The 230,686-nt window shown below is 55.6% G+C and carries 199 protein-coding genes, 2 pseudogenes and 2 riboswitches (2 of these 203 cut by a window edge); of the genes and pseudogenes, 33 read left to right on the plus strand and 168 right to left on the minus strand.

The features are described from left to right. The 11 genes from SK3146_RS06660 to SK3146_RS06710 all read right to left on the minus strand — a co-directional run. Positions 1–68 carry the 5' portion of a GNAT family N-acetyltransferase gene (locus SK3146_RS06660; RefSeq protein WP_249864342.1) on the minus strand. It extends 415 nt beyond the left edge of the window, so 68 of the gene's 483 nt are visible here — the first part of the coding sequence; its start codon is at positions 66–68; its stop codon lies off the left edge, out of view. Between the two features lie 175 nt (positions 69–243). Beyond that, on the minus strand, positions 244–1,269 hold the full coding sequence (locus SK3146_RS06665) for a glycoside hydrolase family 88/105 protein (RefSeq protein WP_249864343.1): 1,026 nt from the start codon (positions 1,267–1,269) through the stop codon (positions 244–246). A 93-nt stretch (positions 1,270–1,362) separates the two neighbouring features. Then, entirely contained in the window at positions 1,363–2,208 is an 846-nt protein-coding gene (locus SK3146_RS06670; RefSeq protein ID WP_249864344.1) for a carbohydrate ABC transporter permease, read from the minus strand. Position 2,209: 1 nt separating this feature from the next. Next, a complete protein-coding gene (locus tag SK3146_RS06675) occupies positions 2,210–3,109 on the minus strand; it encodes a carbohydrate ABC transporter permease (protein ID WP_249864345.1) in 900 nt (299 codons plus the stop codon). Positions 3,110–3,325: 216 nt separating this feature from the next. Further along, positions 3,326–4,648, minus strand: coding sequence for an ABC transporter substrate-binding protein (locus SK3146_RS06680; protein ID WP_249864346.1), 1,323 nt, complete (start codon positions 4,646–4,648; stop codon positions 3,326–3,328). Between the two features lie 118 nt (positions 4,649–4,766). Continuing rightward, entirely contained in the window at positions 4,767–6,317 is a 1,551-nt protein-coding gene (locus tag SK3146_RS06685) for a response regulator (protein ID WP_249866205.1), read from the minus strand. Beyond that, positions 6,310–8,088, minus strand: coding sequence for a sensor histidine kinase (locus SK3146_RS06690; protein WP_249864347.1), 1,779 nt, complete (start codon positions 8,086–8,088; stop codon positions 6,310–6,312). The genes SK3146_RS06685 and SK3146_RS06690 overlap by 8 nt, the downstream gene beginning before the upstream one ends. 368 nt (positions 8,089–8,456) lie before the next feature. Next, positions 8,457–8,927 (minus strand): hypothetical protein, encoded by a 471-nt coding sequence (locus SK3146_RS06695; protein ID WP_249864348.1) that lies wholly within the window; start codon positions 8,925–8,927, stop codon positions 8,457–8,459. Between the two features lie 95 nt (positions 8,928–9,022). Continuing rightward, the gene (locus SK3146_RS06700) at positions 9,023–10,261 is read right to left on the minus strand and encodes a cation:proton antiporter (protein ID WP_249864349.1); all 1,239 of its coding nucleotides are present in this window, start codon (positions 10,259–10,261) and stop codon (positions 9,023–9,025) included. Positions 10,262–10,265: 4 nt separating this feature from the next. Then, positions 10,266–10,763, minus strand: a complete 498-nt coding sequence (locus SK3146_RS06705; RefSeq protein WP_249864350.1) for a cation:proton antiporter regulatory subunit — start codon at positions 10,761–10,763, stop codon at positions 10,266–10,268. 390 nt (positions 10,764–11,153) lie between these two features. Further along, complete coding sequence (locus tag SK3146_RS06710; protein ID WP_249864351.1) at positions 11,154–11,513, minus strand: hypothetical protein; 360 nt, start codon at positions 11,511–11,513, stop codon at positions 11,154–11,156. A 372-nt stretch (positions 11,514–11,885) separates the two neighbouring features. On the opposite strand from SK3146_RS06710, the gene SK3146_RS06715 reads away from it, so the two are divergent. Next, positions 11,886–12,314: a hypothetical protein gene (locus SK3146_RS06715; RefSeq protein WP_249864352.1), complete on the plus strand. Its 429-nt coding sequence runs from the start codon at positions 11,886–11,888 to the stop codon at positions 12,312–12,314. Between the two features lie 14 nt (positions 12,315–12,328). Here SK3146_RS06715 and SK3146_RS06720 read toward each other — a convergent pair whose 3' ends face one another. Next, positions 12,329–13,756: a transposase gene (locus SK3146_RS06720; protein ID WP_434006817.1), complete on the minus strand. Its 1,428-nt coding sequence runs from the start codon at positions 13,754–13,756 to the stop codon at positions 12,329–12,331. Positions 13,757–13,897: 141 nt separating this feature from the next. Here SK3146_RS06720 and SK3146_RS06725 point away from each other — a divergent pair, with 141 nt between their 5' ends. After that, entirely contained in the window at positions 13,898–14,206 is a 309-nt protein-coding gene (locus SK3146_RS06725; protein ID WP_249864353.1) for a hypothetical protein, read from the plus strand. Positions 14,207–14,272: 66 nt separating this feature from the next. Here the strand turns inward: SK3146_RS06725 and SK3146_RS06730 are convergent, their stop codons facing one another. From SK3146_RS06730 to SK3146_RS06770, 9 genes are all read right to left on the minus strand, one after another. Continuing rightward, the gene (locus tag SK3146_RS06730; protein ID WP_249864354.1) at positions 14,273–14,566 is read right to left on the minus strand and encodes a Dabb family protein; all 294 of its coding nucleotides are present in this window, start codon (positions 14,564–14,566) and stop codon (positions 14,273–14,275) included. Between the two features lie 78 nt (positions 14,567–14,644). Next, positions 14,645–15,166 (minus strand): cyclase family protein, encoded by a 522-nt coding sequence (locus SK3146_RS06735; RefSeq protein ID WP_249864355.1) that lies wholly within the window; start codon positions 15,164–15,166, stop codon positions 14,645–14,647. 34 nt (positions 15,167–15,200) lie between these two features. Continuing rightward, positions 15,201–16,001, minus strand: coding sequence for an alpha/beta hydrolase (locus tag SK3146_RS06740; protein WP_249864356.1), 801 nt, complete (start codon positions 15,999–16,001; stop codon positions 15,201–15,203). Between the two features lie 15 nt (positions 16,002–16,016). After that, positions 16,017–16,796 (minus strand): alpha/beta hydrolase, encoded by a 780-nt coding sequence (locus SK3146_RS06745; protein ID WP_249864357.1) that lies wholly within the window; start codon positions 16,794–16,796, stop codon positions 16,017–16,019. Between the two features lie 211 nt (positions 16,797–17,007). After that, complete coding sequence (locus SK3146_RS06750; protein WP_249864358.1) at positions 17,008–18,543, minus strand: extracellular solute-binding protein; 1,536 nt, start codon at positions 18,541–18,543, stop codon at positions 17,008–17,010. 57 nt (positions 18,544–18,600) lie between these two features. Beyond that, positions 18,601–19,743 (minus strand): enolase C-terminal domain-like protein, encoded by a 1,143-nt coding sequence (locus tag SK3146_RS06755; RefSeq protein ID WP_249864359.1) that lies wholly within the window; start codon positions 19,741–19,743, stop codon positions 18,601–18,603. Positions 19,744–19,790: 47 nt separating this feature from the next. Continuing rightward, positions 19,791–20,672 carry a carbohydrate ABC transporter permease gene (locus tag SK3146_RS06760; RefSeq protein ID WP_249864360.1) on the minus strand — a complete coding sequence of 294 codons (882 nt, stop codon included), beginning with the start codon at positions 20,670–20,672 and terminating at the stop codon, positions 19,791–19,793. 41 nt (positions 20,673–20,713) lie between these two features. Next, positions 20,714–21,673: an ABC transporter permease gene (locus tag SK3146_RS06765; RefSeq protein WP_434006863.1), complete on the minus strand. Its 960-nt coding sequence runs from the start codon at positions 21,671–21,673 to the stop codon at positions 20,714–20,716. 881 nt (positions 21,674–22,554) lie between these two features. Further along, positions 22,555–24,831, minus strand: coding sequence for an AraC family transcriptional regulator (locus SK3146_RS06770; protein WP_249864361.1), 2,277 nt, complete (start codon positions 24,829–24,831; stop codon positions 22,555–22,557). A gap of 303 nt (positions 24,832–25,134) precedes the next feature. On the opposite strand from SK3146_RS06770, the gene SK3146_RS06775 reads away from it, so the two are divergent. Next, on the plus strand, positions 25,135–25,989 hold the full coding sequence (locus SK3146_RS06775; protein ID WP_249864362.1) for a helix-turn-helix transcriptional regulator: 855 nt from the start codon (positions 25,135–25,137) through the stop codon (positions 25,987–25,989). Positions 25,990–26,266: 277 nt separating this feature from the next. On the opposite strand, the gene SK3146_RS06780 is transcribed toward SK3146_RS06775, so the two are convergent. The 21 genes and pseudogenes from SK3146_RS06780 to SK3146_RS06880 all read right to left on the minus strand — a co-directional run. Beyond that, positions 26,267–26,905 carry a rhomboid family intramembrane serine protease gene (locus SK3146_RS06780; RefSeq protein WP_249864363.1) on the minus strand — a complete coding sequence of 213 codons (639 nt, stop codon included), beginning with the start codon at positions 26,903–26,905 and terminating at the stop codon, positions 26,267–26,269. 395 nt (positions 26,906–27,300) lie between these two features. Continuing rightward, positions 27,301–31,050 carry a rhamnogalacturonan lyase family protein gene (locus SK3146_RS34975; protein ID WP_283942812.1) on the minus strand — a complete coding sequence of 1,250 codons (3,750 nt, stop codon included), beginning with the start codon at positions 31,048–31,050 and terminating at the stop codon, positions 27,301–27,303. Between the two features lie 592 nt (positions 31,051–31,642). Beyond that, on the minus strand, positions 31,643–32,569 hold the full coding sequence (gene rbsK / locus SK3146_RS06795) for a ribokinase (protein ID WP_249864364.1): 927 nt from the start codon (positions 32,567–32,569) through the stop codon (positions 31,643–31,645). Positions 32,570–33,080: 511 nt separating this feature from the next. Beyond that, complete coding sequence (locus SK3146_RS06800; protein WP_249864365.1) at positions 33,081–34,196, minus strand: IS110 family RNA-guided transposase; 1,116 nt, start codon at positions 34,194–34,196, stop codon at positions 33,081–33,083. Positions 34,197–34,595: 399 nt separating this feature from the next. Continuing rightward, positions 34,596–36,158, minus strand: coding sequence for an amino acid permease (locus SK3146_RS06805; protein ID WP_249864366.1), 1,563 nt, complete (start codon positions 36,156–36,158; stop codon positions 34,596–34,598). A 60-nt stretch (positions 36,159–36,218) separates the two neighbouring features. Further along, positions 36,219–36,347 carry a hypothetical protein gene (locus SK3146_RS34980; protein WP_259620220.1) on the minus strand — a complete coding sequence of 43 codons (129 nt, stop codon included), beginning with the start codon at positions 36,345–36,347 and terminating at the stop codon, positions 36,219–36,221. Between the two features lie 135 nt (positions 36,348–36,482). Beyond that, entirely contained in the window at positions 36,483–37,478 is a 996-nt protein-coding gene (gene eutC / locus SK3146_RS06810; protein ID WP_249864367.1) for an ethanolamine ammonia-lyase subunit EutC, read from the minus strand. 33 nt (positions 37,479–37,511) lie between these two features. Then, entirely contained in the window at positions 37,512–38,873 is a 1,362-nt protein-coding gene (locus tag SK3146_RS06815; RefSeq protein WP_249864368.1) for an ethanolamine ammonia-lyase subunit EutB, read from the minus strand. Positions 38,874–38,876: 3 nt separating this feature from the next. Then, positions 38,877–40,367, minus strand: a complete 1,491-nt coding sequence (locus tag SK3146_RS06820) for an ethanolamine ammonia-lyase reactivating factor EutA (RefSeq protein ID WP_249864369.1) — start codon at positions 40,365–40,367, stop codon at positions 38,877–38,879. A gap of 23 nt (positions 40,368–40,390) precedes the next feature. Beyond that, positions 40,391–40,987 carry an ANTAR domain-containing response regulator gene (locus SK3146_RS06825; protein ID WP_249864370.1) on the minus strand — a complete coding sequence of 199 codons (597 nt, stop codon included), beginning with the start codon at positions 40,985–40,987 and terminating at the stop codon, positions 40,391–40,393. Between the two features lie 185 nt (positions 40,988–41,172). Beyond that, positions 41,173–42,612: a sensor histidine kinase gene (locus SK3146_RS06830; RefSeq protein ID WP_249864371.1), complete on the minus strand. Its 1,440-nt coding sequence runs from the start codon at positions 42,610–42,612 to the stop codon at positions 41,173–41,175. Positions 42,613–42,680: 68 nt separating this feature from the next. After that, entirely contained in the window at positions 42,681–43,127 is a 447-nt protein-coding gene (locus SK3146_RS06835; protein WP_249864372.1) for a EutP/PduV family microcompartment system protein, read from the minus strand. Between the two features lie 3 nt (positions 43,128–43,130). Continuing rightward, a complete protein-coding gene (locus SK3146_RS06840) occupies positions 43,131–43,472 on the minus strand; it encodes a BMC domain-containing protein (RefSeq protein WP_249864373.1) in 342 nt (113 codons plus the stop codon). An 11-nt stretch (positions 43,473–43,483) separates the two neighbouring features. Further along, positions 43,484–43,762 (minus strand): EutN/CcmL family microcompartment protein, encoded by a 279-nt coding sequence (locus tag SK3146_RS06845; protein WP_249864374.1) that lies wholly within the window; start codon positions 43,760–43,762, stop codon positions 43,484–43,486. Positions 43,763–43,806: 44 nt separating this feature from the next. Beyond that, positions 43,807–44,757: a hypothetical protein gene (locus tag SK3146_RS06850; protein WP_249864375.1), complete on the minus strand. Its 951-nt coding sequence runs from the start codon at positions 44,755–44,757 to the stop codon at positions 43,807–43,809. A 5-nt stretch (positions 44,758–44,762) separates the two neighbouring features. Next, a pseudogene (pduL, locus tag SK3146_RS35260) lies at positions 44,763–45,550 on the minus strand (phosphate propanoyltransferase). A 5-nt stretch (positions 45,551–45,555) separates the two neighbouring features. Next, positions 45,556–45,843, minus strand: coding sequence for an ethanolamine utilization microcompartment protein EutM (gene eutM / locus SK3146_RS06860; protein WP_079910915.1), 288 nt, complete (start codon positions 45,841–45,843; stop codon positions 45,556–45,558). 139 nt (positions 45,844–45,982) lie between these two features. Further along, positions 45,983–47,476 carry an acetaldehyde dehydrogenase (acetylating) gene (locus tag SK3146_RS06865; RefSeq protein ID WP_249864376.1) on the minus strand — a complete coding sequence of 498 codons (1,494 nt, stop codon included), beginning with the start codon at positions 47,474–47,476 and terminating at the stop codon, positions 45,983–45,985. A gap of 17 nt (positions 47,477–47,493) precedes the next feature. Continuing rightward, the gene (locus SK3146_RS06870) at positions 47,494–47,925 is read right to left on the minus strand and encodes a BMC domain-containing protein (RefSeq protein WP_249864377.1); all 432 of its coding nucleotides are present in this window, start codon (positions 47,923–47,925) and stop codon (positions 47,494–47,496) included. Positions 47,926–47,945: 20 nt separating this feature from the next. Next, positions 47,946–48,602, minus strand: a complete 657-nt coding sequence (eutL, locus tag SK3146_RS06875) for an ethanolamine utilization microcompartment protein EutL (RefSeq protein WP_249866208.1) — start codon at positions 48,600–48,602, stop codon at positions 47,946–47,948. 498 nt (positions 48,603–49,100) lie between these two features. After that, positions 49,101–49,451, minus strand: a pseudogene (locus SK3146_RS06880) (cation:dicarboxylate symporter family transporter); the annotation flags it as partial. 463 nt (positions 49,452–49,914) lie between these two features. Here SK3146_RS06880 and SK3146_RS06885 point away from each other — a divergent pair. Next, entirely contained in the window at positions 49,915–50,412 is a 498-nt protein-coding gene (locus SK3146_RS06885) for an NUDIX hydrolase (RefSeq protein WP_249864378.1), read from the plus strand. A gap of 478 nt (positions 50,413–50,890) precedes the next feature. Here SK3146_RS06885 and SK3146_RS06890 read toward each other — a convergent pair whose 3' ends face one another. The 8 genes from SK3146_RS06890 to SK3146_RS06925 all read right to left on the minus strand — a co-directional run bounded on the left by SK3146_RS06890 (position 50,891) and on the right by SK3146_RS06925 (position 59,329). Next, entirely contained in the window at positions 50,891–52,249 is a 1,359-nt protein-coding gene (locus SK3146_RS06890) for an MmgE/PrpD family protein (RefSeq protein WP_249864379.1), read from the minus strand. Next, positions 52,246–53,400 carry an amidohydrolase gene (locus SK3146_RS06895; RefSeq protein WP_434006891.1) on the minus strand — a complete coding sequence of 385 codons (1,155 nt, stop codon included), beginning with the start codon at positions 53,398–53,400 and terminating at the stop codon, positions 52,246–52,248. The genes SK3146_RS06890 and SK3146_RS06895 overlap by 4 nt, the downstream gene beginning before the upstream one ends. 81 nt (positions 53,401–53,481) lie before the next feature. Continuing rightward, positions 53,482–54,213: an amino acid ABC transporter ATP-binding protein gene (locus SK3146_RS06900; protein ID WP_249864381.1), complete on the minus strand. Its 732-nt coding sequence runs from the start codon at positions 54,211–54,213 to the stop codon at positions 53,482–53,484. Between the two features lie 10 nt (positions 54,214–54,223). Continuing rightward, positions 54,224–54,895 carry an amino acid ABC transporter permease gene (locus tag SK3146_RS06905; protein WP_249864382.1) on the minus strand — a complete coding sequence of 224 codons (672 nt, stop codon included), beginning with the start codon at positions 54,893–54,895 and terminating at the stop codon, positions 54,224–54,226. A 22-nt stretch (positions 54,896–54,917) separates the two neighbouring features. After that, positions 54,918–55,751 carry an amino acid ABC transporter substrate-binding protein gene (locus SK3146_RS06910; protein ID WP_249864383.1) on the minus strand — a complete coding sequence of 278 codons (834 nt, stop codon included), beginning with the start codon at positions 55,749–55,751 and terminating at the stop codon, positions 54,918–54,920. Between the two features lie 27 nt (positions 55,752–55,778). Continuing rightward, positions 55,779–56,291 carry a GNAT family N-acetyltransferase gene (locus tag SK3146_RS06915; RefSeq protein ID WP_249864384.1) on the minus strand — a complete coding sequence of 171 codons (513 nt, stop codon included), beginning with the start codon at positions 56,289–56,291 and terminating at the stop codon, positions 55,779–55,781. Between the two features lie 58 nt (positions 56,292–56,349). Then, positions 56,350–57,672, minus strand: a complete 1,323-nt coding sequence (locus tag SK3146_RS06920; protein ID WP_249864385.1) for an LLM class flavin-dependent oxidoreductase — start codon at positions 57,670–57,672, stop codon at positions 56,350–56,352. A gap of 418 nt (positions 57,673–58,090) precedes the next feature. Then, positions 58,091–59,329 (minus strand): MFS transporter, encoded by a 1,239-nt coding sequence (locus SK3146_RS06925; protein ID WP_249864386.1) that lies wholly within the window; start codon positions 59,327–59,329, stop codon positions 58,091–58,093. A gap of 415 nt (positions 59,330–59,744) precedes the next feature. Between SK3146_RS06925 and SK3146_RS06930 the strand changes: the two genes are divergently transcribed. Continuing rightward, positions 59,745–60,968, plus strand: coding sequence for an IS110 family RNA-guided transposase (locus SK3146_RS06930; RefSeq protein WP_249864387.1), 1,224 nt, complete (start codon positions 59,745–59,747; stop codon positions 60,966–60,968). 349 nt (positions 60,969–61,317) lie between these two features. Here SK3146_RS06930 and SK3146_RS06935 read toward each other — a convergent pair whose 3' ends face one another. Continuing rightward, positions 61,318–61,911 (minus strand): TetR/AcrR family transcriptional regulator, encoded by a 594-nt coding sequence (locus tag SK3146_RS06935; RefSeq protein ID WP_249864388.1) that lies wholly within the window; start codon positions 61,909–61,911, stop codon positions 61,318–61,320. A gap of 159 nt (positions 61,912–62,070) precedes the next feature. Between SK3146_RS06935 and SK3146_RS06940 the strand changes: the two genes are divergently transcribed. Further along, positions 62,071–63,243, plus strand: a complete 1,173-nt coding sequence (locus SK3146_RS06940; protein ID WP_249864389.1) for a nitric oxide synthase oxygenase — start codon at positions 62,071–62,073, stop codon at positions 63,241–63,243. On the opposite strand, the gene SK3146_RS34985 is transcribed toward SK3146_RS06940, so the two are convergent. Both SK3146_RS34985 and gcvH read right to left on the minus strand, forming a co-directional pair. Continuing rightward, a complete protein-coding gene (locus SK3146_RS34985; RefSeq protein WP_283942813.1) occupies positions 63,240–63,374 on the minus strand; it encodes a hypothetical protein in 135 nt (44 codons plus the stop codon). The two genes, SK3146_RS06940 and SK3146_RS34985, sit on opposite strands and share 4 nt — an antisense overlap. Continuing rightward, positions 63,346–63,744, minus strand: a complete 399-nt coding sequence (gene gcvH, locus SK3146_RS06945; RefSeq protein ID WP_249864390.1) for a glycine cleavage system protein GcvH — start codon at positions 63,742–63,744, stop codon at positions 63,346–63,348. Before gcvH ends, SK3146_RS34985 begins: the two co-directional genes overlap by 29 nt. 226 nt (positions 63,745–63,970) lie before the next feature. Next, positions 63,971–64,075: riboswitch (glycine riboswitch) on the plus strand. Between the two features lie 3 nt (positions 64,076–64,078). Next, positions 64,079–64,206, plus strand: a riboswitch (glycine riboswitch). A gap of 110 nt (positions 64,207–64,316) precedes the next feature. On the opposite strand from gcvH, the gene gcvT reads away from it, so the two are divergent. The 3 genes from gcvT (at position 64,317) to gcvPB (ending at position 68,385) form a co-directional block, all read left to right on the plus strand. Beyond that, positions 64,317–65,414, plus strand: coding sequence for a glycine cleavage system aminomethyltransferase GcvT (gene gcvT / locus SK3146_RS06950; protein ID WP_249864391.1), 1,098 nt, complete (start codon positions 64,317–64,319; stop codon positions 65,412–65,414). Between the two features lie 152 nt (positions 65,415–65,566). Beyond that, complete coding sequence (gene gcvPA / locus SK3146_RS06955) at positions 65,567–66,928, plus strand: aminomethyl-transferring glycine dehydrogenase subunit GcvPA (RefSeq protein WP_249864392.1); 1,362 nt, start codon at positions 65,567–65,569, stop codon at positions 66,926–66,928. Next, positions 66,925–68,385, plus strand: a complete 1,461-nt coding sequence (gcvPB, locus tag SK3146_RS06960) for an aminomethyl-transferring glycine dehydrogenase subunit GcvPB (protein ID WP_249864393.1) — start codon at positions 66,925–66,927, stop codon at positions 68,383–68,385. Before gcvPA ends, gcvPB begins: the two co-directional genes overlap by 4 nt. A 165-nt stretch (positions 68,386–68,550) precedes the next feature. Here gcvPB and SK3146_RS06965 read toward each other — a convergent pair whose 3' ends face one another. From SK3146_RS06965 to zwf, 8 genes are all read right to left on the minus strand, one after another. Next, positions 68,551–69,945 carry a family 4 glycosyl hydrolase gene (locus tag SK3146_RS06965; protein WP_249864394.1) on the minus strand — a complete coding sequence of 465 codons (1,395 nt, stop codon included), beginning with the start codon at positions 69,943–69,945 and terminating at the stop codon, positions 68,551–68,553. A gap of 235 nt (positions 69,946–70,180) precedes the next feature. Then, positions 70,181–71,695, minus strand: coding sequence for an extracellular solute-binding protein (locus SK3146_RS06970; protein WP_434006892.1), 1,515 nt, complete (start codon positions 71,693–71,695; stop codon positions 70,181–70,183). A gap of 101 nt (positions 71,696–71,796) precedes the next feature. Then, positions 71,797–72,669 (minus strand): carbohydrate ABC transporter permease, encoded by an 873-nt coding sequence (locus tag SK3146_RS06975; RefSeq protein ID WP_249864396.1) that lies wholly within the window; start codon positions 72,667–72,669, stop codon positions 71,797–71,799. A gap of 12 nt (positions 72,670–72,681) precedes the next feature. Next, positions 72,682–73,524: an ABC transporter permease gene (locus SK3146_RS06980; RefSeq protein WP_434006893.1), complete on the minus strand. Its 843-nt coding sequence runs from the start codon at positions 73,522–73,524 to the stop codon at positions 72,682–72,684. A 393-nt stretch (positions 73,525–73,917) separates the two neighbouring features. Beyond that, positions 73,918–76,176, minus strand: a complete 2,259-nt coding sequence (locus SK3146_RS06985) for a helix-turn-helix domain-containing protein (RefSeq protein ID WP_249864398.1) — start codon at positions 76,174–76,176, stop codon at positions 73,918–73,920. Positions 76,177–76,496: 320 nt separating this feature from the next. Then, entirely contained in the window at positions 76,497–76,967 is a 471-nt protein-coding gene (gene tnpA / locus SK3146_RS06990; RefSeq protein WP_249860177.1) for an IS200/IS605 family transposase, read from the minus strand. 196 nt (positions 76,968–77,163) lie between these two features. Next, complete coding sequence (gene fsa, locus SK3146_RS06995) at positions 77,164–77,829, minus strand: fructose-6-phosphate aldolase (protein WP_249864399.1); 666 nt, start codon at positions 77,827–77,829, stop codon at positions 77,164–77,166. A 155-nt stretch (positions 77,830–77,984) separates the two neighbouring features. After that, complete coding sequence (zwf, locus tag SK3146_RS07000) at positions 77,985–79,508, minus strand: glucose-6-phosphate dehydrogenase (protein WP_249864400.1); 1,524 nt, start codon at positions 79,506–79,508, stop codon at positions 77,985–77,987. 133 nt (positions 79,509–79,641) lie between these two features. Between zwf and SK3146_RS07005 the strand changes: the two genes are divergently transcribed. After that, positions 79,642–80,517, plus strand: a complete 876-nt coding sequence (locus tag SK3146_RS07005) for a LysR family transcriptional regulator (RefSeq protein WP_249864401.1) — start codon at positions 79,642–79,644, stop codon at positions 80,515–80,517. A 6-nt stretch (positions 80,518–80,523) separates the two neighbouring features. Here the strand turns inward: SK3146_RS07005 and SK3146_RS07010 are convergent, their stop codons facing one another. The 4 genes from SK3146_RS07010 to SK3146_RS07025 all read right to left on the minus strand — a co-directional run bounded on the left by SK3146_RS07010 (position 80,524) and on the right by SK3146_RS07025 (position 85,892). Next, entirely contained in the window at positions 80,524–82,017 is a 1,494-nt protein-coding gene (locus SK3146_RS07010; protein WP_249864402.1) for an MFS transporter, read from the minus strand. 284 nt (positions 82,018–82,301) lie between these two features. Next, positions 82,302–83,327, minus strand: coding sequence for a helix-turn-helix transcriptional regulator (locus SK3146_RS07015; protein ID WP_249864403.1), 1,026 nt, complete (start codon positions 83,325–83,327; stop codon positions 82,302–82,304). Between the two features lie 117 nt (positions 83,328–83,444). Beyond that, positions 83,445–83,897 carry a GNAT family N-acetyltransferase gene (locus SK3146_RS07020; protein WP_249864404.1) on the minus strand — a complete coding sequence of 151 codons (453 nt, stop codon included), beginning with the start codon at positions 83,895–83,897 and terminating at the stop codon, positions 83,445–83,447. Between the two features lie 195 nt (positions 83,898–84,092). Beyond that, the gene (locus SK3146_RS07025; protein ID WP_249864405.1) at positions 84,093–85,892 is read right to left on the minus strand and encodes an alpha-L-fucosidase; all 1,800 of its coding nucleotides are present in this window, start codon (positions 85,890–85,892) and stop codon (positions 84,093–84,095) included. Positions 85,893–86,032: 140 nt separating this feature from the next. Here SK3146_RS07025 and SK3146_RS07030 point away from each other — a divergent pair, with 140 nt between their 5' ends. Continuing rightward, positions 86,033–86,899 carry an AraC family transcriptional regulator gene (locus SK3146_RS07030; protein ID WP_249864406.1) on the plus strand — a complete coding sequence of 289 codons (867 nt, stop codon included), beginning with the start codon at positions 86,033–86,035 and terminating at the stop codon, positions 86,897–86,899. A gap of 137 nt (positions 86,900–87,036) precedes the next feature. Here SK3146_RS07030 and SK3146_RS07035 read toward each other — a convergent pair whose 3' ends face one another. Both SK3146_RS07035 and SK3146_RS07040 read right to left on the minus strand, forming a co-directional pair. After that, a complete protein-coding gene (locus SK3146_RS07035) occupies positions 87,037–87,990 on the minus strand; it encodes a D-2-hydroxyacid dehydrogenase (RefSeq protein WP_249864407.1) in 954 nt (317 codons plus the stop codon). Between the two features lie 1,090 nt (positions 87,991–89,080). After that, a complete protein-coding gene (locus tag SK3146_RS07040) occupies positions 89,081–90,319 on the minus strand; it encodes an oligogalacturonate lyase family protein (RefSeq protein ID WP_249864408.1) in 1,239 nt (412 codons plus the stop codon). 182 nt (positions 90,320–90,501) lie between these two features. Between SK3146_RS07040 and SK3146_RS07045 the strand changes: the two genes are divergently transcribed. Then, on the plus strand, positions 90,502–91,461 hold the full coding sequence (locus SK3146_RS07045) for a helix-turn-helix transcriptional regulator (RefSeq protein WP_249864409.1): 960 nt from the start codon (positions 90,502–90,504) through the stop codon (positions 91,459–91,461). Between the two features lie 103 nt (positions 91,462–91,564). Here the strand turns inward: SK3146_RS07045 and SK3146_RS07050 are convergent, their stop codons facing one another. From SK3146_RS07050 to SK3146_RS07060, 3 genes are all read right to left on the minus strand, one after another. Beyond that, positions 91,565–92,884, minus strand: coding sequence for an ABC transporter substrate-binding protein (locus SK3146_RS07050; RefSeq protein WP_249864410.1), 1,320 nt, complete (start codon positions 92,882–92,884; stop codon positions 91,565–91,567). Between the two features lie 402 nt (positions 92,885–93,286). Further along, a complete protein-coding gene (locus tag SK3146_RS07055; RefSeq protein ID WP_249864411.1) occupies positions 93,287–95,164 on the minus strand; it encodes an ABC transporter ATP-binding protein in 1,878 nt (625 codons plus the stop codon). Continuing rightward, positions 95,148–96,893 carry an ABC transporter ATP-binding protein gene (locus tag SK3146_RS07060; RefSeq protein WP_249866209.1) on the minus strand — a complete coding sequence of 582 codons (1,746 nt, stop codon included), beginning with the start codon at positions 96,891–96,893 and terminating at the stop codon, positions 95,148–95,150. The genes SK3146_RS07055 and SK3146_RS07060 overlap by 17 nt, the downstream gene beginning before the upstream one ends. Positions 96,894–97,213: 320 nt before the next feature. On the opposite strand from SK3146_RS07060, the gene SK3146_RS07065 reads away from it, so the two are divergent. Next, positions 97,214–98,173, plus strand: coding sequence for a D-2-hydroxyacid dehydrogenase (locus SK3146_RS07065; RefSeq protein WP_249864412.1), 960 nt, complete (start codon positions 97,214–97,216; stop codon positions 98,171–98,173). 289 nt (positions 98,174–98,462) lie between these two features. Here the strand turns inward: SK3146_RS07065 and SK3146_RS07070 are convergent, their stop codons facing one another. The 3 genes from SK3146_RS07070 to SK3146_RS07080 form a co-directional block, all read right to left on the minus strand. Beyond that, positions 98,463–99,392: a glycoside hydrolase family protein gene (locus SK3146_RS07070; RefSeq protein ID WP_249864413.1), complete on the minus strand. Its 930-nt coding sequence runs from the start codon at positions 99,390–99,392 to the stop codon at positions 98,463–98,465. Further along, a complete protein-coding gene (locus SK3146_RS07075) occupies positions 99,389–100,522 on the minus strand; it encodes a phosphotransferase family protein (RefSeq protein WP_249864414.1) in 1,134 nt (377 codons plus the stop codon). The genes SK3146_RS07070 and SK3146_RS07075 overlap by 4 nt, the downstream gene beginning before the upstream one ends. A gap of 84 nt (positions 100,523–100,606) precedes the next feature. After that, entirely contained in the window at positions 100,607–101,863 is a 1,257-nt protein-coding gene (locus SK3146_RS07080) for a Gfo/Idh/MocA family protein (protein WP_249866210.1), read from the minus strand. A gap of 121 nt (positions 101,864–101,984) precedes the next feature. Between SK3146_RS07080 and SK3146_RS07085 the strand changes: the two genes are divergently transcribed. The 3 genes from SK3146_RS07085 (at position 101,985) to SK3146_RS07095 (ending at position 105,246) form a co-directional block, all read left to right on the plus strand. After that, positions 101,985–102,860 carry an AraC family transcriptional regulator gene (locus SK3146_RS07085; RefSeq protein ID WP_249864415.1) on the plus strand — a complete coding sequence of 292 codons (876 nt, stop codon included), beginning with the start codon at positions 101,985–101,987 and terminating at the stop codon, positions 102,858–102,860. 197 nt (positions 102,861–103,057) lie between these two features. After that, positions 103,058–104,365: an RNA polymerase factor sigma-54 gene (gene rpoN / locus SK3146_RS07090; RefSeq protein ID WP_249864416.1), complete on the plus strand. Its 1,308-nt coding sequence runs from the start codon at positions 103,058–103,060 to the stop codon at positions 104,363–104,365. Positions 104,366–104,556: 191 nt separating this feature from the next. Then, on the plus strand, positions 104,557–105,246 hold the full coding sequence (locus SK3146_RS07095; RefSeq protein ID WP_249864417.1) for a class I SAM-dependent methyltransferase: 690 nt from the start codon (positions 104,557–104,559) through the stop codon (positions 105,244–105,246). A gap of 78 nt (positions 105,247–105,324) precedes the next feature. Here the strand turns inward: SK3146_RS07095 and SK3146_RS07100 are convergent, their stop codons facing one another. The 5 genes from SK3146_RS07100 to SK3146_RS07120 form a co-directional block, all read right to left on the minus strand. Further along, positions 105,325–106,173 (minus strand): SDR family oxidoreductase, encoded by an 849-nt coding sequence (locus SK3146_RS07100; protein WP_249864418.1) that lies wholly within the window; start codon positions 106,171–106,173, stop codon positions 105,325–105,327. Next, positions 106,167–107,246, minus strand: coding sequence for a mannonate dehydratase (gene uxuA / locus SK3146_RS07105; protein ID WP_249864419.1), 1,080 nt, complete (start codon positions 107,244–107,246; stop codon positions 106,167–106,169). Before uxuA ends, SK3146_RS07100 begins: the two co-directional genes overlap by 7 nt. Positions 107,247–107,269: 23 nt before the next feature. Further along, positions 107,270–107,971 (minus strand): GntR family transcriptional regulator, encoded by a 702-nt coding sequence (locus tag SK3146_RS07110; RefSeq protein WP_249864420.1) that lies wholly within the window; start codon positions 107,969–107,971, stop codon positions 107,270–107,272. A gap of 54 nt (positions 107,972–108,025) precedes the next feature. Beyond that, positions 108,026–108,382 (minus strand): GerAB/ArcD/ProY family transporter, encoded by a 357-nt coding sequence (locus SK3146_RS07115; protein WP_249866211.1) that lies wholly within the window; start codon positions 108,380–108,382, stop codon positions 108,026–108,028. An 82-nt stretch (positions 108,383–108,464) separates the two neighbouring features. Beyond that, positions 108,465–110,234, minus strand: coding sequence for a sigma-54-dependent Fis family transcriptional regulator (locus tag SK3146_RS07120; protein WP_249864421.1), 1,770 nt, complete (start codon positions 110,232–110,234; stop codon positions 108,465–108,467). Between the two features lie 259 nt (positions 110,235–110,493). Here SK3146_RS07120 and adh point away from each other — a divergent pair, with 259 nt between their 5' ends. Next, positions 110,494–112,014 carry an aldehyde dehydrogenase gene (gene adh, locus SK3146_RS07125; RefSeq protein ID WP_249864422.1) on the plus strand — a complete coding sequence of 507 codons (1,521 nt, stop codon included), beginning with the start codon at positions 110,494–110,496 and terminating at the stop codon, positions 112,012–112,014. A 12-nt stretch (positions 112,015–112,026) separates the two neighbouring features. Further along, positions 112,027–112,401 carry a DUF779 domain-containing protein gene (locus tag SK3146_RS07130; RefSeq protein ID WP_249864423.1) on the plus strand — a complete coding sequence of 125 codons (375 nt, stop codon included), beginning with the start codon at positions 112,027–112,029 and terminating at the stop codon, positions 112,399–112,401. A gap of 363 nt (positions 112,402–112,764) precedes the next feature. Here the strand turns inward: SK3146_RS07130 and SK3146_RS07135 are convergent, their stop codons facing one another. The 8 genes from SK3146_RS07135 to SK3146_RS07170 all read right to left on the minus strand — a co-directional run bounded on the left by SK3146_RS07135 (position 112,765) and on the right by SK3146_RS07170 (position 122,675). Then, positions 112,765–114,480 carry an ABC transporter ATP-binding protein gene (locus tag SK3146_RS07135; RefSeq protein ID WP_249864424.1) on the minus strand — a complete coding sequence of 572 codons (1,716 nt, stop codon included), beginning with the start codon at positions 114,478–114,480 and terminating at the stop codon, positions 112,765–112,767. A 29-nt stretch (positions 114,481–114,509) separates the two neighbouring features. Then, complete coding sequence (locus SK3146_RS07140) at positions 114,510–114,689, minus strand: hypothetical protein (RefSeq protein ID WP_249864425.1); 180 nt, start codon at positions 114,687–114,689, stop codon at positions 114,510–114,512. A gap of 130 nt (positions 114,690–114,819) precedes the next feature. Continuing rightward, positions 114,820–115,791, minus strand: a complete 972-nt coding sequence (locus tag SK3146_RS07145) for an AraC family transcriptional regulator (protein WP_249864426.1) — start codon at positions 115,789–115,791, stop codon at positions 114,820–114,822. A gap of 76 nt (positions 115,792–115,867) precedes the next feature. Next, positions 115,868–117,331 carry a sulfatase family protein gene (locus SK3146_RS07150; RefSeq protein ID WP_249864427.1) on the minus strand — a complete coding sequence of 488 codons (1,464 nt, stop codon included), beginning with the start codon at positions 117,329–117,331 and terminating at the stop codon, positions 115,868–115,870. Between the two features lie 124 nt (positions 117,332–117,455). After that, entirely contained in the window at positions 117,456–119,603 is a 2,148-nt protein-coding gene (locus SK3146_RS07155; RefSeq protein WP_249864428.1) for an MMPL family transporter, read from the minus strand. 28 nt (positions 119,604–119,631) lie between these two features. Continuing rightward, the gene (locus SK3146_RS07160) at positions 119,632–120,789 is read right to left on the minus strand and encodes an NAD(P)/FAD-dependent oxidoreductase (protein ID WP_249864429.1); all 1,158 of its coding nucleotides are present in this window, start codon (positions 120,787–120,789) and stop codon (positions 119,632–119,634) included. A 4-nt stretch (positions 120,790–120,793) separates the two neighbouring features. After that, a complete protein-coding gene (locus SK3146_RS07165; protein ID WP_249866212.1) occupies positions 120,794–121,528 on the minus strand; it encodes a methyltransferase domain-containing protein in 735 nt (244 codons plus the stop codon). Further along, the gene (locus SK3146_RS07170; RefSeq protein ID WP_249864430.1) at positions 121,521–122,675 is read right to left on the minus strand and encodes a type III polyketide synthase; all 1,155 of its coding nucleotides are present in this window, start codon (positions 122,673–122,675) and stop codon (positions 121,521–121,523) included. The genes SK3146_RS07165 and SK3146_RS07170 overlap by 8 nt, the downstream gene beginning before the upstream one ends. Before the next feature lie 165 nt (positions 122,676–122,840). Here SK3146_RS07170 and SK3146_RS07175 point away from each other — a divergent pair, with 165 nt between their 5' ends. The 3 genes from SK3146_RS07175 to SK3146_RS07185 are packed head-to-tail and all read left to right on the plus strand — an operon-like array spanning position 122,841 to position 126,510. Then, positions 122,841–124,322, plus strand: coding sequence for a spore germination protein (locus SK3146_RS07175; RefSeq protein WP_249864431.1), 1,482 nt, complete (start codon positions 122,841–122,843; stop codon positions 124,320–124,322). Further along, entirely contained in the window at positions 124,319–125,404 is a 1,086-nt protein-coding gene (locus SK3146_RS07180) for an SLC5/6 family protein (RefSeq protein WP_249864432.1), read from the plus strand. The genes SK3146_RS07175 and SK3146_RS07180 overlap by 4 nt, the downstream gene beginning before the upstream one ends. Beyond that, positions 125,374–126,510 carry a Ger(x)C family spore germination protein gene (locus SK3146_RS07185; protein ID WP_249864433.1) on the plus strand — a complete coding sequence of 379 codons (1,137 nt, stop codon included), beginning with the start codon at positions 125,374–125,376 and terminating at the stop codon, positions 126,508–126,510. The genes SK3146_RS07180 and SK3146_RS07185 overlap by 31 nt, the downstream gene beginning before the upstream one ends. An 18-nt stretch (positions 126,511–126,528) precedes the next feature. Here SK3146_RS07185 and SK3146_RS07190 read toward each other — a convergent pair whose 3' ends face one another. The 4 genes from SK3146_RS07190 to SK3146_RS07205 all read right to left on the minus strand — a co-directional run bounded on the left by SK3146_RS07190 (position 126,529) and on the right by SK3146_RS07205 (position 130,483). Further along, complete coding sequence (locus SK3146_RS07190) at positions 126,529–127,224, minus strand: TerC family protein (RefSeq protein ID WP_249864434.1); 696 nt, start codon at positions 127,222–127,224, stop codon at positions 126,529–126,531. Between the two features lie 144 nt (positions 127,225–127,368). Next, on the minus strand, positions 127,369–128,895 hold the full coding sequence (locus SK3146_RS07195) for a tripartite tricarboxylate transporter permease (RefSeq protein WP_249864435.1): 1,527 nt from the start codon (positions 128,893–128,895) through the stop codon (positions 127,369–127,371). A 57-nt stretch (positions 128,896–128,952) separates the two neighbouring features. Continuing rightward, on the minus strand, positions 128,953–129,414 hold the full coding sequence (locus SK3146_RS07200) for a tripartite tricarboxylate transporter TctB family protein (protein WP_249864436.1): 462 nt from the start codon (positions 129,412–129,414) through the stop codon (positions 128,953–128,955). A 13-nt stretch (positions 129,415–129,427) separates the two neighbouring features. Next, positions 129,428–130,483 (minus strand): Bug family tripartite tricarboxylate transporter substrate binding protein, encoded by a 1,056-nt coding sequence (locus SK3146_RS07205; RefSeq protein WP_249864437.1) that lies wholly within the window; start codon positions 130,481–130,483, stop codon positions 129,428–129,430. Positions 130,484–130,756: 273 nt separating this feature from the next. Here SK3146_RS07205 and SK3146_RS07210 point away from each other — a divergent pair, with 273 nt between their 5' ends. Then, positions 130,757–132,361, plus strand: coding sequence for an ATP-binding protein (locus SK3146_RS07210; protein ID WP_249864438.1), 1,605 nt, complete (start codon positions 130,757–130,759; stop codon positions 132,359–132,361). Positions 132,362–132,363: 2 nt separating this feature from the next. Beyond that, positions 132,364–133,080, plus strand: coding sequence for a response regulator (locus SK3146_RS07215; protein ID WP_249864439.1), 717 nt, complete (start codon positions 132,364–132,366; stop codon positions 133,078–133,080). A 100-nt stretch (positions 133,081–133,180) separates the two neighbouring features. On the opposite strand, the gene SK3146_RS07220 is transcribed toward SK3146_RS07215, so the two are convergent. The 9 genes from SK3146_RS07220 to SK3146_RS07260 form a co-directional block, all read right to left on the minus strand. Continuing rightward, a complete protein-coding gene (locus tag SK3146_RS07220) occupies positions 133,181–133,849 on the minus strand; it encodes a TVP38/TMEM64 family protein (protein ID WP_249864440.1) in 669 nt (222 codons plus the stop codon). 83 nt (positions 133,850–133,932) lie between these two features. Next, on the minus strand, positions 133,933–137,622 hold the full coding sequence (gene cydD, locus SK3146_RS07225; RefSeq protein WP_249864441.1) for a thiol reductant ABC exporter subunit CydD: 3,690 nt from the start codon (positions 137,620–137,622) through the stop codon (positions 133,933–133,935). Between the two features lies 1 nt (position 137,623). After that, complete coding sequence (gene cydB, locus SK3146_RS07230) at positions 137,624–138,634, minus strand: cytochrome d ubiquinol oxidase subunit II (protein ID WP_249864442.1); 1,011 nt, start codon at positions 138,632–138,634, stop codon at positions 137,624–137,626. Positions 138,635–138,675: 41 nt separating this feature from the next. Beyond that, a complete protein-coding gene (locus SK3146_RS07235) occupies positions 138,676–140,070 on the minus strand; it encodes a cytochrome ubiquinol oxidase subunit I (RefSeq protein ID WP_249864443.1) in 1,395 nt (464 codons plus the stop codon). Between the two features lie 303 nt (positions 140,071–140,373). After that, on the minus strand, positions 140,374–140,949 hold the full coding sequence (locus tag SK3146_RS07240; protein ID WP_249864444.1) for a xanthine phosphoribosyltransferase: 576 nt from the start codon (positions 140,947–140,949) through the stop codon (positions 140,374–140,376). A gap of 128 nt (positions 140,950–141,077) precedes the next feature. Next, the gene (locus SK3146_RS07245; RefSeq protein ID WP_249864445.1) at positions 141,078–141,674 is read right to left on the minus strand and encodes a YdeI/OmpD-associated family protein; all 597 of its coding nucleotides are present in this window, start codon (positions 141,672–141,674) and stop codon (positions 141,078–141,080) included. 233 nt (positions 141,675–141,907) lie between these two features. Continuing rightward, a complete protein-coding gene (locus SK3146_RS07250) occupies positions 141,908–142,366 on the minus strand; it encodes a GNAT family N-acetyltransferase (protein ID WP_249864446.1) in 459 nt (152 codons plus the stop codon). 313 nt (positions 142,367–142,679) lie between these two features. Beyond that, on the minus strand, positions 142,680–144,482 hold the full coding sequence (locus SK3146_RS07255) for a SulP family inorganic anion transporter (RefSeq protein WP_249864447.1): 1,803 nt from the start codon (positions 144,480–144,482) through the stop codon (positions 142,680–142,682). A 118-nt stretch (positions 144,483–144,600) separates the two neighbouring features. Then, positions 144,601–144,936, minus strand: a complete 336-nt coding sequence (locus tag SK3146_RS07260) for an ArsR/SmtB family transcription factor (protein WP_249864448.1) — start codon at positions 144,934–144,936, stop codon at positions 144,601–144,603. Positions 144,937–145,299: 363 nt separating this feature from the next. Between SK3146_RS07260 and SK3146_RS07265 the strand changes: the two genes are divergently transcribed. Next, the gene (locus tag SK3146_RS07265) at positions 145,300–146,160 is read left to right on the plus strand and encodes an aldo/keto reductase (protein WP_249864449.1); all 861 of its coding nucleotides are present in this window, start codon (positions 145,300–145,302) and stop codon (positions 146,158–146,160) included. A gap of 147 nt (positions 146,161–146,307) precedes the next feature. Here SK3146_RS07265 and SK3146_RS07270 read toward each other — a convergent pair whose 3' ends face one another. From SK3146_RS07270 to SK3146_RS07315, 10 genes are all read right to left on the minus strand, one after another. Beyond that, the gene (locus tag SK3146_RS07270; protein WP_249864450.1) at positions 146,308–147,534 is read right to left on the minus strand and encodes a M20 metallopeptidase family protein; all 1,227 of its coding nucleotides are present in this window, start codon (positions 147,532–147,534) and stop codon (positions 146,308–146,310) included. Further along, positions 147,531–148,004 carry a DinB family protein gene (locus SK3146_RS07275; RefSeq protein ID WP_249864451.1) on the minus strand — a complete coding sequence of 158 codons (474 nt, stop codon included), beginning with the start codon at positions 148,002–148,004 and terminating at the stop codon, positions 147,531–147,533. The genes SK3146_RS07270 and SK3146_RS07275 overlap by 4 nt, the downstream gene beginning before the upstream one ends. 42 nt (positions 148,005–148,046) lie before the next feature. Beyond that, entirely contained in the window at positions 148,047–150,245 is a 2,199-nt protein-coding gene (locus tag SK3146_RS07280; RefSeq protein ID WP_249864452.1) for an ABC transporter ATP-binding protein, read from the minus strand. A gap of 18 nt (positions 150,246–150,263) precedes the next feature. Next, positions 150,264–151,157, minus strand: coding sequence for an ABC transporter permease (locus SK3146_RS07285; protein ID WP_249864453.1), 894 nt, complete (start codon positions 151,155–151,157; stop codon positions 150,264–150,266). 127 nt (positions 151,158–151,284) lie between these two features. Next, entirely contained in the window at positions 151,285–152,211 is a 927-nt protein-coding gene (locus SK3146_RS07290; RefSeq protein ID WP_249864454.1) for an ABC transporter permease, read from the minus strand. Positions 152,212–152,233: 22 nt separating this feature from the next. Then, positions 152,234–153,883: an ABC transporter substrate-binding protein gene (locus SK3146_RS07295; protein WP_249864455.1), complete on the minus strand. Its 1,650-nt coding sequence runs from the start codon at positions 153,881–153,883 to the stop codon at positions 152,234–152,236. A gap of 23 nt (positions 153,884–153,906) precedes the next feature. Continuing rightward, positions 153,907–155,229, minus strand: a complete 1,323-nt coding sequence (locus SK3146_RS07300; RefSeq protein ID WP_249864456.1) for an LLM class flavin-dependent oxidoreductase — start codon at positions 155,227–155,229, stop codon at positions 153,907–153,909. Between the two features lie 72 nt (positions 155,230–155,301). Then, entirely contained in the window at positions 155,302–156,636 is a 1,335-nt protein-coding gene (locus SK3146_RS07305; protein WP_249864457.1) for an LLM class flavin-dependent oxidoreductase, read from the minus strand. An 89-nt stretch (positions 156,637–156,725) separates the two neighbouring features. Further along, positions 156,726–157,733: an LLM class flavin-dependent oxidoreductase gene (locus SK3146_RS07310; RefSeq protein WP_249864458.1), complete on the minus strand. Its 1,008-nt coding sequence runs from the start codon at positions 157,731–157,733 to the stop codon at positions 156,726–156,728. A 156-nt stretch (positions 157,734–157,889) separates the two neighbouring features. Continuing rightward, on the minus strand, positions 157,890–158,783 hold the full coding sequence (locus SK3146_RS07315) for a LysR family transcriptional regulator (RefSeq protein ID WP_249864459.1): 894 nt from the start codon (positions 158,781–158,783) through the stop codon (positions 157,890–157,892). 400 nt (positions 158,784–159,183) lie between these two features. Between SK3146_RS07315 and SK3146_RS07320 the strand changes: the two genes are divergently transcribed. Together SK3146_RS07320 and SK3146_RS34990 are read left to right on the plus strand one after the other, a co-directional pair. Then, entirely contained in the window at positions 159,184–159,381 is a 198-nt protein-coding gene (locus SK3146_RS07320; RefSeq protein WP_249864460.1) for a sporulation protein Cse60, read from the plus strand. A 5-nt stretch (positions 159,382–159,386) separates the two neighbouring features. After that, positions 159,387–159,518: a hypothetical protein gene (locus SK3146_RS34990; RefSeq protein WP_259619081.1), complete on the plus strand. Its 132-nt coding sequence runs from the start codon at positions 159,387–159,389 to the stop codon at positions 159,516–159,518. Positions 159,519–159,784: 266 nt separating this feature from the next. Here SK3146_RS34990 and SK3146_RS07325 read toward each other — a convergent pair whose 3' ends face one another. From SK3146_RS07325 to cyoE, 20 genes are all read right to left on the minus strand, one after another. Next, positions 159,785–160,660: a radical SAM/SPASM domain-containing protein gene (locus SK3146_RS07325; RefSeq protein WP_249864461.1), complete on the minus strand. Its 876-nt coding sequence runs from the start codon at positions 160,658–160,660 to the stop codon at positions 159,785–159,787. Between the two features lie 160 nt (positions 160,661–160,820). Next, positions 160,821–162,359 (minus strand): gluconokinase, encoded by a 1,539-nt coding sequence (gene gntK, locus SK3146_RS07330; RefSeq protein ID WP_434006864.1) that lies wholly within the window; start codon positions 162,357–162,359, stop codon positions 160,821–160,823. Positions 162,360–162,831: 472 nt separating this feature from the next. Beyond that, on the minus strand, positions 162,832–163,623 hold the full coding sequence (locus tag SK3146_RS07335; protein WP_249864462.1) for an energy-coupling factor transporter transmembrane component T family protein: 792 nt from the start codon (positions 163,621–163,623) through the stop codon (positions 162,832–162,834). After that, positions 163,602–164,510, minus strand: a complete 909-nt coding sequence (locus SK3146_RS07340; protein WP_249864463.1) for an ATP-binding cassette domain-containing protein — start codon at positions 164,508–164,510, stop codon at positions 163,602–163,604. The genes SK3146_RS07335 and SK3146_RS07340 overlap by 22 nt, the downstream gene beginning before the upstream one ends. Beyond that, a complete protein-coding gene (locus SK3146_RS07345; protein WP_249864464.1) occupies positions 164,507–165,319 on the minus strand; it encodes an ATP-binding cassette domain-containing protein in 813 nt (270 codons plus the stop codon). The genes SK3146_RS07340 and SK3146_RS07345 overlap by 4 nt, the downstream gene beginning before the upstream one ends. A gap of 19 nt (positions 165,320–165,338) precedes the next feature. Beyond that, positions 165,339–165,875 (minus strand): CD3072 family TudS-related putative desulfidase, encoded by a 537-nt coding sequence (locus tag SK3146_RS07350; protein WP_249864465.1) that lies wholly within the window; start codon positions 165,873–165,875, stop codon positions 165,339–165,341. Continuing rightward, the gene (locus tag SK3146_RS07355; RefSeq protein WP_249864466.1) at positions 165,862–166,455 is read right to left on the minus strand and encodes a CD3073 family putative ECF transporter S component; all 594 of its coding nucleotides are present in this window, start codon (positions 166,453–166,455) and stop codon (positions 165,862–165,864) included. Before SK3146_RS07355 ends, SK3146_RS07350 begins: the two co-directional genes overlap by 14 nt. A gap of 304 nt (positions 166,456–166,759) precedes the next feature. Further along, the gene (locus tag SK3146_RS07360) at positions 166,760–167,848 is read right to left on the minus strand and encodes a Gfo/Idh/MocA family protein (protein ID WP_249864467.1); all 1,089 of its coding nucleotides are present in this window, start codon (positions 167,846–167,848) and stop codon (positions 166,760–166,762) included. Between the two features lie 99 nt (positions 167,849–167,947). Beyond that, positions 167,948–168,751: a sugar phosphate isomerase/epimerase family protein gene (locus SK3146_RS07365; protein ID WP_249864468.1), complete on the minus strand. Its 804-nt coding sequence runs from the start codon at positions 168,749–168,751 to the stop codon at positions 167,948–167,950. 166 nt (positions 168,752–168,917) lie between these two features. Beyond that, a complete protein-coding gene (locus tag SK3146_RS07370; RefSeq protein WP_249864469.1) occupies positions 168,918–169,919 on the minus strand; it encodes a hydroxyacid dehydrogenase in 1,002 nt (333 codons plus the stop codon). Between the two features lie 111 nt (positions 169,920–170,030). After that, positions 170,031–171,638 (minus strand): extracellular solute-binding protein, encoded by a 1,608-nt coding sequence (locus tag SK3146_RS07375; protein WP_249864470.1) that lies wholly within the window; start codon positions 171,636–171,638, stop codon positions 170,031–170,033. 26 nt (positions 171,639–171,664) lie between these two features. Next, a complete protein-coding gene (locus SK3146_RS07380; protein ID WP_249864471.1) occupies positions 171,665–172,549 on the minus strand; it encodes a carbohydrate ABC transporter permease in 885 nt (294 codons plus the stop codon). 15 nt (positions 172,550–172,564) lie between these two features. After that, a complete protein-coding gene (locus SK3146_RS07385; RefSeq protein WP_249864472.1) occupies positions 172,565–173,542 on the minus strand; it encodes an ABC transporter permease in 978 nt (325 codons plus the stop codon). Positions 173,543–173,891: 349 nt separating this feature from the next. Next, the gene (locus SK3146_RS07390; protein ID WP_249864473.1) at positions 173,892–176,102 is read right to left on the minus strand and encodes a helix-turn-helix transcriptional regulator; all 2,211 of its coding nucleotides are present in this window, start codon (positions 176,100–176,102) and stop codon (positions 173,892–173,894) included. 893 nt (positions 176,103–176,995) lie between these two features. Next, positions 176,996–178,489 (minus strand): glycerol kinase GlpK, encoded by a 1,494-nt coding sequence (gene glpK / locus SK3146_RS07395; RefSeq protein WP_249864474.1) that lies wholly within the window; start codon positions 178,487–178,489, stop codon positions 176,996–176,998. Beyond that, a complete protein-coding gene (locus tag SK3146_RS07400; RefSeq protein WP_249864475.1) occupies positions 178,486–179,448 on the minus strand; it encodes a transketolase family protein in 963 nt (320 codons plus the stop codon). Before SK3146_RS07400 ends, glpK begins: the two co-directional genes overlap by 4 nt. Further along, complete coding sequence (locus SK3146_RS07405; protein WP_249864476.1) at positions 179,445–180,296, minus strand: transketolase; 852 nt, start codon at positions 180,294–180,296, stop codon at positions 179,445–179,447. The genes SK3146_RS07400 and SK3146_RS07405 overlap by 4 nt, the downstream gene beginning before the upstream one ends. 67 nt (positions 180,297–180,363) lie before the next feature. Further along, positions 180,364–181,797 (minus strand): L-fucose/L-arabinose isomerase family protein, encoded by a 1,434-nt coding sequence (locus SK3146_RS07410; protein ID WP_249864477.1) that lies wholly within the window; start codon positions 181,795–181,797, stop codon positions 180,364–180,366. 611 nt (positions 181,798–182,408) lie between these two features. Beyond that, entirely contained in the window at positions 182,409–182,714 is a 306-nt protein-coding gene (locus SK3146_RS07415; RefSeq protein WP_249864478.1) for a Dabb family protein, read from the minus strand. Between the two features lie 195 nt (positions 182,715–182,909). Continuing rightward, positions 182,910–183,767: a heme o synthase gene (gene cyoE / locus SK3146_RS07420; protein WP_249864479.1), complete on the minus strand. Its 858-nt coding sequence runs from the start codon at positions 183,765–183,767 to the stop codon at positions 182,910–182,912. A 429-nt stretch (positions 183,768–184,196) separates the two neighbouring features. On the opposite strand from cyoE, the gene SK3146_RS07425 reads away from it, so the two are divergent. Beyond that, positions 184,197–185,594: an N-acetylmuramoyl-L-alanine amidase family protein gene (locus SK3146_RS07425; RefSeq protein ID WP_249864480.1), complete on the plus strand. Its 1,398-nt coding sequence runs from the start codon at positions 184,197–184,199 to the stop codon at positions 185,592–185,594. A gap of 25 nt (positions 185,595–185,619) precedes the next feature. Beyond that, a complete protein-coding gene (locus SK3146_RS07430) occupies positions 185,620–186,228 on the plus strand; it encodes a GerMN domain-containing protein (protein ID WP_249864481.1) in 609 nt (202 codons plus the stop codon). Between the two features lie 176 nt (positions 186,229–186,404). On the opposite strand, the gene SK3146_RS07435 is transcribed toward SK3146_RS07430, so the two are convergent. Beyond that, positions 186,405–186,704 (minus strand): hypothetical protein, encoded by a 300-nt coding sequence (locus tag SK3146_RS07435; protein ID WP_249864482.1) that lies wholly within the window; start codon positions 186,702–186,704, stop codon positions 186,405–186,407. 53 nt (positions 186,705–186,757) lie between these two features. Then, entirely contained in the window at positions 186,758–187,033 is a 276-nt protein-coding gene (locus tag SK3146_RS07440; RefSeq protein ID WP_249864483.1) for a hypothetical protein, read from the minus strand. Between the two features lie 169 nt (positions 187,034–187,202). On the opposite strand from SK3146_RS07440, the gene SK3146_RS35265 reads away from it, so the two are divergent. Then, a complete protein-coding gene (locus SK3146_RS35265) occupies positions 187,203–187,376 on the plus strand; it encodes a DUF3973 domain-containing protein (RefSeq protein WP_375295526.1) in 174 nt (57 codons plus the stop codon). A 125-nt stretch (positions 187,377–187,501) separates the two neighbouring features. Here the strand turns inward: SK3146_RS35265 and SK3146_RS07445 are convergent, their stop codons facing one another. From SK3146_RS07445 to SK3146_RS07495, 11 genes are all read right to left on the minus strand, one after another. Beyond that, on the minus strand, positions 187,502–189,013 hold the full coding sequence (locus SK3146_RS07445; RefSeq protein ID WP_249864484.1) for an MDR family MFS transporter: 1,512 nt from the start codon (positions 189,011–189,013) through the stop codon (positions 187,502–187,504). 323 nt (positions 189,014–189,336) lie between these two features. Then, positions 189,337–189,582, minus strand: a complete 246-nt coding sequence (locus SK3146_RS07450) for a PI-PLC domain-containing protein (protein WP_249864485.1) — start codon at positions 189,580–189,582, stop codon at positions 189,337–189,339. Then, positions 189,582–190,103 (minus strand): glycerophosphodiester phosphodiesterase family protein, encoded by a 522-nt coding sequence (locus SK3146_RS07455; RefSeq protein WP_249864486.1) that lies wholly within the window; start codon positions 190,101–190,103, stop codon positions 189,582–189,584. Before SK3146_RS07455 ends, SK3146_RS07450 begins: the two co-directional genes overlap by 1 nt. A 55-nt stretch (positions 190,104–190,158) precedes the next feature. Beyond that, complete coding sequence (locus SK3146_RS07460) at positions 190,159–191,451, minus strand: ABC transporter substrate-binding protein (RefSeq protein WP_249864487.1); 1,293 nt, start codon at positions 191,449–191,451, stop codon at positions 190,159–190,161. Between the two features lie 86 nt (positions 191,452–191,537). Beyond that, positions 191,538–192,305 carry a carbohydrate ABC transporter permease gene (locus SK3146_RS07465; RefSeq protein ID WP_249866214.1) on the minus strand — a complete coding sequence of 256 codons (768 nt, stop codon included), beginning with the start codon at positions 192,303–192,305 and terminating at the stop codon, positions 191,538–191,540. A 147-nt stretch (positions 192,306–192,452) separates the two neighbouring features. Further along, entirely contained in the window at positions 192,453–193,331 is an 879-nt protein-coding gene (locus SK3146_RS07470) for a carbohydrate ABC transporter permease (RefSeq protein ID WP_249864488.1), read from the minus strand. Positions 193,332–193,453: 122 nt separating this feature from the next. Next, a complete protein-coding gene (locus tag SK3146_RS07475; protein ID WP_249864489.1) occupies positions 193,454–194,524 on the minus strand; it encodes a zinc-binding dehydrogenase in 1,071 nt (356 codons plus the stop codon). A gap of 134 nt (positions 194,525–194,658) precedes the next feature. Beyond that, positions 194,659–195,420: a DeoR/GlpR family DNA-binding transcription regulator gene (locus SK3146_RS07480; protein ID WP_249864490.1), complete on the minus strand. Its 762-nt coding sequence runs from the start codon at positions 195,418–195,420 to the stop codon at positions 194,659–194,661. 272 nt (positions 195,421–195,692) lie between these two features. Continuing rightward, on the minus strand, positions 195,693–196,223 hold the full coding sequence (locus SK3146_RS07485; RefSeq protein WP_249864491.1) for a histidine phosphatase family protein: 531 nt from the start codon (positions 196,221–196,223) through the stop codon (positions 195,693–195,695). Then, entirely contained in the window at positions 196,220–196,708 is a 489-nt protein-coding gene (locus SK3146_RS07490) for a hypothetical protein (protein WP_249864492.1), read from the minus strand. The genes SK3146_RS07485 and SK3146_RS07490 overlap by 4 nt, the downstream gene beginning before the upstream one ends. Before the next feature lie 816 nt (positions 196,709–197,524). Then, positions 197,525–197,752: a hypothetical protein gene (locus SK3146_RS07495; RefSeq protein WP_249864493.1), complete on the minus strand. Its 228-nt coding sequence runs from the start codon at positions 197,750–197,752 to the stop codon at positions 197,525–197,527. 345 nt (positions 197,753–198,097) lie between these two features. Between SK3146_RS07495 and SK3146_RS07500 the strand changes: the two genes are divergently transcribed. Then, positions 198,098–198,526 (plus strand): hypothetical protein, encoded by a 429-nt coding sequence (locus SK3146_RS07500; protein ID WP_249864494.1) that lies wholly within the window; start codon positions 198,098–198,100, stop codon positions 198,524–198,526. A 27-nt stretch (positions 198,527–198,553) separates the two neighbouring features. Here the strand turns inward: SK3146_RS07500 and SK3146_RS07505 are convergent, their stop codons facing one another. The 4 genes from SK3146_RS07505 to SK3146_RS07520 all read right to left on the minus strand — a co-directional run bounded on the left by SK3146_RS07505 (position 198,554) and on the right by SK3146_RS07520 (position 201,576). Continuing rightward, positions 198,554–199,390, minus strand: coding sequence for an aminoglycoside adenylyltransferase domain-containing protein (locus tag SK3146_RS07505; RefSeq protein ID WP_249864495.1), 837 nt, complete (start codon positions 199,388–199,390; stop codon positions 198,554–198,556). A gap of 143 nt (positions 199,391–199,533) precedes the next feature. Continuing rightward, positions 199,534–200,403, minus strand: a complete 870-nt coding sequence (locus SK3146_RS07510) for an aminoglycoside 6-adenylyltransferase (RefSeq protein WP_249864496.1) — start codon at positions 200,401–200,403, stop codon at positions 199,534–199,536. 211 nt (positions 200,404–200,614) lie between these two features. Then, positions 200,615–201,025, minus strand: coding sequence for a DUF5071 domain-containing protein (locus tag SK3146_RS07515; protein WP_249864497.1), 411 nt, complete (start codon positions 201,023–201,025; stop codon positions 200,615–200,617). Between the two features lie 275 nt (positions 201,026–201,300). Beyond that, a complete protein-coding gene (locus SK3146_RS07520) occupies positions 201,301–201,576 on the minus strand; it encodes a hypothetical protein (RefSeq protein WP_249864498.1) in 276 nt (91 codons plus the stop codon). Between the two features lie 530 nt (positions 201,577–202,106). On the opposite strand from SK3146_RS07520, the gene SK3146_RS07525 reads away from it, so the two are divergent. Next, positions 202,107–203,015 (plus strand): AraC family transcriptional regulator, encoded by a 909-nt coding sequence (locus SK3146_RS07525; RefSeq protein WP_249864499.1) that lies wholly within the window; start codon positions 202,107–202,109, stop codon positions 203,013–203,015. On the opposite strand, the gene SK3146_RS07530 is transcribed toward SK3146_RS07525, so the two are convergent. The 3 genes from SK3146_RS07530 to SK3146_RS07540 all read right to left on the minus strand — a co-directional run bounded on the left by SK3146_RS07530 (position 202,999) and on the right by SK3146_RS07540 (position 205,275). After that, entirely contained in the window at positions 202,999–204,081 is a 1,083-nt protein-coding gene (locus SK3146_RS07530; RefSeq protein WP_249864500.1) for a Gfo/Idh/MocA family protein, read from the minus strand. The genes SK3146_RS07525 and SK3146_RS07530 overlap by 17 nt on opposite strands. Before the next feature lie 257 nt (positions 204,082–204,338). Then, complete coding sequence (locus tag SK3146_RS35125; RefSeq protein ID WP_249864501.1) at positions 204,339–204,647, minus strand: hypothetical protein; 309 nt, start codon at positions 204,645–204,647, stop codon at positions 204,339–204,341. A gap of 154 nt (positions 204,648–204,801) precedes the next feature. Further along, positions 204,802–205,275, minus strand: a complete 474-nt coding sequence (locus SK3146_RS07540) for a DUF2798 domain-containing protein (RefSeq protein ID WP_249864502.1) — start codon at positions 205,273–205,275, stop codon at positions 204,802–204,804. 494 nt (positions 205,276–205,769) lie between these two features. Between SK3146_RS07540 and SK3146_RS07545 the strand changes: the two genes are divergently transcribed. Further along, entirely contained in the window at positions 205,770–207,461 is a 1,692-nt protein-coding gene (locus tag SK3146_RS07545; RefSeq protein ID WP_249864503.1) for a sensor histidine kinase, read from the plus strand. A gap of 76 nt (positions 207,462–207,537) precedes the next feature. Here the strand turns inward: SK3146_RS07545 and SK3146_RS07550 are convergent, their stop codons facing one another. Next, entirely contained in the window at positions 207,538–208,518 is a 981-nt protein-coding gene (locus tag SK3146_RS07550; RefSeq protein WP_249864504.1) for an aldo/keto reductase, read from the minus strand. Positions 208,519–208,928: 410 nt separating this feature from the next. On the opposite strand from SK3146_RS07550, the gene SK3146_RS07555 reads away from it, so the two are divergent. Beyond that, the gene (locus SK3146_RS07555; RefSeq protein ID WP_249862470.1) at positions 208,929–210,173 is read left to right on the plus strand and encodes an IS110 family RNA-guided transposase; all 1,245 of its coding nucleotides are present in this window, start codon (positions 208,929–208,931) and stop codon (positions 210,171–210,173) included. Positions 210,174–210,465: 292 nt separating this feature from the next. On the opposite strand, the gene SK3146_RS07560 is transcribed toward SK3146_RS07555, so the two are convergent. The 18 genes from SK3146_RS07560 to SK3146_RS07645 form a co-directional block, all read right to left on the minus strand. Continuing rightward, positions 210,466–211,482, minus strand: coding sequence for a LacI family DNA-binding transcriptional regulator (locus tag SK3146_RS07560; RefSeq protein WP_249864505.1), 1,017 nt, complete (start codon positions 211,480–211,482; stop codon positions 210,466–210,468). A gap of 2 nt (positions 211,483–211,484) precedes the next feature. Further along, positions 211,485–212,066: an HAD family hydrolase gene (locus SK3146_RS07565; protein WP_249864506.1), complete on the minus strand. Its 582-nt coding sequence runs from the start codon at positions 212,064–212,066 to the stop codon at positions 211,485–211,487. Beyond that, the gene (locus tag SK3146_RS07570; protein ID WP_249864507.1) at positions 212,063–213,079 is read right to left on the minus strand and encodes an ABC transporter ATP-binding protein; all 1,017 of its coding nucleotides are present in this window, start codon (positions 213,077–213,079) and stop codon (positions 212,063–212,065) included. Before SK3146_RS07570 ends, SK3146_RS07565 begins: the two co-directional genes overlap by 4 nt. 1 nt (position 213,080) lies before the next feature. Beyond that, the gene (locus tag SK3146_RS07575) at positions 213,081–214,139 is read right to left on the minus strand and encodes an ABC transporter ATP-binding protein (RefSeq protein ID WP_349655196.1); all 1,059 of its coding nucleotides are present in this window, start codon (positions 214,137–214,139) and stop codon (positions 213,081–213,083) included. Positions 214,140–214,199: 60 nt separating this feature from the next. Further along, the gene (locus tag SK3146_RS07580; RefSeq protein ID WP_349655216.1) at positions 214,200–214,733 is read right to left on the minus strand and encodes an ABC transporter permease; all 534 of its coding nucleotides are present in this window, start codon (positions 214,731–214,733) and stop codon (positions 214,200–214,202) included. Further along, positions 214,709–215,344, minus strand: coding sequence for a hypothetical protein (locus SK3146_RS07585; RefSeq protein ID WP_249864508.1), 636 nt, complete (start codon positions 215,342–215,344; stop codon positions 214,709–214,711). Before SK3146_RS07585 ends, SK3146_RS07580 begins: the two co-directional genes overlap by 25 nt. Before the next feature lie 3 nt (positions 215,345–215,347). Beyond that, on the minus strand, positions 215,348–216,346 hold the full coding sequence (locus SK3146_RS07590) for an ABC transporter permease (RefSeq protein ID WP_249864509.1): 999 nt from the start codon (positions 216,344–216,346) through the stop codon (positions 215,348–215,350). 230 nt (positions 216,347–216,576) lie between these two features. Next, positions 216,577–218,502 (minus strand): ABC transporter substrate-binding protein, encoded by a 1,926-nt coding sequence (locus SK3146_RS07595; RefSeq protein ID WP_249864510.1) that lies wholly within the window; start codon positions 218,500–218,502, stop codon positions 216,577–216,579. A 701-nt stretch (positions 218,503–219,203) separates the two neighbouring features. Next, on the minus strand, positions 219,204–220,490 hold the full coding sequence (locus SK3146_RS07600) for an NCS2 family permease (RefSeq protein ID WP_249866217.1): 1,287 nt from the start codon (positions 220,488–220,490) through the stop codon (positions 219,204–219,206). A 77-nt stretch (positions 220,491–220,567) separates the two neighbouring features. Then, positions 220,568–221,752: a NupC/NupG family nucleoside CNT transporter gene (locus SK3146_RS07605; protein ID WP_249864511.1), complete on the minus strand. Its 1,185-nt coding sequence runs from the start codon at positions 221,750–221,752 to the stop codon at positions 220,568–220,570. Between the two features lie 75 nt (positions 221,753–221,827). Continuing rightward, positions 221,828–223,132, minus strand: a complete 1,305-nt coding sequence (locus SK3146_RS07610) for an amidohydrolase family protein (protein ID WP_249866218.1) — start codon at positions 223,130–223,132, stop codon at positions 221,828–221,830. Between the two features lie 65 nt (positions 223,133–223,197). Then, positions 223,198–223,878: a deoxyribose-phosphate aldolase gene (gene deoC / locus SK3146_RS07615; protein ID WP_249864512.1), complete on the minus strand. Its 681-nt coding sequence runs from the start codon at positions 223,876–223,878 to the stop codon at positions 223,198–223,200. 18 nt (positions 223,879–223,896) lie between these two features. After that, the gene (locus tag SK3146_RS07620; protein ID WP_249864513.1) at positions 223,897–224,862 is read right to left on the minus strand and encodes an ABC transporter permease; all 966 of its coding nucleotides are present in this window, start codon (positions 224,860–224,862) and stop codon (positions 223,897–223,899) included. 1 nt (position 224,863) lies between these two features. Continuing rightward, on the minus strand, positions 224,864–225,934 hold the full coding sequence (locus SK3146_RS07625; RefSeq protein ID WP_249864514.1) for an ABC transporter permease: 1,071 nt from the start codon (positions 225,932–225,934) through the stop codon (positions 224,864–224,866). Then, positions 225,931–227,469, minus strand: coding sequence for an ABC transporter ATP-binding protein (locus tag SK3146_RS07630; protein ID WP_249864515.1), 1,539 nt, complete (start codon positions 227,467–227,469; stop codon positions 225,931–225,933). Before SK3146_RS07630 ends, SK3146_RS07625 begins: the two co-directional genes overlap by 4 nt. A 106-nt stretch (positions 227,470–227,575) precedes the next feature. Continuing rightward, entirely contained in the window at positions 227,576–228,604 is a 1,029-nt protein-coding gene (locus tag SK3146_RS07635; protein WP_375295543.1) for a BMP family lipoprotein, read from the minus strand. Between the two features lie 327 nt (positions 228,605–228,931). Further along, a complete protein-coding gene (locus tag SK3146_RS07640) occupies positions 228,932–229,750 on the minus strand; it encodes a purine-nucleoside phosphorylase (RefSeq protein WP_249864517.1) in 819 nt (272 codons plus the stop codon). Between the two features lie 36 nt (positions 229,751–229,786). Beyond that, positions 229,787–230,686: the 3' portion of a DNA-binding transcriptional repressor DeoR gene (locus SK3146_RS07645; protein WP_249864518.1), read on the minus strand. 57 nt of this gene lie beyond the right edge of the window; the window shows 900 of its 957 coding nt (coding positions 58–957); the start codon falls outside the window, past its right edge — the gene reads right to left on this strand; its stop codon occupies positions 229,787–229,789.

Below are 230,686 nucleotides of genomic sequence, written 5' to 3' on the forward strand. Positions count from 1 at the left end.
TGCATGTCGAAGATCGCTTCCGCATCCGATACAACCGCTTTTTTGAGGCTTATGTTTACGCTGCTCATTCCCGCACCACTCCCCAATATTGGTAAATATAGATATAAACACAATATTGAATATACGTTCCCCTGTAAAGAGGAATTTTTCAGGATACAGAAAAATCCCCCTTAAGCCCAATGCTATAAGGGGGATTATTTTGCGGCGACCGTGTATCCGCTCGATCCAACCGCTCGGTTCTTTCTACCATTCCTGGCGGGTCAGCAGCGAGGACAGGAAGGTCAGCGCCAGGCCTTGACCCCAGCCTTGGACCCGCTTATGCGGCACGCCTTTGTAGCCGTCGACGTCGCGCATCACAGCCGTTCCGGCGGACACTCCGCGCACGGAACCGTCTTCGTCGATCCGGCTGAGAATGCCGTGAATCGACTTGTTGACGTATTTATTGTACATTTTGCCGCTGGAGATCAGCGCTGCCGCAATGCCGCAAGAACCGGACGTCTCCGTGTAGGAGGTCGGATCGTTCAGCACCGTATGCCACAGGCCGGATTCGTCCTGCAGTCTGACCAGCGCGCTCAGTTGGTCGCGCAGCGAGCCTTCGATGACCATAAACGACGGATGCGTCACATGAATGAGCTTGAGCGCGCGAGCCATCGTGATGGCCGCCCAAGAGTTGCCTCGCGCCCAGTAAATGCCGGACATATGGTTCTGCGCGAGATGATCCCAGCCGTGATAATACAAATTCGTCGAAGGGTCCTGCAGGAAGTCTTCGTGCCCGTGATACTGCTGGATGCCGTCTTCCAGATAGTCGCTTCGGTCTAGCAGCGTTCCCATGCGCACCAGGAAGTATCCGGCCATAAACATCGTATCGACCCAAGCCTGCTCCGGAAAATTGTAGTCCTCCGAGTTGACCGTATGCTGGAAGATGCCGTCCGCGAACCGCACCGCTTCATGCTTCAGGAAATCGGCCATCTGCACGGCGAAATCGATATATTTCTCTTCGCCCGTCGCTTTGTACAAGCTGATCAGCGAATGCCCGATCGATACGGCGTTGACCGTCAGCTTGGGCAGCCCGTCCTCCAGCTGTTCATCGACCCAGTTTTTCAGCAGCTCGATATATTCCTTGTTGCCGGTAGCTTCATACGCTTCCGTCACTCCATAGAAAGCGACGCCGCCAGGCCAATCCCAGTTGAAGTCCATTTGGAACGTGCGGCGGACGACGCGGTCGATCACCGTGCGAATTTCATTTTCGTCATATTGAAGTGCTGGCATATCCATGTCTCCTCCTGTTTACAAGGAAAGTCTGTACACGTGGGCTCCTTACGCTCCCTTCGCAACAGACTTCCCGGCTTCTTTGCTGATCTATTATCCTTTCAAACCGCTGGTGCTGATCCCTTCCACGATAAACTTCTGGAACACGAAGAAGATGATGACGATAGGCAGCAGCGACAGCGTCGACATGGCGAACATGCCGCCCCAGTTGTTGATCGACTCCCCGTCCAGGAACAGCTTGAGCGCAAGCGATACCGGATAGAGGGACGGTTTGTTCAAATACAGCAGCGGGTTGATGAAATCGTCCCATTTCCAGTAAAACTGGAAGATGGTCGCCGTCACCAGCGACGGCACGATCATCGGCACGATGATGCGGAAGAAGATCGAATATTTATTACAGCCGTCCATTTTGGCCGCCTCGTCCATTTCCTGCGGTATGGTGCGGATAAACTGCATGATCAGGAAGATAAAGAACGGAACTCCGAAAAAGCTCGGCACGATAACCGGTTTGAACGAAGACAGCCATTCCAGCTTGGCGAACATAACGTACTGCGGGATAACGGTAACGTCCGTAGGCAGCATCATCGTGAGCATAACGCAGCCGAACCAGAAGCCGCTGCCCTTGAACGGAATGCGGGCGAGCCCGTAAGCGACCAGAGCGGACGACGCGACGGCGCCGATCGTAGAGATGATAACGATAATGAACGAGTTTTTAAAAAATGTAGCGAACGTATTGCCGGCGAAGCCCTTCCATCCGGTTACGTAGTTAATGAACTCCAGACGGCTTGGAATGAGGCTGTATGCCTGCGAGAAGATTTCGTCATTAGGCTTGAGCGAGCTGACGGCGAGCCAGATGATCGGGTACACCATAAGCAGCGCCAAACAACCGACGATAAGATGATAGATGACGGATTGGAATCGTTTCGTTGCAGACGGCATGCTATTTGTCCCCTTTCGACTCGTAATGAACCCAATACTTCGAAGATTTGAATAGTACGAGAGTAATAATACCGATAATGATCAGCATCACCCACGCCATAGCGGAGGCATAGCCCATCTCGAAAAACACGAACGCTCTGCGGTACAAATACAGCGAGTAGAGCAATGTATTATCCAGCGGACCGCCTTCCCCGCGCGAGATGATATACGCCGGCGTAAAGGTCATGAACGCGGAAATCGTCTGCATGATCAAGTTGAACAAGATGATCGGGCTAAGCAGCGGAAGCGTCACTCGGAAAAATTTGTAGAACCCGTTGGCTCCGTCCACGCTGGCCGCTTCGTACAGCGAATGCGGTATGTTCTTCAGACCTGCCAGGAAGATCAGCATTGAAGAACCGAACTGCCATACCGACAACGCGATAAGCGTCCACAACGCCGTCCCGGGACTGCCGATCCATGACGTTTCCGTGTGAATGCCGATGACTCCGAGGAACGAGTTCAATAGGCCCTTGTCGCCGAAAATTTGCGTCCACATGATCGATACGGCCACGCTGCCGCCGATAAGGGAAGGCAAGTAGTACGCCGAGCGGTACACGCCGATGCCCCGCGCCGCTTTATTCAGCAGCATCGCCACGATTAATGCGAAGCCGAGACGCAGCGGAACGCTGGCGAGCACGTAAGTGAATGTGACCTGGAACGACTTCCATATTTTATCGTCGTCCGTAAACATTTTGACGTAGTTGTCAAACCCGATCCAACGCGGGGCTTCCATCAAGTTATACTCGGTAAACGAATAATATAAGGATGATAAAATGGGATACAAGGTAAAGATCAGAAAGCCAATGATAAACGGAGCCGTGAACACGTATCCGACCACATTGTTGTTGTCCCGCAGCTTCATGGAATTCAACCCCTATGCACGTAGTTTGCTGTATTCGTTTGCTATGCTTCGATTTACTTTATAACCTCATTATAGAGAATCCACGCGAGATACAGAATGCAAAAAACCGTTCATTTTGTTTAAAAAACAGACTCCTGAAAGCGCCCGCATCCCCCGGAAATAAAGAAGCGGACCAGGCTTCCCCGCATGTATAAGGGACCTGATCCGCCGTCGGCGTTATTTCTTGTTTTTGGCCAAAATCGCGTTAGCGTCCTTACGGAATTTCGCCGCCGCATCTTCGATCGAAATTTTCTTGTACAAAATTTGCTCGCTCAAATCTTTGAGCAGCTTCTCAACTTCGACGGAGCCTACAGGGTTCGGAGGGTCCATCGGGCTGCTGTTCTTTTCCGCCCAAGCGACATAATCGAATACTTTGGCGTCAGACGGAGACAGCGTAGGCTTCAGCGCATCCTTCACTTTGGAAGAAATCGGCACGCCGCGTTCGCCTTTGATGATGTTGTTTGCATCGATGTCGTTAATGAAGAAGTCGATGAATTTCGCCGCTTCTTCTTTTTGCTTGGAGTTCTTCGTAATCGAGAAGCCCATGCTTGGTTTCAGGAACAAGCCTTTATTGCCGTTAGGACCCGGGATCGGAATAAGCTCCGTGTTGCGTTTGGCTGCCGCAGACCAAGCTACGTACTGGTTGGACCAGGCGAAGCTGCCGAACGCGTTGCCGAGCACCATCTCGTCGTCTTCAGGCGTCGATTTCTTTTGCGCCAGTTTATCCAAGCTGAGCAGGTAACCTGCGTCATACCATTTTTGATAACGTTTATAGTAGTCGATAAACAGCTTGTCGTCGGTATATCCGAGGCTTGTGCCGTCGGCCGCATACATTTTTTGATCCTGCGTGCGCAAGTAATACGGGAAGAATACGTCATAACGCAAGTAGTCCATCAAAATTTTGCCGTTGCCCTTCAGCTTAGCGCCAAGTGCCTCCAGATCGTCCCATGTCCAATCTTTGGCCGGCATGCTTGCGCCCGCTTTGGCCAGCATATCCGGGTCTACCGTCGCTCCCAGAGCATTGACGCCGAGAGGAATTTGATACAATTTGCCGTCGTATTCCCCGCTCTTCAGCGTGTTGGCGCTGACGTCGCTCACATTCAACGTGCCGTTGGTCGTATAGGGACGAAGATCCTCCAGCTGCCCTCTGCCGCCGAATTGGCTGATGTACGACATATCCATCTGAATAATGTCGGGCAATCCGTTCGCCGCCGCTTGCGGAGCCAGTTTCTTCCAATAATCGTCGAAGGAAGCATATTCCGCTTCAATTTTCACGTTCGGATGCTTTTGTTGATACAGATCGATTACTTTCAGCGTATAGTCGTGTCTGGCTTGGCCGCCCCACCAGGCAATGCGCAAGGTAACCGGCTCATTGCTTCCGACCGCGGAACCTGTGTCGCCGGACATGGCCGGCGTTTTATCGGACGCCGCATTTCCTCCACAGCCTGCGGCCGTCAAAACCATAGATAGCGAGAGCAGCATTGGCAACGCTTTCTTCATCTCTATTTCCTCCCCTGATTCATCGTCTTTACATAGCTATTATCGCTCTTCGAACAGGGAAAAAGAATGTAAAAAACCGTTTTCCTTGTTTAAAAAACAGAGTTGTTCTTCGGGGTTATCACGTCGTTTTCATATATTCGGACGGAGAACAGCCCGCATATTTTTTGAATACTTGGCTAAAATATTGCGGATTATCGCCGAATCCGAGCTGCTCCGCCAGTTCGAAAATTTTGATGTCGGATTTTTGAGTGATCAGCTCAATCGCTTTGGAAATTCTCGTTTTCATCACATAATTCGAAAACTTTTCCCCGGTTTCCTTTTTAAAAAGTTTGCCCAAATAATCCGAATTCATGTACAGCATCTGGCGCGCGACCCAGTTGAGCGACAGCTCGGGATTGCCGAGATGCTCCGAAATAATTTCTACGACCTTGCTGACGATAGCGCTGTGCTTATGCTTGTTCTGCTCATAGTGCAGCGAAGCGATCTGATGGCCGGTTTCCTTGAAAAACAACTGGATGGCCTGCAGCGTTTCAAGCTGCATCAGCTTCACCATCTTGTCCATATAGCCGTGCATATCCTCGGCGTCCCCCAGCCGGATCATCGCCATAAACAGCTGGATAACGTAAGACTTCGAAGTCGAGATGTCGGCCCTTAGCTCCCCTACCTTTTGAAAAAACAAATCGATCTCATGAGCCGCTTCCTCCCAATTGCCCGTCTTGATCTGCAGCATCAAATTATCCTCGTTAAAGCCGAGCTCGACAGGCTCCGCCCGGCTCATCCCCTCGATGTCCCGCTCCGTGATCAGACTGCCTTCGCCAAGATAAAAGCGGTAGTTCAAGCATTCCAGCGTCTGCTTATACAGCGTTCTCGCCCGCGTAATATCGTCCGCTTCGCTGAGCGCAACAGTGAGATCGATCCGGTAATACTTGAGGAACGTCTCCCTGATCCGTTCGATCCGCTCGTGCAGCTCTCCGACCGATTCCGGATCTTCGACCATGATCAGCACATGATCGCCTACCGTCGAGCTGAGAACGGTTTTTTCGAGCAGCTCTTCGGCGATATTTTTGACGGCGAACAGATGCTCGAATTCGAAGGGACCGTCGAGATGGCACAGCAGCAGCCTCACCTCGCGTCTGCCCAGCTCCAGCCGGAATAGTTGGCTGTAATATTCCCAATCGCGGTTGCCGTACGTTTTATTCGTGACGAATTCTTTAAGAAACTGTTCCTTCACATGCGGCAGCACCTTCTCCAAGCCTTCTCTCATGCTGCGCACGAACTGCTCACTGTCCCGCTCCCGGTTCAGCTCCTCGACCAGCTCATGGAGCACCTCCATGATTTTGTTCTCGTTACAGGGCTTCAGCAGGTAATGCTTGACTCCGTATTCAATGGCGGAGCGGGCGTATTCAAACTCCCCGAATCCCGATAGGAGAACAAATTTTATTTCCGGATATTCCCTGCCGATTTTGGCCGCCAATTGCAGTCCGTCCATCCCGGGCATCTTAATGTCGCTAATAATAATATCCGGCCGGTTTTCCTTCACCTTCTCGAACGCCTCAATCCCGTTGCGCGCCGTGTCCGCAAGGACGGTTCCCGTCCCCGCCCAATCTACGATTCGCGAGATGCCGTCCAAAATTATTCGTTCGTCATCGACCAACAGCACTTTATACATCGTAATCCCCCGTTTCATCCGGTATAATAATGGACACGCTCGTCCCTTTGCCCGGCTCGCTGTCCAGCCGGACGCCATAGTCTTCTCCGAACGCGAGCACGATCCGCTCTTCGATATTTTTCAGCCCGATGCCGCTGCCGCGCGTGCGCGCCTCGCCTTTTCTCACCTGCTCCAGCAGCTCTGCGCTCATCCCCGGACCGTTGTCCTCGACGACGATAATGAATTTGCCCGGCTCGCGTTTGGTCCGGATGCGGATGAGACAAGGCTCAAGCATCTGTTCCAGCGCATAGTGAATCGAGTTCTCCAGCAGCGGCTGCAGCGTCAGCTTCGGAAGCATCAGCTTCCGTGCTTCGTCCGGAACGTCCATCTCGAATTCGAGCCGCTCCTCGAAGCGAAACCTCTGAATCGTAATATAACACATCACGATTTCCAATTCCTCACCGACCGTAATGAGCGCCTCCCTAAGGCTGATCGAGCTTCGCAGCAAAAATCCGAGCGCTTCGACCATCTTGGAAATTTGCGGCTGGCCGTTCGTCTTGGCGAGCCAGTTGATCGATTCCAGCGTATTGTACAGAAAATGCGGGTTGATCTGCGCCTGCAGCGCTTTGAACTGGGTTTCCTTGATCGTCAGCTGCTTGGCGTAATTCTCGGTAATCAGCTCGTTGATTTGCTGCATCATCATTCGGAACGTGCGGTGCAGCTGCCCCACCTCGTCCATCTGCAGCGTCACCGGATCGGGCGGCTCCGCTTCCATCAGCGTGAAATCGCCTTTCTGCACCTGCTTCATCCGGCCGATCAAGTCCTCGATAGGGCGCGTCAGGCTGCGGGCAAAATTGATGGCTACCACCATGACGGCAAGCAAGCTTGCAATAAAACCGATGAGAAGAATCCGCTTCATCAGGATGATTTTGTTAAATATCGTATCGTACGGAATGAGGCTGTGATACGACCATCCCAAATAACCGGACTGGATTTGCGTCAGGAAATACGGCCGGCCGTTGAGCTGCTTGATCACATATCCATGACGCCATTCCTCCGCCTCCGGAAGCGACAGTCCGGCGTTATCGAGCCGGGGAGGGTAGATCATCCGGTCTCCCGACGCAATGCGCATTTCGCCGTTTTTCAGCTCGGTGCCGGCAATGACGTCGTCTACGATATTTTCAAGCCGGATGCGGACAACCAGTGTGCCGATTCTCTCCAGGCTAAAGTTCTGGTTCTGATACGATCTAATTTCCCTGGCAATAATCAGAGTGGCATCCTCGCCGTCCGGCAGAATCCACCGGCTCTCCCCGGAGCCTTTGGCCGATTCGTTAAGTATCATCTCTCTCTTGGCTCCCGAAACGACCTGCGATTGCCCGGCCAAGGCCTGCTCCCCCAGCTTGTCGGTCACCTCCACCGAGTAAACGTATTTCTCATATCCGGTATACTGTACGAGCTTGTCGGAAATATAGGAGCGAATCCGCAGCTTCTCGAACTCCGGCGTATTGCCGTCGATCGACAGCAGCAAGCTCTGAATTTGCGAGTCGGTCGCCATGCTGAACGACAGCCGTTCCAGCCGCTTCAGCTCGCTTTCGATCCCGCTGGACGATAAGTTCAGCAGCTGGGACGATTTGGAATACAGCTGCTCGTCGTAGATCGAGTAAGCGTATTGCAGCGCAAAATACGTGATCATAAAGCAGATCACCATGATCAATGAAATAAGCGAAAATACTTTGTTTTTAATTTTCCAGTTCATGGCCGGTTTGAAGAACGGAAACGCTGACCGTCTCACGAGAACGGACCCCCTTGGCTGCAGACGCTTTTTTCCTTATGGTACACTAGGATTGCCAAAACAACCAAGTTTTCGTTGGGCCGACTTGAGGAAAAACCTGAGGCTTCGCCCCAGGTCCTTTAAAATCCAGTATAAACCCATACGTTAGAGCATGGGAGAGAATTGGATATGGGGTTCCAACCGCTATTGAACTTCGTGTTATGGCGGCCTCTATCGCTTTTCCACCCCATATTCATTCCCTTTCTATTCTACTTTGGGCTGCCTTCGGCTTCTTTAAATGCGTTCTTCAAATCGGCGGCGCCTCTGGATTTCATCATCCATCGCAGCTAGCTCCCGTACTGCACTAACGATTTCTGCGAACGATGCGTTTACAGCTCATTGCCATATTTGGATACGTCGGGCAAATCCGGACGGTTATGACGTTTGGGCCATTTACCGATGGAACCCCAGCCGCCGGAGCCCTCCAGCGGAATGACATCGACAATCGCATCGGGGTCCGAGCGATGAATCCGCTCCGTCAGCTCGACTTCCTCCAGCCTGTAAATCACTAGCTGCATTCGGTGCATCGTCACCCCGCCTCTTGTCGTATAGCTCTTCAGCCTGGCCGCCTCCCGGCCGACGGCCTGACGAATCGCTTCCGCGACCGGTTCCGGCAGTGTCGTTTGCACCCGCATCAGCCGCTCCCACGACGGGCCCCGCAGCAGACGGGGCGCCGAGAGCAAGACGGCCGCCACCAACGCCGCGCAGCCGATCGCGGAGGAGTGCCATCTGTGCACATGCGCCGCCGTGCCGCCGTCCGGCAAGCTTGCCGGAACGGGAGACAGCAGACTTCCAGACAAGGCGATCCGCCCGCTTCCCCGGGAATAAGAACTTCACTGTAGAGTCCAACCCATTCAAAGCTATGCCGCATACCGATTCCTCCTCGATATGATAGTCAAAGATCTTGAGAAGCCGCCTTTTCCGGCAAGTTCTTGCCGCGCCTCCATCCGAATAGCCCGAGTACACGTTCGAGCCCGCCGTAAATCAGCTTCGTTTCCTTCGTGAGCAAAGGGCCGATCACGGCCAAAATAAGCACGTACAGCGCCGCGAAGGGCTGTATGACCGGCAGCAGGCCGCCCGCTTTGGCCAAATTGGCCATAATGATCGAAAACTCCCCGCGCGCTACGATGGTCAGCCCGATATTGACCGACGCCTTCGGCGACAGCCCGGCGGTGCGTCCGGCCCACATGCCTGCGGCAAAATTGCCGGCCAGCGTCAGCGCTACGGCGGCCAGCGAGAGCCATACGGCCCCGCCCAACGACAGCGGGTCGATCGTCAAGCCGAAGCTGAAGAAGAAGATCGCTCCGAAAAAATCGCGGAACGGCAAGATCAAATGCTCGATCCGCTTCATATGCTCCGTCTCCGCCAGCACCAGCCCGACCAGCAGCGCGCCGATCGCCTCGGCCACATGGATCGTCTCAGAGAAGCCCGCTATGATGAACAGTACGGCGAAAATAACAAGCATAAACAACTCGTTGGAGCGAATATTCAGCAGCCGATTGAGCAAAGGAACGGCTTTCCGGCCGGCGATCAGCACGAATAGCATGAAGCCGAGGGCGATAAGAGCCGACAAGGCGATGCCTCCTATCGATGTCGAGCCGCTGAGCACAAGGCCGGAAACGACGGAAATGTAGATGGCGAGGAAGACGTCCTCGAACATAATGATGCCGAGAATCATCTCCGTCTCGGGATTCGCCGTCCGCTTCAAGTCGACCAGCACCTTCGCGACGATCGCGCTGGAGGATATCGTCGTAATGCCGGCGACGACAAGCAGCTCCAGCAGCGGCAGTCCCGCCACATACCCGAAGAGAAGCCCGAGCGTAAAATTAATCAAAATGTAGATCGTTCCGCCCACCACAATCGAGCGTCCGGATTTGACCAGCCGTCCGACCGAAAACTCCAGACCCAGATAAAAGAGAAGAAACAATACGCCGATCCGGCCCAAAAATTCGATGAGCGGCGCGCTCGAAATAAATCTCAGATCGATATGCCACCATGAGAATGAATGCGGCCCTACGGCCATGCCGACCAATATATAGAACGGAATCACCGAAAATCTCAGCTTGGCGGACAGCAGGCCGGAAAGCGCGATGAGCGCGATAGCAACGCCGATTTCGAATACGATGTAGTTCATAGGCTCATTCACATCCGTTCGTTAAAATAGTCTTGAAATGCTTCTGCTGCCTCCTCTCCCCGGCCACGACCAGCGTGCAGCCCGCCGTAATCACGACATCCGGCCCCGGGTTAATCCGCTTAGCCGCCTGCTGCTTCTCTACAACCGCGATAATCGTAGCTCCGGAAGCCTGCCGAACGTTCAGCTCTCCGATCGTCTTCCCTACGGCCTTATCCTCGGGCTCGACGCGATACCATTCGATAACCAGATCGTCGAGCGCCATCTCGATCGTTTCGAGCGCCTTCGGCTTATACGTCATGCCCCCGATAATTCCCGCCACCAAGCGCGCCTCGTCGTCATCGAGCGTAATCATCGAGATGCTGTCATCCGCCTTCCTATCTTCATAGTGGTAACATTCCCGCCTGCCGTCGTCATGGATCACAATGACGATCTTATCCCCGCTTCGCGAAAGAAGCTGGAACTTCTTCCCGATTCCGGGGAGCTCGGTTTCTTTAATATTCATAAGGTCGCATCCTCCTGAAGTTTTCTGTATATAAAATATAAAACCCCTTTTCCAATCGATACACTTAGATATAAACCGCGTCCTTCCATGCGCCAACAAACCGTAAGGCGCAGCCCTCATTCGGGCGTCGGCAAACAAGCCCTCCGGCCTCCGTTTTTTTTGCAAAACGAAGCCAGGAGCAAGCCATGACAGTTTGGCCAGCATCAGCAGCAACGGATAAGAAGCGCTATATTTTCAAAACCTTGCAGCACAAAGAAGCCGCTATACCTATATTCCAAAAAATGGGTAATTCGAATTAAGCTATTCATACAAGGGCATTGCAAATAAATCCGGAACCGATAGGAAACGTACGGATGGACATAAACGAACGGAGGATTATCTTAGGCAAGATTACACGTATAACGAAGTAAATTTGATAGGGGTTAACAGCATCCGCGCCAGCCGGCGGGCAATCAGGGGATGAAACAGGAGGTTGGTTTCGGGCAGAACGAGGCGAACTTCGTTCGTCATGGAGCGCAAAACAATGAAAAACGCAGCGAGAAACGCGGCCAAGCGCAATCGTTCCGCCGAAGAAGCTTGCTTGCGAACCGTGGCTTGATTCGAGAAGTATTCCATTCCTTGCGAGACGACAGTCCGGCCGGACTCGCTCACATTTCCCTCCAGGCTGGGGGTAGGTGTAGCAAATATCATGAATACCGCAATCAAAATCAGAGATAACCAGCGATTAGACGAGGTATCACGAGATAACATACACATTCACCTCCTTTTCACCTGAATTTAATTGAATTATACCATAAAATCGCCCGTTTTATCAAATAATTGAGCTGTAGAAATAAGAAAAATATCTGTCAATGTCCTCTCAAGGATGTTCGATAACACACAGCTTTCGTAGACTTAAATTTTCCAATGTGGTGAGAAAAACCGCTCGAAGCCAGGCCCGGGCAGGGGCGAGATTTCGTGTAGCAATCAAATATCTTCAACAAGGATATGAGAGCGCAATGTCGAATAAGAGAAATATGTTCGTTTCCTCCTTACTGTTTCCGGTAAAGGGAACCCATCTTTTTCTGCCCATTCAGCGCACTTGATAAGCAAAATATAATTCGAGAAGTAGGGATGACATTCATGGGATTAACAATGGAGTTCTTGTTGGGTAATGAAGAGAAGATCGTTGAAGCGATAAAAGTATTTGATTTAGATAATCTAGATGATAATGTAATGCAAAGAGCTGATTTTTCTCTGCATTTAACTCCAGATGATTTAAATACCCTCTCGTTATCAGCGTCCAAATTTAATAGTCAGGCACCGATTTCACTTCGAAATTTCCTTGAGGTTGTAATTGATAATGAGGACTACGGGTTGTTTAAGATTAATAAGGAATGGGTTCGGTATTTCGCTAAATTAGACAGAAGTGCTCTGAAGGAATTATCCAAAGAATGGTTTATTGAAATGCAAAAACAATATCCCAATGAAGAATTAATGCTCACAAAAGACAGCATCAACGCGGTTATAGATTTATGGACATTATGCAATACGGCTTTAAAAGTGTGGTGAAAAAGTCCCTGTTATTACAAAATGAAGCCGTCAAAGTTACCAAAAAAACGGAACCCTGAGCATGTAGTGGAGCAAAGATACTGGGGACAGCCTGTTATCTTGGCGAGGACGGTGCAGGAAAGTGCACCGGCCCGTGGCCTTCTGGCTTTGAATCGGCACAGTCGCTTTAAATTCTGGACCATGGCCGTAAGTGTAGCTTGCTCTTGCATGCGATCAAGACCGCGGCTGCGGGCTCGATCGAGTCCATGTCTTCCTTTGGCCTCCGCAAAGGCATGTTCAATACGCGCACGCAGGGCTTGGATGTGCCGGTATGCACCATGACGCTGAATACTTTTTGCAAAATTGTAAGCCTGGATCTCCTTCTGTTTGAGACGGCGTTTGGCTTTTCGAACGGGATGCAATGCTCGGGTCTTGTAAACCGGGAATTCTTGCAGCTTGAGACTACGCAACCGGATGAGTGGGATGATGCCAAGTTCATGGAGCTGAACCAGATAGTCTGCTGACTCATACCCTTTATCTGCCGAAAGCGTTCGGATTTGGAGATGAGGATGACGAAATCGAATCGCTTGCACTTGCTTCAGGCTGACTTCTCTTTCTGCTGTACCGGATGCTAAAGAAGCCCGGGTGTCCAGGATCACGCCGGAGTGAACATCGATCAGATCATGCACCAAATAACGCAGATGAGCTTCCTGCCCTTTGCTTTTCTTATACAAACGGGCATCGGGGTCGCTGGTACTACGGTGCGTACGGTTGGAAAAGGTTTTGCCATGAAAATCTTCGTGAACAGCCTGTTCCTCTACCTCCGAATGATCGTTCCTCGTAGAGGGAGGTTTAGGGGCATCCTCCTTGTCGGTTTTCGTGTCTTCGGTATCCTCCTTGGCTTGGCGTACTAAATACGCCTCGATAGATTCGACAGGGGCCAGTTGGATTTCTGCCAAACTGTGAATGGACGCATTCGCGCGTACTTGTGTTCCGTCCACGGCCGCATCCATTTGCGGCTTAACGAGTCCTGCGATGATGCACTGGTCAACAATGTCGCGCATCAGGTCGTCAAACACCTGATGGTCCCGCCAAAACTTTCGGGTTTTCACCAGAGTGGTCCGATCCGGCAAGGCCAGCTCGGCTTCTTCGGGATGCAGAACGGCTTCAAAGTCGAGGCCGCAAAACCACAAGTAGCCCGCATGCATAGGCAGCAAATTGTACAGAGCACGCTCACTGTGGTTGAACAGATAACAAAGAACCATCAAGCGTAGCTGAAGTTCAGGATCGCTCACGGGACGACCCATATTTTCGGAATACAGAGCACGTGTACGTTCGTGAATCATGCTCCAATCAATAACACGATCCAGTTGACGAAGAAGATGGTTTTGGGGAACAAGCGCCTCCATCTCGACCATTTGAAATAGTCGAGGTTGGGTGCCTTGGCGTTTGGAAACTAGCATAAGTTTTGGCCTCATTTCTCATCGATCAGTTCCATTTATTTTACCATTTCTATTGTGTCATGACTGTACAATGCCACTTTTTCACCACGCTTTTAAATGAAGAAAAGATTATATTTCATTTATGGTATCTCTAAAAAGGTGGTGAAAAACAAGCAGCCTGCGGTCGATAGAAGTTTCCACCCGCTCTTGCAGCCGGATTTTTTTCATTTTAAACCACTAAAGCGGGAAAATCCGTCTACAAAAGCGACCGCTCACGCTACTCCAACTTTTTATCGACTCTTCGGTCACTTTTTCACCACGTTTCTAAATCAAACAACAAAACTAACCGGCATAATTAAAATACCTCCTTCTTTTTCAAAAAAAGGAGGAGGTATTTTGTTACTAATCGGCAGCATAGCCTTATTCAAAAGCGTAGTGATGTATGCGCGGCCTGCGGTCCATTGTCCATAACGATGATTAAAAATGTGCTGAAAATCGTCAGCAGCGCATGCAGTAACGACTTCCGATCGTTAGCTTTTAAATCTCTATATCCATTACGATGCTGTCCAACCGGCCGACTTCCCTAATGAAGGCCGCTACGGCTTGATGCTTCGGATGAGGACCGTAAGCTTCGAGCGCCGCTTTATTTTCGAACCGTACGGAAAGCAGAATCTGGTAGCCTTGATTTTTCTCGGAGAAATTGATCCCCGCCTGAATGTCGACGACCCCTTCGAGTTCGCCTTTCAACGCTTTGTAGCGGCTTACGACCTCCTGAAGCTGCTCTTGGGTCGTGCTCTCGCCGAATTTAACCAATACGATGTGATCGATCATGCTAGTTCTCCTTTGTCTGTATATGCAGTACATTTCACTATACCATGGCCGGTCCGTTTAGGCCAGTCTCATCCGGCGTTATTCCAATACCGCAACCGCCCTTACGGGGGAACCGTCGCCGCCTGCAATCTTAAGAGGGAAGCCGTAGAACATGAAGGGCCGGTTCAGCGGCAGCAGCTCCAGCTGGGTCAAGTCCGTGTAGGTCACGATCCCCGCTTGCAGCAGCGCTCTCTGCAGCGGCTCGTCCAAGCAGCCCCCGGCGCGCGGAGCCTCGGCCGCAACGACGCGTTCCAGCACCTCCAGCCCGGCAGGTTCCCGGAAGAACAATCCCGCGCGCGAAGGAAACGACGCAGCACGGGGGTCTACCACATAGCTTACGCCGAAAAACCGGTCCAGCGGCAGCTCGTCCAGCGTTTTGCCGCCCGGATGCATATGGGAGACGGCGTCGACATGCGTGCCTGTGTGCGAGCCGAAGGCCAGGGAGCGCAGCTCCCACGTATGGCTCTCGTAAGTGTGAGCGATCTCCACCTTCACTTCGGGATCGCCCGGGTAAACCGGCATGCCCGAGAAGATCGGCAAGGATAAATCGATGATGCGCAAGGCCCGTTCCCCTCCTCCTTCGATTACAGCTTCGTCAAATGCCGCAGTAGCGGGAAGGCTGCTTCGTCAGCCCGGCAAATTCCAGAAACCGGACAATTTCCGCATCCCAGAACTCCCATGTGTGGCCGTGGCCTTCCGCCTGACGGTATTGATAGCCGTAAGGATTGCCTTCCAGCGAAACGAAGAAATCCCGCACGAGCTCGTTCAGATCGAGCCAAGGGTCCAGGCTGCCGCAGGCATGATACACCCTCGGCAGTACCGCCGATCCGGCCAGAGCCTGCCGAGCCAGATGCTTCAGGTCGTTATCCGTGTTCTTGATATCTCCGTCTCCGAACAGCAGCACGCGGTCGTACGCCCGCTGGGAGCCGTCGTTCTCGAAGGCGATGTCCGACTTGTCGCCCGCGGAGAACGCCCCGATCGCCGCATATTGCCCGGGCCGGGCCAGACCGACCCGCAAGCAGCCGTATCCGCCGTTCGACAGGCCGGATATGTAGTTGTCCTCCCGCGCGGCCGACAGCCGGGGCAGCAGATGCCGCAGCGTGTTCGGCAGCTCGTCGGCGATATGGGTAAAATATTTGCCGCCGTGCTTCATATCGGTATAGCAGGAATGATGCACGCCCGGAACGACGACGGCGATGCCGTATTCCAGCGCGTACCGTTCGATGCTGGTCATGCGCAGCCATGCCGTATGATCGCCCGACCCGCCGTGCAGCAGCCACAGCACCTTCAGCTTGCCGTCACCTTCATACGGGCGCTTTTCTTGAGGGACGATCACGTTGACAACCGTCTCCATCCCCAATACTTCGGAGAAACAATGCGTCTCGATTAGTGCCATCTTATTCCCTCCTCTTCACCTCGTGCCAGTCTCGCGCAGCGGCAGCCATTGGAGAACGCGTTCGATGCAGCGGTCCCAGTAGGCCCAGCTGTGATCGCCCGGCCCTTCTTCATAGGTCAGCGGAAGCCCGAGCTGCAGCGCATGGTCGCGGAAACGGACATTGGCTTCATACAAGAAATCTTCCGTCCCGCACCAGGCGTACAGTTCGGGGCAAGGCGCGTCCGATTCGGCTCTGGCGGCCGCCGCCGCAAACAGGTCGTTCTTGCTGCCCGCAAGCTGCTCCTTGCTCCCGAACACATCGGACGCCTGCCCCTCGCCGATGCGCTCCAACATGTCGAGCGCATCGAGAGCGCCGGAGAAGGATGCCGCCGCCGCGTACTTCTCGGGAACCAGCAATCCGGCCTTCATCGCGCCGTAGCCCCCCATGGAAAGCCCCGCGATAAACCGGTCTTCGCGCGCGCCGGACAGCGGGAACATTCTCTCGCACACCGCCGGCAGCTCTTCGGTAATAAAGGTGAAATAATTGCGGCCCATCGCCATATCGGTATACCAGCCAAGATGCCCGGCCGGCATCACAACCGCCAGCGGCAGCCTCTCCACATATCTCTCGATACTCGTACGCCTCATCCATGCCGTATGGTCGTCGCTCCGCCCATGCAGCAAATACAGCGTCGGATACGGCCCCGGATCGCTCACCGTGCGCGATCCCCCCGACAGGTGCTGAGGCAGCAATACTTCCATCGGTACGGGCATCCGCAGCACCTCGGAATGATAATGCACATGCAGCCATGCCATTCGGTTATTCCCTCCCTATGTCCTTATGAAGCTTGCTGAACAAGCTATTTATTAATTCTTCGTCCGGACGTCAACTCCCTGTCTCTCAGGAATTTCTTTCCTTTAATAATCGCCGGCACCTACGCGCAACGAAAAACAGGGAGCGCATCCGCAAACCGGCGCACTCCCTGCTTAGACGGCCCCGCTTGTTCCGTCTTGATCGTCATTCCGCTTAATTTTGGGCTTTTCGCTTCTGGTATTCCGCATTCATCTCTTCGATGATTTTCTGATAGTTCGGGTCTTTTTTCAGCTGCTCGACGTATTGATCCCATGCCTCCATAGGAAGCTTGCCGATAATGACTTGGGTTTTCAAATCCGATATTTTCTTATTATAGTCTGCGCCCAGCTTCAGATCGGTTTCCGAAACCAGCCCGATCGTCGGATCGCCGACCGAAATTTTCGAGCGTTCTTCGGCGATTTTCATATTGCGCTGATAAATCTCCTTCGGCATGCCGGCCGCATACTGCCACAAGTCGACGACCGGCGTGCTGAACATTTTCCCCCACGAGCCGGTTCCGACGCTGTCCGCCACCGCTTTATCGTTGGCGATCTTCAATCCGTCCACAATGGAATAATGAACGTCTTTAATGCCGTATAACGTCAAATCCAGACCTTCGCCGCCGGAGCCGTAATTAATGAAATTTAAAATCGCCTTCATCTTCGCTTCCGGCACCGATTTCGGTATAGCCAGCACGCCGTTCATCCCTGAGCCTTGAGAAACGTACTGCTTTCCTCCCGCCTTCGGGCTTAGCGACACGATCGGAGTCCAAGCCACATTCGGGTCTTTCTTCCATTGATCCATCGTATAACGGAACAGCGCCTCCGGCGTTTCCGCCGTCACTCCCGCGCGCCCGCTGGTCGCCAGCTCCCAATATTGCGTTTCCTTCAGCACGGGGAAATCTTGAGGGATCAAGCCCTCCTCATACAGCTTCCGCTGGTACGCGATCGCTTCCTTAACTTCGGGCTCCATCGTCATATTGACGAGCTTGCCGTCCTTCTCTTTCCACTTGCCGACCGTTCCGGTAAACACTTCCTCGATCATTTGCGCGCTGCGCATCGTGAAGCCGGTCGTATCTTTTTTGCCGTCCGGCGCATTTTCTTTAAAAGCCTTCATCACGGTATACAGCTCATCCATATTCGTAGGCATCGGCAGCCCGAGCTTATCGAGCCAATCTTTGCGGATCGAGAAGAATCCGCCTCCGTCCAACGGGCGGCCCGCCGGAACCGCATAGTTTTTGCCGTCGATTTTGGTATTGTTCCAAATTTTCGAGTCCAGCGCCGTCAGATTCGGGTAATCCTTAACATACGGCGTCAAATCCCAGAACGCCCCCTGCTTCACCATTTGCCGGAATAAAGGGGTCGTAATGCTCGGAATTTTAATCAAATCGGCGATATCGCCGGCGGCGAGCGCTACGTTGACACGATCGGCGTAATCGCCCCCGGGTATCCATTGCACGGTCAGCTTCGTGTTCGTTTTTTTCTCGAATTCCTTAAGCACCGGATTGTCCGGCGACGGCGGCTGGGCGATCGTGTAGTCCACCATAATTTTCAGCTCCGTCGGTTTGCCCGCTTCCTCCTTGGCGGCCGTCCCGTCCTTGGGAGCAGTCCCCGGAGAAGAAGAGCAGGCTGTCAGCGACGAGAAGAGAACAGCTATGGAGAGCGTCAGAAACGCCGATTTGCCGGATACGGACCGTTTATAAATATTCATTGAGACCTCATCCCCCTGAATCAAAATAATGTTTGGTTCGAAGCTTGGAAAGAACGGCTACACGCGCCAGCCCGCACTGCGGACCAAGCCTTCATAATAGGCCGCGTCGATATGCAGTCCGAAGCCCGGCACCGATGGAACGGTTACCAGGCCGTCTTGGATCGAGTATCCCGATGTATCGATTCCGGGAATTTGCGCCTCGTCCCATTCCACGAACATAAACCCTTCAATCGCCGGATAAGCCTGCGCCGAAGCGTAATTGCCGTAAAATCCGCCGTAGTTATGCGGCGCGGCCTTCACTCCGCTGCGGGCGAGACGCTTGGAGAGCTTCAGCCAATTGACGATACCGTAGTCCTTCAGATCGTACTGTATCGCATCGATCAGCCCTTGTTCGGCCCATTCCACGATAGGCTTCGCCGCTAGTCCCTCCCCGTCGGTGATCAGCACATTCAGCTGCTTCTCCGCCAGCCATTCCTTCAAGTTGCGGTACAGTCTGTCATCTTCATGAAACGCTTCCTCGATCCACAGAAGCTTGGACTGCGCCGTCTCGCTCAGCACATGCTTCGTTAAGTTCAGGTTGTAGCCGTTGTTGGCGTCGATCGAAATGTTGCATTCAGGCCCTACCGCGTCGCGAATACCGTTGACGATGGCGATATCCCGCTTGGTGCCCTCCATCAAATCCATATGCATAGCGCCGCGACCCACCTTGATTTTGAAGCCCCGGAAGCCTTCGTCGTAGCCCTGCATCGCCTCTTCCTGGAGCAGGCGAACGGCGTCCTCATGCGAGCTGAGATGAAGGTCGTCAAAGTACAGCGAAGTGTCGTAGCACGGGACCCGCAGCGCAGATGCCGCCTTGCTTCCGCTAAGCAGCTCGTAGATAGGCTGTTGTCTTACTTGCCCGAGCCAATCGAGCAGCGGGAATTGAATCGCATGGAACCGTTCTTCGATCCACTGCTCCGCGGAGAACATGTCCCGAACGCTGCTGCCGATCAAAGCCTGCGCATCCTCGCGGGAAATTCTCGACCAGCCGTAACCGGAAATGCCGCCGATCGTGACGCGAAGCAGCGGAAAGCCGACTTCCTTGCCGTGCACGCCCAATCTCGCGTTGCAGCCGGCCAATCTGCGGCGCTCTCCTTTCATCACCGCTTGTTCGATGCTCTCGATACGCCAATTCATTTCCAGATCGTTAAAGCTTTGCATAGTAACCTCTCCTCACCGTGTTTTTTGGAAAAAAATGTATCTTGCCATTATCCTTTGACCGAGCCTAACATGACGCCCTTCGTAAAATGCTTTTGCAAAAACGGGTATACCGCAAGAATCGGCAGCGTAGATACGACCACGGCCGCCATCTTGATCGTCTGGGTAGGCAGCTGCTTATCCGAAGCCATCTCTACCGCGGACGCCCCGCCGACGGCGGTATCCGAATCGATGAGCATGTTGCGAAGCACGATTTGCAGCGGCACCTTCGTGAAATCGTTAATGTACAGCACCGCGCTGAAAAACGTATTCCAATAGGCGACGGCGTAAAACAGCCCGAAAGCGGCGAGCGACGCGGCGGACAACGGAAGAATGATGCGGACGAAAATGCTGAGCTCGTTGCATCCGTCGATCATCGCCGCTTCTTCGAGCTCCGCCGGAATGCTGTCGAAGAAGCTTTTCATCAAAATAACGTACCAGCCGCTCGTCAATACGGGAACGATCAGCGACCATATGCTGTTAATGAGGCCCAGATCGCGAACCAGCAAGTACAGCGGAATGATGCCCGGATTAAATAAAATCGTGAACATCACCATAAACAGCATCGTCTTCCGGCCGTGCAGCCTTTTGCGGGAGAGCCCGAATGAAAACGCCGACGTAATGATCAGGCTGCACAGCGTGCCGACCGTCGCCAGGAAGGCGCTGACCCCCGTCGCTTTAATGAACGCCGAAGTCGACAGCAGATATTCGTAAGCGCTTACGCTCCAGCGTCCCGGCAGCAGGACAAAGCCGTTCTTATCCGCAAATTCGCCCGGCTCCGTGAAGGAAACGACGAATACATAATACAAAGGAAATAACGTGACGACGGAAACGACGACCAGCACCAGCATGTTCACTGCATTAAATGCGCGGTCTCCCAAGCTTTCTCTCATTAGGCGATTCCTCCTTTCAGCGCATGAGGACCCTCTCCTCCTCAATAAACGCCTTCTTCGCCGAAGCGTTTGGCCGTCCAGTTCGCCCAAACGACGAGCGCCAGTCCGATCACGGACTTGAACAGCCCTACCGCCGTCGTATAGCTGAACTGCCCTTGCTGAATGCCGTTGCGGTATACGTACGTCTCGAAGACGTCGGCGACGCCCGCGACCGCGCCGTTGGACATCAGGAACACCTGCTCGAAGCCGACGTCCATAATATGGCCCAGCCGCAAAATCAGCAAAATCACGACGACATTGCGTATGCCCGGCAGCGTAATATGCCATATTTGTCTGATCCGGCTCGCGCCGTCGATTTTGGCCGCTTCATACAGCTGCGAATCGATGCCTGTCATCGCCGCCAAAAAAATGATCGTCCCCCAGCCGGTATCTTTCCAAATATTTTGCGCGGTCAATAGCCCCCAGAAATAATTCTCGTTGGTCAGAAAATCAATCTTGGCGTAGCCCATACGCTCCAGCATCATGTTAACGACTCCGCTGGACTGGGACAGGAGCAGGAACGTAATGCCCGCAATGATGACCCAGGACAGAAAATGGGGCAAATACACGATGGACTGCACGGTCCGCTTCCAATATTTATTGCCCACCTCGTTCATGCACAAAGCCAGCACGATCGGCAAAGGGAAGAAGAACACCAGGCTCAAAAGGCTGATCATCATCGTGTTGCGGAATAAAATGTAAAAGCTCGGATTGGTGAAAAACCGGACAAAATGCTCCATGCCTACCCAGGCGCTGTTCCATACGCCCATATATGGGGAATAATCTTGAAAAGCAATGATGATTCCCCACATCGGATAATACTTAAAGACTAGGAAGTACACGATTCCGGGCAAAACCAGCAAGTATAAATATTTGTCGCGTTTCAGATCGGACCAGAGCATCCGTCCGCTTCTCTGCTTCACGACTGCCTGAGACCTCAGCTTAGCCTCATCCATCGCCATCTCGCTTCCTCCCCTCTTAAACAAATGATATCGAACGCTTGCATCTCCGCTTCCCCCCTTTACACCGCGCAAGCTGCATTCGGAATCAGCTGATACGCCCACTGTAAAGCGCTTTCGTGCAAACGGCAATAATAATAAATTATCGCGATCCCGTGCAAAATTTCCGGCGATCGTCTTTTTTTTCCGAGGGGTGAACAACGCCGACTGCGCATGCGAAAGCATCCTCCGATCGCTATTGTTCCCGGATTTCTTGAATAGTTCAGCCCGTGACACGGTTGAAATCCGGGAACAAAGGCGACCGCTCTGCTTCTCCGGATTGCCCTCGCTTGCTTCGTTTGCTTATTCACCGGGCTTTTAAAAGGGTGGTGAAAAAGTCCGCTGCGGCGTCCATTTGATCCTCCAATCGCTGTTGAAAACGGATTTTTTGGATTGTTTTTTCGTTTTTCTTTGGAGAGAATCCGTTTTCAAAGGCGAACGCTTACGCTTTTCCAGATTCAAATGGCCCCTCCGCTCTTTTTTCACCGGCCTTTTAAAGAGCGTAAACAACGCCGGCCGCAGTTATGCGCTGTAAATGGACAAGCGTCGTTCCCCGCAGAACAAATCCCCCAAAAGCCATCCATGCCGCTACGCGGCACCACAGACAATGGAAATGGGGTACCAAGAGTAATTTCCAGGGTAGTGACGTGATGCTCTGAAGCTTATTCCGTCCGCATCCAGCCTAAGCTGGATCGGCGTCTAACCCTTCCTCTGGGATCGTTCTATGGGTAGATTTTCCTTTCGGGGGAGACCCCGGATTTCCACAGGATATGGCTGCGCATCATTTCCTAAACAATGAAAAAAGGCCCTCCGGCAAGCGGGGAGGACTTGGAAACATTTGGTCTTCAAAGGAATAACGGCTCGCTGCCCCTGTGCTTTTCGCGGTACTGCCTCGGGGTGATTCCTTCGCTTTTTTTAAATAGACGAATCAGATGCGATGGCTGGTAATGCAGCAGCTCGGCCACCTCGTTAATTTTCATATCGGTTTGCACAAGCAGCTCCTTGCATTTCTCCATGCGCAGCCGGATGACGTAATCGATAAAATTGATGCCGTTCATTTGCCGGAATACTTTGCTCAGCTTGGACGAGCTCATCTGCAGCTGTTCCGCGTACCTGTCCAGCGATATGTCGAGCAGCAGCTCCTGTTGAATCTGCGTCAGCAGCCGATCCATCAGCTCCCGCATCTGATTGTCGTAAGCGACGGACAGCGTCTTGATAAAAGGCCGGATCAGCTTATATTGAAACCATTCGACGATCTGCCGCTCTTCCGACAGCTGCATCAGCTGCTCGTACAGATGGGCGCCTTCATACAAGTCGTACAAGTTCACGTCATGCTTAAGGATGGCGTCGTGCAGCGAGCCGAGCAGCTTCATCATCCCTTGGTGCACCATGAATTCGGTGCTGTTATCGCGCTGCAGCTCCTTCATAAACTCGCGGATCAGCCGGACCGCCTCTTCCTCCAGTCCCATGCTGACCGCATGCACGATCTCCCGCTCCAAATTCGCCGGAAAATGCTTGTTATGCGCCGTCTCCACCCTGATGTGATTCATATCCAGCAGCTGATTGGACGTGTGCAGATCGCGGAACCGCAGCGCTTTGCGCGTCTGATCCAGCACGTGGGGCATCTCCAGGATCGAATCGGATAATTTGCCCGTTACGATCGTGACCTTCAGCCGCAGAACATTGTTGACCGCAGCGATATAATCATGGGCCAGCTTGTTGATGAACGCTTTGGCCGCCTCGTTCGAGCAGCTTGCATCCAGCGCGAGCAAAGCGCCGATCGACAAGTCCTGAAAATGGATAACATGAACCTTGCTCATTTCGGCGGAACAAAGCTCGGCCAAAATATTCGACGCCGCATAAGTAATCAGCTGCTCATCCCGGTCCGTGCATTTGCCGCCGAGCTCGGACAGGCCGTGCAATTGGGCCGCCAAGACAACGAAGCGCCGATCGTCCGCATCCCAATCCAGCTGCCGCAGCTTCTCCAGAATCTCCCGTTCCGAGTGATTGTACAGATTGCCCTGCAGAAACTGCAGCAGGAAGCTTTCGCGCAGCGCCGGAATCGATTGCTTCATTTTAGCGGAAAGCGTTTTCCTTTCTTCCAGCAGCTGTCTCCACTGGTTTTCCATATAGGTGATTTCGTCCTTCTCCTCGATCCTCCCGTTTCTCGGAGCTTCGAACAAACGTTTCAGCCGCGCGATGGGCGCATACATCGTATTGGATGCGAACCAGGACAGCAGCAGCCCGATCGTCAACGCCGTCACGCTGATCCACAGAATGAGCATGGACAGATCCGTCACCGGAGCGGTGACCTGGGAGAGCGGCGTAGCCGATACGACGGTCCATTTGCTGCCCAGCTTGGCGATCTTCTCGTACGATACGGAGTAGCTGCTGCGGTCCCATTCGTACTTGAACATGTTTTCGGTGCTGTTGTCGTTCATAATCTTTTCTTTGAGCGCGGCCTTCAGCCCTTCCGGCTCCCGCGCGCCGTCCGCCGGCCCGGAAGCCGTCAAATCGTCCCCATTCTCGTTGAACAGAAAAGAAACCCCTTCTCCTGAAACGAGCTTCTGCACCATCATATTCAATTTGCCCTGATTCAAATAAATGATAAATGCGCCGAACGAACCGTACAATTGACCGCCGGGAAGCTTAATCACGATCGCTTTGTACTTCGAACCCGGCTCGTTTATTTTTCTCAGGCTGTAATTCCAATAAATCGTCCGTTCTTTATCGAGCAGGGAATTGAGCAGCCCCAAATCTTCGTCCGAGCGAATCGTTTGAAATCCGATCTCGTCCCCGAGCAATTTATCCGAACCGCGCAAATATAAATTGACGCTGTCGATCAGCGAATTGGATTCCGTCATCATTGAGAACGATTTCATAAGTTCGTTCGTTCGCGGAAAGTCCTGTACAAAATCCATCTGCTGCAGCGATTCGTCCAAGCTTCGGTCAAAGGCGAGCCGGACAACCGAATGCTCCAAATTGGTCATATAATCGTTCCATTGTTGGATGGACTGGCTCATCTGATTCTGATGCGCTTTATTCATCTCTTCTTCGATCCGTGCGGTTCCCAGCACATACAGCAGAATACCGATGAAAGCGATCGGAATGCTTGTAATCAAAAGAACCAAGCTTAAGTTTTTCCAAAAAAGAACGCCTCTGTTTTTACCGACCGGTCCGCTCATCCGCTCACACCTTCTTTTTAACATAGACTCCCCCGGTTACCTTGAGTATAGTGCTTGCCTAGAATATAACATGGGATGTCCGGAAGCAATATGTTCAAATACAACAACAATTTATCCGATCGCAACATTGCTGCAGGCGAACAACGTACTGCGTGCGTATCGCAAATATTCTTTACTTAAGCTCGCAAATTGCCCTATCATGTACTTATCACACAAAAGTTACGGAAGGAGCGCTTCGAGGTGCTGCAGTTTATTGCTCCCCCTATGCCCCACTATATCGTCAGCGGAGAAGATATCTATTCCATAGGAGGCAAGCATGCCAACCGCTCGAACATCGGTGTCTTCGATCTGATTGTCGTCACCCGGGGAGGCTTATTCCTCGAAGAAGGCAGCATGGCTCTGCCTGTTCCGGCAGGATCTTACGCGCTGCTGCGGCCGGATCGAGTTCACCGCACCGCGATGCCCTGCAGCGAAGAAACCCATTTTTACTGGCTGCACTTTCAGACGCTGGGCCGCTGGTTCGAAGCGGAGGAGAAGCCGCTACCCCCGTCCTTGCTCGAAACGGAGCCTTATGCCCGGATTGAATATTTCTCCTTTTATTTGCAGCGAAGCGGTAAGCTGCGAATGCCCTCCCTTGTCTTCGATGCATTCCGTCATCTCCTGCAACTCGGCACGGAACCTTCCCCTCTGGCGCTCTATAAGCAGCAGCAGCTGTTTCATGAGATTCTCCTGCACCTTCAGGAGGAAGACGAAACCCGGGGCGACCGCCCATATGAACGGGTCGCAGAGAAAGCGGCCGTCTATTTGCGGCGTCATTACAAAGAACCGTTGTCCTATCAGCGTCTCGCCGAGGAGCTGCATTTCCACCAGAACCATATCGCTCTCTGCATGAAAAAAACGTTCGGCTGCACGCCTCTCGGCTACGTCACCCGTTATCGGGTGGAGATGGCCAAGCGGCTGCTGATTCACACCGATGACCCGATCGGCCGCATTGCGGAGGAAACCGGCTTCGGCTCCTTCCCTTACTTCGTTCGCTGCTTCACCAAGCATGTCGGCGTGCAGCCCAGAGCGTTCCGGATGGAGCACAGGGTGTAAAAGCGGGCCGCTGCCATAAGAAAGGGCGAGCCGACCGCAGCGCGGCGGAAGCAGGACGGTTAGCCGTTATCGCCCACTTTCTCGCCTGCAAGCGATTTTGCAGGACCAACCGTACCGGGCTCCAGTCATAAGCCGCCGGATTTTTTCTATATATAGCGCTTTCAAACGGCCGTCTCATCACATGCAGAAACCGCCCACAAGGAGCGGCTTTGGTTTGCGCTTCGGCACGCAGTGAGCCTGCTTATTGCACAAGCGCTTGCTTATTGCACAGTCGCAGCTACGGCATTTCTTGTTCCCGCTCGTCATCCGGCCGCCGTCTGCGCTTGACGAACAGCGTCATCAATGCCGATACTGCGAACCCTCCGACGAAGCCGCCCGCATGGGCGTAAAGGTCGACATTCGGAATAATCAGCGAGTAGACGAAGCCGATGATGACGATCGTACGCACCGTCTGCTTCGTTTGGTAATCGATTAAGTCTTTGCGGAATATCGATAAGTACAAATAAGCCGCGTATACGCCGTAAATCGCCCCCGACGCTCCCGCCCCGATATAGTAATCGGAATGCAGCCAAGCGCTGACGATATTGGCGATGATTCCGCACAAAAGATAAAACGGCGCATACCTCAGCGAGCCGAGCAGCCGTTCGAGCGGCGCCGCGAATACGTACAAGGCGAAGCTGTTAAACAGCAAATGCTCGAAGCCGATATGGATAAAGATCGAAGTGACATACCGCCACAGCTCAGGCTCCATTCCCGGCAGATCGAACATCGCCCCGAACCGGATTAACGTTGCGTTGCTTTTCGACGAGCCGTACCAGGTCATCGCCGCCATAACCAGCACATTTATGATGATGATTGCCGTGGTGACAGGATATAGGCGCACATATTGCTTCAGGCTCTCTCTTCGGACGAACAATACCCCTCTTCCTTTCCGTTGCGAATCTCTCAGGCAGCCGCCTGCTGCAAAAATCGCGCAGCCTATGGCTTGCCGGCCAAGCGGCAGGCGACGTGCCCGTAAAGTCTAAGCACATTATAGACGTTTCTTCGTCTTCATACAACAATCGGCAGAAACGCGGAACAAATCCCCCAAAAGTGACGTGATGCTCTGAAGCTTATTCCGTCCGCATCCAGCCTAAGCTGGATCGGCGTCTAACCATTCCTCTGGGATCGTTCTATGGGTAGACATTCCTTTCGGGGGAGCCCACGGATATCCACAGGATATGGCTGCGCATCATTTCCTAAACAATAAAAAAACAGAAGCTTAAGCCCGGACAGGCTGTCCGAGCTAAGCCTCTGTTGCAACGCCTTGCCCTACGGGCTCACTTTCACCGATATCGCATCGCTCTTCGTTGAGCCGGCGTCGTTAACGAGCTCGGCGACATACTGATAAGCGCCTGCGCTTCGCCCTCTGACCTTGGTCACGGCCGATTGGGCCGAAGGCGTAGAGGGTACGAGAGACTGCGTATCGATAAGCACTCCGTTCTCGTACAATCTGTACGATTTCGCATTCGTTCCCCACCACAGATCCATGCGAATATCGTAATTGCCGTCCCCGTCCCAATTATCGTGGGACAGCACCGCTTTGGCCGGGTTGGCCTGGTTGACCTGAACGGTCAGCGGCTCGCACGGCGTCGTTCCGTAACGATTGATCAGCTCGCAAGTATAGCGGTACGTTCCGTTCGGCTTCCCGTGAATGGCGGTAGTGACGGCTTGAGCGTTCGGCGAATGATCGCCGAGCGTCTTCGACTCTACGAGGCGGCCGTCTTCGTACAGCTTATAGACAGTGCCGTTATTGCCCCACCACACATTCATCGTGATGTTATAGTCGCCGTCCAGCAAACCGGTATCGTAGCCGTTATCGCTCGACAATACGCCTTTGGCCGGCGCTCCGTCGGCAGAGCCGCCCGGGATGCCGATCGTCACCGTCATCGATCCCGCCGCTCCCGAACCGTCCGCGGCCGTCGCCACCGCCAGCACCGTTCCCGGAGCCAGCGCCTGCAGCAGGCCGTTCGCATCGATGGAGGCGATGGCGGTCTGCGTCCCGTCCGGTGACTGTACGCTCCATGTCACCGCCTTGTTCGAAGCCGCCGCGGGCGCCACTGTCGCCTTAAGCTGCAGCGACTCTCCGGCCAAGACCTCGCTCGACGGCGCGGATACGGTCACGGCAGACGCCTTAAGCGGCACGCGCTCGATGCTTGGAACCGGCGGCTCGCTCATGCCGTCTCCGAGATAGAAGCTGGGATGAGGAGGCTGGTTGTAGGCTACGTTTTGCCAGGCGACGGACAAGCGGTACTCCGGATCGTCCATCAGCGTATACAGCCGATGCGGGGTAACGGCCGTCGTCGTATAAATTCGCAGAGCGCTGCTGTCCTCGGTGCGCCATACGGCCTCTTCCCGCCAATCGCCGAACAAGTCGGCCTGCAAGGACGGATTGCCTTTGGTCGTATTGTTGGAATTCGTGCCGACGGCGGTCAATAGTCTTACCGACTTCTGATTCACGTAGTCCCATTTGTCGATATTACCGACGCCTATCGGGTCTTTCCAATCATGATCGAGCAGTTCGCGAAGCAAGTCGCCGTCCCACCAAATACCGAAGTTGACCGACGGCCTGGAGCTGCTGATCTTCTCGCCTTTGGTCGTATAGATGCCGCCCGCGTCGCCGGTCGCCCACATTTCCTCTCCCAGGTAGCGCGGATCGATGTCCGCGGACATCCCCCTGCCGACATCGTAATTGGTAGGCACGCCCCAGATGAGCTCGCCGGTCTCCGCGTCCCGGAATTCCAATCCGGCCGGATTCGGATATTCTTCGTGAACGCCGAAATATTCCATCCCCGGGCGGCTCGGGTCCAAATCGCCCAAATGCATCGCATCCCCATGGCCAAGCCCCGTCGAGTACAAGATCGTTCCGTCGTCGTCAATCGCCATGGCCCCGTACGTGATCTCGTCCTTGCCGTCGTGATCGACGTCCGCCACGGATAAATTATGATTGCCTTGTCCCGTATAAGCGGCGTTGCCGGGATCGTTCGTATCGAACTTCCACAGCTTCGTCAATTTCCCGTCGCGCCAATTGTAGGCTACCAGAACCGTACGGGTATAATAGCCTCTGGCCATAACTAGGCTCGGCCGCTCTCCGTCAAGATAAGCGATCGCCGCCAGAAACCGGTCGACCCGGTTGCCGTAGCTGTCGCCCCAGCTCGACACGCTGCCGCGGGGCGGGTCATAGTCCGTCGTTACCATAGCCGCGCCGGTCTCCCCGTTAAAAATCGTCAAATATTCCGGTCCGCTCAAAATATAGCCGCTCGAATTGCGGTAGTCGGCGGCGGCGTCTCCTATCACCTGCCCGGCGCCGTCTATCGTGCCGTCGGCCGTCTTGAACGCCACCTCGGCTTTGCCGTCGCCGTCCAGATCGTATACCATGAACTGCGTATAATGGGCTCCGGCGCGGATGTTGCGGCCCAGATCGATCCGCCATAGACGGGTTCCGTCGAGCTTGTAGGCGTCGATATAGACGTTGCCGGTATAGCCGGACTGCGAGTTGTCCTTGGAATTGGAAGGGTCCCATTTCACGATGAGCTCCAGCTTTCCGTCCCCGTCGAGATCGCCTACGCTGGCGTCGTTCGCGCGGTACGTATACGCCTCGCCCGCAGGCGTAACGCCGTCGTCCGGCTTTTGCAGAGGAACGTCCAAATACTGATCGTTCCATACCCCGAACGTTTCGCCCTGGCGCTCCTCGGCACCGTTCACAATGGCGCGCACCTCATACGTGTCGGCCGCCGTGCCGCCGTCATCCAAATAATTGGTGCTGTCCGTTATCGGCTGCGAGTTGATCTTCTGCCCGTTGCGGTACAGATTGAACGCAATGCTCTTCGGATCGGTGCCGAACAAGCGCCAGCCCGTGTAGACCCCTCCGTCCACCTTGACCGCTACCGGACTGCGGTCCAGCGTCTCCGTCTGACGCTTCAGCGTCGTCACGGCAGGCACGGCCAGCACTTCGGACGGAGCCGATACGCCTCCCGTATTGACCGCCGTCACCCGGTAATAGTAAGCCATCGTCGTAAATACGTCGTTGTCGGTATATTCGGCGGCGTTCACCGTCGCTATCGTCGCGAACGGTCCCTGTTCGCTCCGGGCACGCTGCACTTGATACTGGAGCGTCCCGGGAACTTCGTTCCAGCGGAGCGTGAGCCGGGTCTTGGCCGCGTCGGTTACAGCAAGCCCCGTCGGGGCCGCAGGCGGCTGCACGGCGGGATCGCGTACCGTCACCGAAACGGAATCGCTCGGCGACGACTCGATATTTTGGTTCAGCAGCTGCGTCACCCGGTACCGGTAAGCGCCTCCCAGCTGTACCGTACGGTCGGTATAGGATGTTTCCGTGCTGGTGCCAAGCCGGGTAAAATCTCCGCCCTCTCCGTCTGCAAGCCGGTATACGTTATAAGCGCTGGCTCCATATACCGCATCCCATACGAGACTGACGGACGGACTGGGCGCATACGTGACCGCCGAAACGCTCAGTCCGCCCGGAGCCTGCTGCGGCGTAATCTCGATCGCATTCGCCCGGCCGTCCCTGCCGAATTGGAAATTCATCTGTCCGTCGGCAAGATGAACCGTCCGGATCAGTTCGGCGTAGCTGCCGCTAGCGGACGAGAGCGTTCCGTAAGAGACTCCTTCGATCGATATATCCGTCTTGTTCGAGGCGATCGCATCCCCCGAAACGACACGGACGGAATATTCCCCGTTCGGCAAATCTACCATGAAGCCGTAATCCGTACCGACCGTAAAATCCCGCAGCAGCGGTTCGGCCGTTCCCCTATCGCGGTTATTCACCGACCGGTCGAGCCCGTAGCCCCGGGCCGCCGTGTATATCGTGGTGTTGGAGACCCGGGTATAGCCAGGGGCAAGCGGACTCGTGTCCGAGCCGAAGTCGAACATGGAGCCCGAAGCCGCTGCCGCGGAGGCTGCCGCTTCCGCACGGCTTACGCCGGCATCGCCGATTCCCGCAGCCAGGGTCAACACAAGCACAGCAGACAAACAAGCGGACAAACGTCTTTGTAAAGCGTACAATAGATCTCCTCCTCATGTTCCTGCATGGCATTCCGCAATTACGGCACCCCCCCTTGGCGGTGCATCATGTTGAACGTTACTGCTTGTCCTCCTTTACTAAGGAATTTAATCGATCGCAGTCCTAAGGACGCAATCGATTTGGTAGCGTTTACATAATATCACAAATGAATTGTCTGAATCTTTACGCAATTTTGCCTAAAACTTTCATTTATTTGTCAATCGTGCGCATTCGCGAAATTCAGCGTTCAGACCGTTCTCGGGAAATCGAAGAACGCAATAGGGCGCCAAACAGGAACAAATCCCCCAAAAGCCATCCATGCCGCCGACGCGGCACCACAGACAATGGAAATGGGGTACCAAGAGTAATTTCCAGGGTAGTGACGTGATGCTCTGAAGCTTATTCCGTCCGCATCCGGCCTAAGCTGGATCGGCGTCTAACCCTTCCTCTGGGATCGTTCTATGGGTAGGGTAGACTTTACTTTTGGGGGAGTCCACAGATATCCGCAGGAAATTGCTGCGCATCATTTCCTAAACAGCAAAAAAGCACGAAGCCTACTCAAGGCTCCGTGCTTTTTAAGATTAAATCAGCATGCTATACGGCATGCTCGGACAAATAAGCTTCGATCTCCGCGTGATCCGGGATCGAAGCCTGGGCTCCCGCCCGCGATACCGCAATCGCGGAAGCCGCGGAAGCGAAGCGCAAGCTGTGCCGGACGGTTTGCCCGGCAAGCCGCGCCGTCAAAAAGCTGCCGATAAACGTATCGCCGGCAGCCGTCGTATCCACGGCCTTCACCTTGAAGACCGGCTCGCGCACAATCTCTCCGCGCCGGTCGGCGTATAAGCTGCCCTGTTCTCCGAGAGTGAGCAGCACCGCATCGGCGCCTTGAGCGAGCAGCGCCTCTACCGCCTGCCGGGCCGCTTCATCGGTCAGATCGGCCGTCAGTCCGGTGAGCTGCGCCGCTTCATGCTCGTTAACGACCAGCAGATCGATCAGCGGCCATAGCTCCGAAGGCACGGGAGCGACCGGAGCCGGATTATAACAGGTGAACACGCCTTTGCTCCGCGCCAGCTTCAGCGCGAAGACCGTAGTCTCCCATGGAATTTCATTTTGCGTCAGCAGCCCGTGAACGTTGTCGAAGGCGGCGGATTGATCCGCAATATCTTCCGGAGTCAGCTTGCCGTTAGCTCCTTCCGACAATATAATATGATTTTCCCCTGCGGCATCCACATTGATATAGGCGATCCCCGTTCTGACCTGCTTATGCAGTACGGCTCCGGTTCGGACGCCTTTTTCTTGCAGCGAAACGAGCAGCCGGGGCCCGTAAGCGTCGTCTCCGACCGCGCCTACGAAAGCGACCTCCGCCCCTGCCATGGCGGCGGCAACCGCCTGATTCGCTCCTTTTCCGCCGGGATAATAAGCCGTATTCAAGCCTTTCACCGTTTCTCCTGGAACCGGAAGCTTCGTAACCTGGGTGACAATGTCCATGTTCACGCTTCCTACAACAACCAACTTCGTCATGACAACCTCCCCAACAAGCTACCTAAAAAAATGAAACATGTCCATTGTATCATTCATTTTGAAAATGAGAAATGCTTTCCCCTGCTGCATTAGAAGGGCGGTGAAAAAGTCCGCTGCGGCGTCCATTTGATCCTCCAATCGCTGATATGAACGAGACTTGTCAATAGGCAGTTTGTAACTCCCCTTGGTTTTCCCTTACCCCTTTTCATACAAGAGGGGTGAACAAGCTGAACTAGAAGGCAAAAGCTATCAACGGTGAGCAGTCTGATATTCGCGGGTTCGGATATACCGCATGTTTTCTCTCCGTCTATAGAGAGTGGCACCACGAACTGTTGTCGTGCATCTTTCCCTTTTAGGGTTGGCACATAGCGATTACGTGGATTCTCTCTTACGGCTTTTCCCTTTGCCTTCTAACTCAGCTTTTCATCTCCACTTGCATTGGAGGCATGGGATTACCTTGAATCAACAAAATTGAACTTTGGTATAACAAGCGTCCTGTTAAAGAGGCGATTCATCCATGTATTCTTTTTTCTTCAAGTTCTCTGGCAATCGACCAAATAAATCCACTTAATTCTCGCGCCACGGCCACAACTGCTTTGCCACTTGGCTTCCCCTTTGACAGCATTTTCGTATATTTTCGATGTAACCGATGCTGTGCTTTCCAGGATATGGCCTGTATTTCAGGCGATTTTCCTTGTTGACGTTTCTTTAACTCTCCTTTCAACGCAGGTGTATAGCGATAACTCCAAGCGGATTCGACCAGCAAACGGCGAAGGTGGGTATTCCCTGATTTCGTAATACTTCCCTGCCATCGGCTTTGACCACTTGAGTATTCCCGCGGCACCAAACCTGTGTACCCCATAAAAGCCTTCGCATTTCCAAACCGGGTAAATGAACATACTTCGGCTACGATACCTGTTGCGGTCGTTTCAGCTACGCCACGTAAGGTTTGAAGGGCTTGTATTAATGGAGCGTGGTGCCCTTTCGTCGCTTCCTCGTGAATGGCTGCTTCTATACGTTTCAGACGTTCTTCATTTTCATCCATCTGATGCAGCATTTCCTGCAGAACCAAACGCTGAGTAGCAGACTCCAATGGAATACGTCCTAACCACAACCGATACTTTGCCGTCCAGCGGCGAAGCCGCTCTTTAGGTGCAATCTGATGACGAAGAAGAAACTTCCCGATCCGCTGCCGGATTCGAGCCCGATCTTCCTTGACATCTTCACGCATCCGTACCAGATCACGAAGTGCTTCTTCCTCTTGGCTAGGTACATGCACGCGGGTTAATTCACCTGCTCGAAGTAATTGTGCCAGACGCATCGAATCCCTGCGATCCGTTTTTACCCGTTCTCCTGGACGACTCGGCATGAGTGAAGGGGCGATAACTATACAGTCATATCCGTGTGCGGTTAGCAAACGAACTAAAGGATATCCTGTTGGTCCTGCCTCGTAACAAATGCTTAACTCATTGGGTTCGCCTAACTTTCTCAATGTTTTCAAGGTGTGATACTCCGTATGAGGAATCGTACCCAAATACCGAGCGCCTTCTCTACCTGGATCTGCTACAGATACAGCAATTTTTTCCTTCGATACGTCTAAGCCTACGTATTTTATGGTATCCTTCATAGTACAGACTCTCCTTTGCAATTTAGCTCTGATTTTGGTTTTGGTTTAGCTTCTACTACACCATTATTCCCAAAATTAACCTAAGACATTGCACTGACGGGGAGTCTGTCTCGTTCATGATAACTGTTGAAAACGGATTCTTTGGATTGTTTTTTCGTTTTTCTGTGGAGAGAATTCGTTTTCAAAGGCGAACGCTTACGCTTTTCCAGATTCAAATGGCCCCTCCGCTCTTTTTTCACCATGCTTTTAGGTCAGCCGGAAAACGGTCCGGCGGCACGGAAACGGCGTTTATTTGCGGAGAATCTCCTTCTCCTTCTCCGGACTGCGCCGGCGAATGCAAAAGGGCAACCGTTAGCCGGATGCCCCGCTGAATCTCGCTACTTTTCCTTATTACAAAATCTATACTTTGTGAGAAACGCCCGATTTCGGCCCGTCCGCCGCTTCCAGCGCCTGCTCCCTGCGCAATATTTCGTCCATGGAGGTGTTGAGGGCAGCTTGCGGACCCTGAAAATGACGCTTGTAATAAGCCAAATCCATGATGACCAGCACCACCAGCATGGCGGCCAGGGCGTAACCGGCGGTTTCGTTGGGAGGGATTACCATCATGATGCAAATAAATACGATCCAGATCAGGGCGACAATGGAGATCGCATCGCTGTATTTGCCCAGATTCCACGGTCCGAGATGCTTTTCCTGAAATCGGCCGCTTGCCTTGGCCCTAAGCTTCAGCCAGATCGGAATGCCGTAAGCGACATACAATCCGACGACGCTGACGGCGGTCAGAAACGCAATGGTCGTATAAGCGGCGTCCGGATTCACCGTTTTGATGATGTAATCGACGAAAGCGAGCAGGAACGAGAGAATAATGGCAAGCCAAATGGCTTTGGCGGGGGTACGGTATTTTTTGGAGATTTGCGCCCATTGCGAGCTGAGCGGCATGCCTTTGTCCCGGGAGAAGGCGTACATCATTCTGGAGAACGACGTGATCGACGAAAGCCCGCAGAACCACATCGCCGCCGTCACGAGCCACAAAATAATCGAGCCGAACGTGCCGCCCAGCGCTTGGCTGATCACGTAAATGAACGCGTTATCCGCCCCGGCCGCCGCTCCGGCATCCTTGATGGACAACGTGACGAAAGCAAGCATCAGGAAACCGAATACGAAGGAATAAGCAACCGAGGTGAAAATTCCCCAAGGAGCGCGCACGCGCGGGTTGATCGTCTCTTCGATCGTATGCGCCGAGGCGTCGAAGCCGGTAAACGTCCACTGCGCCTGCAGCAGCCCGATCAGGAAGGCGAACATGTACGGCTTATCCGAGAACGTCTCGCCCACTTTGAACAAATAATCGACGCTGTTAAGTCCCCCTTTGGTAAAAAACGCGAGAGACACGACCAGGACCGCGACGATCACGATATGGTACCACGCCGAAAAATCGTTGAGTTTAGCTACGATACGTATCCCGATATGATTGAGAATGCCATGCGTCAGCAAAATGACGGTAAAGGCGATCAATACGGACGTATTGTCCGACGTATAGCCGAACACGCTGGCCAGCAGCGGGTCGGCGAACAAAGCGACCGAGTAGTCGATGCCCGCGACGATGCCGATCTGGCCGATCAGGTTGATCCAGGCCGTATACCAGCCCCAGCGCTTGTTTTTCAAGATCGCCGCCCAATGGTACAGCGCCCCCGCCGTCGGAATCGCCGAAGCGAGCTCGGCCATCGCCGCCGCCACGAACATGACGAACAGCGCGACGATCGGCCAGCCGAAGCCCATCATTCCGGCTCCGCCGTAGGTCAGGCCGTGCCCGTACAGCGATACCGCCCCGGTTAAAATGGAGATGATCGAGAAGGAAATGGCGAAGTTGGAGAACCCCCCCATACTGCGTAAAAGCTCCTGCGCGTAACCGAATTTGTTCAAATCTTGTTTGTCCTTATCGTGGTGATGAGATTGTGCATTCATACGTTCAACCTCCTCCAAAGGATAACCGATTGGTTGCTTGCCCCGCTTACGCCGCAGCCGTTACTTGCCGAGGAAGCTTTCATGCTCGCTTTCGTCGTAATTGCGAATACTGTTGCCTGCTATGCGGACGACCCCCAATGCGAAAAGACAAGTGATCACAATGATGATAATCCCGATCAGCGTAGACATCCTGACTCACCTCCTTAGAACACCGCATCTTCATTCGACTTTTCCGCAAAAATGTTGCCCCCTGCGCTAGAGGAAGCTTTTCATGCCGTTCGGCACGCGTCTGATTCGCCCTCCCCGCCCTCAAGGCCGAACCGGCTACAGCTCCATGTTCACGCCGCTCGCCTGCTGCTCCAGCATTTTGCGCAAAATCGTCCCGATATGAGCCCCCGCCTCTACCGGGGGCGTGCCTCCCGGATGAATATTCGAGATGACGGTGCGATCGCTTTCGACCGTTCCTCTATGCGGACGGTAGCACATGTAGGCGCTCATCGAGCGAGACGAAACGAGTCCCGGCCGCTCCCCGATCAGCAGCACCAGCGCCTCCGGCTGGAGCAGATCGCCGATATGGTCCATGACCGCGACCCGGCCCCCGCGAACGAAAAACGGCGTGCCCTGCGTTAATCCGTACGAGGCCAAAGAGTCGAGCAGCGACGGGTAGACGTCGGCCAGATTGGCGTCGACGGCGTTGGCGCTTAAACCGTCGGAGACGACGATTTGCACCTGCGGACGCATGATGCAGCGCTTAAGGATCAGCTGAGCCCCCTCGTCGGTGATGACTCTGCCCATATCCGGCCGCTTCAAATAGTTGTCGGTATCGCGAAAATGCGTCTCGACCTGAAACAAGCCGAACTCGCCGAGCAGCGACGGATTGACTTTGCCATAGATGGAGTCGACGGCCGCCGCATGGTCGCAGCGGAATTTGAGCAGCTCCTTGGTCAATACGCGCGTCCCCGTCCGCCATACGCCGATTCGGGCCGGAGTGCTGGAGACAAGTTCGCCCATTCCGTCCGCCCATTTGGGCGAAGGAATTTTGGAAACCGGCGGCGCTTCATTCGCGTCGTTCTCCGCCGGTGAATCCGAGAGATCTCGGTCCGAATCCGCCTCGTCAGCGGTTGTACCGCCGCCGTAGTCCGGCTCGGCATGCGCGGGAGCTCGCGGGCTCCGCTCGGGAGAGCGCAGCGACGGATCGCGGTTTCCCCCGGCCTCCGTGACGAGCGGAAGGGGCTGTTCCTGCGAGAGCAGCTTCTTCTCAAGCTCCGCCATCACTTTATCGACAAGCTGATCCAATTCAAGCGGCTTCGTCCGGTTCATACCGTTTGCTCCTTTCCAGGTAAAATAAGACCGCTACATGAACAGCGAAGGGTCTCCCGCGATCGGGGTCAGCCTGCCGTTCTCCATGATGCCCATCCGCTCGAGCCAGCGCTCGAACTCCGGAGCCGGACGCAGCCCCATCATCTCCCGCAAGGTAGCGATATCGTGATAGCTCGTCGATTGATAGTTCAGCATGCAATCGTCCGCCATCGGAACGCCGATAATATAATTGACGCCGGCGGCTGCCAGCAGGACGGCCAGATTATCCATATCATTCTGATCGGCTTTCATATGATTGGTGTAGCAGACATCGACGCCCATCGGCAGCTGCTGCAGCTTGCCCATGAAGTGATCCTCCAGTCCGGCGCGGATTACTTGCTTGGCGTCGTACAAATATTCCGGTCCGATAAATCCGACCACCGTGTTCACGATAAACGGCTTATACTTGCGGGCAAGACCGTAGCAGCGGGCTTCCAGCGTCACTTGATCGATACCGTGATGCGCTTCCGCCGACAGCTCGGAGCCTTGACCGGTCTCGAAATACCACAGATTCGGACCGGTTCCGGTGCCGTCCCGCCGGATCAGCTCATCCGCTTCGTCCAGCAGCGCCACGTCGATGCCGAACGCCTTGTTGCCGTCTTCCGAGCCGGCGAGGCTCTGGAACACCATATCGGCCGGAGCCCCCTGCCGGATCGCGCGCATCTGCGTCTTAACATGAGCGAGCACGCAATTTTGCGTCGGGATTCGCCATTTGCCCATCACTTCCTTGGTCATATGAAGAATTTCCTTCACGCTCTCCGCCGTATCGATAACCGGGTTGATCCCTATGACCGCATCGCCGATGCCGTAGCTGAGCGCCTCGTACAAGGAAGCCTTAATCCCTTGAATGTTATCGGTCGGGTGATTCGGCTGGGCTCTGCCGGCCAGCACACCCTTCTGCCCGATCGTAATATTGCAGTGCGCCTGCACCTCCATCTTGGATGCCGCCTGAATCAGGTCGAGATTAGTCATCAGCTTGGCGGCCGCCGCCGCCATCTCGCTGGTCAGCCCCCGGCTGATCCGGCGTATTTCCGTATTGTCCGTCTCCTGCCGCAGCAAATATTCGCGCAGCTCCGCCACCGTCCAATTGCGCAGCTCCGCGTAAATGCGCTCGTTCAGCTGCTCCTCGATCACCCGCGACACTTCGTCGGTTTCCGGCGGCAGCAGCGGATGATTGCGAATATCGGCCAGCGTCAAATCCGCCAGCACGAGCTTCGCCGCCATCCGTTCCTTGGCGTCCTGCGCGGCGATGCCCGCCAGAGCGTCTCCCGACTTCTCTTCGTTGGCTTTGGCCATTACTTCCTTCAGGCTTGCAAATTGAAATACCGTGCCGTGCAATGCGACCTTCAGCTTCATACGCTACCTCCCTTCGCTGCCGTGAAAGGCTAACGTTTTGACGACCGCCGGAATCATCATGCCGCCGATCGGCTCGCCCAAGTCGATATAATCCCCGTACTCGACGGTAATTTGATCGATGCAGACGATCTTCATCCCGCTTCCGCAGCGCAAGGACAGCGACTGTCCGAGCGCCTTCGCCATATCGTCGGCGCAGACGACGACGAGCACCCGGCTTGCCGGGTATGCGCTGCGGTACGCTTCGCACACCTGTTCCGACAAGCGCTGCAGCGAAGCGTAGCTCCAATGCTTCGCGGGCGGAACCGCCAAGGCGAACGGCGGCCCCGGATCGCTGCCGTCCGGCTCGAACAAGCTCGCCGCCGTGCGAATCGCCTTCGCCGCAGCCTCGCCAAGCCGTTGCGGACGTCCCGCTTCCTCCGGCGGCAGCTCCGCCTTGATCACGGGCAGATTGCGGATCGGCAGCACCGAAGCGTCGAGATGAACCGTAGCGCCGCTCAGCTCGGTGCTCTGCATCCCCGCCCCGATCACGGTCGCCCGCACCGTTTCATCCGGCTGCTTCAGGGTCAGGCCCTCGCGGGCGAAGCAGTCCTTCAGCGCATGCGCGAGCAGCGGTCCGATATCTCCGTGAACGGCGGTTTCGGCAAGGCTGCGCGGCCTCGGCTCCTGCATCAGCCGGCCGATACCTCCCGATACCGTCCACTCTTCGATCAGCGGAACGCTCGCCATCGGTCTGCCGAGCGTCAGCCGGCCGACCGCCTCCCGGCGCTCGGGCTTCACCGTGCCGGTCAACCCGCTCAGCATATCCCGGCACATCGCTTGGCAGATGCCGTACAGCGCTTCGTAACTGATCCGGTCACCCGGGGACAGCCGATAGCCGGCCGCACGCAGCCATGGGCGGATCGACTCGGAAACCGCCGTCAGCGTGCCGGAGCGGTCCAGCTCCAGCAGCCGCCCTCCGGCATGAAACGTCGCGGTGCCAATCGGCTTGCCTCTCAGAAATACGGCCGCGTTCGCAGTGCCTCCCCCGATATCCACGTTGACGACGGGACCGCGAATGCGCCGCGACCGCTCCTGTGCCCCTGCGCCTCTCCCGGCGAGCAGCCCTTCAAGATCGGCGCCGGCCGCAGCGACGACGAAATCGCCCGAGCGTTCGGCCAGCAGATGAACGATCTGGCGCGCGTTGCGCTTGTTCGCCGTCTCGCCGGTTATGATGACGGCGCCCGATTTCAAGTCGCGGACACTGATTCCGGCCCGCTCGTATTCCCCCGCAAGCAGCGCCGATATTCGCGCGGCGTCGATCTCATCCGCGCCCGAGAGCGGCGTCCGGTGAATCGGGCTCGAATAGAGCAGCTCCCGCTCCACGATATCGAACCGGGGAAGCGCCAGCGCTCCCGACGTTCGCGCCAGCTTCAGCCGGCTGACGATCAGCTTGGTCGTGCTGGTCCCTATATCGATGCCGACGCTTGTAATCCACTGCTCTTCGCTATCCTTCACCGCGATTTTGCCCTCCCTTCCTTTCAAGCGCCGTGTCCGGACATCGCCTCCGGACCATCGCTTAAGATAAGCTCCGCCAGCCGCCCCATCGGCATCCGCGCCGACATGCTGGCCTCGCGCATCCGCCGGTACGCTTCCTCTTCTTCCAGCGCGTAAGCTTTCATCAGCAAGCCTTTGGCTTTTTCGATCGCTTTGCGATCCTCCGCCGATTGTTTCAGCCGTTCAAGGTCCTGCTTCAACGAATCGATCCGCCGTTTCTGACTTAAGGCAATCTCCACGGCGGGAATCAAATCCTCCTCCGACACCGGTTTGACCAGGTAGGCGGCGACTCCGGCATCCCGCGCGTCCCGTACAAGCTCCCGCTGGCTGTAGGCCGTGAGCAGCAGCACCGAAGTATCCTGCATGCTGCGGATAATCCGCGCCGCCTTGATCCCGTTCATGACCGGCATTTTCACGTCCATAATAACCAGATCGGGCTTCACCCTGGCGACAAGCTCCACCGCTTCTTCCCCGTTCTTCGCCTCCCCGGCGAGCGTATAGCCTTCCTCTTCCAGCATCTCGCAAATATCCATGCGAATAATAGGATCGTCGTCCACGACGACAATGCCGTTTTTCATCATCGGCTCCTCCTCCCTACTAGAAGCTCGCATTTGGTTCGCCGCGTTTCCGGGAAAAGCGGTGAACGACGAGCGGCCCGCTGTCGATAAAGGTTTCGCGGGGAAAGTCCATCTACAAAAGCGACCTCTTATGCTGTTCCAGCTCCCTGGCTCTCCATTTATTCTCCCGCCGCTTGCTCGCCGCGCTTCTACGTCTTGGACAGCGGGAACGTAAGCTGAACGTCGGTACCGCGGTCGCCCGAAGCCATGCGCATGACGCCGCCCAAATTTTCCGTGACCAGCGTCTCGGTAATTTTCAGCCCGAGATGACCTCTGCCGCCGCTCCGCCTCTCCGCCGGAATCATCCCTGCGCCGTTGTCGGACACGCGCACCGTGGCGATGCGTCCGGCCGCTTGGAGCTCGATCTCGATCTCTCCGCTATCCCTGTCCGCAAACGCATGAACGACGCAATTTTGCACGAGCTCGTTGACGACCAGCGCCAGCGTCGTAGCCGTATCCGAGGCCAGCGGCAGCTCGTCGCCGTACAGCTTAACCCGAATCGACTGATCCGGCTTGGCCGAAGAGGAGACGATGTTTTTGGCGATGCGGTCTACGACATCGATGAACCGGATCGTATCCAACCCGTCGAAGGCAAGCATTTCGTGAATAATGGCGATACTGTTAATCCGGTTTATGCTGTCCCGGTAGACGGTCTTTACTTCGTCGAGCCGGGTTCGGCGCATTTGCAGACGAAGCAGACTGGAGACGGTCTGCAAATTATTTTTGACCCGGTGATGAATTTCCTTGATCACGGCCGACTTGATCATCAGCTGCTTATCCTTCTCCTTCAAATCGGACACGTCGCGGATCAGCATCAATCCCCCGACCGCGCGTTGCTCCTTGTAGATCGAGACGGCCTTCAGCTCGAAGGCTTTGCTCGCAATTTGGACCTCCTCATGGTAGATCCCGCCGTGACCGATAATTCTGCTCCCTTCCAGCTTGCCGTGAAACAGCTCTTGAAGAGTACAGCGCTTGACTGCGGCGGCTTCGGAACGACCGAGCCCCTGCAGCATCGCAAGAGCCCGCGGATTCGTATAGGTGACGCGTTCCCGCTCGTCGAACAGCACGATTCCTTCATGCATCAGCAGCGGCATGCTGCCGTCCGACATCGCCATATTCAGCAGCGTTTCGGTAAGCTGCTCCGTCGTCTCCATCAGCTGCTCGACGTGCTTTTCCTGCTCCAGCCGCTCCGAGATGTCCTGCTCCATAATCAGCGCGCCCAACACCTTCCCGCTTTTCGCCCGGATCGGGACGACATGCTGCTGCATCGCGATATGCTCCTGGGACATGCCCCGCGAGCCGAGCACCTGCTGGCCGGAGAGCAGACAGAACATGACGGCGGGCTCGTTATGCGCGTAAGCGTATTGGCCGACCACCGACGTCTTATAGAGCGACGGGGCCGTAGCCGGATGCGCCTGGGCCACTACCAGCGCCGTTCCCGGGTCCGGGAGCGGGCAATCGATGAATACGTCGGCCTGCGAAACGTCGGCAATCAGCTGCAGATGGCCGGCCAAATCCTCGATGACGGCGGCCTCGTCTGCGGATAATAACGTGCGCTCCGCGCACATGGCTGCAATCGATAGCGTCATGGTCGTCTCCTCCGCATTTGAGGATTGAATTTGTGAAGCATTCTCAACCGGCTTGCATCGCTTCAAGCTCATCTGCCCGGATCGACGATCGGCAGCAGCAGCTCCTTCAATTCCTCAATCCCGGCGCCGCTCGCAGCGGACGTCAGCACGATCGTTCCCTCCGGCAAAGCTTGCCTGAGCAGTGCTACGGCTTTACCCGCGTCCGCCTGCGGATGATCGATCTTCGTGACGGCTCCGCAGGCTTTCACAGGGAAGCCGCCGGCAAAGCCGGGAGGAAAATAGTTGCGGCTGCGCGTCGCATCCTGCACGAGCAAAATGCCTGCCGCCTGATGGGACGTCGCCATAAGCGAACGGTAATACAGCGGATTCTCGCTGTATTCTCCCGGCGTGTCGATCAGCCAATCCCGGTAAACGAGACTTTGCGTTTTGACGGCGGGCCGGCTCTCGCCGAACAGCGCCTTGACGAGCGTCGATTTGCCTGCGCCGACGGCTCCGATGATCATAATTTTTCTCATAGCTCAAGACCTCGTCAGCGGAGCGATGGAGAACTGCAGCTTTTCCTGCAAAAACGCATTCACCGCCTCCACGGCCATCTCCACGGCCGATACGTCCCCGACGATTACCAGCGAGCCGGTAAACCGGTCCAAATAGCCGATGTCCACGCCGGCCGCCTTCGTCGCAATATCGGCGGCGATAATCGCCGTCTCCGTCGGCGTCAGCGTCAAAATGCCGAGCGCGTTGGCGGTCTCAATCCCCAGCTTCGTGTACAGCACCGGATCGGGATTGGCGATGACGTGGGCCAGCGTAAGCTGCTTGCCCGGCACGTATTCCTGGATTACCCGCTGCTTTGACTGTTCCATGCTTCCCCTCCTTATTCGGTATCGTCCGTGACGTCAAAGCTGTCGACAATGCCTACGATCATGGCGTCGATCGGCACCATCTTGCCGCTGAACAGCACGCGCGCCGGGCTGCCCCGAGATACGATGACCTTCTCGCCGACCCCCGCCCCGATCCGGTCGGCGGCAATGACGCTCTGCCCGGCCTCCGCATCCTTGAAATCGATCGGCTGCACGACCATCAGCTTAAGATTGTCCATGCCTTCTTCTTTTTGCGTAGCCCATACGCTGCCTATCACTTTACCGAGAAACATGGCTCTCCCCCGTTTCGCCTTTCTCCGTAACCCGCTCGCTTTCGCTAACCGCCTTGCACATAATGCAGCCTGATGCCCGCATCGCTCAGTAAATCCCGGGCCAGCGGAGATACGATCGTCCGCGCCGTAATGTACAGCTCTTCCGCCGCTCCTTGCTTGAGCTGCGCCCTCACCCATTCGGCGGTCAGCAGCCTGCCATCGAACCGGCGTGCGTCTCTCCCGGCGGCGGTGACGCTGCTTCCCCGCTCCGGCGAGGCGGCCGCAGGCGCATCCCGTTCCCGCTCTGCCGGACCCGCATGCGCCGAGGCGGCAAGCTGCCTTCCCCGCGGTTCGCCTTGCTCCAACCGACTCCGCTCGGCTATAGAACGGCGATCGGCTTTCTCCTCTTCCCTGCGCAGTGCGGCACAGTGTTCCACCACATGCTCCGCCAGCTGCTTCTGCGGCGCGAATCGTGCGCCGAGCCGGCGGAGATCCTCCTTATAGCGCCCGAACACATCCGCGTAACCTTTCGGAAGCGCCAACGTGCGGAGCGTACGGCGATCGGCCCGCTTCAGTCCCGGAGCATCGTCGCCAATCAGCACGAGCTTCTCCAGCGTAAGCGCAGCAAAAAGAATCTCCGCCTTGACCGTACCCTTCAGCCCCGCTGCGGCTCTGGCGGCATTGTCGAGATCGATTTCGGGAATGACGATGCCGTCGTAATCGAGCGGAAGCTCAATAGGGGCCGGGGCGTATTCATCGGCGGCAATGATTTTGCCGGGACCCCCGCATTCAATTTTATGCAGGCCAAGCCATGATGAGGTCTCTCCGTCCAAAAATAACATATCGAAACAAACGTTATGATTCGCAAGCGTTATGAAATGATCGGTGAAAGCCTCATGAGCCGTACTGTCGCAAAAAATATACAGCACCTTCGGCCGCTTCACCGCCTCTGCCTGCATCGATATGACGAGCTCGCGAATGGTCGCCTCGAGCCACTGCTTCATCTCTTTCTCCACCGTCCTCACCCCCTCAAGGCTTCCGTAATACAGCCGTTTTTGCCGATTAGCCGGACGACATCCCCGGTGCGGAGCTGGGCCGCATTGGCTTCGTCGGTATCCAGATGCAGATCGAGCGAGAAATGCTCATGAATTCGCGCAACCACATCGGCAAAAATGACCGGGCGCTCGCCCAACGTTTGCACGATCAGCCCGTCGCCCTGCTCCACCTGCAGCCGGCTTGCCTCTTCCGGCGACAAGTGAACGTGATTTTTCGCCACGATCAATCCTTGCTTAAGCATTATCGCTTGCTTCGGGCCGATCAGAGCGATTCCCGGCGTATCCTCAAGCTGTCCCGACAGCCGGAGCGGAGGGTGAACGCCGAGCGCAAACCCGTCCGTGCGCGAGACCTCCACCTGAGAGCTCCCCGCGAAGGTCCGAGAATGCGCACGTTCCCGATGACTCCCTTGGGTCCGGCCAAAGTCACCGTCTCCTCGGCGGCAAACTGGCCTTTTTGCGAGAGCTCCCGCCACGGAGTCAGCCGGTAGCCGCTGCCGAACAATAGCTCCACATGCTCCTCGGATAAATGCACATGCCGATTTGATACCCCTACCGGTATGTTAGGTATAGCGGACTTGCTCCAATCCAGCCGGATCGGGGGAGAATCGTCTGCCTTGCGGTTCAGCCGGATTCCTCTGCTCTTCAGGAAGTCTTCCGCAGCCGGAGTCAGCTTATCTTCTGCTGTCACAGGGTAAGGATTCGGAATGCCCTTGGCCAGTTGGGCGCGCAGAGAAGTCTCCGTTATTAGCGCCATACTTTTTATCCTTCAAGCTTGGGCAAAATAAATTCGATATCCGAATGCGGACGCGGAATAACATGAACCGAGACGAGTTCCCCTACCTTCTCCGCCGCAGCCGCGCCGGCATCGGTCGCCGCCTTGACGGCGCCCACATCGCCTCTGACCATGACGGTGACCAGACCTCCGCCAACATGCACCTTGCCGATCAGCTTCACATTCGCTGCCTTGACCATCGCATCCGCCGCCTCAATCGAGCCGACTAATCCTTTCGTTTCCACCATGCCGAGCGCCGCCAGTTCTCCTGCCATTTGAGATCATCCTCCTCGAATTGAATTATGTAGCGTATTTCTACCTTCCAACGCGTGAGATACTTGCCAATCGCAGCTTGAGCCGCTTGAGCCTGCGAAGAACGTTCGGATTTCCGGCCGCCTGATTGCCAAACCCGCTCTATTTCATCTGCAGCTCGGTTAAAACGCTCTTGACGATCTGCAGCACTTCATCGCGGGAGATACCCAGCTTACCCGATGCTTGCAGCTTCCGAGCCTCCCGCTCCACCGCCGATGCCACGGCCTCGCGGGAGTCTGCCGGCTCCATCTCGCGGATGCCGAAGGCGACCCGCTTCACATTAAGCAAATGCTGCGGACCGATGTTGTCCGACGTAATGTTATTGCCCATGGAACCGCAGCCAAGCGTCAACGACGGCATGATGCCGGTAGTCGCTCCGATGCCGCCGAACGTCGTACCTGCATTGACGACAATGCGGGAAGCGGGTTTCTCCAGCCCGAATGCTTCAATGACCTCCTCGTCCTGCGCATGAATGCCGAGCGTATGCCCAAGCCCGCCGAGCTCCAGCAGCTCTATGCATCTGCGGCAGCCTTCCCGCCAATCCTGTACGGTGTACAGCGCGAGCAGCGGGCTCAGCTTCTCCATCGAGAACGGATGCTCCCGCCCTACCGCCGTCTCCTCGGCGACTAATACCCGCGCATCGGACGGGACCGAGATGCCTACCATCCGGGCGATGACCTGAGGGGAACGGCCGACCACCTTCGGGTTCAGCCCGCGCTCGGTGAGCAAAATCGATTCGATATTTTGCTTCTCCTGCTCGTTTAAGAAGTAAGCGCCCTGCCGTTTCAATTGATGCACGAGCTCCGCCTTGACGGCTTCGTCGGCGACAATCGCCTGCTCCGAGGCGCATATGGTCCCGTAATCGAACGTCTTGCTCTCTAAAATATGTCTAACCGCCGCCCCCACATCCGCACTGTGATGTATGTACACCGGCACATTGCCCGGCCCTACGCCGAACGCCGGCTTGCCCGAGCTGTAGGCGGCCTTCACCATCGCCGTTCCTCCCGTCGCCAGAATGACGTCGGTCAGCTTATGCTTCATCAGCTCCGCACTCGCCTCCACCGAAGGCATCGTCAGGCAGTGGATCAGCCCGGCCGGCGCCCCCGCCTGCTCGGCCGCCTCGCGCATCAGCCGCGCCGCCTCCTGCGAACAGCGAAGCGCGGACGGATGCGGGCTGATGACGATGGCATTGCGCGCTTTGAGCGCAATGATGCATTTGAACATGACGGTCGACGTCGGATTCGTCGAAGGGATAATGGCGGCGACAATGCCGACGGGCTGCGCGATATCCCATACCTTGCGCTCCTCATCCTTACGGATGATGCCTACCGTCCGCATCCCTCGGATCGCCTCGTACACGTCCCGTGCGACAAAGCGGTTTTTGGCGGCTTTATCGGCAGCGTTGCCGAAGCCGGTCTCTTCCACGGCAAGCGTACCGAGCCTATCGGCATGGTCTTCCGCCGCGCGCGCCATCGCCGCCACGATCGTATCGATCTGCTCCTGCGTCATCGTCTCCAGCCGCTTTTGAGCCTGCTTCGCTTCCTGCAGGCAGCTGCGAACCTGCTGAATGGCCTGTAAATCCGGATCAAGCTGCATACTGCCTCTTCACCTCCTTATTCCTCCTGATCATGGCCGCCGGATAAATCGTCACTGCCGCCAGAGGAACGATGGCCCGTATCCGGCTTCTCTGCCGCTGCGGCACCGTTTGCATTCGGAGTATCTTGTGCGGCTTCAGCCGATTCCACCTCCAGCTTCTCCGGCCACTGCTTAGCCAGCATCGCGTACACCGACACGTCGGGCCGCGGAATCACATGTGTAGACAGCAGCCTGCCGACGCGCCTGGCCTGTGCTTCACCGGCTTCCACCGCCGCCTTCACCGAAGCTACGTCCCCCACAATATAGATCGTGACTATGCCTGCATCGGCTTTCTCGAACGTCGTCACCCGAACGTCCGCCGTCTTGGCGGCGGCATCCGCTGCCGCTATAAGCGCCGGTATGCCGAGCGTTTCGATCATGCCGAGCGCCAGCCCGTTCCATAGACTCATGCTTCTTCACCCGCCTCGCTTTAACCTGGTTTGACCGGCTGCCGGGCGACGCCGCGCACCGCCTCTGCGAAAGCTTCCGCCGCCGCCGCGCACGCCGACTGGCTGCCCGTTAAAAGTCCTCCGGCAAAATTCGTTTCCGTCGGAGGTCCGTAAAACTGGCATAATCTTACATCCGCCGCTTTCATTGCGGCATCCAACCCGTAGACGGCTTCGAGCGGCGGTGCGATCAAATAAGCCAGCGGCTCTCCCTCGGCAATTCCTGCGGTCTGGGATAAGTATGAGCCGGTTCTGGATACGACATGAGCGTAGTAAGCGTGGGTTCCCTCCTCGTTGAGGGAATAAAAGCACGCTCCGCCAGCCATAAACTCCATAGCCGCCTCCAGACCGCTTCTCACCTCCGCCGGCGTTTCTCCGCCCAGCATCCCGATAAACTCCCCGGACAGCGGGCCAGACGCATGTCCCGAGCCGGCATAAAAGGAACGGGCATACACCACTTCCACCGCCGCCTTCTTCGTCGCCTCATCGATCGCCGTATAGCCGACGTCGTCGATCGTAGAGGTAAGCAGCCCGAGGCTGCGGATATGCGGCTTCAGCTCCAGCTTGGCCGCCAGCTCCTTATCCACGTTCGGTATGATTCTGACGGCAAGCGGTACGGCGCGGATCGGTTGATCGCTCACTCCCTTCACCTCTTCGCTTCGTTTTTCGATCTCCACTTCTGGCGCACCCCTGAAAATGCAAAAAGATGCCCGGGATCGAAGCCGGACTGTTGTCTTCGCTTCTTGCTCTCCCAAGGCACCGTTGCCTTAAATGCTATTCTTTTTTGCTGATCTTACCATTATTGTAAAATGGATCGCGGATTTTTGCAAGCGTTATCATGCCGATATTCCGGCCTTATCATTGACTTCATTTATCCGTGATGCTTCTACATCATATGCAGAGCCTTCTCCGGTTATACCCGTCCGCCGGGTTGAAGCGGCATCGCCCCGCGGGTGGCCTCGCTCCGGTGATATGGAATTGCTCTGCGCCATGACAGCGGAGGTCGCAACCTCCACGAGGATGAAGGCAGAACTTCTTGCTCCCCCAGCCCGTTTGTTATTTTTGTCAAGCTACTTCCTGCCGCTTTGCCGCACCTCGCGGATCGAGACGACGTAATGTTTGCCTTTGACCGCATCGTACTACCCTTCCCATTTGGACATGACCACCGCGGCCAGCGAATAGCCCAGCACGTTGACTACTGTACGCGCCATATCGAGAATACGGTCGATCCCTGCGATGAAGGCGAGTCCCTCGATCGGAATGTTGACCGAGCCGAGCGTTGCCAGCAGTACGACGAAGCTGACTCCGGGCACGCCCGCGATGCCCTTGGAGGACATCATCAGCACGAGCAGCAGCGTAATTTGCGAGCCGATCGGCATAAGGATGCCGTACATTTGCGCTATGAAAGTAGCGGCAAGAACCTGATAGAGCGTAGACCCGTAGAGATTAAACGAGTATCCCGTCGGAATGACGAACGAAGCAATCGCCCTGAAGCGGGAAAAATCCGTCTACAATGGCGGCCGCTTACGCTGCTCCAAATTTCAACCCGCTCTCCCGCCACTTGTTCATCATGTTTTTAAAGATAGTATGGTTTTCCTCATTTTAAAGAGGTATCTACGCCATTCGACAAAAATCTACGCAGCCGGCTTAAAAAATAGCAAGATTCGAAAAACAGGAAAAACTTCGGTACAATAAGCTAGACCGGTGAATAAATTCATACGAAGCTGTCTTTGAAAGAACTGCTTACCGCGCTATTGTTGATGATTAGTCCGCGCGCTGCTGTCCGAGCTCGAAATGATCGGTGAAACCGGAAGCCGCGATCTGCTCGACATGCTCGAGCTGCAGAACGGCTCCGATCCGTCTTCGACCCAGACGAAAATCAACACGAAGAAATTCGTGCAGGTGCTGTAAAATAGATTAGCTAGTTTCAGATGAACCTAAGGGAGGATAAGAATGGCTGATCATATCGACAATTTTTATCGGCATATGGGGGTTTACGGAATTTGTGTGTCCGACGAACGTATTCTAGTCATTCGAAAACGATTAGGCCCCTATACCGGCAAATATGATTTGCCTGGCGGCCGATTGGAAGCAATGGAATCCTTGGAGCAAGGAATGATCAGAGAATTTCGAGAAGAAACAGGTTATGCCGTTCAAAAGCTGCACAATATCGGCGCCTGCGATTTTTCCGTGATATGGAAATTACCTAATAATACAGTGGAGAATTTACATCATATTGCTATTTTATATAAAGTAGCTATTGATTCAGAGGAGACAACTGCACCCATTGAATCGTTCGATGGGCAAGACTCAGATGGGGCCGTGTGGCTGGCTCTCGATGAAGTGACTTCTAACAATTCATCGCCTCTCGTGCTGCAGGCGCGTGAATGGTTACATACAGGAACTATTCCCGTCGAGAGCGGTGCATTCGATTATACGGCTTCGACTTAACTAAAACTCCAACGGACACAACAGCCGTTATTTACGCCAAAATCGGCATTTTAGATTTCTAACGGACCTACGTGCCGCTATCGAGATGAACATGCATCTATTGGAAGCGGATGAAGGTAAATAAGCGCTGTGGCGACCGTTATGATATGAAAACGGTAAATTGCAGCCAATAAGCGTCCGTCATGTCCGTTAGCTTTTCATAGCGCATAAAAAGCCGGTGAGAAGCCCACCCTCCTGCGCCATAGACTGTACCGCCGGCCTTCAGAGCAGCCCGTAAAGCGGAACACCCTGACTTCGATGCTGCGGCGTGTCCCCCAATAGAATAACGTTGCAAGGATGACCAACCCCGCAAAGCGTGAATTGGCTCCAAACGAAGAACATTCAGATACTTGGCGAGAGCCTGCGGATATTTATATATTCCATGCCGCCGAAAAAGGCCGCCAAGCTATAAGCCCTGGCGGCCTTACCTACTCATCCGTTACAACAGTTCCAGCAAACGCTCCACATCGGCTGCGGATTGCAGCCGCGCGATCGTATCCAGCAGCGCCGCGGCGCGGGCCGGCTCGGCCGCAAGGGCGCCCTCCAGCTTCTGCCGGAGATCCTCCGGCGTCAGCGCGTTGCCCGGCGCGCCGCGAGGGCAGTCGATCCGCTCGCGGAAGCTGCGCCCGTCCCGGGCGGTCACTTCGACGATCGTATAGCGCCCTTTCGGCACCGCGTGCGGAGCCGGCTCGATGCTATCGTCGTACACCCTGCGGATGCGGGGCAGCAGCTCGAGCAGATGCGGCGCGATCGGCTTGCTCGCGAAGCTGTCCACCGACAGCGGCTCGCCCAGTAGCGCAAGCGCGGCGACGTACTCCACGCTGAAGCGCCCCTGCTCGCCGGTGCGCGGCTGCCGCTCGATCAGCGCGGCGTCCCCGCCGGTCGGGAAGACGATATCGACCCGGCCGATATCGTCCGCCGCCAGCGGGTGCTTTTGCCGCAGCAGCACGGCGGCGTCGGCGGCGTGGTGAGCCGCCGAGCAGAACGGATAGATCTTGAACCACAGTCCCGGGTTCACGATCCGCCAAGACTCGCCCCAGCCGTCCAGCAGATTCGCCTCGGCTGCGGCCAAATCGCCGTAGACGCCGAAGAAGCCCGCCGTCCCGTCCAAGGCATGAAGCGTTCCGCCGAAGCCCGCTTCCGTCAGCTTCACGGCCAGCAGCGCCGCCTGCGCCGCCATGCCCGCATGCAGCGGCTTCGTCTCGGTGCCGAACTGATTGCGCAGCCCGCCCGCCTGCGTCGCGGCGAAGCCGATCGCCTTCTGCAGCCGCTCCTCCGTGAAGCCGAGCAGGTAGCCTGCAGCCGCGGCGGCGGCAATACCTCCGAGCGTGGCGGTATTATGCCAGCCGCGCAAATAATGCTCCGCGCCGATCGCCCTGCCGAAGCGAGCCATCGTCTCGACGCCGATGACGTAGGCGGCGAGCAGTCTCTCGCCGCTTACGCCGCCCGCGGCCGCCGCCGACAGCAGCGCCGGCAGGATGACCGTGCTCGGATGGCCGCGGACATCCGAATGCACGTCGTCGTAGTCGAGGGCATGGCCGAGGTAGCCGTTGAGCAGCGCCGCTTGGCGGAAGCTGCTCTTGCGCCCCTGCCCGACGACGGGAACGTCCTCGCGGCCGCCCTCGGCTTCGGCCACGCTCCACAGTCTCGCGATGCCCTCGTCGTCCCGCGCGGCGAACGCGGAAGCGAAGTAATCGGTCAGTCCCATTCTCGCGGCCTGCATCGCTTCCTTGTTCCGCTCCGGCCGGGACTCGGCGATAAGCCGGGCCAGCTTTTGAGTCAATCCGCATTCATTCATGTCCATCTCTCCAATACGTTCACTGCCAGATCGGCGAAATATTGCGCGCCGACGACCAGCGCGTCCTCCTGCAGCGTAAACGAAGGATGATGCCATTCCTCCGTGCCGCTCGTTCCCATCCATACGAAAAATCCGGGAATCTTCGTCTGATAAACGGCGAAATCTTCGCCCCCGAGCGTCTGCTCGGCTTCCACCGCGCGATAGCCCAGCCCTATGGCCGTTGCCGCGGCCACATCGGCAAACCGGGCGTCGTTATCGACCATCGGCAAATACGGGAACCAGCGGAAGTCGACCCGCGCGCCGTACCCGGCCGCTATGCCTTCGGCGATGCGCTTCATCATCCCCGGAATCGCTTCGCGCGCTTCCGCCTGGAAGGTCCGGACAGTGCCCTCGAGGCTCACTTTGTCCGGGATGACGTTCCAGGCGCTGCCTCCCTGAATGCGGCAGACGCTGACGACCGCATTGTGCAGCGAGCTGATATTGCGGCTGATGACGGATTGCAGTCCGCTGACAATCTGGCTCGCCGTAACGATAGGATCGATGCTGTTATTCGGAATGCCGGCATGGCCGCCGACCCCGATCACATCGATCTCGAAGCGATCTACGCTGGCCATCAGCGGTCCCGTACGGACGCCGATCGTCCCAACGGGCAGATTCGGCTTGTTATGCATCCCGAAGATCGCTTCCACGCCTTCGAGAGTGCCCGCGGCGAGCAGCTCCTTCGCTCCCGACGCCGTTTCCTCCGCCGGCTGAAATATAAAGCGTACGGTGCCGCGCAGCTCCTCGCGGCGCTCCTTGAGCAGCATCGCCGCTCCGATGATCGCCGCGGTGTGGAAATCATGGCCGCAGGCATGCATTTTGCCATGAGTTTTGGATGCGAAAGGCAGTCCGGTCTGCTCTACGATCGGCAGCGCGTCGATGTCGGCGCGAATCGCAATCGTCGGCCCCAGATGCGCGCCGCGAATTTCCGCGATTGCGCCAAGCTTAAGCTCCGGCCGCTCCGCGAGCGGCACTCCCGCTTCCTCCAGCCAGCCGCGAATGCGCCGCGTCGTCTCGTATTCCTCCATCGACAGCTCCGGGTTCTCATGCAGCTCGCGGCGCATCTTCGTCAGCTTGTCCAGCAGCCCGGCCTGCTTTTCGTTAAAGGTCATTGCCATGATATGAAGCTCCTCCCTGTGGCTTAGACAGAAAGGGACCTAAGGAGAAGCCTCCCAGTCCCTTTCTGCCTGTCGTTATCCTATTTGCTGCAAAAAGCGCTTCGTCCGCGGATTTTGCGTATGATCGAACAATTGCTCCGGCGTCCCCTGCTCTACGATGTTGCCGTCCGCCATGAAAATGACTTGATCCGCCACCTCGCGGGCGAACGCCATCTCATGCGTAACGATAATCATCGTCGTCTGCCGTTCGGCGATGCTTTTAATGACTTGAAGCACCTCCGCCACCAGCTCCGGATCGAGGGCTGATGTCGGCTCGTCGAGCAGAATCGCGTGCGGATTGACCGCCAGCGCGCGGGCGATCCCGATGCGCTGCTGCTGGCCGCCGGACAGCGTAATCGGATAATTGTCCGCTTTGGCGGTCAATCCGACCTGCTCCAGCAGCTCCATCCCGATCTTGCCTGCCTCGGCCAGTTTCATCTTCTTGGTGACGATGAGCGATTCGGTAATGTTTTGCAAGGCCGTTTTATTTTTGAACAAATTATAGTTTTGGAATACCATCGCCGTCTGCTGCCGGAGCAGATGCGCTTCCTTGCGCGAATAGCTCTTGGCGTCCAGCGCGGCCTCGCCGATCTGGATCACGCCTTCGTCCGGCGTCTCCAACAGATTCAAGCAGCGCAGCAGCGTCGATTTGCCCGAGCCGGAAGGTCCGATAATGGCAACCACTTCGCCGCGCTTCACTTCGATATCGATCCCGTCCAGCACGACCAAATCTTTAAACTTTTTGCGCAAATTCGTCACTTTAATCATCGGAGCCCTCCTAGCTTGTATAAGGTTTGTTGATTTTCCGTTCCAAGAGCTCCTGCAGGAGGCTGTAAATGATCGTCAGCACCCAGTACACGATGGCGATCGCCGAATACGTCTCGAAAAACTTCAGCGAAGCCGTAGCGATCATCTTTCCTTCGGCGAACAGCTCGGCTACGCCCAGCGTAAAAGCAAGCGAGGTTTCTTTCACCAGAGCGATGAACTGGTTGCCGGTAGCGGGAATGGCGTTGCGCGTCGCTTGCGGCAAAATAATGCGGCGAAACGCCTGCGCCCGCGTCATCCCGACGGAAAGGCACGCTTCCATCTGGCCTTTTTCCACCGATGCCAAAGCAGCCCGAAAAATTTCCGCCAAATAGGCGGAGTTTTTCAAGCTGAGGCCGATGATCGCTGCCGTCAGCGAATCCAAAGCGCTGAAGGACGGAAACAGCTGCGGCAGCCCGTAATAGATCAGAAAGAGCTGAACCAGAGTCGGCGTTCCGCGGAAAAAAGACGAATACAACGATGCCAGCTGGTATATAACCGGCGTTTTATTCTTGGTCAGTATGGCGATGACGTAGCCGATAACAATGGCGAATATCATCGAAACGACGGCCATCAGGATCGTGATCGGAATATATTTGATTAATATGGGAAAAGCGCTCAACATCGCTTGCAGATCAAAATTCATCTTTCCCCGCACCGCCTAACTGTTAGTTTGCTTTTTTCACTGTGACGTCTTCGTCAAAATATTTTTCGGACAATGTTTTGAGCGTGCCGTCTTGGCGCAGCTCGTCCAGAGCTTTGTTAAACTCTTCGCGGATCTTCGCATGCTTCTCGTCTTTGGCGAACGGGAAGCCGACTTCTTCGTAGACGAACGGCTCGCCGGCCAGCTTGAGCGGCAGCTTGTTCTTCTTGATTTGCGCCAGCAGCACGTTGCGGCTGTTCACATAGGCGTCGACGCGGCCGTAAGCGACATCGTTCATCGTGCCCTCTTGCGATTCATAGGTTTTGATTTTGATTTGCTTGTCCGGATCTTGCTTCTCCAGGTTTTTCGCATGGTTGGAGCCAAGCACGACGGCAACGGTTTTGCCTTTCAGATCGGCAACGGAATGAATCTCGTTGTTCGTGTCCTTAACGACGACTTGCGAGCCCGCGTAAGCGTAGGTTTGCGTAAAATCGTATTTCTCCTTGCGTTCTGGAGTAATGGCGACTTGGTTCGATACCGTGTCCAGCTTGCCGAGCTCCAGCTGCGCCATCACGCCGCTGAATTCCGTCAGCTGCCATTCGACCTTGTATCCGAGCTTTTTGGCGACCGCTTCCACTACTTCGACGTCAAAGCCTTGCAGCTTGTCGTCTTCCTTGTATGCATAAGGATAGCTTTGTCCGGTTGCGCCGACGCGCAGCACCTTCTGCTCCTGAGCCGCGGTAGCGGAACCGCCGCCGGCCGCGGGAGCCGCTTCCTGACCTTTCGTGCCGCATGCGGACAATACCAGCAGTACCGTCATCATCAGCAGCGCAATCCATGCTTTTCCTGTATGTTTCATCGTTCGTTTGTCTCCCCTTAAATTCTCTTATTGTGTATTTTGAAGCAGGTCGGGGCGCAATATTTTACGCATGAATACGGTAATATGCCCTTTGCCCAAATCTTTCTCGCCGATCCGTTCGTACCCTTTGCGCTCGTACATGTCAATCAGCCATGGATGCTTGTCCGCAGTGCCGAGCGTCACGCCCGGAGCTTTCAGCGTGTCGCGGATGACCGTCTGCTCGACCCATTCGAGCAAGGTCGTGCCGATCCCCTTCTTCCCTACCGCAGGGTCGACGGCAAACCACCAAATATGCGGCAGGCCGGCAGGTCCCGGCTGCAGCCCCCACGGCATCCGAACGGATACCGTAGCAATGATTTTGCCGTCGTCTACGAGCACGTAGCAGGCATTGTTGCGAATATTTTTCTTGACCGTCTCCAAATCCGCCGTTGCCGCCGCAAAATGGATGCCAAGCTGACGAATCGGCTCGTAAGCTCGTAAGGATACATCCAGCAGTTCCGCTGCATCCTCTTCGGTCGCTAATCTGAATTGTTGCGTCACGTTATATGCACCTCGCGTTGTCGCCGCCGTTTCCTATGAATCCGGCAATGCGGCTTACTTATTGATACCGGTTGACAGGCGCCTCCAGACCCAGATGATCCCTCAGCGTGCTGCCCTCGTATTCGGTCCGGAACAAACCTCTCTCCTGCAAAATCGGAACCACCTTGTCGACGAACAGCTCCAGTCCTTCCGGCAGCAGCGGCGGCATCAGATTGAAGCCGTCGCATGCGCCCTGCGTAAACCATTCTTCCATTTTATCGGCGAGCTGGACAGGCGTTCCTACGAAAATATGATGTCCGCGGGAGCCCGCGATATATTGATAGAGCTGACGGATCGTCAGATTGTCACGCTTCACCATATCTTTAATCAGCTGGAAGCGGCTCTTGACCGCGTTGACCTCCAATTGATCCAGATCGGGCACAGGACCGTCGAGCGGATATTGGCTCAGGTCGAAGCCGCCGAGATACCCGGACAAAATTTTCAGGCCGACCGAAGGAATGATCAAATCTTGAAGCTCCTGGTATTTGGCCTTCGCCTCTTCTTCCGTCTCGCCTAGAATCGGGAAAATTCCCGGCATGATGCCGACGTCTTCCGGAGCGCGGCCGTAAGAGACGACCTTGCTCTTCACGCTCTCATAGAAAGCCTGCGCGTCCTTCAAATTGTTCTGCGTCGTAAAGATCAGCTCGGCGGTTCTGGCAGCCAAATGCTGGCCGGGCTCGGACGAGCCTGCCTGAATGATGACCGGATGCCCCTGCGGCGGTCTCGGCACATTGAGCGGGCCGCGAACCGAGAAAAATTCGCCCTTATGGTTCAGCTCGTGCAGCTTGTCCGGCTCGAAGTAGACGCCGGCTTCTTTATCGCGGATTAACGCGCCTTCTTCCCACGAATCCCACAAGCCTTTGACCACTTCCACGAACTCTTCCGCGCGCTTATAGCGCTGGCTGTGCTCAAGATGCTCTTCCTTCGTGAAGTTCAGCGCCGTCAGCTCGATGGACGAGGTCACGACGTTCCAGGCCGCCCGGCCGCCGCTGATATGATCGAGCGAAGCGAACTGGCGCGCTACATGGAACGGTTCGCTGTATGTGGTAGAAGCCGTCGCCGCGAGTCCGATCTTGCTGGTCACTCCCGCGAGCGAAGCAAGCAGGGTGAACGGCTCGAACCGGGCTAGTACGTTCGGATGGGAATCCGCTGTGATGGACAGGCTGTCCGCCAAAAACAGCATATCGAGCTTGCCCCGCTCCGCCGTCTTCGCCAGCTCCTTGAAATAGTCCAGATTGATGCTGCCGTCGGCCTGCGCCTTCGGATGGCGCCAGGAGGCCACATGATGTCCGGTCCCCGCCAGGAAAACGCCGATTTTCAAATGTCTTTTCTCATTGCTCATGTATAATCGTGCTCCCTTACTATTAAATCTCACTCAATGAGTAGGAATTAGAATGAAAAATCAATTCAAAATTGACTGTTTCGACATTTTTCATATAAATTCGACCCATCCAGATCGCGAAAATGCGCTGGAATCAGTTGTTTTTCTTCTTTTTCTCTGCTGAAAGAGTTAATTTATAAATCATATCGAATTAGTCGGTTTAAAGCTGTGAAAAAAACTATGTTTTTTCATTTTAGCCCCGACCTATTTTTGTGTCAAGGCTTTTATTTGATCGGCTGGCAGCCTGCGGGCAGCTCCTCGCCGAGTCCCGCCAAAAAAAGAACACGACCAGCCTGATTATATAAGCGGACGGACCTCTTCCCAAGCAGCAAAAAACCCTCCGTCATCCTTATTAAGGACAGGAGGGCTGCTAGTTTCATTAGTGCCATGATTTTTGCACGGCGGACGGAACTTCTCTCGTTCCTGGCGCACCGGCTGCAGTCTTTCTGCCGAAATACATCGACAGCATAAAGCTGCCCAGCAAGATCACCGCACCGAAAATATACGGAATATCCAGATGAATATCGTATAAAATTCCGGCCAGAGCGGGACCGAAAATATTCCCGAGGCTCATGTAAGCATTGTTCATCCCCGCGACGAAGCCCTGCTCTTCTCCGGCCATTTTGGACAACAGCGTGTTGATCGCCGGGCGCATAATAGACGTCAGCGTGAAGAAGAACAGCGTTACGAGCAAAATGTACCAAAAATTGCCCGACAGCAGCATCAAAATCAGCGATACGGCAGACAATAAAAAGGTCGTATTAATAAGCGTTCTCTCGCCGAAGCGGCGGATCAGCTTGTCGATCACCACAGCTTGAATCACGGCGCCGACCAAAGCTCCGACCGTAATTAAAATCGAAATGTCGCGCGCAGTGAACGAATATTTCTTATCCACGAAGAGCGGGAAAATCGCCTCGAAATTGGCCAAGCCGAAGGTCAGCGTAAAAATAAGCAGCAAATAAATAAAATACGGCGCACGGAACGATTGGGCGAATTGGCTCAGCAAGCTTTCCTTTTGAACCACCTTGCCGCGGTTGGCCATCCGCGCTTCCTCGGACAGCGATTCCGGCAGCAGCAGCAAGGAAGTGATCATCGCCAATGCGCCTACGCCTGCGGATACATAGAACGGCGTGCGCAGCCCGAGCTCAGCCAGAAAGCCGCCGATGCCCGGCCCGATAACGAATCCCAGCGACATTGCTGCGCCGAGCATCCCGAGGCCCTTGCCCCGCTTCTCTTCCGTCGTAACGTCGGCAATGTAAGCCATGATAGACGGAATCATCGATGCAGCTCCGATCCCTCCGAGCAAACGGGAGGCGTAAAGCATCCAAACTTCGGAGGCTGCGGCGAAAATAAAGTTGGACAATGTAAATAATACAAGTCCGGATACAATCATCACTTTGCGGCCGTATTTATCCGACCACTCCCCGGCTATAGGCGAGCACAGAAACTGCGTTAGTCCGAATGCGGCGACAAGATAGCCCGCCGTGCTGCCTCCTGCTCCGAACTCCTTAAGAAATTCCGGAAGTACGGGAATAATAAGACCGATCCCCAGCATGGCAATGAACATATTGGCCATCAGCAGAATGAGCGGGGATGTGCGGCTTGAAACGGAATTCATCGCATTGATCTCTCCCTTATCTGTAAGCTTCCTATCCTTTTCTCTATAACCATGCGACGGGTGACTCTAAAACTTTACGATATAAATTGACTCAAAGTCAAGTTGTGAGACGGCTTTACTCAAACATTACCAAATCTCCGCAGAACAAATCCCCCAAAAGCCATCCATGCCGCTGACGCGGCACCATTGATGATGAAAATGGGGTTGGTACTAACAAAAAACGTTAACACTGCTACTATGGCTGGCGAGGAAGGTCGGTTCACTTTGGTGTCCTGAACCCATCCAAAAGTCTGACTCCGACGACCTGGTGTACCTTAGATTGTCGCTCCCAACTTGGGAAGCACGCAGGGTAGATTAATCCCTTATCGGTTGTTGCACCAGCCTCAATTTTTTAGCCATAGAAAGGTGACTGACCATGGAAGTGCTTATTGAACGTGCCTGCGGTCTGGATGTCCACAAAAAGAACATTACCGCCTGTATCGTTACCCCTCAAGGAAAGGAGATTAGAACGTTTCCCACCCATACTTTCTATTTGATGACACTCGTCGACTGGATCAAGGAACATCAGTGTACCCATGTCGCCATGGAAAGTACGTGTGTGTATTGGAAACCCATTGTTAACCTGCTCGAAGCCGAAGACATTCATTTCCTTGTCGTCAACGCTCATCATATGAAGGCCGTTCCAGGACGCAAGACCGATGTAAAGGACGCGGAGTGGATTGCAGATTTACTTCGGCATGGCTTACTTACTGCCAGTTATATTCCGGATCGCAACCAGCGCGAACTTCGTGAGTTAGTTCGTTACCGTCGGAGCCTCATTCAAGAGCGGGCACGTGAGCTTAATCGCATCCAGAAGGTTCTCGAAGGCGCCAACATTAAGTTGTCTTCTGTCATCTCCGACATCATGGGCGTTTCAGGGCGAGACATGCTCGAGGCCATGATCGAAGGAGAAGACGACCCGCAGAAGCTCGCTGATTTAGCCCGTCGGAAGATGAAAAGCAAAAAGGCTGAACTCGAGCTCGCCCTTCAAGGACATATGAATCCACATCAACGGCTAATGCTCAAAACCATGATCACACACATGGATTTTATAGCCGAACAAATTGTGGTCCTTGATCAGGAGGTTGCGAAACGACTTGACCCTTTTCGGAAAGACCTGGAGCGACTGGACACGATTCCAGGAATTGCTCTGCGTACAGCTGAACAAATCATGGCGGAAATCGGAACCGATGTGGCTTCCCGCTTTCCGAAAGCTGCTCACCTTTGTTCATGGGCAGGACTTGTTCCAGGTCATAACGAAAGCGCTGGGAAACGAAAGTCGTCCAAAACCCGAAAAGGCAACAAGTATCTCCGTTCCGCTTTAATCGAAGCGGCTCATTCTTTGAAAAGTTCCGATAACTATCTCGGCGCACAATATAGGCGCATTGCGGCTCGCAAAGGTAAGCAGCGAGCAGCCGTTGCTGTTGCCCATTCTATCTTGACCATTGCTTACCACCTCCTCACCCGTCAAGAGGACTATCGCGAACTGGGCGCGCAATACTTTGAGAAACGTCAAGAAAAAGCGCTTGTTAGACAGTCCGTTCGTAGGCTGGAGAATCTAGGTTATACCGTAACATTAACGGAAACAAAAATCTCTTAAGCATCAGCCCCACTTTTTTTCCCGAGCGCGATTTTTTTAAACATGAAGAGCCGCGCTTAGCTTAGTGTTGTCATTTTTAGGTACTACGCTAAAAAATTTTCAGGGTAGTGACGTGATGCTCTGAAGCTTATTCCGTCCGCATCAAGCCTAAGCTGGATCGGCGTCTAACCATTCCTCTGGGGGAGACCCCGGATATCCACAGGATTTTGCTGCGCATCATTTCCTAAACAAAAAAAAGCCGGCGGCTCTCATAAGGAAAGCGTCCGGTTTTATCTTTTAAGGCTTGAATTCTGTGTGGAGAAAAATATCCGCTCGAAAGACGCCGGGTCAACGCCGGAGCGCGTCTCCGCTATCTTGCAACAAAGTAACGAAGGATGCTCTGGGCATCGAATCTGACATACAGCTCCCGGCGTTTGAATAATGTAGCGGAGCGGATGCAGGACATTAAGACTAGCGAATGCTGACGCGGATCTCCGTCCAGAATGCTTCCTTCCTTCTGCCCTTCGCGGAACAGCGCGGCGATAATATCCAAATTGTCGGAAATGCGTTCGCGCACCGACTGCTTCAACTCCTCGCCGATACTATCGGAGGTCAAAATCTGATCGATGAACATCTGATGGAACAGCGCATCGTCCCATTGGTTGCGCAGCATATTTTCCACGAGTGCGGTCAGCTTCTCCAGGGCGGGCCCCGGCAGCTTGACTACCTGCTCCAGATGATGCCGGAGGCTGTCCAGGTTTTTATTGAGAAGGGAGGCGAATAGTTCCTCCTTGGATTGAAAATAATTATAAACTAGCCCGTGACTAATCCCGACTTTGGCGGCGATGTCGGAAATTTTGGTCGCCTCCAGCCCTTTTTGGGCAATCAACTGCACGGCTACGGATAAAATTTGCTCGCATCGCTCTTTGCGCGCTTCCTGATCTCTCTCGACATTGCGAGGCAAATCCCTCACTCCCTTATTGGCAGGCCGATTTTCCATACATCATATCGCCGGTCCGTAATGTTGTCAAATTGCCAAATATGGCGCGGAACAGCGCAGCCCAAATGCAGTATAGTAGAAGCATCGGAATAAGCAGAACGCATGGAAAGCAGGAACCGCAGCATGACAGATAACCATCGGAAGCGGCTTGCGGAAGCCGCCGGCTTTATCCAACAATACAGCTCCGAAACGGGTCTCTCTCAAGAAACGGCGGAGCGCCGCATCGCCGAAATCGCCGACTCGCTGGAGCGGACGGGCACTTACCGGCAGACCGCAGAGGAATTAAAATACGGCGCCAGACTGGCTTGGCGCAACAACAGCCGCTGCATCGGCAGATTGTTCTGGCCTTCGCTGGAGCTGTTCGACGCCCGGCATCTGGAGACGGAAGACGCCATAGCCGAGGCTCTATTCCGCCATATTGAATACGCGACGAACAAAGGCCGCATCCGGCCGGCCATCACCGTGTTCGCCCCGGAGTCGGAGGAACGCCGAATTCGGATATGGAACCACCAGTTGATCCGCTATGCCGGATACGAAACCGGACAAGGGATAGTCGGCGACCCTTCCTCCGTCGCCTTCACGAAGCAGTGTATGCGGCTCGGCTGGAGAGGCCGGGGCACTCCGTTCGACGTGCTGCCGCTCATCATTGCGATAGGAGACCGCGAACCGAAATGGTACCCGGTGCCTCCCGAGCTGGTATTGGAGGTACCGCTCGTTCATCCTGAGCTGGAACGATTCTCCGAGCTCGGACTGAAATGGTATGCGCTCCCCTGCATATCGGACATGCTGCTGGAGGTCGGCGGCGTGAAATATACGGCCGCGCCGTTTAACGGGTGGTATATGGGGACGGAGATCGGCGCCCGCAATTTATCGGATGCAAGCCGGTACAACCAGCTGCCCCGAATCGCCGAGCTGATGGGACTGGACCGTTCGAACCCGGCCGGTCTATGGAAAGACCGCGCGCTAGTGGAGCTGAACACCGCCGTGCTGTATTCGTTTAAGCTAAAGGGCGTCAGCATCGTCGACCATCATACGGCCTCGGAGCAATTCATGCGCTTCGAGCGTCAGGAAGCGGACGCCGGACGCGCAGTCAACGGCAAGTGGTCGTGGTTGATCCCGCCGATGTCCCCTGCCGCCACGCCGATCTGGGACCGCTACTTCCACGAGAATAAGGAGCTGAGGCCCGCTTTCTCCTACCAGCCGGTTCCTTATGGGAACGAATCGGCTGCGGAGGTCGGCGCAAGCGCAGAGGCGGATGCGCCGGCCGGTTCCTTACGGCGGTGCCCGTTTCATTAACGGGCGGACTTCGCCCGTTCCGCCGCCTGCCGGGCAAGCTCACCGGCCCGCAAGCCTTCGCCGCCGGAGCGCCGGAGCGTTACGCTCTCCCGGATCGGTTGTTTAATCGCCGTCGGCGATATAAGCCTCATACCGCTCGGGGGCGAGCAGACCGGCCAGCGCTTCGTCCAACGCTCCGCCGACCTCTACCTCCACTATCCATCCGGCGTCGTAAGGCTCCCGGTTCACCAGCTCCGGCGAGTCCAGCAGCGCCTCGTTGACGGACAGCACCTTGCCGTTGACCGGGCTGAACAGATCGGAGACGGTCTTCACCGACTCGATCGTGCCGATCGCCTGGTCGGCTTCGATCTCCTCCCCCGCTGCGGGAAGCTCGACAAACACGATATCCCCGAGCTGCCGCTGGGCAAAATCCGTTATGCCGATCTTTACCGTTGCCGCCCCTGTCTTCCGCACCCATTCATGCTCCCCGGTATAAACCAAATCCGCTCTGACTTCACTCATCGCAGCCACTCTCCCTACATATAATGGTAGTATAAGAAATGTATTCGGTGTTCCGTTCGAGCATGCCCACCGTATCGCCCGCCGGCTCGTCCGGAAGCAACAGGCCGGATAACGGGCACACACCCAGATAAATAGTCGGACTTTTCAGAACTATCGTCAACTTCCGCCTTACCCGATCATATGATGAACCATAGGCTATCTATTCAATATGCGAATCAATATGCGAATGAAAGCAATGGGAGAGATTGCTGCAGCCGGGGCTTCAGCGACGCCGAAGGAGTAAGCCTGCGGAGCAGGTGAATCTCTCAGGCAAAAGGACCATTGCCGGACGCGCCTCTGGAGAGAATCCCTGCGAACGGCTTCGCCTTCGCGCAAGGGATCGCCCAAGGGGAAACTCGCGCAGACGCGAAAACCGGCTTAGGACAAAACGCGCGAGGTAACTCTCAGGTACAAGGGACAGAGCGAAAAGGACCGTTTGTATACATGCGTACCCGTTTGTATACACCGCCTTTTTCGACCTGTCCTTTTTCAGGCTGACCCGCCTGTCAACAACCGGATAAGGGGTGATTCATATGGCAGGGCTCAAAAGAACACCGCTATTCCCGCAGTACCGGGCTTTTTCCGAAATGCGCCGCATCGACTTCGGAGGCTGGGAGCTGCCCGTCCATTATTACGGCATTCAGCTGGAGCATGAAGCCGTAAGACAGCAGGCCGGGCTTTTCGACGTAAGCCATATGGGGGAAATTTACGTTACCGGACAATTCGCCGAAACGATGCTGCAGCGGCTGACGACCAACGATCTCGCCCGCCTGTACGACGGCAAGGCGCAATATACGCTGATGTGCCAGGAGGACGGCGGCGTTGTGGACGATCTGCTCGTGTACCGGCTGTCGGCCGATCAGTTCATGCTGGTCGTAAACGCCGCGAATGTGCAGAAGGATATCGATTGGCTGGAGGAGCATCTGATCGGGGACGTGACGCTGGCTAACCGCTCCGACGCTACGGCGCTGCTGTCGCTGCAAGGGCCGAAGGCGCAGCGTATTCTTCAGTCCGTAACGGACGCGCCGCTCGATAAGCTGAAGCCGCTTCATTTCATCGGAGAAACGGAGGTGTGCGGCCTGCCCGTCCTCCTGTCGCGCACCGGCTATACCGGCGAAGACGGCTTCGAGCTCTATGTCGGCGCCGATTCGGCTTGCGGCTTGTGGAGCCGCCTGCTTGAAGCCGGAGAGCCCGCCGGACTGCTGCCGGCCGGACTCGGCGCGCGCGATACGCTGCGCTTCGAAGCCGCGCTGCCCTTGTACGGCCAAGAGCTGTCGGCCTCGATCAGCCCGCTGGAGGCCGGACTGCTGCCTTTCGTCAAATGGTCGAAGGGAGATTTTATCGGGCGCGATGCGCTTCGCCGCCAATTCGGCGAAGGCATTCCGCGCAGACTGGTCGGCCTGGAAATGCGGGATCGCGGCATTCCCCGCGCGCATTATCCCGTCTGCGACGGCGATGTCCGGATCGGCGAAGTGACCTCCGGCACGCAGTCGCCGACATTGAAGCGAAGCCTCGGGCTCGCCTTGGTTCCGGCGGCGTATGCGGAGCCGGGAACGGAGCTGCAGGTGGACATTCGCGGCAAGCGGCTGAGAGCCGAGGTTGTCCGCACGCCTTTCTACCGCAGAGCCTGAAAGGGCGAAGAAAAGTCCCCTGCGATGCCCAGTTTGCCCAGTTGATCTGCCAATCGCTGTTGAAATCGGATTCTTGATGGCCCGTCCCCGCCGTCCGCCGCAGCAGCGGATCGGCATCCGTATATCTCGAACAGGAAAGGAGCCTGAGGCCGATGAGCGGCAAGCACCGTTATTTGCCCATGACAGATGAGGACAGGGACGATATGCTGCGCACGATCGGCGCCGCATCCGTCGAAGAATTGTTCCGGGACATCCCGGCATCGATCCGCTATCAAGGCGCGCTGCCTATGTCGGAAGCGCTGGATGAGCTGTCGCTGATGAAGCATATGCAGGAGCTGGCCGATCGCAATGCGGACAGCTCCCGCCGGATCAGCTTCCTTGGCGCCGGTCTTTACGACCATCACATCCCGGCCGTCATCCGCCATATCGTCTCGCGCTCGGAGTTTTATACCGCGTATACGCCTTATCAGCCGGAGATCAGCCAAGGCGAGCTGCAGGCGATCTTCGAGTTCCAGTCGTATATATGCGAGCTGACGGGCATGGCCGTCGCCAACGCCAGCATGTACGACGGCGCGACCGCGCTGGCCGAGGCGGGAGCGCTGGCGTGCGGCGCCGCGAAGCGCAAGCAGCTCGTCGTCTCGCGGACCGTCCATCCCGAGGCGCGAGACGTGCTGCGGACGACCGCGCGCGGGCTCGGGCTGGACGTCGCCGAGATCGGTTACACCCCGGAGGGCGTCACCGATCTCGGCGAGCTGCGGGCGGCGGTGTCCTCCGCCACGGCCGCCGTCATCCTCCAGTCGCCGAATTTCTTCGGCGGACTGGAGGATATTGCCGCAGTCGAGCCGATCGTTCACGGCTCGAAGGGGCTGCTCGTCGTCAGCGCGAACCCGCTGGCGCTCGGGCTGCTTGAGGCTCCGGGCAAGCTCGGAGCCGATATCGTCGTCGGCGACGCCCAGCCGCTCGGCATCGCCCCCTCCTTCGGGGGGCCGACCTGCGGCTTCTTCGCCGTCGCCGAGCCGCTGATGCGCCGCATCCCGGGGCGAATCGTCGGCCAGACCGCCGACCGCGACGGAAGGCGCGGCTTCGTACTGACGCTGCAGGCGCGGGAGCAGCATATACGGCGCGACAAGGCGACGTCCAACATCTGCTCCAACCAGGCGCTGCTCGCCTTGTGCGCGTCCGTCTATTTGTCCGTCATGGGCAAGACGGGCATCCGCGAGGCGGCGACCCTGAACGTGCACAAAGCGCATTACGCCGCCAAGCGGCTCTCCGCGATACCGGGCGTGACGATGCCGTTCGCCGCCCCGTTCTTCAACGAGTTCGCGTTGAAGCTGCCGCCGGGTACGAATATTCCGGCGCTGAACCTTCGGCTGCTGGAGGCCGGATTTATCGGCGGCCTCGATCTTGAGCCTTATGACCGGGCGCTGCAGAGCCACATGCTGCTCGCGGTCACCGAGAAACGGACCCGGGACGAAATCGACGACTTCGCCGGGCGATTGGAGGAGCTCCTATGATCAAAGACAAAGCGCTGATATTCGAGATGAGCCGGCCGGGGAGAATCGCTTATTCGCTGCCGCCGTGCGACGTGCCGCAGGCCGAGCTCGGCGAGTGCATTCCGGCCGCCATGCTAAGAAGCAAGCCGGCCGAACTGCCCGAAGTATACGAAGTCGACGTCATCCGTCATTATACCGAGCTGTCGAGGCGCAACTTCGGCGTCGATAACGGCTTCTATCCGCTCGGCTCGTGCACGATGAAATACAATCCCAAAATCAACGAGGATGCGGCCCGGCTTCCGGGGTTTGCGTTCATTCACCCCTACCAGCCGGAATCCAGCGTCCAGGGGGCGCTGGAGCTGATGTATACGCTCCAGCGGGATTTGGCCGCCTTGACCGGCATGGACCAGGTTACGCTGCAGCCCGCCGCAGGCGCTCACGGCGAATGGACCGGCCTCATGATGATTCGCGCTTATCATGAGAGCCGCGGAGAGACCCGCCGCAAGGTCATCGTTCCGGATTCGTCGCACGGGACGAATCCGGCCAGCGCCGCCATCGCCGGCTTCCAGACGGTGACGATCCCGTCCAACGCGGAGGGGCTCGTCGATCTGGACGCGCTGCGTGCGGCCGTCGGGCCGGATACCGCCGCTTTGATGCTGACCAATCCGAGCACGCTCGGCCTGTTCGAGGAGCATATCGAAGAGATTGCGGAGATTGTTCATCAGGCCGGCGGCCTGCTCTATTACGACGGCGCCAACTGCAACGCGATTATGGGCATCGCGCGGCCGGGAGACATGGGCTTCGACGTCGTCCATCTGAACCTGCACAAGACGATGAGCACGCCGCACGGCGGCGGCGGACCCGGCGCAGGACCGGTCGGCGTGAAGAGCACGCTGGCGCCGTACTTGCCGAAGCCGCTCGTCGCACGGCGGGACGACGGCTCATATTATCTCGATGCGGACCGCCCCGAATCGATCGGCAGAGTCAAAGCCTTCTGCGGCAATTTCGGCATTCTCGTCCGCGCCTACGCCTACATCCGCTCGTACGGCCCCGAGGGGCTGCGCGAGGTGTCCGAATGCGCCGTGCTGAACGCCAATTACATGATGAAGCGGCTCGCCCCGCATTACGACATCCCTTATGCCGGGCGCAGCTGCAAGCATGAATTCGTCATGTCCGGGCGCGCTCTGAAGAAATACGGCGTGCGCACGCTGGACGTCGCCAAACGGCTGCTCGACTTCGGCTACCATCCTCCGACGATTTATTTTCCGCTCAACGTCGAGGAATGCCTGATGATCGAGCCTACGGAGACGGAGAGCAAGGAAACGCTCGACGCGTTTATCGAGACGATGATCCGCATCGCCCGGGAAGCCGAGGAGCAGCCGGAGCTGCTGCTGGAGGCGCCTCACGATACGCCCGTCCGCAGGCTGGACGAAACGGCGGCGGCCCGCAAGCCGGTGCTGAACTGCACCTGCGGATGAGCTGCCGCTCCACTCCCCGCGCTTCGGTGTATCATATCGTCCGGCGCTTCGCTCGCCCGCCAAAGCCGCCATAGCCGTCATAGCGTAGCCATCATAACGAAGCCGCACGGGCCGCTTTCGGCGGCCCGCTTCAAAACCGGCTGTCGTACGCCGCCACCGGACCGTCTACGACTTCCAAAACCGGGGCAGCCACGGCCGGTTCGCCCTCAGCAGCTCGTCGGCCAGCTGCGGCAGCTCGCCGAAGTCCGCGCCGCCGCTCAGCGGGTCGAGGCTGAGTGCCTCGATCAGCAGCTCCCGGCTGCCCTCCATCGCGGCGCGGAACGTCAGCTCGTGAACGTCCGCGTGCAGCCGGCACAAGCTGCCGACGGAACCCGGCAGTTCGCCGGACGGTCTCGGGACGATCCCGCTCGCCGATACATCCGCCAACGTCTCCACGACGGCTCCCTGCGGCATATTGGCGATCTGCCCCCGGTTCGGCATATTGACTATCGCCGGAGTCGAAGGTCCGCCCAACGCCGCCTTGATGATTTCGATCATTTCTTCGCCCGACCGGTCCCACGCCATCGGCTTGTCTCCGGCGGCAATCGCCCGAATATGACCGAGCTGCTCCAGCTTGCCGAGCCTGCGCGCATCTACCGTCGTCTTCTGCACGCCGTATTTCATCGCATAGCCGTTGCGGACATTGCACAAGCTCGGGTAAAACTCGACCAGATGACGGTCGCCGGCAAGCGGCAAATAGCCGAATTGGCGGCATAACGCGAATTTGACCGCTCCCCGGTTGCGGAAAGGGTCCGTCTGCCTGCCGCCGTCTCCGGCTTCCCCGCCGAGCTCCCAATGCTCGGCGCAATACCGCCGGATTCGCGGCAGCATATCTTCTCCGTGCCAACGCGCTTCGGTCAGCCAGATGAAATGATTGATTCCCGCCACCTTATATTGAAATCCTTGCTGGGGAAGCCAGCGGTACAAGTAATCGAGAATGTCCGTACCGTCCGGCTTATGCAGTCCGAGAATCGGCCCCAGGTAAGCGGGCAGACAGTGGAATTCGTGGCAAAGGCCGACGATTCGCGTGCGGACCGAAGCCGCGTTCATCGCCCGCGTGACGACGCTCATCGGATTCGTCACATTGAGCAGCCACGCTTCCGGGCATTCCCGCTCCATCTCCTGCACAAGCTCGTAGGCTATGGGAGCCGTCCGCAAAGCGGCGGAAATGCCGGAAGGTCCCACCGTCATCGAAACCGGCTGGCGGATGCCGTACTTGACAGGAATTTCCAGATCATTCCAAAAGGCGTCCATCGCCCCCGGGCTGAACGTCGCCATCACGAAGTCCGCTCCGCCGAGCGCTTCCCTCCGGTCGTCCATCACGCGGATGCGGTAAGACTTGCCCCGCATCTCATTAAAGGCGGTCAGCATCGCCGCCACGGCCTGCACATGCTCCTTATTCGGGTCTACGAGCCGAATTTCCCCTTGTTCCGCTTCGTCCATCAAGTACACGTCGCGCATTAAATTTCTCATCCAGTTGACGCTGCCCCCGCCGATGACGGTCATAACGATTGGCTTCATCGTTCTCCTCCTCCTTGGACAAGCCGAATGAGCGACCCTGTCGAGCCGCTCATGAATAGCGCGGTGGAAGCCGGCGGCCGCGTACGCGAAACATGTCCTCCGGCCGCCGCCGTCCCCGGAATCCAATCGGTTAACGGCTGCAAGCCGGGGATACATGGTCAAGCGCTAACGCTATGACGGACGGCTTCCGCCTGCTCCGTCGCCGATTCACCGCGCTTCCGTGCCGCTCTTACGCTTATTTCTTCTTCATTTCCCGATACGCCTTAAGCTGCTCGTCCTGCACTTCCTTGCCGCCGATTTTCATATATTCCGCCGCCATGTCGTCGTACAACTTGTCGAAATCCGCCGGCTTGGCCGTTATCGTTTTGACGACGATTTCGACGCCTTTGTCGCTGAGGGTCTGATTGTATTTGATTTGCGCCTCGATCGGGCGGTCGAAGCGAGGCGGCAGCTGGCCGTCCTGATCGCCGATTTTGATGCTGTCCATCGTGAAATCTTTGTATTTCGGATCGGCGGCGTTCGCTTTCAGCGTTTTTTCCGGATCGCCCATATCTTTGCCGTTAATCAGCATGCTGTAGTCCAGATAGTTGTACATAATTTTCTTCGCGTCGTCCGTATCGAGGAACACCGGAATGCCGTCGTCGCCTTTTTTGTAAGCAACGCCCTCCGGTCCGTTCTGCAGATCGAAGATGACGTTGTAGTCCGACATCCAGTCGAGGAGCTTGATCGCTTCCGCCGCCCGCTTGCTCGCCTTGGGAATCATAATGTGCGCGGAAAGCGGATGGTAGATCGCCTTGACATGCTTGCCTTCGTAGTTCGTGAACGGATCGACGGGAAGCAGCGTGGCGCCCGGGACGTTTTTCTGCAGCGTGGAATAATACGCCTGATAGACCGGCTCGTTCGTATTGGTGATCGCGAAGCCGATTTGACCGTTAACCAGATCCGCCTGGAACTTCTTGCCGTCCTTATCCAGCGCAAAGTCGGGGCTGATCAAGCCCTCGTTGTACAGCTTGTTCAGGAACCGGTAAGCGTCCTTGTTCCCCGGCTTCAGCCAATCCGGCAGCGTGTAGTATTCTTCCTCGCTCATCTGCTTCCAGAACGTGCGCACAAGCGGGTCCAGGTTGTTGTTATAGCGGATGCCGTACGGAATCACTTTGCCGCCGGTATTGCCCGGATCTTTCTCTTTAAACGCTTTCAAAACGTTATAAAACTCATCCGTCGTTTTGGGCGGCTGCATTCCCAGCTTATCCAGCCAGTCCTTGCGGATGATCGGGGTGCTGGAGGCCAGAATAATCCGCTTGGCCGGAACCGTGTACTGCTTGCCGTTAATGACGCCGTAGCCGAGCAGCTGGTCGCCGAGATATTTTTTCAATTTCGGGCCGTATTGATTGAGCAGATCGCCGAGTTCGGTCAAGCCGCCCTGCTTCACCCAGTTCTGAACCGCCGGATCGCTGTAAGTGAATATAATGTCCGGCGCTTCGTTCGCCGCCATCAGAACGTTCAGCTTGGGCACTTCCTCCGTGCGCGGAACGGTAACGAATTCCAGCTTAATATTGTTCGGATCGCCGAATTTCTCCTGCATATATTTGACGAACCAGCTTTCCGTAAGCGGAGGCGCCCCCGGAGGCGTATTGCCGCGGTCGAACAATTCGATCTTCAGCGTGACCGGATTGCCCTTCTTCCCTCCGTCCTGGGCGCCGCCCGGGCCCGACGGGTTGTCCGCGCAAGCGGTGAGCGTCAAGACGGGCATAAGCAGGGAAAGCAAACCGGCGGTCAGTTTCTTGCGTCTCGGATACATAGGCATCCAATCGTCAACTCCCTTTTTCTTATTGATGGACCTTCGCCTTTCGCTTATCCTTTGACCGCTCCGATCATCATGCCGGAAATAAAGTAGCGCTGCAGCCACGGGTAGACGAGCAGGATCGGTATCGTCGCGAACATGATGCTGGCCGCCTTCAAGCTCTCGGGAATCGGGGCGAGCGAATTCATCCCTTCCGTGGCGGTGGCGTCGCTCATCTGGTTGCTGATGACCAGCTGGTACAGCTTGAGCTGGATCGGATACAAGTCTTGATTCGTAATGTAAAACAAAGCGTCCATGAAGCCGTTCCACCGCCCTACCGCATAGAACAGGCTCAGCGTGGCGAGCACCGGCAGAGACAGCGGCAGCACGATCCGCAGCAGCGTGCCGAAATGCGAGCTTCCGTCCATCCGCGCGGATTCTTCCAGTTCCTCGGGAATGGAGGAAAAGAACGTTTTCAAAATAATCAGGTAAAACGCATTGATCATGCCCGGCAGCACCAAAGACCAGATCGTATTGGTCAGCTTCAGCGACTTGACGAGCAAATATTCAGGAATCAGCCCGCCGCTGAAAAACATCGTAAATACGATCATCAGCAGGAACACGTCGCGGCCCTTCAGCCTTTTCTTCGTTAGCGGATACGCGGCGCAGACCGTCATGACCATACAGACGGCGGTGAACAATACGACCAGAGCAATCGTGAACAGCAGCGAGCCGATCATTCTCGCATCGCGGAACACGGTCTGATACGCCATCGTGCTCCATTCCACCGGGAAGACGGTGACTTTATTCGACAAGATCGCCGCATTGGAGCTTAGCGATACGGAAGCCAGATGCAGAATCGGCACCAGCGCCAGGAACGAAGCCGCCGCCACAACCGCAATGATGAGCGCGTCCAGCGCTTTTTCTACCCGTGCGATTTTCATGGGACCCCTCCTTTACCATATGCCTTGGTCGGTCACTTTTTTGGAAATATAGTTTGAGGACAACAGGAACACCAGGCCTACGACCGCCTGGAACAGGCCGATGGCCGTAGCGATCGTATACCGCGCCGACTGGATGCCGACCTTGTACACGAACGTGCTGATCACCTCCGAGACGTCGGTCACGAGCGGATTGCTCAGGACGAACGGCCGTTCAAAACCGATGCTGGCCATATGCCCGATATTGATGATCAGCAAAATAATGATTGTCGGCTTGATCCCCGGCAGCGTAATATTCCATATTTTGCGCATACGTCCCGCTCCGTCCACCTCGGCCGCTTCGTACAGCTCCTTGTTGATCCCGGTTAAGGCCGCCAAATAGATGATCGTGCCCCAGCCCGCGCTTTGCCATACCCCGGTGCCGATATAAGTAAGAACCCAATAGGTCGGCTCGGTTAAAAAAGGAATCGCTTTCATATCTGCGGAGCGAATAAGGATATTGACCAGTCCGGTGTTCGTGGCGAGCAGCTGATACACCATACCCCCGATAATGACCCAGGAAATAAAATGAGGCAGGTACAAAATCGTCTGCGCGCCTTTCTTAAACCAGTTGATGCGAATTTCATTCAAGAGAACGGCCAAAATGATCGGTGCGGGGAACGAAACGACAAGGTCCAGCACATTCAGTAGCATCGTGTTGCGCAGCACTTTGTAGAAATCTTTCATCAAGAAAATTTCGCGGAATGCGTCGAGACCCGCCCAAGGGCTTTTCCAAATGCCCTGAAACATGTTGAATTCCTTGAAGGCGATGGTGACTCCGTACATGGGGATATACTTGAAGATAATAAAGTAGAGCATAGGCAGCAGCAGCAGCGCGTATAACTGCCAGTCTTGATTAGTGAACAGCTTGAATGTTCTTTTCTTGGCGAGGGGTCGGGCGATCGTTTCTTCCACCGCGGTCTTGCCGCCGATACCGTGCATACGATTCCTCCATTCTTCATCGGATTGTCTGTTGCGGTGTAATTCACTGTAATGCAGCAGCCCGATTGCGGTCAATTTACATGAATCGCCCGCTTAGCAAATTGTAAGATGCGGCGGGACTTAACGATTTGTCATCTGCGCTTAACATTTTTGCGCACAGGTCTGAACGGGCTGAAATCCGCGGCGCGGACAAAGGCTTACGCTGATGCTGTTCCGGATTACAATGGCGCTCCGGCCGCTTGTTCGCCACGTTTTTAGAACCCTAACGCTCTATTCTCCCGCACGCCGGACGCCGTCGGATTTTTTCCGGTAATCTCCCGGAGGCAAGCCGAACATATTTTTAAAAGCCCGGTGAAAGGAAATGACATGGAGGTAGCCGACCCGCTCGGCGATCTCCTGGACCGACAGCTCCGTTGCAAGCAGCAGCCGGCTCGCTTCCTCCAGACGCACCTTCAGCATATAGTCGATGAACTTCTCCCCGGCTTCTTCCTTGAACAGCTTGCTCAAGTAGCGCGGGTTCAGCTCGAAATACTCGCTGAGCTTGCCGAGCGACAGCTCGGGATCGGCATAATTCAGCTCGATATACTGCTTCACGCGGCAGACGAGCAGATCGTTGTTGCGCACCGCGCGGACTTCGCGGATTTGCGCTTCCAGCTCCAGCAGCAGCCGGCACAGCTCGTCACGCCATTCATTCAGCGTCCGGGAGGAATCGGCGACCGCCTCCAGCTGCGGCAAATAATCGCGCTTGAACAGGTCATGGACTTCCTCCGGCATCTCGTCCAGCTCTTTCTGAATTTGATACAGCAAATAATCCATCACATGATGAAGATCCGCCTGCGAAAATATCCCGTTCTGCAAAACGATGGCGAGCTTGTTCACATGAGCCTGCCAATGCCCGTCGTCCTGGCGAAACGAGCGGGCGATCGCAGACACCAGCTGCAGATGCGGGAATATCCCTCCCTCTCTCTTCGAACGGATCGATTCCTTGCCGAGCATACAGTTCGTACCGAATAACGGTTTATGACACAGCTGCTCCCTTGCTTCTTCATAAGATCCCGGCAGATCAGCGTAGAAGGAAGTATCCGAGCCGATGCCGACGGAGACGGTAAATTCCAGATTATCGCTGACCCAAGCCTGCAGCCGTCGCATCGCCTCTATCGCCTGACTGCGGGCGCTCTCCTGATGATCCAGGTAAAATACGACCGCCATCTGATGCGGCTCCAGCCATTCGTTCCATAGCACGAGGAGATGATCGGAGGCAATCTCCTGAAGCACCTGACTGACGGCGAACTTCAGCAAATACTGATCCTTCGGACTGTAACCGTTTGCAAATTGCGAGTGGCGGTCAATCTCCATCACCGCCGCCATCAGTCTCGCGAAGTCCGACGGCAGCTGCAGCTTGGCCATCTCCTGCTTCCACCTCGCTTCGCTCATCATCGTGCCGCCTTCAAGCCATTCGGATAACCGCTGCCGCCTGCGGATCGGAAGATCGTCCTTGTACAACTGTTCGAATTGACTCGACCGCTCCAGCAGCCCGTCGATCGCCGCTTCGATAAATTTCAATTCATCCTTGGCCGGATGGCGCACCAGCTCTCCGCTGCGGCGCTTCGTGTAATCCTGGATTCGCCCGGCGATCGCCTGGATCGGCTTGAAGTTGCGATGGGTCACATAGGTGAACCAGCCGATGCCGGCCGCCACCGCCGCAAGCCCCAGAATGATCCAGAAATTATGCAACAGAGACAAGAAAGAAAGCTGCTTGTCGCTCCTCGCATTCGATATGTAATACCAGCTCGTGTAATCCGATACGGCGTGCTTGAGCTGCTCCTGCCCCGAAGGCCTTACCGCGGGCGATCCCTGGTTTTTGTCGAACGGCTCTCCGTTGCCCGCGAACAGCTGGATCAGGCCAGCATCGTACCGGGTCAAATCCTTAATGAAGCTGACCAGCGACGGCACCCGGATATTAATGACTACCGCGCCCTGCCGGTCCCCCGTCACCGGGTAATATTTGAACAGCGTAACGACCCGCTCCCCTCCCGCTTCGTGGCTGAACTCCTTAAATTCCCGCGGATTCGTCCATCCGGACGTATAGGTGCCCGAGCGGTAAGCTTCCACCAAAAACTCGCGGTCGCCAAATTGATCGAGCGAAGACAACCCGTTATGGGATAGCACTTGACCCGATTTTTCGTTGTATAAATAAATGGAGTTCGATAAAGGCAGCATCGAAGAGAATTCGTCCACTTTCCGGGAAATGAGAAAATAATCAAACGCGATCTTGGACGCGTCATTCCGAAAAAACGCAGCCATGCTGTCGTTCACGTCCATTTCCTTAATGAGCATCCGTTCCGTAGCTTTCAAGCTGCTGTCGATTACCTGCATGACTTTGGTCGCAATCGCTTCATCGGTCAAGGCGATTTGATCTTTGGCGGAATTACTCAGCACAGCGAAGAAAGAGAAGATCAGAACGGATACAACCAGGAAAAAGATCGGGGCATACGATAATAAAATGCGATGATACCAGCTCATTCTCATCCAACAGCCCTCCCGAAAAAAGTAGAATTGCGGTTCTCTCTTCGATTTTATTACATCATATTGAAAGAAGCTGTAGAATCTTGACGAAGCGGTCGCGGCGGCCTGTCCCAAACTTATATGCCCAAAGGGCTAACTTGCCTGTCGGATGACGTGAAAGCGGCCTCAGCGGCCTCAGCCGATTTTATAAAGTCATAACCACCGGCTTAGCCGGTGGCTTCCATCAGCCCTATAAGGGCATGGTACTAGCACGCGCCTAAGAAGGCGCACTGAAAGTCTGCCAACCGCGAGCGGTCCCGGGCTTGCCCCTCAAAGGGGCTCTTTTATTTGCCCTTTCCTACCGACTCACCCGTAAACGGGTCGAACAATTCTTTCATCGTGATTTGTTCGTAGTTCTTATCCTCTGTTAGTTGATTTCGAATGTATTCGGCTATCGCTTTCCTGTTTCGCCCTACCGTATCCACAAAATAGCCTCTGCACCAAAATTGCCGATTTCCGTATCGATACTTCAGGTTCGCAAATTTATCGAAGATCATCAGCGAACTTTTTCCCTTTAAGTACCCCATAAACTCCGATACACTCAGTTTCGGTGGAATACTCACCAACATATGGATGTGATCCGGGCACGCTTCCGCTTCGTGAATCTCCACCCCTTTGCGCTCACACAACTCCCGGATGATCTTTCCGATCTCTCTTTTTAATTTCCCATAGATGACTTGCCGTCTATATTTCGGTGCAAATACAATATGGTATTTGCAGTTCCAGCGGGTATGTGCTAGACTGCTCTTATCCATTCCCTTGTCCTCCTTGATTTGATGTTGCGGTTGGCAGACCGGCTATCATCTTATCATAAAGGTCAAGGGATTTTTACTCATAGCTATAAGCTTTCCCGAACCCCCAGTCGAACTGGGGGTTTTCTTAGACAATAAAAAAGCAGACCACCTAGGTGATCTGCTTTTTACGATCGCTATGCTGCGTTTATATTCGCGATTATTGGATGGCTTTCTTCCAGTCTGCGGCGAATTTCTCCATGCCTTGATCCGTCAAAGGATGCTTCGCCAGTTGTTCGATGACTTGGAACGGAACCGTTGCAATATGCGCTCCTGCCATGGCCACGCGGGTTACGTGATCCGGGTGACGGACGGAAGCTGCGATAATTTGCGAGCTCAGGTTATGCGTGCGGAACAGCTCGGCGATTCTGGATACGAGCAGGACGCCGTCTTCGGAAATATCGTCCAAACGTCCGAGGAACGGAGACACGTAAGTCGCTCCCGCACGCGCCGCAAGCAAAGCTTGGTTAACGGTAAAGATCAGCGTTACGTTCGTTTTGACGCCTTTTTTCGTCAAATAGCGGCAAGCTTCGAGACCGGCCAGCGTCATAGGAAGCTTGATCGTAATATTTTTGTCGCCGCCGTTAATTTTGATCAGCTCTTCGGCTTGCGCGATCATCTCTTCCGCTGTCAATGCGTCCGGAGTGACTTCGGCGGATACGGATTCCACTTCAGGAACGGCCTGCAAAATTTCGGCGATACGATCTTCGAATTTGACTCCTTCTTTGGCAACGAGGGAAGGGTTCGTGGTTACACCGGAAAGAACTCCGACTTTGTAAGCTTTTTTAATATCCGCGAGATTGGCAGTATCGATAAAAAATTTCATGGTTCATTCCTCCAATTTGTAGTCGTTATATTATTTTAAATAGCGCCAGCTTCTATTATCCACTTCGCGAACGGACATGGCAAGTTCGTCTTTTTCCGCAAGCTGGAAATTCCGCCGGCTTCTATCCATTATACTAACGGTTTGTCGCTGCCTGTTCAACGGTTCGTCTGAATGGCGAATGGCTTGCCCTGTTCTTCCGCTTCCGGTTCATCCTTGGCGTCAAACCACCAATGATACCCGTCCTGCGCCAATAGCGCATCGGACTCGGCCGGTCCGTAGGTGCCCGCCGGATAAAGTCGCAGCGGAACCAAATTTTCTTCAAATGCTTGCAAAATAGGCTCAACCCACTGCCAGGACAATTCCACTTCATCCCAATGCGCAAAGAACGTCGGATTGCCGAGCCAAGCGTCATGCAGCAAGTTCTCATAGGCCTCAGGCAAATCTTCGCGGCTCGAATGAAAATCGAGACGAATCGGTTTGAACTCTCCTTCACGCTGCGGGTCTCTCGTATTCAATTGCAATGTAATTCCTTCGTCGGGGCTCATTTCGAATACGAGAAGATTCGGCGCCGGATTATCTTCATAGGCTGCTGCGCGCTGCTCCAGCGGCGCTTTGAATTCGACGACAATGCGCGTCGATTTCTCTTTCATCCTTTTTCCTGTCCGGATATAGAAGGGAACTCCTCTCCAGAACGGTGCGTCAATCTGCAGCTTCGCCGCGATAAACGTATCGTTCACAGACAATGCGTCGATCCCCGGCTCGGAAGTATACCCGGGTACGGAGCTTCCCAGCACGGTGCCAGCCGCGTACTGCCCGCGAATCACCTGGCCGCTCACCTCATGCTTGCTCATAGGCACAAGAGCTTCCATGACTCTCTTCTTCTTCAGCCGCACCTCTTCGGAGGTGCCGTTCTTCGGCAGATGAATCGCCAGCATCATCAGCAATTGCAGCATATGGTTCTGGAACATATCTCTTACGGCGCCTGCGCGGTCATAATACGCGGCTCTCTCTTCCACGCCGACGGTTTCATTGGCCGTAATCTGCACGTTGGCGATATAGCGGCTCGTCCACAAGGCGTCGAGCACCGGATTGTTTTGCTGCAGCACACCCAGCTTTTGAACCATCGGCTTGCCGAGATAATGATCGATGCGGAAAATTTCATCCTCGGAGAAAGCTTCGCTCAGCTGCCGGTTCAACTCCCGTGCGGATTGCAAGTTATGCCCGAAAGGCTTCTCGATCAACAGCCGCTTCCAGCCGGCCGCCGAGCCAAGACCGCTTTCTTTAATATTGGCAGCAATCGCGGCAAAAAATTCAGGAGCTACCGATAAATAGAACATCCGGTTCGGCTGGACGGCAAGCTCTTGCTCCCGCTGTTCAATCCGCTGCAGCAGCTTCGCGTAATCTTCTTTGCGCCCTACATCCAGCACGTTGTACCGGAATGCGCTCAAGAAGCTGTTCAGCAATTCGGGATCGTTCGCTTCCCGCCTGGAAAACCGGGCGACCGATTGCGCAACGCTATCCTGAAACGCTTCATCCGACAGGCTTCTTCTTCCCAGACCGATGATGTGAAATGCTTGCGGCAGCTTCTGCTCGACGAACAAATTATATAAAGCAGGGTAAATTTTCCTCTTGGCCAAATCCCCTGTCGCCCCAAACAAAACAATTGTTGCAGTCTCCATGTTCTTCTCTCCTTCCGGCCCGATAAGACACCCTGATCGGCAAACACTGGTTTCTTTTTCTTCATTCCACTATAATACAAATCACAGTCATACAAGTAATTAATATATTTCAGAGGAGATATAGACGGTATCTATGATCAATTACGAACTGTACAAAGTGTTCTACTGGGCGGCCAAAACGGGCAGCTTGACGCAGGCGGCCAAAGCGCTGTTTCTGACGCAGCCGAGCGTCAGCCACGCCATCAAGCAGCTGGAAGACAGTTTTGGCGTCACCTTGTTTTACCGGAATTCCAAAGGCGTCGCATTGACCCATGAAGGCGCGGTTCTGTATTCATATATCGAGCAATCGCAGATTTTAATTTCGCTGGCGGAGAAGAAGATGGCCGAACTGAAAAATCTGGATAGCGGAGAGTTGAAAATCGGCGGCAGCGATTCGCTGTTTAAGCATTACTTGCTGCCCTTCTTGGAAGATTTTCATCGGCAGCATCCCGGAATCACCCTCTCCCTCATTCACGGGACGACTCCGGAAGTCATTACTTTCTTGAAGGAAGGACGGATTGACCTTGGCGTCGTCCGTATGCCGATCGTCGATCCTCAGCTGGAAGTCAGAGAAGGCATCCAGCTGCAGGACTGCTTTGTAGCGGGGGCGCATTACGCCGAGCTGAAAAATAAGACGATGTCGTTCGATATGCTGCTGCAGTATCCCATCATTTTATTTTCCCGGAACAGCCGGGCGCGAATGGCCGTTACGGAGCTGTTTCACGATTACGGCTACGAGCTGAAGCCGGAGATTGAAGTCGGCAGCGTGGACCTGCTTATCGAGCTTGCGCGCAAAGGGCTCGGCATCTCTTATGTGACCAGGGAATTCGTCTCCAAAGAGCTGGAAGAGGGCTCTTTGTTTGAAATCCGGCTGGACGTGCAGCTGCCGCCGTCTCAAGTCGGCATTATGATTATGCGCAATATGCCGCTCTCCAGCGCGGCGAAGACGTTTATCGAACGGGTCCGTTAGAAAACGTCAGTCTTGGGAATTCGCTTCTCCTCCGGGCAGAAGACACAGCAGTCCGAACGCGGCGAACGCAAGCCCTCCGGTCAACGTTAAGGATGCGGAAAATGCCTGCACATAATCGTTTGCCGCGGCCGCAGTAAGCGGATGCCCTAACGATGCGGTGAACAAAATGCCGGTCAGCGCTACGCCTAGCGAATTGGATAAATACAGGAAGGTCGTGAACAAGCCGGAACCGGTCCCCGCCTCCTCCGGCGTAACCGTACTGAGAACGACGTTCGCAAGCGGTGTCGTTACCATGCCGAGACCGCAGCCGTATACAAGCAAAATCAACACCGCTTGCGCATTCAGCAGCTGTCCCGAACCGCAATGCAGCGACGCGATCAGCAGGAAGGTGCTGCCTCCCATGAACAGAGCGCCCGCTTTCAGCCCGGTTATTCCCCAGCGGGATACGATACGGGAAGATAGCAAAGAAGTCAGGAAGAAGCCGCAGCCCAGCGGCAAAAAGGCGAAGCTCGTAAGCTGCATGCTGTAGTGGAGGCCGAATTGCAAGTAGTAGCTGAGAATAAAAAAGAACGAAAACATACTAAAATATACGGTGATTACAGTCAATATACCGATGCGAAACGTGCGCCGCAGAAAGATCGAAAGATCGATCAGCGGCGCAGACGGGCAGCCGCGCTTGCGGATTTGGACGGTGATAAAAGCAAGCAGCAGCAGGACCGACGCCGCGAGGCAGCCCCCCGTCCAAAGCGGCCAGCCCCGCTTCTGTCCTTCGGACAGAGGATAGATCAGCAGAAACAACCCGACCGTCAGCAGCAGGGCGCCCGTCCAATCAATGCTTTGTCCCCTTCCCCGCCGCCGGATCGTTCCGGCTTCGGGCAGGAACGGCAGCAGCAGCAGGACGGTGCCTCCGAAGGGAACGTTGAAATAAAATACCGTCCGCCAGCCGAGACCGAACGGATTCCAGTGTACAAGAATACCTCCGAGAATGAGGCCGAATGCGAAGCCGAGCCCGATGAGCGCTCCGTATATCGCGAACACCAGGCCCTTCTCCCGCGGCAAAAATCCGACCTGCATCAAAGACAGCACCTGCGGCTGGATGCAGGCGGCGGCTATGCCCTGCACAATACGCAGCGCGATTAGAAGCGCCGGATCGGAAGCCATTCCGCCCAATGCCGCCATAAGCGTAAAGCCGCTCACCCCGATGAGCAGCATTCTTTTTCTGCCGTACAAGTCTCCGAGCTTTCCGCTGACGATTAACGCCACTGCCAAGCTAAGCGAAAACCCGCTCACCATCAGCTGCGCTTCGGAGAAGCTTGCTTGCAGGCTGCTCTGAATGGAAGGAAGCGCAACCTGGATCATGTACGTATTCAAGGATATGAGCAAAACGGGGAGCAGAAAGACCGCCAGCGCATACCAGCGGCGCGGGTCCGCCTGCCGTTCCTGAATCGTTTCGTCTGCCGTTGCCGCCGCAGCAGCGGTTTGAGTCGTATGACGCGACATCCCGGTTCCTCCTTTTTCGCCAAATTAGATCTCTCCCCGCTAACCCGAAGAGCCGCTTGGATCGAATGATCTTATGATAACGATTATCATTTACATCGAAAATTTTCTCTACCTGGAGGGGGAGGTTCTTGCCTTGTTAAGGGAGCCGGGGCCGCACCAAAAAACCTCAGAGCTGCAGATGCTGCGATTCCAACCGGAACCCATCCTTCTGCTTTCTGAGGTTTCATGCGCTGCTTTGCCGCAGCGGAGCATTTCGCATACTTCCGCCGCCTTATCATAAGCTTCTACTGCCGCTGCCGATCGCTGTCCATCCTGCGCTCCGCCAGCTCCTGCCGCCGGATGCGCTGAAGATAGTCGCTCGGATTGCAGCCGTAATGCTTGCGGAAATTGGCCGTGAAATTGCTGGCGTTGCTGTATCCGACCGACACTGCCGTCTCGCCTATGTTCAGCTGCTCCACTTCCAAATACCAGAGCGCCTTTTCCATCCGTTTCTGACGGACCAGCTCGAAGATCGTCATGCCGGACCATTCGCGAAACGCCTTTTTCAGCTTGAATTCGTTCATCCCTACCTGCCTGGCCAGCTCACGGATCGTCGGAGGCTGCTCATAGTGACGCTCGACGAGCAGCTCAACCTGCTTCAGCTTCTCCAAATCCTCTTTCTTCAGCACGATCCCGCCGCTTGAAGAATCGCCGCAATCGGCCTCGCCGAACAAGGCGATCCATTCGAGCGCCTTGCTCTCCAGATAGAGCCGTTTCATCGCTCCCTTATAGGTGCAATGGATCATATCGGAGATGCATTTGCGAATGGCCGGCGTATCCGGGTACCGGTCGATGCCGCCCCGGTGACGGCTCAGCCACGACTCCATCTGCCGCCGCTCCGCAGCATCGCCGGCGTAATGCAGCAGCTCGCTCGGGGTCAGCCTTACTTCCAGCAATTGATGGGGGATGCCCGCTTTTTTCTCCTCGTAGACAAGAACATCTTCAAGAAAAAGCACGCTACCGGTTTCATGCCCCGTATACGCCCGCTTGCCGTCCCATTCGCTGTAGATTTCACCGCTCAGGCAATAGCTGATCTCGAACAATTGACAAGCTTCTTGAATATGAAGCCGTATATTTTGCTCAAATACCGCATCGGTATACATAATTTCCATGCCCGGACGAATGAGCGTCCGCGTCACGCTCCCCCTGCCGATACGGGAAGGGATGTCGATCCGCTGCTCCCATGCGTGGCGCTGCTGCCGTACGCTGCCATCCATCAAGCCTGCCAATTGATCAAACAGATCATGCACTTGCGTTATATGAAACGTCATCGTCCCGTCACCCGCTTCGCCTCTCGTATATACGATGCATTGTACTCCATCCCGGGGTACGCTACAACCCTCAAAGCATTGGCAAACGCATGAGACGAAGAACGACCGGCGTTCCGCTTACAAGTCTTGAGACAGACGGACCATATCGACGACCTGAATCCCGTTCTCGAAAATTTCTTCGTCATAATGACGCAAGAAAAAATCTCTATCGATTCCCGTCATCCGGAACCCGCACTTCTGGTAAAGCGCCAGCTGCCCGATACTTGAATTGCCGGTCCCGACCTCGATCGTTTTATAGCCTTGGCTGCGGGCTTGCTCGACGGCATGCTGCACGAGCTTCTTGCCGATGCCCCGGCCTTGGCAGCTCTCGTCGACGGCGACGTTGACCAGCTCGGCCGTATCCGGCCTTGTCGCGATCAGCACATAAACGCCGATTGTCCCCGATTCGTTCTCGGCAACGAAGATTTGCCCTCTCTTCGTATACTCCTCAACCAGCCGCGTCGAAGGATCGGCTAACAATAGTAAATCCATCGGCAATTGTTCTGCCGGTTCCAGCTTTCTAATCTGCAAATCCATCACTCCTAGCATCTCGCGTTTCAAAGACTCTGAAATCGAGTCTATAACCCATCATACTAAAAAAAGGAAACTGCAGCCACGACAGAAACCGGAAAACCGCCTTAAGGCCATTTTCCGGTCCATATCTTCGCTATATTCAGATCGCCGGGATTGCGAAGCGCTAGCTCCTGCCCGGGTTTGCCGTTTGCATTAAGTCAAATCGCCAAGTGAGCGAAACTGAATCTCCTTCAGATTCATCAGCGTCTCTCCGGCAATGGATTCGGCACGAACCGTCAGCGTGTACTCGCCCGGCTGCTCCAGCCGCGCGATGCCGACGATGTCCCAGGCAAATTCGTAGCCGTCGCCCTTCGGCTTCACGCTGCCGCGCCATTGCTGCCCCGCGGTTTCTACGACGAACTCGCCTCCCGCGGCGCCTTCCTGAGCGCCGTATACGATCTTCACTTCATAGCTGCCGGGCTCCGCAGCCCGGTACGTCCAGCGGATGCAATCCTCCTTGCGGCTCCAGCCTGTCACGGTATCGCGGCCCGCTTTGCCCGTGTCATAATGCAGTTTCTCGCCGTCGATGTCGCCGTCGAAAGCGCCGAACACGTTCAAATGATCGGCCCGGTGCAGCAGCTTGAGCGGATTGGCGTCGACGGCGCCCTCGATCTCGGCGACGATCACGGTGGCTGCAGGGTCCAGCGGCGCGGACGGCACGGACAGCTCCACATCGTCCGCATTTAGCCTGCGGATGGCAAGCCTGGCCTGCTCCGGATCGGCGAGCAAATAAGCCTTCGCGATCCGGTTGCGCAGTCCGCCGACAACGAGTTTCCCGCTCCGCGGCCAATCGAATACGTGCAGATACAGCTTCTGCCCCTTCATCGTGCAGCGGCCCCATTGCGGCTTGCCGATCGGGCTGCCTGTCGTTGCGTAGACGCTCTCGCCGTTGACGCTCATCCACCGGCCGACGCCTTGCAGGATGTCCAGCGACTTCTCGTCGAACTCACCTTCGGGGGTCGGCCCCACATTCAGCAAATAGTTGCCGTTCAGGCTGAATACGTCGATCATATTGCGCAGAATGCTTGTGACCGATTTCCAGTTATGATCGGTCTTCTTGTAGCCCCATGAGTTGTTCATCGTATGAATCGATTCCCAGTCCTTGCGGTTAATCCGGATATGCAGCTGGTTATCGCCCGAATTGCCATAATCGCCGAAGCCGTCCCTTCTTACGCGGCGGTTGACCAAGCAATTCGGCTGCAGGCTGCGCACATAGTCGACGAAACGCTGCCCCTGCTCGTCCGTCACTTTATGGCCGCAATCGAACCAGATGACGGCCACTTCGCCGTATTGGGTCAGCAGCTCCTTCAGCTGCGGAAACGCTTTTTCGTTCAAATAACGCTCGTAGCGCGTCCGTTTGTCCTCGTCGTCCACCCACGACTCCAGCGGGTCCCAAGCGCCGATATTGTTCGGATAATCATGCGTGTTGCCCTGTGAATCGGGATGATGCCAATCCATCGAATGCGAGTAATAGAAGCACAGCTTCACGCTATGCTTATGACAGGCGTCCGCCAGATCTTTCATCGGATCGCGCGCGTACGGCGTACGCTTCACGATATTGAAATCCGACACTTTAGAGTCGTACAAGGCGAATCCGTCATGATGCTTAGCCGTAATGACCAAATATTTCATTCCGGCGGCTTTGGCCGCCTTCACCCACTCTTCCGCGTTATAGCGGACCGGATTGAATTCCCCGGCGATTTGCTCATACTCCCGGACCGGAATTTGTCCTCTGAGCATAATATGCTCGCCGTAGGCGCCGGGAACCTCCTTGCCCTTCCATACGCCTCCGAGCAGCGAGTACAGTCCCCAGTGAATAAACATCCCGAACCGCGCTTCCCGCCACCAAGCCAATCTGCGGTCTTGAACCTCTTCCGTATATTCCACTAGAGCCGCAGGCTGCTGCTCCGCTTCCGCCTCCGCATTGTCCATGTACATATCCCTTTGCGTCATCCGCTTCCCCTCCGTCGTCTTGATCTCACTTCTATTGTACGACGGGTATGATATAATCCATATGGATGCGGTTAACCGGAATTTGTACCAAACTAACCTAATGATGCCGGGCGGCAGAACGATATAAGGTGGATGAACGTATGCAATCACAGGATTATTTGGCGATCAGTCATTTTTTGGCTGAAATTAAGGTAGAACTGATCATATCCCTGCTAAGCAAATGCAATCCGGATTGGATGCAAGGGCCGTTCACTCCGACCTACAGCAAAATTTATTATATTACCGAAGGCGAAGGCCGCATGATGATCGGCGATACGGAATTGTTCCCGAAACCGGGACAATGGGTGTTTGCGCCGGCGGGCTTATCGCAATTTTATTCCGTCACCGATGCCGACCGAACCTACCGCATGTATTGGTGCCATTTCACTTCCAATATCAGCTTCATTAATTTATTTTCCCTGTTCAAGCTGCCTTATTGTTTCGACGCCCGCCGAACGGACGACGTCGTCGCCAGCTTCGAGAGGCTTATCGAAGGGTACAAGGGCAGAGGAAGCGGCCCCGCGCAGTCGCTGCGCATTCAAGCCGCGCTTCTCGACGTGATCTCCTGCTACATCGAACAGGCCGTGCAAGCCAAGCCTCAGACGCCGTCTCATCTGTCGAGCAGCAAGCTGGGCTCCGTTCTCCAATATATAGATACCAACCTGCAAAACGATTTGAGCGTCGCCGAGCTGGCCGAGCTGGTGCATCATCACCCGAATTATTTTATCCGCTTCTTCAAAAATCACATGGGCATGACGCCGATGGCTTTCATCTACGAACGCCGTCTGGAAAAAGCGAAGCAGCTGCTGCTCTCATCCGATTTGGCGATCGGCGAAATCGCTCAGGCTACCGGGTTCCACGATATTTTCCATTTTTCCAAGTCGTTCAAAAAACGGCTCGGCGTCGCTCCCTCGGAATTCCGCAGCTGGCCGCGCGCGGCGCAGAAAGAAGCCGAAGAGCCTTCATGAGGCCCTCGCTGTTACCCTGTTATCCACATGCTAAAAATCTGTCCGACGGGGTTACGTGGTTCATCGGACAGGCTTTTCAGCGATAGTTTCATTCTGCGCGCTGGCTGGCTTCGTTTTCTTTTTGACGGCGCGGTGTTTCAATACTGTTTGCCGTAATCGACCCGGTTCACCGACGGTTCCCGGCCCTGCAAATAATCCTGCAAATTGCGCATCAAAATCTCGAAGGCGCGCTCGTTGTATTGTTCCGTCGAGCCCGAGTTATGAGGCGTCATAATGACGTTCTCCATCTGCCACAGCGGACTGGACGCAGGCAGCGGCTCCTGCTCGAACACGTCGAGTCCGGCCCCGGCGATGACTCCCGTCCGCAGCGCCTCGATGAGCGCTTCCGTATCCGTCGTGCCTCCGCGGCCGATATTAATATACATCGCCGTCGGCTTCATCAGCTCGAACTGCGCTTTGCCGAACATATGGCGCGTCTCATCCGTAAGCGGAAGCGTCACGACGACGAAATCGCTCTCCTGCAGCACCGCGGCAAGCCCGTTAAGATCGTGCATGGCATCGACGAAGCCGCTGGGCTGTCCCGACCGGCGGACGCCGAGCACTTTCATCCCGAACGCCTTGGCCAGCCGCGCCGTCTCCTCGCCGATAGCTCCTACGCCGATAATGCCGATCGTTTTCCCGTGAATTTCGCCGAGCGAGCCTGTGCCTTTCCATTCGCTGTGCAGCTGATGCCGAACCGATAAGTGCAGCTTCCGCGTAAATGCAAGCATCATCGCGTAGATCGTTTCCGAAATCGGAAACGCATGAACGCCGCTGGCGTTCGTCAAGATGGCGCCGCGATCGGCGAGCCGGCCAAGCGGCAGCTTATCGACGCCCGCTCCCCAGTTCTGTACCCAGCGAAGCTTGGAATCCTTCTTCAAGCAGACTTCTTCCGCCGACTTATTCCAGCCGACGACGATCTCCGCGTCCTGCAAATGATCGAGCCACAACTCCTTGTCCTTCCCGTGGATAAGCTCCCAAGCGGGCGCGGCCTGTCTGATCCGCTCCGCCTGCTCGCCGGTCAATGTGTGCAAGCATATGATTTTGGGCATGTTCATCATCTCCTTGCCTTCATTATATAGGCTATCTGCGTTGAAGTCTGCCCATCCGAGCGCATTATCGCCGCAAAAAAACCTCCTTGTCCGCTTGATCCGGATAAGGAGGCCAGGTTAGAGCTGCCGCCGGGCGATGTTTTTTTCGGCGGGCTTTTAAAAGGGTGGTGAACAACGCCGACTGCGCATGCGAAAGCATCTTCCGATCGCTCATGTTCCCGGATTTCTTGAATTAGGTAAGCCCGTGAAACGGGGGAAATCCGGGAACAAAGGCGAACGCTTCGCTTCTCCAGATTGCTCTCGCTTACTTCGTTGACTGTTTCACCGGGCTTTTAAAACGTGGTAAAAAAGTGGCCGGAGAGTCGATAGAAAGTTGAAACAGCGTAAGCAGTCGCCTTTGTAGACGGATTTCCCCCGCTTTAGCGGTTCAAAATGAAAAAAATCCGACTACAAGAGCGAGTGGAAACTTCTGTCGACCGCAGGCTGCTTGTTTTTCACCGCCTTTTTAACGTGTGGTGAACAAGCCCGCTGTGGCGCCCATTTGATCTTCCAATCACCGTTGAAACCAGATCTTTTGGATGGTAATTTCCATTTTTCTATGGAGAACATCCGTTTTCGAAGGCGAACGCTAACGTTTTCCCAGATTCAATGGCCCCTCCGCTCTTTTTTCACCCCCCTTTAAAAGGGCGGGTGATTTATTCGCGGCCTGCGGTTCTTAGCAGGGGTAAGCGCTCGAGCAGTCCGAAAGGAAGCTACAGTACAGCAGGTGTAGCCCCGGAACCGGGCATCGAACAGCTTTTAATTTTAACGGACGCCAGCGAGCTTAATTCGTCGCAAACAGCCGTTTTTTAAACGTAACGGTCACCCTGGCGCTTACATAGCTCCGAATGACTTTCTAAGGCGGCTCTGGCGACCAATAGCTGCATCTGTGTCCGTTAGAAATCCCAAATGACCGATAGCGTTGATATAACGGCCGCTGTGTCCGTTGCGAGCGTACTGCACTGTAGAAGCTCTAGAAGCGCTAGCTCTCGCCTTTACAGCGGATTTTCCGTGCTATAGAAGGACAGCCGACTGCGCATGCAGCCGGAAATCAGGCGTTCCCTGCCTCGCTCTGCTCCTCCCCCAGATCGACCAGATACAGATTGCCCTTGCTCCGCTCATTATGCGTATCCGAGGTAAACAGCACCAGCCGGTCGTCATGGCTGAAAATCGGATGCGGGTGCACATCCTGGACGCTGAAGCTGCTCCCATGCCGGCAAATATAGTCCCATTCGAGCCGCCCGCTCTCCCAATCCGCACGGCAGCAGTGCAGTGATTCGGCGTCGATGATGCCGTCCGTGAGCAGCATCGTACGATCCGATCCCAAAGTGAAATGCCCGTAATCTTTCATGCCGTCGGGGAAGCTCATCTCGATCTCTTCGCCCTGTCTGCGGCCCGCATAGCCTACGAAGCTCTGTATCGAACCGTTCACCGAAGCATGGCGCATCGAAGGATCGTTCGGCACTCCGCGGGTGCCGTGATAGATGACGCCGCTGCCGTCGGAATCCCACATTTCATGACAAATCCATAGACGGTCCCCGCCGGCCGACTGGTCTCTGATCTTACTCACTACTCCATCCTTGTACAGCCATATTCGCTGCGCCACCATGCCGCCTTCGTGATTGAACAAAATTTGTTCCGAATCGTCGGGATGAAACTGTACGTGCGTAATCCATCCCGCGTGACGGAATTTGATTTCGCTGCGTCCCGTCGGCAGATGGATGACGAGCACATGCGATTCGGTCCGCCCGGCCTGCACCTTGTCCCGGATCAATGTAAACGGATTGCCTTCCCCGACGTCGAAAGCATCGGCGGATATATAAGGGACGCAGGCATACTCGCCGTCTCCCGAAATATGGGTAAAGCCGGTCATCACTCCCTCCGGCAGACGGTGCACAACCCGGTCTTCCATCGTCGGCAGATGAATCAGCCGCACTTCCTGGTCCTGAATATACAGCAGCGAATCGGTCCCCGGATGATAGCTCGGGCTGGCCTTCGCCAACCCTTCATAAGGAGTGCCGTCGTAATAAACGTAGCTCTTCATAATTCCTTTGCGGTTGTCCGTCAGCTGGACGGTCTGTCCATCCTTCAACGACAGCTTGAACACATTGGGGCTGCCCCCGCCGCTGTCGCTTAGAAACAACACGTGATCGTTCCCTTGGGTAAAGCTGCTGCTCGTAAAATATAAATGATGATGGTTCCCCGCCGCGGAGGTGAGCTGCCTCACCGTCCGTCCGCTGCGTTCATCCTTGCGGTCAACGAAGGCTTGATACGTAATAGACCCTTTCATGGCTTTCGGACTCCCCCCGATACGATAATGGCTGCCAGCCTCGCGCGAGCCTGGCGCGTTTCCCCTCATCATAATCGATCGGAAGCGGCAAATCGCCCGCGATATTGCTTCATTACCGTTTCATTTATAATCTATATTGCTTATTTTATTTAGTTTTTCCCCCATTAGGAGCCATTAACTAAATGATATTGCTAGATCATCTGGTTATCTTTTACAATAATACATATCAGCGGGAAGGAGCGACCCGGATGAACGGCTACACGCCGCTTGAAATGAAGGATGAATTTCACGTTCATTATAAAGACCTTGTGATCGATCAGGAAGAACCGCTTGAACATTACCATGACGCGATCGAATTCGCGCTGTTCGCGCAAGCCGATCTGCAGCTGTTTATTAACGGCACTCCTTACGACGTGAAGGACGGCGATGTCATGCTGCTTATGGAATACGATGTGCACCGGATGCTGTACAAAAAAGGGACGAGATACCGGAGATTCGTCGTCAACTTCCGCAAGGAAACCGTTGAACCGGTGCTGAAGTCCGTTCATCTGGAATCGATAGCTGCCGTCCCGGATGAGCAGCTCTCGGACATGAATCGGTCCCCGAAGTGCGGCAAACTCCGCTCGGCGTCGCCGGAGCAGCGGGAACAGCTGGTGAGCTGCTTGACGCTTCTCATGAAGCTGGGGCAGCTGCCGCCTTCGAAGGAGAAGGAAGCTCTGCTCCGTATGCATACGGCCTCGCTGCTGCTGATGTTTGCGCTGCTTGCGCCGAAGCCCGCTGCGGGACGGCATCGGCCGTCCTCCTCCGAAGTAGGGCGGATGATTCACTACATCGACACGCATTACGGCGAACCGCTCGATTTGCAATCGGTCGCCCGGCATTTTCACTTAAGCAAATATTACGTCAGCCATCTGTTTAAGCGGGTTACGCAGCTGACGGTCGTGGAGTATATTCATCGGAGGCGCATTGCCGAAGCGAAGCTGCGGCTGCGGACGACAAATTTATCCGTTCTCGATATTAGCGAGGAATGCGGCTTTGCCCATGTTCAGCATTTTCATCGCGTCTTCAAGAAAGCGACCGGGCTTACGCCGTACCAGTACAAGAAAAACCTCCCGGACCCGTCGCCGGACAATCCTTTTTAACGGCTTTCGTCCATTCGTGAACGCAGAGCTGCCGCGTCCGATCCCGCAAACGGCAAAAAGCACAGCGCCCCGTCGTCCGGATCGCCGTGCTCCTTTACTTCGATTATTTTTTCGCTTTGGCGGCATCGACCGCTTTGCTCGCCGTCTCCTCGATTTTGCGGAACAGCGTATTAATGTCGCTATCTCCCAGCGCCGCCTCGTGGATCGCATCCTCGTAAGCTTTTTGCGCATCGCCTTCGAACATCGAACGCTGCGGCATCGGCGCGTATTTATTGTAAAATACCGCGCTGGTATTTTTATCCTTATAAGCGCTGTCCTGGGCATACTGCTTCTTAATCGCGTCATCGGCCAGCGCCGTCATGGTGCCTGCGCGAGCCTGCTTCGTCTGATATTCCTTGCCGGTCAAAAACTTAATGACTTCCATCGCTTCATCCTTGTGCTGGCTCATCGAAGTAACGCCCCAATAGAACGGGTACGCCTGCGAGCCGACGCCCGGCAGATCTTTAAATTCCGGCAGAGCGGCGATATCCCAGTTCATGCCTTCGGCTCCGGAGGCGGCCCAGTCCAGATCGTTCAAGTAAGCGATCATTGCCAGATTGCGGTCTTTAAGGAACGGGTCCTTGTAAGGCAGCTTGTTTTTTAACCCGACCATCGCCTTTTTAAAGCCGGGATCGTTGGAAGGATTAATGTAATACGCCTGGTACAGCTGCTTCCACTTCTCATTCGTATTGATCGTAGGCTTGTCGGTCTGCGGGTCCAGGAATGTCAGACCAAGCTGATTCGCTTTGATCGTATGGGCCGGGGATGAAGCGAAGCCCAAATATTGCTTGTCTCCGTCCTGCCTTGTAAGCGCCTTCGCCGTTTGCTGCAAATCGTCCCAGGTCATCCCGTTCTGAGGGTATGGAACGCCGAATTTATCGAAAATATCTTTGTTGTAAAATAAAATGACGTTTTGCGACCAAACCGGGAGACCGTAAATTCCGTTTTTGGACATCGTTTTGGCAAAATCGATCATCGTCGAATCAAACGTGCTCAAATCGATGTTATGCTTTTTGATCAGATCGGTCATATCATAAGCAAGCCCATAGTTGTTCACCGTATAAAAATAGTTGGTGCTTTCGTAATAAATATCTACGGTTTGCCCGGACGCTATGATGTCGTCGATATTCGTGCCGGTTCCTTTTTTAATATATTTGATCGTAATATTCGGGAATTTCTCTTTAATCGGATCGGAAAATTTACGCTTCACCTCATCCTCCGACGTAGCCGCCGTGGAGTACAGCACCAGCTCTACCGGATCATTGCTGACCGCAGACGGCTTGGAGGCCCCGTCGTCCGTAGCCTTCGTCTCCTGATTGCCGCTGCATGCGCTCGTCAAGGCGACCAGCATCGCCGCCGATATTAAAAAACTTTTCCTTGCCATTTTGTTATATCCCCCTTCTTGAATTCCCTTTATAAGAAAGCGCTTTAATCATTCCTATATTTAACAATATCATAAAGTTTTTTCATAATCTTCATGATTTTTGCCTGAAAATTTCATTTTTTTGTTCTCTTTCTTTCACCGGTAGCGGCCGCGCCCAATAATCTAAGCATAGAACAAATCCCCCAACAGTGACGTGATGCTCTGAAGCTTATTCCGTCCGCATCCAGCCTAAGCTGGATCGGCGTCTAACCCTTCCTCTGGGATCGTTCTATGGGTAGACTTTCCTTTCGGGGGAGAATCCGGATATCCACAGGATATGGCTACGCATCATTTCCTAAACAATAAAAAAAACCAAGCCCTCCGAGGATAGACTTGGTATTACCTAATTATGCGACGATCCGTTCAATGAGACCCTTCCATATTGCGGAACTGGTTGAAAAACATCCGATAATACGTTCCCTGTCTGTCGATGAGCCGGTCATGGCTGCCCTGTTCGACGATCTCGCCGTGATCGATGACCATAATCTCGTCGGCATCGCGGATCGTATTGAGCCTGTGAGCGATGATAAAGCTTGTTCGGCCTTTCATAATGTTGAGCAGAGCGTCCTGAATATGAAGCTCGGTGCGCGTGTCGATACTGCTTGTCGCCTCGTCCAGAATAAGGATGGACGGCTTCGCCAAGATGACCCTGGCGATAGCGAGCAGCTGCCGCTGCCCCTGGCTTAAGTTGCCCCCGTTCTCGGACAACACCGTCTCGTACTGCTTCGGCAGCCGCTTGATGAACGCGTCCGCATTGGCCATTCTGGCCGCCGCCTCCACTTCCTCGTCCGAAGCGTCCGATTTGCCGTACTTGATGTTTTCCTTGATCGTACCGGAAAACAGATACGTATCCTGCAGCACGATGCCGAAGCAGCGGCGCAGGCTGTCGCGCGTATAATCCCGAATGTCCCGGCCGTCGATGAATATCGTCCCTTCCGTTACATCGTAGAAACGGGTCACCAGATTGACGATCGTCGTTTTGCCGGCTCCGGTTGGGCCGACGAGCGCGGTGCTGCTGCCTTTCTCCGAGTGGAAATCGACATGCTTGAGGATCGGAACGTCCGGTCTGTAGCCGAAGCTGACATCGCGAAAGACGACGTCGCCTTTCGGATTACGCAGCTCGATCGCGCCCGGCTTGTCATCCGGCTCCTCCTTCTCATCAAGCACCTCGAACACTCTCTCAGCCCCGGCGACGCCGGATTGCAAAATGTTGTACGTATTGGCCATCTCGTTCAGAGGCCGGACAAACTGTCTTGAATAGCTGAGAAAGCTGGCTATGACGCCGACGGTAATATGGCCTTGGACCGCCAGTACGCCGCCTACGATCGCCACCGCCGCAAAGCCGATATTGTTGATCACCGCAAGCAGCGGCATCAAAAAGCCGGAAAAGATTTGCGCTTTCAGGCCGACTTCGTACAGTTTGCCGTTCACTTCATCGAATTCATGAATCGCCTTCTCTTCGTGGTTGAACGCCTTTACGATATGAATGCCGGAAATCGTCTCCTCGATATGCCCGTTCAGCTTACCGAGCTGAGCCTGTTGTTCTTTGAACAGGACGCTTGTTTTGCGGGTAATCGTCCGCCCCAGCAAATAAACGAGCGGAACCGTAATCAAGGTCGCCAAGGTGAGCAATGGACTCAAAACGATCATCATTGTCAGCGATCCGACCAAAGCGATCGTCCCGGACATAAGCTGGGTCGTCGATTGCGAAATCGTGTTGCTGACGTTGTCGATATCGTTGGACAGCCGGCTCATCACGTCGCCATGCGGCCTGGAATCGAAGAACGACAGCGGAAGCTTCTGCAGCTTGGCGAACAGCGTCGTCCTTAAGTTGCCGACAATTCTCTGCGAGATGCCGGCCATAAACCAGCTCTGCAGAAAGGTAAGCACTCCGTCCGTCAAGTAGGCCGCCGTCAGCGCCAAAATCGTCAGCTCCAGCAGTTGAAACTGAACTCCGCCGTGTTCCGCCGTCATGGCATCGACTGCGCGTCCGATGATGTAAGGTCCGGTCAAAGTCACTATCGCATCGATCAAAATGATGATAAACACCAGCGTCAGCCGCTTGCGCTGCGTGCCGACGAACTGCCATATCCGTTTCAGCGTGCCTTTAAAATTTTTCGGCTTAACTACCGGGCCTCTCCGGTTGTTCCCGAACCCTCCCGGCCTGCCCGGTCCGCCCGGAAGCAGCGGTACCTCCGGCTGAGGCTGGCTCGCCGCCCGCTGTTCATCCTGCTTCGACATCCTTGCGCACCTCCTTGCCCATCTGCGATTGGTAAATTTCCTGATAAACGAGGCAGGTTCTCATAAGTTCCTCGTGCCGGCCCATTCCGACGATTTCGCCTTGATCCAGCACGATAATTTTGTCGGAGTCCATCACCGAGCTGATTCGCTGAGCGATAATGAGGCAGGTCAAGTCCTTCGTATAGGTTTTGAGACCCTCCTTGATTCTCGCTTCCGTGGCCGTATCGACGGCGCTGGTACAATCGTCGAGTATGAGAATCTCCGGCTTCCTGACCAGCGCTCTGGCAATGGAAACCCGCTGCTTCTGCCCGCCGGAGAAATTGACGCCGCGCTGTCCCAATACGGTATCGTAACCTTCGGGGAACGATGAGACGAACGGGTGCGCTTCCGCGATTTCCGCCGCTCTCACGACTTCCTCCATCGTGGCGTCCTCCTTGCCCCAGCGAATATTTTCCGCTACGGTTCCGGTAAACAATACCGTCTTCTGCGGAACGATCGCGATTTTCTCTCTTAGCTTGGCGGGATCGATCTCGCCGACGTCGACGCCGCCGACTTTGACCGTACCTGAGGTTGCGTCGTAAAAACGGGGAATCAGCCCGACCAGACTGCTCTTACCCGAGCCTGTGGAGCCGATGATCCCGACGGTTTCTCCCTGCAGACAAGTGAACGAAATCCGTTTGAGCACCGGTTCTCCCGCGGCTCCTTCGTAAGAGAAGCTGACCTGCTCGAAATCGATCCTGCCCTTGGCGTTCGGATCAAGCCTTACCTCGTCCTTCCAGCTCATTTGATTGCGGGCGTCGAACACTTCGCCGATCCGAAGAGCGGAAGCCTTGGCCCGAACGAACATGTTGAACACCATGGAAATCGTCATCAAGGCGAATAAAATTTGCGTCATGTAGTTAATAAACGCGATGATATGTCCGACCTGAATATTTCCGCTCGATACGCCGAGCCCGCCGAACCAGAGCACGGCGATAATGCCCAAGTTCACCGTCAGCATGATCGCCGGATTGAATATCGCCATGGCGCGCATCGCTTCGATCGAGCGGGACTGGTACGACTGATTGACGCCGCCGAATTTATCGACCTCGTAATCGAACCGGTTGAACGCCTTGACGACGCGCACGCCGGACAAATACTCCCTCATGACGCTGTTGACGGTGTCGAGAGCTTTCTGCACCCGGATGAATCTCGGGAACCCGACCTTCATGTTCAGCGCGATCAGTACGCCGACGATCGGCACGACGACCGCCAGCACAATGGCCAGCTGCGGGTTCAGGCGCACCGCCATAATCAGACTGCCGATGCACAAGAGAGGCGCCTTGACGAAAATGCGCATCATTCCGTTCGTAAAATTCTGCACCTGAGTCACATCGTTGGTGAGCCGGGTAACCAGAGAAGCTCTCTCGAATTTATCAATATTTTCAAAAGAAAGCGTTTGAATTTTGCCGAACAGATCCGCTCGCAGCTCCGCGCCGAACGCCTGCGACACGCGGCTCGCAAGGATGTTGCGCCCCGATGCCGCCACGGCGCCGAGCGCCGTTATCAGCAGCATAAATCCGCCCATGTTCAGCACGTATCGCATATTCTGATTCGCTACCCCTTCATCGACGATGCGAGACATGACCGTGGGCAGCGTCAAGTCGGCCAGCGCTTCGCAGGTGAGGAACAGCACGGCGACCGTGAACATCTTCCAATACTTTTTTACGTATTTCTTGAAGAATGACAAGAGGCGTTTCTCCCCTTCCAATTTATTTAGCTTCGCTATATAAAACATACTCCTTTCTGCGTTAATTGTCATCAGGTTTGCCAAAAAATTTTGCCCGCACAGCAGAAGAAGAAAGACCGTATCGATCCAGGCGGAACAAGGAGGACGGCCCGGCTGCCGCTGGCCGCAAATACCGTTTTGTTGAAGCCATCTCCTCATTTCCGCTATATCTTCTAGCCGCTTCCCGCTATAATGGGGTTAGATATATCGTTTACATATCGTTATCAGGTCATAGGACAATTACAGCTAATCCGCTAGGATAAAAAAGGAGGACGTAACTCGTGAATATCGTAGTATTGGACGGCTATACGCTCAATCCGGGCGATCTTTCCTGGGACGGCTTGTCCGCATTAGGCGCGGTCACCGTGTACGACCGCACGCCCGCCGACCGGATCGTCGAACGGGCGCTGGACGCCGATATCGTGCTGACGAACAAGACGCCGCTCGCCGCCGACGTGCTGGACAAGCTGCCCCGCCTCCGCTACATCGGCGTGCTGGCTACAGGCTACAACATCGTGGAAACGGAGGCGGCCAAACGGCGCGGCGTGCCCGTAACGAACATTCCGACCTACGGAACCCATTCCGTAGCCCAGTTCGTCTTCGCCATGCTGCTGGAGCTATGCAACCGTGTGGGCCGCCACGACGAAGCGGTAAAGGCCGGCGAATGGACGAGCAGCGCCGATTTCTGCTTCACCAAAGCGCCGCTCATCGAGTTGTCCGGCAAGACGATCGGCTTGATCGGACTCGGCAAAATCGGCTCGCAGACCGCGCGCATCGCCCGCGCGATGGACATGCGCGTCCTGGCCGTCGGAAGCGGCAGGAGCACGCCGCGTCCCGCAGACGGCGTGGAGTGGGTTGATCTGGAGACGCTGCTGAAGGAATCGGATGTCGTCAGCCTGCACTGCCCGTTAACGCCGGATACCGCTAACTTGATCAACCGGCAGCGCATCGCCCTGATGAAGCCGACTGCGCTGCTGATCAACACATCGCGCGGCGCGTTGATCGCCGAACAGGATCTGGCCGATGCGCTGAACGAACGAGCTATCGCGGGAGCGGCGCTCGACGTGCTGTCGGTCGAGCCCCCCGAGGCGAGCAATCCCCTCTTGTCCGCCCGCAACTGCATCGTAACGCCGCACATCGCCTGGGCGACCCGGGAGGCGCGCGCCCGGCTGATGGACACAGCGGTCGCCAACGTGCAGTCGTTTTTGCAGGGGCAGACGGTCAACGCGGTCAACGGCTAACCGGCGGCGCTAGAGCAAAAGGACAGGCAACCCGATAGCGGTCGTCTGTCCTTTTGTTGATTTCCCCCGGCGCCGTTTGCGGCGCACGCTTCGGCGCTGCGCGGAAGCTCGGCCGGCCCCTGTGCGGCCCATGCGTATACTGCCCCGACCGTTCGGCTTGGTTAGGTCGGGCTTCGACCCGGCTGCGCTCGGACGGGGGCAGCCCGGCCGGATTCGGCAGAATTGAGCCTGCTTGGCCCCTTTGGCTGCCTCGACCATCACGGCTGTCGCTCTCATGCCGCGCCGGCCTTCAGCATCCGTCCTCAGGACGCAGCCGCAATTCGAACTCCTCGTCGCGATCGCATGTCAGCTTGCCGTTCTCCACCCGCAGCCGCGCCGCCTGAATCGAGGAACGGCGCGTTTCGTAGGACGACGTATCGTCTCCGCCCCTTCTTCCCGGATGCGTAAAATAAAACACATAAGCTTCGTCTCCTTGAACGACGACGTCCGCATGCAGACCGATCGTCCCGTCGTCCTGCCGCGAGCCCGGCGTATCCAGAATGAGGCCGCTGCGCTCCCAATGCTCCAGATCGTCGGAACGAAAGACGCCCTGGCCTCTCCACTCGTCGACGATCATCCAGTAGCTGCCTTGAAATCGGAACACGTTAGGACCCTCGTGGCCGCGTTCGGTAATGACCGGCCCGACCGCCTGCCAATGGTACAGGTCTTCGCTGTCGGCGGCATACGTATGGGAGTGATGAGCCTCGTCCTTGTACCACATCCGGAACCGGCCGTCCGGCAGCCGGTGCACGCACGCATCGATCACCCGGTCGGAGCTGAGCGCCAATCTGGAACGAAACGTCCAGTTCAGCAAATCTTCGCTCGTATAATGCAGAATATGTCGGTCGAAGCCCGGCCAGTCGTGCGGAACGCCGCGGATATAACTGACGTACATATGGTACAAGCCGTCATGCCAGATGATTTCCGGCGCCCAGAACGTATTGCGGCCCCATTCGATATCGAGTCCGGTCAATACGCCGCGGTAAACCCACGTCTTTCCTCCGTCGGAGGAAGAGGCTACGCCGAGATCGGTGCCGTGCACCCAGGCGAATTTGACTCCTTCCGCCGTCGCCCGGCGGTTCGTATAGACCATCCACCATTCCTTGGCCTGCCGGTTCCATATAACGACCGGATCGGCCGCTCCATCGTAGATCGGATCGCGAAATAACGGAGCTTTCAATCGGATCTGCCTCCTTCTTCAAGCGCCAAATTCCCTAATAAAGCAGCCGCTTCCTCGGCCATGCCAAGCAATTGAAGGGCCGCTTCAATCTGATTCAACAACGATTCGGATTCGTCCCTGTCTCCCTGCAAGGCTTTATCCATAAGCTTGGGGATGAGCATACCGCAGCGAATGCCGGCCGCCGTCAAAAAACCGAATCGGACTTGTCTTAATCCGCCGTTCCATCCTGCATCTTCAAGCCCCTCATAGTACCGTTGCAAAAATTTCTCCGCCAGCTCCGCCATATCGAAGGAGGCGCCCAATCCCGAGTGAAGGCACAGTCCGTAGTATCGCCCCAACTCCTCGCCTACGCCGGCGATTCCGGCAAACGCCCAATCGATAGCCGCTACGGTCCCGTCTTCCTGCAGATACAGATTCGGCCGCCATGCATCATTATGAGTAAATACCTTGGGTAATCGGGACAGCCCGTCCAGCAACCGCGAACGCATCCGGCAAAACTCGGAATACCGTCTGAACGTATCGGAAGGGAATAATTCCTTGACGGAAGGATGAGCCCATACCTCTTGCTTCCGAGCTATCCCGTTGTCGTATTTATCGCATTCTTCGACCCAGGAAGATAACCAATTGCTGCATAACCAAGGTGCGGACGGCAGCGCTTCGACGCTTCCATAAGCGCCGTTAAACCTACCAAGACATCGCGCAACGTCCTCGTACTGTTTCCCCGACCATTGTCCCTTGTAATAATCGGATACTTCCTCCATCCATATCCAAACCGTCTTATCTTCCTTCTCCTCTACTCCGTAACAACGCGGCGCCCGGATCACGGAAGGCAGCTTCTCAAGCAGCCCGGACTGATAAGCCAAAATCTCCCGCTTCCAATAGTTGTAATGCGCCGGTCCCTGGGAACCGGCGGCAGGAACTACGATCTTCACTATCATGGACCATCGGATCGGCCGATCCTGCGCCAAGGCCGTCCCTTCTACCCGATATAAACCTCCCGTTACTATATTGGAAGCTTGCCAGCCATGACGGGAGCATGACCATTCCCCCAGCGTAATTGAGTCATGGCCGATTAGCTTTCGGACATAGCGGTAAAGACGTTCTTGTGAAATGTTAAGCGTAGCCGTCATCGATCGGACCTCCCAGAAAATTATCTATAAAAGGAGAGCGTTTTTTACGAGCAGCGGCCGATCGATACAGCGCGCCGCTACCGCTCATTTCCCTACGAGCTGCCGGTAATACGAATCGATCTCCACCGGAGCGCCGTTATTCAGCCGGGATTGTTCGGCGGCGAACGCCAGCAGATGGCTTCTCACCGAAGCTGCTGCCGAGGTCAAGCTTTCCTTGCCGTCATACTGGCGGACCTCCCGCAGAAAGCTCCGGACGATGCCGCTGTCGCCGCCTCCGTGTCCGCTTGATTGTTCGGGAATGTCAATCGTATGCTCCTCATGGGTCAAGAAGTCCATCCAGACGAGCCGCCCGTCCTCTCCCCTCAGCTCGCCGCGGGTGCCCATAATCTGAATGCGGCGCTCCTGGTGCCGCGTAAATCCGCACATGCTGAACATCGCGGTCGCGCCGCCGGCAAATTCCAGGTTGACGACCTGATGATCCACTACGTTGTTATCGCTTTGGTACACGCATCGTCCGTAATCCGTTTCCTTCAACCCTTGGACGATCTTCTCCCGGGTAAGCTCTTGGGTAAAATGCTTCGCCCAGTCCTTGCCTTCTCCCAAATAAAACCGCGGGGCATAGTAAGGACAGGACGTTTCCGCAGGGCAGCCGTCGATACAATGGGACGGAGCGCCTGCGGGGGCGTTGCCGGAATGAAAGTGCATCAGCGAGCCGAACGAGCTGACCCGAACGCACGGCTCATCCATCAGCCACGAGAGCACATCCATGTCATGACAGGATTTGGCGAGAATCATCGGGCTCGAATCGTCCGAATTGCGCCAGTTGCCTCTGACGAAGCTATGCGCCATATGCCAATAGCCGACATTCTCGTTCAGCTGGACCGAAGCGATCTTGCCGATCCTCCCTTCCGTCAGAATGCGTTTAATTGCGGACCAGAACGGCGTGTAACGAAGGACATGGCAGATGGTAAGCAGCCGGTCGTTCTTCCGCGCGGCTTCCTCCATCCGGATACATTCGGCGGGATCGGGCGACATCGGCTTCTCCAGCAGCACATGATACTTCTTCTCCAGCGCCTGCAGCGTAGGCTCGTAATGCATTCTGTCCTGGGTGCAGATGACGGCTATATCGGCGATTCGCGGCTCTTGCAGCAGCTTTGTCCACGAATCGTAACAGTTGGCGGCTTCAATCCGGTGCTGCTTCGCAAAATTCTGCCTTCTCTCCTCGTCTTTCTCGGCAACGGCGACAAATTTCAGTTCATGAGGGTAATCCAGCGCATACGGAGCATAGCTTCTTGCTCCTCTGGCCCCTGCTCCTATTAAAATAGCGGTCAATGGTTTCATCATGTTCCCCTTCCTCCGATAGATTTGAAATGACAGCGTGCTATAATGAAAGTATAAAGCATCGGATGCGCAGCAGTGCAAGCAACCCTGCCCTATTTTTATAATATTCCTGCTCTTTCTATTGGGAGATGAACATATGCTGGAGGACCCTCACTATTTTTATAGAACAATTACGCATTCTCCGAGCGAGACGGCCAAAAAATGCATGTTTTTCGTACAGGATGTCGGCTGGTTTCTCTGCTCCCCGACGTACGCCGTAGACCGCAGCTTTTTTTATGCCTATCAGATCAAATTCGTCGTCAAAGGCTCCGGCTATCTTTACTGGCAGGGACGCAAGCATAAGCTGAAAGCGAACGACCTCTTCTGTCTGGATTTGAACCGCGAACACAGCTACGAATCCGATCCGCTCGATCCGTGGGAACTTCTCTGGGTCCGCTTCGGCGGACAGCAGGCTGCCGATTATTTCGCCATGCTCGGCTGCGCGGAGCAGCCCGTATGTCAGGTGAGAAACCCGGAATTCGTGCACTCGCTGTTTCGCGAGCTGTTCGAGATGTTCCAAAGCCGCCCGGTCGGCTTGGAGGTCGCCGCTTCCGCGCTGATTGCCCGCATCCTCTCCGAGCTGGTCATTGCCAAGATGGAACGCGACGCTCTGCTCTCGCCCTATGCGTCTTCCTCCTATCCGAAGGAAGTCCGGCAGGCGATCGACTATATCGAACGCCATTACCAGCTGCCTGTCCGTGTGGAGGAAGTCGCCGATCACGTGCATCTTAGCCAATACTATTTCGCCCGGATATTTAAGCGCTCGACCGGCTACTCAATATTGGAATATATTAACAAATACAGATTGACCCGCTCCAAACAGCTGCTCGCCTCCTCCAAGCTGCCGACCGGGGAAGTTGCCCGGCTGGCCGGATTTTGCAGCCAAAGCTATTTTACCAAAATGTTCAAAGCCCACGAAGGCATGACGCCCAAAGATTACCGCAATTACGTGCAGTAACGCGGCCGCTGATTACGGCGGCTTCCGCCGCCGGGAGCCGCGCTGGCCATGCCGGGCGTAACACAGGCCCTCGCAAGCTATGCGAATGACTCTCTTCCCAAGATCATACAATAGCCATTGAGATTCGCACTTCACAGATGTATAGTAAAGATAAGCATTCGTGAATGCGCTATCATTTTCAAATTGGAGGAATGGTTATGACTTCTTTGAGCACCGCCCTCATCCAGACGCAGAAGCTTCTCCTCACGCCGCGCTTAAGACAATCTATCGAAATGCTGCATATGTCGTCTCTGGAGCTAATGGAATTTATCCAGGAACAATCGAGAGAAAATCCTTTGCTGGACTATAAATACGATAGCGTGCCCCCCTCTCCCGGGGGCAAAAAACGAACGTCCGACCCTAATCACGAATGGTGGCTCCATATCCGAAGCGGCGGCCAGCCTTCGCTGGAAGCGGTGCTGACCGAGCAATTGCAGGAGGCAGGCGTCCGGCCGGAGCTGCACAAAATAGCCTTGTTCATTATCCGTTCGCTCGACGAGAAAGGATACTTGCCGTTAACGCCGCAATGGATCTCCCAGCATCTGCGCCAGCCTGTTCCGCTTGTCCTGAAAGCCGTTGACCTCGTGCAAAATATGGAGCCCGCAGGCGTAGCCGCATCCAGCCTCGAAGAATGCCTAATGCTCCAGTTGGATCAGCTCGGCGACAACGATGCTTTGGTAAGGAGCCTTATTCGGGGTCATTTGAAAGATATCGCCAAGCGAAGGTTCGGACCGCTGGCCAAACAATACGGCGTCGAGCCGGCCGACATCCAGCGGGCCGCAAGCAGGATCAGCCGCTTGAATCCGAAGCCGGGCGCCGCCTACAGCGGGGAGAGAACGCAGTTTATCGTCCCCGATATCGTCCTGACCCGAACCGACGAAGGGTTCGAAATCGGGCTGCACGACGCTTCGCTTCCCAACATCGTCTTCAATGCGGAATATGTCGAGCTGATGAAGTCCAATCCCCCTAAAGAAGTAAGCGCTTATTTGACGGAACAGCGGAAGCGGGTCCAAGCCATTATCGACAGCATTGAACATAGAAAAGCCACCATGTACAAAGTGGCGACCGTTATTTTTGAACATCAGCACGCCTTCTGTCTGCATGGCCCGTCCGCGATTAAACCGATGGCTATGCGTCATGTCGCCGAGCTGCTCGGCATCCACGAATCGACCGTCAGCCGGGCCGTCAACCAGAAGTTTGCGATGACGCCCTGGGGCCTCTACGAGCTGAAGCAATTTTTCACCTCGTCGGTGAAGCAAGCAGACGGCGCCGCCGTCTCCTCCGCCCAGATCAAAGAGCAGCTTCGCGAGCTGATCGACGGCGAAGACAAAACCGAACCGTGGTCGGATCAAAAGCTCGCTGAACGCCTGACGCAATCGGGGCTGCAGGTTTCCCGGCGCACGGTCGCCAAATACCGCGACCAGTTGAACATTCCGGCCGCTCTGGAGCGCAAACAATATCAGTAGCAATCCCGCCGCCCTCCCGGGCTTCTCGAAGCTTCCGGGAGGGCGGCGCTTTTATTGAGCCCCTTCTAGCAATCTAATTGCGAGATTATTCCGTTCCAATTCCCATATTTTACATATCGATAACCACTGAGTATGATGAGGGGGAACGACGCTTCACATACTCGAATCGATGGACAGGGAGAGGATAGATCATGTCTCATTTTGACCAAATCGCCGAGCAATATGAACATCTCATCAAGAAGGACGGAAACGTACGGTTCGACTATATTATGGACCAATTGGAGGAAGCGGGCGGCGTTCAAGGCCGGCGCGTTTGCGATGTCGGCTGCGGGCCCGGAGAGCTCAGCGCTATGCTTGCGGACAAAGGCGCTCATGTTGCCGCAGCGGACAGCAGTGCGAAGATGCTGGAGCTGGCCCGCCGCAAATCGGGCAAGGTGACTTGGCTTGAGGACGATGCCATGCGGCTCGGCAGCATTCCGGACGGCACAATGGACTTTGTCGTCTCCAGCCTGATGCTGATGGATGTGCCCGATTTCATGGCGGTATTCCGTCAGTCGCATCGTATTCTGGCCCCGGGCGGAATGATGATTTGGACGATCATGCATCCTTGCTTCCAATCTCCGTTCAGCCATCCGCTCGATGAGGGCGGCAGGAAAGTATCCCATTACGACGCGCAATACTGGAAATCTCACGGAAGAGGCACGATTCGTTCGATCGTCGGCTCCTATCATCGGTCCGTATCCGATTATATCAACGGCTTTCAGGAAGCCGGCTTCGAGCTTGTAAGGACCGACGAACCGCTCCCTGACATTCCTCCTCCCCGTGTGCCTCACTGGTTCTGCGCAGTCGGGAAAAGCAAGCCGGCGAGAAACAGTAACTAGGGAACACCGAAAAAACCGCTCTCCGCTTAGGTTAACTTATAACCCAGGTTTGGAGAGCGGCGCGCATTACGCGGCGAATTAAACGCCGGAATAAGACATGAACCCGCCGTCTACAGGCACGGTAATTCCCGTAACGAAGCCGGACATTTGCTCGTCGACGAGCCATAGCATCGTGCCGAGCAAGTCCTCCGGCTTGCCGAACCGGCGCATCGGCGTGTGCGTGATGATCTTGTGAGAGCGTTCCGTCAGCGATCCGTCCTCGCGCGTCAGCAGCCGTCTGTTTTGCTCCGTCAGAAAAAAGCCCGGGGCGATCGCATTGACCCGAATCCCCGCATCGGCCATATGTACGGCCATCCATTTGGTGAAGTTCTCGATGGCCGCCTTGGCCGCGCTGTACGCCGGCACTTTCGTCATCGGGCTCGGCGCGCTCATCGAGGACATGTTAATAATGACGGCTCCCGGCTTATGGATCATGCTGCGGGAAAAAATTTGCGTCGGAATCAGCGTGCCGAGAAAGTTCAGGTTAAATACATAGCTCATCCCTTCCCCGGTCAAATCGAAGAACGACGTCACCTCCGGGTTATGAACGTCTTCCGGCTTGAACGTTTCGCTCGTCGTCATTCCTTGCGGATGATTGCCCCCCGCTCCATTAATCAGAATATCGCAAGCGCCGAATGTCTCGGATACGATCTGCTCGGCCTTTTTCACACTCTCCGCGTTCAAGACGTCGCAGGCGACTGCAATCGCCTGCCCTCCCGCGGCCCTGATCGCTTCCGCCACGCTCTCTCCCTTCTCCGCGGTGCGATTCAGAATCGCCACCTTGACTCCTTGACGGCCCAGCTCTTTGGCCATGGCCGAGCAGAGCACGCCGCTGCCGCCGGTGACGACGGCGACTTTACCCTTTAAACCATCATGAATCGTCAGCATAAAGCTTTCCCCCTCTTCGTTCTTTCCAGCGAATCCCATATTCCCCACAAATACATAATGCCTAAAGCGCGGTCGTACAATCCGTAACCCGGCCGGCATTGCTCGTTCCACAGATGTCTGCCGTGATCCGGCCGGGCATAGCCGGTAAATCCGCTCTCATGATACGCTTTCACAATGTCGCAAATATCGACCGAGCCGTCCTGGGCGCGATGGGAGGTTTCGATAAAATCGCCGTTGTCGTATACGCGGATATTGCGGATATGGGCGAACGGAATCCGGTCCGCAAATTCCCGCACCATCGCCGCCACGTCATTGTTCGGATTGGCGCTCAGCGAGCCGCTGCACAGCGTGACCCCGTTGTAAGGGCTGTCAACAAGCCGAAGCAGCCGGCGAATATTATCCCGGTTTGTCATGATGCGCGGCAGCCCGAAGACCGGCCACGGCGGATCGTCCGGATGAATCGCCATCCGAATATCGTTCTCTTCCGCAACCGGGATGATATGCTCCAGGAAATAAGCCAAATGGTTCCATAAATCTTCTTCCGTGACGTTCTTATACGCCTCGAAGACCCGGGACATATGTCTCAGCCTCTCCGGTTCCCAGCCGGGCATCGTGAAATCGGGATTTTCGTTAATCTTGCGGACGAGCTCGGCGGGGTCCATGGCGTCTACCAGCGTTTTCTCGTAAAACATCGCCGTGGACCCGTCCTCCAGCTCCTTGTGCAAATCCGTCCGCACCCAATCGAATACGGGCATGAAGTTGTAGCAGATCGTTTTGACCCCGACTTGGCCCAGCTTCCGTATCGTGCGCTTGTAATTGTCAATATACCGGTCGCGCGACGGCAGCCCCAGCTTAATATCTTCATGGATATTAACGCTCTCAACCACCTCGATATGGAAGCCGTACCGCTCCGCCTGCCGCTTCACCTCGATGATCCGGTCCAGCGGCCATTCTTCCCCTGCGGGAATGTCGTGCAGCGCCCACACGATCCCCTCCACCCCGGGAATTTGTCTGATCTGGCTCAGGGTCACGGTATCGTTGCCTTCCCCATACCAGCGAAATACCATTCTCATTCCGGCTTCTTCCCCCATTCACCCTAATCGATAAAATATTGCGGATACGCTTCCCGAAGCGCGGGAAGCTCTACGTCCAGCTTGCCTACATGCAGTTCAAGACGCCGAGCGGTCAAATCTTCATTGCCTTGCTCGATCGCTTCAAGCAATCCGTTATGCTCTTCAATCACGCGATCCATATGATGAAACTGCTTAAGCGCCAAAAAGCGCAGCCGGTTCAAATGCCCGCGCATATGATACACGACCTGAAGCAGCGTCGCGTTGCCGGTCACTTCCATAATAGAGCGGTGAAACTCCTCGTCCAGCTGCAGAAACAGTCCGATATCGCCTTCTTCTGCGGCGGCGCGCTGCCCCTCCAGCAGCTCCCCGATCCGTCCCCGGACTTCCCGGCGGTCCTGCCGGTTCCACATTTTCGCCGCGACGCGAAACGCGCCGATTTCCAAATGCTCGCGAATGAAGCGGGTTTCCGCCGCCTTGCGCTGGGAGATGTAGGCGATCCTCGTGCCTCTCTGCGGCAGCACGTCCAGCAGTTGCTCGCTGACAAGCAGGCGGATCGCTTCGCGGATCGGCGTACGGCTGACGCGAAGCGTGTCGGCCAGTTCATTTTCGTAAATCATACTCCCCGGCTCCAGCCGCAGCGATACGATGCCTTCGCGGATCGATTCATACACCTGGTCTCCGAGAGATTTGCGCTGCAGCTGCGGCGGCAAAGGTGATAAGCTCATTGAAGCGCCTCCTGTCCGTAATGACTTCATATTACTTGCATTCTTGTATACAAGTCAACTTTTTTTTGAAACCGCGTCCTCGTTCGAACCCTCCTCTCCCCCGGATCTCTCAGGAATCGGCGCAGACCGTCCGGCTTTCAGATCATGGCTCAGAATAAACGAAGCTTGCTCTTTTTTGCCCAGCGCCGATTCGAGAATCTCGAATATCGTTTTGCCGGGATACAACCGCGAAATGGCAATATACAGAACGACCATGATCATATTGATCAGCATACCGCATAACGAAGCCATCCAGGCGTCTTCCCGGGCCGAATGGGCCAACCCCGCCGGCGTTACCAGAATGGAAGTGCCTATGGTCGGGCCGAACGTCAATATGTAAAACTGCCATGCCGAAATCCCTTTTTGTATCATTCTCTCCACAAGTTAGGGTACTTCCGATGCAGCGCCTCGCCGAAACGAATAAAGGGAGCACCGTATGTGCTCCCTTCTCTATTTACAACCGGGTGATTTCGTATTCCTCGATTTTCCGGTACAGCGTCGTCCGGCCGATTTGCAGCAGCTCCGCGGCCTTGCTGACATTCCAGCCTGTGACCTGAAGCGCCCGCTTGATCGCGCCCACCTCGGCGGCCTTCAGCGTCGGAACCTGCGCGCCGAGCTGATCTCCGGATAATCGGCCGTCTCCGGCGTCCGCCTCCTCCAATAGAAGATGCTCCGGCGCGATCGGCCCTCCCTCGGCGAGAAACGCCGCCTGAATCAGCGCGCTGCTTAGCTCGCGGACATTCCCCGGCCAGCTGTACAGAAGCAGCTTGCGTCCTGCGCTCTCCGTCAGGCGGCAGCACGGATAGCCGTGCTTGTGCAGCAGATGCGCGGCCAGCATCACGATGTCCGTCCTCTCGCGCAGTGCCGGGAGCGTCAGCTGAATCCCCTTCAGACGATAATACAGGTCGGCTCTGAAGCGGCCTTCCTTCACTTCCTGCGTCAAATTTTTGTGCGTGGCGGCGATAATCCGCGTGTCGATACGTCTAGATTTCGTGCTGCCGACGGGCGTCACGATCCGCTCCTGCAGCACGCGGAGCAGCGCGGCTTGCGCACGCAGCGACATGTCGCCGATCTCGTCGAGAAAGATCGTTCCTTTATTGGCCGCCTCGAATTTGCCGATGCTGCCCTCGCGGTTTGCGCCGGTGAAGGCACCCCGCTCATAACCGAACAGCTCGCTTTCGACGAGCGTGTCCGGAATGGCGCCGCAATTCACCGCAATGAAGGGCCCTTCCGAGCGCAAGCTGGCCGTATGGATCGATTGCGCGAACAGCTCCTTTCCCGTGCCGCTCTCTCCGAGCAGCAGAACGGGAAAGTCCGTCAACGCCGCTTTGCCGGCCAGTTCCTTCTTCTGCAGCAAGCTCGGGCAGTCTCCCGCAATGTCGTCGAACGTGTAGAGCCGGCCGACGTTCACCGTCTTCTTCTGCACGGCTACGGAACGCTTGATCGTATGGCGGCCGTCATGGAGCGCTTCGACGGCAAAGCCTTCGATGCCGGTAAATTCCTTGCCGACGACGTCCTGTCCCAAAGCGCGCAGAGCCGCCTGATTCGCCCGGATGATCCGGTTGTCGGCGTCAAGCGATAAAAGCGGCAGCGGATGGCTTCTCGCCGAATATTCCAATTCCTTCAAAGTGATCAATTGCTCCTGCTTCACTTCCTCGATAAGCAGCCGGTTTTGCAGCGCATCGGCGATCATCGTGGCGAGCGTCAGCGTATACGGGTTATAGCTTTCCTGCCTACCGCTAAAATTGATGACGCCGAGCAGCTCCCCGCTCGGGCTAAAGATCGGCGAAGACGCGCAGGTCAGAAAGCTGTGCTGCCTGCTGTAATGCTCTGCGGCATGGACGCGGACCGGCACCCGTTCCAGCAAGGCCGCACCAATGGCGTTAGTCCCCTTCCGCCTCTCCTCCCAGTTGGCTCCGACCTGCAGTTGAACCTGCTCCGCCTGTTTGGAGAAGAGCGGCTCGCCCACGGAGTAAATAATATTTCCTCCCGCATCGATGAGCAGCGCAGCCTGCCCGGACTGGTGGATAAAACGCTCCATGCTGCCTAGCAATTGCGAAGCGTGACGGATAAGCAGTTGATGTTCTCCAATAATTTCTCGAATACGCTGCTCCGTCATCAGCTGGTCGTCAAAATGATCGTGAGGCTTCAACCCGTACTGCTGGCAGCGCTTCCACGAATTGGCCACAATTTCCGTCTGTTCGTTCAAACCCAAAGATGTCAAAAGGAACACCTCCAAAAAGCGGTTTGTCGCAGGAATCTATCCACTATAAGGTAACATATTTGGACGCTGCTGTGTAATTTGCCGCCAAGAATGTTCCGAAATGGCACACTGCTCCGAAACTGTATGTTTCAATTCGGCGCATTCGAAAGGAAGCGTTTGCAGCGCGTTCCTTCCCGGAGCGCTCTTCAGCGCTTGGCACGATTCTTGCTTCAAAAATCGATGAGTACGATTCACAATATTATTTTGGGAGGTAATCCGCATGATCTACGCTCAGCCAGGCCAAGAAGGCTCCAAAGTCGCTTTTAAAAAACGTTACGACAACTTCATCGGCGGTCAGTGGGTCCCGCCCGTTAACGGCCAATATTTCGAGAACGTAACCCCGGTGACCGGCCAATCGTTCTGCGAGGTGGCCCGTTCAACCGCCGAAGACATCGAGCTGGCGCTGGATGCCGCGCACGCGGCCAAAGCCGCCTGGGGCAGCACTTCAGCCGCTGCCCGCGCCAACGTTCTGAACCGCATCGCCGATCGGATCGAGGCGAATCTGGAGCTGCTCGCCGTAGCCGAGACATGGGACAACGGCAAGCCGGTGAGGGAGACGATGGCCGCCGATCTGCCGCTCGCCATCGATCATTTCCGTTATTTCGCCGGCTGCATCCGAGCGCAGGAAGGCGCTCTCAGCGAAGTCGACGGCGATACGATCGCCTATCACTTCCATGAGCCGCTCGGCGTCGTCGGACAAATCATTCCGTGGAACTTCCCGCTGCTCATGGCGACATGGAAGCTGGCCCCCGCGCTTGCCGCCGGCAACTGCGTCGTGCTGAAGCCGGCCGAGCAGACGCCGGCGTCGATTCTCGTCCTGATGGGGCTGATCGAAGACCTGCTGCCTCCGGGCGTCGTAAACATCGTGAACGGCTTCGGGCTGGAAGCCGGCAAGCCGCTGGCTTCCAGCAGCCGCATCGCCAAGATCGCCTTCACCGGCGAGACGACGACCGGGCGCCTGATCATGCAGTACGCTTCGCAAAATATTATTCCCGTCACGCTGGAGCTGGGCGGCAAATCGCCGAATTTGTTCTTCGAGGACGTGCTTGCCCATGACGACGCTTATTTGAATAAAGCGATCGAAGGCTTCGTGCTGTTCGCCTTGAACCAAGGCGAAGTGTGCACCTGCCCTTCCCGCGCGCTCATTCAGGAATCGATCTACGACGAATTCATCGAACGCGCCTTGAAGCGTGTAGCCGCCATCCGACAAGGCAACCCGCTGGATATGGAGACGATGATCGGCGCTCAGGCTTCCTCGGAGCAGGTGGAGAAAATTTTGTCGTACATGCAAATCGGCCGGGAGGAAGGCGCCGAGCTGCTCGCCGGCGGAGGCAGAGCGCAGCTCGCAGACGGCCTGGAAGCCGGCTATTATATTCAGCCGACCGTCTTTAAAGGAAGCAACAAGATGCGCATCTTCCAGGAAGAAATATTCGGCCCGGTCGTCTCCGTAACGACGTTCAAGGATCAGGAGGAAGCTCTGGCGATCGCCAACGATACGCTGTACGGGCTCGGAGCCGGCGTCTGGACCCGCGACATGAACAAGGCATACCGGATGGGACGGGGCATCGAGGCCGGCCGCGTCTGGACGAACTGCTATCATGCTTATCCGGCCCACGCTGCCTTCGGCGGATATAAAATGTCCGGAATCGGCCGGGAAAATCATAAGATGATGCTGTCCCATTACCAGCAAACGAAAAACCTGCTCGTCAGCTACAGCCCCGACGCCTTGGGTTTCTTCTAAGCGGAGCCGCCCATGACGAACGAACAAGTGCCCCGAGTGACGGTGACGGACGCCGCCCTGGAGCTGATCGCGCGGCTCCGCGGCAAGCATGGCCCGCTCATGTTTCATCAATCCGGGGGCTGCTGCGACGGCAGCTCTCCGATGTGCTATCCCGACGGGGAATTTCTCGTCGGAGATTCGGATGTGCGGCTCGGCGAGATCGGCGGCGCCCCGTTCTATATAAGCAAGGCCCAATATGAATACTGGAAATTTACCCAGCTGATCATCGACGTCGTGCCGGGACGCGGCGGCATGTTTTCGCTGGAAGGCCCCGAAGGGCTGCGCTTTCTGACCCGCTCCCGTGTCTTCACCCCGGAGGAGCAGCGGGCTCTCGGGCTGCTGGAATAAGAGATGCCTGCAGAACAAATCCCCCAAAAGCCATCCATGCCGCTACGCGGCACCACAGACAATGGAAATGGGGTACCAAGAGTAATTTCCAGGGTAGTGACGTGATGCTCTGAAGCTTATTCCGTCCGCATCCAGCCTAAGCTGGATCGGCGTCTACCATTCCTCTGGGATCGTTCTATGGGTAGACATTCCTTTCGGGGAGAACCCGGATATCCACAGGATATGGCTGCGCATCATTTCCATAACAACAAAAAACCGTTAGCTGAGCCGCCATGCTCTGCTAACGGTTTTCTTCATGTTAATAACTTGACTGCCGCTTAAAGGCTTACAGCTTCGGCAGACTTCCGCTGCATCCGCCGCTGCCTACGGGCCGAACTGCGCCTTATGCAGCTTGCTGTAGATGCCGCCCGCCGTAACCAGCTCGCGGTGCGGCCCCTCTTCCGCGACGCCGTCCTCGGTGACGACGACGATGCGGTCCGCGTTCTTGATCGTCGCCAGACGGTGGGCGATGACCAGCGTCGTGCGCCCTTCCGACAGCTCGGCGAGCGATTGCTGAATCGCCACCTCGGTTGCGGTATCGAGAGCGGAGGTCGCCTCGTCGAGAATAAGAATCGGCGGATTTTTGAGGAACATCCGCGCGATGGCGAGCCGCTGCTTCTGACCGCCGGACAGCTTGACGCCGCGCTCCCCGATCATCGTGTCCATCCCGTCCGGCTGATTGCGGATGAACTCCTCAAGCTGCGCCCGCCGGGCCGCCTCCCATATTTCGTCCATCGAAGCGCCAAGCCTGCCGTATGCGATATTTTGCCGAATGGTCCCTTCGAACAAGTAAACCTCCTGCTGCACAATGCCGATCTGGCTGCGCAGCGATTCGAGCGTCATCTTGCGGATATCGAGCCCGTCGATCGTAATATGCCCGCCCGTGCAATCGTAAAACCGCGGCAGCAGACTGCAAATCGTCGTCTTCCCCGCACCGGAAGGACCGACGAAAGCAACGGTTTCCCCTGCGCGAATCGAGAGGCTGAAGTCGTTTAGAATGTTCTTCTCCTCGTTGTAAGCAAACGATACGTTGCTGAATTGAATGTCTCCGTTCAGCTTGCGCACTTTGACGGCGTTCGGAACGTCCGCGATATCCGGCTCGGTATCCATAATGGAGCAGTACCGCTTGAAGCCGGCGATTCCTTTCGGGTAGCTCTCGATCACCGCGTTAATTTTCTCGATCGGACGGAAAAAGACGTTGGACAGCAGCAGGAAGCCGACGAATTGCCCGTACGTCAATTCCTGGCGAATGACGAACCACGTTCCGCACACCATGACGAACAGCGATACGAAGCGCATCATCATGTACGTGATCGACATGCTCTTGGCCATCAGTTTGTAAGCGAGCAGCTTCGTCTGGCGGTATTGACGGTTCGTATCCTTGAACAATTCCTTCTCGTACTCTTCGTTGGTGAACGCCTGAACGACGCGAATGCCGCCGATATTGTTCTCGACACGGGAGTTGAACTCGGCCACATTGCCGAATAGCCGCTCGTACGTACGGGTCATTTTTTTGCTGAAAAAATAGGCGAACCAAGCCATTACCGGAATGACGATAAACGTCAGCACGGCAAGCTTCGCATGGATCGACAGCATAAGCAGAAACGCGCCGATCAGCGTCATGATGGCGATAAACACATCCTCGGGCCCGTGATGGGCGATCTCGCCGATTTCGTTCAAATCGTTCGTAATCCGGGTCATCAAATGACCGGTCTTGTTGTTGTCAAAAAAACGGAACGATAATTTCTGAATATGATCGAACAGCTTCTTGCGCATATCGGTTTCGATGTTAATGCCCAGCATATGCCCCCAATACGTAACGACATACTGCAGCACCGTATTCAGCGCGTAAATGCCGAGCAGCGCAGCGCACGCCCAGGCGATCAGAGTCCAGTCCTTGCTGGGCAGCAGCTTGTCGACAAACTGGTTGACCGCCAGCGGAAAGCCCAGCTCCAGCAGCCCCGCCACGATGGCGCAGCAAAAATCAAGCAGGAACAGCCCGCGATAAGGCCGATAATAGGAAAAAAATCGTTTTAACACGGCAATGACTCCTTTCTTACTCTATGTACTTACATAATGTACGCGCGATCGCTTTCCTCGTCGGAAGCGCACAACGCCTGTGTCCAGCTTAACGGAGTCAGCCTCCGCCATACGATCCATACGATCCATACATTCCATACGATCCATACGCCCCATACGTTCCCGCCGTCCCGTTCCGTCAGGCAGCCGTCCTGCGGACGCGCGTCCATGTGCAATCAGTAACATCATACTGCGGTTCACATATTTTGGCAATCGATTCGGCGCTTCATTGGCGAAATGCGATTTAAAGCTTTGTATCGAAAAAAGCCCCCCGATGCAGCGGGAGGCGACGTACAATTTTCACAATATACTGGCATTTTGAAACGCTTGCCGGTATTGCAAGGGGCTCATTCCCTCCGCCTGGCGAAACGCTCTGCTTAGCTGGCTCTGCTCTCCGAAGCCGACCTGGTCGGCGATTTCTTTAATGGTACAGCTGGAATCGATCAACAGCGTCTTGGCCTTCTGAAGCCGCGTCTGCCGGACATATTCCATCGGAGGCATTCCGAGGTTTTGGAGAAACAAATGGCTCAGATGGCTCGGGCTTAAGTGTACGCTGTCGGCCAGCTCCCGCAAGCTTAACGCTCCGCCCAATCGGTGCTGGACATAGCCGCAAGCTTGCATCACCCGTTCCTCCAGACGAAGCGGGTCGGCAGGCAGACGGTCGGACACGATGGTCAGAAACTGCTGCAGCCATTGGTAGAGCAGCCCCTGCAGCCCGAGAACACGGATCGAAATATCCGTTCTGACCAGATGGGTATGGCGGGGAACGGCTGCGCCGTCCTCCGCAGGCTCCGTGCCGGTCATTAGCTCCCCAAGCCGATCGAAGGCTTCCAGGCACGCGCTCCACATGGAGACGAACCGTTCCAGATCGCCGGCAGCTGCGACAGAGGTCACAACCGGCAGACGGTATAACGTTACCAAGTCCAAATTGCCGATTTTCAAATCGGCGCAAAGCGACAAATACTTAAGCGATGGTCGGCAATCCGCTTGGGGCGGCAATCCGAACAGCGTATTCGGGCGGAATACGATCAGATCGCCGGCGGACGCCTGCCGCCGTTCACCCCCGATCATTACGTCCATCGTCCCGCTCATCACGAGCCAGAACAGCGTATAAGGCATTCTCATAGGCTTGACTTCGTAACCGGCGGTTTTGGGCATGCTGCGAATCCAACGAATTCTGAAGCGTAAATAATCGATGTAGAAGGATTCGTCCTTCAACGTAAACATCCGCTCACCCTCCACATGCTGCATCAGGATAACATTCGCTTTCATTATATCCTAAATGCATTCCCTCCGGATACGAGCGCGGAGACGGGCCCGCCCGCAGCGCGTATCTCTCGCCGCTTCGCTACATCCACTCCAGCGTCCGCTCCCACTGCGCGCCTCCGGCGTTCCCTTGTACCCGCCCCGGCGTGCTTCTGCCTTGCTGCACGTAAGCGCGAAGCAGGCTCGTCAGCTCTTCGACAATCTCCGGATATTCATGCTGGACGTTGACTCTCTCGCCGATATCCCGGGACAGATCGTACAGCTGCACCGCAGGCGAGCCCTCCGGCTCCTGTCCCGGCCGCGGATCGCTCCAGCCGCCCGAGCCCGGGCACAGCTCCAGCTTCCAATCGCCCTTGCGGATCGAGAACGATCCGTTAATCGAATGATGAACGATCGCCTCTCTCAGCGGTCCGTCCCCTTCCCGTCCCAGCCATACCCGCAAATTGCTGACACTGTCCTCGGCGGCGTCCTCCGGCAGGCGAACGCCGACAATTTCGGCGACCGTCGCCATCAGGTCGGTCAGGCAGACGGGCTCCTGCGAGACCGACCCGGCTGCGATTCGCTCCGGCCACTGCACCAGCAGCGGCACCCGGTGGCCGCCTTCGTAGATGTCCGCTTTCTGGCCGCGGAATATATAGCTCGGGTTATGCCCGAACTCAGCCAACGCGCCGTAATCCGCCTTGGGCGAGCAGCCGTTGTCGCTGGTGAAGAGGACGATCGTATTGCGCGTTAGCCCGCAAGCCTCCAGCTTTTGCAAAATCTTTCCTACAACATCGTCGCACATCAGCACGAAATCGCCGTACCGGTTCGTCCCCGATTTGCCGAGAAATTCCTTCGTCGGCATAATCGGCGTATGCGGCGCCGGGAGCGGGTAGTAGATAAAGAAAGGCTCGTCCCGCAACCGGTCGATCGTCTCCAGCACCTTCTCCGTACAGCGGGGGAGCACCTCTTCATGGCAAAAATCCGCTCCCGTCGGGCCTTCGCGCCACCAGGCCGTATCGTCGACCGCCCGGGTGATCCTGTCGGGCGCCGCCGTCACGCGGTCGTTCTCGATATATACGTAAGGCGGCATATCCAGCGAGGCGCTGATGCCGTAATAATAATCGAATCCATAGGCATTCGGCCCGTTTCGAACCGGCTGCTCGTAATCTACGTCTGAAGGCTGCCCGCCGCTTGGCGCCCAATCGAGTCCGAGATGCCACTTGCCGATGCAAGCGGTCCGGTAGCCAGCCTCCTTAAGCAGTGAAGCGACCGTCATGCGCCCCTCTTCGATCAGCGGCTTGGAGTAACCGTTCATCACTCCCTGTTTCAAGGAGGAACGCCAGTTGTATCTTCCCGTCAAAATGCTGTAACGCGAAGGCGTGCATACGGCCGAGCTCGAATGACCGTCGGTAAACCGCATTCCGGCGGCGGCCATCCCGTCCAGATGCGCCGTGTGCAGCTTGGAATGCTCATTCAAGCAGCTTACATCCCCGTAGCCCATGTCATCGGCCAAAATATAAACGATATTCGGTTTGTCCTTCCCGGCAGCGCGAGAGTTCGTCATATTCCATTCTCCTTCGATAATTAGGATCGTCTGCTTGCATCATATCACTTCGTCTGCCGGGAGCCCATGACATGGGCTTCTGATTTTTTGACAAATCTTACGATGCCTTCATTTCCCGTCCCGTTTATGGAAACCGTCCGGGCGACCACCAGTTCCACCGTCCGAGCAGTTTCATTAAGGAAGGTACCAGCATAAGACGCACCACGGTAGCGTCAAGAGCGACCGCTGCGGCGATGCCGATGCCAAGCTGCTTGACCCCGACGACGTCGCCCAGCGCAAAAGGCACGGTAACGACGATGAGAATGGCGGCCGCCGAGGTGATCACCCTGCCCGAAGAAGCCAGCCCCTCCCGCACGGCGGCATCGTTATCGCCTGCCGTCCCATAGCTCTCATACATGCGCGAGAGCAGAAAGACGCCGTAATCCATGCTGATCCCGAACACGAGCCCGAATAAAAAGACGGGGATCATGACCGCGATGCTGCTCGGCTCCATTCCAAAATGCCCCCCTTGAAAAATCCAGACGAGAATGCCGCAAGCGCCGGCAAGACTGGCGATATTCATCAAGATCGCTTTCACCGGCAGCAGCAGCGAGCGAAAGGCGAGATACAGCACGATATAATTCGCAGCGAGAATATATAGGAGCACCCGCGGAAGCCGGCTGCGGACCGTATCGAAAATCTCCTGCTCGTATTTTGCCTCGCCGCCTAACCGAAACGGAAATTCCGCCGAGGGATCGGCTCCCAAACGCTGCCACGTCCTGATCCATGCCATCGTAGCTTCGGAGCCGGGGCCCCCCTCCAGCTCCGCTCGAATCAGCATCCTGTTGTCCGTCACATAGCTGCGAAGCGCGGACGCATAGCCCGATTCCGGATCGAGCGCGGCCTTCCTCGACGCCTGGTATAAGGCTTCCGGCTTCAAGCCGAGGGCGGAAAATACGGAATCGACGCCGCGAACCAGCGGATCGCTCTCCAGCCGCCGCACCAGCGCATACGCCCGCCGCCAATCATTCAAGCTCCAATCGGCGCTTGTCCGCTCCGTCAGGAGGTAGACGCCGGACCGCTCCGGCGGGGCGAAGTGCGCCGCGTACGCTTCCGCGGCCTTGCGGGATTCGTAGCCGTGAGGAAGCGAGGACGCATCCGGTATGGCGAGCTTCATCTGTCTCAGCGGCAGCAGGCAGATGAACAGCAGCAGCGCCGAAAGCAGCAGCATGCGGACCGGTCTGTTCATCACATAATGCGACCATCCAGCCCAGGCGCGCCCAGACGCCGACCGCTTCTTCTCTGCGGCAACCGTCCGTCCGGCCAGCGACAGCATGGCCGGGAGCAAGGTTACAGCCGCGAGGGCGGACACCGCCACCACGGTCATCGCGCCTACGGCCACGGTAGAAAACATCGGCAGAGGCACGAGCAGCACTCCCGCCAGCCCAAGCACGACGCATGCCGCCGAGAACATAACCGCTCTCCCTGCCGTATCCGCCGCCGCCTGCCAAGCCTGCTCCGGCGCCCGCCGGGCAAGCTCTTCGCGGTAGCGGCTTACCAGCATCAGCGCGAAATCGATGCTTAAAGCGAGCCCCACCATCGGAACGACGTTCAGCACAAAATGGGACAGCTCCATACGGGCTCCGATCCAATACATGACGCCCATCGTCACCGTAACTCCGGCTGCGCCCGTCAGGACGGGAAGCAATGCGGAAACGAGGCCGCCGAAAGCGGCCCATAGGACGATCAGAGCTGCGGGTATACCGATCAGCTCCGCCCGTTTCAGATCCTGTGCGCTGGCGCGGTTTACATCGTTTTGCACGACCGTTTTCCCGGTCAGCCGAACCGCGATGCCGCCGTGCTGCGGCAGCTTGCTCTGCAGCTCCTCGATGACGCCGGACATAGCGTATGACGGCTGCGCAAAACCGAGCAGAGCGTAGGCGACGTCGCCGTCGATCAGCCCTGCCCGATTCAGCGGTGATACGGTTTGCGTCAAGCCGCGTACGCTCTGTACCCGATCCAAGGCCAAGCGTATATATTCCAGCCATTCGCTCTGCGCGACGGCGCCGTCGTTCTCGAACACGAGAACGACCGGAGCCTGGGGCAGCCGGAAGCTATCTTCCAATATATTCTGAACCTTGACGAAGTCGTCTTGCGCCAGCAAACCGTGATCCTTCAATACGTCGGGGAGCCTCGCCGCATAGCTTCCGAGCGAGGCGAGCAGGCACAGCCAAACGCACAGAACGAACAGAGGACGGTGAAAAGAAAACGCGGAAAGCCGGCGATAGCCCATCCCAGATTCAGCCTCCTTCGGACAGGTCTTAAGAACCCCTCCCTTTGAGCCTTGTCGCCTTGACCAGACTGGCCGCTAAATTCGGCATCAGCTGCGCCAGCGCCAACAGCAGCCTCGGCAGCACCGGCAGCCCGCTCAGCGAATGAAGCCAGGTGCCCCAGCGCAGCGGGCCGGCGAACTCTCGCTGAACGGCGAGCGCATACTCGGCCTGCCACTGCGCCAGGCTAACCGTGCCGTCCAGGTAGCGATCAGCCAGCCTGGCGCACAGGCGGGCCGACCGCAGCGCCATCGACATGCCGTCGCCGCATAGAGGCGGCACCAGCAGGGAGGCGTCGCCGACATGGGCGAACCGGCCCCATGTGAGCGGCTGCCGGTCCAGCCGGACCGGCGCGACCGCCGCCTCTGTGCCGGGGACGGGCGATGCGTCCAGCAGCCTGCGCCGCAGCAGCGGATGACGCCGGCAAGCCGCGTCCAGCAGCCCGGACACCGTAGGTTCGGCTTCCGGGAACGCCTGCCGCTTCAACAGCGCGCATACGTTGACGCGGTCTCCTTCGATCGGCGATAAGCCGAGATAGCCGCCAGGGAAAAAATACAGCTCCACGACCGGCTCCATCGGTATCCCCGTGAAATGCGATTTCACGCCGATGCAACCGCCGGTTCGGCTTACGGCGCGGTCTCGCGGCCGCTGAAGCCGCATGAGGCGAGGATTCGCGCCCCATGCGCCGATGACCGAGCGGACCAAGAGCTCCTGCGGCAGACCGTCTTCCGCAGGCTTCAGCACAAGACGGAAGCCGCCGCCGGCCGGATGAACCTCCGCGACCGGAGTGCCGGTCACTAGCTCGACGCCGGACCGGTAAGCCGCCTGATGCAGCGCCGAATCGAGCGCATAGCGGCTGACGCCGAGTCCTGTTCCGGGCAGCGGAACGTCCAGCGCGCCTCCGCTGCTTACGATCAGGCGCGCGCGTTCAATACGGCGGGGCTGAAGCCGCTCCACCGTCTTTCGCAAGCCGAGCTCATCCAGTGTGCCGAGCGATTCGGGGGACAGAAATTCGCCGCATACTTTATGCCTCGGGAACGACTTGCCGTCGATCAGCACGGTATCCCATCCTCTGGCCGCCATATCTTTCGCCAGGCTGCTGCCCGCTACGCCCGCCCCGATAATGGCGACATCATGCATGAAATCCATTGCGTCAGCTCCGATCCTCCGTCCGAAGTGATTCTTTGGAAATAACGACCGCATAGCGAAACAGCGGCCTCCAGGCGCAGTACCATGGCCGGCCGCTTGGACATTCCGCTTGCAGCCGCCGCCAGTCGTCCGCACGAAAGCCTTTGGCCACCGACAGCGGCCCGTCGTGAAGAATATACCGGTTGCGCGACAGTACCCGGGCTGCCAGCCAAACGGCAGTCCAAGCCAGCCAATGCCGGTGAATATCGTTAATGACGACGCCCCTGCGCGAAGCCCGGAGCATGCCGGCCACGGCGGCGGGGAGCTCCGCGCAATGAAAATGATGGAGAAACTGCGTGCCCGTAACGACGTCCGCCATCGCTTCGCCGAGCTGGAACAAATCCGCGCGAACGACGCGGACCCGTTCCTCGCTGCGAAAATACCGCCTCGCCTCCTCGCAGGCTTCCTCCGTCCAATCGACGAGCGTAATGTCCATCCGGATTCCGCGGGCATCCGCCCAGGCGAGAAGGCGGCGGTTCACATCGCCGGACCCCGCTCCGACGTCGAGAATGCTGAAAGCCGGCGGCCTTCCCGCTTCCTCCCAGAGACGGCGGACGCCGTGCAGCGTCGGCGCCGCCGCCGCGAATAAGCGGTTCAGCCGGCGCAGATGCCGCAATGCTTCGCGAAGCTCCTCTCCGCCGGCCGACAAATCGTCCATCAGCTCGGCCCGTTCCGAACGCCGTTCGAGGAAATCAGGCATAAGCATTGTTTAACGGCCGCTTCCGCGCGCTAAGCGCGGGCGTGTAACGAATGCGGATCATTTCCGCCGTCAGTCCAGGGCCGAAGGCAATCGCGATGCCGTCTGCGGCTTCCGCTTCCTGTTCCCGCAATCTTTGTCTAAGCTCCTGCAGCACGAACAAGATCGTCGCCGAGGACAGATTGCCGTAATCGCGGAGAACCGCCCGGCTTGCCGCCGTCTGCTCCTCCGTCAGGCCAAGGCTGTTTTGAAGCGCATCCACGATTCCTTTGCCGCCGGGATGAATCGCCCATAGCCGGGGTGACTCCTCGCCTTGCAGCCAATCCTGGATATTCCGGGGCATCCATTCCCCGATAATCCGCGGTATGCCCGGCGACAAATACAGATCAAACCCGCGATCGCCGACCTCCCATACCATCTCGCCGGCATAATCGCTGACGAGCGCGGAGCGATCCTCGCCCAGCTCGAATTCCCCTTCGCTGCCCTCGCCGCCGCTATGCCCGATCACGCAAGCAGCCGCGCCGTCGCCGAAGAAGGAGGCCGCGTACAGATCCTCCCGCCGGACGGATGACTGCAAGTGCAGCGTGCACAATTCCACGCATACGACAAGCACCGCCGCGCGAGGAGACGAGGCCGCAATGCGCCGGGACAACCCTATCGCTTTGAGCCCGGCCGCGCAGCCGAGAAAATTGAGCGGAATCCGCAATACGCCGAGGGATAAGCCAAGCGCTCCGACAAGCAGGCTATCCAGCCCGGGAAGAAACTGTCCCGTACAACTGACGGTAATGACATGCGTTATATGCGAAGGAGACACTCCCGCATCCGAAATGGCCTGCCGGGCCGCAGCTATGCCTAACGGGACCGATTCGCGCTTATAGACGGCCATTCTCTCGGCTGTCGTCGGCACGTCTTCTTCGGGCGTACCCGGCGAATATCTGCACTGCGCCGCCGGCTTTAGCAGCTCCGGCTCGCAGGTATAACGCGTTTCCACCGCACATTGCTTGAAGATTCGCTTAGCCCAGCGCATAGAATCCGGATGATCCTTAAGCGCGTCGGTCAATCTTTGCGCCGCCTCGATCTGCTCAATCCGGTAAGCAGGCACCGAGGTCCCTATACCCAGCAGGGCAACCTTCGAAGCTGTTTGTTCCATGGTGCGCTCGTCCTCTCCATATTTTTCTAATTCAGATGCTAAGACAAGTCTATTCGCCGTGCGCCCCCGTTATGACAGGCAGCGGTCCTCCTTCCTGAATAAGAATCGCGCGCCGGTTTCATACTAGCGGGTAATGGTTATTTATGGGGAGGAGATATTTCGCTTATGATCTCTATCGACGAGCTGTTCCAGCCCGCATGCAAACCATCGGATCTGCAGGAGCAGCCTTTGTATTTCAAGGACGGTGCCGCACCGGCCGGGCTGCTGGTCTTTCTGTCTACCATCACGAATAAAGCCAAAATCGAGGAGCTGCTCCTCACTCCGTTCCAATCTCTCGCAAACGGCGGGAACGGAGCGTTCGGCACACCGCTTCCGCCGGCGGCGTTCCAGTACTTCTCCTCCATTGGAGAATGGGTTCCGGGCAGGCAGCGGCAGCTGCTGCTGACCAAGCTGTATGCCGGCCATTGCCTGTTTCTGTTAAACGGAAACCCGGAAGCGCTGGTCGTCGACGTGTCCGAATGGCAGAGTCGGTCCATTACTCCCCCGGAAACGGAAAGCTCGCTGGTCGGTCCGCGGGACGCTTTTATTGAAAATCTAGAGACGAATATCGCTCTCATTCGCGCGCGCATTCGTCATGAGAGTCTAACGGCGCAATCGTTTGTCATAGGCAACTTGACGGGGACGAACGTTACCGTGATGCATCTTGACGGCATTGCGAACCGGCAGATGGTCGATCAAATCGTGGAGCGCATTCAAACGATCCGGATTGACGGCGTCGTGGACACGACTCAAGTCGCCAATCTCATCCTGGAAAAAAATAAATGGTGGTCTCCCTTTCCGCTGTCCCAGTCGACGGAACGGCCGGACAAAGCCGTCTCGGCGCTGCTGGAGGGCCGGATCATCATTCTGATGAACTCGTCGCCTACCGCCGTTATACTGCCCGTGACTCTCACTTCGCTCTACCAGACCGCCGATGACTATTACTTTCCTTTTTTATCGGGCTCCTTTCTAAGATTCGTCAGGCTGGTCGGCTTGTTCCTGACGGTTTTTCTTCCGGCCTTTTACATCTCGATTACGACGATCAATCAGGATGTGCTGCGAATCCAGTTCATGCTGGCTATCGCCGCCAGCCGCGAAGGGGTTCCATACCCCGCTTACATTGAAGTGTGCATCATGGTCTTCCTGCTCGAATTAATCAACGAAGCGAGCGTGCGGCTGCCCAGGGTCATCGGGGGTACGGCGACGATCGTCGGCGGACTTATTATCGGCACGGCCGCCGCGCAAGCCCACCTGATCAGCAATATTATGATCGTCATTACGGCCGCTACCGCCATCGGAAGCTTTACGACACCGAACTATATGGTCGGCGTAGCCCTAAGAATGTGCAGCTATATATTGATTGCGCTGGCGATTCCTCTCGGCTTGTACGGGATGACGCTGGGGACCGCATTTATTTTTCTCTATCTGTGTCATCTGAAATCGCTCGGCGTCCCTTACCTGGCCCCTTTCGATACGTTTCTATATAAAGATTTATTCCGGGACGGATTGACCCGGGCTCCTCTTCTTCTGTCCCGGTTCCGGCCCAGCACCTACCGTGCCGACTCTAAGTCCAAAATGAGCCGCAAGGAAGGAGAGAAATTGCTTTGAAGTGGAAACTACAGGAAAAAGAAGTCCATTATCCGATCTTGCTGTTTGTCGTTACGCTCGGAATTTCCATCACAAGGGGCGTCCAAACGACGGTGCTCGCCGCCGTCGGCCGGAACGGCGTCTGGCTTTTTTTCCCATGCATGCTGGCGGTCGTATTCGGCACCTGGATCAGCTTGAAAATCGTTACGCGAATGAAATCGACCTCCATCATGCTGGCCGGGGGAGAGATCGGGCCGAAGCTTCTTGCCCCCGCGTCTTATTTTTTGCACGGTCTCTTATTTTTGGGAGGTGCGGGCTACACGCTAATGCTGATCGGAGATTTTTTCTCGCGTACGCTGCTGTACGGCGACCAACGGCTTCTGATGTCGATAGGACCGATTATTGCAGGCTTAATGGCCCTATTCCCCATGGAGACGATCGGGCGGTATGCGCATCTGCTCATGCTGTTCATCGTGCCGCCGTTTCTGCTGCTTTCCCTGCTGCCGCTCAGCAATGCGAAATGGTCCTATATGCTGCCGATCGTTGACAAGAGCGATTGGACCGATCCGCTGACCGCCGTCGCCGTCATTATGCTGATGTTCATTCCTGCGGCTGCCAGTACGATGCTGATAACAAGGTCTGCCCAAAAGCCTTCCTTCGTCTCCCTAGCGGTGTTGATGACCGGGGCGTCCTTCATTGCCGGTCTGATGCTGGCCTTGGGGATCACCACGCTCGGCTTGCCCGCAGGCAAAACAGTATCCTTTCTCGCCAACGGAACGTACAGCACCGTGCGGCTGGAGAACTTTTTTCTGGAGCGGGTCGTCTTTCTCATCGTGCTGCTGTGGGAGTATTTAATTGTGCTCGGGGCCGTATTCTTTGTTCGCTCGACGGCCTTCTGCTTCGCTCAAATGCTCGGCCTCCGGCTGTCGCCCTATTTCGTCATCGCCGTGGCCGCTGCGCTCCCCTTCATGCTGATGAAAGCCAATATGCCGTTTTTCTTTTTCAAATATTCGTATTGGCTCGGGTGCTATGCTTTTGGGATCATCGTGCTGTTTCCGCTGTGCTTGTACGTATGGATGACGATGAGGGGGAAACGGGGATGAAGCGCCGGTCGCTGCTTATGCTGCTCCTTCTCGCTGTAGTTGTCACCGGCGGCTGCGGGGATGTCAAACAAATTAATCGCATCACTTTCGTTACCGTGCTTGGCATCGAATCCGCGGAAAAAGGCGTGCGCGTGCATGCTCTGTCGGCCATACCGAGCCGCTATGCTTCCCTGGCCCCTTCCGGAGGGACATTGACGGGCAAAGGATCTCCCAATTTCATCATGACGGCGGAAGGATATACGATCTCCGACGCGCTGTATCAGCTTAAACGCAAATCGGCCCGCGACATTCAATACGGCCACACCAAAGTGATCCTGTTCTCCGGCGAGCTCGCCAAAAAAGGATTGTCCGAGCAGCTCGACTTCCTGATGCGCCGCGACGAAATCCAAAAGATCGCCTGGGTGGCGGTTACCAAAGGAAGCCCGGAACATATTATCCGCGCCAAAGCTTCCGTCCCGGAATCGGTGGGCGACTGGATGGTCGATGTGTTCTCCGGTGCCGGATCGGATACTTTCGAGGTGCTGCCGATCTATTTATATCAATTTTACAGCGGGACTCTCGATCCGGGCGCCTCGCCGTATTCCATGGTATTAAGCCGTTCGGGAGAAGAAACCGCGCTGCAAACCTCGGAAATGGCTCTGTTCGGCAGCGACCGGCTCGTCGGCTATATTCCGTCGAACGATGTGAAATACGTGTCCCTGCTGCAAAAAAGAAAGCTCGCTTCCACCACCTTCACGCTGGAGAAAGAAAAGCTTTCGTTTACGCTGCTGAACTATAAGAGCCAGGTCCAATGGAAGCGGGACCGGATGAACGTCGAGCTGCTGCTCAAGCTCGATTTGGATCAAACCGCCCGGCTGTCCATCGATTCCAGAGCCGAGCTGTTGGAGATTGAGAGCAAGCTCAGCCGTCAGGTTGAGAAAGAGCTGTCGTCGCTCATCGCGAAGCTGCAGGACATGCGCTCCGATCCCGTCGGTTTCGGCGAAGTATACCGGGTAGCTCACGGAGGCAAGCTGGATAAAAAAGAATGGCTGACCAGCATCTTTCCCGATCAACGGGTTGAGGTTCATGTTAAGACCAATATTCAACGCAAGGGCATGATCAAATGAATGACGCTGCGCATAACGTCAAGAACAGTCCGCCTGCATCTGCCGCCGCTTATGCCGGCGGCGCCTCTCCAGCGCCCTGCCTGCGGCAACCACCGAAGCCCCCAGCAGCAGCGGAATGGCCGTATGAACCGCCGGGCTTAGCGAATGGACCCATTGCGCGACCGTATCGTCGCTTAGAATCATCTTCCCCGCCGTGTACCCAAGCAGCCCTACTCCAAGCAGCACAATGACCGGGAAGCGGTTCATCAGCTTCATCAGAAACTGGCTGCCCCAAATAACAAGCGGGATGCTGGAGGCAAGCCCGAGTCCGATCAGCAGCAAATTGCCGGATGCGGCTCCGGCAACGGCAAGTACATTGTCCAGACTCATGACCAAGTCGGCCGTGATGATCGTTCTGACCGCCGCGCCCAGATGGCGGCTGGACGCCGTTTGCTCTTCGCGCTCGTCGTTCATCAACAGCTTGAACGCAATCCAGAGCAGCAGCAATCCTCCGGCCGGTTGGACATACGGAATTTGCAGCAGCCATGCGGCTGCGAAAGTGAGTACGACCCGGAGCGCGATCGCCCCTCCGCTTCCAAGAAATATAGCCTTCCTCTGCTGCTCCGCCGGCAAGTTTCTGCAAGCGAGCGCGATTACGACCGCGTTATCGCCGCTCAAGACGATGTTGATCAACATAATTTGCGCCAGACCAAGCAGCATCCACCCTACATCCATAACGGCAGCATATCCTTTCCTATTTCATCTTTCGCCGATTCGGTTACCGGCTTATCCGTGCGCCGAAAATATTATATTCATATGGATTTTCCCGGTAAAAAAGAATACCCTTTCAAGAGAAAACCGTCCGATAACGATGTCCGGCTATCCTTCCTCGTTAACGAGCACGTTCCGGCCGCGCAGCTTGAGAACAAGCGGAATCGCGATCCAGAGCAGTCCGATCAATAAAAAGACGAGCGAAACCGGCTTTTGCAGAAAAATCATAAAGTCGCCGTTCGAGATCGTCAGCGCCCGGCGCATATTGTTTTCCATCATCGGACCGAGAATCAGCCCCAGCACTAACGGCGCCAGCGGGTAGTCGTTCTTGGACAAGAAGTAACCGGCAAGGCCGCACCCCATAATGAGCAGCAAATCGAACGTCGAATACTGCACGGCATACACGCCGAACACCGAGAACACAATGATAAGCGGAAGCAAATACCGGGCCGGCGTCTCGATGACTTTGGCGAATACTTTGACCAGCGGCATATTGAGCACGAGCAGCATCAAATTGCCGACGAACATGCTCGCGATGACGCCCCAAGCCAGCTGCGGATGATCCTGGAACAGCAGCGGGCCCGGCTGTACGTTATACATGATGAAAGCGCCCATCAGAATCGCCGTCGTGCCGGACGACGGAATCCCTAGGCTAAGCAGCGGGATCATCGCGCCGCCCGATGCGGCGTTGTTCGCCGATTCGGGGGAAGCGACTCCCTCGATGGCGCCTTTGCCGAACTTCTCCGGGTGCTTGCTGATTTTCTTTTCCACGATATAGGCGAAGAAGGAAGCGAGAATGGCGCCGGCGCCGGGCAGCAGTCCGATAAAGAAGCCCAGAATCGAGCCTCGGGCGATCGGCGCCGCGCTGTCTTTCAGATCTTTCCTTGTCGGCAAAATCCGGTTGATTCTGGCAAGCTCCCCGTCGCCGGCTTCGCGCTCCAAGATCGTTTTGAACACTTCGCCGACGGCAAACGTGCCGACCGCGATCGTCAGAAATTCCAGCCCTTGATACAGTTCGGGGATATTAAACGTAAATCGCTCCACTCCCGAGACGCTGTCGATGCCGATCGTAGCCAGCAAGAGACCGAACGCCGTCATTATCAGCGCTTTGACCATCGATTTGCCCGCCAATCCGCTGATCGCGAGCAGCCCCAGCACCATCAGCGAGAAATATTCCGCCGGCCCGAACTTGACGGCTGCCGCCGACAGCGGGCGGGCCAGGAAGATCAGCCCGATCAGCGAGATGATGCCGGCCGCAAAGGAACCGATCGCCGAGATGGCGAGCGCCGCGCCCGCCCGGCCCTGCTTGGCCATCTGGTAGCCGTCGAGCGTCGTGACGACCGACGAGGACTCGCCCGGGGTATTCAGCAGTATGGACGTCGTCGAGCCTCCGTACATCGCTCCGTAATAAACCCCCGCCAGCAAAATGATCGAGCTTGTGGCCGCTTCCTCCGGCGCCAAGCCGCTCGTTATCGTCGCCGTAATCGGAATCAGCAGCGCGACCCCGCTCATCGGGCCGATCCCCGGCAGTACGCCGACGACCGTCCCGATCAAAACTCCTATGAAAACAAATACCAGATTATGCCACTGCATCGCCGTGCCGAGACCGTGCAGCAAATACTCGATCGTGCTCATGTTTCTCCCTCCTGCCAGCCTATGCTTCAAGCATACGCTTCATCCTTTTGCATGCGATTACGATAAGCCGAGCCATGCCGGAAACCCGGGAAGCGAACCGTCCAGCACATTGACGTACAAAAAGTACACCCCGTAGGAGAACGCCGCCGCAATCAGCAGCGAAACCCAGATTCGTCCTCTTTGCATCGTTTGAAACCCGATCAGCAAAAACAGGAACGTCGAGATGACGAAGCCGATGTCTTCGAGGAAGCAGGCGTACAGCACGGCCGCCGCGAAAATAACGGCGAACCGCTTGTAGTCCAGATTGTCCCGCTTCTTCTGCGCCCGCTGCTTGCGGAAGCTTTCGTAGATCAGCCGCAGGCTCAGCAGCGATAAAGCAATCCCGAGCACCATTGGAAAAATGTTCGCTCCGACATTGCTGCCGTAGGCGCTCGTCGATATGCTGCGGCTTCCGATCGCGAAGACGGCGCCGACAGCGAGAAAGACGATGCCCGCATAACGGTCGAACGTATGGTTCATTCCCATCCACTCCTTACTTTTGCATGCCCAAAGCGGTCAAAATATCTTTGACCTGCGCCTCTTGCGCCGTTAAATAAGTCTTGAAGTCGTCCGCCTTCTTATATTCGGTCTCCCAGTTGTTCGCCTGCATTTCTTTCTTCCACTGCTCGGACTCGACCATCTTGTTAATCGCCTCGTCCCAAAACTTCCTGGCGTCCGCGCTCATTTCTTTCGGTCCGAAGATGCCGCGCCAGATCAGAAATTCGGCGTCGACGCCCTGCTCCTTCATCGTAGGCACGTCCTTCATGCCGCCCCCGAGACGCTGCGGCGCCGCTACGGCCAGCACCTTGATTTTGCCCGCCTTCAAATATTGATCGAGCGAGGAAGCGTCTGTGCCGAGGACATCGGCATTGCCGCCGAGCAGCGCGGTGATGGCTTCTCCTCCGCCGTCGTAGGATACGTACTTCACCTTCTTCGGATCGATGCCGTACTTGAACGCCGGGAGAATGGAGACGAGATGATCCATCGAACCCGGAGCGGAGCCTCCGGCGACGGTCAGCTTGGACGGGTCCGCTTTCATGTCGTCGAGCAGCGACTTCAGATCGTTGTACTTGGAACCGGCGGCGACGGCGATCGCTCCGTAATCTTTGGTCAACTGAGCGAGCGGCGTCGTATCCTTGTACCCGAACGGCGTGTTGCCCTCCTTCTTCAAATTGTTGATCAAAATCGGCGGCGAGCTGACGAACAGCTTATAGTTGTCTTTGACGTCCTTGGTTGCGTACTCCGCCATGAATACGGTGCCGCCTCCTCCCGGCTTGTTCTCTACGGTGACCGGCTTATCCAGCGCTTTGGTTTCCGCCAGCACCTTGGCGATCGTGCGGGCGGTCATATCCCAGCCGCCGCCCGCGCCGGAAGGCGCGATCAGACTGACGGCCTTCTCCGGGTATTTGGATGCGGCAGGCTGCGCCGTACTCTTGCCGTTCTCCGCGCCCGAGGCGGCCGGCTTGGCTCCTCCGCCACAGGCGGCAAGACTGACGGCAAGCAGGCTGACGGCGGTAACTTTCAGGGAAGCTGCCCAAACGTTTTTCATGAAATGAACCCCTCCGATAATTTTTAATTTTTGAATGCGCTTTCTTTTGAGATAACGCTTTCAGAATACCACCGGGTTCTTCGTTCGAACAGTTTAACGAAATTAATGATAATAACTCCATTGTGTCGATTTTGTTCATATTGTTCACGGCGTTTCCAGGCTTCATTTCGTCAAAATGACAGCGCTTTATGTTACAATAGACTTCGCTGCCAGGTCATCATCTGCAATTGCCCGTTACACATCCTGAAATATCATGCGGGAGGATTCGATTCCATGCGGTTGCAAACCAAGCTTATTCTCATCATCTGTTCTCTGCTTTCTCTGGTGATCGTAAGCCTCGGCGGTATTTTCTACTATATAACGACCTCGGTATTCGAGGACCAGATCGGCACCAGGGCGCTCCAGGTGGCGGAGACGATAGCGCTTATGCCGGAAATCCGCAAAGCGTTCGGCGAACCGAATCCTTCGGAGATCATCCAGCCGATCGCGGAAAGCATCCGCGAGAAAATCGGCGCCGAATATATCGTCGTCGGCAACCGGGAAGGCATTCGCTATGCGCATCCCGTAGCCGATCGGATCGGTAAAGAAATGGTCGGCGGGGATAACGGGCCGGTGCTTGCGGGGCATTCGATTATTTCCGAGGCTATCGGCTCCTTGGGACCCGCTCTGCGGGGCAAGGCTCCCGTCTTCGACGATAACGGCGGCGTCATCGGCATCATCTCGGTCGGCTTTCTGACCGAAAATATCGACCGCATCGACGACATTTACCAGGAACGGGTCGAATGGATTACGCTCCTCCTGCTCGCCGTCGGCATCGCCGGCTCGATTCTGATCGCGCGCAGCGTGCGGCGCTCCATTCACGGTCTGGAGCCGGAAGAAATCGGCGCGCTGTACACCGAGAAGCAGGCGATTCTGGAATCGATCCGCGAAGGCATCATTGCCGTCAACGGCAAAGGCGTCGTCACCCTTGCCAACCGGTACGCGCTGCAGCTCCTGCAGCTGCCTGAGCACGAGACGATATCCGGCAGGCATATTGAAGAAGTGATCCCGAACACCCGGCTGCTTGAGGTCGTTCGTACGGGGCAATCCGAAACGGACAGAGAGATGCTGATCGGCGACCGCGAAGTTGTCGTCAACCGCGTGCCCATCGTCGACCGCAGCGGCCAGGTGACCGGCGCCGTATCCAGCTTCCGCAGCAAGTCCGAGCTGTACCGGCTGGCCGAGGAGCTGTCTCAAGTGAAGCGGTTCGCCGAGTCGTTAAGGGCGCAAACCCATGAGTTTTCCAATAAATTGTACGTGATCTCCGGACTGATTCAGCTGGAGTCGTACCAGGAAGCGGTCGAGCTTATCTCTCGCGAGGTCGATGTGCATCAAAATTTCGTGCAGTTCATTATGCGGGAAATACCCGATCCGATGATCGGCGGGCTATTGATCGGCAAGTACAACCATGCGCAGGAGCTGAAGCTGAGCTTTGAAATCGATCGCGAGAGCTCCTTCCGCGATATTCCCGAGCAGGCGGACCGCAACTTGCTGGTCACGATTATCGGAAATCTGATCGACAACGCCATGGAGGCCGTACTGGCCTGCGAGGGCAAGCCGGATAAGCAGGTCAAATTGTTTTTGACCGATCTCGGCGACGATCTCATTATCGAATGCGAGGATAACGGCGCAGGCATTCCCGAAGAGGCTGCCGGCTCCATCTACGATAAAGGATTTTCCACCAAACGGGGAGAGCACCGCGGCATCGGTCTGGCGCTTGTTTCGCACGCGGTCGGCAAGCTGAACGGATATATTACGTTCCATAGAAATCCTTCGGGAGGCACGCTGTTTACCGTTGCCATTCCGAAGCGACATCAGCCTTCGGCAGGGGGGATGTAACGATGACGGCTCCAGCGAACATAACGGCCGTGGAAGTGCTGGTTATCGAGGATGATCTGCGAATCGCCGAAATCAACCGCAGATTTATCGAGAAGGTCGAGGGCTTTACTGTGGTCGGCATTGCGCCCGACGAGGCTCAGGCGAAGGAGCAATTGGACATTCTGCGCCCTTCCCTGGTGCTGCTGGATATTTATTTGCCGGGAACAAGCGGCCTCGACTTGCTGCAGTATATCCGCCAGCATTTCCGGGACACCGATGTGGTGATGATCACCGCGGCCAAGGAGGTCGACGCGATTCGGGAAGCCGTGCGCGGCGGCGCGTTCGACTATATTATGAAACCGCTTATTTTCGGCCGCCTGCAGGAGACGCTGCTGCGTTACCGGGAATTTCACCGCGAGCTGAATCGGCTGAACGAGACCGGCAGCATTAGCCAGAGCGATGTCGACCGGCTGCTCTCCGGCAGCATGAAGAAGGAAGCGGGATCAGATGCCGGCTTTCTGCCCAAAGGCATCGACAAGCTGACGCTCGTCAAGGTGACGCAGACGATCTCTCAAGCGCCCGACGGATTAACGGCGGAGCAAATCGCCAAAATGATCGGAGTCAGCCGCTCGACCGGGCGGCGTTATCTGGAGCATCTGGTTCATCTGGGCGATGTGTACGCCGATCTCTCTTACGGCGTCGTCGGCCGGCCAGAAAGGGTGTACCGGCCGACGAGATAGCCGCGGACGCATTCCGCGGCATTCCCGGACGTTTGACGCTTGGGTCTTCGCCAAGGCCGCTCGCGCCTTCCGTATAAAGCGGCAGGCATGCCCCGACTCATTACGGCGTGGAGCGGCTTCTTTTTTTCGCATACAGACCGATGCCGAAAAGGAGCACGAACACGGCAGCGCCGGCGATTCCCCAGCGCAGCGAGCCCTTCCGCACTCCGGCGTAAATGCCGCTCACGGCGATCGTATACGGCAAAATGCCTACGGCCGTCGTCCAAATAAACGCCCAAAGTCTGACGCTCAACAAGCCAGCGGTGTAATTGACGACATGATAAGGCACCAAAGGTACGAAGCGGAGCAGAAGCAGGCCGAACGACTCGCGCCGCCGGATCATCCGCTGCACCTTGTCGAGAAAAGGACGGGCCATCGGACCGAAAAAAGGCTTCGTCACCCATTTGGTCAAAAACATCGCTCCGACTGCGCCTAGCACGCCTCCGGTCCAGGAATACACTCCGCCCCAGACCGGTCCGTAAATTTCCATAAGCACGATGGAAGTAAACTCTCCGGGCACCGGCAAAATATTGACGATAATCTGGACGCCCACTCCGATAGCGATGCCCAGCGCCCCCATATGCCTGATGCTCCCGAGCAGCCGCTGGGCTTCTCCGATGCGCAGCAAATAAATATACCCCGCGACGGCGAGGACGATAAACACTGCGCTGATCAGGCTGACGAGCTTCGCGCCGGATGACGGCTGCCGCTCTCCCATGGGATCGATCACCTCGCTTCAGGAAATGGTTGCCGCTCCATTCATAAGGTTTCCTGATTTAGGCAACTTCATTCCCCGCTGCGTCCCGATTCTCGCTATGGCTCCAGCGGCACGGGCGTTCCGGCTTCCTGAAAGCTTGCAAGCAGGCATTCCTTCTCTCTCTCCAGCCGCCACAAACGGTAATAATAGCCTTCAAGCCGCAGCAGCTGCTCATGCGTCCCGCGTTCCTTGACTTCTCCCTGATGCATCACGATAATTTCATCCATCCGTTCGAGCCCTGACAGCTTATGCGTAATCCAGACGACGGCTTGCCGCTTCCAGACCGACTGCAAGTTGTTCATGAACGCTTCCTCGGTCAGCACATCCAGTCCCGTCGCCGGCTCATCCAAGAGCAGCGCCGGGGTCCGGCGCAGCAGAGCCCGGGCCAGACCCAAACGCTGGCGTTCGCCTCCGGACAGCAGGCCGCCGCGCTCTCCTATCAGCGTATCGTAGCCTTGGGGCAAGCTCATGATCGTATCGTCGATCAGCGCAAGCCGCGCCGCCTCCCGCAGCTCGTCATCCGTCGCTTCCGGTCGCCCGAGCCGCAAATTGGCCGCAACCGACGCCTTGAACAGCTGTACCTCCTGGGAAACGACCGCATATTGGGAACGAATGAACGCTTCCGGCAGCTCGCGAAGCTCTCGCCCGTTCATGCGAATCGAGCCTTCGGCATACTCCCGCAAGCCGAGCAGCAGCTGCAGCAGCGTGCTCTTGCCCGCTCCGCTCTCCCCGACGACGGCGATCCGTCTCCCCGGCTTCAAGCTCAAGGTAACATCGCGGACCGCATAATCCCGCCCCAGTTCGTACCGGAACGATACGCCGCGCATCTCGACCTCCCACTCGCCTTGGTCTCCGCGCATGTCGGGCGCAGCAGAAGCGACGGAAGCGGCAGCGGCGGCCGGCGCCTGCCGCTCCGGAGGGTTCGCCGCCGCAAAAGCCCGGTTCTCCTCCACGACGCGGAACAGCCGCGAAGCCGCGGACAGCGTATGGCCCAATTGCTGAAATGCCGCTGGAAGCGGTACAACGGCTTCGAAGCAGGCCAGCGTCATCAATATCAGCGCCGGGATGTACACCGGCTCCAGCCGTCCCGTCCCGGTGAAATAGACGGAAGCCGTCAGCACGAGCCACATGCTTACATGCGCCGCGCCGAGCATCGCTCCGCTCACAGCTGCGCCGGCCCGGTTCAAGCGCATCTGCTGCCCGTTCACCTGCGACTGCAGCCGCATAATGTCCTCCAGCCGCTCCTGAGCGCGCCCGAACACGAGCAGATCCTTCATGCCGAGGAGCAGATCGCTCGTCTGAGCGTACATCATCGCTTGGCGGCCGGCGATCGCCCGTCCCGGCTCTCTGCCCAGCCTGGCGCTGAGCCATGGCAGGCCGATGCCGGAGAGCGCCAGCATCGCCAGCAGAACGAGCCCGAGCCGCCACTCTTGCGCGGCGAGCAGGAAACAGCCCAACGCGCCGGTTATGAGCGCGACAAGCGGCGGAGCCAGAACGCGCAAATACATATGCTGCAGCTGCTCCACGTCGCCGACGAGCGTTTGCAGCAGCTCGCCGCTGCGCCGCCGCTCCAGCAGCCTGACTCCCGCAGGCTCCAAGCTCTCGTACAGCCAGACGCGTACCCGGTGCAGGACGCGGAAGGTCAGATCATGCGACACCAGCCGTTCCAGATAGCGGAAGGCGCCCCGGGACAAGCCGAAAAACCGCACGCCCACGATGGGCACCCACAGCAGCAGCACCGACTCCGGCCGCAAGGCGGCTCTGGCGATCAGGTAGCCTGACGTGCCCATGAGACCGATGCTCGCCGCTATCGTCAGGCAGCCGAGCAGCACCGCCGTCAGCAGCCTGCCCCGGTACGGGCGCAGGAAAGAAAGCGCGCCGCGCCAAGCGTCCTGCCGGTCCCGCCAAGGGGCCTGCCGCTCTTCGCCGACATCGGTCCGCCCGCCTTCCCGCTTCAGGTCCGGCCCCTCGCGCATATCGCTTCCCGCTTCCATCTGCGGCGGCGCAGCTTTGCGGCCGCTCGTCTCCCGCTCCAGCGTCCGCATCATACGCGCGTACATGCCTCCCGCGGCCAATAGCTCGGCCGGCGAGCCGATTTCGGCGATACGTCCGCGGTTCATGACGATGATGCGGTCCGCATCCCGCACCGTCTCCAGCCGGTGCGCTACCGTCACGGACATGCGGGTCCGCAGATGCCGTTCCAAGCCTTGCCGGACGATCGCCTCATGCCACAGATCCAGGCCGGAGGTCGGCTCGTCGAGCAGCAGCAGCGGCGCGTCCTTCAGCAGCGCCCGGGCAATGGCGACGCGCTGAATCTGCCCGCCCGACAAGGAAGCGGCTTCGCCCAGCAGCGTGTTCAGCCCGTCCGGGAGCTGCGCGATGAAATCGACGCCCGCCGCTTCCAGCGCGCGAGCCAGCCGCTCCTCGTCGACGGGACCGTCGCAGCCGAGCGTCAAGTTATCCCGCAGCGTGCCGTAATACAGCTTCGGATTCTGGTTCACGCTCGACAGCCGGCTCCGCCATGCGTCCAGCGGCAGCTCCGCCAAGTCGGCGCCGTCCATCCGCACGCTGCCGCCGGTCGGAACCGCGAAGCCTTGCAGCACGTCGAGCAGGGAACTCTTCCCCGAACCGGTCGGTCCGATAACGGCAATGCGCTCTCCCGGCTCCAGCGTGAAGGACACGTTCGACAGCGCCGGCACCGAGCTGCCGGGATACGTCAAGCTGACATCCCGAAACTCGATGCGGCAGCCGTTCGGCTTGCCGGCGGGCAGCGGTTGTTCCCGCTTGGCGCGGGCTGTCGGCTCCGCCTCCAGAATGGCGATGATCCGGGATGCCGCGGCCATCCCGTTCGTGCTCGCGTGAAACTGCGTGCCGAGCGCTCTGACCGGAGCGTAGAACTCCGGAGTCAGCAGCAGCACGAGAAACGCATGCTCGAAGCCGATCTCTCCGTTAATCAGCCGCAGCCCGAGAAACACCGCTACGATCGCGGTGCTCAGCGTTGCGAACAGCTCCATGACGAAGGATGATAAAAACGCGAGCCGCAGCGTGCCCATCGTCGTCTTCCGGTACTCCTCGCTGATGCGCGAGATGATCTCAATCTGCGCCCGGCTGCGGCCGAACATCTTCAAGGTCGGCAGTCCCCGCAGCACGTCCATGAAATGCCCGCCGAGCTGTCCTAACCGCTCGAACTGCCGCTGCGCTTTGGATTTGGCGGCGAGTCCCACCAAAATCATGAACACGACGAGCAGCGGCAGCGTCACCGCCAGCACGACGGACGAAATCCAGTCCAATCCGGCGACGGCGCAGAAGATCGCGGCCGGAATCAGCATGGACAGAGCCATCTGCGGCACATAGCGCGCCAAATAAGCCTCCAGCTGCTCCACTCCCTCGTAGACGGTTCCGAGCAGCTCCCCGCTGCGCTCGCCTTTGGCGTAACCCGGCCCCAGCTCGACCAGCTTGGCGAGCAATTGGCGGCGCAGATCGCTCTTGATGCGCATCGCCATCTGGGAGGAGGCGTACTCGCTCGCCGTCTGGACGAGCGCTCTCAGCAGTATCCACCCGAGCAGCACAGCGAAGACCGGCGCCAAGGCCGAGAGGCCGAGCCCATTCAGAAAGGCTCCGTGAACGAGACGGGCCAAGCTGACGGATTCAAGGATCATCAGCACCCCGCCGATGACGCTGAACCCGATGCCGGCCAGCAGCAGCTTCCGGGTTCCTTGCACGCGGTCAAGCAGTTTTTTCATCATATCAGTAGTCCAAATGATCCTTGACGCTCACCCGTTTGCGGAACACCCAATACGTCCACGCCTGGTAAGCGACGACGACGGGCACCGTAGTAAGAGCGATCACGGTCATAACCTTCAGCGTATATTCGTTCGAAGCCGTATTGTAGATCGTCAGCGTCCAGTCCGGGTTCAGCGAGGAGATCATCACCCGCGGGAACAGGGACATAAACACCGTAATCGTAGAGAGCACGATCGTAAGCCCGGTCATAATGAACGCCCAGCCGTCGCGCCCGGCTTTCAGGAAGAAATGGACGGAGAGCAGCGCAAAGCCCGCCGTGAGCGGAACCATGCCCGGGATAATGCCGTCGCGGGTAAACATATCCGTCTCGAAATAGCTGAGGAAGACGAACAGCAGCAGCACGATGCTGGCCCACGCGCCGAAGCGGTTCGCCGCCCGTCTCGCCCGCTCCCGCAGCTCCCCTTCGGTTTTCAGCGAGAGATAGAGCGCCCCGTGGAGCACGAACAGCAGCACGATGCTGACACCCGCCGTCACCGAATAGACGGAGATCAAATCCCAGAACGAGCCCGCATAATTTTTGTTGGCGTCGATCGGCACGCCTCTCATCAGATTCGCCAGCGCCACGCCCCACAAGAGCGGCGGCAGCAGGCTGCCTCCGAAAATGACGCCGTCCCACAGCTTGCGCCACCGGGGATTCGGCAGCTTGCTGCGAAATTCGAAAGCCACGCCGCGGCCGATAAGAGCCAGTAGCATGAGGAAAAGCGCCATGTAGAAGCCGCTGAACAAGGTCGCGTACCATTCCGGAAACGCCGCGAACATCGCGCCGCCCGCCGTAATCAGCCAAACCTCGTTGCCGTCCCAGACGGGCCCTATCGTATTGATAAGCACGCGGCGCTCCGTATCCGTCCGTCCGAGAAACGGAGTCAGCATGCCGACGCCGAAGTCGAAGCCTTCCAGGAAGAAAAATCCGACGAACAGCACCGTAATAAGAATAAACCATAAGGTTTCGAGCATATTCCTTCGCCTCGCTTTCTATTTCATTGCCCCGGCGGGCCTCACAGAGGAGTCGCCGCGCTCGATTCGATCCCGTGATCGTCCTGCTTATGATGATCATCGTCGGTTGCCCCTTTTTTCACGAAGACGACGATGAGATAAACTAACACGGCGGCCAGCAGTCCGTAAATGACGGTAAAGCCGATCAGCGACGTCGCCACCATCGCCGGCGTCACCGTAGGCGATACGCCCGCTTCCGTCTTCTGCAAGCCGAAAACGAGCCAAGGCTGGCGGCCGACCTCCGTCATAATCCAGCCCGCCGAATTGGCTATGTAGGGCAGACTGATCGCAGGGATCATCCATTTCAAATAACGCGGAAACTGCTCCAGCCGATTGCGCCAGACCGCGTAAGTGCCGAACAGACTCAGCAAAATCATCAGCACCCCGGCGAGCACCATGATGCGGAAGCTCCAGAACGTCGTTTTGACCGGAGGAATATAGTTGCCCGGACCGTACTTCGCCTCGTACTCCGCTTGCAGTTCATTCATTCCCGGCACGCTGCCGTGCAGCTTGTTATAGGATAAAATGCTTAATGCGTAAGGGATTTCGACCTGTCCCCGGTTTTGCTTCTTCTCCACGTCAATCAGGGCGAACACCGTCCACGGAGCGCTATCTCCCGTCGTGTCCCACAGCGCTTCGGAAGCCGCCATTTTCATCGGCTGCGACTTCATCAAGTGCTGGGCCTGCTCATGGCCGGCGACGGCCGTCATAAAACTCGCCGCCAGCGCAATCGTAACGCCGATCGCGAAGGAAGCTTTGAACAGCTGCGGCTGCTGCTTGCGAAGTATTTTATAAGCGCTGATCCCCGTTACGAACAAGGCGCCCGTCGACAGCGCTCCGTAGACGACATGCGGGAATTCCACCCACAGCTGCTTGTTTCCCAGGATGGCGAAGATGCTCGTCATCTCGGCGCGGCCGCCGCGAATCGCATAGCCGACCGGCTCCTGCATAAAGGAGTTTGCGCTCAAAATCCATAAGGCCGACAGCGTCGTACCGATCGCCACGAGCCAAATCGAGGCCAGATGCACCTTCTTCGGCAGACGGTCCCAGCCGAAAATCCAGATACCGAGAAACGTCGATTCGAGGAAAAAGGACACCAGCGCTTCGATAGCGAGCGGCCCTCCGAATACGGCACCGACAAACCGGGAATAATCCGACCAGTTCATGCCGAACTGAAATTCCTGCATAATCCCCGTAACGACGCCTACGGCGAAGTTCAGTAAAAACAATTTCCCCCAAAATTGCGCCATTATTTTGTACGATTCATCTTTCTTCACTACATACATCGTCTGCATTACCGCGATGAGATAGGCCAGCCCGATCGACAAAGGTACGAGCAAGAAATGATAAACCGTCGTTATGCCGAACTGCCACCTGCTTAAATCCAACGTATCCAAATTGAATTCCTCCCTTCTCTACGTTGTTAGTATAGATGGAAGCGGCCGCCTTACATGTGATTAATATCACAAAGTCCGAGGCAGATTTTGAACATTTTTAGCAAAATCATGACGCTTCGGCCAAACGCCGCAAACCTCTTCGTCCATACCCTTGAGCATGACTTTTTCCCTGTGATTGTACAAAAAAACAGCAGGCCGGATTCGTTCCATCCGACCTGCTGCCTATATTTTACTAACCATGCGAAAGCCCGTGCGCAGCTCCCTGGCCGGCGCTTCGGCTATCCCATGATCGACGGATGCCGCCTACTCTTCCAGAAACGTCACTTGCTTGTCCGCCAACGAAGCGATACGGGCCAGCGAATCGACGCGGTACCCCGCTTCTCTCAGCTTGTCCGCTCCGTTCTGGAACGACTTCTCGATGACAATGCCGATGCCGGCGACGACCGCGCCGCTCGCTTCCACGATTTGCGCCATGCCGAGGGCCGCTTCCCCGTAAGCGAGGAAATCGTCGATAATCAGCACTTTCTCGCCCGGAGACAGGAATTTCTTCGATACCGCCACTTCGTTCTTCTGCTCCTTGGTAAACGAATAGACGGTCTTGACGATCAGGTCTTCGTTCAAGGTGAGCGATTTTTGCTTGCGCGCAAAAATCATCGGCACCTTCAGCGCCAGCGCGGTCATTACGGCCGGAGCGATGCCCGACGATTCGAGCGTAAGCACCTTGCCGACGCCGGCTTCCGCATACCGCGCCGCGAACTCTTGACCGATCGCCGCCATCAGCTCGGGATCGACCTGATGATTCAAGAACGAGTCCACTTTCAGCACCCTGTCGCTGAGCACCGTGCCTTCCTGTCTGATTTTATCCTGCAATGCTTTCATAGTACGGTTCCTCCCCCTATCTCCTTGCCGCGACGGCAAGATCGATTCCTCAGGTAGCATATACTGAAAACCGGCCTAAAAGCAACTCGTCTGCCGGAAAGGGGCGAAGTTTTATCGGAGATATACTGCTATCGTGTCCCGGATGAAGGATGAATTTTTTGGCCTTCCTCCAGCATTTGGATGAACTGCCGGATTCGCTTATCTCGAGTTTCTTGTTTTTTGGCATTGTGAATTCGAAACAGGATCGCGTATTTATTTTGTCTGTCGAGCGTATCGTAGAACGCCTTAGCCTCTGCATTGCGCTCCAACTCGATTGCGAAGTCCTCAGGCAGCGAGGCGATGCTTTGCGATTCGTAGGCCTTATCCCAGTTCCCGTTCTTCCGGGCTTCTTCAATTGCCTTATATCCGGAAGTCTTCATTCGCCCGTTTGCGATCAGCTGTTCCGCCTTGTCCTTATTGACTTTCGACCAGATGCTCTTGGCGCCGCGCGGAGTAAACCGCTGCAGCCATGTTTTCTCATCGTATGCTTCTTTCTGACTGTCGACCCATCCGTAGCATAAGGCAACCTCGAGCGCTTCGTTATAGGAAATCGTTACGACGCCGGAATTCTTCTTCGCAATCTGTAATCGGATGCCGGGTGAGGTATCGCAATGATCGTCGAGCCAGCTCTCAAAAGATAACGGATCGGCAAAAGAAATAATCGGCAAGCTCGATTTTTTTACCACATGAATCGCCTCCTAATCATTCAAACGAACGTAATTCTTGACCCGTGTTATCCTAACAAAATCTCGAAAACCTGTATTGTAAAAACACGACACCTTACCATTGCTTATCATTGCTTATATACGGCAATACGTTCAATATTGAATTAAACTGCCAGCTGCTTCAAGGAATACCAAACAGGAGCTGCCGCAAGGGCAACTCCATGCTATCGTTTCTCTTAGTTGAACAGTATATCTCAAGAGCTTTTCTTTTCAAAATAGACCAAGCTAAAATCAGAGGTGATCAAGCGTTCTTTAAAGACCCCATATCCTAATTTTTCGTATAAGGCAATGTTCCTCTCGCTTTTGCTTCCGGTGAACAATTCATAACGGGATGCCGGAAAAAGTTCTTCAATAGCGTTCATTAACAATTTGCCTATTCCTTTATTTTGGTGATTCGGATGAACCATCAGCTTGCCTATATAGCATGTTCCGTCTTGATCGTAGGCTCGTACGGAGCCGATGATGGTCCCATCCATCGAAGCTTTAAGTATAACGTGATTATCAAACTGTTGGCGCAGCTCTTCCAAGGTCTGAGCAAGCGGCTCAATAGTAAAATCGTTGTAAATTTCCGCTTCGCTTCTGTAAGCCAGCTTTTGCAGCGGCAGGATTTCCTCTGCATCCGATACGGATGCTCTTGCAACTTTTATGCTCATCTCAGCTCTTCCTTTCTCGGCTCTTCTGTACTCATCTTAATTCATCCGATGCCATTTTGCTATACAGATTTGGAAAATTGTGCTGCCGGTTTATTTTGAACGTTGCGCCGGACCCTGCAAATCCAACTGATAAACAGCAAGCTCCAGCCATCGCTCAAAGTTGTAATCCTGCTCTTTTTATAACTCCGCAGTATACAAATCCCAATCTTTCGTGGAGCCTGTTACAAATGAGAAAAGGACGCCCCGGCAGAATCGCTCGGGCTGCGTCCTCCGCATCCCTATTGCATTTGAGCATGGCTTCGCTCCCGGCCGCTCAGTAAGTAACTCCCGGACCGTCCGGCAGCTTGCCCGCCGCCCGCTTCAGGCTGCGTCCCGACGCCGCTATTTCTTCCCGTGCTTTGACCGGCGGCACAGCGGACAATGCCTCGCACTCGCGAAATGCCCGATACGGGCAGCCCAGGCAGCGATCGCGATCAAGCTTCCCGAGCGCATAATCGATCGCCTCGCCGGTATGCTCGAAGAAATGATCGGCCCCGACAACCGCCTCCAGGCCGGTTCTGCGCAAATACGCCCGCGGCTGGGGCTGAACGCCCGTGAGCAGCACGGTCCCTCCCAAATCCGCGAACCGTTTCACCAGCCTGCTCAGGTTATATTCTCCCGTCGAGTCGAGGAACGGCACCTTGCCCAGCCGCAGCACCAGCAGCTTGGTATGCTCGGGAACCGCATCCGTCATCGTCTTCTCGAATATAGCGGCGGCCCCGAAAAACAGCGGCCCTTCAATCGTATAAATGCTGATTTGCGGGCAATCGTGCTTGTCGCTCACCATATAATCCCGCATTTTCTCATGCTTCATCGCCGGATCGGGAAGCACCTTGGCGACCTTGTGGACGTCGCTCATCCGTTTGACGAACAAAATGACGGCCAGCACCAGCCCCGCCTCCACCGCCGTCGTCAGCTCCGTAAATACCGTAAGCAGAAAGGTCACCAGCAGCACCAATGAATCGCCGGTTTTCGTCTTCAGCACATGAATGAATTCTTTGCGCTCGCTCATATTCCAGGCGACGACCATCAGGATGGGCGCCATGCTGGCCAGCGGAATGAGCGAGGCGTAAGGGGCAAAGGCAAGCAGTATGCACAGCACGACGACGCCGTGAATGACCCCGGACAGCGGAGATGCCGCTCCGTTCTTAATATTCGTGGCGGTACGGGCTATCGCTCCGGTCGCCGGAATGCCCCCGAACAGCGGCGTCACCATATTGGCGATCCCCTGCCCTATCAGCTCGCGGTTGCTGTTATGCCGGCTTCCCGTCATCCCGTCGGCAACGACCGCCGAAAGCAGCGATTCGATGCCGCCGAGCAGCGCGATGACCAAGGCCGGAGCGATCAGCTCCTTGACCGTACCCCAGGTCAGCTGCGGAAGCTGCAGCGCGGGAAGAACGCTCGGAATGTCCCCATACGCCGAGCCGATGGTCGCCACCTTGCCGCTGAAGAAGACGGCCGCGACAATGCCCGAAAGGATCAATCCCACTAGAGAGCCGGGAATTTTCGAATGGATTCGGGGCACGATCAGCAGCACCGCCAGGCTGAGCAGCGCCGTCAAGACGCTCCACGGATTGATCGTGTGCAGGTGAGCGGCGATTTCCTTCATGTTCGAAGCGAAATCCTCATGCCGTTCCATGCCGGTTAACCCTAGAAAGCTGCCGATCTGGCCGGAGAAAATAATGACCGCGATCCCGGAAGTAAAGCCTACGGTAACCGGCCGCGGTATATAGCGGATGAGCGCCCCGAGCCTCAGCAGCCCCATCAGCACAAGAAATATCCCGGCCATAAAGCCGGCGATCAGCAGCTTCTCATAACCGTATTGAAGCACGATGGCGAACAGAATCGGAATAAACGCCCCCGTCGGTCCCCCGATTTGAAACTTCGATCCGCCAAGCAAAGAAATCAGTATTCCGGCAACGATCGTCGTATAAATCCCGAACTGCGGCTTCGCACCGGATGCAATGGCGAAGGCCATTCCGAGCGGAATGGCCACGATACCGACAATAAGCCCCGACACCAAATCTTTGCGCAGCATGTGCAGACGATATCCCTCGAATCTTCCCGACCACTTCATAACAGCCCTTCTTTTCTTATATTTGATTATTTGAATATATGAATATAATAGGATTATGAGCAAAAAAAAACAATGCCTGATTGACATTGATTCTTAGCGATAAGATCCGTTTTACGTATTATGTAGGGTCCGAAGTGCGCATACTCTCAAGCAGAGAGATCGCCCCGACCAGATGATTGTCGAAAATACGCTTGGCCACCTGCAGCAAATCCTTGACCAGGGGATCGCGCAAGCTGTATATGACGGTCGTCCCTTCTTTGCTTCCGTAGACGACATTTTTGCTTCTTAAGATGGCTAGCTGCTGGGAGACGGCCGAGCCTTCGCTGCCGATCAGCGCTTGAATTTCATTCACGCTTTTGTCTCCTTCGGACAGCAGCTCCAGAATACGGATGCGCATCGGATGGGCCAACGCCTTGAAAAAATCGGCCTTAAATTGCTGCAGTTCATAATTCATACGGATTGATTCTCCTCATCCATTCCAAGTATAAATAATATCATATCATAAAATGATCGCCGTTCAACTGAAGAAGAATCCTCGCGGGCGGCAGCGCCTTCGGCTTCATTGAGTATTGCAGGCGTATGCTTTATAATACCCATATATTCAAATCATGTGAAATTCAAATCTTAAGGCAAGCAGGCCGGCGAACGGAGGAGCTCAAGCTCATGGGAATTGGCTCGACGATAGTATTAGGCGTCATAGTTATCGCCATCGTATGCGGATTAACGTTCTGGGTAACGAAAAAAGCTTACTCGCGCAAATGGGACGAAGAGGAATAAGAACGAACTACCATCCCCGATTATCAAGGAGTGATACGTTTTGGAAATCAGACCATTCGGCGCAACCGGCCGGTCCTTCCCGCTGCTCAGCTTCGGCGCGCAAAGAATTGTGGACGAGCATCATTGCACTGAAGAGGAAGCGATCCGGATCGTAAACCGGGCCGTGGATGAAGGAATCACCTACTTTGACACGGCTCCGAGCTATTCGAACGGGCAGTCGGAGGAACGGCTGGGCAAGGCGCTGCGCTCCCGGCGGCATGAAGTATGGATTGCGACGAAAACGCATGACCGGACCCGGGACGGGTCGCGGAGGCTGCTCGAAGCGAGCCTGAACCGGCTGCAGACCGACCATGTCGACGAATGGCGGCTGCACAATATTATGACGCGGGAAGAGCTCGATCAATGCTTTGCCAAAGGCGGAGCGATGGAAGCGCTGCTCGAGGCCAAGGAACAAGGCATCGTCCGTAAAATAAGCATCAGCGGGCATACGAACCCGCAGGTGCAGCTGGAGGCGATCGACCGCTTCCCATTCGACAGCGCCTTGGTCGCTCTCTCCGCAGCCGATCACTTCATTTACAGCTTCGCTCATGAGTTTGTGCCCAAGGCGGTCGAACGCGGGGTGGCGGTCATCGGGATGAAAGTGTTCGCGCTCGGCAAGCTGGCTCCCTGGTACGAGCAGGCGCTGCGCTATACGCTGTCGCTGCCCGTATCGACGACTATCGTCGGAATGGAATCGATGGAGCAGCTTGAGCGGAATTTGGCCGCAGCCAGAAGCTTCACGCCTTTCGGCGATACGGAACGGCTGGAGTTTTTCAAGCAAATCATGCATCTCGCCAACCCGGACGTGCTGCGCTGGAAAGCGAGCGGCTGGACGTCCGGCCAGTGGTACGAGCGGTCCTAAAGCGCCTCGGGCGAGATCGGCTGGGCGCTGGTCTGACCGTCGCCGCCGGACAAGCTGCGGATGGCCAACCACCCGAGCAAATAGCAATGCAAAGAAGGAGGAAGTCCCGCTGCCGGGGCTTCCTCCTTCTAATTTTCGGGCGTCCTTTCAATTCGTCCAATCTTCCTCCAGGGCTTGTCTCGCCAGCTGAATATGCAGCTTGGCGCCGTACGCCAGCACCCGTTCATCTACGTCGAACCGCGGATGATGAACGGGATGAACGATTCCCCGCTCCGCGTTCCCGGCGCCGATAAAGACGAAGGCCCCCGGTATGCGCTCCAAATACCAGGCGAAATCTTCGCCGGCCAGGCTCGGCGCATCGAGCAGCAGCGTGTTCGCTTCGCCGAACACCTTCGCGCCGGCGGCCTGCACCTGCCGGACCGCCCGCGGATCGTTGCGCAGCGGCGTCCCCTCCCGCAGGCGGACATCGCTGCGGCCGCCGAACGAGGCGGCGACCGCCCCGGCGCGATGCTCCAGCGCATGCACAATCCGGAGGATCGTCTCCTTGTCGAAGGCGCGGAACGTGCCGGTGAGCACGGCGTGATCCGCTATCGCATTATGCGCGCTGCCGGCGCGCAGCGTGCCGTAGGACAGCACGGCCGGCTCCATCGGGTTCAGCTCGGTGGACATTGCCACCTTGATCTCGCCGATGAATTGGGCCGCCATGACGATGGCGTCCACCGCTTGGTGCGGGGTGCTGTGATGGCCGGTGACGCCGTGGAATTGGACGGTGAAATGATAGGAAGCCGCCATCGCGTATTGGCGGTGAACGCCGACGGTGCCTATAGGCAGCTCCGGCCAAACGTGGAACGCGTAGCCTGCGTCCACGCCTTCGAGGATGCCGTCCTCGATCATATTCCGGCCTCCGCTGAGCAGCCGTCCGTCCTCGGGAACCGGTCTGGCCCCTTCCTCCGCAGGCTGGAACACGAACTTCACGGTGCCGCGCAGCTCCTCCCGAAACCGGCTGAGCGCCTTGGCGGCCCCGAGCAGCATCGCCGTATGAGCGTCATGGCCGCACGCATGCATGACCCCTTCATGGCGGGACTTGTACGCCGCGTCATTCTCCTCCTGAATGGGCAGCGCGTCCATATCTGCCCGCAGCAGGACGGTTCGTCCTTCCGCCCGCCCGCGAAGAATGCCGACGACGCCCATGCCGAAATGCCGTCCGACACCGCGCCGGACCTCCAGCCCCCATTCCTCGAGCAGACCGGCGACCTTGGCCGCGGTCCGATGCACATCGTAGAGCAGCTCCGGATGCCGGTGCAAATCCCGCCGAATGGCGACGAGCTCCTCCTCCAGCGTGTCGGCATACGCTAAGATCGCTTCGCCGCTCATGCCAGCGCGCTCTTAATGCGCTCGATCTGCCCCAGATGGGTCTGCACATGGCGGATAAAGGCGAGCAATGAGCTTTCCAGCGTAACCGTCTCGCCCTTGAAATTCGCGCCCGATCTGGCCCAATCTTCGGCGGACAATCGCTGGAACAGCAGCTTGTTATAGGCAAGCAGCGCCCCGAACGCGTCCAGAATATCGGAAGCGGAGCCCTTGTTCGCCCTGGACCGGCTGACCCAAGGGTCCTGCTGAAACGCCGCCAGCTGCGCGTTGTCTTCGGAAATGATCTTGCGAACGCGAAACGAAAACACGATGCTGTGATCGGCCAAATGCGACAGCACCTCGGTCACGCTCCACTTGTCGGGAGCCGGTTTATATTTCAGCTGCTCCTCGCTCAGTCCTGCGATCGCTTCCTTCAACTGGCGGTACGTATCGGTATAAGCTGCCAAATCAATGACTTGTTGATTGTAACTCATCGTAAATTCCTCCCGTAATTCGGTATCGTTAGCTGCCGGCGCTCAGACCGGATAATGGCAGGCCGCCCAATGGTCCGGCGCCACTTGGGTCAGCTCCGGCTGCAACTCCCGGCAGCGTGCCGTTGCCGCCGGGCATCTCGTGTGAAAGCGGCAGCCGGCCGGAGGGTTCGCAGGGGACGGAATCTCCCCTTGTATCGAAATCCATTCGCGCTTGCGGGTCGGATCGGCCGCAGGAATGGAAGAAATCAGCCCCCGGGTGTAGTGATGGGCCGGATGCCGGAACAGCTCCTCGCTCGGCGCGATCTCGACCAGCTTGCCCAAATACATCACGCCGATCCGGTCGGAAATATGCCTGACGATATTGAGCCCGTGCGCGATGAACAAATAGGTCAGATCGAGCCGTCTCTGCAAGTCCTGCATCAGATTGACGATCTGCGCTTGCACCGACACGTCGAGCGCCGAAACCGCCTCGTCGGCGAGAATAAATTGCGGCCGGAGCGCAATCGCCCGGGCGATCCCGATCCGCTGCCGCTGTCCGCCGGAGAACTCATGCGGGTAGCGGTCATGCCAGGCCGGATTGAGCCCCACCGCCTGCAGCAGCTCCTCCGCCCTGCGGCGCTTCTCCGCGCCGCTTATGGACGCCTCGTGCACCCTGAACGGTTCGGCGATGATGTCTCCGACCTTCCAGCGCGGATTGACCGAGCCGTAAGGGTCCTGGAAGATCATCTGCATGTTTCTGCGGGCTTCCTGCAAGCCTGCGGCACGCAGCGCCGACAAATCCGTTCCCTGAAACAGCACGCTTCCTTGGGTCGCCTTCTCCAGCTGCAGCAGGAGGCGTCCCAGCGTCGATTTGCCGCTGCCGGATTCGCCGACGAGGCCGAAGGTTTCGCCTTTGCGGATCGTGAAGGAAACGTCGTCGACGGCGCGGATGTATGCGGCCGGACGACTCAGCAAACTTTTTTTCAGCGGATAATATTTATGCAGTCCCTGCACTTCGAATAGATTGCCGCGCTCCTTCGCTGCCCCGTCGGATGAAAAAGCTTCGGCGGCGGATAACGGCGGCGCGAGTTTTGACTGATTGGTAAAAATTGGATTAACCTTTTCAGCCTCCGATTCGGCCACAGCCCCGGATCGGGACGATACTGCGGTCTCGGGGGCGCCGTCACGCCAAGCGGTCTCTTGCAAAGAGCGGCCTGCCGCCGTCCCATCTTCCCGTGCAGACCCTGCAGCTCCGGCCGCAGCGCCCGAGGCTTGCCAAGCTTCGGACCGGACGAGCTCCTCGGCATGCCAGCAGGCGGATTGTCGACCGTTCACATGGAATAACGGCGGGCTGTCCTTGGCGCACCGGTCCGTCGCATAAGGGCAGCGCGGATGAAACCGGCAGCCTGCCGGCATCTCCGCCAAATTCGGAATCGAGCCCTCGATCGAGAACAGCTTGCCGCTGCGGTCGCTGTCCATCGTCGTAATCGATTGCAGCAGCCCCCGCGTATACGGATGATGCGGCTGCTCGAACAGCTGGTAGACGGTCGCCTGCTCGACGACCGTTCCGGCGTACATCACGATGATGCGGTCCGCCATTTCGGCGGCGATGCCCATATCATGCGTGATCAGCAGGATCGACATGCGAAATTCCTGCTTCAGCTCCTGCAGCAAGTGCAAAATTTGCGCCTGAATCGTCACATCGAGCGCCGTCGTCGGCTCGTCGGCGATCAATAGCTCCGGCCCGCAGGCCAGCGCCATGGCGATCATCGCCCGCTGCAGCATGCCTCCCGACAGTTCATTCGGGTACTGCTTCATGCGCAGCTCCGGCTCCGGTATGCCGACTCTGCCGAGCAGATAAACGGCGCGCCGCCATGCCTCCGCTTTGCCGACCTGCTCATGCTCGAGAATCGATTCGACGATCTGGCTGCCGATCGTGAACACCGGATCGAACGCGGCCATCGGCTCCTGAAACACCATCGCCATCTTTTTGCCCCTTAAGGCTCTAAGCTCCCGCTCCGGCAGCGCGGTCAGATCGACGCCGTCCAGCAGGATGCTGCCGCCGCCGATGCTTCCGTTCTCGAAGTCCACCAGCCGCATCACCGATTTGGAGGTGATCGTCTTGCCGCTTCCCGACTCCCCGACAAGGCATACCGTTTCGCCGGGCTGCATGTGCAAAGTCACATCCGTTATGGCGGTGAGCACGCCCTTGGGCGTCCTAAAGTCGACGGACAAATGCTGAATGTCGAGCAGTTGATTCATGGTGAGCCACCTCCTGTATTATGCTCTGCTTTTCTTCGGGTCCAAGGCGTCCCTCAGCCTGTCGCCGATGAGATTGACGGATAGCACGAATAACGTAATCGCCAGACCGGGAAAGGTGGCGATCCACCAGGCGACGGTCAAATATCCTCTGCCCTGGGAGAGAAGCGCTCCCCAATCGGGAATTTCCTTCAGCACGCCGAGCCCGAGGAAGCTCAGCCCGGAGCCGACGAGAATCGCCGAGCCGAGTCCGATCGTCGCCATGACGAGCAGCGGGGACCAGGCGTTCGGCAGCACATGCCACCAGAACATGCGCAGCGGGGAAGCTCCGATAGAGCGCGAGGCCGTCACGAACGGGCGATGCTTCATACTGAGGATTTGCCCGCGCATCACCCTGGCATAGCCAGGCACCGCCGAGACGGCGACCGCGAAGACGATGTTGAACAGGTGCGGGCCCAAAGCGGCGGCTATAGCCAGCGCGAGCAAAATGCCGGGAATCGTCATCAGCACCTCGATAAACCGCATCAGGATCATATCCGGGACGCCGCCGATATAACCGGATACGGCTCCTATCGTTCCTCCGAGCAAACCGCCGACCAGCACCGAGGCGACGCCGATGAACAGCGAATCCCGGCTGCCGTACACGACGAGACTGAATACGTCTCTTCCGAAATAATCCGTTCCGAGCAGATGCGCCCGGCTCGGCGGCTGCAGGATGCTATCGGCAAACATCTGCGTCGGCGCATAAGGCGCAATCCCTTTCGGGAACAGGGCGCAGGCGAGAATAAACAAGATGACGAGGCCCGCGCCGTATACGAACAGCTCGGAGGCAGCAGCCTTCCTTGCAGGCCTGGATAAGGAGGTCCGCAGCCTCCTCTCCTTCCATACGGTCTTGGCGGATATCACTTCCTTCATAACCGTGTCCCTCCTAAACAAGCTTGGTGGTAAAGTATCGCGTTCCGTTGAACGGTTTTCTAATATGAACGGTGTTCTAATGCGAACGATTTTCTAATGCAAACAGTGCTCCAAGGGGAACGCTGCATTAATGCGAACGCCGCACCCGCGGATCGATAAGCGAATACGAGAGATCGACCAGAAAATTGACCGCGACATACACCAGCGCCGAGAAAAAGACGACCCCCTGCACGACCGGCAAATCTTTGGCCATAATGGCGTCCGCGATGATTCTGCCGATCCCCTGTCTCGAAAATACCGTCTCTACGACAACGGTGCCCGCCATCAAATCGCCGATATGAATGCCGATGATCGTAATGGCCGGAATGAGCGCGTTGCGCAGCGCATGACGGTACATCACCGCCCGCTCCGGCAAGCCCTTGGAACGGAGCGTCACGATGAACGGCTCGCCGATCACCTCGAGCATGCTGTTGCGCACCATGCGCACGATAAAGCCCGCACCGACAATGCCCAAAGTCAGGGACGGGAGGACCAGCGTCGCCAGCCCCTCCGAGCCCATGGCAGGAAACCAGCCGAGTGAAACGGAGAAGATCAGAATCAGCAGAATGCCGGACCAGAATGTCGGCATCGAGATGCCGAACAGTCCCACCAAGCGGGCGACGATATCGATCCACTTGTTGCGGTGGATGGCCGACAACACGCCGAGCAGCACGCCGAGCACGACGGAGATGAGCGTGCTCGCCAGCGTTAGCCCGAGCGTAGCCGGGAAATGAGTCACAATTTTCGGCAGCACGGGATCGCTGTTGATCATCGACCTGCCGAAATCGCCGTGAAGCACCCCGGCGAAATAACGGCCGAACTGCACGTAGAAGGGCTGATCCAGACCAAGCTGATGGCGCAGATTCGCGATCATTTCCGGAGTCGCCGAAGCCGGATCAAGCATCGAAAGAACCGGATCGCCCGGGAGCACGTAGATGATGCAAAATACGAGCACCATCGATCCCGCTACGACCAGCAAAGAGGTAATGAACCGTTCTATCATCGTCTTGGCCATATCCACGGACTCCTTCTATTCGTTATTTCACTACGGTAACGTCGTTAAACAGCGGATATCCGAGCGAATCGAACTTTAAGCCTTTGACGTTTTTGGACGCGGCGACCGTATACGGAAACACATAGATCGGCAGGATGACCGCGTTATCGATCAGGTAATGCTGAACCTTCTTGTAAATATCCTTCCGCTTGCTCGCATCCAGCTCTACGGTGCCCTGCTCCAGCCATTCGTCCAGCTGCGGATCGGATACGCCGGCAATCGTCAATTTGGTCGCTTTCGGGTCCTGCGTATGGTAAAAGTTGCGAAGCGCGTCGGGATCGGAGTTCACCTGACTGTTGCCGTACAGATCGTGAGCGCCGTTCTTGTAGACGACGGTCGCGGTATCCTTCGTAATCTCCACCTCAACGGCGATGCCGACCTGCTTCAATTGCTGCTGGATCATCACCGCGATATCGTTGCGCTTCTCCCGGTTCGGCGATCCGTCCACGTAATGCAGCGTCAGCTTCTTGCCGTCCTTCTCGCGGATGCCGTCCGCCCCCTTCGCCCAGCCCAGCTCGTCGAGCAGCTTATTGGCCTTGGCCAAATCCGGCTTCAGCGTATTTTCCAGCGAAGCGTCATAGCCGAATATTCCCGGCGTCAACGCGGACCAGGCGCGGGGGTACGTGCCGAGGTACAACGTTTTGACAATCGCATCGACGTCGACGGCGTACTGAACGGCCTGCCTTGCCTTCACTTCATTCCACGGAGCCCGTCTCTGGTTAAAGAAGAGCGTGTACGGCAATCCCACCGTATTTACCTGGATGAGCTGGGTTTTCGGATCGCTTTTCAGCGCAAGCACGTTTTGCGGCGGAACCGTCTCGGCGGCCAGCACCTGCCCGCTCTGCACGCTGCCGATTCTCGTCGCTTCCTCCGGCACGATCTTGAACGCAATGGCATCCAAAGACGCCTGCCCTTTATTCTCAACGATTTCCGGCGCCCAACGGTACTCGGGGTTCTTCGCCACTTGAATGTCGGCATTCTCGTTCCATTTCACGAACGTGAACGGGCCGCTTCCGACCGGATGCTTGCCGAATTCGTCGCCGTACTTCTTCGCCGCCGTCGGCGACACGATGCCGAGCAGCGCCTGGCTCAGATTGCCGAGAAAGGCGGCGGACGGCGTCTCCAGATTCAGCTTGATCGTATATTCGTCGATAACCTCCGAGGATTGGTACGGTCTGATCAGCGCCAAGGCGTTGCTCGCCTTCGTCTGCGGATCGATAATGCGGTCGTAATTGAACTTCACCGCCTCGGCGTTAAACGGCGTGCCGTCGTGGAATTTCACGTCTTGGCGCAGCTTGAACGTGTAGCTCTTGCCGTCCGGCGAGACCGTCCATTCGGTGGCAAGCCACGGCTTGATCGTGCCGTCCGGCAGCTGGACGACCAAGCTGTCGTAGATCGTCCGGATTACCCGCACCGCTACGGCCAGACCGCTTCGGTGAGGGTCCAGCGTATCCGGCGAAGTCGCCAGCGCGAAGCTGAGCTCGCCTCCCGGAGCAGCCGCCCCGCCGCTTCCCTGCGCAGCGCCCGCCGAGTTTGCCGACGGGTTCGGGTTCGCCCCTCCCGCGCAGCCGGATAGCACCAGCATAAGGACGGACGCTACAGCGACATATTTTAACCAATGGATTGTTTTCATAATAAGTCCACTCCGCTCTGTCATTATAAAACCCCTTTTACATATCGATTCACTGGGTATTTAAGCCCTAAATTACCGCGCAGCGTATCCGCCTCATACTCCGTTCGGAACAAGCCCCGCTCTTGCAAAATGGGAATGACTTGATCGACAAATTCATGCAGCGCGCCCGGATAAGCTTCGCCGAGAATAAATCCGTCGGCGGCCTCCGCTTCGAACCAGGCTTGAATCCGGTCCGCCACCTGCTCGGCCGTGCCGCTGAACTCGCTCTTCTTCGTCGTCACCCTCAGCGCCGTTTCGCGCAGCGTCAGACCGTTCTCTCTGGCGAGCCGCTTGATCTGCTCCGTCGTCGCCCGGAATTGATTGTCGCCAAGCCCGCCTAAATCCGGGAACGGTTCGTCGAGCGGGTACTGCGCAAAATCGTGATGATCGAAGAAGCGGCCCAGGAAATTGAGCGCATCCTGTATCGTGACCAGGCCTGCGACCTCCCGGTATTTGCGTTCGGCGTCTTCTTCCGTCTCCCCGATGATCGGGTTCAGGCCGGGCAGAATGACGATGTCCTCCGGCGCTTTGCCGTAGGCGGCCGCCCTGTTTTTCACGTCGCGGTAAAAAGCTTGCGCCGCTTCCAGCGACTCGGGATTCGTGTACACGGCATCCGCTTCCTGCGCCGCCAGATCGCGCCCGTCGTCCGACGAACCGGCCTGGAACACGATCGGGCGCCCTTGCCTGGACCGGCCGATATTCAGCGGGCCCTGCACGGAGAAAAACTCGCCCTGATGATCAAGCCGATGCAGTTTATCCGGATCAAAGAACACCCCCGTCTCTTTGTCCCGGACAAAAGCGTCGTCCTCCCAGGAATCCCACAGCCCTTTGGCGACCCGAATGAACTCGGAAGCGATCCGGTACCGTTTCTCATGCGCCGGATGCTCCGCCTTGCTGTAGTTGGCCGCCGAGCCCTCCAGCGGAGAAGTCACCACGTTCCAGCCGGCCCGCCCCCCGCTGATCTGATCGAGCGAAGCGAACTGTCTGGCGACCGTGAACGGCTCGCTGTACGAGGTGGACAGCGTAGCGACCAGCCCGATCCGCGAAGTGACGGCGGCCAGCGCCGATAAGATCGTGACCGGCTCAAACCGGTTCAAGAAGAACGGAATCGACTTCTCGTTAATGTACAGCCCGTCGGGGATAAAGGCGAAGTCCAGCTTGCCCTCCTCGGCTTTTTGGATCAGTTTCGTGTAGTATGCAAAATTGGTGCTTGCGTCGGCCACCGCATCGGGATGTCTCCATCCCGCCATATTGCCTCCCGGCCCTCTTAAACCCGCGCCGAATTGCAGCTTTCTTCCGCCTGCCATATACGCTTCCTCCTTCATGATCCTTAACATATGCCCGTTTCAACTGCCTCCGGCCCCAGAAGAACCCGCCGCTTATTTGGCGACGGTTTCCTTCGCATAGCGGTTCACCGGGAAAGGCAGCCCCAAATTACCGCGCAGCGTATCCGCTTCGTATTCCGTACGGTAAATGCCCCGTTCCTGCAAAATCGGCACGACGTAATCGACGAAATCGTTCAAGCCGTTAGGCACGCTCGAACCGACGATAAACCCGTCCGCTCCCCGTCCTTCGAACCATTCCTGCACGAGATCGGCGACCTGCTCGGGAGTGCCGATAAACTGCGTCTTCGGCGTCGCCTCCCGGATCGCCACCTGACGAAGCGTCAAGCCCTGCTCCTTAGCCTGTCTTTTGATGCGGTCGGTCGTGCTGCGGAAGCTGTTTTGGCCAAGCTCGCCCAGTTCCGGGAACGGCTCGTCGAGCGGATACTGCGTAAAATCGTGATGATCGTAATAACGGCCCAAGTAATCCAGCGCTTTCTCAATCGTCACCAGGTTAGCGATCTCCTCATATTTGCGTTCGGCTTCCTCCGCGGTTTGCCCGATGATCGGACTGATGCCGGGCAAAATGACGATGTCGTCCGGGTTCCGCCCGAGCGAAGCGGCCCGGCCCTTCACATCCTGATAAAACCGCTGCGCGTCGGCAAGCGCAGGATGCCCGGTGAAGATCGCGTCGGCTTCCCGCGCCGCCAAATTTTTCCCGTCCTCCGAAGAGCCCGCCTGGAAAATAACCGGCTGGCCTTGCTTCGATCTGGCGATGTTCAGCGGACCCTGCACGGAGAAAAACTCGCCTTGATGGTCAAGCCGGTGCAGTTTGTTCGGATCGAAAAATACGCCGGACTCTTTATCCCGGATAAATGCATCGTCCTCCCAGGAATCCCACAGCCCCTTGGTCACTTGCAAATATTCCGAGGCAATCCGGTACCGTGTCGGATGGTTCGGATGCTGCTCGATCGTCTTGCTGAAGTTCAGCGCCGAGCCTTCGAGCGGGGAAGTCACCACGTTCCAGCCCGCGCGCCCGTGACTGATATGATCCAGCGACGCGAACTGTCTGGCCACGGTGAACGGCTCGCTGTACGAAGTCGACAAGGTGCCGACCAGCCCGATCCGGGACGTCACGGCGGCGAGCGCCGACAAGATCGTGATCGGCTCGAACCGGTTCAAGAAATGCGGGAGCGATTTCTCGTTAATATATAAGCCGTCGGCGATAAAGACGAGATCGAACTTGCCGGCTTCCGCTTTTTGCGCCTGCTGTTTATAGAAGTCAAAGTTGACGCTGGCGTCGGCAATCGCATCGGGATGTCTCCAGGCTCCCATATTACCGCCTACCCCGTGAATAATCGCTCCGAATTTGATCTTTCTTTGTGCTGTCATCGTAATGCCTCCTCGTAAAATGTGGTTTTGAACGGTTCGCCGGTTCGTCTGAACGGATCTTTCTTGGTTAGGCTCTCGGCCCTATACTTTTATACAGGCTGTTCGGCGAACGCCTCCTGCAGCAGCTCGTAAGCGCGAAGCCGTGCGGCAAAGCCTTTCATCGAGACAACCACGATCAGCTCATCGATGCCGTGCCGCTGCTGCAATTCCTGCAACTGGCGGCGGACGGTATGCTTGGAGCCGTAAATGATCGGGGCGTCCTTCACCTCTACCGTGAATTTCTCATCGGTTTGCCGTCCGTATTCTTCGGCGGCCTCCAGGCTTTTGACATTGATCGTTCGGCCGCTCTCCAGGTGGATCTTGACATGCTTCGAACCGGCCGCCAGCGCCTCGGCTTCCGCATCCGACTCGGTCACGATCGCGGACACCGCCATAAGCGCCTGCGGCTGTTCGCTTCCGCGGGACGTAAACTGCGAGCGGTATTCGAGCAGCGCCTGCTCTGCGATGTGCTCGTCGCCGTTAATGAATCGGGCGAACACATAAGGAACGCCCGATCTTGCCGCCAGCTGCGCGCTGGAGATGCTCGTGCCGAGCAAGTACAGCTCGGGCGGCTTTTGCGGCAGCGGTGCGGCCTTAACCCCGTGCAGCGGATGTCCTTCAGGCAGCCGGTGATGCAAGTACTGCTCCAGCTCCGCCAGCTTCGCCTCCAGCGGCTGGGCGTACTGCCCGCTTCCCTGCTGCAGCGCTTTGGTCGAGCGCGGAAGCCCTCCGGGCGCGCGCCCGATGCCCAGATCGACGCGTCCCGGGGCCAGGGACGATAGCACGTTGAAAGCCACTTTATAAGGGCTGTAATGCTGCAGCATCACCCCGCCGGAGCCGATGCGAATACGCTCGGTATGGGCCAGCAGGTAGGCTATCAGCACTTCCGGAGACGAGCCTGCCAACGCTTCGGAATCGTGATGCTCCGAAACCCAAAACCGGTAATAGCCGAGCTGTTCGGCTTTCTTCGCCAGCTCCACCGTATGGCGGAACGCCTCTTCCGCCGTTTCCCGTTCGCCGATCGGGCTCTGATCCAGGATGCTTAGCTTAAGTCCCACGGCTTGCACCTCCTTAAGAATAAATAACCATATATCCTATTGGTTTTATCGGTTTTGATGTCATGCCTAAAGCTTAGCATCGCCCTTATAGAGCGTCAACGGCCCGGATAATAAGGCTTTTCTATTGTTGAATCGAAACATTTTATCGAAAATATTTTATCGAAGCGCCGACTCCGCCTGAATCGTCCTTCCGATATCTAGAACGGCTGAATAGAACTCCGTGCATTCCCCTTTTAGCGCAATTAGATTCGTCCGCAAAGAAAGGCTGGCCAGAGACGGAACGTCGATCGGAAACAGCCGCCCTTCCTCCCGTTCCTTGGCGACGGAGAGCGACGGCAGGAAGCTGATGCCGACTTGTTTCAGAACCAGCTTCTTCGCGGTTTCCAGATTATCGACATGGAATTCGATATTCGGCGGCTGGTCTAGCGCGTCGAACAGGCGGTGAATCTTCATCCAATCGAGCGAGCCGCATTCAAAAAACACTAACGGCTGGCTGCCGACATCCTCCATCGTCACCTCCTTCATGCCGATAAACGGATGCCCCTCATGAACAAACAGCCGGATCGGATCTTCGCAGAATTTGACCGAGTCGACATGCGGATGCGTCAGGTTGCGCACAAGCCCCAGCTCGATCTCTTTATTGACCAGCTTCTCCATGATCGCCTCGCTGGAAGCGGTAATCAGCTTGATCTGAACATTCGGATATCGGAGTTTCAGCAGCGGCAATATTTCCGGTACGATATAATTGGATACGGACACCGTGCAGCCTATTCTCAGCTCATGCAGCTCCGCTCTCATCTGCTGCAGCTGCTGCTTGCCCTTCTTCATCGCCTGCAATATTTGCTGAGCGTAGGGGAGAAACTGCTTGCCTTTTTCCGTCAGCGTAAAATGCCTTCCCTCCCGTTCGAACAGCTTCGCGTCCAGCTCTCTCTCCAGCGCCTGAATTCGCGCCGATACGGAAGGCTGAGACAGAAACAAAGCGTCGGCCGCTTTATTGAAGCTGTTAAAATGAATGACATACACGAAAGCCTCGATATGATCCAGATTCATTGCTGCGGGCCTCCTATCGTTTTCTATGACCTGATCTTTTTTTGGCAAAAACAAAAAAGACACATCTGCCCCTTCTCTATCGAGGCCTATGTATCTCCAGTCGTTCCGGTGGATACCGATAATTCCTATGTGATTAGTTGTATTTATTTTATGAGCAGTCCATCGTTTTGTCAATGATTTTTACAACTTTCTCCTCTTTTTTCGAAAGCGGCTTATTTACAAAACGGAACCGCCGGTTCGAACAAATCTCGTTTGACTCTTGACGGGCATTATGTTATGTTACTACTAATAGGCATTCCCCCTTATGCAAGGGTGGAATGCCTTACTGCATACAGGGACATTTTACATTAATTGGTTAATCCTTCCTGTGCAGCAAAATATGATCGAGAAGGGTGATAGTATGATTCAAGTCAAGGAATTTATCGATTCGGACAGCAGCTATGCCGAAAGAAAAGCCAACGATTTTTTGGCTACCTTAAAAGAAGAGCAGTTCGTCAGCATCAGCTACGGCACGTTAATCAAAAGCAAGCCCGATAAAAGCGAATACCAACGCAGCACGATTCTGGTCGTGTACAGAACTTCTAATACTGGAGATTAGTTTGAATGAATCGTGATGCCCGTCGCAATGACAGCTCCAACAACAACGAGAACTTGTTCCGAATTCTCTTCTTGGCCGTATCGGTCCTATCCTCTGTCGCCTTGGCCGTATTGGTCGTCATATGGATTGTCTGGTAGCCCACAGAGGCGTGCACAACCCGCCGGAAGGTTCGTTCGTCTCGACCGAACAATCCGAGCTCGGGTCTCGCTGCTCAATGGAAGCGCATTCACTATAAGATGCAGAAAACGAGGAAACGTCCGTCCCCGCCGTATAAAGCGCGCAAGACGGCCGTTTCCTTCTCCAACTATTCCTCGCCCATAGCCCCAAGTAAAACCGCTTCTTGGCGGCGGTTATCGGCTGTATCTTCTCAGTTGACATGTTCTCCACTCATCCACCGCGCCTCTTAACCGAATCTTCTGCGGTAACCGCATTTTCTGCACAGCTCTTCGACGACTTCTCTTCGGGAAAACCCGTCATACAGCTTGGTCGCCCGCTCGCCCGCAATAATTTCCGCGAACGGCTTGTCGTGAACGTTGCCCAAATTAATGACGCCCTCTCCGTCCAGACAGCACGGCACGACCGTACCGTTCGATAAAATCGCCGCCTGGTTGCGCAGGCCGTGGCAAAAGCCCTTGCCCTCATCTTCCTCTTCCTTCAGATCGGGCCATTGAAACTCATGATCCTGGTTAATGTAAATACGATCGGCAATTTTGGTGCCGCTGCCCCGCACGACTTTCTCTTCGATCCGGTAATCAAGGCCGAATTCCCGTTCGATCATCGATAGCATTTCCCTGTTCCGCTGTCTTTCCGCATTCGTCGTATTATCCGGATCGAGATTCCACAGCCGCAGCGAGATGGTCACATTATTTTTTTCCGAAGCCTCTTTGGCAAAAGACAGCACGTTGGCGACATAACCTTCCCGGTCCTTTGAACCGACATGGCCGTCGAAGCTGTGCAGCGAGATGTTGACCTGACGCAGCGCCGGCTTCATCAAGATTTTGTGCCGCACCTTCGGCAGCAGCGTTCCGTTCGTCGTCAGGTTCACTTTGAACCCCCGCTCATGGCTTAAGTCGAGCAGCTCGTCGATTTTGGGATGAAGCAGCGGCTCGCCCTTCACATGGAAATAAATGTAATCGGTGAACGGCTTCACCTGATCGAGAATATGCGTAAACGCGTCGATCTCGATAAAATTCGCCTGACGCTTGGTCGGCGGGCAGAAGGTGCAGGCCAAATTGCACACACTCGTAATTTCAACATAAAACTTTTTAAATTTTCTCATTCGGCTTCCTTCTTCTATGTGCTGTAATCGATATTTATATTCTACCATCCTACACTAGGAAGCGCACCTGCCGCCATTCTTTTTTATGGCAAAAAAAGCCGCAGCAGCGAAGAATCGAAGGTTTCGTTTCTTCGGCCGCAGCAGCCGGGGCCAAAACAAACTATAGATACTTCCGCTGAAAAGCGGCGATTTCCGCGTATTCCTCTTTCATCAGCCGGGAAATTCGCACATAGATGCGGCTCAAATCCCGATAGATCGGGACGTAATCCTGATTCGGAGCATGATGATGCGACGCCCCGACCATCCGGGAGACGACATGCAGCGAGTCGACTTTGCCGAGCGCGTACAAGCCGAGGATCGCGGCGCCGAGACAAGAGCTCTCCACGCTCTCGGGGACGTAGACCTCCTGGTCGAATATGTCCGCCATCATCTGGCGCCACAGCTCCGAGCGGGCAAAGCCGCCTGTCGCTTGAATTTTGCTCGGCTGGCCGATCAGCTCCTGCAACGCCATGAACACGGTGTACAGATTGAAAATAACCCCTTCCAGCACGGCGCGGATCATATGCTCTTTCTTATGATGGAGGCCGAGTCCGAAAAACGAGCCGCGGGCGTTGGCATCCCATAACGGAGCCCGCTCGCCCGTAAAGTACGGATGGAAGATCAGGCCGCCTGCTCCGGGCTTCACCCGGGAGGCGATTTCGGTCAAAATATCGTAAGGGTCCCGCCCCAGGCGGCCCGCCGTCTCCATCTCCGCGGCGCACAGCTGATCCCGCACCCAGCGGAAGATCATCCCGCCGTTATTGACGGGACCGCCGATTACCCAATGCCGCTCCGTCAGCGCGTAGCAGAAGATGCGCCCCTTGGGATCGGTCACCGGGCGGTCCGTTACTGTGCGGATCGCTCCGCTCGTCCCGATGGTGACGGCTACCGTTCCCGGATCGATCGCGTTGACGCCGAGATTGGACAGTACGCCGTCGCTTGCGCCTACGACGAAGGGAACCGACTCCGGCAGGTTCATCTGCTTGGCCCATGCCGGGTCCAAGCCGGTCATCGCGCGCGTGGTCGGCACAGGCTCGGATAGTTTGTCCGCGGTGACGCCGGCTACTTGCAGCGCCTCCTCGTCCCAGGTCAGCCGCTCCAGATGGAACAGGCCGGTGGCCGAGGCGATGGAATAATCGATCACGTACCGCTTGAACAGCTTATAGAAGACGTACTCCTTGATCGAAATGAACTTATGCGCCTTGGCGAACAGCTCCTGCTCCTCGTGGCGCAGCCAAGTCAGCTTGCTGAGCGGCGACATCGGGTGCAGCGGCGTACCCGTACGCAAGTACAACTGGTGGCCGTTCATCTCCTCGCGAATTCGTTCCGTCCAGCGGGCGCTGCGGTTGTCGGCCCATGTCATGCAAGCCGTCAGCGGCTGTCCTTGCGCGTCGACCGCAATCAGACTATGCATCGCCGAGCTGAACGACACGCACACCACATCGCTCGGATCGACGCCGCTATCTGAGACAACCTGCTTGATCGTGCCGACGACGCCGGCGAAGATCTGTTCCGGGTCCTGCTCGGTGACCCCCGGCTTCGGCGAGAACAGCGGGTATTCCATGCCGCAGCTGGCGACGAGCTTGCCCGACGTATGAAACAATACGGACTTGGTGCTCGTCGTTCCGATGTCCACGCCGATTACAAAGTTGCCGCTCATGATTTCACCCTCCTTAAGCCTGATCTGCACCCCTTCATGAGGTAATCCCCTCATGGCCGCCGAACTCGTTGCGCATGTCGGTACCCTTACCCTTCGATAACCATTTATGAATAACATCGCAGCGGCGCGTTCCGGGCCCCCAAGCTTCACCCTTTACTTTGCCCAAATTATGACTACTTACCCATATTTTCATACCGGCTAACCTGAAAAGCTGGCAGCCTCTTCGCTCGTTATTCACCAGGCTTCTCAGGCCACGATGTGCCTGCGGCTAAGTCCTTGTCTAAACCCATACGTTTGAGCGTGGGGGTGGAAATTGGGTATGGGGTTCCAACCGCTGTTGAAATTCGTGACATTTGAATTGGACTTCCTCCGCGAGTCTCACAGGCAAACCCGAAATTTTATGAATTCTTAATAGCAAAAAGCTGCCTCTCAAGCAGGCGAATGCCCGCTTAAAAAGCAGCCTGAATACAGCTTACAGCCAAACTATCAGCGCCAGCAGCAATACTGACGACGCCAGCACCGCGTAGTCCCGCAGAGCAAAGCGGTAGAGGCGGATCGGCGTCCGGCCTTCGTCGCCCGTATAGCAGCGGGATTCCATCGCCGTCGCCAGATCTTTGGCCCTCACGATGGCCAGAACGAACAGCGGCACGAGCATCGGCAGGACGCCGCGAAGCCGGGTCAGCACGCCTTTGCGGTGAAATCCGCCTCCGCGGGCGGTCTGCGCCTTGCGGATTTTATCGAACTCCTCCAGCAGCAGCGGCAGAAACCGCAGTGCGATAGAGAACATCATGACGGCTTCATGAACGGGCACCTTCCATTTTTTCAGCCCGCTTAACAAGAGCTCCAGCCCTTCCGCCAAAATAATGGGCGATGTCGTTCTTACGACAAGCGACAGGACGATCACGATACCGAGGATTTGCTCGCACATCAATATCCCCTTGACGGCTCCTTCATACGAAAACTGCAGGTAGCCCCACCGAATGATTCGCTCGCCCGGCACCGAAAGCAGCATGGCTTGGTACACCATCGTCGAAGCAAAAAACAGCAGCAGAGAAAGCGCCGTCACAGCCAGCACCCGCCACGATAATTTGGCTACTCCCCACAGGACGACCAGCAGGACGATCTGAAGGCTCTTCATCCCCAAATGATGGGATGCGAGCAGACCGATGGTGAACAGAAGCGCGGCGACGATCTTCATTCGCGGGTCCCATCGTTCCAGCCAGGAATCCTTCCTCTGATAAATCAAATAGCTTGCTGCGGCCATGGTATCCCCTCGCTGTCCGATTTCATTTTGCGCTGAACAAGCTCCAGAAGCATCGGTGCGACTTCGCTGACGCTCCACGGGCGCGGAAGCGCGATCCCGTGAGCTTCCAGCACCAGCCGGCGCAGCGCCAGAGCGGCCGGCTGCTCCCAGCCCATCGCATCCAATACAGCCGTATCGGATAGCAGCGCCTCCGGCGCGCCTTCCGCAATGAAGCTGCCGTCCTTCAAAATCAGCATACGGGAGGCGTGCTCCAGCATCTCCTCGAGCTGATGGCTGACCCACAGAATCGTCGTGCCCCGCTCCGTGTTGAGCCGATGGAGCATCTCGAAGAGCCCGGTTCTCGACGGATAATCGAGACCTGCGGTCGGCTCGTCGAGAATGATGAGTTCCGGCTCCAGCACGATCACGCCCGCAATCGCAACGCGACGCTTCTCGCCGCCGCTGAGCTCGAAAGGACTTCTGGCGGCAAACGTATCGTAATCAAGCCCCACCGCCTCCATCGCCCGGCGAACCTTCTCGTCTTTCTGCTCAGGCGTAAACCCGCCGTAACGCAGACCGAACGCCACATCCTCCGCTACCGTAACGGAGAACAGCTGATGCTCGGGGTATTGAAAAATAAAACCGATCCGATCAAAAAGCTCCGGCCGCTTGGCCGCATACGGATCGATTCCGTCGATCCGTACGCTGCCGAAGCTGGGCTTCAAGAAGCCCTTCAGCAGCTGCATAAACGTCGATTTGCCCGAACCGGATTTCCCGGCGACCGCCAGCATTTCTCCGCTCCGAATCGTTACGTTGACATGATCCAGCACAAGGGGAAGCTCCGTAACCTTCGTATTTTTGCGTCGCTTCTTATAAGAGAAAGAAACTTCTGCCAGCTCGATATTCACAGCCATCTCCTCCATTCTTCCAAGTCGGGAGAAGCCGAGAGAGGGATGCCCGCCTTGCGCAGAGACAGGGCGAGACGCCGCCCGAACGGCAGCTCCAGACCGCAAGCCTCCAGCAGCTCGCCCTCCTGCAGCAGCTGTTCGGGTGTGCCGATCGCACGGATTCGGCCCTTCTCAAACAAAACCAGCCTGTCGGCGTTCACTACTTCTTCCAAATGATGCGTAATATAAATGACCGCAAACGGCTGCTCCCGGCGCGCCGCATGCAGGATGTCGACGAACTGCTTTCTGGCGATAGGATCGAGCATTGAGGTCGATTCGTCCAGAATCAAGTAGCGGGGAGAGAGCGCCAGTACGGAGGCCAGCGCCAGCTTCTGCTTCTCGCCGCCCGACAAATGCGCAACGAGCCGATCCTCGTCCACCGGCAAGTCAACCAGCTGAAGCGCCCATTTCGTGCGCGCGCTGAGGTCATGCTGCGGCCAGCCGATGTTGGACAGACCGAAGGCGATATCCTCTCCGACCGTCACGCCGACCTGCTGATTTTCCGGATTTTGAAATACGATCTGCACGGTGCGGCGAATCGCCGCGATCGCCGCCGGGTCGGCTGTGCTCAGGCCGTCGACCGTGACGATTCCTTCCGTCGGCCACTCGATCCCGTTTAGCAGTCTGGACAAGGAAGATTTGCCGGAGCCGTTAGGCCCGAGCAGCGCGACGAATTCGTTCGGAGCGATATCGAGATCGACGTCCCGCAGAGCCCATTCATTCGTCCCCGCCCCGGTGTAAGAAAAAGAAACGCTTTGAATCGATATCATCGGTATGCGCGCTCCCTTCTTACCCGTTCGATACGGCCGTGCTCTGCGACGACGGATCGCTGCCGCCGGTCTTGCCGGCCGCTGTCGGCCCGAATACGCTTTTCGAATCATGGGGATCGAAGATTCCGTCTTCCGTGTTCGGGATTTGCCAGAAAAAATCGATATGCACGCCTGCTTCCGATGCGAGTTCCATCAGATCCCGCATAAATACGCCTTTGCCAGGATCGCATGAAGGACTGCCGGAAATGCCGAGTCCCCCGACGATCTCGTAGCCGTGATCCTGATACACCTTCAGCTGCTCGATGACCGGAGCGAGGATACGCCGGTTATGTGCGTGAAACTCCGGCGTATCGTATTGCTCCACGGTCATCGGCGGACGTTCCGGCCCAAGGAAAGTAAACTCGGGGCACGGCAGCTGTACGATCCCGTACCCTTGCTCATCGGACCACTCTACGGCCGCCCGCATCACTCCCGGGCTTCTCGCCTCATGGGCTACGACGGCATTTTGATTCAGCACGCAATGGGACGTTACGATCATTTTTTTACTTCGCTTCATGGGACACCTCCCGCTTCGGCAAGGACGGTTCGGAACGCCGGATCAGCGATTGCGGAATGCCTTTGATAATGTAATAAACGAGAATCGCGGACAAAATTTTATCGATCAAGTTATCGAACAATCGCGGCAGGAAAGCGGCGGCGAACAAGCTCGATCCCGCCTGCTTCAGCCACAGCACCGCAATATCCTGAGCTCCGCCGGTCAAGCCTCCGAAGACGCCGATCGCAATGACGCTCCCTACGGCCGGGCACACGATGCCGAGAATCACACCGGCAATAATCGAGGAAGAGAGCGTGTAGCCCCGCTTCACGGAAATCCAGCCGACGACCAGACCGACGATGGCATTCACCAGAGCGAACGGAATCGATGTATAAGTTTTCGTTACGCCGAGCACCAGATTGGTCAGAATGCCGACCAGCACTCCCCACAACGGGCCGAACAATGCGGACATAAAAATCGTTCCTACCGTATCCAGAAACAAAAATGGAATTTTCAAGCTTCCGACAACCGTGCCCGCAATCACATTGATGGCGACCGCCAAAGCTCCTAAAGTAATGATCATTGTTTTTTGGTTTCTCATGCCAAACTACCTCCGAGGATTCAAGAATAAAAACAAGACTTTCTTAACAGAAAGATCGCGCTTTATAAGCGAATCCGAATTCCCCCTTTGTACATAAACGAGGCAACATATTGGCGCCTTACGAATGTTCCCTACCGACGAATATAATTCCAAGTAAAGTTATAGTATAACTTGAAATTCATTGTAGTCGTTTTTGCCTATTAGTCAATAGCCGAATCGTGAAATCGGACATTTTGTCAAGAAGAAAAAAAGAACGCCGCTCCCCCCAGCTAAGCGGTAAGGAGAGCGATGTTCTTTTGTCTGTTTATTCGGCAGCCACGGAAGGAAGCGGATTTTGCTTGTGACATTCCTCCATCACGGCGATCTGCTGGCGTACTTCTTCCAGCGTGATCTCCAGCGGGACGCCTTGGGTCAGATGGTCGTGAAGATGAATATAGTATTCCCGGCACATATGATCGAACGATCCTAACTGATGCTCGTCGGCAAAATCCCAGCTATGCTCATGCCACTTCAATTCTTCCCGGCAATAAGCCGGTTCTCCCTGCTCGTTTACATACGGCGCGTGGGTCAGCTGCTGCGGCGGCGCTTCCTCCGGCTTGTAATATTTCCAGTCGAGATGCGTCCCGGAGCCTCGGATGCCGCCGAGAGTGCCCTGAATATTGTAGGTGAGGCCTGGGTATGCGCAGCAGGAGGATATCTCCACGTCGACGACCGGCTTGCCCGGAGCCGACATTAAGAGCTTCACATAATCCTCCGCGTCGCCGAGCGTGTTGGCCCGGTCCATATAGCAGGTTACTTGCGGCATCTGCTGTGTCCCGATAAATTGCAAAGCCTGATCGACCGGATGCGGGCCGGTGTTCAGCAGATTGCCCGCGTTATATTCGCGCAGCGTCTGCCAATCCCATCTCCGCGCGAAGCCGTTGTACGCGATATGCACCTGTACGACGCGGCCGATGACGCCGGAATCGACAATGGCGCGGATCTTTCTGTAGCCTGGCAAAAACCGCGACTGCTGGAAGACGAACAGCCTGCTGCCGGTTCTCCCGGAAGCCTGGATCAATTGATCGACCTCGGCCGCATAACGGGCGAGCGGCTTGTCGCACAGCACATGCTGTCCGTGGTTCAGCAGCTCCAGCGTGACGGGAACGTGCATATGGCTCGGCGTGGCGTTAACGACCAGATCGATATCGGTCCGTCCGAGCAGCTCCTTGTAATCGCCGAGCACTTCGCAGCCGTACGTCTCGGCCGCCTTCTGCCGCCGCTCTTCCAGCGGATCGACCACCGCCGCAATCTCGAATTTGTCCTTCAACCGATTCAGCGTATCTCCGTGAATCGCTTTGCCGCTTCGTCCCTGGCCGATAATCGCGACCCTCATCCGCTCATGACTTGTCATCTTGAATCATCCTCTCCGTATGACGATGATATAAAAAACATCCGCGGCAGGCGCCGCTTACCGCCTGTCCGCGTTATAACCTTTCCGGTACGGCGCATGTCAGCTCAGGCTCCGCATAAACTGGACGTACTGAGGGAAGGCGATATCGGGCTCCGCCAGTTCGGGATGCCATTTCTTCTCCCATTCCAGCGTGTAGTAACCGTCATAGCCCCGCTCCTGCAGCAGCGTATGCATCGATTTCAGCGGCACATCCCCTTCGCCCGGCAGGCAGTATTGGAACCCGCCTTCCGGCTTCTTATAGGAATCCTTCACATGCGTATAGTGAATCCACGGTCCGAGCGCCGCCCACGTTTCCTCCGGCCGCTCTCCCAGCATCCGGTACGGATGATGCAGATCCCACAGCACGCCGGCCGCCTCAGGGTCGACCTGCTTCATTACCGCCAAGACATCGGCGCAAGCGGTCCAGTCGTCATGGGTTTCCAGCAGCAGCTTGACGCCGTATTCCTTGGCGACCGCCCCCATTTCTTCCAGATGGCGAACTGCCGTCCGCACCGCCTCGTCCCGGCTAAGATCGCCGATCGAGCCGCCGAACACGCGAATATAGCGCGTATCGAAGAAGGAGCACAGCTTGGCGTATTCGCGAATCTCGGCGAGATTGCGCTCGAAGTTGTCCTTCGAAACGATATGAACGGAGCTGGAGAAGCATGATACGGCAAGTCCTGCGCCGCGGATTTGCTCCCTCGTCCGGGTAACGCCGCCGGAGAACGCCGGCAGCTTGTACAGGTTCATCTCCCCGGCGAGTCCGCGAAAATCGACGGCGTCGAAGCCGTACTCGGCGGCGCTGCGAATAATACGGTCCAGCTCCCAATCCGGGCAGCCTAACGTAGTAAAAGATAGTTTCATAGCATTCAACCTCCCGCAAGTTTAATCAATGAATAAATTACATAATAACGAAGCCCCGGGTCTGCGACGGCGGAGGCGGACGCTGCCTACGCGTTCCCGTCGCAGCCCTGATATGCGGCATCGGGGGAAACGTAACGGTGCGGCAAAAGCCGGCTCCGCCCTTCGTTCAGCGCGTCGTCATCCGGGCGAACCTCTCGGCCGTCACCTGCCTGAGCGGCGGCTGCCCGGATGCAAATCGGATCAGGTCCTCGGCGACCATCGCGCCGAGCTGCGATTTCCAATATGCGGAATAGGCGCCGATATGCGGCAAGCAGAGAACCTTCGGCAGTTGAAGCAGCGGATCGTCCTTAGGCAGCGGCTCCTCGTGGTACACGTCGAGCGCCGCATGGATGCGCCCGGACGCCAGCTCCCGCTTCAGCGCCGTCTCGTCAATCAGCGGCCCGCGCGCCGTATTGACCAGCAGCGCCCCGTCGGACAGCAGCTCCAGCTGTTCCCGCCCGATTATTCCGCGCGTCGCCGCGGTTAGCGTATCGTGCAGCGTGACGATACGGCTGTGCCGGAATACCTCGTCCAGACTGCACAAGGTGACCCCAAGCCGCTCAGCCTCCTCGGGCGAGCAGTACGGCGAATACAGCCGGATGCGGGCATCGAACGGGCGCAGGAGGCGTATAACCTCGCGCGCCACCTCGCCCAGGCCGACAATGCCGATCTGCTGGCCGTACAAGCCCATGACCGTCCCTGCATTCGCGCTCCACTCCCCGGCCTTAAGACGGCTTTGTTGCGCTCCGAGCTCCCAGGCTCCGGCCAGCATCAGCGTCAGCGCGAGTTCCGCCGTCGATCGGGCCAGCGCCGTGTTGGCGTTCGCCAGCACCAGATTGTCCCGCCGGAACACTGCCGGATCGACATAAGGGGTGAGCGTGCCCGCCGCATGGCCGATGAATTCGAGCCTGGGAGCGCGCTCCAGCACGCGCTCGGTGATTTTGGGCGAACCCCAGGAGGTTAGCACCGCATCGTACGGCCCGATGTCTCTCTCCAGCGCGGATTCGTCGTACGGCTGCCCTGCCGGCGCCCAATCGACCTCGGCAACCGCTTTCATTTGCCTAATAACGTCTTTACCGAACAGAAGCTCTCTTAGCTCCGGCTTCCATACGGTGATCAATACTTTCATTGCGGCCTCCTGTCCGGAAGACGGGCATCGCTGTTGGCCTCGTCGCGGAACGCCCGGCCCCTTCTCCCTTGAACCGTTTCATTCTAACGTATTCGGGTTGTCCCCGCCGTATTAACTGTTTTTCTGATACCGGTCATAGGCGTCCTGATAGATTTTAATGACTTCGTCCATCCCCATTTCTTTCAGACGCTTCACGTATTTATCGTAGTTCGGCTCAACCGGCTCCGCGCCCATAATCCACTTTTGCTGCATCTCGCGGATATAGCTGTCGATGGCGGGCCATTTCTCGCTGATGACCTTTTCTTCTTTCGGCATGAACGAAACCGAAGGAAACTGCGGGGCAAAGTACTTGTTGTCGATGTACATCTTGACGCCTTTCATCGCAATCGGATTCGTCCACTGCTCCTCGTAAAACAGGTCCATCTGATAGCCGACGTCCAGCTGCGCGCCAACATCCCACAGCTGCTTGTTGACCGGCTCCTTGCCGTTAAGCACCTCGGGCTTGAAGATCGGCTTGCCGTCCTTCATGTCGTAATGAACGCCCTCGATGCCGAAGTTCATCAGCCTTCTGCCTTCCGGCGTAAACCAGAAGTCAAAATATTTGATCGCCTCCTCCTTATGCTTGCTCGTCGACGAAATGCCCCAGCCCTTCTCGCGGTTCAGCATCCGGCTGTACTCCTGCCATACCTTGCCGCTCTTGTCCGCAGGCGGGGCGATCGGGACGAACTGGAAGCCGCCGATCTTGTCCTTGAGCGTGTCGTTGTACGTCGCCGTGCTCGGAAACCAATCCTCCGTCGCGCCGCCGACATTGTCGCCGAGCAATATTTCCCTCGCCTTCGCTCCCCGCGTATAAATTTCTTTATCGATCAAATCTTCCTTGTACCACTGAGCCAGCGTGGCGACGGCCTCCTTATATTCCGGCAAATATTTGCCGTACTGCACTTTGCCGTTCACGACATGCCATTCCGGTCGCACGCCGAACAACGGAATCAGCTTGTTGACGCCTTCCTTGTTATCGCGGCTGAAGTAAGGCACTTCATCCTTCTTGCCGTTGCCGTTCGGATCTTGGTCCCGGAACGCCTTCAACGTCCGGTAATATTCGTCTACCGTCTTCGGCACCGGCAGCCCCAGCTTGTCAAGCCAATCCTGGCGGATATACCACCCCTCCGAAGCTTCTCCTTCCATTATATAGGGGATATAATACAATTTGCCGTCGCTTGCGACAGATCCTGCCTTGGCGTACGTATTATCCTGCAAAAACTGCTTGATATGAGGCGCGTACTTGTCGATCAACGGATCGAGCGGCTCCATGGCCCCGTCCAGCGCCGCCTTGTTCAGGTCGAGCTTGAGTCCCGCTATGATGTCGGGCAGATTGCCGGAAGCCAGCATCATATTGAATACTTCCCTGCTGTTGGTCGCGCTCGGCGGCGCCGTCCCGTGCAGCTTGACGTTCGTCATTTCCTGCGCTTTCTTGAATACGGGGAAATCGTCCTTGAACACCTTGGAATCGCCGTCGTGAAAATGAATCGTCATTTCCACTTGCTTATCCGATACAAGCAGCTTGGAGCCGGCGCCCCCCGTCTGTGCTGCGCCTTCTTGACCGGCCTCGGGCTTCGCCCCGCCTTGTGCTTCCCCGTTCGAATTCGAGCAAGCGGCCAGCGGCAGGCAGGTTAATAGCGCGGCTGTGGCCAAGCCCCCGATTTTATTCACCTTCGACATAGCCATGATCCTCCCTTGGATTGTCCTCATTCTTTGACGGCGCCCAGCATCATGCCCTTGACAAAATATTTCTGAATGAACGGATACACCAGCAAAATCGGCACGATCGATACGATAATCGTCGCGTAAATAATCGTTTCCTGCGAGAAGCCTTGCGAAATATCGGCGGCGCTCATCATATCGTCCGACAGCTTGGACTCGACGATCAGCTTGCGCAGCAGCACCTGCAAAGGAATTTTGCTCTCGTCGCGGAGAATGACCATCGTCCAGAAATACCCGTTCCAGCGGTTCACCGCGCAAAACAGTCCGATACTGGCGAGCGCCGGCAAGGACAGCGGCAAATAAATGCGCGTCAAAATTTGCCAATCGTTTGCGCCGTCGACCTTGGCCGACTCCTCCAGTTCATCCGGAATGCCTTGAAAAAACGTTCGCATCAGAAAAACATAAAAGGTAAATACCGCAAAGGCAAAAAGTATCGTAAACCGTTTGTCGAGCAATCCCAAATCGCGCAAATTCAAGTAAAACGGAATCATTCCGGCCGTGCCGCTCATATTGATGAACATCGTCAAGGCGACGAAAAAGCTGATAAGCGAAGCACCGGCCAATCGCTTCTTGGACAGCGGATACGCCCCCAAAATCGTAAAAACGAGATTGACCAGCGTACCGAATACCGTATAAAACACCGTATTGGCATAAGCGATCCATATTCCCTGCTGCCCCATCACTTTGCCGTACGAAGCGAAGGTCAGCTCCTTCGGCAGCAGAAGCACCTTGCCTGTCACGACGGCATCCGACGAGCTGATGGAGGCCGCAGCGACATAGAGAAACGGATATAGCGCCAAGGCGGCCGCGAACGAGAGCAGCGCGTAATTCAATATGCCGAACCACTTTTCACCTGCGGAAGGCCGCAATCCGCCCACCTCCTTTTACCATAATCCCGTCTCCGTTCGCTTCTTGCTGAACCGGTTCGCGGCAAAAACGAGAATAAGCGATACGGCCGAATTGAACAAGCCTACGGCGGTGGCGAGCCCGTAGCGTCCTTCCAGCAATCCGGCCCGGTACACGTAAGTGCTGATAATATCCGACGTTTCGTACGTAGCCGGCTGGTACATGAGAATAATGTTCTCAAAGCTGACGTCCATCATTTGACCGACCTTCAGAATGAGCATAACGGCAATGGTCGGCATGATCGCCGGAATCGTCACATGCCAGGTCTGCTTCCAGCGGCCCGCCCCGTCCATCACCGCCGCTTCATACAGCGTCGGATTCACTCCCGACAAAGCGGCTATGTAAATGATGGAATTAAAGCCCGCTTCCTTCCATAAATCGAAGGTAGCGATGTAGATCGTCCGGAAATAGTCCGGGATCGTCAAAAAGTAAATCTTGTTCATTCCCGCATGCTCGAGCAGCAGATTGACCAGCCCGTTGTTCGGAGCCAAAAAGTTCGTTACGATGCCCGCCACGACAACCGACGAAATAAAATGCGGCAGATAAGTAAACGTTTGCACAAACTTGCGAAAAAGCACATTTTTCGCTTCGTTAATAAGCAGCGCCAACACGATCGGCGCCGGAAACGCGAATACAAGGCTGTACAGGCTGATCATGACGGTATTCTTCAGGTTGCGAATAAAGTACGGCCCCGTGAAAAACTCGCGAAAGTTATCGAAGCCGACCCAGGGGCTGCCCGTGATGCCCTTAAACAAGCTGTAATCTTTAAAGGCAATCTGCAAGCCGTACATCGGTTTATACAGAAAGATCAGGTACCAGAGCACGAACGGAATTAACATGAAGTATAAATGACGGTCCGCCTTCAGCCGCCTGCGCAGCTCGCGGGCCAGCCATTCCGTCTGCGTCCGCCGCTTCCCGGGAACCAAGCGCCCGGTCAGAGCCGGTTCTTTAGACATTGCGTCTTTCCACCATCCCTTCAAGACGACTTCGCTTCGAGGGCCCTCTAGCTTGAATCCGATTCTACCCGAGACGGGCGCTGCGTGTAAATCGCCCTTTTTGCAGACGATCGACGATTCTTCACAAGTCCGGAAACTGTGCGACACAACCGCCGAGGCGAGGCGAAATCGACGTTTGTTCGGCGATCGCGTTTTCTTCACTCCCGATAAACTAACCCCACAAAGCAGGGCCTTGGCTTCGAAGCTGATTCAGGTACTTCGCGGGGAGCCCCGAAATTTATAAATACTGTCAAAAAAAAGGCGCTGTCCCCTCTAAAGCGAGCAAGGACTAACGCCGGCGAACAAAAGACTATTCCAACTGCTGCGCATACTGCCCCGGCGATACGCCTTCATACCGTTTGAACATGCGAATGAACGTATTGACGTTGTTGCAGCCGACGCGCAGCGCCAAATCCTGAATTTTGATCCCCCGTTCCTCATTCATAATCTCTTTGGCTTTCCGTACCCGGTAATGGTTCAAATAATCGCGGAAATTATCCCCCGTGTGCTCTTTAAACAATGTGCTGATATAGCTCGGCGAATATTGGAATCGCTCGGCGATGTCGTTCAGCGAAATATCCTGGTCGTACCGCTGGTGAATATATTCCACCGCCTGATAAGCCATCGACTGCTCGATTTCGCCGGTTTGCTGCGTTTGGATGCGTTCAATGACGCCGCCGAACAAGCGGTGAATCGCCTCCTTCAGCTTCTCCAGATCGGAGCAGAGCATCAGCTTCGGATACCACTTCTCCTCGGCGGACGAAGCGTTCGGGTCTTTGCCGGCGAGCTGCTGGTTAATCCGGTTCAGCGTAGAAACGATGGCCATAATAAACTGCGAGCGCTTCTCGATGCTCAAGCTGCGGATATCGAGATTTTCCTCCAGAAGGCGGTTCAGCACGCCGATCGCCTTGCTCTCGTTGCCGGAGACGACGCCTGCGATCAGATCGCGCTCCAGCTCCAGCGGATAATAATATCCGGTATTGCGCAGCTGCTTCAATTCATCGACCGTAATCAATATGTTGCGGTCCATGACAAACCGGTACTCCATCATCGTCGACGCTTCCCGGAACGAATGCTCCGCTTCCCCGATATGGGCGACCCGCTCTCCCATTGCGGCCACCAACGGGATAGACAGGCTTTGGCTAATGTCGCGAAGAATCGCGGTCATCCGCCGCCGGAGCATGGAAGTTTCCTCCTCCGCGGACAGCAGCACCGCAAACCGCTTATAGTCGAGTCCAAGCGTTTCGCATGCCTGTTCGCGCGAAATGTACGATTCGATCAGTTCGGACACCTGGTTCGTAATTTCGCACAGATGATGTTTGGCGTAGGCTTCGCCGAGCTCTCCCTCTTCCGCAACTTCCACAATGGCGACCGTGACCGGCCCCGTCCACTGCGACATATCGTGACGGCCGAGCTCCGCCGCCGCTTTTTTCCCCGGCACAAGGCCAAACAGCAGATCGCGGATCATTTTCTTCCTGAGCGGGAGCTGGTAGCTGCGGATCGTCTGCTTCAGCTTTTCATTCAGCTGATGGATGCCGTCGGCCGCCGACTGCATGAAGGCCAGTTCATCCTTACCCTCCGGCTGGCCGTAATGTTTAAACTGATTGACCGCCTTCTGAATGGGACGGTATGTCCGGTTCGCCGCAAGCACAGCGAGCAGCAGACCGAGGGCCGCGAGAACGACGTAGACGGCAAGCGAATCTTTGGCGAGCGCTTTCATCTCAGGGCTGATCCAAGTCTTCGACTCCGCGTATCCGTATTTCAGATCGCTGTACACTTTGGAATCCAAAAAGCGAACCGTGGCGCCGCTGTTCTTCGCCGGCTCGCCAGTCATTAAACGAAGCATCATATCTTCGTCCACGCTGCCGTTCCAAGCGATCATCCGGTCTCCCTTCACCAGGGCGAATGCTTCGGAGCCCCCGCTCATCGGCGGCAGCAAATAGCTCTCGTAGAAGGAAATGAAAAACAGCAGATCCAGATTCGGTTCCCGCTTGACCAGCGTAATCCGGCGGTCCCCCGCTCCTCCGAACGTCTGCAAAAAGATCGATTTGGAAAAGCTGCCTTCCCAAATCTTCGTCTCGATCTCCTTCTGATGAATCGGCTCCAGCCCGATTTCGGCATAAAACCGCTCCTTGGTGCTCGTTTGATGCGGCGTTATGATCAGATCGTCATCTCGCTTCCCAAGCCCGATCGTAAAGCCGAAGTTGGCGAATGCGTCGAGATTTTTACTCAGATCGTTGTAAATTTTGGTGATGACATAGTAGTCTCTGTCGTTTTGCTGGGCGAAGTCCAGTACGTTCGGATTAATTTTGAGCTGGTTGATGACATTCGACGCAATATTGAGCTGGGTGTCGATTTTATCCCGCACTTCCCTTAGAAATGCGTCCTGACGGTATTTCAGCTCCAGCTGGACGATTTCGTTGTTCTTGTAAAAAAACATCGAACTGACCAAAATCGTATACACCAACACAATCAGAACATAGGCTACGAATAACCGGTAATAAAACTTTTTTCTGCGCATGCGAGCTCCCCCCTTCGAGCGCTATCCTTATTTATTGCCGCTTTAACGTGGCGTCGTGTTGCTCTAAGAACATTCTATATTCGCCCGCGTATTCCTCCACAGCAGAGCAATAATGGGAGAGCTGCTAAAAGGGGGTTTCATGCTCCAACATATTCGTTTAGACAATGGCTTGGCTTCAGGCTGGGTTTTTATCGCGAAAATAGCGCCTTCAAACGCTGCTCGCCCATGCTTCTTTTTCAGGAATAGATCCGTGCTCGAACGTCCTGGAAGGAACTGCAGGAAGTGCAGCCCCGGAACCAAGCATCGAACAGCTTCAAATTTTAACGGACACCGGGGAGCTAAAGTCGTCGCAAACAGACGCTTTTGACACGTTACGGACGTCACGGCGCTTACATGGCTCCGAATGGCTTTCTAAGGCGGCTTTGTCAACCCATAGCTGCATCTGCGTCCGTTGCGAGTACTGAGCCGCTGAAGGGTCGCCGGCTGCGCATGCGAAAGCATCTTTTGATCGCTCTTGTTCCCGGATTTCTTGAATAGCTAAGTCCTTGAAACGGGTGAAATCCGGAAACCAAGACGAACGCTTACGCTTTTCCAGATTCAAATGCCCCTCCGCTCTTTTTTTACCACGCTTTTAAGTCCGCGCATAATAAAGCGCGAAAAACACCGGCTGTGCATGCGTAAACCGTCTTCCGGCCGCTGCCCGAACCGATGGCGATGGCCTGAATGGCATAAAATAACCCCACAAAGCCATCTATGCCGCTGACGCGGCAGGCCTTGGCTTCGAAGCTGATTCAGGTACTTTGCGGGGAGCCCCGAAGTTTATAAATACTGTCAAAAAAGCCGCTCCTTGGACAAGAGCAGCCTTCTCATTATATATGCGATTCGCGCGCGGATCAGCGGCCGGTCAGCACCGTAGCGACCGCCTGCCGCCACCCGGCGTAATAGTTTTCCCGCCGGACGGCGTCCATGGCGGGCCGATACTCGCGGTATACGGCCGGAAGCGCGGCGATCTCGTCCTGCGAGCGCCAGAAGCCGACCCCGAGGCCGCCCAAGTATACGGAGCCGATCGCCGACAGCTCCGCCACTTCCGGCTTCGCAACCGGCTGTCCCAGCATATCCGCCTGGAACTGCATCAGCGCGGCGTTATCCGATGCGCCGCCGTCGGCGCGCAGCTCGGCCAAGCGCAGGCCGGAAGCCGACTCCAGCAGCTTCACCGCATCGCATACTTGATAAGCGATGCTCTCCAGCGCCGCCCGCACGATGTGCGCCTTGCCCGTGCCGCGGTTCATCCCCGTAATCGACGCTCTGGCATAAGCGTCCCAATAAGGGGCGCCGAGGCCGACGAAGGCCGGCACGAGATAGACGCCCTCGTTGTCCGGGGCGCCGGCCAGCAGCTCCTCCATCTCGGAGAAGCTGGAGAACAGGCCCAGATTATCCCGCACCCACTTGATGCTGTCGCCGGAAGTGCGGATTACCGCCTCCAGCGCATACGTCACCTTGCCGCCCGCGCCCCAGGCGACGGCGCTGACGAGTCCTTCTCCGGCGTCAGCCAGCTGCCCCCCCACATTCATCAGCACCGAGGTGCCGGTGCCGTAGGTCGCCTTGGCCATGCCCGGCAGCCAGCAGCGGTTCCCGTACAGCGCCGCCTGCGAATCGCCGATGATGCCGGAGATCGGAATACGCTCCGGGAACAAATCCGGATCTTCGGTATATCCGAAGACGGCGTCGGACGGCTTCGCCTCGGGAAGCAGCTCCGCGGGAACGCCGAACAGGCTGCACATCTCCTCATCCCATCGCAGCGTGCGGATGTTAAACAATGAAGTGCGGCTCGCATTCGTATAGTCGGTCGCATGCACCCGGCCGCCCGTCAGCTTCCACAGCAGCCAGCTGTCGACGGTGCCCGCCAGCAGCTTTCCTTCCGCCAGCTTGGCGGCCGCGCCTGCCGCATGATCGAGCATCCAGCGCCATTTGGCGGCGGAAAAATACGGGTCGAGCTGCAGGCCGGTAGCCGCCCGCACCTTCGCTTCGTGCCCGGCCGCCTTGTAGGCCCCGCAGGCATCCGCCGTCCGCTGGCACTGCCAGACGATAGCCGGATAGACCGGCCGCCCGGTCGTGCGGTCCCACAGAACGGCCGTCTCCCGCTGGTTCGTGATCGTCAGCGCGGCGAGCTGCTGCGGAGTGATTCCCGCATCGGCGAGCGCCTGCTTGATCGCAGCTTTGACGTTGGCATAGATTTGCTCCGGGTCCTGCTCGACCCAGCCCGGCTGAGGATAGGCCGTCGTATGGCCGACGGCGCTCCTGGCCGCAATTTGTCCCGATCGGTTGACGACGAGCGCCTTGGTCCCTGACGTGCTTTGATCGACGGCGAGGAGAAAGTCCTTGCTCATCCCAGCTTCTCCTTGCGGCCGATCAGTTCCAGCGCCACCCGCTTCAGATTGTCCGCGCTGATTCCGTAGTGCCGGAACACTTCGGCCGACTTGCCGGCGATGGCGGGCTCATCCGGTATGCCGATAATCCGCATCGGCACCGGCCGATGCTGGACGACGACCTCCGCTACGGCGGCGCCGAGCCCTCCGTGAATGCTGTGCTCTTCGACCGTCATAATATGGCCGGTCTCCTCGGCCGCCCTAACAACCGCCTCTTCGTCGAGCGGCTTGATCGTATGCATATTGACGACGCGGCAGGATACGCCGGCCTCCTGAAGCAGCTCCTGCGCATCCATAGCGATCCGCACCGTCTCTCCGGCGGCGATGATCGTCAGGTCCTTTCCTTCGCGCATCGTTACCGCCTTGCCGATGACAAACTCGTATCCGTCGGAATCGTACACATCCTCCACCGGATTGCGCCCGATGCGGACATAGACGCCGCCTTCGTAGCCGACAAGCGCCTCCGTCATCTTTTTCGTCTCATGGCGGTCGGCGGGAAGGATGACGGCGAGACCGGGAATCGCCCGGGCAACCGCTATATCTTGCACCGAATGATGCGACATGCCGAGCGCCCCGTAGCTGACTCCGCCGCTAATGCCTACGAGCTTGACGTTCATGCCCGAATAAGCTACGTCGACCTTAATCTGCTCGATGCTCCTCATGCTGAGGAAGCAAGCCGGCGAAGCGACGAACGGCTTCTTGCCGCTGTGGGCGAGCCCTGCCGATATCCCCACGATATTTTGCTCGGCGATGCCCACCTCGACAAATTGCCCGGGAAATTGTTTGGCGAACGGAGCCATCGCCGCCGAGCCGCGCGAATCGCTCGCAAGCACCATGATGTCCTTATCTGTCTGCGCCAGCTCCATCAGCGTTTCGCAAATGACTTGGCGGTTCGGAATCGTATTTGCCGCTTTTATCATTGTCCTTGCACCTGCCCTTCCCGTGTCCAGCGTTCCCGCTCCGCCGCCAGCTCCTTCAGCGCCAGAGCCAGCTCATCGTCATTCGGCACATGATGATGCCAATGCGGCACATTTTCGGCGAAAGAAACGCCTTTGCCTTTGACCGTGTTGGCCATCACCAGCGTCGGCTTGCCGCTCTGCTCCGGCACCGCCTCGAATGCCTTTACAAGCGCTTCCATATCGTTGCCGTCGATCGAAACGACATGCCAGCCGAAAGCTCTCCATTTCTCTTCCAACGGCTCCAGACCCATCACTTCTTCCGTCGAACCGCTGATCTGCAGCCGGTTGCGGTCGATAATTCCGACCAATTGATCCAGCTTATAATGCGCCCCGGCCATCGCCGCTTCCCATACGGAGCCTTCGGCCTGCTCGCCGTCTCCCATCAGGCAAAACACGCGGTACGGGCTGCCGTCCCGCTTCGCCGCCAGCGCCATTCCGACGGAAACCGCAAGGCCGTGCCCAAGCGCTCCGGTATTCATTTCGATGCCGGGCACTTTATTGTTAGGGTGTCCGATCAGCCGGGTGCCGAAGCCGCTGAACGTGGCGAGCTCCTCCTTCGGAAAAAATCCGAGATCGGCCAAGATGCACCAAAGCGATTCCACGGAATGCCCCTTGCTGGCGACGAAGCGGTCGCGCTCCTCCCATTTCGGCCGCTGCGGGTCTACTTTCATCACATGATAATATAATGCCGTTAAAATATCGGTATTGCTGAGCGAGCCGCCGGTATGCCCCGTCTTGGCCGCATGAATCATCGTCAGCAGCTGCGTGCGGATTTCCGCGGCTTTGGCCTTCAATGCGCTTATGTCCATATGTCCTCCTTGTGCCCCGGCTTGCGGCCGGAAATATGTCTTCCTATCATCCAGGGGTTCATAGCACCTATAAATCCGAGCCGCGCAGCCAAGCCTGAATTTCCTTCTCCGTAGGATCGACAGGATCGGGCGTCAGTCCCGGAATATATGTACAGGCTTCATACAGCGCAGGGATGGCGTTGGCATGGATGCCTACGGAATGATGAACGTACGGGCCCTTAACCAGCTTCTCTTCCCATAACGGCCAGTCGTTGACCTCAACCCACACATAGGAGCCTCGCGTATACGGTCCTTGAATGCCTTTGGCTTTGCCGAGAAGCAGCTGATACTCTCCATGATCCCCGTCGAACCGCGCCAGCGTCATCTCGCCGCCGCGAATTTCGCCTTCGTGCGTACCCGGCGAATGATCGTCGAACAGAAAATGCTTGCGCAGCTTCGGCTTCTGCTCGACCGTCAGCGATACCGGGAAATTGCCGCAGTGGAAGAGCAGCTCGCCGTTCGGATTGTCCGGATGGCGCACCGTCAAATCGGCAAAAAACGTCGGCGCCTGGTTCATCGCGGCCGCCTGCACCATAACGGAAGTAATCGCTCCGTGAATGTCGGTTTCACAAGTAACGGGAATTTGCTCGTCGGTCAAAATCGCATTGGCCAGACAAGGCATAATCCCCATCGCGTCCTGCAGCGAAGACCAGCATTGAATGGCGATAGCCGTGCTTCCGGTCTGCCGGGCGTACTGCTTCATCGCGACCTTGAGCGCGGCGATGCGTCTGACGTCGTCCTCGGTCACTTCGGAATAATCGAGCTTCTCCTTAATATAGTGGATCGCCTCTTCCACCTCCGTCCCGCCGCTCTTCTCAAGCTTCTTCGAGGCCAATTGAATATCGACGAGGGTAATCGGATGAATCTCGATGCCGAACCGCTCCAGCAGTTCTCCTTCGTTGCACATCATAGTCCAGAACGAGGCCGGACGCGGACCGATCTGCAAAATGCGCAAGCTCCGGAATTGACGGACGACATTGGCCGCGGCGGCAAAATTGACGAAGCCTCTCTCGAATACCGGATCATCCACCCGGGTGTTTGTAATGTACGTGAACGGCACGTTGAAGCGGCGGAGCACCTTGCCGGTAGCGAACAGCCCGCACTGCGTATCGCGCAGCCTCATGCCGTCTTCCAGCGGCGCTTCATCGCGCGGCCCCCATAGCAGAACCGGCTTGCCGAGCGCCTTGCCTACCCGGGCTACCGTATCCTCCGTACCAAAATTACAGTGCGGAAAAAAGACGGCATCCACCTTCTCCTGCTTGAAGCGTTCGATGATCAAATCGGCATTGATGTTGTCGTCATACAGCAAGCCCTCCGAGTTGATGCCCTCCAAATCGACAATGTCGAGGTCGAGGCCGAAGCTCTCGATTTTATTGCGGATCATCACCTTGTACTTAAAAGCGTCCTCCGCGCTGAACACAAAACGCCGGGTCGGCGCATACCCCAGTTTCAACTTGTTCATTCGTCTATCATGCCTCCGTTTCATTTATATGCAACTTCTCAAAACAACTAAACACTTTTAACCTTTTTACTTAAACCGCTCATTTCCATTTAAATGTATCACCGAAAAATTTAGTCGTCAACCATTTAATTTAGTAGTTTTTATATAAAAATAACTAAACATAGCCGTAAAAGGCATAATATCTTCTCCAAATCGAATCAACAACTATTATTTCAGCTAAACAAACTAAACTATATAGCTATTAATTCCTATAAATCTATCAAAACCCAAAACTTCGCTAAATATCTCTCCCCGTGTGCCATCAAGAACAAATCCCCCAAAAGCCATCCATGCCGCTACGCGGCACCACAGACAATGGAAATGGGGTACCAAGAGTAATTTCCAGGGTAGTGACGTGATGCTCTGAAGCTTATTCCGTCCGCATCCAGCCTAAGCTGGATCGGCGTCTAACCCTTCCTCTGGGATCGTTCTATGGGTAGACTTTCCTTTCGGGGGAGACCCCGGATTTCCACAGGATATGGCTGCGCATCATTTCCTAAACAACAAAAAAAAGACCATGGCCCCGCTTGCCTTACCGGCAGCTAAAGTCCATGATCTTATGACGGCATGTCTTATAAAGATATGAGATCTATTTCGAGAAATCGTAACACCTGTACGTTCCATACTTGCTCGACGTAGCGTACATGTTCGGGATGAACATTATAAGCGTCATACGCCGTCTGATCGGCAAACTCCATGGAAAATGCATAATCGTAATCGTTTTTGCGGCTGACTTGGCGCAGCACCTCAAACTTGTTCACGTAAGGAATCGCCGATAACACGGATTCGCTTTCTTGCAGAAACTTCTCCTTGTCTTGATCGGTTGCATGCTCTTGAAGACAAAATAAAACCTGATGCCGAATTGTATTAGGTTCCATAGTCATTCTCCTATCACCAGTTTGTAAAGGCCTCACACAAATTATAGAACAAATGGCAGGGCCATTTCCATATTTTACAGAGCCGTTGCTTCTCCGGCGAAAAAAGGAGACTCCGCCTCCCAATAGAAAGCTGAGTCTCCGGCGGAACTAGCCGATCCGCATGATAAAGCGCCGCTGCGCGGAACGCAAGCCCGCTTACGCCCACGGCGTATTGAGGAACATAACAATGAAGACAAGCATTAAGTAATTGACGGAAATGAGAAAATTCGTCTTGGCCCACTTCTCGTCGTCCTTAGCGTACAGACCGAGCAGCGTATGAACCAGCCATATGACGCCCCCGAGCAGCGATACCGCCAAAAAGACGTACCCGACATAATGGTAAGTAAACAATAAAATAACCGAAGGAATCAGCAGCACGACGTACGGAATCATCTGCAGCTTGGTCCGCTTGATGCCTTTGACGACGGGCAGCAGCGGAAAGCCTGCCGCGCGGTATTCCTCCACCCGGCGGATGCCGAGCGACCAGAAATGCGGGGGCTGCCACAGAAACAGCAGCGCGAACAGCAGCCAGGCTCCCGCATCGACCCGGCCCGTTACCGCGCAATATCCGATCACAGGCGGCATCGCTCCGGAGATTCCTCCTACCGAAGTGCTCCATGTCGAGCTGCGTTTAAGCCAGATCGTATAAATCACGATATACACGAACCATCCGAGCAGAGCAAGCCAGCCCGTAAGGGCATTGACCAGCCAAAACAGCAGCCCCACTCCGATCACGCCCAGCGCGATCCCGTATCCAAGCACAAAGCCCGGCTGCAAACGCCCTGTCGGAAGCGGACGGTTCTTCGTGCGCTCCATTCTCCGGTCCAGCTCGCGGTCCCAATAATTATTAATAACACAGGCCGACGCTATCGTCAGCGTAGAGCCTATCAGCATCCATATTAAATGAAGCCAGTCGATGCTCCACTTCGACGCCACCCAGAAGCCGACCAGCGCGGCGAACACATTTAATCTAAGAAGCCCCGGTTTCGTTAATGCAATCATATCCTTAAGCACGAAATAATCCTCCTGATCTCTTCAAACGAGGGCCCGTAATACGCCTTTTGCCCAGTGGTATCCATCATACCTAAGAATACGACAAAAAACAATGAATGGCATTTGAACAATTTGTCCGCTCCTATTCAAGTATAGCCCACAATGCGCGGGTTTTATCACTTGAAGCCGAATTTGAACAATTTGCGTCTGCCTGCGCCATAAGTCCCAATTTGTAAAAAGTACCTTGGAAAAATGCAACATTTGCCGGGTTGCGGAGTCTAATGGTTTGTACACTGTCGAAAAGGGGGTCATGCTGTCAAAATTTCATTTCTACTACGGTACATATAGAGAGAAAATAGCGATACGGCGTGCTGTTGAATGTGGCCATCGATAGACTGCGATTCAGAGAATCCTTGGCGGTTCTGACGATTATTTTTTTCGAGGTGAAAGATGAAGTTGAGGCTTGTTACGACATTATTATCATTGCTGCTGATCGCCCTTCTGCTCCCAGCCTTGGCGTTCGCGAATCCCCAGGGCTCGGACGTTGGAGTGCCTTTGTTTTTTAACGGGAAACAATTGAAGCCGGAGGTTGCTCCGCGAATTATTAAGGATGTCGCCATGGTTCCCGTCCGAATCATTGCCGAGGAATTGGGCTCTAAGGTGGAATGGAACCAGGCCGCCCAAAAGGTGACGATATCCAAAGCGAAAACAAAAATTGAAATGATCATCGATCAGCCGGCCGCCACCGTAGACGGAGTCAAAACTTCGCTCGACGTAGCTCCCGTGCTGATTGCCGGAAACACGCTGCTGCCGGTTCGCTTCGTTGCCGAGCACATGGGCATCGACGTCGACTGGAGCGACGTGACGCGTGCCGTTTATTTGACGGAGAAGCCCGCGGACGAGACCGTTCTGCCTCCGGCGGAGCAGCCGGATACGACGGGCAAGCCTGCTACGGACGGCAAAGGCAACGTCCTGCCGGTCATTACCGGCATCGATACGGACGCCACCCGCCTCTACCTGAAAGCGAGTTCGGGACAATTGAATCCTACGGTGTTCCCGCTGCACGATCCGGAGCGGCTTGTCATCGACATTCCGGATGCCGTTCTCGATCCGTCCTTGTACAAGGAAGCCGCTTCCAAGAGCGGCAGCACCGTTTCCAATAACGTATATGTAGCGAATGTGCGCTACTCGCAGTATAATGTGAATCCTTACTCCGTACGCGTGGTGCTCGATATGAAACAACCGGTCGATATGAGCTGGGAATCCGGGCTGAACACCGCAGCGCTGACCGGGCTGTTCCAGAAAAACAGCGGCAAGTTCAAAGTCGTGATCGACCCCGGACACGGCGATCAAGATCCCGGAGCCAAAGCGGTTAACGGCAGAACGGAGAAGGAATTCAATCTGACGATGGGGCTTAAGGTGTACAAGCTGCTCCAGCAGGAAGAACAGATTCAGCCGTACTTGACGCGGAATGACGATACGTTCGTACCGTTGGACGGCCGCGGGAAGTTCGCAAATGATCTGGGAGCGGATTTATTCGTATCGATCCACGGCAACAGCTATCTTGCCACTTCCACCGGAACCGAAACGTATTATTATAAATCGGACAGCGTAGATTTCGCTAATATTATGCACAAGCATCTGATTGCCGCTACGGGCTTGACGGACCGCGGCGTCCAACAGGAAGCGTTCCGCGTAGTGAAAATAACGAATATGCCGGCCGTGCTGCTCGAAGTGGGCTTCCTGTCCAATCCCGCGGATACGGCGCTGATGTTTGACGAAGCGTTCCAGGACAAGGTAGCTGCGGCGATCGTAGCCGGCATCAAAGAGCAGCTTCACATTTCGTAAGGCGAGAATAAAGGTGGTGGATTCGATGCAACAACATAACGTACGCGGTATATTGATCGCAAGCGCTCTCGCGCTTGCGTTAAGCGGATGCGGACAAAAACCGATGGCCGGCGGACCCGCGCAAGGCGCCGAGACTCCGGCAACCGGCAGCAGCCAGACGACTCCGCCTCCGCTTCAGACGAACAATCAAACGAATAGCCAAACCGCCGATCAGACCGGCAAGGCGAAGGAAGCCATTCATAGCACGATCAAGGCTTACTATGGCGACGAACAGCAAACAAAGGTGGTGGAGCAGCAGGTCTCCATTAACTATCAAGAGGATAAGGACAAGTATACGGCCGCGCTGTGGACGCTGAAGAAGGCGCCTCAGAACAGCAGCCTCGTTCCTCTGGCCGCAGCGCTCGGCTTTAAGTCCGCCGTGCTGAAGGACAAGAAACTGACGGTCGACTTAACCGTCTCCAGCGAAGGTCGGCTCGGCGCTCCGGGCGAGCTTATGCTGTTGGATGCCATTAAGAAGACGCTGTTTCAATTCCCTGAAGTGGAATCTATCGATATTCTGGTTGACGGCAAAGCGGAGGAATCGTTAATGGGCCATATGGACCTGCCGCATCCGATGACAAGAGACAGCCAATAAACGGACCTTGAGAAAAGCTCCTATCCGGAGCCCTTTCCGCGATGGGCGGGTGACCCTTGCGTCTGTCCGAACGGAAGCGTAAGAAAAAGAGCAGTCTGCCGCGGCAGCTGCTCTTTTTGGTTGTTGCGAGGGCCTGTTCAAGGCTTGTTATACGATTTTCCCCTTTCTTCGGAACGTCATCTTACAGCTTGAAGCTGAGTTTGCTTGACGGCGGAGTTAAATGCGGACCGGTGCTCCCACAAAAAAGAAATAATACTTTCCCGCTCCTCGAAAAACGATTCCTGTTCATCCAAATAATCTTCCCCGCGCCCATGAACGCTGAAACGATCGTTCGGGTAACCCATTAAGGTCCATTGCCCCCCGCGTTTCCGGTCGGAAAACACGAAATAATGCTTCTTTCCCGCCACATCCCATTGGGCGAAGGAACTAAAATGATTCAGCAACGTCTCGATATCGCTTTTCTTCTTAATCTGCATAGTCACTCACCTTTACATAATATAGTCTCGGATTTGCCTCGCCGCTCGGGCGTCTACGTCCGGCTCGCAGCGGCGCTTTCGCTCCACGGCGCCGGGCGGTGCAGCTCCTCTGCGCCGGCCGCGGCCGATGGCTGCAAAAAATCGCGGCTGCAGTCGACGTACAGAGGATAAACCGGCGGCTGCTCATCCCGTACGGCTGATTCCTTGGCTTGACCGCCTTGTTCGCCGCCGACTATATGCTTGCTTTTTCTTACGACATCGACCAACAATACCAGCATAAGACATATGAAAACAGCCACCAGCATGTATAACCCGAATTGTTGCGCCATATGGATTGATCCTCCTATGAGTTCTTCTTTTCAATAGATTACCAACTTGCTAGTAAAAATGCGCTCGAAAACTGTTGTCATTATGTGACTATTATTGTTGTCTGCATTTCTTCACACCAAACACACATCAAATACCCTATAATAACAATGTCATTATTTGTCGAAAGGTGTGGATGCGTTGTATTTCTGCCTGCATTGCGAAAAACTTCATAGGCTTCATTATGAAAAACAAGAACTTATTTTCAAGTCGGGCTTTCGTTACATCCATTCGAATCTATACCCGGTAGGCATATGCAAGCCTCATCATTCATGCTGCGGAAAGCCTCATCCGTGCACCGCCTGACCACCCGCCTTGAACTGCACATATAACAGAAGCCGTGAACACAAACAAAGCCTATGAATCGGCATATCGCCGTTCACAGGCTTTTGTTGTTCTTGTTGTCTATGATTGTTATGATTGTGCGCCGCTTAGCCCGCCTGGGCTTTTTTGTTGGGGTTTGAACCCGAACCTTCCAAGGCAGCCCGCGGCAGAAGCCAGGTCAAGATAAATCCGACTAGCGAGATCGCGAACAGCAAAATAAACAGATGATGCAGCCCGGCGACAAGCGTCCCTCGCAGCACGCTTTGCACCTGATCCGATAACCGGTCGGCCGTAGCCGGGTTGATCAGCTCGTTCATCTGATCGAGGGTAAGTCCGAGCGAGGCCCCTTCGCCGCCGGTCAGCACACTCGACAGCTTGGCGTTAAACCAGGTGCCGAACAAGGCTACGCCGACCGTTTGACCGAGCGTACGGAAAAACATATTCGAGGCGGTAGCCGCTCCGCGCAGCTCCCAGCCTACAGCGGACTGTACAGTGACCGTACAAATAGTAAAAGCGACGCCGAAGCCGATACCGAGCAGCGCCGTCACCGCGTAAAAATGCAGCGTAGACGATGCTTGCCCCAAAAACAACAGCCACAGCATGCTGAGCACCAGCAAGATCATCCCGAGAAAAGTCGCCATCCGCACGCCCGCCTTCATCATCAGCCGGCCGCAGATGAACGAGCCGATCATCCATGTAATCGACATCGGCGTAATAATAAAGCCGGATACGGTGGCCCCGAAGCCGAGCACTCCCTGCACCCACATCGGGATATAGACCATAACGCCGATTAATAACGCGCTGATCAGCAGACTGACCGTATTGGCCGCAAGTATCCCTTCCGTCTTAAACAGCTTAAGCGGGATCATCGGCTCCTTCGCCTTCGTTTCGATCCAAATGAAGACGGCTATGAGCACAGCCGATATGACGAACAAAGATACCACAAGCGGCGACGTCCACGCTCCGTCCTCCCCGCCTTTTTGCAGGGCGAACAGCAGGCCGAGCATCCCGCAGATGAAGGTCACCGCTCCCGCGTAGTCGATGCTGTGCTTTTTCTTCTCAACCCTCTCATGCAGCCCGAGCCCGATCATGACCATCGAAATAATACCGAAAGGAATATTCATGAAAAATATCCAGTTCCAGGTCATTTGATCAACGAAAAATCCGCCGACGAGCGGTCCCGCCACACCGGCAATCGCCCACATCGTGCTGACGAGGCCGATCATTTTGGCTCTCTTCTCGACAGGATAAATATCGGCCATGATCGTAGAAGTAACCGGCATAATCGCTCCGGCGCCGATCCCTTGAATCGCCCGGAATAAGATCAGCTGCCCCATCGTATGCGCCATGCCGCATAGCGAGGAGCCTACCAGAAAAACGACTGTACCGAACATGAACACGCCCTTGCGCCCGAACAAATCGGACAGCTTGCCGAATACCGGCACCGTTACGGCCGAAAGCAGCAAATAGACGGCAAACACCCAGTTCATCAGCTCGATGCCCTGCAGCTCGCTGACAATTTTGGGCATCGCCGTGCTGACGACCGTCCCTTCGATCGCCGTCAGAAACGTGCCGACCAAAAGAGCCAGCGTTACGACTCTCGTATTCGTTTGTTTCACTTGCAATCCAACCATCCTTTCAGAAGCGAACCCGCTCCCGATTCAATTTGCAAACTTTTTATAACTTTATGTATATTAACATATTCCGAGTCGTTTGAGAATCGAATCTTGCATAGCGGAAGGGTGTGGAGTGCCTAGTTGTGTGTTTCGGCGCAAAAAAAAGCGAAAGCAGCGTAATATTCGCCGCCCTCGCTCAGGATCTAACCGGAAGTAATCATACTCGTTACGTTTTTTCCAATGTTTTTCGGATTGCCCTATAACACCGGCAGCCCCACGCCGTTATTACAACGGAATGGGACTGCCGACGCTTTATACAATACGTGCTATTCCTGCGGTCCGAGCCGCTCCCGCAGCTGCAGCGCAGGCAGCGGGTCGTTGACCGTCATCAGCAGGGAGCCGCAGCCTAAAGCATAATGCACCTGCCGCTCCGTATCCGGGCAGTAGCACCACGGCAGTATGCCGCGCTCCTCGTATTCCCGAACCCGCTGCGGGGTCAGCAGCTTCATGCTGATGCCGACCGCCCACATTTTGGACAAGGTGCCCTCCTCGCCCTCGATATAATTGGACATCAGCTCCCCGGGAACCCCTGCGTCTTCAGTCCGTGCTTGTCGTACATATAAGCCAGAACCGCAGCGTCGAAGCAGGTGAACGAGCATCTCGGCAGGAAGCCGCAGCGATCCAGCGCCGCCACCGCCGCATCGACAACGTCCGTTGCATCCGGACTCGGCTTCACCTCCACATTCAGCAGCACGTCCGGGTAGGACGACAACAGCTCGCACAGCTCCTCCAGCGTCGGAATCTTAAGCCCTTCGAAGGGCTTGCCGAACCATCCTCCCGCATCGAGCCGCTTCAGCTCGGCCAGCGTATAATCGCTCACCTTGCCCGTACCGTCGGTAGTGCGGTCCACCGTTTCGTCGTGAATGATCACGACGGCTTTGTCTTTGGACAATCGCAGATCGAATTCGAGCATATCGACCCCGATCTCCAGCGCCCGCCGGAACGAGAGCAGCGTATTTTCCGGGTAAGCGGACTTCCAGCCCCTATGCCCCGCTACGATGATTTCCTTTTGATGCTCAAGCCGAGTTATCATGCGCCTCTTCCCTTTCTCCGATTGATTTATTTCGGGTCGGCCGGTTGCCTTCTTCCTACTGCTTCATAATCCGTTCCGTTTCCTTCTTGAACGTGTCCAGCGTGCCCGCCACATCCTTGTTGTCGTACATGATGGCTTGGATCGCCTTCAGAAACTCCTGATTCACCTGCGTCCAGGCTACATGTTTGTTCGAGTCCATCGCATACTGCAGCTGATCGTAAGCTACTTTGCGGTTCGGCTCCTTGGCCCACAAATCTTTCATCGGCTGGGATTCGGCCATTTTTTTCGTAAACGGCAGGTAGCCGGAATCGAGAATAAACTGCAAGCCGCCTTTCGGATCGGTCATCGCCCAGTTGATAAACTGCCAGGCCGCTTCCTTGTTCTTGGAATCGGACAGCATGGAGATATTCGCTCCGCCGGTCGGCGTAGCATACACTTGGTCCATCGGCAGATAGGCCGTCACATATTCGAACTTGGCATTGTCCTTCAAGCTGCCGATAACCCCGGTCGATTGGTACATCATGCCGATTTTGCCGCTTGTAAACATCTGATTGACGATATTGCCCGAATCTTGCGCAGGCGGATAGTACAAGGCTCCGGTGCTTTGCAGATCCTTCAAAAATTGAAAAGCTTTGACGCCTTCATTCGAGAAGCCGACCGAAGTGCCGTTATCGTTAAAAAACTTGCCCTTCGCCTGATAAATCATCGCAATAGGATACCACGTATCGTAAGGCATACTGAAGCCGTACCGCGTATATTCCCCGTTCTCCTTGATCACAAGCGCATTGGCTACCTGCTTCAATTCCTCCCATGTTTTCGGGACGGCCAGCCCTTTCTCGTCGAGCATCGTCTTGTTAATATGCAAAATCGGCGTCGAGCGGTTGAACGGTAGAGAAACCAGCTTTTTATCGAAGACGGAATGTCCCATCAGCCCTTGCGGGAAATCGTCCGCAGAGAGATTGGATTTTTTCATGTAAGGCGTCATATCCTCCAGCACGTCGGAATCCGCAAACATCTGCACATACGCGCGCTCCAGCATCGAAATATCCGGCCCCGTCTTGGCGGCGATCGCCTGCTGCAGCTTCGTCACGGTCTCGTCATAGGAGCCTTGGAACGTGCCCACGACTTCCACCTTATCCTGAGAATCGTTGAACCGCTTGATCATTTCATTCAAGTAATCGCCGTTCTTCCCACCGAGGGAATGCCAGAACTGAACGGTCGTCTTGCCTGTTTGGGACGCAGCGGGAGGCGCGTCGGCCGCCGGTTCGCTCTGCCCTCCCGAGCAGCCTGCGACCAATCCTGCGGTCACCGCCGCCGCCAATACGATGCTCGGTACTTTCTTATTCATGCTCATTTTTGTTTTCACCGAAATCTCCCCTTTTTTATGAGAAAATGGTCGTTACGAGAAATGGATCGCCGCGAGCGGTCTGCGCTCTATTTGATACCTGAATGTACAAACGCTTTCACAATTTGCTTGGATGCCAGCAAATAAACAATGAGAATAGGTACGACCAAGACGACGTTGCCGGCCATAATGATGTGCCAATTGCTGATCCCCTCCGTCTCCCTCAGCATCGCGATTCCCATAGTCAAGGGACGTACGGCGGCCGAATCCGTCATCACCAGCGGCCAGAAGTAGTCGTTCCAATGGCTGACGAAGCTGAACAGCGCGATCGTAGCCAGCGCCGGCATCGACATCGGAACCATAATATGCGTCATAATTCTCAGCTCGCTGGCGTTATCCAGCCGGGCCGCTTCGATCAGCTCATGCGTAATTTGCATAAAATATTGCCGCAGCAAAAAGATCCCGAACGCATTGGACATAAACGGAATGATTTGCGGCCAGAGCGACTTGATCAGGCCTGCGTCGGCGAGCATCAAGTACACCGGAATAAAGGTGACCTGACCCGGAATCATGAAGGCGAGCAGCACCAGACCGAAGAACAGCGCGTTTCCTTTAAACCGGTATTTGGCGAAAGCATAAGCCGCAGGAATCATGACCAGCGACTGCAGGACGATGATCGACAGCGTGATCGCAATCGAGTTGCGGGTATACGTCAAAAACGGCCCTGCGCTCATCGCACTGACAAAGTTGCTCCATTGGGGAACCGAAGGAACCCACGTCGGCGGAAAAGCCAGCGTTTCCTCCAGCGTCTGCAGGGCAGTCGATATCATCCACAGAAACGGAATGACAAAGATCATCAGAACGGCCGCTTTGAACACAAAGCCCAGACTTCGCCGGATCGTCCTGCTCGCCGCGCCGCTGGCCGTCCGCTCCACGCCGGCAACGGTTTCTTGTTGTGCAATCACCAGATAAGCACCTCCTTAAACTCAAGTCATACGCATCTCTTATTGATAATGAACCCTCTTCGCCAGCACCCGGAAGTAAATAAAGGTGAGCACGGCAATGATCGCCATTAATACGACGCCGGTCGCCGACGCGTATCCGATGCTGTTCGTTCTGAACTCGTAAATGTAGTACACCAGCGTCGTCGTCGAGCCGTTCGGCCCGCCGCCCGTCATAATTTTGACGGTATCGAACACCTTGAACGAACCGATCGTCATAATGATCAGAATGAAAAACAATTGCGGTGAAATGAGCGGCAGCGTAATGCGGAAAAACATTTGGACCTTGTTCGCGCTGTCGATTTCGGCCGCCTCGTATATTTGCGGGTTCACTCCGTGCAGCGCCGCCACGATAATGAGCGTGTAATAGCCGATATTTTGCCACACGGATACGATAATTACGGAAAGCAGCGAGGTGCTGGAGCTTTGCAGCCAAGGCAGGCTCGGCAGGCCTACGGCATGAAATATAAAATTGAGGATGCCGTGATTCGGCTCCATGATCCACATCCAGACAAGCGATACGGATACGATGGAAATAATGTGGGGCGTAAAGATGCCGGCTTGAATGATGGCGTTAAACCGCGTCTTGTTTTTCAGCCATACGGCGATCAGCAGCGACAGCGCCAAGGTGAAGAAGACGACGCCGACCGTATACGCCACGGTAGTCAACAAGGAATGATAGAAATCGTCCCGGGAAAATATTTCCTTGAAATTGCCCAGCCCGACGAACTTGCTTTTGTCTTTGTTCAGCAAATTGTACTTGTAGAAGCTCAGCTTCACCAAATACAGCACCGGATAGATCACAAATAAGAAAATACCGATCATCGCCGGGCCGATCATGACGTAAGGACGCGCAGCCTCCCAAACTTTTCTTCTGCTCATATTACCCTCCTTTCGCTTGGTGAACCGAATGTTTGCGCTTACAATCCATCGCGCTTCCAGCAGTCCTCTCGTTTACTTCGATACGCTTCTATAGTATAATTTGGCTTGTGACTTTCACTGTGTCACCAGTGAAAGTCAAGATACGTTTTTTTCCAATCGCGGTGAGCCAAGGCAGATTCCATTGCGCCAGCTAGGTCGTCTGCTTTGCTCACTACGGTGAATTGATTCGGCACCAGCTTGCGCAGCGTCGCCTGACAATCCTCCCGCTCCATCACCTTCAGCACCTCGCGAAAATCCTTATCCGAGCTCCGGCTGCTTCCGTGCATCGTAATGCCCTTCTCCAATATATCCCGCGTATTGATAGGAACAAGATCTTCGCTGACCCCCATCGCGATCAGATGGCCGCCGGGCTTTAATAAGTCGATCCCCTGATTGATGGCGCTTTCACTGAAACGCCCTCCCGTGCATTCGACCACAATATCCACCTTGTCACCGGCGGAAAAAGGATACGTTTGCACCATTTCGGTCTTGGCGAAATCGAACTCGTCCAGCTTCTCCCGGATGGCTCCGAATACCGTCAGCCGGTCTGTGCCTACATGAAAAGCATGATGCAGCATGGCTGCGGTCAAGTAACCGACCGGACCGTCTCCGAACACGGCAACCTTGGCTCTGTCCAGCAATGGCTTCACGCCTCGCAGAGCACGGTACGATACGCTGCACAGCTCCGCCAATACGGCGATTTCGTCGGAAACCGCATCGGGAACCGGAATGACGCAGGGCTCGGGGAGCACCAATCGGCTCTGGGCGATCCCGTCGGTCCCGCTGCCGAGAAATACGCCTCGCGAGCAATAGTTATCCTCGATTTCTCCCCGGCATGCCGGGCAGCACTCCTCGGGCCGAATGCCGTGCAAAAGATAGCCGGGCACATAAGGAACGATCACGACCCGCTGCCCTATGCGCAGCAACTCGGAGCTTCCGCCGACCACCCGGCCTATCCCTTCGTGGAGCAGCGCCATCGGCAGCTTTCTGGCCAATATTTCCGGCTTCCTAAGCCCTCCGAAATAGCGCAAATCCGCGTGACAGATGCTGGCAATCGTCGGCTCGACGATCACCATGCCTTCTCTTAACCCCCGTTCGACGAACAATTCCTGGACGATATGAGGCTCGGTCAATCGTAATGTGCGTGAACTCACTGATGCTGCTGCCACCTGAATGTAACACCTCCATGAACGTATAAAAGCTAGAATGTATTATGAATTTTCGGCCCTTCGGAAAGAGCGCGAAAAGCTTCACCTGAGTTTATGCGTTTGGTTGTACGAACCGCAGCTTATACCGTGATCACATGAATGCCCGAATCGCGGAATGGCTGAAGATCGTACTCGGGCACTTCCTTGCCCGTGATCAACGTATGGATGGAGCTGTTGGGAGCGACGGAGTACAGCGAAACCTTGCCCACCTTCGTGTCGTCGGCGACGACGATGACCTCCTGGGCCGCCGCAATCATCCCTTGCTTGGCCAGCACCAGCTGAGCTTCGGGATGCATAAGCCCGTGCTTGGGATGGATCGCCGGAATGCCGAGGAAGGCTTTGGTTACATGCAGCGAGCGCAGCACATGATCGGTAAACATCCCGTTCAGCATATAACTGGACGGATACAGCTCGCCTCCGGTTACCGTCACCTTCACTCCGGGCGCGTCGCGCAGCTCCGAAGCGACGTTCATATCGTTCGTCACGACGGTAATATTCGAATGATGCACCAAATTTCTGGCGATATGCAGCGTCGTCGTACCGGAATCGATAATGATATGATCTCCATCTTCAACCAGGCTGGCCGCCATTTTCCCGATGCGCATCTTCTGTTCCAGCTGGACGTTCGTGCGCTCATTGAAGGAAGGCTCGTTATTCGTCGTCCTCTCCACGATGACGCCTCCGTGCGTGCGCTTGAGCAAGCCCTCCTGCTCTACCTCCGCCAAGTCTCTGCGGATGGTCGCCTCATGAACGCCGAACTCCTGGGCGAGCGCCCCGACGGAGGCCGCCTGGTGCTGTCTGACGTATTCGATAATTCTCAACTTTCTCTCCGCAGCTAACAAATGCGCCCACTCCTCACGGTGTTCCTGCAATCAAGCATTATTTTGTTCATTAGTGCTCGTTATTGCTTGATAATGTACATTTAGATTAATGGATATGAGCGCCATTTGTCAATACAAAAATACGGATTTTTCATATTTCAAAACATTATTAAACATTTTTCTTAGTTCATTCTGCGTATTCCAGACAAACGGATAAAAAATACGCTCATCTATGCTTGTTTTATGCATACTCTTGCACAAATACAAACATATCGGCGCATAGTTATATCATTTTACCGGCTCCGAAACTCGATAACGGAAGCATGGGGAATCTCTCCGATTTCACCTATCAGCGTGCGGAAAGCCATGCCGTGTCCGGTAATGATCACCTTCGAATAATTTGAATATTTTTCGATAACTTGACCTACTCGATGCTTTAGCGATTCCTTCGACTCCCAGATTCTAGTCTCGCCGGGAGGATATATGCCGTTATTTTGGTCAAAATCATCGCCGAGTTCTTTTAACCGATCCAGCGAATCATATTCAAACGTCAAGTCCGGCTGCCATTCTCTCAAATCAAACTCGACGATCACGTCCAACTGCAGCTCCTTAGATAAAATTGCCGCCGTCTGCAAAGCTCTCGGGTACGGAGAGGAAACAATCAGCTCCGCTTCCTGCAGCCGCTTATCCTTGGCCGTCAAATAAACTTGATTGACTCCATTTGCCGTCAGCGGCACCAGATCGCGGCCATGCCCTTTTAGCTTATACCGTTCGTTAAGCTCCCACTGCGGCTCACCGTGCCGCACCAAATAAAACAGCGTCATTTCGTATGGAACTCCTCCTGTTTCTCTAACTCCAATATCCTCGTTCGCACATCGTTCTTGGAAATGAACAGACTGTCGCCATGTTCATCGATGCCGTAGGCGATAGGAATGGACACGCTGCCGCCTCTGAACGAGCCGTCCGCGTGACTTGTGCCGATGACCTTGGTTTGATAGGTTATAGCGATCTCTCGGGCTGCATGAATCCATTCTTCAAACTGCTCGTCGCTGAACATTCCTACCCCTATCGGATGGACAATCAGATCCATACCGCTAGTATCGGCGCTCCTCATCCCTTGCCGGACCAATTCGTCGCAGAGAATATGCCCTATCTTGAAATTATCTACCGTTGCAAAAGCCGTATCGCTGTACTTAACCCGATCCAGAACGATCTCGCCGGTACGGCTAATGATGATCGCCCGGTCCTTAGGGCTCTCGCTCAGCCTTCTGTATCCTCCGATGAGGATTTTGTTGTAGGTCTTGGCCAAGCGGCATGCTTGCGCCACATTCTCGTTCAAATACCCTTCCGGAAAAATGACAGCGTCCGCAGAAGGATGATTTCGGAGTTCATTTTCGATCTGAGCAACGCCCTTCTCCAGCTTAGGTTGGATAATTAGAAATTTCAGATTGGATCGCCTCCATAAATTTTTTTGAAAATACCCAAGCAACTGCCTTACATAAATTCCCTGCAATTTCCCGTAATCCTTTTTACAACAATTGCTTTCTTCATTTGGATACAAAAAAACAGACAGCTCCGGCTATCTGCTTCTTAACATTTAATAATGGATATTGTACTTTTTGTTAAATGCGGCTGAGGGCGTCTTCGAAATCGGTCGACTCAAGAAAAGCAATAATCGCTTGCGGTACCGATCCCTGGCAGCTCGGATCAAAAGTATAGTGGGGTCTTATTTCATCTAGTATAAGGTGAAAAACGCTGACTGCATGCGAAAGCATCTTCCGATCGCTGTTGTCCCCGGATTTCTTGAATGGTTAAGCCCGTGAAACGGGTGAAAGCCGGAAACAAAGGCGAACGCTTCGCTTCTACAGACTGCTTTCGTTTGCTCCATCTGCTTTTTCACCGGGCTTCCAAACGTACGCGCAATAAAATCCTTAATATCCGCTTTGGACTTATTGTTCGACTCTCATGACCGACCCGTTGCCGTAGCTTCGATACGGTCCGGCCTTAGGCTTCCTCGCCCACTCTTCAAACTGTTCACCGTAGCCGGCTCCCGGGTACCAAGTCTGCTGCTATGCGGTTTCCTATTAAGGACAGCGTCGGCGAGTCCGCTCTTCCTTTTCCTTGCCTACTCCAATTCCGCCGTTTTCACGGTTATACCTTGTGAAGTTAATCGATACAAGCCGGGAACCGCCGGATTCATCTGCACCCATCCTTCGCGCAAAAGGTCCTTGAGCACTTGTTGTACGTCTACATTCCCTGATGTCTGCGGAAGCCTCTTCGCAATCTGTACCGGAGCCTGCCATTCAGCCGTTAGGGCCATTAATATCAATCGTTGCTCTGGAGTTAAATTCAAGTCGTCGTCCTCCTTGCCAAATGTATGGATGGCTCTCCATCGATGTAGAATCTTATTATACCCGGATTTTACCATGAATGTAAGCTCCAGTGCATGAGATAATGTTTGCGGAAGCTGACTTGAATGAGGCAGAGAGCGGCATCGCGGTTATTGCGATACGTCTCAATCCGTGCCTGGCCTGAATTTAAAGACATATATGCTCCAACACGCGCATATAATACTGGACTTAAGTCGGGGACATAAACGGTACGGCGGTCTAACGCCCGATCAAGAAGGTTCATGATACACTGTTGACGAGGGTCTCCTATCATCGTCATAAGGGAATAAGGAAACGAGGTTATTTCAATGTATATTATTATTAGTCCAAAACGCATTCTGATCGTCGGTACGATGGTGCTTACCATCACGGTCGGGATCGGAACGTGGGACAAGGCAGCCGCGGCAAACGGCCGTTCGATTCCGCTCGCGACGGCAGATCATCAGGACGCATCCGCTGCGCGGGAAGACCGTTTTTTGCAGGCGCTCGGCGCTGCCACGAATGAAGAAGTGTACGACGCGCTGCTGGAAGGCCAATCGCTCGCCGACATTGCCGGCAGCCGCCAAACCGACGTTAACCGCATTATTCATCTTCAGGTGGCTGAACTGACGGCTCAGCTGGACGCTCGCCTGGCCGGCGGAAGTTTGCGGCAGGATCAATACGAGGCGCTAAAAGCGGAACTGACGGAAACGGTTAAACAAAGCGTGTACGGCAGGACGTCATCACAGATCGAGTAATTGGGGAAAAAGTCCACACGCCCAATATCACTTTTCCCAACCCGCAATCGATTCGTCAAAAGCACGATTAGCCTCCAAGTGAATATAACGAAGCAATGCCACTAGATCAGTCAAACGCTTTTCATTTGAAAGATAGTATCGCTCAGGAAGACGTCGTTTTATATTAATAGCTTCATAGATGAGTTCATGCCACTGCTGCGGAATAATTGTAATCCCATAATAACCGGCTTCAACCTTGCTCTTGATATCATGCTCTTTTAATGTGTATAGCTGCCGCAGCATGCCAAGCGCACACCATTCGACGGCTTCATCCGACTGTCTGGTAACCTCTTGGTCGGATAAGTTATTTACAGTCAAATGCTTATCTAATCTATTGATCCAGCTAACCCAGTAGGTATTTAAATTTTCAATGACGTATTTGGCCAATGGTTTAATTCCTGTCTCATAATGTAAAGATTGAGTAGAACCGTATACTTTAATGCCGTGATTTTTGAGAATCCACCATGTGATTGGGTTGATATCGGAACCAAAACCGTCGGTATGCACTTGTTTATTATAGTAGGTTATTAACGAACTGATTTCATCCTGCGGTTTTCCAATATCGCTGGCGAGCAGATAAGCCCCCATAATATCAATCTGGGGAAACTCGTCTTCAAGCTTTTTATGGGCTGCCGAGATTGTCTCTATATCGGACATAGCGGGCGAATTTCGAAGAGTCGCAATGAAATCGATATCGCTGGAGCCTTCAATATAATCTCCCAATGCAACCGAACCGTATAAATACATAGAATCGATATTCGAATGCTTTATGTCCAAATAGTTACATAGCATACTCATAGCTTTTTCAACTACTTGCGGTATCATAATTAGCCCCCTTCAGATAAAAACGTGGTGAATAAGTGGACGGATAGCCGATAAAGAGCTGCTCTTTTCACCACCCTCTAAAAAAAACCAGCCAAACGCAACAAAAGGTTTGACTGGTTTTGCCCGTTACATTATGAGAACGATTACATCTCTTTCGCATCGGGACTCAAATGCTTCACCCGCATCAAGTACGCAGTGACATTTCGGTCATCGTCAAGCGGATAATCGAATTGCAGACGGTCCGCAACCTCCGCCGCCGTACTGCGGAATAAATCCGCTGCGGCGAACAAGGCCTGCCATACATCGTCGTAAGTACCCTGCGGGTACGTGGACATCAAGGCCTGCCAGGTCAGCTTCGGCAGATGCTTTTCCAGAAACTTGCCGTTCTTCCCCACACTGAGAGAAAAATCGGTATCGACGCCGACCTTCCATTCCAGCATCTTGATCAGCATCGGCCTTACATTGTTGTTCAAATGGTCCATGGCATAAGTCATTTCTTGCCGCCATAAGCCTTTGGCCACATAGGTGGACACCCACCAGAACTCATTGCAGCAATCCGCGTAAAATGCGGCCGACGGACGCCTCACCCAATAATCCCGGTCGGTCGGCGCTGGAAGCTTCGGCAGAGCATGATCTTTGTCGAGCAGCACGACGGACAGCTTGTCGCCGTTATTCCAGTTCTCCTTTTTTTCAATCGGACAAAGGGTAAGATCAATCCGGTTGCCGTCGGCAAACAACATCAGATACGAGAAATTGCCGTCCAGATCGGGCGGGAACAAATCCATGTCTTCCGGCGTTTGCATGATGATCCGGCTTCCAAAGCGGTCTACCCAATGCGGGTCCGCGATAAAAGAATTCATCTCCGTTACAATAAACACAATATCGAAATCCTGAAACAGATCCCGCGGCACATTCCGGTTCGTTCGTGACCCTTCCATCCCGACCGCTCGGACCCGCTCGTCATTTCTGGCGTAGTTCAAAATCATATCCATCATTTCTTGTTCGCTTCTCATCGTGGGTAAGCCCTCCCTTATTTTGTTGGTCGTTATACCGATCAAGGAAGGCGGCCCGCGGATTCGAATGAACCTAGCCCAGCTTCGACGGAGATCACGTTATAAAGTATCGAGCACCGTTTTCATAAGTTATTGTCCTCCTTTTCATGAATGAATATTTTCCATTTTACCATAAAAAAGGATAACTCTGCATCATCCGCACTTTGATGAGTTAAGTTTCCCGTTTCCCCTCCATACAGTAAATGGCATCCAGCAGTTCTTTGGCAATTTCGTCCGCTCCGCTATCCCGATCGGAGGTTGTGGGAGTATGTGCTATATCCATTATATCTTGCTTGAGGTCCAGCAATGCCTCTTCAGACAATCTTCTTACCAGTCCCATCAGAAGGAAGTATTTCCAGTCCCCATCATTTAACTTCAATATCGTTCTAAGATGAGGGACAAGCTCTCTGTCGAAAGGCAATAATACGGATTGAATCTCTGTAAAAATAGGCCAATTACCGTCTTGGAGCCACTTCAGCAGCTCGGGAATTAACGATCGGATTGCATCCAAGCTCTGCGTCTTCAAAAGCGCGATCCGTTCAAAATCAAATTTATGTTGTGGAACGAGATCAGTGTAATCCATTTTATCCGTTCTCCTCGTCGACATGCCCCTGTTGACCGGCTATCCTAGCATTATGTATCTTTATATTTTCCCTCTCTCTATCAATCTGCCTCTGTTCGATCTTCGCCAATTTCCTTGCTATGGTTTCCAGTCTGAGGACGATGTAAATTGGAAAGAGCAGGAATAAAATTACGATTGGCCAATTGACCATCCTTATCAAGCTCCTTAGTATTTGTTTTTTGGGAAAGCCGCAGGCTCGTTTCTGGCTTCGTCAGGATGGAATAACTCAGACAGAGTCATATCTGGGCCTCGATCATATGATCGTACATAAACCAATCGGCTTTTATTTGTAAAGGAATATTCAGGATAGATTCAAATGTGCTCAGAGCCTCACCACAATCCATTAGATCAAGGGTTTCCAGGATCTTTGTCGGTACACTCATAACACTAATCCAACCGTCTCTTAGCCGGCCTATATAGTAATCGTGATTCGATCTTTCCGCAGCCATAAGAAGTGATTCGGGGGCGATTTCTGCACCAAAAAGCACATTCCAATCATGATTGCTCTTCATTCTTGTTTGTGCTATTTCTTTGAGTATAGGAGCAATTGCTCCATATCGCTTGTTTTAACGTGAATATTTGAAAGCTTTGTTCCCAAAGCACCTCCCTTTTTTTGGTTCAAGTCCCTAATCCACAATTATTTTACCATATTATAGTCCTCATAGGTTACTTAGTTGTTCGATAAGAGGTACTTCATCAAGCACGGAGGAGTTAAAAAGTGTAACGGACACAGCCGCACCTATTTACCGAAAACATCTCGTTTGGGAGCGGATGAGATCCCAGTAAGAGCCGTGCTGTCCGTTACAATATAAAAACCGCTGATTTCGTCCCATTAACGGCTGTGGCGTCCGTTGCTATTACAAGCCGCCGCAGCTAGCGCCATCCGTCCGATGTATCGAACGCAGCTTCCGCAGGGGGAACCAATCTCCCTCCGAGGCCGAGGCCGCAAGCCGCCGTCAGCGATCGGCTCCTGCAGCTCCCCGAAAATCGTCTTGCCTGCCGGAACCTAATTGGGTAAGCTGATGATAAAGGAAGTGAAGTCATGTCTTATATCGCGCATCTCGATTTAAACGAACTGAAGCTCTATTTTGCATATCAAAGAAAAAGCACGGAGATCGAGCAGTTTCAAGGCACATTTCACGCTCATCAAGGCATCGAAATATTGATTGTCCACGAAGGGAAAGGCACGCTGATCGTCGATCAAAAAAGCTACGAAGTGACCTCGGGGATGCTCTGCATCTTCCAGCCGTATCAGCTGCACCATATCCAGATGGACCTCAGCCGAGAGACCCCTTTCGTCCGTTCGATCATACAGTTCGAGCCTTCGCTTTACGAATCTTATTTCGAGAAATGGCCAAGCCTGCTGGCTCTGCTACGACATATTCATACAAGCAAGCTGTCCAGTCCTTGCCTCTATGACCTGAAGCCGCCGATGCAGTTTCATTCGCTGCTGCAGAGCATGGATCATAGAATACCCGCGCTCAATCAAAAGGACGCGCTCGAAGAATACTCCTTGTTTCTGATCGCTTTCTTCCGCGATTTCAAATCGGTATGGGAGCAAAAAAGCATGGGTCAGAGCGGCATCAGCATAACGCGCAAGCCCCACCAGGCCGAGCGAATTCTCGCCTGGCTGGAGGGGCATTATACCGAACCGCTGCGGTTGGAGCGAATGGCGGGCGAGCTGCATCTGTCACCGCATCATTTGTCCCATTTGTTCAAAGAGTGTACAGGCTCCAGCATTTCCGACTATGTGATCGCCAGGCGGATGCAGCAAGCCGTCAAGCTGCTGATCTCCACGGATCAATCCGTTGCGTATATCGGAGAAGCCGTCGGGATGCCCAACTGCTCTTTTTTTTGCAAAACCTTTAAGAAAAAAATGGGCGTTACGCCTCATCAATACCGGAAGCAGTGGCAGACTCAATCGGGCTTCACCACTACTCCCGACTTTTGATTTGGAGGGCGTCGCGCTGAGCGATAAGGCACAGCTCGGCCGCTTTGAAAGCATGCTCCTGCGTCATCGCCGTCTCCGTCCGGTTCAGGCAATCGAGAATCAGCTGCCCGAAGTAAGGGAAGCCGACTTTCCCGTTCACGGCGAAGTGATGCTCTCCCTCATGATTGACCAGATACACATGGCCGCTCGTCCGGTCGCGGGCGATGTCCACATATTTGCGAAGCTCGATATACCCGTCCGTACCGAGTATCGTCAAGCGACCGTCTCCCCAAGTGCTTAATCCGTCGGGCGTCATCCAGTCTACGCGGAAATAGCCGGTTGCCCCGTTATCTCCGATCAGCGTCGCATCGCCGAAATCCTCGAAGCCCGGATGCTCGGGATAGTTATAATTGGCGACTTTGCTGTGGACCACCTTGGCATCCTTCGCGCCGGTGAAATAAAGGAACTGCTCGATCTGATGGCTCCCGATATCGCACAGAATGCCGCCGAATTTCTCCTTCTCGAAAAACCAGCCCGGCCTGCTGCCCGCGTTGATCCGGTGCGGCCCCATTCCGATGACTTGAACGACGCGCCCGATCGCTCCCTGTTCGATAAGCTGCCCGGCATAAATCGCGCTTTCCACATGCAGGCGTTCGCTGTAATACACAGCATATTTACGCCCCGTCTCGGCCGTTTTCCGCCGGGCCGCCTCCAGCTGCTCCAATGTCGTGAACGGCGCTTTATCCGTGAAGTAATCTTTGCCGTGATCCATGACGCGAAGCCCCAGAGGCCCGCGGTCCGAAGGAATGGCCGCCGCCGCTACCAGCTTGATCTCGTCGTCTTGCAAAATTTGCTCCAGCGAGCTGGCCGCCCGCACTTCCGGGTACGTCTGCACGAATTTCTCCACTTTCGCGGGGTCCGGGTCATATACCCACTTTAATTGGCCGCCCGCTTCCCTCAGCCCGTTGCACATGCCGTAAATATGTCCGTGATCCAAGGCCGCGGCCGCAAAAATAAATTCTCCGGGTTGGCAAACCGCCTGGAAGCTTCCCTGCGGCGCGTAGTTCATTCCGTCGTTTTTTTGCATATTATATGTTCCCCTCTCTATCGATACGTCCTGCCGTCATAATCGTCCGCGGAGCAACATCGGCGATGAGCGCGTTTGTCCCCGCATCCTCCGGTTTCTAGCATAGCAAGATTTCGTTCGCTCATGTAACGCTTCTTTGTGCAAAAATAACAGTACTTTGCGGTAACGCCGGATGGGCGCGATAACAAAAAAACGAGTGATGCCGAAGGCTTCATCCCTAGTCCACGCTCCCGCGGTTCCTAAGGTGCTCGCCTCCTTCACACTCGCTGCAAACCGCGCGCTCCTTCCGGCATAAATATCCGCACCGCATTCACCGCCGGATACAACGGCACTCTCTGCGGAAGTTGCGCGAGAACACCGCGACATCGGGCCTGCCGCATCCGCATAAACATAGCGCAGTCCGGCGTGATCGACCGGTATACTGGGCCGGGCTCTTTGGCGCCGCGGGCCAAATCCTCGGCGGATTGCGCTTGTACGTTAAACGGCACGACGTTATGCGTTACGCTCTGCAAATCATACGCCCGGTATTTCGGATACCCGCAGGAGCAGTTGCCCGAATCGATCAATAGCGGCGTACCGTAACGGAATAGAACGAACGCCCCGGGTGGGACTTGGGCTTGGCGTAACGCATACGTTAGCGTACAAGGAGGGAACGGGCTCCGCCCCTCCCTTCTCCCGTCAGGCGGAGCCGGCTGCTTCGGCCGGACCCCAAAGGCGGCGTCAGCTTCCCTGAACGTATTGGAGCTTAGCGAATACGTACCGAGCCAGCGGCCCCACAACGACGAGCTGGAGCGGAAGAGCGAAGATGAAGTTTTGACCCACTAATGTAACATAGCTCTCAAGCCACGACTCGCCGATCGGAGCACCGGAGAAGTAACTGTTCAATAAGCCGTACAGGGACATGCAGAGAACCATTCCGCTCACCATACAAAAGGCCAGTACAAGAATGACCGTAACCTTTTTCGATTTATCGTAAGGCAGCGAAAATGCAATTTTTTTGGCTGCGGGCCCCACAATGAACAGCTCCACTAAGAACGCAACGATAAACGCGGCAAGCAGTTGAATAAGCACTTCCCCCAAAGACAGCTTGCCGATCAAACCATGCGTAAACAAATTGTACAGCGTCATGAATACGACCATCCCCGAGCACATCATCAACCCGAAATAAACTTCTTCCTTCTTCGTTTTAGGCAACGTTCATCATCCTTTCTTTTTATCCCTGTTATTATAGCGATAGGGGAAACCCCCTCATAAGTGAACATTATGTGAACATTGCATACGGCTGCGGAATAGGGAACCACTCCCCCAAAGGTGACGTGATGCTCTGAAGCTTATTCCGTCCGCATCCAGCTTCGGCTGGATCGGCGTCTAACCAATCCGCCGGGATCGTTCTATGGTTAGACATTACTTTCGGGGGAGCCCCCGGATATCCACAGGAAATGGCTGCGCATCATTTCCTAAACAACGAAAAAGCCGGCTTCGGCCGGCTCTTCTCCCATAAACGTTTTCTATGAAAAGGTGAACGCTTCTCTTTCATACTGTGGTATAATGGGATCTGATTCCCTCCATCGGGTTCGGCTCCATAAGCTGTTCTCGGCATGATACATATTGAATCCTTTTGACGAAAAACGCTTCCGCAGCATATACAATTCTGTACATGATAACATACCGAAAGTAGGTTCCACTTGATGTTAACCAAAAAAAGGTTTCTATCGATATTTATTTTATCGGTAATCCTGATTTTATTATTGAACCACGTTACCTATTATTTCTCTACCAAGAAGCTGCTGACCGAAAACCAAATGCTGCAAAACGAAGCCATCGCCAAGCAAATCAGCATGTCGATCGAGCAGGCGCAATCCGGCAGTCAATATTTGATGGATACGATGACCTCCCAGCTGCGCACCGCGGCACTGGTCATCAAGGATCGGCTCAGTCCCGACATTGCCGATGTCACGGATGAACAGCTGCTGCAGCTGCGGGACGAGATCGGCCTTATCTCCGGCATTACGCTGTTCGAACGCAAACCGGACGGAGATATCGTCGGAGCCCGCTCTACCGACCCTAAGGAACGCGGCATCAGTACCCGCTCTTGGGGTTCATGGTTTAAGGCGTTCAATCAGCTGTTCGATGAAAAAAAGGTAACCGGCGATAAATACGACGGCATCAAGCTGCCAAATTATTGGTCAGGCCCGCTTGAAATCGCGACCAGCGATCCGACGCGAATCGGCGCCTGGGGCTATTATTACGACGGAAGCACCAATTACCTGATCGATCCGTGGCTGCAGAACAGCTCGATCCAGGAATACGAGAACATTACCGGGCCTTCCGCCTTGCTCAAGCATACGATGGAAAGCAACAAGCAGGTGCTGGAGATTACAATTTTCAACCCGGACAAGGTCGGCAGGGAAGTCGCCCGCGGGCTTAACGCCAATAACGAGCAATGGGTCAAGCTGGTCGACCGCCAAATTATGTACGGAGATTATAGCTACATCGATTCCGATCACGATTTCGCCAATGTCGTCGGATCAGCGCAATCCGATACGCCGGTCAGCACGACGGCCCAAATTAACGGGAAGCATGTTTTGAAAACGTTCGTTCCTATGAAGGACGCCAAAATTCCGTATGTCGTCTCGATTGTCAGCGACTACGATTCGATTCATCAGCAGTTGAACAAGCAATTGGTAAACCTGCTGTACGTGCTATTGGTTACGACGCTGATTATTTTGGCTCTCGTCTACTTAGTGGCGCGCTGGATTCATAAGGCCAAAGACGATGCGACCCGGTCGGCGCAGGAATCGTTCATCGACCAGATCAATTCGATGTTCATTACAATTAAAGGGCAGCGCCATGATTTCTTGAATCATCTGTCCACACTGCATGCTCTGGTTCAAATGAAAAAATATAACGAGATCAAAACGTACTCCGAGGAATATTTGGGAGAAATAATTGAGATCAACGATATTATCAATATCGGCAACCCGGCGATCGGCGCTTTGATCCAGTCAAAAATCGCCAAATCGATGCCGCTTCATATTCACTTCCAATATGAAATCGAAGGCATGCAGGAGCTTGCGCTCGGCGTCAAATCGGTCGATATCGTCAAAATTATCGGCAATCTGATCGATAACGGCATGATGAGCATCGAAGTCGCAAACCCTTTAAGCCAATCTATTGCAGAGCACGAAGTTCCGCTGCTCTTCAAGGAAGGCCACAGCACGAAGCAAAAGACCGGGCATTCCGGCCTAGGTCTTGCCATCATCCGCGAGCTCGTCAAAAAATACAAAGGTCATATTCATTGCGACGCGCAATCCGAGGCGGCTGTCATCCGCTTCAAGGTGCTGCTGCCGATTGAAAAGCACCGCAAGGAAGCCGGTTGACCTCAGTTGCTTCCACCGCGCGGGAAAGCCCCCGGAATCGGCCCATCAGGCCGTTTTCCAGGGGCTTTTCGACCATTTACCATGCGTAAGCTTTCGGCGCGTCGCCTCCGGGGCCGGGGAATATCTCGTCCAGCCGCCGCAGCACGTCCTCGCTGAGCTGAATGTCTACGACGCGCAGCGTGCTCTGGAACTGCTCCAAGGTGCGCGGACCGATAATCGGCGCGGTCATCGCCGGATGCACCAGCGTCCAGGCCAGCGCTACATTGGCCTCGCTCTCCCCGAGCTCCCTGCACAGCTTGCCGAAGGCTTCCAGCTGCCCGCGGCGCTGTTCGGCGCGCGCCTGGTTGCGGACGCTGCGCGATCCTTGCGCAGGGTTCAAAGCATTGCCGCCGAGCAGACCGCCGTCCAGCGGGCTCCAGGCGATGACGCCGATGCCGAATTCCTCGGCCGCCGGAAGCACTTCCAGCTCGGGCAACCGGCACAGCAGGCTGTATTTATGCTGCTCCGACACAAGCCCTAAGAAATGGCGGCTGCGCGCTTCGTACTGCGCCTTCACCAGATCGCGCCCGGCAAAGTTGCTCGACCCGACGTAACCGATCTTTCCTTGATAAATATGTACGCGAAACGCTTCCCACAGCTCGTCCCAAGAGACGTCGCGGTCCACGTGATGCATTTGGTACAGCTCGATATGATCGGTTTGCAACCGCTGCAGCGACGCCTCCAAATGACGCCTGATTTTATAAGAGGATAATCCCCGAGCCGCATTAGGCCCGTCATTCGGGTCTTCCATATCTCCAAATACTTTGGTGGCGAGGACCACCTTCTCGCGCCGGCCTCCGCCTTGAGCGAACCAGCGGCCGATAATTTCCTCGGTTTTGCCGCGCGCGCCTACTCCGCCGTACACGTTGGCCGTATCGAAGAAGTTGACTCCCGCATCGACTGCCGCATCCATAATCCGGTATGCTTCCTTTTCATCCGTATCGACGCCGAAGTTCATAGTTCCCAAACAAAGCCTGCTGACCTTTAACCCGGAACGACCTAAATAAGTGTACTCCATCACAAATACCTCCTCGTATAGTATTTCTAGAACCAAGTTTTAAGCCGATTTCCAGTTCCCATGGGAACTGGCCGCAAACTTTTCGATTTCCAGTAAATCGCACCTTGAAAATTGCAAAAGGGACTGGACTTTCCCGCATGCCTCTGGACAATAGATCATAGGGATCTATCGGGGAAATTCTTTCTCCTCCTGTAGCACGTCTACATTTCTAAGTCTGTTTCTCCGGTACGCGTCTGAGCTTCTGACCCGCTGGCCGTTCCCTTCGGCACCCCATGCCTGGACTAGCAAGCCAGGGCAGCTCATGGACCGAAGCGTGTTCTTATAGGCGAGGGTGATTGATCTGCGCGTGCGCCGGAGGCATCCCGGAGAGTCTATTCCCTGCATCCCTCATCGAAAGGAGGAAATTCCATTTGACGCTTTTTGTCGGTATTGACGTCAGTTCGAAAGAACTGGAAACGTGTTTCATGAACACAGACGGGGATAAGCTCGAGACCCTCACAGTGAAAAACAATCTGGAGGGGGCTGCTCATCTGCGAGATCGCATCGTTGCCCTAGCGGACAAGCACGCGGTCTCCGAGATTCACATTGGGCTTGAATCGACCTCGGTCTACAGCTGGCATCCCGCCATGTACCTGCATAGTGACCCTACACTCCAGGAGCGCCATACCAAGGTCTTTACCATGAATCCAAAGTTGGTCAGCAAGTTCCGGGAAACCTATCCCGACCTGAATAAAACCGACCGGCTTGATGCCTGGGTGATTGCGGACCGTCTGCGCTTCGGGCGGCTGACAACCACCATTGTCATGCAGGAGCAGTATGTTGCGCTCCAGCGTTTAACGCGCATGCGGTTTCACTTGATCCATAACCTGACGCGCGAGAAACAGTACTTCTTGCAAAACCTGTTCTACAAGTGCAATGCCTTCACGACCGAAGTCGAGAGCTCGGTGTTCGGCCATGCCATCCTTGAGATGCTCTCCGAAAAGTACAGTCTGGACGACATCGCGACGATGGATGTCGGCGATCTGGCCGACTACTTGCGGGACAAGGGGCGCAATCGCTTCCCGGATCCCGAGAACGTCGCGCGCTGCATTCAGAAAGCGGCCAGAGCCTCTTACCGGCTGTCCAAAGTCGTCGAGGATTCCATTGATCTTGTGCTGGGTACATCCATTCAAGCAATCCGGAGCATCCAGGCTCAGCTCAAGGATTTGGACAAGGCGATTGAGCAAATTCTCGAGACGATCCCTGGCTCCCTGTGCCTGCGTTCTGTTCCCGGCATTGATCGCGTCTATGCCGCTGGCATCCTTGCCGAGATCGGTGACATCGAGCGCTTTAGCGACCAAGCCGCTGTCGCCAAGTATGCTGGCCTCACCTGGCGCAAGAGCCAGTCTGGCGCCTTTGAAGCCGAAGACACCAAACGGATTAAATCCGGCAACCGATTCCTTCGCTATTACCTCGTTGAAGCTGCCAATTCGGTAAAGAACCGCGATGAAGAATTCGGCGAGTACTACCGGAAGAAATACAAGGAAGTGCCCAAGCACCAACATAAACGCGCCCTCGTCTTAACCGCAAGAAAGCTTGTGCGTCTGGTCGATGTGCTGCTACGCAACGGCCAACTCTATACGCCACGGAAGAAGGCGACGCCTGCGAAGGATTAACGCCTCCTTTGCTAAAGTCCCTGGCATAATTCCCAGTTAAAATCTGGATATTATCTCGATTTTTCGCTGGGTTTAGTTTGAGCTGTCCTTTTTTCGGCACTCCCAGCTGTTACAGCCAAGAAAATTTCCAATTCGACCGATTCGGGGACTTGACATCATACCGCTGGACTTATTTTGAACATGCTACGGTACAGACATTTTCATCATACCTCCGCTTGTCTATTTATACCAGTACGCAATAATAGGTGAGATAGGAAGCTCAGGTAAATTTAGTAACCTCCGGGTAAGCCTTTTAGCAGGAATTTCTTTCCACGATGGTGCTCTCCACGACAATATTTTCCGGGAAATGATCGGTCAGCACGCCGAGCTTATGCATCAACAGCCGTACGGATTGGGCCCCCAGCTCGGAGGGCCTGAGATCCATGCTGGTCAAGGACGGATTCGACTGCACCATCATCGACAAATCGCCGCAGATGACAAACAGCGCCACGTCCTCCGGCACCCGCAGCCCCAGCTCCTTGAGCGCGTTCAGTGAGCTGAACGCCGTTCTATCGTCATCCGCTATGATCGCCGTCACCCCCCGGCCTTGCCCGCCAAGAACGTTCAGCGTCTCCGCATAACCGTAATCCATATACTCGTTGGACAATATGGCCGGCTTATGATGAATCATATGCGCTTCCACCTGAAGCCGGCGTTCTTCCATCGCCCGGATAAAGCCCTCGTTGCGGTCGATCGACACGGTCATCAGCTCGTTGGCGTTCAGAAACATTATGCTGCGGTGGCCTTTGTCCGCCAAATACCGCACGATCTTATGCATCATCCGCTCGTTGTCGTTATCGACGCTGGGGGCGTTCTCGATATCGGCGTTCATTACCCTCCCAACCGTGACGAACGGAATGTCATCCATATGCAGCAGCCGAATGCGCTCGTCGTCGGTCGTCGGGCTCATCACGACGGCGCCGTCGATCGGGTAGCTCGACAGGAACGGCGTCTTCACCTGCTGGGTCGGAATCATATCCAGCAGCACCCGGTATCCGTGATAGGAAGCTTCCAGCACAACCCCGTTAATGAACTGATTATGGAAGGCGCTGAAAAAGAAATTGCCGTGCGGGATCGTGAGGCCGATCGCCATCGTCTTCTTCGTTACCAGGCTGCGGGCAATATGGTTGGGCACATAATTCAGCTGCCTCGATACGCTCAGCACCCTCTCCGTCACTTCCTTACTCGTTCGCCGCTTCTGGCTGAACACATTGGATACCGTGCCCTTGGACACCTTGGCCAGCCTTGCTACGTCGTCGATTTTGGCCATGACTACCCCGACATCCTCCCTAAGTCCGCTTCTTCAAGCCGTTCATTCAGCCGTTCCGCCAAATCGACCAAATCCATCGGCTCCTTGATCGTATAATCGGGAATTTCGCTCTCGTCGGTTGGCTGCTTCGGGTACCTCGGCGTCCAGCTCAGGAATATGCTGGTGATCCCCATTTGATTGGCCCCTTTAATATCCCGGCCCAAATTGTTCCCCACCATCACAATGCGAGGGAGATCCCGCTCGCTTAAATCCATCGCCCCGACAGCCGCCTTAAACATGCGCGGGCTCGGCTTGAATGCCTTCACCGTTTCGGAATACACCATCGTTTCAAAATCATCGTACAGTCCGTTTTGCGTAAGTATATTTTTGAACGATTGGGCATAGCCGTCGGCCACCAGCGCAAGCCGGTATCCCCGCTCGGCCAGCGTCTTCACCATCCGGTCCGCCCCGGGAATGACGTCGGCCTGCACGACGATATCGTGCTCGTCGCGGATTTCCGTACCTTCATCGATAATCGTATCCCCGCAGTCGAGAAAAATAATCAGCTTCTTCGCGCTCGGTTGAGCTTCATCCTTCGTGTTCATAAACGGGCAACCCCTTTCAGATTCAATTCGCCGGCGTAATGGCAGGCTGCGTAATGCTGCTCGCCGATCTGCTGCAGCTGCGGCTCCTGCCGGGTACATAAATCCGTCTTGTAAGCGCATCGCGGATGGAAGTGGCAGCCGCTCGGCGGATTCGCCGGATTCGGAACCTCTCCCTCCAGAATGATCCGCTCCTTCCGGAGGCGAGGGTCCGGCTCGGGCACGGCCGACAGAAGCGCTTCCGTATACGGGTGCTTAGGCAGCGAGAACAGCGGCTCGGCCGGAGCCAGCTCCACGATTTTGCCCAGGTGCATGACCGCCACCCGGTCCGAAATATTTTGCACGATCGATAAATCGTGGGAAATAAAAATATACGTAATTTGCAGCTGCTGCTGCAAATCCTTCAGCAAATTAATGATCTGCGCCTTAATCGAAACGTCCAGCGCCGATACCGCTTCGTCGCAGACGATCAGGCGGGGGCGCGAGATCAAGGACCGGGCGATCGCAATGCGCTGTCTCTGTCCACCGGAGAAGGCATGCGGATACCGCTTCAGGTAGCTGACATTAAGGCCGGTCTTCTGCGCAATGTCGGTTACCTTCTCGTCCACTTCCTCCTTGGACAGCTTGAAATTGGCGAGCAGCGGCTCGGAGATGATGTCATAGACGCTCATTCTCGGGCTTAAGGACGAGTACGGGTCCTGGAAAATCATCTGAACGTCTTTTCGCAGCCGTTTGAATTCCTTGCCCTTTAAGGTTAAAAAATCGACCTCTTCCCCGGCCTCGGTTTGGTACAGCACCTGGCCCGACGTCGCGTTCATCCCCCGCACGATACAGCGCCCCAGCGTCGTCTTCCCGCAGCCCGACTCGCCGACGATGCTGAGCGTTTCGCCTTCGAACAGCTCGAAGGATACGCCGCTCAGCACGCGGACCGAGGTCGGCTTGCGAAACCACGTTTTATCCGACTTGACCTGAAAATCCTTATTTAAGTTGACCACATTCAGCAGCTGCTTAGCCATATTAGTTGCCTTCGCCTCCATCCTTGTACAAGAAACACCGCACCGTATGATTGCCGGATATCCGGGTCGCCGGAGGAGCCTGCGTATTGCATACGCCCTCGATCCGCTCCTTGCAGCGGTCGTAGAAGCCGCACATCGGCGGCATATTGATCGGCATCGGCACGGTGCCCTCGATGGAATCGAGCCGCTTCTGCTTGTCGGCCCCGAGCTTCGGCATCGAGCGGAGCAGGCCCTTCGTATACGGATGCTTCGGGTTGTAGAAAATGCCGTCGACCGTCGACTGCTCCACGATCCTCCCCAAATACATGACGGCCACCTCGTCGCACATTTCGGCAATGATGCCCAGATCATGCGTGACGAGCAGGATCGCCATACCGAATTCCTGTTGCAGCTGCTTCATCAGCTCCAGCACCTGCGCCTGGATCGTAACGTCAAGCGCGGTCGTCGGCTCGTCGGCAATCAGGAGCTCGGGGTTGCACGACAGAGCCATCGAGATCATCGCCCGCTGACGCATGCCGCCGGAAAATTCATGCGGATATTGATCGAACCGCTTCTCCTGGTCGGAGATGCCGACCTTGCCGAGCATCTCCAGCGCAATTCGCTTCGCTTCCCGCTTATCCTTCGTGCGGTGTATCCGAATCGCCTCCATAATCTGATTGCCGATCGTATACATCGGCGAGAAGGCGGTCATCGGCTCCTGGAAGATCATCGCGATTTTGCGGCCGCGAATCGAACGGATCTGTTTGCTGCGCGGTCCCAGCGACAGCAGGTCGAGCTGCTGCAGCGCCTTCTCCTCCGCCGAATGATACATAATGCGGCCGGTCGTCTCGCATTCCTTCGGATTAATCCCGATAATAGCCCGGCTGGTCAAGCTCTTGCCGCAGCCCGACTCGCCGACGAGGCCCAGCGTCTTCCCTCGCTTGATTTCGAAATCGACCCCGTCTACCGCTTTCATTTCCCCGTTGTCCATTTGGATGCGGATTTTCAAATTTTGCACGGACAAAAGCGGATCTTCTTCCGTCCTTGCCGCAATTTCCGTTGCCGAAGCTTGAGAAGCCAATACGATCCCCTCGCTTTGTAGGTTAAATAAAGTCCGTCTTGCCGGACCGACAGCTCGCCGCTATCTCTTGTACGGATCGGCGGCGTCGCGCAGGCCGTCGCCCAAAAAGTTAAAGGTCAGCACGGCGATAATAACGAATCCCAGAGGAATTAACTTCCAAGGATAGAGCGCCACGTTGTCGATCTGCTGCGCTTCCTGCAGCAGCACGCCCCAGCTGGTCGCGGGCGAACGAATGCCGAGGCCGAGGAAGCTCATCGCCGTCTCGCCGAGAATCATCCCGGGGATAGCCAGCGTCGTCGCTACCACCAGATAACTGATGAAGCCGGGAAGCAGATGCTTGACGATAATTTTCGCATCGCTGACGCCGGCTATTTTCGCCGCCATGACATATTCCTCGTTTTTCAGCGAAATGAATTTCCCCCGAGCCACGCGAGCCAGATCGGTCCAGCCGATAAAAGCGAAAATAATGACGATATAAATATACATCGTGACGACCGGAATCCGGGGCGGAATGGCCGCCGAGAGCGCCATCCACAGCGGAAGCGTCGGGAAGGAGCGGATGATCTCGATCAGCCGTTGAATGACCGAGTCGATCCAGCCGCCGAAATAGCCGGAGACGCCCCGATCATTAGGCCGAGAACGAAGCTGATCGCGACGCCGATCAAAGGAATGCTCAGCGAGATTTGGCTGCCCAGCACAATTCTCGAGAACAGGTCCCGCCCCATGCCGTCCGTGCCGAACAGAAACAGCCTGCCCGGCTGCTCGACCCCGAACAGATGCGTGCTCGTCGGGATCAGACCGAGAAATTTGTAGCTCTCCCCTTCGACAAAGAAGCGGAGCGAATACTGAATCGTCTCGTCATCGACGAATATTTTGCGGAAGGTGACCGGATCACGGCCGGACTTCAGTTCATAGACAAAGGGGCGGAGGTGAAACTTGCCGTCCGCATTGACAAAATGCAGGCCCATCGGCGGCGCGTTGACATATTTGCTGTCATAGCTTTGCAGGCCGTAAGGCGCGAGGAACTGGGCGAACAAGGCGGCCGCGTAGAACAGCGACAAGATGACCAGACTGATGCGGGCCAGCTTATGCTTCTTCAGCCGTTGGTACATCAGGCGCCATTGAGAGCTGTAATAGGCGTCTTCCTGCTTGGCGGGCTTCCTGCCGACTATATCCGGCTTGCGGAATATCGTTATCGTTTTCATCGATTACATCCCCCTGAACTCTGTGCGAATTTTGGGGTCGAGCCATGCCAGCAATATGTCCGAGATTAACGTCCCGATGACCGTCAATACGGCCATAAACAAGAGCCACGTGCCCGCCAGATACATATCCTGGCCTAGCAGGGCGTTATACATAACTGGCCCCTGAATCGGCAGATTGAGCACGATCGCCGTAATCGTCGATCCCGTAAAAATCGAAGTTAGCGACCAGCCCAGCGTGCTGACGATCGGATTCAAGGCGGCGCGCGTCGGATATTTCAGCAAAATTTTCGTCTCCGACAAGCCTTTGGCTCTTGCGGTGACGACGTTCGGCTTGTTCAGTTCGTCCAGCATTTGCCCCCGCATGACGCGGATCAGCTCCGCCGTATTGGCCAATCCGATGACGATGACGGGAATGATCATATGCTTCAGCAAATCGAGCACCTTGCCGACCGACCAGGCCGCATTCACGTAATCGCTGGAAAATAGTCCGAGCAGCGGATCGCCGAAATATTCATACGAAAGATACATTAAGATGATCGCCAGCAAAAAATGCGGCGTCGCCATCCCGAGAAAACCGATGGCGGAGAAAATATAGTCTCCCGCCGAATACTGCCGCACCGCACAGTAAATGCCGATGGGCACGGCGACCAAATACGTGAAGGCCATCGTGACGAGCGACACGATCAGCGTGAGCGCCATATACTGCTCGATCACCGCCATCACCGGCTTGTTGTAGTTAAAGGAATACCCGAAGTCAAAGTGAAGTATAATGTTCTTCATCCACAGCAAATATTGGACGAACCACGGCTTGTCGAGCTTCAGGCTCGCCCTCATCTCATCCATGTCCTGCTGCGACATCACGTCGCCGGCTACGGACATTTTGGCCGCATAGCTGGAGACGTAGTCGCCGGGAGGCAGCTGGATAATATAAAACACGATAATCGAAATGACGATAACGACGGGGATGACCATAACGATTCTTCTTGCGATATAAGGGAGCATCTGATCCTATCCTCTCTCTCCTTAAGCTCCGATACGGCTGAGACGACGGGGTAACGGAGGGGAATAACGATTCCCTTCCGTTACGAGTCTGTCCGATGAACGACGTAGAAGGTATATAGGCAAAATGACAGTAATTAAGCAGCGTCAGCGGAGAAATATACAGTCATTATTCGTTCAATATGCACAAACGTAACTCCGTCGGACAGACTCTTGCCCGCCGGTTTCGGTAGTTATTTGATGAAAAACTGCGCCGGATGGCCGTGACCGAGACTGCGGAATTCGTCGCAGTGAATGAGATCCTTCGGCACGTTATGCATTTTATTGGAGGCGACGATCAGCTTGGGCGTCGGGCCCGCATAGCCGATAATCCACTGGTTCTTCTGATGAAGCTTAATGATCTCATTGCTCCACTTGGTAATCTCCTCCTTCGTCGTCGAAGCCTTCACCTTATTCCAGTAATCCATAATTAGAGCTACGTCGCCTTCCGGCTTCACCCCTTCTTTGCCGTTGGAAGAAGTATATAAGCCGTAATGTCCGTACCATGGGGTCAGCACCCTTAGCGGAACGAGCGTATCCGGTCTGAACGATACGTTGACGACCGAAATATTTTCGGCGGTCGCCGGAATTTTATTCGAATATTTCAGCTCCTGATGCGTCCCCTGATCGACGACCTTCAAATCGACCTTGATGCCGACCGCTTCGTAATACTTCTTGACCAGCTCCAGGAACGAAGCCGTGCTCGTGCTCGGTTCAATGATCGTAATCGTTAAATCCGAGCCGTCCGCGTTGAGACGGAAATTATTTTTGTCGCGCTTCGTGAGTCCGAGCTCGTCGAGCAGCTGGTCGGCCCGCTTCGGATCGTATGCGCTCCACTGATCGGCCCAGCCCTTCTGGTAACCGACCAGCCCTTCCGGCACCGAAGCCTGCTGCGGGGCTCCGAGTCCGTTCGTTACAATCTCCGAAATCTCCTTGCGGTCTACGGCGACGGACAGCGCTTCCCTGAACTTGCTGTCCTGGAACAGCTTGCGCAAATTAGGATCGTCGATCGTCTGATTCAGCTGAATACCTGCGCTGGACCAGGACGGCGTGTTCCATGGAATGACCCGGAAGTTCGCTTTCTTCTCGTTTTCCTTCAGCACCGTGAAATCCTTGAAATCGAATTCGAGCAGGTTATAATCACCCGCCAGCGTGCCGAGCACGCGCTGCGCAGGGTCCTGCACCTTCGTCGCTACGATCCGGTCCATATAAGGCAGCTGATTGCCTGCCGCGTCCACTTTCCAATAATACGGATTGCGTTCCATAATGAACTGATCGCTGTTCGGATCGTTCTTCGCCACCCATGCTCTCAGCGTCGGGATTTGCGGGTAAATCCAATAGTAATAGCCGGTCGCTACAAGGAACGACTTGACATCCTCGAAGCCCCACTTCTTGGCCGTCTCCAGCGCCTTGTCGTCGCCGATAAACTCGGGCAAAATCGTCTTCTGGAAATGGGCCGGCGCAAAAAACCATTTGTTGTCGATCGCAACGCGCTCCAGAAACTGCACGCTCGGATATTTATGTATGACCTTGAACGTATAATCGTCCACTTTCACGACCTGGGCCAACGCTTTGTCGCCGGTGACCGGATCGACCGAATAGTAAGCGTCGTATATTTTTTTGCCGAAGGTTTCTTTGGTCAGCATATGCTCCCAATAAAAGAGAACGTCGTCGGCCGTAAACGGCTCGCCGTCCGACCACTTCATGCCTTTTCGCAAATAAATGGTAAATTCGGTGGAGTCTTTATTGACGTCGTAGCCTTTGGCGACATTAGGCTCTACCGTGCTTCCGTCCTTGTTGAAGCGAAAGAGCGCTTCTTCCGTCGGCTGGCCAACCGTCCAGCGGTCGTTCGGTCCGCCCCACGGCAGCTTCCAATCGCCTCCGTAGGTTCCCGTCTCCTCGACGACCTTCTCCACCATAGTGTCTTCTTTCGCCGGCATCCGTTCGGCGACGGGCTTCAAGGTTCCTGCCCCGACCAGCTTGTTGAGCATAGGCGCTTCTTTGAAGGCGTCTATTTTCTCCGGAGCGACAGGAGGCGGCGCCGGAGTAACCTGTGCTGTGGCCGGTGAGCCCGGATCGCTTTCGCATGCCGCCAAAGCGAAGACCATAAGGAAAATCATACAAACAAGATACCATCTGCTTCTCAACATAATCCCCTCCATGATCATATCTGACAACGACTACCTGAGGAATCAACCTGTACTGCGGCGTACTTACGCCGATGCGCGGCATGCGGCCGGCCAAATGTCGGGATGCGGCGCTGCCCTTGGTGCGTTCTCACCTCCTTGAATCATTAAATCGGTTTAAAGGAGAATTAAACCGGTTTAATAACAGAGTCGGATAAACCTTTATCAAATCCTTACGAAGGGGGAGCGTCCGCAGCAAAAAGCGCCGTATCGGGATGAATGACTGCATTCAGCGGTTCATGGCAGCAGTTAACGGCGGGCTCCAATTCCAATCTATACAGCAGGACATGGGATGTTGTAGGCATGGGTTATGAAATCGTGCGGTGTGTGGTATGCAGAGATGCGGGTGTCGGTACGATGATCTGTCGCGCCATGATTAAACCGGTTTAATCAGGGGATGTTGGTTGAATATGGTTTGTAAGCGCTTAATTAAATACTACATTGGATTGATTCATAATGCAATAGCTTTATGTTATGAAATTATTTTCATGGGATCGCCCCGTACGCACAGAAGCAGCCCGCGTGTCTGCCATGTCGTGCTGCCACGGCAGTCGCGGGCCGGTGAATTTACGGTTCGCTCTTACGAACGGAAGCTGCATAAGCGCTGCCTGCCGAGGCGGGCCGCCGCTCCCGCTCTAATGCACATAGACCGAGGATGCGATGAAATTGAGCATGAACAGCGCTGCAATGACGTAGAGCATCGCAGGCACCTGCTTGAACTGACCGGTCGCCAGCTTCATCAGCGGGTAAGCGATGAAGCCGAAAGCAAGCCCGTCGGCGATGCTTGAAGTTAAAGGGATACAGACGATGATCAGGAAGGCCGGAAACACCTCCGACAGATCGTGAAAAGGAATTTCCTGCACGCTCTTCATCATCAGCGCCCCGATGACGATCAGTACCGGAGCGACCGCATTGCCGGGAATCATTCCGATGAACGGCAGCGCCAGAGCCGATACCCCGAGCAGGACAGCGGTGATCAAGGCGGGGATGCCCGTCCTTCCTCCCTCCGATATCCCCGACGCGCTTTCCGCGGAAGCGATGGTCGGACTTGTACCGAGCAGGCCGGAGAGCACGGCGGAGAAGGCTACCGTCTGATAAGCCCTGGGGAACTTTCGCGCATCCGGGAGCATCCCGCTCAGCAGTCCCATATTTTCGAACAGCACGATCATGGTCATGGAGAAGACGGCGATCCAGAACGGGACCTGCCATAGATGAAAATCAATGGAAGTCATGATCCGCCCGTAAGCCCGGACATCCAGCGCCTCCGTCGTCATGTTCGCTTTTCCGGTACCGGCAAAAGTAATAAGGCTGGTGACGAAAATCCCGATGAGCAAGCTGCCCTTCACGTTTCGTACGAACAGCATAAACGTAACGGCCAAACCCGCCAGCGTCGACAGCATCACCGGATTGTGGAAGCTGCCCACAGTAACCAGCGTCGCCGAGCCGGACCTGATGATTTCTCCTTTTTGCAATCCGATAAAGGTCAGCAGCAGGCCGATGCCCGCCGTAATGCCGTGCTTCAAGGAAGGCGGGACGGCGCCGACGATTCGGCCCCCGAACGAAGTGACGCTCACGATTAGAAAGAGAATGCCGCTGACCGTAACGGCCGCCAGCCCCTGCTGCCAGGAAAGCCCCAGCGACTGAACGATCGTATAACTGAAAAAAGCGTTCAGCCCCATGCCCGGAATGACAATAATGGGCGCATTCGCCCAAAGAGCCATCAACAGGCAGCCGACGATCGAAGCGACCAGCGTGGCCATGACGCCGGCGCTTAACGGTATTCCCGAATCCTGCAAAATCAATGGATTGACCAATACGATATAGGCGCAAGTAAAAAAGGAAGTGAGCCCGGCCATGAGCTCCCTTCTCCATGTCGTTCCATGCGCTTCGAGCGCAAAATGCCGGTTAAAACGTTGAATCATCATTCTTCCCCCATTTCAACCCCTAACCCGCCCCATTATGCTTTGCATGCATAACTTCTATGAAATGAATCTTGTTGTTATAAGAAAGTTCCGGCAACCGTAGCCGAGATGACCGAAGCCAGCGTCGAGCCCAGAAGCAGCTTGAGCCCGAAACGCGCCGCCTGATTCCCCTGCTTCTCATCCAAAGCTTTAATGCCGCCGATAAGCGTGCCGATCGTGCCGAAATTGGCGAAGCTCACCAGGTAGACGGATAAGATGCCGATCGTCTTCGGAGACAGACTGGCCGCCAGCGATTGAAATCCCTGCATCGCGACAAATTCATTGGTCACGATTTTGGTCGCCATAATACTCCCCGCATGTACGGTTTCGTGCATCGGCACCCCCATAAGAAAGGCGATGGGAGCGAACACGTAGCCGAGAGCCGTCTGGAATGAGATATGGAAAGCTCCGGTGAAAGCATAGTTAAGCAAGCTCATTAATGCGACATAACCGACCAGCATGGCGGCGACGACGCAGGCGATCTTGAAGCCGTCCATAATGCTGTCGCCGACCATTTCGAAGAAAGCAGGCTTGGCCTCCCCGTCCTCCAGCAGCAGAAGATCCTCTTCGTCTTTGACTTCGTAAGGGTTGATGATGCTGGCAACGATCAGAGCCGACAAAATGTTCAGAACGACGCCGATGACGACATACTTGGGCTCGAGCATTTTCATATAAGAACCGACGATCGCCATGCTTACAGCGCTCATACCGGATGTACAGAACGTATACAGACGTTTCTCCGATACGAGTCTCAGCTGCTTTTTAACCGTTAAATAAACTTCCGGCTGGCCTAATACCGCGGTCGAAACCGCAATATAATTTTCGAGCCTGCCCATGCCGTTGATTTTGCTCAACGCTCTTCCCACATGTTTAATGACAAAAGGAAGAATTTTGAAATAATTAAAAATTCCGATCAGAATGGAAATAAAAATAATCGGAAGCAGCACATGCAAATAAAACGTAAACGCGCCTTCGTTCTCCAGACCGCCGAACACGAAATCGATTCCCGTATCCGCCATCTCCAGCAGCTTATTGAACATCAGAGACAAATAACTTACGATCCCGATCCCCGCTTCCGTATTCAGCAGCACGAAGGCCAGAATGAGCTGAATGGCAATCATCGTAGCGGCAGGTCTGATCCGGATCTTCTTCCGGCCGTTGCTGAAAAGATAAGCGATCCCGAGCACAAACAATAAACCTGTCAGTAGAAATATCAAATTCATGATGTCACACCCATCTGCAAGTAAGATTCACGGTACGCTGTCGTCCAGTCGTCGGCCGTAAGGCCGACCGCCGGTTCACCGGCCGGCCGCTGGCGCCCCGTGCCGGGGTTCGCCGATACGGCTCAGCAGCCGATTCGCCTCGGCCATTACTTTCTCTTCGTCCATCGTCAAGCATTGTCCGTTCTTCACGACGACGTTTCCGTCGATATACACATCGCAAACATCCCGGCCGCAGACGGAGTACAGCAGATGCGAAGACGCCCTGCTCACCGGCTGCAAATGCGGCTTGTCATACGGATCGATGGTAATAAAATCGGCCCGTTTCCCGCGCTCGAGAGAGCCCGTATGGCTCATGCCGATCGCTTCGGCTCCCATCCGCGTAGCCATAGCGTATACGGTAGGGGCAGGCAGCCGTCCGGCGTCTTTGGCCGTTCCCTTCTGCAGCAGCGCAGCAGTCCGCATCTCTTCGAACATATCGAAATTATTGTTAGAAGCGACGCCGTCGGTCGCAATGCCGACCTTAATCCCGGCGTCCAGAAGCCGGCCGACGTCTGCGATGCCCGAACCCAGCTTCAGATTGCTGATCGGATTATGGGCGACCCTCACGTCGTGCCGCTTCATGATCTGCCGCTCTTCGTCATTCAGCACGACGCCGTGCGCCATCACCGCCGGCCGGCCGAAGAGGCCCAGACGGCGCAGATGCTCGACCGGCCGCACGCCGTAGCGCCGCTCGATGTCGCTTACCTCGGTCTCCGTCTCGGAGACGTGAATGTGCAGCATCAGATCGTTCTCATGCGCTATCCGCACGCTTTCGACTAACGCATGCGGAGTGCAGGCATACGGGCTGTGGGGGGCGACCATCGTCGTCAGCCGGCCGTCCGCGGCCGTCTTGTAACGCCGGGCAAACCGCTCCGCTCCGGCAAGATTCGCCTGCTGCTCCCGCAGCGTGCCCATACTGAATATCGTATACGAGAAGGCACCGCGGATTCCCGTCTCGGCGACGGCTTGCATCACCGCATCGGCGTCGATGCCTGCAGGATTAAACATATCGGAGAATGTCGTCGTTCCGGACTTCAGCATTTCCAGAATGCCCAACCTGGCGCTGGCAGCAGCGATCTCCGTCGTAAATCTGGACTCCATCGGCCAAATTCGCGTCTCCAGCCAAGGCTTCAGCAGCATATCGTCACCGACGCCCCGGAGAATCGTCATCACGATATGGGAATGAGTATTAACAAGCCCGGGCAGCACCCATTTGCCAGCCAGATCGACGATCTCGTCCGCTCCGGCCAGCAGCTCTTCCGCATGATCGCCGATATAAACGATCGCCCCTCTCTCGACCACCATCATTCCCCGATCCATAGTCCGGTATTCGGAATCCATCGTAAAAAAATGACCGTGGATATACGCTGTTCTCAAGCTTCTCCCTCCCGCTCCTTCAAGTTTCGTCATTCGCCGTCCTTCCGGTTGAACTCGCCTTTGCCCCCGATGACGACTTCGACGCCGGCGCTGGTGCCGATCCGCGTCGCGCCGGCGCCGATCATCTGCCTGGCGGTGACCAGATCCCGGATTCCCCCGGAGGCCATGACGCCCATGTTCGGCCCGATCGTCTTGCGCATCAGCGCGATGTCGTCCGTCGTCGCCCCGCCCGGCCCGAAGCCGGTGGACGTTTTGACGAAGTCGGCGCCCTCCATCTTGCAAATCGAGCAGGCGATAATCTTCTCCTCGTAGGAGAGCAGACCCGTCTCCAGAATGACCTTGACCGCAGCCTGCCCTTCGCAGGCAATGACAACGCCCTCGATGTCCTTCTTCACCGTCTCGAAGTCGCCCGATTTCAGCACCCCGATATTCAGCACCATGTCGATTTCCGCAGCTCCGCCGGCGATGGCGTCCTTGGCCTCGGCGATCTTGACGAACGTGCTGGTCGCTCCCAGAGGAAAGCCGACAACGGTGGACACCTTCACCCCGCTGCCTTCAAGCAGCTTGGCTGCCAGCCGCACCCAATACGGGTTCACGCACACGGAAGCCAAACCATATTCCTTCGCTTCGGCGCACAGCCTGATAATGTCCTCTCTCGTGCATTCCGCTTTCAATAACGTATGATCGATTTTTTTGGCTATTTCGTCCATGCCGCTTCTCTCCTTCGCTTACCTTTGTCCTTTTTCATAGGGCTTGCCCAAAGCCGCCGGCGCCACCGCGCGTCCGACGAATCCGGCCAGTACGAGAATCGTTAACGCGTACGGGAAAATGTAAATAAAATCGACGGGGATATAATCGGTAATGCCGTGCACCTGAAAGACCGACTTCAACGCCGAAGCAATCCCGAAGAACAAGGCGGCGCACATCCCCGCAACCGGCCTCCATTTGCCGAAAATTAACGCCGCCAGAGCGATATATCCTTGGCCCGAGATCGTGCTGTGCGAGAAGTTGCTTGTCGTCGTCAGCGTCACCGTCGCTCCGCCCATAGCCGCCAGCGCCCCGCTGATCATCACGGCCATATAGCGCATCTTCGAGACGCTGATCGCCATCGAATCGGCCGCTTTCGGATGCTCGCCGACGGCGCGCAGGCGAAGGCCGAACGGCGTTTTATACAGCACGAACACCGAGACGGCGACCAGCATAAACGCCAGATAGCTGGTTGGATAGGCGCTGAACACGGCATGACCCAGAAACGGTATTTCGGATAGGAACGGAATATCCCACTTGGTGAACACCGCCTTCAGCGTAGGCGTCTGCGCCGCTCCGTGAAGGATGACCTTGCACAAATAAATCGTGATTCCTATCGCCAGGAAATTAAGCGCCACACCGCTTACGATCTGATCCGCCTTATAGGTTACCGATGCCACCGCATGCGGCACGGCGAAGATCGTCCCTGCCGCGACGGCCGCCGCAAAGCCGATCCACGGAGAAACCGCGCCGCCGCCGAGCTGCGTTTCCACGAAATACGTGACGATGGCCGCTGTGAAGGCTCCTACCGTCATTAATCCTTCCAGGGCGATGTTCGCCACGCCCGCGCGCTCCGAATACAACGCTCCGAGCGAAGCGAACACGAGCGCGGTCGCAAATACGATCGTCGTATGCATCAGCTCGCCGGTCATTTGGAGGAATTGCATTCTACAGCACCTCCTTCTTGTTCTTGGCTGTCAGCTTCAGCAGCTGCTTCACGATCTGATTGGCCGCTACGAAGAAAATAATTAAGGCGATCATAATGCTGACAAGCTCCTCGGGAACACCCGCTCCGAATTTCATGCCCGAAGCGCCGTAGGTTAAGACGCCGATCAGCACGGCTCCGAGGATCGCTCCGACAGGACTGTTTCTGCCGATCAGGGCAACCGCAATCCCCATCAGGCCGTATCCCGGAAAAGCGGTATTGACCGCCTGGTAATGAAACACGCCGAGCACCTCGCACACGCCTCCGACGCCTGCGAAGACGCCGCTGATGAACATCGCCTTGATTACGTTGCGGTTCACCTGGATGCCGGCATATTCCGAAGCGTCGGGATTGAGCCCGACGGCGCGCAGCTCGAACCCTTGCTTCGTTTTCCACAGCACCACGTAGAAGACGGCGGCCAGCGCCAGGGCCAGAACGATCCCGTAATGAATCCGCGAGCCTCCGAACAGCTCAGACAATCCCGCGGAGGACAGCCAGGCGCTCTTATCGACGACCTTGGACCTCATTTGGCCGGGTTCGAGCAGCCAAGCCTTGATCAAGTAGTTGGACAAGTACAACGCGATCCAGTTCAGCATGATTGTCGTAATGACTTCGTGGACGCCGCGAACCGCCTTCAAATAGCCCGCTATCGAGCCCCACAAGCCTCCGAGCAAACCACCTGCAACGACAGCCAGCGGAACGTGGATATACCACGGCATATGCAGGGAAATCCCGACGAAATCGGCCGCCAGCGCCCCCATAATGAACTGCCCTTCGGCTCCGATATTGAACAAGCCCGTCCGGAAAGCGAAGGCTACGGATAACCCGGTAAAAATAAACGGAGTAATCTGGCGGATCGTCTCCCCGGTATTGTATACGTCCCCGAATGCTTTACCGAACAAGGAGCCGTAGGCCAGCAGCGGATTATATCCGCCCGCTAGCATAATCAGCGATCCAAGCAGCAAGCCGATGCCGATGGCGATCAGCGATACTAACGAGGACTCTTTAAACAACCAGTAAATAAGCTTGCTCATGTGCTTTCCTCTCCTTGCCGCACTGCGCTTCCGGACATCATAAGCCCGATTTGCTGTTCATCCGTCGTTCGGGGATCGACGATCCCGACGATCGTTCCTTCATACATCACCGCGATCCGGTCGGATAAATTCATGATTTCATCCAATTCGAGCGAATAGAGAAGCACCGCCTTCCCTTTATCCCTCTGTTCGACCAGCTTCTTATGAATAAATTCAATCGCTCCGACGTCCAGCCCTCGGGTGGGCTGCGTCGCAATCAGCACGTCGGGATCGCCGTCCACCTCCCGCGCAATAATAATTTTTTGCTGATTGCCTCCGGACAGCGCCCGGGCCGGAGTATGCTCGCTCGGCGTGCGGATATCGAACTCCCGAATCAGGCGGTTGGCGTGCCGGCTCATTTTATCGTAGTCCAAAAAGGTATGACGGCGAAAATCAGGGAAATAATAGCTTTTGAGGACGGAGTTTTCGCTTACGGTAAAATCGAGCACCAGACCTCTTTTTTGCCGGTCTTCGGGAATGTAGCCGACCCTGGATTCGGCGATTTGGCGCGGAGTCGCATTATGAACCGGCTTGCCGTGAAGCCTGATTTCACCGCTCTGCACCCGCCTTAAGCCCGTCAGCACTTCGATAAGCTCCCGCTGCCCGTTGCCCTCGACGCCGGCAATGCCCAATATTTCGCCGCGTCTCAGCTCAAGCGACAGCTGCTTCAGGGCAGGGATGCCTCTATTGTCCAGCGCCGTAACCCGATGAAGCTTCAATATCGCTTCCTGCGGGTTCGCTTCCTTCTTGTCCACCGCGAAGCTGACCTGCCTGCCGACCATCTTGGAAGCCAGCTCGTCGGGCGACGTCTCCCGGACCGATACGCTGTCGATGACCTTCCCCCGGCGAATGATTGTGACTCCGTCGCATACGGCCATGATTTCCTTCAGCTTGTGGGTGATTAATATAATCGTCTTGCCCTCGTTCACCATGTTTTTCATAATCGCCATCAGGTCCTGAATTTCCTGCGGGGTCAGCACGGCGGTTGGCTCGTCAAAGATCAAAATATCCGCACCGCGGTACAATGTTTTCAGAATTTCCACACGCTGCTGCATCCCGACCGAAATGTCGCCGATCAGCTGGCCCGGCTCCACCTGCAAGCCGTAGCGCTCCGATAATTCGCGGACCTTATGCTCCGCACGGGAATAATCGATGCTTAGCCCCTTCTTCGGCTCCGTCCCCAAAATAATATTTTGCACCACCGTGTACGATTCAACGAGCATAAAATGCTGGTGGATCATCCCGATTCCGAGCTCGATCGCCGTTTTCGGGTCAGCAATCTGCACGCTGCGGCCGTTAATGCGAATTTCTCCCTCATCCGGCTGGTACAACCCGAACAAGATGTTCATCAGCGTCGATTTGCCTGCGCCGTTTTCTCCGAGCAGCGCATGAATCTCGCCCTTTCCGACCTTAAAGCTGATGGAATCGTTGGCGACGATTCCCGGAAACCGCTTCGTAATGCCAAGCATTTCTACAGCGATGTGCTCCTGTTGCATCGCGTATGTCACCTACTCCCCTGATCCTAAAAGATTGCATCATCGTCCGTACCCGGACAAAACCGGTTAATAACCGGCGTTCCCTTTCTTTCGCCCGGCCGGAGCCTTACTCCGTCACCGTCGGAACTTGAATATCGCCGTGCACGATCTTCACCGCATAATCCTGAACCTTCTTAAGCACGTCCTCGGGGATATTCGGATTGTTCTCCGGCAAGCCGACCCCGTTCTCCGCAAGCCCGAGCTCCTGAATGCCGCCTTTGAACTCGCCTTTGGCGACCTGATTGGAAATTTGATTGACCGCATGATCGACGCGTTTGACCATGGATGTGAGCGTAACTTCATTGCCGAAGGTAAGCGACTGGTCTTTATCGACGCCGATAACCCAGATGTCCTTGTTCTTCTTCTTGCGCTCGATCGCTTCGTTGAATACCCCGTCGCCCGTGGAGCCCGCCGCATGGAAGATGATGTCCACGCCATCGTTGTACATTGTAGCTGCGGTCGCTTTGCCTTGATCGGGCGCATTGAATGCTCCGGTGTAGTTAATGACTACCTTGGCGCTCGGATTAACCGCTTTCACGCCTTCCGTAAAACCGATCTCGAAACGTTTGATCACCGGAATTTCCGATCCTCCGACAAAGCCGATCTTGCCCGTTTTGGTCATCAGTCCGGCTACGACGCCGACGAGATAGGAGCCTTCGTTCTCTTTGAACGTGACGGATTCGACGTTAGGCGCATCGACGACCGCGTCGATAATCGCCAGCTTGGCCGACTTGTTCTGATCGGCGACCTGCTTGACGGCATCGCCCATCATAAAGCCGATGCCCCAGGTCAAGCTGCGTCCGTCCTTGACGAATTGATTCAGGTTCGGGATATAATCCGCATCGCTTTGGCTTTGCAGGTAATCCACCTTCGCGTCCTTCGCCGCCGAAAATGCTTTCAAGCCTTCCCAGGCGCTTTGGTTGAAGGAATTGTCGTTCACCCCTCCGATATCGGTAACCATCCCGATCGACACGTTATTGGCGGCCGATGCGTTGCCCGCTGCCGGAGCCTCCTGCGTTTTGCCGCTCCCGCAACCGGTTACAACAATAGCCAATGCGATCGTCGCGATCAAAGATGCCATCCAGCTTTTTTTCACCATACTCATCCTTTAAACCCCTCTCGATTTTTTTGAAAATGGATTGCTGAAGTCTCTCTCGCTGCTTGCCCGTTATGTACTCCTTGACCCCCCTCTCTCTCCTTTCATTAGTTGAAATTAATTAAAAATAATTTTGATCAAATGTAACTTTTCATATTATATGGCCTCGATGAACTTTTGTAAATATATTTTTTCAATTTTGTTCAAACCTAATTTTTCCTAGAAAATAAGCGAAAAAAAAGAACGCAGGTTCATTGTCGAACCGACGTTCTCTTGGATTAAGGCAAAATTCAAAGAAACTATGAAACCTATAAAATGTACGGTTGTTCAGATTCGCTGAACGATTTCTTTCACCAAAGCTACGAAACCGGTTTTCACCTTCTCCGTCGTTTCGATCACTTCTTCATGGCAAAGAGGCTGCTCCAATATGCCTGCCGCCATATTGGAAATACATGAAATGCCCAATACCTCGATGCCCGCATAGTTCGCCGCGATCACTTCCGGCACGGTCGACATGCCTACCGCGTCTCCGCCCATGATCCGCGCCATGCGAATTTCCGCGGGGGTTTCGTAGGACGGCCCGGTAAAGCCGATGTAGATGCCCTCGCGCAGCTCCATCTGCAGAGCCTCCGCGGCGCCGTGCGCCAGCTCCCGCAGTTTCGCCGAATACGCCTGCGACATATCCGGAAACCGCGGCCCCAGCTTGGAATCGTTAGGCCCGATCAGCGGGTTGCCTGACATATGGTTAATATGATCGGAAATAAGCATCAAATCGCCCGGCCGGAATGATGTGTTCACTCCGCCCGCGGCGTTGGTGACGATGATCGTCTCCACTCCCAGCTGCTTCATGACAAATACCGGGAATACGACTTTATCCATTGCGTAGCCTTCGTAGTAATGGAACCGTCCCTGCATCGCCACGACCGGTTTTCCTTGCAGCATGCCGCATACCAACTGTCCCGCATGCCCCTCTACCGTAGAAACCGGGAAGCCGGGAATATCTTCGTACGCAATGACGACCGGATTTTCGATCAGATCCGCCAATACGCCTAAGCCGGAGCCGAGAATGAGTCCGATTTGCGGCGTAATGGCAAGTCTTTCTTTAATGTAGCCCGCGGCTTGTTCTCTTTGATCTGCAGATGTCATAGTACAACCTCCTCGTTATACTGCCCGAGCGCCGGCTCACGGCCGATTCTCCTCATGCCTGGCGAGCAGCGCTTTGGCCGTGTTCTGGTCGGTGATGAGCACGTTGGCGTACTGCCCCCGAAGCGCGCCGTAAATGGCCTTCACTTTTTTCGCTCCGCCGGCCACCAATATCGACTGTTCCTTCTGTTTCAAATCCGCCAGCTCGATGCCGATCGTCCGGTCATCCAGCCCGGTATTGCATATATTTCCATCCTCGTCGAAATAGCGGGAACAGATGTCTCCGACCGCCTTCTCCTTAATGATCTCCAAATCTTCATCCGTAAAATAATTCGATTGAATGAGCACCGAATCCGAATTCGTAAGCCCTACGGAAAAAATGGCGATATTCGCAAGCTTTCCCAAATCCAGCACTCTGCGGATATGGCGGTCCGACGTGATCGCCTGTCTCACAAGCGGATGGTCGACAATCGCCGGCAAATATAAGAAATAAGGCGATACATGAAACGCTCTGCTGAACAGATAAATGATCTCGGACGGCGAAACGGCGATATCGGCATGGCTGACCCCGCCGTTCAACTGAACGACCCGGGAATCGTTCAAATTTTTGTGCTGCAAGTTGGTGGCCACATGATACATCGTCAGCCCCCAGGAGGCGCCGATAATATCTTTGTCCTTCACGGTGTTCACCAAATAATCGGCGGCCGCTTCCCCGATAAATTTTTTGACGACATCATCGTCATACGTCGGCACGAAGGCGACGACCGCTTTCTTCAGCTGAAACGTCTCGCGCAGATCGTTCGCCAACGTCTCGCAGTCTTCCGCAGGGTCCACGATATGAATTTTAACGACCCCTTCGGCCTTGGCCTGCTGCAGCAGGCGCGACACGGTCGGACGCGATAAACCTAGCATTTCGGCGATCTGGTTCTGGTTGTAGTC

This window comes from Paenibacillus konkukensis (assembly GCF_023523925.1).
GTDB classification, from domain to species: Bacteria; Bacillota; Bacilli; order Paenibacillales; family NBRC-103111; genus Paenibacillus_S; species Paenibacillus_S doosanensis.

Bases quoted from the DNA above. Each gene is read 5' to 3' on its own strand.
- SK3146_RS06665 (WP_249864343.1), bottom strand. From the start codon at position 1,269: ATGCCAGCACTTCAATATGACGAAAATGAAATTCGCACGGTGATCGAC.
- SK3146_RS06670 (WP_249864344.1), bottom strand. From the start codon at position 2,208: ATGCCGTCTGCAACGAAACGATTCCAATCCGTCATCTATCATCTTATC.
- SK3146_RS06675 (WP_249864345.1), bottom strand. From the start codon at position 3,109: ATGAAGCTGCGGGACAACAACAATGTGGTCGGATACGTGTTCACGGCT.
- SK3146_RS06680 (WP_249864346.1), bottom strand. From the start codon at position 4,648: ATGAAGAAAGCGTTGCCAATGCTGCTCTCGCTATCTATGGTTTTGACG.
- SK3146_RS06685 (WP_249866205.1), bottom strand. From the start codon at position 6,317: ATGTATAAAGTGCTGTTGGTCGATGACGAACGAATAATTTTGGACGGC.
- SK3146_RS06700 (WP_249864349.1), bottom strand. From the start codon at position 10,261: ATGAACTACATCGTATTCGAAATCGGCGTTGCTATCGCGCTCATCGCG.
- SK3146_RS06705 (WP_249864350.1), bottom strand. From the start codon at position 10,763: ATGAATATTAAAGAAACCGAGCTCCCCGGAATCGGGAAGAAGTTCCAG.
- SK3146_RS06710 (WP_249864351.1), bottom strand. From the start codon at position 11,513: ATGTTATCTCGTGATACCTCGTCTAATCGCTGGTTATCTCTGATTTTG.
- SK3146_RS06715 (WP_249864352.1), top strand. From the start codon at position 11,886: ATGGGATTAACAATGGAGTTCTTGTTGGGTAATGAAGAGAAGATCGTT.
- SK3146_RS06720 (WP_434006817.1), bottom strand. From the start codon at position 13,756: ATGCTAGTTTCCAAACGCCAAGGCACCCAACCTCGACTATTTCAAATG.
- SK3146_RS06730 (WP_249864354.1), bottom strand. From the start codon at position 14,566: ATGATCGATCACATCGTATTGGTTAAATTCGGCGAGAGCACGACCCAA.
- SK3146_RS06740 (WP_249864356.1), bottom strand. From the start codon at position 16,001: ATGGCACTAATCGAGACGCATTGTTTCTCCGAAGTATTGGGGATGGAG.
- SK3146_RS06745 (WP_249864357.1), bottom strand. From the start codon at position 16,796: ATGGCATGGCTGCATGTGCATTATCATTCCGAGGTGCTGCGGATGCCC.
- SK3146_RS06750 (WP_249864358.1), bottom strand. From the start codon at position 18,543: ATGAATATTTATAAACGGTCCGTATCCGGCAAATCGGCGTTTCTGACG.
- SK3146_RS06755 (WP_249864359.1), bottom strand. From the start codon at position 19,743: ATGCAAAGCTTTAACGATCTGGAAATGAATTGGCGTATCGAGAGCATC.
- SK3146_RS06760 (WP_249864360.1), bottom strand. From the start codon at position 20,672: ATGAGAGAAAGCTTGGGAGACCGCGCATTTAATGCAGTGAACATGCTG.
- SK3146_RS06765 (WP_434006863.1), bottom strand. From the start codon at position 21,673: ATGGCGATGGATGAGGCTAAGCTGAGGTCTCAGGCAGTCGTGAAGCAG.
- rbsK (WP_249864364.1), bottom strand. From the start codon at position 32,569: ATGACGAAGTTGGTTGTTGTAGGAAGCGTGAACATGGACATTGTCACC.
- SK3146_RS06800 (WP_249864365.1), bottom strand. From the start codon at position 34,196: ATGAAGGATACCATAAAATACGTAGGCTTAGACGTATCGAAGGAAAAA.
- SK3146_RS06805 (WP_249864366.1), bottom strand. From the start codon at position 36,158: ATGAATGCACAATCTCATCACCACGATAAGGACAAACAAGATTTGAAC.
- SK3146_RS34980 (WP_259620220.1), bottom strand. From the start codon at position 36,347: ATGTCTACGCTGATCGGGATTATCATCATTGTGATCACTTGTCTTTTC.
- eutC (WP_249864367.1), bottom strand. From the start codon at position 37,478: ATGAACCGGACGAAGCCGCTTGAATTGGATCAGCTTGTCGATAAAGTG.
- SK3146_RS06815 (WP_249864368.1), bottom strand. From the start codon at position 38,873: ATGAAGCTGAAGGTCGCATTGCACGGCACGGTATTTCAATTTGCAAGC.
- SK3146_RS06825 (WP_249864370.1), bottom strand. From the start codon at position 40,987: ATGATGAAAAACGGCATTGTCGTCGTGGACGACGATCCTATTATTCGC.
- SK3146_RS06830 (WP_249864371.1), bottom strand. From the start codon at position 42,612: ATGACGCTATCGATTGCAGCCATGTGCGCGGAGCGCACGTTATTATCC.
- SK3146_RS06835 (WP_249864372.1), bottom strand. From the start codon at position 43,127: ATGAGAAAAATTATGATCATCGGAGCCGTCGGCGCAGGCAAATCGACG.
- SK3146_RS06840 (WP_249864373.1), bottom strand. From the start codon at position 43,472: ATGGAACAGTCAAAGCAGCGGGTAATCCAGGAATACGTGCCGGGCAAG.
- SK3146_RS06845 (WP_249864374.1), bottom strand. From the start codon at position 43,762: ATGTTTCTCGGTAAAGTGATAGGCAGCGTATGGGCTACGCAAAAAGAA.
- eutM (WP_079910915.1), bottom strand. From the start codon at position 45,843: ATGGCAGGAGAACTGGCGGCGCTCGGCATGGTGGAAACGAAAGGATTA.
- SK3146_RS06865 (WP_249864376.1), bottom strand. From the start codon at position 47,476: ATGCAGCTTGATCCGGATTTACAGGCCATTCAGCAGGTTCGCAGCTGC.
- SK3146_RS06870 (WP_249864377.1), bottom strand. From the start codon at position 47,925: ATGAGTCTATGGAACGGGCTGGCGCTCGGCATGATCGAAACGCTCGGC.
- SK3146_RS06885 (WP_249864378.1), top strand. From the start codon at position 49,915: ATGGCTGATCATATCGACAATTTTTATCGGCATATGGGGGTTTACGGA.
- SK3146_RS06890 (WP_249864379.1), bottom strand. From the start codon at position 52,249: ATGAATGAATGCGGATTGACTCAAAAGCTGGCCCGGCTTATCGCCGAG.
- SK3146_RS06895 (WP_434006891.1), bottom strand. From the start codon at position 53,400: ATGACCTTTAACGAAAAGCAGGCCGGGCTGCTGGACAAGCTGACGAAG.
- SK3146_RS06900 (WP_249864381.1), bottom strand. From the start codon at position 54,213: ATGATTAAAGTGACGAATTTGCGCAAAAAGTTTAAAGATTTGGTCGTG.
- SK3146_RS06905 (WP_249864382.1), bottom strand. From the start codon at position 54,895: ATGAATTTTGATCTGCAAGCGATGTTGAGCGCTTTTCCCATATTAATC.
- SK3146_RS06910 (WP_249864383.1), bottom strand. From the start codon at position 55,751: ATGAAACATACAGGAAAAGCATGGATTGCGCTGCTGATGATGACGGTA.
- SK3146_RS06920 (WP_249864385.1), bottom strand. From the start codon at position 57,672: ATGAGCAATGAGAAAAGACATTTGAAAATCGGCGTTTTCCTGGCGGGG.
- SK3146_RS06925 (WP_249864386.1), bottom strand. From the start codon at position 59,329: ATGAATTCCGTTTCAAGCCGCACATCCCCGCTCATTCTGCTGATGGCC.
- SK3146_RS06930 (WP_249864387.1), top strand. From the start codon at position 59,745: ATGGAAGTGCTTATTGAACGTGCCTGCGGTCTGGATGTCCACAAAAAG.
- SK3146_RS06940 (WP_249864389.1), top strand. From the start codon at position 62,071: ATGACAGATAACCATCGGAAGCGGCTTGCGGAAGCCGCCGGCTTTATC.
- SK3146_RS34985 (WP_283942813.1), bottom strand. From the start codon at position 63,374: ATGAGGCTTATATCGCCGACGGCGATTAAACAACCGATCCGGGAGAGC.
- gcvH (WP_249864390.1), bottom strand. From the start codon at position 63,744: ATGAGTGAAGTCAGAGCGGATTTGGTTTATACCGGGGAGCATGAATGG.
- gcvT (WP_249864391.1), top strand. From the start codon at position 64,317: ATGGCAGGGCTCAAAAGAACACCGCTATTCCCGCAGTACCGGGCTTTT.
- gcvPA (WP_249864392.1), top strand. From the start codon at position 65,567: ATGAGCGGCAAGCACCGTTATTTGCCCATGACAGATGAGGACAGGGAC.
- gcvPB (WP_249864393.1), top strand. From the start codon at position 66,925: ATGATCAAAGACAAAGCGCTGATATTCGAGATGAGCCGGCCGGGGAGA.
- SK3146_RS06965 (WP_249864394.1), bottom strand. From the start codon at position 69,945: ATGAAGCCAATCGTTATGACCGTCATCGGCGGGGGCAGCGTCAACTGG.
- SK3146_RS06970 (WP_434006892.1), bottom strand. From the start codon at position 71,695: ATGCCCGTCTTGACGCTCACCGCTTGCGCGGACAACCCGTCGGGCCCG.
- SK3146_RS06975 (WP_249864396.1), bottom strand. From the start codon at position 72,669: ATGAAAATCGCACGGGTAGAAAAAGCGCTGGACGCGCTCATCATTGCG.
- SK3146_RS06980 (WP_434006893.1), bottom strand. From the start codon at position 73,524: ATGCTCTACTTTATTATCTTCAAGTATATCCCCATGTACGGAGTCACC.
- SK3146_RS06985 (WP_249864398.1), bottom strand. From the start codon at position 76,176: ATGAGAATGAGCTGGTATCATCGCATTTTATTATCGTATGCCCCGATC.
- tnpA (WP_249860177.1), bottom strand. From the start codon at position 76,967: ATGGATAAGAGCAGTCTAGCACATACCCGCTGGAACTGCAAATACCAT.
- fsa (WP_249864399.1), bottom strand. From the start codon at position 77,829: ATGAAATTTTTTATCGATACTGCCAATCTCGCGGATATTAAAAAAGCT.
- zwf (WP_249864400.1), bottom strand. From the start codon at position 79,508: ATGGAGACTGCAACAATTGTTTTGTTTGGGGCGACAGGGGATTTGGCC.
- SK3146_RS07005 (WP_249864401.1), top strand. From the start codon at position 79,642: ATGATCAATTACGAACTGTACAAAGTGTTCTACTGGGCGGCCAAAACG.
- SK3146_RS07010 (WP_249864402.1), bottom strand. From the start codon at position 82,017: ATGTCGCGTCATACGACTCAAACCGCTGCTGCGGCGGCAACGGCAGAC.
- SK3146_RS07015 (WP_249864403.1), bottom strand. From the start codon at position 83,327: ATGACGTTTCATATAACGCAAGTGCATGATCTGTTTGATCAATTGGCA.
- SK3146_RS07025 (WP_249864405.1), bottom strand. From the start codon at position 85,892: ATGACGCAAAGGGATATGTACATGGACAATGCGGAGGCGGAAGCGGAG.
- SK3146_RS07030 (WP_249864406.1), top strand. From the start codon at position 86,033: ATGCAATCACAGGATTATTTGGCGATCAGTCATTTTTTGGCTGAAATT.
- SK3146_RS07035 (WP_249864407.1), bottom strand. From the start codon at position 87,990: ATGCCCAAAATCATATGCTTGCACACATTGACCGGCGAGCAGGCGGAG.
- SK3146_RS07040 (WP_249864408.1), bottom strand. From the start codon at position 90,319: ATGAAAGGGTCTATTACGTATCAAGCCTTCGTTGACCGCAAGGATGAA.
- SK3146_RS07045 (WP_249864409.1), top strand. From the start codon at position 90,502: ATGATATTGCTAGATCATCTGGTTATCTTTTACAATAATACATATCAG.
- SK3146_RS07050 (WP_249864410.1), bottom strand. From the start codon at position 92,884: ATGGCAAGGAAAAGTTTTTTAATATCGGCGGCGATGCTGGTCGCCTTG.
- SK3146_RS07055 (WP_249864411.1), bottom strand. From the start codon at position 95,164: ATGTCGAAGCAGGATGAACAGCGGGCGGCGAGCCAGCCTCAGCCGGAG.
- SK3146_RS07075 (WP_249864414.1), bottom strand. From the start codon at position 100,522: ATGACGGCTACGCTTAACATTTCACAAGAACGTCTTTACCGCTATGTC.
- SK3146_RS07080 (WP_249866210.1), bottom strand. From the start codon at position 101,863: ATGAAACCATTGACCGCTATTTTAATAGGAGCAGGGGCCAGAGGAGCA.
- rpoN (WP_249864416.1), top strand. From the start codon at position 103,058: ATGACTTCTTTGAGCACCGCCCTCATCCAGACGCAGAAGCTTCTCCTC.
- SK3146_RS07095 (WP_249864417.1), top strand. From the start codon at position 104,557: ATGTCTCATTTTGACCAAATCGCCGAGCAATATGAACATCTCATCAAG.
- SK3146_RS07100 (WP_249864418.1), bottom strand. From the start codon at position 106,173: ATGCTGACGATTCATGATGGTTTAAAGGGTAAAGTCGCCGTCGTCACC.
- uxuA (WP_249864419.1), bottom strand. From the start codon at position 107,246: ATGAGAATGGTATTTCGCTGGTATGGGGAAGGCAACGATACCGTGACC.
- SK3146_RS07110 (WP_249864420.1), bottom strand. From the start codon at position 107,971: ATGAGCTTATCACCTTTGCCGCCGCAGCTGCAGCGCAAATCTCTCGGA.
- SK3146_RS07115 (WP_249866211.1), bottom strand. From the start codon at position 108,382: ATGATACAAAAAGGGATTTCGGCATGGCAGTTTTACATATTGACGTTC.
- adh (WP_249864422.1), top strand. From the start codon at position 110,494: ATGATCTACGCTCAGCCAGGCCAAGAAGGCTCCAAAGTCGCTTTTAAA.
- SK3146_RS07130 (WP_249864423.1), top strand. From the start codon at position 112,027: ATGACGAACGAACAAGTGCCCCGAGTGACGGTGACGGACGCCGCCCTG.
- SK3146_RS07140 (WP_249864425.1), bottom strand. From the start codon at position 114,689: ATGGACGCGCGTCCGCAGGACGGCTGCCTGACGGAACGGGACGGCGGG.
- SK3146_RS07145 (WP_249864426.1), bottom strand. From the start codon at position 115,791: ATGAAAGCGAATGTTATCCTGATGCAGCATGTGGAGGGTGAGCGGATG.
- SK3146_RS07150 (WP_249864427.1), bottom strand. From the start codon at position 117,331: ATGACGAACTCTCGCGCTGCCGGGAAGGACAAACCGAATATCGTTTAT.
- SK3146_RS07155 (WP_249864428.1), bottom strand. From the start codon at position 119,603: ATGGGCTATCGCCGGCTTTCCGCGTTTTCTTTTCACCGTCCTCTGTTC.
- SK3146_RS07160 (WP_249864429.1), bottom strand. From the start codon at position 120,789: ATGGATTTCATGCATGATGTCGCCATTATCGGGGCGGGCGTAGCGGGC.
- SK3146_RS07165 (WP_249866212.1), bottom strand. From the start codon at position 121,528: ATGCCTGATTTCCTCGAACGGCGTTCGGAACGGGCCGAGCTGATGGAC.
- SK3146_RS07170 (WP_249864430.1), bottom strand. From the start codon at position 122,675: ATGGAACAAACAGCTTCGAAGGTTGCCCTGCTGGGTATAGGGACCTCG.
- SK3146_RS07175 (WP_249864431.1), top strand. From the start codon at position 122,841: ATGATCTCTATCGACGAGCTGTTCCAGCCCGCATGCAAACCATCGGAT.
- SK3146_RS07185 (WP_249864433.1), top strand. From the start codon at position 125,374: ATGGATGACGATGAGGGGGAAACGGGGATGAAGCGCCGGTCGCTGCTT.
- SK3146_RS07190 (WP_249864434.1), bottom strand. From the start codon at position 127,224: ATGGATGTAGGGTGGATGCTGCTTGGTCTGGCGCAAATTATGTTGATC.
- SK3146_RS07195 (WP_249864435.1), bottom strand. From the start codon at position 128,895: ATGAGCACGATCGAGTATTTGCTGCACGGTCTCGGCACGGCGATGCAG.
- SK3146_RS07200 (WP_249864436.1), bottom strand. From the start codon at position 129,414: ATGAACCATACGTTCGACCGTTATGCGGGCATCGTCTTTCTCGCTGTC.
- SK3146_RS07205 (WP_249864437.1), bottom strand. From the start codon at position 130,483: ATGAAAAACGTTTGGGCAGCTTCCCTGAAAGTTACCGCCGTCAGCCTG.
- SK3146_RS07210 (WP_249864438.1), top strand. From the start codon at position 130,757: ATGCGGTTGCAAACCAAGCTTATTCTCATCATCTGTTCTCTGCTTTCT.
- SK3146_RS07215 (WP_249864439.1), top strand. From the start codon at position 132,364: ATGACGGCTCCAGCGAACATAACGGCCGTGGAAGTGCTGGTTATCGAG.
- cydD (WP_249864441.1), bottom strand. From the start codon at position 137,622: ATGATGAAAAAACTGCTTGACCGCGTGCAAGGAACCCGGAAGCTGCTG.
- cydB (WP_249864442.1), bottom strand. From the start codon at position 138,634: ATGCTCGAAACCTTATGGTTTATTCTTATTACGGTGCTGTTCGTCGGA.
- SK3146_RS07240 (WP_249864444.1), bottom strand. From the start codon at position 140,949: ATGAAAGCATTGCAGGATAAAATCAGACAGGAAGGCACGGTGCTCAGC.
- SK3146_RS07250 (WP_249864446.1), bottom strand. From the start codon at position 142,366: ATGAGCATAAAAGTTGCAAGAGCATCCGTATCGGATGCAGAGGAAATC.
- SK3146_RS07255 (WP_249864447.1), bottom strand. From the start codon at position 144,482: ATGAAGTGGTCGGGAAGATTCGAGGGATATCGTCTGCACATGCTGCGC.
- SK3146_RS07260 (WP_249864448.1), bottom strand. From the start codon at position 144,936: ATGAATTATGAACTGCAGCAATTTAAGGCCGATTTTTTCAAGGCGTTG.
- SK3146_RS07270 (WP_249864450.1), bottom strand. From the start codon at position 147,534: ATGAGCGGCGAAGCGATCTTAGCGTATGCCGACACGCTGGAGGAGGAG.
- SK3146_RS07275 (WP_249864451.1), bottom strand. From the start codon at position 148,004: ATGAGTTACAATCAACAAGTCATTGATTTGGCAGCTTATACCGATACG.
- SK3146_RS07280 (WP_249864452.1), bottom strand. From the start codon at position 150,245: ATGAATCAACTGCTCGACATTCAGCATTTGTCCGTCGACTTTAGGACG.
- SK3146_RS07285 (WP_249864453.1), bottom strand. From the start codon at position 151,157: ATGAAGGAAGTGATATCCGCCAAGACCGTATGGAAGGAGAGGAGGCTG.
- SK3146_RS07290 (WP_249864454.1), bottom strand. From the start codon at position 152,211: ATGGCCAAGACGATGATAGAACGGTTCATTACCTCTTTGCTGGTCGTA.
- SK3146_RS07295 (WP_249864455.1), bottom strand. From the start codon at position 153,883: ATGAAAACAATCCATTGGTTAAAATATGTCGCTGTAGCGTCCGTCCTT.
- SK3146_RS07300 (WP_249864456.1), bottom strand. From the start codon at position 155,229: ATGGCAGGCGGAAGAAAGCTGCAATTCGGCGCGGGTTTAAGAGGGCCG.
- SK3146_RS07305 (WP_249864457.1), bottom strand. From the start codon at position 156,636: ATGACAGCACAAAGAAAGATCAAATTCGGAGCGATTATTCACGGGGTA.
- SK3146_RS07315 (WP_249864459.1), bottom strand. From the start codon at position 158,783: ATGAATCTGGATCATATCGAGGCTTTCGTGTATGTCATTCATTTTAAC.
- SK3146_RS07320 (WP_249864460.1), top strand. From the start codon at position 159,184: ATGATTCAAGTCAAGGAATTTATCGATTCGGACAGCAGCTATGCCGAA.
- SK3146_RS34990 (WP_259619081.1), top strand. From the start codon at position 159,387: ATGAATCGTGATGCCCGTCGCAATGACAGCTCCAACAACAACGAGAAC.
- SK3146_RS07325 (WP_249864461.1), bottom strand. From the start codon at position 160,660: ATGAGAAAATTTAAAAAGTTTTATGTTGAAATTACGAGTGTGTGCAAT.
- gntK (WP_434006864.1), bottom strand. From the start codon at position 162,359: ATGAGCGGCAACTTTGTAATCGGCGTGGACATCGGAACGACGAGCACC.
- SK3146_RS07335 (WP_249864462.1), bottom strand. From the start codon at position 163,623: ATGGCCGCAGCAAGCTATTTGATTTATCAGAGGAAGGATTCCTGGCTG.
- SK3146_RS07345 (WP_249864464.1), bottom strand. From the start codon at position 165,319: ATGATATCGATTCAAAGCGTTTCTTTTTCTTACACCGGGGCGGGGACG.
- SK3146_RS07350 (WP_249864465.1), bottom strand. From the start codon at position 165,875: ATGAAGCGAAGTAAAAAAATGATCGTAACGTCCCATTGCGTGCTGAAT.
- SK3146_RS07355 (WP_249864466.1), bottom strand. From the start codon at position 166,455: ATGAGAAACCAAAAAACAATGATCATTACTTTAGGAGCTTTGGCGGTC.
- SK3146_RS07360 (WP_249864467.1), bottom strand. From the start codon at position 167,848: ATGACAAGTCATGAGCGGATGAGGGTCGCGATTATCGGCCAGGGACGA.
- SK3146_RS07365 (WP_249864468.1), bottom strand. From the start codon at position 168,751: ATGAAACTATCTTTTACTACGTTAGGCTGCCCGGATTGGGAGCTGGAC.
- SK3146_RS07370 (WP_249864469.1), bottom strand. From the start codon at position 169,919: ATGAAAGTATTGATCACCGTATGGAAGCCGGAGCTAAGAGAGCTTCTG.
- SK3146_RS07375 (WP_249864470.1), bottom strand. From the start codon at position 171,638: ATGTCGAAGGTGAATAAAATCGGGGGCTTGGCCACAGCCGCGCTATTA.
- SK3146_RS07385 (WP_249864472.1), bottom strand. From the start codon at position 173,542: ATGTCTAAAGAACCGGCTCTGACCGGGCGCTTGGTTCCCGGGAAGCGG.
- SK3146_RS07390 (WP_249864473.1), bottom strand. From the start codon at position 176,102: ATGCGCAGAAAAAAGTTTTATTACCGGTTATTCGTAGCCTATGTTCTG.
- glpK (WP_249864474.1), bottom strand. From the start codon at position 178,489: ATGAGCAAGGACTTTCTCCTCGCCGTCGATCAAAGCACGTCAGGGACC.
- SK3146_RS07400 (WP_249864475.1), bottom strand. From the start codon at position 179,448: ATGATAAAAGCGGCAAATACGATTCCGAACCGCCAAGTCATTTGCGAA.
- SK3146_RS07405 (WP_249864476.1), bottom strand. From the start codon at position 180,296: ATGGACATAAGCGCATTGAAGGCCAAAGCCGCGGAAATCCGCACGCAG.
- SK3146_RS07410 (WP_249864477.1), bottom strand. From the start codon at position 181,797: ATGAACAAGTTGAAACTGGGGTATGCGCCGACCCGGCGTTTTGTGTTC.
- SK3146_RS07415 (WP_249864478.1), bottom strand. From the start codon at position 182,714: ATGGAACCTAATACAATTCGGCATCAGGTTTTATTTTGTCTTCAAGAG.
- SK3146_RS07425 (WP_249864480.1), top strand. From the start codon at position 184,197: ATGAAGTTGAGGCTTGTTACGACATTATTATCATTGCTGCTGATCGCC.
- SK3146_RS07430 (WP_249864481.1), top strand. From the start codon at position 185,620: ATGCAACAACATAACGTACGCGGTATATTGATCGCAAGCGCTCTCGCG.
- SK3146_RS07435 (WP_249864482.1), bottom strand. From the start codon at position 186,704: ATGCAGATTAAGAAGAAAAGCGATATCGAGACGTTGCTGAATCATTTT.
- SK3146_RS07440 (WP_249864483.1), bottom strand. From the start codon at position 187,033: ATGGCGCAACAATTCGGGTTATACATGCTGGTGGCTGTTTTCATATGT.
- SK3146_RS07450 (WP_249864485.1), bottom strand. From the start codon at position 189,582: ATGTCCAATTATATCGAGGGCGAGGAGGGCACCTTGTCCAAAATGTGG.
- SK3146_RS07455 (WP_249864486.1), bottom strand. From the start codon at position 190,103: ATGATAACTCGGCTTGAGCATCAAAAGGAAATCATCGTAGCGGGGCAT.
- SK3146_RS07460 (WP_249864487.1), bottom strand. From the start codon at position 191,451: ATGAATAAGAAAGTACCGAGCATCGTATTGGCGGCGGCGGTGACCGCA.
- SK3146_RS07465 (WP_249866214.1), bottom strand. From the start codon at position 192,305: ATGATCTTTGTCATTCCGTTTCTGTGGATGATATCGACTGCCCTGCAG.
- SK3146_RS07470 (WP_249864488.1), bottom strand. From the start codon at position 193,331: ATGAGCAGAAGAAAAGTTTGGGAGGCTGCGCGTCCTTACGTCATGATC.
- SK3146_RS07485 (WP_249864491.1), bottom strand. From the start codon at position 196,223: ATGACGCTGTTTTATTTGGTGCGGCACGGTGAGCCGCAGTGGGAGCTT.
- SK3146_RS07500 (WP_249864494.1), top strand. From the start codon at position 198,098: ATGTATATTATTATTAGTCCAAAACGCATTCTGATCGTCGGTACGATG.
- SK3146_RS07505 (WP_249864495.1), bottom strand. From the start codon at position 199,390: ATGATACCGCAAGTAGTTGAAAAAGCTATGAGTATGCTATGTAACTAT.
- SK3146_RS07510 (WP_249864496.1), bottom strand. From the start codon at position 200,403: ATGAGAAGCGAACAAGAAATGATGGATATGATTTTGAACTACGCCAGA.
- SK3146_RS07515 (WP_249864497.1), bottom strand. From the start codon at position 201,025: ATGGATTACACTGATCTCGTTCCACAACATAAATTTGATTTTGAACGG.
- SK3146_RS07520 (WP_249864498.1), bottom strand. From the start codon at position 201,576: ATGAAGAGCAATCATGATTGGAATGTGCTTTTTGGTGCAGAAATCGCC.
- SK3146_RS07525 (WP_249864499.1), top strand. From the start codon at position 202,107: ATGTCTTATATCGCGCATCTCGATTTAAACGAACTGAAGCTCTATTTT.
- SK3146_RS07530 (WP_249864500.1), bottom strand. From the start codon at position 204,081: ATGCAAAAAAACGACGGAATGAACTACGCGCCGCAGGGAAGCTTCCAG.
- SK3146_RS07545 (WP_249864503.1), top strand. From the start codon at position 205,770: ATGTTAACCAAAAAAAGGTTTCTATCGATATTTATTTTATCGGTAATC.
- SK3146_RS07550 (WP_249864504.1), bottom strand. From the start codon at position 208,518: ATGGAGTACACTTATTTAGGTCGTTCCGGGTTAAAGGTCAGCAGGCTT.
- SK3146_RS07560 (WP_249864505.1), bottom strand. From the start codon at position 211,482: ATGGCCAAAATCGACGACGTAGCAAGGCTGGCCAAGGTGTCCAAGGGC.
- SK3146_RS07565 (WP_249864506.1), bottom strand. From the start codon at position 212,066: ATGAACACGAAGGATGAAGCTCAACCGAGCGCGAAGAAGCTGATTATT.
- SK3146_RS07570 (WP_249864507.1), bottom strand. From the start codon at position 213,079: ATGGCTAAGCAGCTGCTGAATGTGGTCAACTTAAATAAGGATTTTCAG.
- SK3146_RS07585 (WP_249864508.1), bottom strand. From the start codon at position 215,344: ATGAAAACGATAACGATATTCCGCAAGCCGGATATAGTCGGCAGGAAG.
- SK3146_RS07590 (WP_249864509.1), bottom strand. From the start codon at position 216,346: ATGCTCCCTTATATCGCAAGAAGAATCGTTATGGTCATCCCCGTCGTT.
- SK3146_RS07595 (WP_249864510.1), bottom strand. From the start codon at position 218,502: ATGATTTTCCTTATGGTCTTCGCTTTGGCGGCATGCGAAAGCGATCCG.
- SK3146_RS07600 (WP_249866217.1), bottom strand. From the start codon at position 220,490: ATGATTCAACGTTTTAACCGGCATTTTGCGCTCGAAGCGCATGGAACG.
- SK3146_RS07605 (WP_249864511.1), bottom strand. From the start codon at position 221,752: ATGAATTTGATATTTCTACTGACAGGTTTATTGTTTGTGCTCGGGATC.
- SK3146_RS07610 (WP_249866218.1), bottom strand. From the start codon at position 223,132: ATGGATTCCGAATACCGGACTATGGATCGGGGAATGATGGTGGTCGAG.
- deoC (WP_249864512.1), bottom strand. From the start codon at position 223,878: ATGGACGAAATAGCCAAAAAAATCGATCATACGTTATTGAAAGCGGAA.
- SK3146_RS07620 (WP_249864513.1), bottom strand. From the start codon at position 224,862: ATGCAATTCCTCCAAATGACCGGCGAGCTGATGCATACGACGATCGTA.
- SK3146_RS07625 (WP_249864514.1), bottom strand. From the start codon at position 225,934: ATGAGCAAGCTTATTTACTGGTTGTTTAAAGAGTCCTCGTTAGTATCG.
- SK3146_RS07630 (WP_249864515.1), bottom strand. From the start codon at position 227,469: ATGCAACAGGAGCACATCGCTGTAGAAATGCTTGGCATTACGAAGCGG.
- SK3146_RS07640 (WP_249864517.1), bottom strand. From the start codon at position 229,750: ATGACATCTGCAGATCAAAGAGAACAAGCCGCGGGCTACATTAAAGAA.